This window comes from Lacrimispora brassicae (assembly GCF_054772055.1).
Genome location: NZ_BRYH01000025.1, coordinates 57,672 through 260,019, shown reverse-complemented (window position 1 = coordinate 260,019; position 202,348 = coordinate 57,672). Strand labels below are relative to the sequence as shown.

The following is a 202,348-nucleotide window of genomic DNA, read 5'->3' as shown; positions in this document are numbered from 1 at the left end:
GCTTCGCTCGACTTGCATGTGTTAAGCACGCCGCCAGCGTTCATCCTGAGCCAGGATCGAACTCTCAAATTTAAGCATACAGTCTTTGAAAGCGGTCGGTGATTGGTGAAAAAGTCTGTTGAAAGCGAGCTTTCATAAGGACTTTTTTGCAAATCTCCGAACATTTGCGAAGCAAATGGTAGCGAATGAAGCAAAGCTTCATGAGCGTACCGCTTGGACTTGCCATTCGGTTCAATCCGGGGTCAAAATCAACAAACTAGCTAATTTTTTTCCCGTTTTACTTGTTGTTTGGTTCGTATACAATTGCTTGTATTTGTTCTGAATTGTTCTCATTCAAAGCCATCAAACATGGCTTGTTTTATTAGAATTTTCAGGGTTTTACATACTGTTCAATCTTCTGTTTTCAAAGTGCTTTTTTTCGTGTCGCTGTCGCAGCAGCAACTTTTAAAGGATATCATGTCCGGTTGTTTTTGTCAACCATTTTTTTCATTTTCTTCAAAACTTTCTCATCGATCACCGATGTGTTTTGGAAGGAATTTTGCCACCGTTTTCAGCGGCGAGTTATATCATACCAAAGCATTCGACAAAAGTCAACAATTATTTTTAATTGCTTTCATAATTTTTTCCTTTATAAAAAAGCCGAAGATGAAACCTCCTATTATATGCTGATATTAAAAACAATCATGGATAATTCTTGCCCGGTAACATACAAAATATAAAACCAAAGCAAAAGCCCGGGTTCCTGTGCCTTTTCCCCTGTTGTAAGACTATTACACAATAAATACCAGGAAAGAGAAAAGATCAGTATTTTCCATACAGACGCAGAAACTCGTTTATAAACCAAGCCTTGAAACTACCATATCCAGCAGATATAGTTTCACAGTTTCAACTCCAGTGACTATTTTGTGTAACCAATTATGTTTTTTTTAAATAAAGTAACCAAAATGGTAACTATTGTGTTATATTTATGTTATGATTTGCCGATATAAATATATAGCCCATTTGTAATGAAGAAGGAGGTGTTCCTATGACGCGTCTTGGATTAAAGATTCCGGTATTCCGTAATTCAATATCCGGCAATCAGCATGGCAGATCATTTTCAGCCATGGATAATCCAAAGAGTGTGGCCTTAAAAAGACCGGGCAGAACTAAATCCCACGTCCAGCGAAATAGATTCTCGTGGCTTGGTCCGGGGGATCTGATCCATAAAGGCTCAAGACTAATTTCATCTGATTATATATACATAGGAATGGAATGACCAGAAACCGGAGCCAGCATTTCTTTGATTGTGAAACCAGACCGGTCATATCCTGCCGCCTGCTGGCTACAGCCAAAGAAACCATGGAAAATCAGCCAACTACTTGCTTACAGGGAAAAGGTAGCAGGTATTTTTAATGTTAGGGGAAGAAAATGAAAGAAAAAAACAAGAAAGGGTTTTTCAGCCTTTTTCAAAACGTAAAACGTTCTGCGGAATCTTCGGAAGAATCCATTGAAACTGCTGTCATTTCGCCTGAAGAAGCCGAAAATGAGAATATTGATAAAACAGCAGAGGATCCAACCGAACAAAATAGTTCTGCCGCAGCAACCGCACCTTCTGAAATCGAACAAAACGCGCCCTCCCCTTCTTTTATATGGGAGCCGTTTGATGATCCACTTACGGTACGGATGGATGAAGAAGCATTATATAGTGAATGCACTCAGTTCTCCAGTAAAATGCGCTCATTGTCCAATGTCTATAAACGAACAGCCGAAGCAGCCCAGGAACTGGAACCTCAGCCAAAGGCGGCCCAGGCCCATCTTTATCTCTCAAATAACCAGATGGCCGCATGGATTTATGTCATTCCTCCATTTAACGGTGGCGAGAGTATAAAAGCAGAAGATTTGAAGTCCATGCTTAATCAGGAACGTATATCCACCGGAATCATAGCGGACGCGCTGAACTCAATCGTTGAAAACCAGATTTATGACCAGTCCATACTGGTTGCAAAGGGCATTCTGGCACGCAACGGAATCGACGGGTCCATTAAAGACCATTTTAAACGTACCCTTAATCTTGAATTTAAGGAAGAGGAAAACGGGTCTGTAGACTATAAAAAACTAAATAACATTCAATCCGTCAAAGAGGGGGAAGTGATCAGCACCATTACCCTCGCTGTTCCAGGAGAAAATGGTATGACCATAACCGGAAAGCCCTATCCCTGCACCATCAAGGGCACTAATGTCCCCATCCCAGGAGGCCGCAATACTGTGCTTACGGAAGACCGGACTCTTCTTATTTCTCAGAGAACAGGCCATGTGACATTTGCCAATGGAAAATTCCAGGTAGATCCTATCCTTAAGATAAACGGCAATATTGATAACAGCACAGGAAACTTAGACTATGACGGAGACATATTGATCACAGGAGACGTAAGAAACGGCTTTTTGGTGAAAGCCACCGGAAACATTGACATCCGCGGCTCCGTAGAAGGTGCCCAGATTACGGCCCAGGGATCTATTACCATTGCCAGCGGCATGTCGGGAAACGGACGCGGTGTTTTAACCTCTGATTCTGACGTCAAATGCCGTTACCTGGAGCACTGCACCGTCTCCGCAGGAGGCAATGTCTATGCGGAAAGCATTATTAACTCCAAAATTGAAAGCGGGCAGGATATTGTGGTGACCTCCGGCATGGGAGTTATTATCGGCGGCTCCCTTTTGGCTTCCAACAGCATCACAGCACGTATCATTGGCTCTAAAGTACGGCGGCTGATCACTGAATTAATCATTGCCAATGTACCTAAAAACGTGGAAGAATCCTCCCGTCTTTCCAGAGAGCTGGATCAGCTCCACCATAATATGGCGGAGGTAAGAAAGAATATTACTTATCTTGAAACTACCCAAAGGCCGGATAAACAGCAGCTATTGGATAGTTTAAAGCAGGCTTCCACTTATTTGAACCTTCGGGAACAGGAGATCACAAACCGTTTGAATGAAATAACTGTAATCGACAGGGAGCAGTCCGGACTGATTCAATGCCAGCAGCTCCTTCCAGTGGTGCGCATCAAAATCGGCTCCTCCAGCCTGCTGGTCCAGGAAGAATATTCCAGAAGCATTATTTATAAAAACAATGAAGGGGAAATTACGATCGGAAGTAATTAGATCAGAAGGAGGGAAGCTATCATGAAAAAAACAATTATGATTGTCGATGATTCAATCGTAACACGCAACGAAATAGAACAGTTACTAAAAGGAACAAATTTTGACGTAATCTATCAGTGCAGAAGTGGGGAAGAGGCTCTGGAAGCCTACGAAAAAGAAAAGCCCGATATTGTGACCATGGATATCATAATGCCTGGAATCGATGGTATCGAAGCTTCCAAACGCCTGCTGGAGCATCATCCGGAAGCAGGAATTATCATTATCAGTTCCCTTGTCTATGATAAAACGCTGCAGATGGTGCAGGAATTAGGCCCCAATGTTCCTTTTGTTTTCAAGCCCATTAAAAAATCATATTTTATCGAGGCCTTGATAAAAGTAAGTGACGCGATTTCCAAAAAATAAGCGGTTCAGCAAGCAGGGCTTATGCATAACTGGAATGATATGTTATTGAATATTATATGAGAAAAGCCTAATGGAAAATCTGTTGGTTCAGACTTCCCATTAGGCTTTTCTTTTTATAAATTATAGATTGATCCAACCGTTGAGTCATCAGAATCAAGGGGACTGGAAATACTGTAGGAAGCCATCTGCATCCGAAGCTTCATCAGTTCGATCAGATAGAGATAATCGGATTTCTCCGGTACAAGGCTTTCCGTTTCCCCTTCCCAGGATTGGCCTGTCAGGTATTCCAACGGATTAGATACATTCGAAGCATACCCTGACGTTTCAGTATCACCCGAGCCCATATAATTCTTAACCTTTTTTACATACTCCTGTGTTTCCTTAAATGGAGGGATTCCTCCGTATTTGCTCACATTGTTGCTTCCGGCATTATAGGCTGCCAAAGTGAGATCCACATTTCCATTATACCGTTCCAGATTTTCTTTTAAATATTTAGCTCCGCCCATGATGTTGCTTCTTGCATCATAAGGGTCGTCCACTCCCAAAGATCTGGCAGTAGCAGGCATTAACTGCATCACTCCGGCCGCCCCCTTCTTTGAAGTGGCAGACGGGTTAAAATTCGATTCCGCCTTAGCAACCGCCTTTAGCAGCTTCTCGGAAACACCATATTTTTTAGAAGCCTCTGAAAATATGGCCTCAAGGTTTTCCGGCGCTTTTATCACTGATTTTAAAACCTGTTTAAAATTACCCTTGGCAGATGAAGCTGCCGTATATCCTGCCTGCCCGGCCTTTGCGTTTGCAAGGGCGGACAGCTTTATCTGGTCTATCGTTGCCAAAATTCAATCCTCCCGTCAATTTCTGACTATTACTGAATCCATTTTCCTGAAGCATCCACCCAATAACCGCCTACATGAGTGCTGCTTGCCATGCTGCCGTCTGAATTCAGAAAATACCAGACTCCAGGCTGAGGCTGTATCCAGCCTGTCAGCATTTCTCCTCCTCCTGGATTTAAATAATACCATTTCCCGTTGACAAACTGCCAGCCCATAAGCAATTTCCCATCCTTGGGATTTAAGTAATACCACCTTTGACCTGATTGGAGCCAGCCTGTCTGGCGGATTCCATTCCCGTCAAAATAATACCAGTCGTTTAATATCTGCTTCCAGGAATTCCTGGGGATCCCCCCGTCTTCCTGCTTGTAGGTATCCCCCTTCCAGACGCCTGATGTATCACCATCATATTCCATAATGGTATCTTCAGAAGTGACATAATCCCCTTCCTTCATATACTTACGGTCATCAGCGGAAAAACCGATTGCCCGGACTTCATAGTAATAAACCGCATCCTTATCCATATATTCAGATAAATCCATTGTATTGGTTTCCACGGAAATACGCTTTTTCAGCTTGTCATCTGCATACAGGGCAACCTGATATCCTGTGGCAAATTCAACCTTTTCCCACACAGCCTTTGTCTTTTTGCTGTCGCTCCAGCCGGCCCTTGCCGTTTTTCCTAAAATTACTACAGGAACATAATCCACCTTTACTTCCAGGGTATTATTATCCAGAGCTTTTGCAGAAACAAATTTGGCTCCTGTGATCTTGCACTCAGACCGGTTGTAGGCATCTGCAAATATGGTGGTGTCTGACGTTAAAATCACACTGGCCCGTTCATTTTTCGCTGCTTTCCATTTGCTTATGTCCCGTTTCCAGATAACCTCCTTAACCGATACTCCGGCAGTTGTTGCAGAAATCCCCGGCATGAGTATTTCTTCATTTCCATACTGGCTGTCAAACTTAAGATTCACGCTTCGGATCACTACGGAATCGGCACCATAGGTTTTTACTGCCGGCAAACATGTCAGCACCGCCGTGAATACAGCCAGGAACACAGAATACAGTTTTCTTCTTTTCTCTCTCATCATTGTACCCATACCCCATCCTCATTCACCGGAAATCCGTTGATCACCGTATTAACAGCCATGGTGCCATCCTGATTAAAATAGCGCCACAGCCCGTCGATCTTCTGCCAGCCTGTTACCATGACTCCATCCTCTCCGGTAAAATATGTATATCCGTTCCTGATGATCCAGCCCTTTAGCATAGCTCCCTCCAGGTTTCCCTGAATGGCATTCAGATAATACCATCTTCCCGCCTGGTTAAGCCAGCCCTTCTGCATAGCGCCCTGGCTGTTAAAATAGTAATAATAGCCGTCTATGACCTGCCAGTCCGTTGCAGCGGCTCCCATAGGGGCTTCGTAACCGTTGTCCGGGTAAAAATAATACCATGTACCATTAATATTATTCCATCCGGTCACCGTGGCGCCTTTAGAATTCATATAATAGATATCGGAATTCAGGATAAACCATCCGGTCACCATCTTCCCTTCCTGGTCAAAACGGTACCACACATTATCAAGCACCAGCCAGGAATTAGCCTGGACCGTTCCATCGGCATACCGGTAGTACCATACTCCCGACTGCTGATCCCAGCCCTCTTTTACTCCCGTGCTGTTTGTCCCGCCGGCAACCGTATCTGATTCTTTCCCTGTTCCATCGGAGACATCCCGGTCCCTGATGACCAGTTCGTCAGACTCCACCCAGCCGCTTTTCTTTCCATTCTTCAGTTCTTCCTGTTTAAAAGGAACAGAACGGATCTTGTAAGAATAGGTTCCCTCCTCTGTCATATAGGGATAGAAATTATAGGAGGTGGCTTTTACCTGCTCTTTTTTCAAAATAAGCTTTTTTCCGCAGTAAAGCCACAATTCATAAGCGCCTGAAGTGTTATCCCCTTTCGACCAGACGGCCTGGCCAAGCCTTGTATCCTTCCAGCCCACATCTTCCGGTTCCGCATACAGGCCTTTGACGGGTTTCGTCCTTAAGGTCACAATTAGGTCGCTGCCCTTGCGTTTTGCACTGACATAGGAACCTCCCGTGATTTTCATCTTTGTAGCTTCATAAGAGGATTTAAAATAAGCGTCGTATTCATCGGAAGGGGTGAGAGTCACATTCATCCTGGGTTCTTCTCCTACCGTTAAGTCTTTTGAAGTGGAGGTAACCCACTCCGCTTCCCTGACAGTGTATCTTTTATCCCCGGAAGTCACATAGCAGTCCCCGCTGGTTTTATCAATCTGTATATCAGGCAAACGGTCCCCTGCCTCAATATTAAGTACCACTTTGATGCTGATTGAATTGATAGACTCCGTTGCCATTGCTTTTTCAGGGAACAGACACAGACATAAAGCTATAATTACGGCTATGCCCAATCCCCTCTTTTGTTGTTTCATGTAATCGCTCCTTTTAACTAACACACCTTTGCTTTGCAATTTATAAATTTCAATAAGGTTTCTCCATAAACAATTATTGTATCTTTCTTCTTTTAAGTTGTTCCAGGAATGTGAATCTTCTGACCATGGATTCCTGATAAGTAGTCATATCAAAGAAACGGCTGCCATACCGGTAACGGGGCGGCTCATTCTCATCTGATATTTTTTCCACCCATAAAATAGAAGCCTTGAGCCTGGTACAGTCGTGATCAGTTTCAAACAGAAGAGAAAAGATCTGGGACTCCTTTAATTCAACAGCCGCTTCCAGCCCAATCCCCCCTGCGCTTATATCTTTTGCTTTAGCAGCTATGTGTGTAACCTTTCCGTCTGCATCCGCAGTCTCCAGGGTGACAGGAATCGATACCCTGACCTTAAGGTCGCGGCGTCTTTGTTCTATGCCGATCAATTCGTCGATCAGGCATGGAACCTTATAGATCGCATTTCCGATTTCTCCGCTTTCGTCGCCATTGATCTTCACCCTTCCGGACAAACGGCATTTACATGTAACAAGCCCCTGAACACTGTCATAAAATACGATCACGGATTCTGTGTTAACCTTATCCACATCTTCCTCTTCAAAGATGAGTCCCATGCTGGACTTATGGGAATCAACTACCTTCACTTCTGCAATAAAGACACCATCTAAAGTATAAACACATGCTTTTTCACATTCAATAAACATACCCTACTCCACCGTTTCCTCAATTATTATTTCTTCTTCCTCTATTTCCTTTATATGCTCCGGTTCTGGTTTTTCCACCGGACCTGGCACATAATCCAGGAGATAAAGATAGATATCCACGATTGCCTGATATAATTCTTCCGGCACCTGGCTCCCAAGCTCAAGCTGGGTCAGAATGGTTGCCAGGGAATTATCCTCATAAACGGGCACACCGCTTTCATTGGCAGTCTCTATTATTTTCTCCGCCATATACCCCATACCTGAGGCCACAATAACCGGAGCAGAATTCTTTGCATCGTCATACTTCAATGCAACTGCCTTTTTATTTAACGTGTTTCTAAATTCTGACATCAACGGAATTCTTCCTTTCATGGATTTTGGGAAATACCTCTACCGGGGAGGAAGGTCCGCCCCCTGCCTGAAGATATATGTTATCCGCCCGGAAGTGATGCCGGTCAAGGATATTCTTAAGTCCCTTATGGATATTGGCCTCTGATTTTTGCATTCTTTCTGGATAATAAAGCTGTAAGGAGGCCGCATTGTCCCCATAAAAAAGCAGCAGCTTAAACTGGCCCAATTCCCTGATATCGAATTTAATGAAAATTCTGGCCGTATGCCTTGCCCCGGCCTGGGTGCTGCTGCCCTCTTCATCAGGATCGATCCACATCTCGGAGAACAGTTTCCGTCCGTTTACATTCATGGGGAATGCCAGATGCAAAAGGGGCATATAAACGCTTTCATTTAAAACCATGGAATGGAGCATATTCTGAAACATCTGCTTATTCTCAAGGCCGGTATCCCCTTTGACACCGGTTTTCAGAAAATCCACAAACTTATCCGCCCACTGGTTTTTCCCTGCCGCCTGCTCCATATCCACCTGATTAAGAAGTTCACCGAACTGCTCCATTGTCATGGATCCGAAAAATTTACGGAATCCCTGATAACCCGTCAGCCTGGAAAAGGACTGAAGAACCTCTCCCTTGTCCCCATTTTCATATCTGGCTATCAGCACCGTTAAAAGGGATATCTTATCCCGTATGGTCCCCATATCGTGATTCATCGCAATATAGCGGCCCAGAAAGGGAAGGAGCTTTTCCTTTAGAAGCGCACTGTTCTGAGAAGTCTGTCCTTCGGGTGCAGATAAGTCCAGTTCCTTTAACAAAGCCTCTATCTGCTCTCTCGTCTGCTTAAAAACATATGCCTCCATATCCTTCACTGTATTAAATATATCATGAAGTATGTGCTTTCCGGAAGACATATCACTGAATTTTCTAACAAAATTTAAAACTTCTGCTTTTAAATCCACAGAAGTCGTTTCCGCCATCACTTGACGGAGCTGGTCAAAAATACCTCCGTTAAAGCGGACCGCCGATTCGGTCTGTTCCTTTATAAAGGGCAGGATATCTTCGGCCTGCATCTGGGTTGCCTCAAAAAAGGAAGCGATCTTCTGCGCTGCTTCCTCTCCCATGACTCCCCCTGCCAAAGCTTCTTCTCCCTGAAAAAAAATATCGGTAAATATTTTGGAAAGATCCGGTATATTTTTTACCAGGTTAAGAAACGCGCCAAAATTTGACCCGTACTGGAATGCCAACTGCTGTTCCCCGTTTCCTCCGGAATCAGAGCGGTTATCCCCTCTCATCACCTTTGAAGGGTCTACAGGATTCTGGATATGGACTCCCTGGCCGGCCTGGGGGTTGTTTTTTATCGTCGAATTATCATAACCGGAAAGCGGTGTTGTAACTTTCAAAATATCTGCCATACTATGCCTCCATCTATCTGGTGTTTTACATATTTTTTCCAAAGGTTATTTAATTTACTATTATTTTTTATCCAACCATACCGATAAATAGATATATACTAAACTAAACAAGGCGGTGTAAATATTATGGATAACGGCATGGAAAATATGCTTGATATGTATCTCTTTGAAACCAATTCTCTTCTGGAGCAATTGGACGAACTGCTGATAGAAGCCGAAAAGGCTGGAGATTTTACGGTGGATGATGTGAACGAAATCTTTCGTATCATGCACACCGTCAAGGGTTCTTCCGCTATGATGGAGTTCACTTCCCTGATGCAGATCGCCCACCACATTGAAGATTTATTCTTTTTTATTCGTGAGAACGGTCTGGATTCCCTTGACATTTCTCACAAAAGCACCCTTTTTGACTTAATGTTCCGTTCTACTGATATGCTTCGTGCTGAAGTTTCAAAAGTAGAAAACAATGAGCCACTTAGTGATAATGTCGACCATCTGACTCAGGAAATTAATAGTTTCTTGAAAAAAATCAGTAAGGATAATAACGAGACCGGAAAAAAGGAAAAAAGCCAGAAAGCTCCTAAAGCCCAGGAATCCACTGCCACAACCGCCCCTGAAGCTCCGGCTGTCAACCTGGAGGAGGTCCGGATGGATCTGGCAGACTGTCCCGATGACAAGGCTCCTTTCTTCCTGAGGATCTTCTATGACGAAGGCTGCGGGATGGAAAATCTTCGCGCATTTATGCTGATAAGCACATTAAAAGAATCCGGACTGGAATTTAGCTTTTATCCGGAGGATGTGGAAACCAACAGCCAGAGCAGCAGTTCCATCATTGAAAAGGGCTTTTTCCTGACCTTTATTTCCCGCAAGGATGCGGACATTGCAATCTCCCAAATCAATAACTTAAACAATATCCGTTCCTATGAGCTTATTGAAAATGTGCGGGCAAAAACCTCCGCAACGGCGGAAGCCCAGAACGTGCCGGCATCTTCCGCGGCCTCTGACCATGAAAGTGCCGGAGCCCCCAGCACTCCCGCCGCAAACGCCGGACACCAGATGCCCAGCAAACAGAACTTAATCAGCGTGAATTTAACAAAGCTGGATAACCTGGTTGCCATTGTAGGGGAAATCGTCATTACGGAATCCATGGTGACCTCCTCTCCGGAGATCCAGAACCTGAAAAACTTAGACAGCTTTTTAAAGGCTACAAGACAGCTTCGCAAGCTGACCGATGACCTCCAGGATATTGTCATGTCCCTGCGCATGGTGCCCATATCCGGCGTGTTCCAGAAAATGAACCGGATCGTCCGGGATATGAAGCAAAAGCTTAAAAAGGATGTGCGCCTGACCATCATCGGCGAGAACACGGAAGTGGACAAATCCATCGTTGACAGCATCGGTGATCCCATCATGCATATTGTCCGCAACTCCATGGACCACGGAATTGAAGAGACTGCCGAAGAACGTATTGCCGTGGGGAAAAATCCTCAGGGAGAGCTGACTCTTTCCGCAAGCCATACGACCAATGAAGTAATCATCTCCATCAGCGATGACGGACGGGGAGTCAACCCTGCGGGAGTTCTGGCAAAAGCTAAGAAAAACGGCGTTCTCACAAAGCCCGAAAGCGAATACACCCATAAAGAAATCCTGGCCCTCCTTCTTGCTCCCGGTTTTTCCACCAACGAAGTGGTTACTGAATTTTCCGGCCGTGGAGTCGGCATGGATGTTGTTAAGAAAAACGTTGAGAACATCGGCGGCACCATCACCATTTCCAGCGAATTAGGAAAGGGAATGTGCACCACTTTAAAAATCCCTCTTACCATGGCTATTGTGGACGGTATGGAAATCTCAGTTGGAAAATCTGTCTTTACCATCCCCATCGCCAACATCCGCCAGTCCTTTAAGGTGAAGAACGAAGAGGTGATCTACGATACGGAAGGCAATGAGATCATCAAATGTATGAACCAGTTCTACCCCATCATCCGCATTCACAGGCTTTACAACATTGAAACGGAAATCACCAGCATTGAGGATGGAATCCTTGTATGGGTGGAATCCGGCGACAAGTCCTATTGCCTTTTTGTAGATGATCTTCTGGGAGAACAGCAGGTGGTTGTAAAACCGCTTCCCGTATACTTAAACAGCTTCAACATCAAGGATTCGGGAATCAGCGGATGTACCATTCTGGGCGACGGCAATATCAGCATCATATTAGACGTTTTAAATCTGTATGCTGCAGCACATAATCAATACTAATTTGGGAATTGGAGGAATACAAATGTCAGCAGAGAATACAAGAACAGCCATGTCTGGTGCAGATAATTATACAGAGGACGGTTTTATTTCCAGCGGGCCAGAGACTATGGAACGCTACTTAACCTTTCGCACAGATAACCTGATTTTTGGTGTAAGCACCAATTATATCATTGAGATCATCACCAACCATGCAATCACCCCCATGCCTATGATGCCAGGCTATGTAAAGGGAATCATCAACTTAAGAGGCCAGATCGTTCCGATCATTGATATCCGCTTAAGACTTGGCAAACCGGCCATTGAATACACCAACACCACCTGCGTCATCGTTCTGAATGTGGATTCCGTTTTTATCGGAGTCATCGTAGATGCCGTAGATCAGGTTCTGGACATTGACTATTCCAGCATTTCCCCAGTTCCCGCCAATAACCGGGAAGATCTGGTAAGCGGTATGATATCCCTGCCGGACAATCACGTTGTCCTGCTTCTGGATTGTGAAACTCTAGTTAATAACTCATAAAGGACGACTTCTTATGCTAACACTTTCACAGCAAGACTTTACACGGCTGGTTCAGTTCGTGAAAAAAAATTATGGAATTGATCTTTCAAAAAAGATGCAGTTGATTATGGGACGGTTGTCAAACACCATCATATCCCTGGGATACACCTCCTTTACGGATTACATTGACCATGTCATCTCATCCAAGAATCCGGCTGACTTAGAAGTCATGCTAAACAAGCTTACAACGAATTATACCTATTTTATGAGGGAAGAAGCCCATTTTAAGCTCTTTCGGGATACGATACTCCCTTATCTGTTAAATACAAAGAAAAATAAGGTTTTAAGCATATGGAGCGCCGGCTGCTCTTCCGGTGAGGAGCCTTACACAATTTCAATGATCATCAAGGAGACCCTGGGGGCGCAGGCCGCCCTCTGGGACACCCGGGTTCTGGCCACTGACATTTCCCAGAATGCCTTAAAGGCTGCAAAGGAAGCGGTATACGATGAAGACTCCCTTAAAAACCTTTCTCCTGCCTGGAAGTCCAAATATTTTGTTAAAACCTCGGAACAGGGTATCTATTCCGTAGCACCTGCAATAAAATCAAACGTAATTTTCCAAACCTTCAATTTGATGGACCCCATTCACTTCCGGCTTAAATTTGACGTTATCTTTTGCAGAAACGTAATGATTTATTTTGACCAGAGCACCAAAGATGCGCTGATCCAGCGTTTCTATGATGCAACTGCACCGGGAGGCTATCTTCTCATTGGACATTCAGAAACGATTAATAAGGAGAAAACACCTTATAAGTACTTAATGCCCGCAACATACCGAAAAGAATAATCTGTGTAATATAAAATCTATTTGCCGGTGTTTTCTCTTCCGCAAATGGATTTTATATTACACAGATTTATAATTAAATATCAGGAATATGTAAAACTCTTTACATCTGCCTGTATGCGCTTTTATTATCCGCATAGAATGGAGTAGATTATGAACGAAAAAATCCGAGTTTTTGTAGTAGATGATTCCCTGCTGTTTCGCAAGGTGCTGATCGATAACCTATCTCAGAATCCTCATATTGAAGTTGTTGGATATGCCATTGACGCCTTTGATGCAGAACGAAAAATACCGGCGTTAAAACCTGACGTTGTCACGGTGGATGTGGAAATGCCCCGGTTAAACGGCATTGACTTTGTAAAAAAACTTTTGCCGAAACATCCGGTTCCTGTCATCCTGGTATCATCCCTTAATTTAAATGTATTTGAGGCCCTTTCTGCCGGAGCCGTGGATTTTGTCAGAAAACCAGACATGTCAGCCAGCAACACTGCCAGTACTTTTATAAACACGTTAATAAGCAAAATATTCATTGCTTCCCGGGCCAGGATCAGAGTTCCTGCCGCAGCTCCTTCTCCCATTGTTTCCCAGAAGCTTATGGGCACCCAAAGGCCATTCAGCCTCAATGCCTGCAATACGGTGATTGCCATAGGGGCTTCTACGGGCGGAACAGAGGCTACGCTTCAGGTCTTAAAGGATCTCCCCCCAGATACTCCCGGTATTGTGGTCACCCAGCATATGCCGGAAGGATTTACAAAAATGTATGCAGACCGTTTAAACCACTTATGCCAGATGAATGTAAAAGAGGCCCAAACCGGTGATGTGGTGGAAAGAGGCCAGGTGCTTATCGCCCCAGGAGACCTGCAGATGAAGGTCATCCGTACAGGTGGCCGCTACACCGTAAGCTGCTACTCCGGGGAAAAGGTCAGCGGACACCGTCCTTCTGTTGATGTGCTGTTTCAATCCGTAGCCGATGCGGCGGGCGCTTCCTCGGTAGGGATCATCATGACCGGTATGGGACGTGACGGAGCGGATGGGCTTCTCAAAATGAAGAAAAAAGGTGCCTTTACCATCGGTCAGGATGCGGAAAGCTGCGTTGTCTATGGAATGCCCATGGTGGCCTATAATATTGGAGCCGTTACCATTCAGACTGCCTGTTCCAATATTTCCAATGTACTGCTAAAGCATTTATATACGCTTTAATTTAAGAAATTACGCATTCCAAAGTTAATATTTCCTTCAAAGTGACGATATTATAAATGTAGCAAAGAAACAACTGTTTTTTCAGCTCTCAGAAAGGAGTAATTCCATGCGTATTTCATCGAACTTTTTCAATACGCTGTATAATACATCCATGATACGACAAAATCAGGATCAGACCGGGACCAATGCTTCGGAATCCGTAAAAAACAAATATGATGAAATCACCATACGTTCCACTTCTCTGGAGGCAATGGATTCCAAGTTTGCAGCCGAAATAAAAAATCTTCTCATGAAAGAAGTGAAGCAGCCCTCTTCCGGAGAAAAGCTGGACAGCTTAAAGCAAAGAATCGACGATGGAACTTACCAGGTAGATGCCAATAAGATTGCTGAAAAGATTCTTTTATACAAAGGAGCAGACTTCCATGAATGACTTTATTGCTGTGATCGAGGATTTGATCCAACTGTTTCAGGAACTGATTAACATTGAACAATCAAAGCTGGAGGCTGCGGCAAAAAACAGGATCACTCATGTGGAGGATTGTATGAATCAGGAACAGGCCGCCATTTTAAAGCTAAGAGGCCTTGATAAGAAACGGGAAACATGCCAGGAGCAGCTTGGCTACAAAAATGATACATTTCAGCAGATTCTTTCAAAAACATCAGGAGCGGAGCACAACCAGCTAAAAAAGCTTTTTGACTCACTCACATTTCAGGTACGCCAGTTTCAGGAGATAAACGAAAGCGCCCGCTCCATGATTGAAATAAATCTTCACATGATAAATAAGGAACTTAGCAATTCCCACAAGGTCATAACTGCAGATAACGCGAAATGGGAGGGACTATTATGACACGATCAACGTTCTCCGGTTTTACCATCGCCCAGCTAGCCATGAGTGCCAGCCAGCGTGCCCTTGATGTGACCGGACAGAATATAGCAAACATTAACACAGCAGGTTACACCAAGCAGCAGGTAGATCTTGTAAGCCTTAATTTAAGAGGCGGTGATGTGGTAAGCACCGGTCCCGCTTCAAAAATTGGTTATGGCGTTGAAATCACAGGAATCTCCCAGGTACGTGATCCTTTTCTAGATGTACAGTATCGGAACCAGATTGCCAAGGTAGGCACCGCCGATGCTCACCAGGGAACCCTGGATCAGTTGGCGGATATTTTTGACGAAACAGATAAGGAAGCTTTGAAGAAGGCTCTCAGCGATTTAAGCAGCAGCTTGGACAAGCTGTCCTCCAACGCAAATAACGGCGAATTTGACAGCATCGTGCGTTCCAGATGTCAGGTTCTCTTAAATTACATTCATCAAAAGTCCGCTGACTTAAGCAGTGTCCGGGAGGAAACCATCAGCGGCCTGGAAAACACAGATATCCCAACCGTAAACGGACTTCTTTCCGATCTCGGAGAATTAAATGATGCCATCTGGAAAAGCCAGGTTCTTGGTAATCCGGCTCTTGAGCTTCAGGATCAAAGGAATTTAAAGCTGGATGAACTGGCCTCCTATCTTCCCATCAGCGTTTCATACAAGGAAGTGGCCATATCCAGCGATTCAAGACTTAGTTACCCGGTAGTGAAATTCACCGGATCTGACGGAGCAATATACAATCTTACCGCAGGCGAACATGGAGAAAATTTTGCCTCCCTTTCCTTAGAACGGGACAAAGGCATAGACGGCAATTACAATGGAAGTGTTTCTATTTCCCTTATTCCTGCCAGTGATTTCCCTGCCGGCGCTAATGTCTCTTCTTTAAAAACAGATATCACCGGGTATCTCAAGGAAGGGTCTTTAAAGGGCCTGGTGGATGTGTTAAACAAGTCCGGAGAACTGGACAGTCCGGCAACTGATTACAGGGGAATCGGCTATTATGAAAAATCCTTTGATGCCTTTGTGCAGACCTTTGCCCAGACATTAAACAAGCTGAATACAAATACGTTCCCTTACACAGGAGCTACGGGGATTCCCACCAACGGTGTTGCCAAGGAATTGACCAGTACCGGTTCTGAAAAAGCAGAATACAGTTTAAGCTTTTTAAACTCCACGGGAAATTTCTTAAATAAGGAAAAAATAAGCATAAACGGCCAAACCTATACATTTGGGGACGGCACAGGCGGTACCATTGCCATCGGCTCCAATCTTGAAGGAAGTCTGGTGAATCTGGCTGCCCAGTTGGACACTGACGCTCCCAATATGACGGTAAACGGTTCTGCTACTCCAGGCACCTGGGCTTATCAGTCCGGTACAGGAAAGCTTACATGGACCAGCACTGCTCCTCTGACAGCAGGTACTGAAATTAACAGCACCAGCATAAAAGCAGGGAATGGCTTGGACTTCTCCCTTACTTATAAGGCAGATCCTCTCAACATTAAGAATTTTGATCTATTTAAAACCTCTGACGGCAGTAAGACCTTTACGGCAAACAATATTAAAATCTCTGACGACTGGATGAACAACACCATCCATATTATTTCCTCTCACGATGAAAATGCCGGTTCAACTGCCAATGACAACATTATCCGGATGATAAAATCTCTGACCGAGGAAAGGGATTTTAAATATGAATATACTTATAAGGATAAGAACGGCATACCTCAGACCGGATCTCTGACTTACTACAACGGTAATTTCTCCCAATGCTATTCCAACCTGGAGAATATACAGGGTATTGACAGTTCCGCCAATAAGGCGATTCTGACCAATCATGTATCTGTTCTTAAACAGACTGCCAACAGTAAGGATTCCGTATCCGGAGTTTCCTTAGATGAAGAGGGTATCAACCTCATGCAGTATCAAAGGTCCTATACGGCTGCCGCACGTCTTATGACCACTCTTGATGAAATACTGAACGTTTTGATCAACAATACAGGAATCGTCGGCAGATAGGAGGTAATAAAATGAGAATTACAACGAATGCGATATTAAGAGACTATAAGAGCAATCTTTCAACCACAATAGATAATTTGAATCTGTCCAGGACCCGTGTTATGACCCAGCGCAGTTTTAACAGCGTGGCAGAGGATCCTGGTTCAGCAGCCCGTGCCTCCCAGCTTCACCGTAAATATTATAAAATCCAGGATAACTTAAGTATGCTGACGGATATACAGTCCCGCCTGGACGGGCAGGAAGGCGCTCTTACCCAGGTATCCAACATCGTTAAGACAATCAGCGAGGATTACAATGTTCAGGCCATGAGCGGTGATAAGCAGACAAAGGAAACAAGACAGACCTTTGCTTCCGCTATCCGCCAATACCAGAAATCCATGGTTTTAAGCCTTAATGCTACATACGAGGACACCTTTTTATTCGCAGGGTCCGATGGAAAAAACGCTCCTTTTAATTTGTCTTCCGATAACAAAACCCTTACCTACCGGGGTATTGATGTAGATGCAGCTCAGAATACCTCTAATTACGCCAGCCTTACCAATCTGTCCAATGAAAAGCTCTACGTTGACCTGGGCATGGGACTGTCCCTTGATGAGGCTGACCAGGTAGTTCCTTCCAGCGCATTTAACATTTCCCTTCCAGGCATTAAAGCAATCGGATATGGGAAAGACAAGGATGGAATGAGCAACAATGCCATTGTTTTAGCCGGTCAATTGGCTGATGCATTAGAAGAAGAAAACTTTGATGCAGATGCTTTTGGAAAGCTTATGAATAAGTTTAAGAGTGTAAGCACAAACATAATGAACGGAATTACCGATTTAGGCGTCAAGTCAGAATTCCTGACTACAACAAAGGATCGATTAGAGAATGCCGATATTTCCTTGCAGGAGCAGATGGAAAAGGTGGAGGGAATTGACCCTGCGGCTGCAATTACCGATTATATGTGGAATCAGTACGCCTACAATGCAGCCTTAAAAGTTGGAACCAGTATCTTGTCACCATCTTTTATTGATTTTATGCGTTAAGCATGATTGGAGGTGTCTCATATGGAACCATTGCTTCGAATAACGACCATACCGCTTAAATATGAACTAAAGATTCAAAAAGCCAGGCTGGAATACAAACGTTCAACAGCCGAACTCCAGATGAACAGGGAAAAAGGGGATAGATCTATAGAAAGCCAGCCCATTAAAGTGTTCATCGATACTTACAATGCGCGTAATTCTGTTTGTCCAACCACTATGGAAAGCGTTCGCCAATCAGCTTCTTACGGAAAGGCTGCCGCGTCGGAAGCTACCGCAAACTATGCAGAGGAGGGAGCGCTTTTGTTAGATCCCAGAATTTCAAACCCACTTGACCAGATTATCAGCCAGCGCGCTCAAATGCCCACAGGAGAATTTGGTTTACAATTTCTTCCCACTACAGGCCCTGACATTCAGTGGTCCGATCCTGATTTAAATATCAAATATCAAATGGATAAGTTAAGCTTTGATTTAAAAGTTGCAAATGGGGATTTTGAATTTATTCCAGGCAAGGTGGAGCTGTCAATCACTCAAATGCCTGATGTACAAATCGAATATATCGGCAAGCCGATCTATGTTCCCCCCAGCGCCGCTGACTTTTTCAACCACACTCCGGTAGATGTGCTTGCTTAATCCTATACTCTGGGAGGTACCCATGGAAATCCAAACACAATATTTTGACACTATTTCCTGTTCTGAAAATGAATTGATACACTTTTCTGATGGATTATTTGGTTTTACCCATTTGAAGAATTATGTTCCCCTAGCCTTTCAGGATAACAGTGATGCGTTGATCTGCCTTCAATCTGTAGAGGATTTTAGCGTTTCATTTATCCTCATGAATCCATTCCAGCTATATGCTGATTATGCTCCTGTATTATCCGAGGAAGACAGAAAACTTTTAAATGTATCTCAAGAGGACGACGGAATTTCTTACTACGTGATATGCGTGATCCATGATTCCATGGATCACAGCACTGTGAACTTAAAATGTCCCATTGCTGTAAATATTGAAAATCGTGAAGCCAGACAGGTAATCCTGGATAATCCACTATATCAATTTCGACATCTGATTAAAGATTTCGTAAAAAAGGAGGATTAGGATGCTTATACTTCAAAGAAAAAAAGAGCAGTCGCTCACCATTGGAGACAATATCAGCATAACCGTTCTGGAGATTGGAAATGACTGGGTAAAGCTGGCCATTGACGCGCCAAGAGATGTATCCATTTTGCGCACAGAGTTAATTGAAGCGGCCTCTGCAAATCAGGAAGCAGCCTCCATTTCTCTGAGCGCCGGCTCAATATCCAAAATCAAAGATTTGATCAATGAACGTAAAAACAGCGGAGATACCTGATTCACTTCGGTATTTCCGCTGTTTTTTCTTTCGCCTGTTCCTGATCCCCTGCTTCCAATGGCTGATCAGCCACATGTTCCCTATCTTTTTTCTGCTTATTTAATCTTTTATTTTTTATCCAGACATCAATCCTTTTTAAAAAAGGAAACATCACAACAAGCCTTAAGAGTATCTTTTCTTTTGCCCCATGGAAAACGGATCTTATGGAATACCGCCCAAGGCGCATAAGCCAGAAAAGAGGCAGGAGAACCCCCATATTTCCCAGAGCCGGATAAATGGTTTCCATATATCTTCTGTCAGGAAACAGCCATTTAATTATTTTTCTGAACTTTTCCGCTCTCCTGTCTCTGGCATAGCAGTCTGCAACTGTTTTAATCAGAGGAAGAAATTGGGAGCTGATCTCCCTTCCCTCCGATCCCTTGGTCAGGATATAAGACTCCATGGCATCATAGATCTCTGTATTCTCGATCCCCGCCCCGGTACCAAACCAGCGGAGTATAAGATATTCCAGTTTTTCTGCAAAATCTGCAATTTTAAGCTTTTTTAACTTTTCATAGATATATGGCCAGGAAAAAACTTCTCCATATTTTTTGTAAAACACCCAAAAGTCCATGATCTGGTTCATGCTGATCTCTCCCCTGGCATAGCAGTCAGTCAGCCTGCACATGAGAAAGAGATATTGGTTATCAGGAGTCATATCACGTACATACTTATACCCTTTTCTATTAGGTAAAGCGGTCAGCAGGCTTTTAAAATATTTTCTCATGGGTTTGCTGAAAAACATGTTGTGGGTGTAATATAAAATCCTGATTCCAGGTACCCGGTAATACAAATGTCCCCGCTCCTCTGTATGGCGTTCCTCATAATCCGCCCTTTCCAGAATGTCTCCAATTGACCGCCCATATTTTTTATCCGTACCAATCTCAATAAATTCCCTGCAGCACATCTCCTCAATGGGATAGTATTTGACAGTATCAGAATACCTTAAAACAAAGCAATTGACCTTATTTCGTTCCAAAAGGGCCAGCATCTGTTTTTCTCCTGCCCTCAACCGGTCAGTTCGATGAACTGCTTCCAGGTATTTGTCAAAGAAACGCTGACGTATGGCCTGAGGGATATTCTCCTCCAGTCCCATGATTCCATAATAAACGGCATGAGCCACATTATGATAATCAGCCAGCCGGAACATCTTATCCCAATCCGGAGGGCGCAGCGGCTCCGGAGAGGGCTTTTGGTTCAATATCGCCGACAGTAATAATATTAAATACCGCTCTTCATATCCTTTACTCATTCATTTTCCATCCTCAATCAACCGGTCATTTCTTGCCGCCGGCAATTTAATATCTAATTAACTGTTATGCGAGACAATGAATCCAAATGATTCTTTTAATTGCCGCAGCTTTTTCCTTTTAAATATTTCCAGTTTTATATACCGGTTTTTTTATAATAATCTTAACTTTACCGGATATCCGTTCGATAACTATTGTAGACATGAAACTAATATCTTTACCATAGAAAAGGTGAATTAAGTGACCAGATTCTATTCTATCCTATTTAAAACTATATTCTTAGCCGCTGTTCCATTTGCCACGTTTTTTTCATTTAACGGCCAAATCAGCGGGGAAGCTGCGGCTGTTTCTCATGTACCCCCAGAGATAAGCTCCCAGCCTGCGGCGGCCGAAATTCCCCAGGAAGGAAAATACGATGTCATGCTTGACAGTGCATCCGGTCCTCTTACTTATTATAATCAAGGGGATGCCAGATGGGGTAACTTTCTTTATGGAGGAAAAGACCCTCTTTCCACCTATGGCTGCGGCCCTACGGTCATGGCTATGCTGATCACCAGTTTTACAGGCAATCAAGTGCTTCCCTCTGACGTGGCCGCCTGGGCCGCTCAGAATAACGGCTGGTGCCCCAGTCAAGGTTCCTACCACAGATTAATCACTGACAGCGCTTCCGCCTATGGGCTGAAAGCCGTACCGCTGAAAGATTATACCGTTCAGGGGCTTGAAAATTCCCTGGATTCCGGGCATCTGGTTGTTGCCCTTATGAAAAAAGGCCATTTTACCCAGCAGGGGCATTTTATCATTATCACCCGCTCCATGGGAGAGGGTAAGTTCCGGATCGCTGACCCTAACAACTACGATAATACAAAATTTGACTGGGATTCCTCTTTGATTTTCCAAGAATTAAACTACCGTTCAGGAAGCGGAGGACCTTTATGGACAATCGGCCTCCCGGATCCCGTTCATTAAGGTTTGTAGTAGGAGTCTTTTCCGGCCAGGCGGGTACTTATATGGCGGTCCATCTCAATGACCCGTTTCCGCACGAACTGGAAATTTTTTCCTCTTTCCACAAGCTTCTCAGCCACAGGGCTGACAGGCTTGTGGTCATCATTTCCTCTTGACCAATCCCTGACCTGGGCTGCTTCCATAGGAGGCAGGACTGATACAAGACAGTTCATATTCCTTTCATGGATATCCGCCTTATCCATTACTTCCTGTCGCATTCCCAGAAGGAGCTGCACGGAAGTCCGGTCATTTCGGGACAGGGATTCCCCAATTTCCTGAGTAATGCGCTCTATTTCTACAATACATTGATATTTATTCTGCATTTCTTTTAGAATCTCAATCAGCATCGAATCGTCCATGTTATCCCCCAATCCACATACTTAAATAATAAAACGGCCGGAGAGGAATGCTTCCTCCCCTCCAGGCCGGCGTTTCTAGCTGTTTAATCGCTGCGCTTCCTTAAATGCTTCACGCAGATCAATAATCAAGGGCCTGACCTCTTCTATCACATCTGAATTTCTTCCAGCCCTTATCCGGCTAAACTCATACAGAAAAAAATCATACATCCGTCTCAGTTCAGCACTGATTTCATAATTATAATTCAAAGTATCCTTTAAATAAGTGACGATATCCACCGCCCGCTGAACAGACTGCTCGAAAAGCTCATAATCTTCTTTCTCTAATGCAAGCTCTGCCCGAGTCAGCCGTTTAAGCAATTCATCATAAAGAAGATTGAGCATTTCCCCGGGAGTCATTGTATTCACTGTCTGTTCTTTATAATGCTGGTATCCGTATGAAGCCATGATCTACACCGCCATTTCTTATGAGCCGAATGAGCTCAGCCAACCGCTTTGGGAATTCATTTGTGAAATCAATGATTCCAAAGTAGTGAACTGCTTCACATACCGGTCTGTCTCTGTTTTTAACTGCCCCTGCAAGCGGTCTATGTAATCGTCAATGCTGTTCATAGTCTTTTGAAGGTAATTGGACAGGATGCTGGTAGGCGAGTAAATGGAACCGGCCCTTTCAATTAATATACCCTTGGTAACGCCTGTAATGGACGCATATTTTTCAGTTATTGAAGTGATACGAGCCATAACTCCGCCCTTTTCTCCTGTTGTGGAATCCGCAGTCTTGGTAAATAACTTTTGCAGATCTCCTGCATTGGATTCAAGAGCTGCCCGGAACTTTGTTTCATCAAATACCAGCTTACCGTTATCGCCATAGTTGGAGCTTGTCGAAATTCCGAAAGACTCCAGCATGGCCTTATCTTCAGAACCGCTGTCAAAAATAAAACGCATGCTGTCAGCAAGGCCTCTTAAGTCAGTATCATTGAAAAGCATTCCTGCCTTTGCCTTTTCTTCCCATTTCTTAATCTGGTCTTCCGTCAATTCCTCTTTCTGTTCATCTGTCAGAGGCTCATAGCTTCTGTTTGGTTTTGTAGTAACCTCATCATTTACTAATTTGACGATCTCATTATAGTCTTTGATCATATCGGTTATGGCGGATACGATCTTGTCAGAATCGGTTTTGGCATTGAATGTGACAGAATTCGAGGTATCCATGGAATAAAAGCCACCGGAGGCATTTACATATGTGCCATCCGTTGTCTTCACATACTCTCCGGCTGGATCAGCCACTCCGGTATCCGTATAACGCACAGCGGTATCCTCCACCTTAAAATATTTTCCGTCCCCATCCTTTACATATTTTCCGTTAGTATCATCCTTTACATAATTATATCCAAAGGTACCGTTAACAGTAACATTCAATCCATCAAGATTAAAGGAATTACTGCCCCGCACCAGATCAACAACATCATCAGAGCCTGCATATTTCACCCCGATAACCGCATCCTGGCCCTTGGTAACCGTATAATTTACATCCTTTTGACCAAACAGAAGCCCCTCATCGCCGCTGCCGCTGAAATCTATTTTTCCAGCGGCTCCGCCTGCTGTGGATACAATGGAAAATTTGTCCGAATTCATCATATAGCTCATGGTAACACCTGCATCAGAGGCATTTACCTTGCCGATCACATCATTCAGAGTGCTGTTGTAGGAAAGACCTTCAATTTTAACGTCATTGACCGTAAGCTTCAGCTCTCTTTTGTCCACATAATCTTTCATAGCATCCTTTAAGTCACTGACCTTTGTATTATCATCTGTCTTAAAATGATCGATGGCCTCATAAACGCTGCTTAAGACTGTATCCGATAACTGGGAATAATTCGATGAAATCAACTGTTTTAAATCAGAAACCTTAGTATCAGCCGTAACCTTACTTCCCAGTTTTCCGATCAGTTCCATTGCCTTTACTGATCCTGAAAAATAAGTGGTTTCATAGTCCACGCCATAAGCGGTTTTAAAGTCAGCTAGTTTTTGCTCAATTCCGTCTGCAATTCCCGCTAATCCGGATTGGGCAAGAGTTGAGGAAAGATTTACACGGTTTGACTCCCCATACTCCACCTTTAACGCTCCCGTCTTGCCGATCACTCCTGTGTCAGCGGAGGAAATTGCCAATATGGAAGAATTATCCACGGTATTGGTAGCAGGATTCATGGTTTCAAATTTCAACTGATAACCGCCGTTCTTGGTATCCTCCTGAACCCCCACCTTAATTCTGCCTGATCCAAACGCCTTACCCAGCTTTGTTTCTAAATCGGCTGCAATAGACTCTAAGGAAGTTTTATCATTGCCGCCGATCATCCCCTGAAGCCCTTCGGCACTGTCAAATTGTATGGATTTTGTAGTACCATTGTAAGTAAAGCTGATGTTCTTTCCGCCTACCCGGTCTGCAAAAGACTTTGACTCAAAAAAGGTCTGAGTCCTTCCTGCCAGCTCTGTCGATAAGCCTGAGGAAGTAATGTTCTTGTCATCATCAGACAGGCTGTCAATATCCTCGATGCCAAGAGCTTTAAGCGCTGCTTTGCTTCCTCCTGCGATCTGAATTGTATTTCCGGCGTTATCGGTTGATTGAAAATCCAGCTTAAAAACAGTACCTGACGGATCCCCTGGATTGGAAGGATCAGCCTTCACCTTAATCACATCTGCCAGTGTCTTTCCATCTCCGATGGAAACATTCTTAAGGGCCTTGGTAATGGATTCCTGCGCCTTTGCTCCATTGGAATAATCGTAGGTGAAGCCATCCTTTGTAGTACCGCTGCTTAATGAAACCCCATAGGTCTTTGTGCCATATTTGAAATAAATGCTCTGCCCCTCCAGGGTGCTGACATCCTCTGTTCCCAAATTAATGCTTCCGGTTGTGAGCGACTGGTCGGACACAGTTCCGATGGATGACATGCTGGCATCCTTTGCTAACTGCTTCACGCCCACAATGGACATGGAATCCGCAAGGGACGAGCTTCCTGATACGCTGATATACTTGCTGTATTCCCCGATTGCCGTAATGTTGCTTTTTGCCCAAAAGCTGGGGCTGGAAATATTGGTTGACTGATTGACATAAGATGTATACTTTTGTGAGAATTCCACAAGCTTAGAGCTGACGGAGCGATAGGCCTCCTGTTTCCATAAATAAGTCTGTGCTTGCTTCTGCTGTTTTGCAATCTTAGCCCTTGTGGCAGAGGTCATTCCCTGGATCAGGCTGTCCCTGTCCAGACCGCTGACAAGACCGCCGTAGCCCCTGATAGAAGAAACGCTGCTGACACTGCTTGATATCGATGCCATATAGAACTCCTTTCTAATTATGTACACAAACCAAATTTCGTCAAAAATCGGTTTTTTTCTTGTTTTCGCTATACTTATTTATCGACATATTGTATACTTAAGATAATAGTATTATCTCAATTTATGAATGGAGGAAACGAAGTTGTCAACTGTAATTGCTATTACAAATCAAAAAGGCGGCGTAGGCAAAACAACCACTTCCTGCTCTCTTGCCTGCGGTCTGGCCATGGAACATAAAAGAGTTTTGGCAGTGGATTTAGACCCCCAGGGTAATTTAGGCTTCAGTCTCGGCCTTGAAATCGAATCCTGTGCCACCATATATGAAGTCTTTAAAGGAACCGCCACCTTACAGGAGGCAATCCGGCCTTCAAAATACTGTGATGTGATATCTTCCAACATTCTTTTAAGCGGCGCTGAGCTGGAATTTACAGGGAAGCAGAGGGAATGCATGCTGAAGAACATCCTTTCAACCGTGGCCGGTTATTATGATTATATTATCATTGATACTCCTCCTGCCCTGAACATTCTGACCGTTAATGCCTATGCAGCGGCAGACTATCTGATCATTCCCATGGTTCCGGAAATTCTAAGCCTGTTAGGGGTTTCCCAGATCAAAGAGACGCTCAATACGGTCCGCTCCTCTGTGAATCCGGATCTGGTTGTCCTGGGAATCCTGCTTAACAAATATAACCCCAGAACACTTCTTTCCAGAGAAGTTAAAGAAATGGCCCAAAACATTGCAGTCCAGATCGGTACCGCTGTGTTTAACACCCATATCCGGTCCAGTGTCTCCGTTGCGGAAGCACCTGCTCAGGGAGAAAGCCTTCTGGATTATGCCCCCCGCTCCAATCCTGCCTTAGACTATAAAGCACTGGTTGCAGAAGTATTAGAACGGATTAAACAGCGCAGGAATTAATAACCTTGAGAGGAGCATAAGCAATGGCACGAAAAAGCAGTAAAACAGCCCACGTCATGAACCTGTTGGCCGGCGATGATTCCGAATCCTCGAAATCAGAAGCAGCAAAGGAGAATGTTGCGGCCAGCCTCACACCGGAGCAGGGCGGAACCATCAAAGAGCTGACAGTTTTGGCCCAGCAGGCCTCCATCCAAACACAGGATGGACCATTAACCCCCTCCCCCATATCCATTATCGATATGTCATCCTCAGCACCGGATCCTGTTGCAGAATTAATCAAGCAGCGCCTGGAGGAAGAGGAATACGGGGAGGAAGATCTCAAAGAGGAAGGTCCCCAAATGGAAGATTCTTCTGCACAGGAAACACAGTCCATGAAAGAAATGCCTTCTGAGCAGGTTCCCATATCTGAAATTCCTGAGTCCAAACCCTTAGACTATGAGTATTTAAATGTCATGGAATATGTGGTGAAAAACAGAGTAAAAGATTACATGGAGAAATTCGATGTATGCGTATGCGGCCGGTGCATTGCCGATGTAACAGCGCTGGCACTGACCAACCTTCCGCCTAAGTATATTGTTGTGGAACCCCCCTCTGCATCTCCGTTACTGAACTATTATTCCAACCGTTATTCCCAGTTAATTATTGTAGAGCTGACAAAAGCCTGCTCAATTGTAAAAGAAAACCCACACCATTAGGCGTGGGTTTTTTCCTCTTCATTCTGGGATACACTGCTTGTAAGACCACTCCATATCTCATTGACGGCTTCAACACAATCCATGTATGTCTGGGCCAGTTGGCCGGAAGGAATGCCTAATTGATCTGCCAAAACTCTTACACTCTTCCATTCCGCATTTTCATAGCTCAAAATGAGCTTGTAGAGGGTTCCGCAAATTCCCTCCTGCCTTATGAGCGCATCCTTGATTTCCTGAGCTACGGGCACCTCTTCCAGTATTTCCTCTAAAGGAGCATCGATCATATATTGAAGGGTAGAGAACATTCCCATCATATAGACCTCTGACCGGATAATGGGAAGGTCCTGCACGTGGTCGGAAAGAGCCATGGCATAATTAGCCCGCAGGAAAGACATCTTCATGGTGGCTTCCAGGGATTCGTTATTATCAAAGTCATTATTAAAGCTTAAGAGATATACCCACTGCTTTAACTGGCTGATCCCCATGGTCACCAACGCCTGGCGTATGGAGGATACTCTCCTGCGCAGGGCGAAATAAGCGGAATTGACAATCTTAAGAAGAGAATAACTTAAGGCAGCATCACGTTTTATGATTTCTTCTATCTGCTCGATATCAGGCTCATCCTTTGATACCTCAACAACCAGTTGGAAGAAGTTCCCTTCCAGAAACTCCATGCGGTTCACCTTTTTCGCCATTGCCTCTGCAACATAGCTTCCTTCCGCAAAGTCGGCTCCGATCTCCAGGGCCATTTCATACTCTTCCTTTGTGTTGACTCCGGTTGCAATGCACTTCTTATCAAAGCCTTTCATGGTATTGACAAGATTGGTCAGGGAAGTACGGTCTTTTACGCTATTTTTATTTCTAACATCAATCTTTATGTAAGTGACATAATCCAGCATGGAAAAATATTTGGGAGAAAACTGAAAATCGTTAATGGCAAAGACATAGCCTTCTGCCCGGTATTTCCTGATTATAGTGGGTGACAGGGGATGGATCATCACATGGTCTTCAATTTGAATTACCATTTTCTCTCTGTCAAAAATCTTTGGTGTGTTCCGAAATAGTAAAGAAGGAGTAAATGTTACAAAGGTGAGCTTATCACGAAAAATACTTTCCGTATTTTGCATCAGAAAACCCGCAATAGTATCAGCCGCTGCTACATCGGAGCTGCTGTAAAGTGAGTCATAATCTTTCTGAAACAATATCTCATAGCCGATAATCCTGTCCTCCTTCAGTGCCTTAATGGGCTGCCGGGTGACATACTTATCCATTCTTTTCCCTCCTCTGAAGCAAATGATCGATCACTTCAACCAAATGGCCGATCTCCGGTTTGCTTAACTGTTCGTCAGCTCCTAACTGCTTTCCTTTGATCATTAATTCCTCGTTGATCATGGAAGAGAAAATAACCAGAGGAATATGCTTTAAATTCTTATCTTCTTTCACCAGCTTTGTCAGGCGGTGCCCATCCATTTCCGGCATCTCAATATCCGTAATGATCAGACCTACCTTTTTATTCAAATCCGAATCAAACCGGACTTTAAGCAGATAATCCCAGGCCTCCTGGCCGTTATTTCTAAAGGTCAGATTGTCATAACCGGCTTTCTTTAAGGCTGCTTCTATCATCTTTGTCAGAAGGATGGAATCCTCTGCAATGAGGATGGGGTAATCCATTCTCTCTCTTTGTCCCAGTCTGTTGATTTCATCTAACTGGATCCCTGTTTCCGGCGCAATGTCCGCTACGATCTTTTCAAAGTCCAGAATGGTAACCAGATCAGAACCGCACTGAGCAATGCCTGTTGCCACGCCTTCCTCTCCACGGCTTATGGTATCATCCGGTTTCTGTATATTCTTCCATGAGATACGGCTGATTCCAACGACGCTGTGAACCCGGAACGCAATGTGCAGCTTGTTAAAGTTGGTGATAATGAACAGGTCCTTGCTCTGTTTTTCTGTTGCACTCCCGGTCAGATACTTAGGAAGGTCGATTACAGTGAGAAGAATGTCTCTCGGCTTAAAGATACCTTCCACAGAAGGATGGGCATGAGGGATGGGCTTCACCTTATCTGACATCATTATTTCACGTACTTTGGCAACATTAATTCCATACAATTCACCGTAAATGGTAAATTCCATTATTTCAATCTCATTGGTTCCTGATTCTAATAAAATATCTGTTTCTGCCATAGCTCTTCTCCTTTATCCCAATATAATCCAGCAAAAACATCTGCCTAATAAAATATCGGCATACTTCTGCCGGTTCATAATGTTTACAAAACAATTTCCGCTCTGCCGTAAGTCCGAATTTTTACCTGCCCGGTGTTCACATCAAAGGTCATGGTCCGTGCATAATTTTCTCCCACGTCCGCGGCAGCAAGGCGGACCCCCTCTGAATGAAGAATCTGTTTCACGCTGATAATGTTACGGGCACCGATATTTCCAAGGGTGCTGTTACCCTGCAATTCGAACATTTTGGCCCCCCCGGCGATTTTAGCGATCAGTCTGGGTTTCCTGGCTCCCATTATCTCAATCTTTCGAAACGTTTCCGCAAGCCCTGTATCCGCATACTTAAATATATTGCCGTCTCCCAATCCAAATACCTCAGGAAGCATAATATGCACAAGAGCCCCCAGCTTGATCATAGGATCATACAAACTGATTCCAATACAGGAACCAAGTGCATAAGTAATCAGAATCCCCTCTTGCCTGGCAAACTTCATGTCTGCAATTCCAACCGTTAATTGTTTATCCATTAGCTATCCCCAGTTTTTCCATTAAAAAGTTCAATGATTGTATATCCGGCATCATCAGAAGATCGCTATGAAGCACTTTCCCCCCTATTACAAATTGCCCGCTGATCATCATCATTTTATCTGTCTGATAGCCAAATTCCACCATTGGAACGCTTAAGATTCCGCCCAGCATATTTACAGCTATATCCGGAACCGACAAATTAATGGTAACATCGCTTAGGGATGACATTGCATTTACATAAGAGGAGATGATGATATTTCCGATCTCCTCCAATGCTGAGGTTTCCAAAACATTCAACTGGTAATAATCTTCAATATTCTGCTGCATGACGCTGGTCAGGACCTCATTGATAAAATCCAGCTTCAGGATAAACAGCATCAGGCCATTGATCTCTCCAGTCATCTTGACCAGAATAGCAGCTACAATTTCTTCCGGATCTCCCAGATACTTAATGGCTTCGTTATAGCCCAGAATCTTCACATCCGGAAGTGTCATACGAACGGTTTTTCCTAACATGGAGGACAGCGCAGTGGCCGAATTTCCTGTACCTATACTTCCGATTTCCCTGATGAGATCCAGGCCCAAACTATTCATTTCATCGTAACGCGTTATTTTCATGATATCGCCCTCTTTCCTCACTACTTATGGTTTTTACCGCAGAGAATTTATTGTCGACTCAACCTCATCGGAAGTCTGCACCATCTTAAGCGCATAGGAATAGGCTCTCTGCGCCTCAATCATTCTGGTCATTTCCTGGGCAAAATCCACTCCTGACTCCTCTAAGGCACCCTTTACCACCTTGGCTTTTTCAAGCAGAATCGGTTCCCCGTTTTTTGCGGTTACGGAAAAAACATTATCTCCCTGGCTCTCAATGCCATCCCTTCTTGCAAAGGTATACACTCCGATTGCCCGGGGATCATGCTCTCCCTCCTCCACTTCTGTTTCTTCCTCTTCTGTTTCAGCCTCATTTCCCGGATATGTAGAGGGTTTTACGTCATAGGAAATCTCTTCCTGGTCCATATTGAGAACTCTTTTGTTGTCTGAATTCACGAGATAGAACTTGTCTTCCATTTGTGACAACTGAAAGCGTCCGTCACGGGAATAGGAAACTTCGTTGGTAACCGGATCCTTTAACATGAAAAAGCCTTCTCCTGCAATGGCATAATCATGGTCAAGGCCGGTTTCCTTATAAGACATGACCGAAAAATCCGTCTTTGCCTGGTCAACCTTTGTTCCGCTTCCGGATTTCGCTCCGTTATTTCCCTGAGTGTTTCTCATTTCAGCATGCACCAGATCCGAAAAAACACTGTACTGGGCTTTAAAGCCTACGGTATTCACATTTGCCACATTATTAGAAACGACACTGAGCTTTGTCTGCTGGCCCATAGCGCCCAAAGCGCCTACGTAAAATGACTGTTCCATCGATCTACCTCCCTTATACTCTGCCTATGTCGCTGACAATCCTGCCCATAAGCTGATCATACATTTTGAGCACCTGTGCAGCACTTTGAGAAGCTCTTTGGCTGCTCATCATGGAGGTCATCTCATCAATGGGATCGATATTGGAACGTTCGATGGTTTTCCATTGGATTCCCCCATTTACTGCAGTCGCTTCCGCCGTGGTTGTATATGTGCCGTTATCATCCTTAACAAGCTGGGTGTAATCTGCAAAGTCTGCTACCCCGATCTTTCCTAAAAGCGTTGGTTCCGTCTCTTCTGAATCCCCGCCGTCTTCGTCGGTTCCCAGCCCCTTTAAGGACACTTCGTAAATATTGCCTAATTTGTCAACAGTAATGTGGTCTGATGGAAGCGCGATGGGATTTCCGTCTTCTCCCAATACCCTGCCCTGAGAAGATAAGCAGAGATATCCCTCATCATCCAGGCGGAAGGAACCATTTCTCGTATAGAGCCGGTTCCCGTTTGTATCCTCAATGGTAAAAAATCCAGGCTTTGTAAGGGCAAAGTCCAGGTTCCCCCCGGTTTCCTCCAGAGCTCCCTGGTCATAAGACGTTTTTGCGGTTCTGGCGGCACGAATCATGGATACCGATCCGATCTCCACAGAATTGCTTTTATTCCGGTTGCCATTTCTGTAGAGCATCTCATCCTTAAATGTGGTGCTGACCAGCTTGTCCGACTTATAGCCCGGAGTGCTGACATTGACCATATTGTTGCTTATGACATTTAAATTCCGATTCTGGTACAGCATTCCTGATGCCAGATTATAAAATCCATGAAACATAACGTTTTGCCCCTTTCCTATTTAGCTGCCCGTGCACTTTGGGCGTAAAGGTATACCTGTAAGGTATTTCCTATTTCCCATTTATAAAACCGGTCAGATACAGCTTCAGCTTTTGAATCGCGTTGGAGTGAATCTGTGAGATTCTCGGCTCACTGACATTCATGACCTGTGCAATCTCCTTCATATTTAATTCGTCCATATAATACAACGAAATAACCTTTTGTTCATTTTCTTTTAAGTTATTTATTGCATAAACCAGGATCTGTTTAAATTCTTCCTGCAGATAATGATCTTCTGGCTGTTCATTTTCATTGACCGCCGGAAGCTGCACCGTTTTTTTATTGTCATTTCCTGCCTCCAGAACCATATCCAGAGATAGAACACTGTAAACATTGGTTTTGCCAAGGGCTTCCTGGTACTTTTCCAGGCTGATATTCATATATTCTGCGGTTTCCTTTGGAGAAGGAAAACGGCCCAGCCGGTTGCATAATTCCATAACAGCGCTATCCAATTCCTTGGCGTTCTTCCTTACGCTTCTTGGAATCCAGTCCTGCTTACGCGCCATATCAATGATCATGCCCCGGATCCTTTTGGAAATATAGGTTTCAAATTTAACGTTCATTTCCGGGTCAAACTTTTCAATTCCGCTCATTATGGTCAGCACGCCTTCATTGACAATATCCTCCACCTGGGCAAAGCTTAAATACACATCCCTCATCTGAATGGAAATACTTCTGACCATATACATGTAGCGCATGACAAGCTCATGCTTCATCTTGATATCTTTTGTCCGCTTATATTTAACTAATAAATCTTCATTGGTATATTGGGTGAAATCCTGCTCCATTCCGACTAGCACCGCCTTTCTGACGCAATATCCTGTCAAATGGTGATATTTCCAACTGCCTGTATCTGAATATTGTTTGCAATCTCATTAAATGAAAGGACATATACATTGGGATAGAACTGTTCAATCAAGCGGTAAAAATACAGTCTGACAACCTGGCTTGTGAGAATCACCGGCTTTTGATCTAAGTCACTGAATTTCTTGATCTGTTCACCCATCTGACCGATCACAGACTGCATCACATCCGGACTGAGGGCCAGATAAACTCCCTGTTCTCCCTTTGCCATGCTTCCGATAATATTTTTTTCCAATTCTGCATCCAGAGTAAGAACCTTCATTTGTCCTCCGTCACAGAACATCCTGGTTATGGTCCTCTTTAAGGCAATTCTGATATTCTCAGTAATGACGTCCATATCCCGGGTGGTTGGAATGGAGTCTACAATCGTTCCCAGTATGGTCTCCATATCCTTGATCGGCACGCCTTCCTTTAAAAGATTGTTGAGTACCTTCTGAAAGCTGCTGTAAGTGAACTGATTTGGAAACAGCTCATCAACCAGTTCTGCGGAATGCTTCCTGACGTTTTCCAATAGCTGCATGACCTCCTGACGCCCTAACAATTCGTAGGCGTGCTGCCTGATGGTTTCAGACAAATGAGTCAGCATAACGGAAAGAGGGTCAATGACCGTATATCCGTAAATTTCCGCCATTTCCTTGTTCTCAGGGCGGATCCATTTACTTGGAATTCCATAAGCCGGTTCCACCGTTTCGATCCCGTCTACTTCCCCGGAAAGACCGGGGGGCTCCAATGCCAGGTAATAGTCCACCAGGATCTCTCCCCTGGCCACTTCTTCCCCTCTGATCTTAATAATATACTGATTGGTATTTAAACTTGAACTGTCCCTCAGTCTGACAGAAGGAATGACAAACCCCATATCCTGGGCATATTGCCTTCTGAATATGACGATACGGTTAATCATCTTGCCGCCGCTGTTTTCATCAATTAAAGGGATCAGGCTGTAGCCGAATTCCATTTCGATAGGTTCAACGTTAATGAGAGAATATACATTGTTTACATCCCGGTAATAGGATTCTTCATCTGCCGCAGGCTCAGTTCGTTCTTCCATCATGGACGTTGCCGCAATTTCCTGGGTTTTCACTGCCGACAGCTTTACCTTCTGTCCCAGACGGTATCCCACGACTACCAGCACCGTCGCCATAATCGCCAACTGAAGCTTTGGCATTCCAGGCACCAGCATGAGAACGATCATGACAAAGCCAGTGGTCATAATGGCCTTAGGCTGAGCCATGAACTGAGCGGAAACGTCTTCATTCAAGCTGCCTTCTGAAACAGCTCTGGTAACGATCATACCTGTGGCTGTAGAGATCAAAAGGGCCGGAAGCTGGGAAACAAGTCCGTCACCCACCGTTGCAATGGAGTAAACGGCTAACACCTGATCAAAAGCCAGATTCGACTGCACCATACCGATGATGGTTCCGCCAATAAAGTTAATGGCAGTAACGATTATGGAAATGATGGCGTCTCCCTTTACAAACTTGGTAGCACCATCCATGGCGCCATAGAAATCCGCCTCTTTCTGAATCTTGTACCGTCTTATTTTTGCGTCCTGTTCATTGATCAGGCCGGAGCTTAGATCCGCATCAATGGCCATCTGCTTTCCAGGCATGGCATCCAGGGTAAATCTGGCTGCAACCTCTGATACACGCTCCGTACCTTTTGTAATAACAAGGAAGTTTACCAATACGATGATCAGGAATATGATAAAACCAACGACTACATTTCCCTGTAATACGAAATCACCAAAGGCTTTGATCACCTGGCCTGATGATCCCTGATTTGATAAGATATTACGTGTGGTAGATACATTTAACCCTAAACGCAGCAGGGTGGTAACCAACAGCAGAGCCGGAAAGATGGAAAATTCCAATGGCTCCTTTATGTTCATGGTTATCAATAAGATTATCATGGAAAGGGTAATATTTATGATAATCATTACATCCAATAAAAATGGAGGCAATGGGATAATCAACAGAAGTACAATCGCAATAACAAAAACTACTACGGAATTTTTCAGTAAATTCTTCATTCTTTTACACCATTTCTTTCAAGTATCTCTGCCGTTCTTATCTATTCTATAATCTTGTTATTCATACGGTATACGTATACAAGAATTTCGGCTACCATGCCGTAGTATTCCGGGGGAATCTCAGCGCCCACCTTGGTGCTGGCATAAATCCCTCTGGCTAAGGGCTTATTCTCAAGCACATACACCCCGTTCTCCTCACCTACCGCTACAATTCTAAGAGCCAGTTCATCCTGGCCTTTTGCCACCAGTACAGGCGCACTGTCTTTTTCAATATTGTACCGCAACGCCACTGCGTAATGGGTAGGATTACGCACGATCACGTCTGCAGAAGGGACCTCCTGCATCATTCTGGAACGTGCACGTTCTCTCTGTATGTTACGGATCCTCCCCTTGATTTCAGGGTTTCCTTCGGTCTGCTTGTATTCTTCCTTTAATTCCTGCTTTGACATCCGGATCTGGCGCTCAAAATCCCACCACTGGTAAAAATAATCAAATCCCGCAATTCCCAGAAATACGATGGAAACCTTTGTGATCATCTCAAGAATGGCGTTCAGTACATACACAGCCGAATCCTGAAGTTCCATGTCAATGGTCCTTGCCACCGCTCTTAAATCCCCTCTGATAATCTGGTAAAGGATTATGATCAAAATAATGATTTTTATGAGACTCTTTATCAGCTCCACAAGGCTTTTGACTGACAAGATATTCTTGATCCCCTGCAGCGGATTCAGCCGGTCGAACTTAGGAGCCATGCTGCTTTTGGTAAACAGAAACCTTGTCTGTATTCCTGTAGCAACCACTGCCAGCAGGACAGCAACCAGAAGAATCGGAAAACATGCCTTTAACACGGCTATCACCGTATCCATATAAGCCTTTGTCGTATAATCGGACAAAGTCTCTGCCGCCGGTGCCAGGCTTATATACTTTATCATATAGTTCCGCAAGGTTTTGTACATGAAGGGAAACAACAGCTTCAGCATCATGAATATACCAAGAAGAGAAGCGATCATTACCACATCCTTACTGACGGCGACATGACCTTTCTTTCGTTCATCCCTCCGTTTTTTGGGTGTGGCTTTCTCGGTTTTTGAATCACCTGCCATTGCCGTTCATCACATCCTTTCCTCTTTTCCGGACATGCTTCCCGGACAGGACCCGCCCCGCTTTATCGGGCACCGGGCGTTAAGGGATATCCCCAGGGTGTTTGCCAAGCGCTTACATCAGCCTGATCATACTCTGGACCGTAAGAAGCATCTGGTTTATTACATCGCCCAAATATTCTGACATGGGAGAAAACAGGAAAATCAGCATAAGCAGCCCAATCACCAGCTTGGCCTGTATGTTTACAACGAACACATTGATCTGAGGAATCATTTTCATCAGAATTCCCACTGCTATTTCTGTTATAAATTCTATTGCTATAATAGGAAATGAAAATTTAATGGCCATGATTACGCATTGAATGAACACTTCTATCATCGCCCACGCCACCTTTGTTCCTAAGACCACCTGCCCGTATGGAACGATCTCTGCAGATTGTATAAGCAGCTTGAGCAGAGCCAGATGCCCATCCACCGCAAAGAAAAGAAGAATAAAATAGGTATTCCAAAGGCCTCCGGTAATAGCGACCTGAGCGTTGCTCTGAGGGTCATAAATCGTTGCCATGGACAATCCCATCTGGAAATCTATGATAAAGCCTGCAAAGGTGATGACCATGAGAAACAAATCCATTACAAAACCGATGATATAACCCATAATGAATTCTTTTATCATCAATACTGCAAATTCTATGGAGTTAACCGGCTCCGGCACCTGGGCTGCTGAAAAGGAATAGATCAGTAAAGTAAACACCATAACCATTCCGCCCTTTACAACATTGGGAACATTCCTTCTCCCCCAAATGGGATTCAACAGGATAAAGCCAGACATCCTCATGAAAATCAGGGAAAAAAGCATCATTTGTCCTATATCCGGCATTTAAATCTTCCTTTCCCTCTTATCCCAGCATGGTATTAAAAATATGTATGGTAAAATCCCGGAGAGTCTCCATCATATTGCTCCCCATCATCAAAAGCATCAGCCCTATGACGATCAGTTTGGGAACAAAGGTAATGGTTTGTTCGTGAATCTGTGTTGCGGCCTGCAGGATAGAAATAATAACGCCCACCACCATACTCACCACCAATACCGGACCAGCCAGCTTCACGGCCAGCCCAAACATCTCATACATCAAACCGCTAAGCGCAACTTCCGTCATATCCTATCCTCCCGTCAGTAGTGAAAACTTTTAACCAGATTTGTAAACAAAAGCTCCCAGCCATTAACTGTTACAAATAAAAGCAGTTTAAACGGAAGGGAAATCATAGCCGGAGGAAGCATGACCATACCCATGGACATAAGAGTACTTGATACAACAATATCCACCAGCATAAATGGCAGAAAAATCATAAAACCGGCTGTAAATGCTCTTTTTAACTCAGAAGTCATAAATGACGGAATCACCACTGTCATCGGAAGGTCTTCTATGTTTTCCGGCATTTCCGTATTTGACATATCAGCAAAAAGGTTCAGGGTCGTTTTCTCTGTCTGCTTCAGCATAAACCGCTTCATGGGTACCTGAGCCCGTTTCAATGCCTCTCCCTGACTGATTTCCTCCTTAATATACGGCTGGTAAGCGTTGGTATTCACGTCCTTTATGACCGGGTCCATAATGAACAGAGTCAAAAACAACGCAATCCCTACAAGCACCATATTGGGAGGAGTCTGCTGGATTCCCAAGGCATTTCTGGTAAAAGACAAGACAATGACAATCCTGGTAAAGGATGTCATCATCACTAATATAGAAGGCAGCAATGAAATGATGGTCAGAATGAGAAAAAGCTCCAGGGTGGGGACCCTTCCGCCGTTTATATTAACCAGGGCATCTGTATTCATTCCATTCCTCCTCACACATCTTTCCTGTGTTTGTCTGTGTATTTCTTTAATATATTTTTAAAATTCTCGTATCCTTCTGCTCCAAAAGAAGACGGAGCAGTTGTCTCTTTGGGAACTTCCTCTTCGGAAAGCTCCGCAAGCAGAGTTATTTGAGAGGAAGCAATACCAATTAGATAATAACGGCTCCCGGTACGGATGACCGCTACTGCTTTATCCTGTCCAAGGGGAAGCCTGTCCAGCATCTGCATACAGCTTCCGCTCCGCTTCATTCCCATCCTATTACCAAGGCTCTTCGTAAACAGATGGCTTAAGTATAGAATCAAAATGGTAAGAATCAGCACCGATGCCAGACTAATTATATTGCCCAAATACAGCCACTTCCTCTCTATTCTAAGTTCTTCTTCGTAATCTCCGTGATACGGATGCCGAAATTATCATCAACAACGACCACATCACCCTTGGCAATGCACCGTCCATTTACATATAAATCCACCTGTTCGCCAGCAAGCTTGTCCAGGATGACCAGAGAACCCTTGGTAAATTCAAGAATTTCCTTTACCAGCTTTCTGGTTCTTCCGATTTCCACAGAAACCTCCAGGGGCACGCCCATGATCAATTCCCGGTTTTCTTCCTGCTCCTCATAGCTGGCGTCGCCTTCCCGCAGGCTGTTCTGAGGAATGGGCTTAACGCTAATGGTCTTAGGCTCCTGGACTTCCTTCTTGGGAGCGTTTTGCTGCCCGCTTTGCAGTTGCAGGATCATCTGCTGCATCTGCTGGATCATTTGCTGCTGCATCTGCATCTGCTGCATCATCTGCTGCATTGCCATCCGGTCTGTTTCAGATACTTGGCCCACAGGAGCTGCAGCCGGCGGCTGTTCCATTTTGGGAGGCTCTGTTTTTGAAGGCTCCGAAGTCATGCTTCCTGCCAAAAGCTTCTCGATCTCCTCCTGGGACAGGATTCCGCCTGTTGAATGTACTGGTTCCGGCGCCTTTTGAGGCTCTGGTACCGGTTCCGGCTGGGTGTTGCCTGCCAAAAGTTTTTCGATCTCTTCCTGAGAGAGAATCCCCCCTCCTGACATCGCAGGCGCCGGCGCTGGGGCCGGGGCCGGTATAGGAGCAGGTTCCGGTTCCGGCACCTCGCTCTCCTGAGGGAAAAATCCTCCAACCAATTCCTTTGCAAGACTTGGGGGCATCACATTGATGAACTCACTTTCCAACTGGTCTGCAATCTTTAATGTAAATCCTACAACCACCATAAGATTTTCATCGTGATAGTATTTATCTTTGAAATCATTGACGTTCTCAACCTCAAAGGATGTAGGGGTTGAAATATTAACGGTCTTGCTTAAAAATTCAGACAAAGCCGTTGCTGACGAACCCATCATTTGATTCATGACCTCACAAATCGCACTGATGTTCAGTTCATTCAGCTCGAATTCTTCCTCCGGGGTTTCCATCCCCATCAGCATATCTACAATTACTTTTACATCATGTCTCTTTAAGAGCATGAGATTACTTCCGCTAAGTCCTGATATGTAGGTAATCTCCACCCCTATTGCCGGTTCCAGGTTTGAAATTTCAAATTCATCTTTTGACAATACCCTGACCACTGGTGTGGTAATGTCAACTCTGGCATTGAGCATGGTAGATACTGCAGTGGCTGAGGCTCCCAGGCTTATATTCAGTATTTCACCTATGGCATCAATCTCAAATGCGCTAAAATTCTTCGAATCCATACAACTCTTCTCCCTCTATACTCATTTAGCCCTCTATGCCATATCACGCCTTATTTCCCGATTTCCAATGCCTTGGAAGCCATAAACTTTATCGCATTAAATGCAGTTATGTTGGCTTCATAAGACCTGGTTGCAGACATACTGTCCACAGTCTCCTTAATCAGATCCACATTGGGCATCTGCACATAGCCATTTTCATCTGCATCCGGATGTTCCGGGCTGTAGACGGACTTGAAGGGACTGGCATCTTCCACGAGCTGTGAAACCCTGACGCCCCCGGTACTTTGCTGCCGGCCTAAGCCAGCCGCATTCATCAGGGTCCTCCGGAAATTGTTTTCACTTCTGGCTTCAAGAACTACCATCTTTCTCCGGTAAGGGCCACCGGCTTCTGTCCTTGTAGTATCAATATTTGCAATGTTCTCCGATGCAATATCCAGCCGAAGACGCTGTGCCGTCATTGCCGACGCACTGATGTTCATAGAACTTAAAAACGACATACCCACTCTCCTTTATCGCAAGGCCTAGCCTATGATACCTGTGACTGTCTTCAGTATTCTGTCTGGTTTAAACGGTTTCACAATAAAGTCCTTTGCCCCGGATTTGATTGCTTCGATTACCATACTCTCCTGTCCCATAGCGGAACACATTACAATTGCGGCATTAGGCGCTTTCGCCTTAATAAGCTTTAATGCCTCCAGACCATCCATATTCGGCATGGTTATATCCATGATCACAAGATCCGGATTGACCTCAGAAAACATCTGAACTGCCTGTGCTCCATCGGAAGCCTCATAAATATCGGTATATCCGTTCTTTGTCAAGGTATCCTTAATCATCATTCTCATAAACGCCGCATCATCTACCAATAATATTTTCGCCATTTCTTTGCATCTCCTTTTATCATCCTTAATTCTTTATGTAATCCCTGACTCAGCTTTCACCGGCCTGGTAATTTCCTTTTTCAACATGGTCTTCGATCCGAACCGCCACATTCCGTTTATGGACGCCTAACTGGCCTCTGAACCATGGCTGGTCCTCTACATACAACTGTACGTTGGAATCCTTCGGAGTACCCAGGTTGATCACATCTCCCACATGAAGATTGTATACATCATCAAGAGTAATCACCGCTTCTCCTACCTGAGCGCGAACCAATAAGTCGGAAGCTTTAATGCTGTTCATGATCTCCTGCTTATTGTCCTGACTGTTAGCTTCGTCTCCCATTGCACTGTGCTTCCGTTTATCCATGATATCAAATATGTTCATGAGTAAATTTCCAGGAATACAAACATTGAGTCTTCCTGAGCACTCTTTCATATCCACATCAATGACAACAATCACAATCGTTTCATCAACGCCGATTTCCTGAAACATGCTTGGGTTTTCTTCCAGCCTGGACAGTTCAAAATTCAGGTTAATATAGCTGGACCAGGAATCCTTTAACGCACCGATGATATATTGAATCACCCTTCGATACAAGGCCATCTCAATTTCCGTATAGGTATAGGATGCGTCAACAGCCGTATCATCTCCCACTCCTCCCAGCATTCGGTCAATCAGGCTCAGCATCAGTGTCATGCTGGAATTGATCAAAAGAGGCGGATTCTTGGAGCTGTCCGGCAGCGTTACATTGACAAGAGTCAGAACATCATTGTCACTTAGGGCATTGCCGAATTCATAATACCTCTGTTCCTCCACAGTAACTACTGACAATTCACTGGATGTACGGAATAAACTATTGATCTGGGAGCCTGCAATTCTGGAATAATTATCAAAGATACTTTTTAAAATCTTAAGCTTATCTTTTGTAAACTTTTTCGGACTGTAAAAGTCATACTTCCTGTATTTTATTTCGTTTTCTTTCTTTTCAATCTCTTCGATGGGCTCGCTGCTTCCCTGCAGGGAATTGAGCAGTGCATCAATCTGACTTTGAGATAATATTTCAGCCATCTGTTTCACTCCCGCTAATTATTTAATTGCCGGTATTTTCCTGATTGTTATAGTATACCTGGTTATAATACTCCTCCAGGGATTTTTCTACCGTATCATTCTTGGTTATCAGGATCTCTACACGGCGGTTTTGGGCCCGTCCCTCTTCCGTATTAAACTGCGCAATCGGACGGAACTGTCCAAAGCTCATGCCCACCAGCTTTTCCGGTGAAACCGCATTTTGGCTTTGGAGATAGATAATAACTTCCGCGGAACGTTGGGCAGACAGCATTCTGTCATTACGAATATTGTTCGGCCTTTCCGGATCCCCCTGGGATGTATGTCCCAATACCTGAACTTCTTTTATTGAATTATTTGTCTGCGACATGACAGCGGCAAATTGACTAAGAACTTCTTTTCCTTCCATGCGGAGAACCGAGCTGTCTCCGTCAAAAAATACTTTATCACGAAACGAAATAAATGTGAAGCCGTCCCCACGGGTAATTTCTACACTGTCCTGCATATCCCGATCATCGACGATCTTTTTTAAGACCAGATACAGTTCATCAAACTCTGTAGTGCCTCCGCCGTCATCGGGAATGCCGCCTGTCAATTCCCCTCCCCCTTCCGTTACCTTGGCATCCAGTACCACCTGATCCGATCCTTCTAAGGAGCTGGGATTAAAGCTTTGCACCAACAGCTTCCATTTGCTCTGGTCAACGGAGGACATAGAATACAGAAGGACAAAGAAGCACAGCAACAATGTAACCATGTCTCCATATGTATCCATCCAGCTTCCAAGCTCTTCCGGCTTCTTATCTTTCTTTATCATACAACCACCTGTTTCCCTGTTTTAAGTAACTGCCCGAAATCCAAATGGGCTTATGATGCCGCAGTGTCTTCTTTTCCAGCACCGCCGCTTCTCTTCTTCATGATCTTATTCTGCTGCCCCTGGGACAGATAAGATAAAAGCTTCTCTTCCAAATACTTGGGATTGTCCCCCGCCTGAATGGACAGGACACCTTCTATGATGATCTGCTTATACAAAAGCTCCTCATCATTCCGGATACGAAGCTTTTTGGCCATTGGTCCAAACAGCAGGTGAGCCAGAACACAGCCATAAAAAGTAGTGATCAAAGCAACCGACATATCTGCACCCAGGCTGCTTGCACCTCCGCCATCCATATTCATACTCTTCAACATGTTTACCAGTCCTACCAGGGTTCCGATCATACCAAAAGCCGGTGCCACTGAGGTGCCTTTTTCATACATGCTCACATCCTGGTCATGACGCTCAAACATGGCAGATACTTCACTTTCCAGCATTTCCCTGATCTTTTCTGCATCCATTGCATCCACGATCAGCATGATGCTCTGTTTAAGAAAGGGGTCCTTTATTCCGTTTGCCTGTTCCTCTAAGACCAGGAGCCCTTTTTTTCTGGCTGTTTTCGCCATATCCACCAGGGTGTCAATAACCTTTTCCGCATTGTACTTTTGAGGACTGAGCATGATTCCGATATGTTTCGGAACCTGTGCGAGAACTTTGAATGGGTAACTGGCGATCAAAGCTGCCAGCGTTCCTCCAACAACGATGATAACACTGGGCATGTCGATGAAGTTTCCAATCTTTTGAATCCCGATTCCGTAAACAATCAAACCAACTCCCATTATCCATCCAACAATCAATGATATATCCATGAATAACCTCCCATAGCCCAGGCACTGCCTGGATTAAACTTTCATTCTTTGAGCGCATGCATATATTCGGGCATTATATTCAACCACTCGGTTTATAATCTCATCTATACTTTCCTTTACCACATAATGCTTTCCACTGACCAATATTATATTTGATTCCGGGATGGATTCAACCCTTTCAATCTGTCCGCAGTTAATTATAAATTCCTCGTCATTCAGCCTTGTTAGACGAATCATAGCTTTATCACTCCTTAAGTCCGAAGAGGCGGCAGCCGCCTCCCCGGATCACTGTAAAAGCATATTATTAACGCTTCATATTAACCAGTTCATCAAGCATTTGGTCCGTTACCGTAATGATCTTTGAGTTTGCCTGGAACCCTCTCTGGGTGGTGATCATCTCAGTCATTTCTGTAGCAAGATCAACCTTTGCCTGCTCTAAATAATTGCCAAGGATACGCCCTTCCGTACCTCCGCCTTCATAGACGCTTATATTACCTGTATTGGCGCCCATGTTGTAATAGTAACCGCTGTCCTTTTCAAGGCCGCCTGTATTTTGTACGCCGGCCAGGGCAATCTTACCCACTACAATGGTAAATCCTCCGTCTGTAGCAGTACCCACAATCGTGCCATCCGTCTGAATCTTGTAATTAGTCAGGGATGCCAGAGTGTCATCTGCCGAAGCGTTCCCTACTGCTGTGGAAGTAGCAGAATTCTGAGCGGTTTCCAGTGTTTTCTCTGCATTTTCTACTGCTGTTTTAGCCGCAGTTACCTTTGCGGCTGCCGCATCAACTGCCTGTTTTGCAGAATCCCGCAGGCCTTCCGGAGATTTATCCTCAATTTTTGACAGTTCGGCCTGAATTTTATCCAATTCGGCCTTGGCTGTGGTATAAGCCGTTTTCTTTGTCTCGTAACTAGGATCTGTGGAGGCATCCGACATGATATAAGCCGAATATGCTGTTGTGTAAGCTGTCACAGCATCATTTAACTCCGTCACTTTAGCAGGAGCCAGGGCGACTGCTTTCCTCACGCTGGCCTGGGCTACGATAAATTTACTGTTTGCCAGGTCATAATCTGCCTTTTTGGTAAGATAATCTGTCTTTGCCCCCGCATTGTCCTTGTCCTCCAGCCATAACCGGTATGCATCATCCATCGCAGTCTTTTTTGTATCCATGTCAGTCTTGGCTGCTTTGATGCCGGCAGCGGTATATTCAGTCTCGTAATTGTCATTGGCCTTAATATAAGCATCCCTTGCATTCCCCAGCTCTGCATCCATGGCATTAAATACTGCTCTTGCCTCTTCAAGCTTCTTTTTTGCTTCTGCTATCTTATCCGCAGCATTTTTATTGCCTACACTTGCCATATCGGACTTTGTAGGAATTTTAAGAGGGGTCAGGGCTGTGGTATCAAAGGTAGAGCCTGTCAAGTCTCCGGTTCTTGTAAAGCCGTACACATAATTACCTGAATCATCTGTCAGATATCCGTTGCCATCTACCTGAAACTTACCAACTCTGGAAAGATACAGTCCGCTTGACTTGAGTGCATCCTCTTCGCCCAGGGGAAGACTTCCTCCGTTGATCATAGGGCCTACGATAAAAAATCCCGTGCCGTCAATCATACAATCCAGGCCACTGGCGGATGGTGCCATACCTCCCTTGGTAAAGTCGTAAGAAATGGAACCTGTGGTGACGCCATATCCTACCTGTCCTGCATTGGTTCCGCCGTAGCCTCCTGTCTCGGTGCTGCCGCCTGAACTGGAAGACGTGGTCTGGTACATGGTGTCCTTAAAAGACATGCTTGCTGCCTTATATCCCCATGTGTTAACGTTAGCTATATTGTTACCGATAATATCCATTTTTGACTGATGAGCTCTAAGACCTGCCACACCAGCGAACATTGATTTGACCATATAATATGTTTTCCTTTCTTCTGTGTAATTGCCATCTTTCCCCCGTCAATCGGACATGCAGGAAAAGCCTCCATAAATGGTCCAGCTATAATAAGATGGCGCTGTCAATATTAGTAAAAATATTCTCTTTCATTTCGTTTCCTGACATGGTGGTTACGACTGTGTTATTGGGAACATTCACGATAAACGCTCCTTTTTCGCTGATAATAACCACATCCTTTGCACCTTTTGACCGGGCCTTTTCCACTGCAGACCGCAGGTCATTTAAAAATGGCTCTGACATCTCAATTCCGCGCTGGTTGACCCGTTCTGCCGCATGCCTGGAAAATTGAAGCTCGCTCTGGCTTCCAATACGGTCCTTCAGTACATCTCCGAAACTGTTGCCGCACTGGGATACTGCCGCCGCACTCCGCAGTTTTAGCTGCCTGACATCTTCATATTGGTTTACTTTGTTTATCATAGTTCCTCACCTCCATCTCCCTCAGCGCTGTTCTACTGATTGGTGTCTGTGTCAGTCTTAGGATCAACATTTGGATCAGTATTTGCATCGGTATTTGCGTCGGTCTTTGTATCGGTATCAGGATCAACCTCCTCCACAGGAGCATGTCCCTTTTCATAAACAGACATGATATTGGCAATGGAATACCCGGTTTTATCATCATCGTTGATGTAAAGAGTCGGGATCCCGCTGAAAATATCCACTCTGGTCACGGTACCGTTGATTTTTTTTATCTGGCCGGTTTTATCTGTAGTGGCAAGTGTTACCTCTTTTCCCATCATGGAAGTTCCATAGTTAATTGTATTGATCTGGGAAAAATCTTCCATGGCGGTGGAGAAATTATTCATTGCCTGCATCATGGCGATCTGGGTCATCTGAGTCATCATCTCCGAGTTGTCCATGGGGTTTGACATGTCCTGGTTTTGAAGCTGTGCAGCCAGAAGCTTAAAAAAGCCGTCTGTGGTCAGTTCTCCGCTGCTAGTCGCTGCAGAGTTGTCTGTAAGCGCATTTATAAGAGAACTATAGTTGTTCACTGAACCTACATTTGACATTTCTTCTCTCCTTATCTATAGTGTTTCGTTATCTTCCGTATTGCCTGTTTCAAAAATTCCAAGTCTCAGCTTTTGGATGAAATCCTCACGGCTTTCTTCCTTCCTGTTTTCATGCTGCGGCTGGTTCTGCCCCTGTCCGCTGCCCTGTTCCTTTTGATTGTCCAGGTAATCTGCTGTCTGCTTGTCCACCAGGATCTGAACCGGACGTTCCAGGTTATTTTCCAGAATCGACCCTAATTCTCCGGCTGACTGGGATAACAGCTTTAAGGTTCTGCTCTCGGAACACAGTACCGATACGCTGACCTGGCTATCTTCATAAGAAACCTTGATTCGGATCTTGCCCAGGTTATGGGGCTCTAACTGTACATCCAGCTCTCCTCTGCCTTCATGAATCTGTTTTAAGATCTGCTGGGACAGCTTTGCCTCCAATCCTTCCAGATTCTCGGCATTGACCGTCGTATAGACGATTTCATCCTTTTTGGGCTGAATATGCAGCAGACGGTTGGGTTCATAGGAGTTATCCCTTAAAATCTCCGGATTCTCTTCCGGCTTTTTTTCGTTCTTTTCCACAAAAGCCGTTTTTTCCTCTGCTTTCCCTTTTTGAACCGGCAAGGCCGTCTCTTCCTGGTTTCTCACCTGGACAGTTTCAGGCATCCCTTTAAGCTCCAAAGCTTCCGAAGCATTTCTTCCGCCCTCCTGGCCAGGAACCGGCCCATCAGCCTGTCCTGAGATTTCAAGGCCTAAAGATTCCTTGAAGCCAGCAGATTCCTTGTGGTCTGTTGTTACCGGTATTCCGGTCTTATCTGCCAGACCTGCATCAGGCATAGTTCCCTCTGCTTCCTGTAAAAAGGTTGCTGCTCCATCTTCCGCAACTACAGTCTCCTGTCCAGGTTTTTCTGATGAATTCTGAAACCGGAGCTGGTTCAGCGTCTGGAACGGATCCATAACCTGACCCTTTTCGCCTTCCTCCTGCATCACTCCCTGGACGTTGTCAGTCACAGGACCTTCTGCCAGCTTCTGGGCCAGTCCCTGCCCCATCATCCGGAGCATGTCCACCGGGTTCTGGGTCTCCGCTGCTCCAGCGGCCATCAAAGCTGCTGCCTCAATCCCTGCGCCTTCTGCCATGTTGCCGGATTCCTTAGCCTTTTCATTCCCGCCGTCTTTCTTCTGATTCTTGTTTTTCAGCATTGTCCTGAAACCGGAAAATGCATCAACTGCTTTATCTTCCTTTTTCCGGGCAGCCGGCATCTGTCTGACCAATAAATCTACACTGCTGTTTTTTACTTCTGCCATTTTTTCCCTCCTTTCCTTCTATAGCCATAAGGCATCTTATTTTCTATGGTAAACTGCCAAAGCTTGTTTCTCCGGCAGGATCACCTGCTGTTACGAACCGACATGGTATTGGAAACGAATTCCTCAATGAACAGTTCTTCACTGCGCTGCACCTCTTTGTTATACAGCGTCAGCTTTCTCTCTTTTAATTTCTCAATAGAGGCTTTCTCTTTCCTAGCCTCTACCACCTGGGCCCGTTTCTGCTCCTCTTTCCTTTTAAGGGTCAGCAGCACGCCCTGTTCCGTGAGTATCTTCTTCTCCATATGGGTGATATAGGTTTCATATTCACGCATAGCATTAATAAAGATCCCTGTCTGCGCTTCTTCCTTAAATCTTGCACAGGCATCATTCCTCTGGCCGGCCATCAGGTTGATCTTATTCTCCTGCTGGACCACCCTGGCCAGGATTTGAGCGTGTTCGCTTTTTAAATTGTCCAAAGCCTGGTCCTTGTAGTTTAAAACCGTATCAAGAGGGAAGTTAAACTTTTTCATCTTCATCCTCCTTTCCAGAGCTTATCCTAAGATTGATTTCATCTTTACCAATATCGTTTCATAGCTGTCATTTTCCTGAATTCCCTGGCACAGGAACTGATTGACCTTGTCAATCCTGGCAATGGCATGATCCAGCTTGGGATTGGTACCGCTTTTGTATGCGCCGATGGAGATCAAATCCTCATTTTTTTCATAAATGCTTAAAATATCCCTGATCTCCGAAGCCAGCATCCGATGCTCCTCAGATACGATGTTAGTCATCAGTCGGGATATACTGGCACTTACATCAATGGCAGGGAAATGGTTGGCATTTGCCAGTTTTCTGCTTAAAACGATGTGCCCGTCCACAATACCTCTTACGGTATCGGCAATTGGTTCATTGGTATCATCGCCTTCCACCAGAACCGTATAAATTCCGGTAATGGAACCTTCCCCAAAATTACCGCTTCGTTCCAAAAGCTTGGGAAACTCCGCGTAAATGGAGGGAGTATAGCCTCTTGCCACCGGCGGCTCACCGATGGCAAGTCCTATTTCTCTCTGCGCCATGGCAAAACGGGTCAGAGAGTCCATCATCAGCAGTACATCCTTGCCCTGGTTTTTAAAATATTCCGCTATGGTGGTGGCTACCAGGGGGCACTTCATGCGAAGCATGGCCGGCTGATCTGATGTCGCCACCACCAGGACAGACCGTTCCATCCCTTCCGGTCCCAAGTCTTTTTCTATAAATTCCCTGACCTCCCGCCCTCGCTCGCCTACAAGGGCCACCACATTAATGTCAGCCTTGACGTTTCTTGCAATCATTCCCAGCAAAGTACTCTTACCCACGCCGCTTCCTGCAAAGATTCCGATACGCTGCCCTTTTCCGATGGTATTCATTCCATCAATGGCCTTGACCCCGAATTCCAGCTTGTCTGTAATAGGAGGACGGGTCAATGGGTTGATATAAGGGTTTTCCACATAATAATACCGGGGAGAATCAAAGGGACCTTTTCCATCCATAGGCTCTCCCTTTGCGTCAATGATCCGGCCTCTTAGAAAATCCCCTACCGGAATCTTTAAACGGCGTTTCGTATTGCGCACAAAGCTGCCTGCAGCAATCCCATTCATATTTTCATAGGCCATGAGCTGAATTTTATCATCTTTAAAGCCCACTACTTCTACGGGAATCTGCTCTTTCCTGTCTTCGTTATAAATATAGGCAATGTCCCCGATACTGGCTTTTCCGCCGGAGGCTTCCATAGACATCCCCACAATATTTTCAATCTTTCCGATATGGTCAATGGTCTCAGTCTTCATGATGAGATCAGACAATTCTTTAAACATGGGGACACCTCCTGTTACAGTCTCGCGTTATTGAGAATCCCCTTTATATTTTCTATCTGGGTATTCACGCTAACGTCAATAATCTCTTCCGGCAGTTCGATGATACAGGCACCATCCTCCGCATGATCCATGGATATGATCTTGATATTTCCCGAAATGTGGGACAGTTCATTTAACAATCCCACGTCTCCCTGTATCATCATCCCTGCATCCTTTTGTGAAACATAGATTTTCACCCACTGAGTCTTTTTCAGTTTGCCTGCGGCGGCGGCGATCATCCGCTTGATGATCTCTCCACTGGACTTTAAACTGGTCTGAATGATCTTTTCCGCTATTGTTAATGTGATTTTCTTCAGATCATCCATGTATCTTTCCAGAATTCTGTCTTTCTCTTCTGTAACACGTTCGATGGTGATTTTCATGGTTGTCTGAAATTCTTCCAGCCGAAGATCCAGTTCCGCCTTATGATCTATATAGGCTTTTTCCTTGCCTTCCGAAAATCCTTCTTCAAAGCCTTCCTGATATCCCGCTTCTTTTGCCTCAGCACGAATCCGTTCCGCCTCTTCCCTGGCCTTTTCCGTAATCTCACCGGCCATTTTTACAGCATTATCATATATCTCGGCAGCCTGGAGATATTCTTCTTCTCCGCCCTTCCGGAAGGGCTCTTCTATCCGCCCTTCTATCTGCTCTGCCGTTTCTGCCTTTACCATAATATCTTCAAACGCCTGATGAAATCCATACTCCGCGACCCGGTCCGAAAGCTGTGTGCCCTTAATAATATTAGACAATGATATCATCCTTTCCGCCCTTGCTGATAATCAGCTCGCCTTCTTCCTCCAGGCGCCTGATAATGCCAACGATTCTCTGCTGAGCTTCTTCAACATCTCTTAAGCGGACATTAACCGTAACTTCCATATCAGACTGAATGCTTTCCTTCATACGGGTTGACATATTATTGAAAATAACATCTTCAATCTGTTTATTCGCATTCTTAAGCGCATAAACCATATCCTTCATATCGCACTCGCGGATAAAACGCTGGATCGAACGGTCGTCCATGGTAATGATATCTTCGAATACGAACATCTTCTTGCGAATGGTATCCGCCAGTTCTGCATCTTTTCTGCCCAGTTCGTCGAAGATGAGTTTTTCGTTTCCTCTGTCCATATGGTTCATAACATTTGCAATATAATCGATACCACCCACTGTGGTGTAATCGGTAGTAAGAATGCCGGAGAATTTCTTTTTTATCTCACTTTCCACAATCCTTATGCCCTCAGGAGAAGCACTCTCCATCCTGGCAATGGATTCCACTACCTGAAGACGTTTTTCAGGCGGAAGCTCCGCGATGAGCTGCGCAGTCATCTCCTCATTTGTATAGGAAAGGACCAGAGCAATCGTCTGTGCCCTCTCATGCTGCAGCACGGAAAACAAGTTCTTTGAATCGCTCTTTCTGATGAATCCAAAGGATCTGGATTTTAAGGACTGGGTCACCTTTTGAAGCAGGCTGTTAGCTGTGCTTTCCCCAAATGCCTTTTCCAAAACTGTTCTTGCATATTCCAGACCGCCGTCAGTGACAACCTTCTGTGTCAGGCAGGTTTTATAAAAATCATCCAGCACCGATTCCGTGGCGTCGGCTTCTATATGTCCCAGCTTTGCCACTTCAACGGTTAATTTTTCAATATCTTCCTCACTCAGGTACTTATATATTTTAGAAGCCTTATCCACACCGAGTGAAACAATAACTATTGCCGCTTTTTGCTCAGGCGTTAAGTTAGTTGTCATTATTGTTTCCTCCGTTCAACCATGTTTTTAACAACTGGGCTGATATCTCAGGATTCTGCTCCGCGAAATCGCGGACGCTTTCACGCAGTTCCGCACCTCTGTCCTCTTCAGGAACCAGGAGCTCTCTTTCTTCATCCTGCTCTTTCGTAAATTCCGGAAGAATGGGTACATCCTCCTGGCTGTCCTCCAGATCTGCCATATCCCTCATAAGAGCTTTTTTCTTTCTCCTATGTCTCACTACAAGGATTATGATTAACAGGAGAAGGAATACTCCGGCCAATGCGGTGATTAAAATCCACTGGTTGATAAGAATGCCATTTGTTCCTGCCTCCACAGGAGCATCCGGCTGCTTAGGAACATCGATAGTATAGAAGGGCGCTGCAACAGCAGTGATCTTCTCCGCCCGGTCTGCCTGGGCAATTCCTGCCGCATTACCGGCCAAATTCCGAATATCATCAATCGTCAGAGTCCCGAAACCGTTTCCATTTACAACTACGGAAACCGTCAGGTTTTCCAGGCTGCCTGGATTTACCTGTCCCTGCTCCTTGATCTGGTTTAAAAGATACTTTCTGGTGAGGCTGCTTGAACCGTACGCATTATTATCTCCGGCGGTCCCTCCTGCATTGTACTGAGGAATATCCGCATTTGCCTCTGACCCGGCCACTCCGGAAGCGGTCTGTCCATCCCCCGAATATTCCCGGTATATGGATTCCTCGGAAGCAAGGCCTGTCTTGTCCCTTTCATCGATCTTTTCAGGCACATTGTATACAGTGCTTTCCCGGATCAGTTTTTCCATGTTTACAGTGCCCTTTACTGATACCCGTACATTTCCATTTCCGTACACGGGCCCAAGGACATTCATAACCTTTGCTGCAATCTGGTCTTCAATAAGCTTTGAAATCTCTTCCCCGTTCTTTCCGGAATTTATATCCTCTTCTCCTGAATCGGTAGAGACTTCTCTTCCATTGCCGTCAAAAACGGAAACATTGCTGATGATCATTCCCGGAATACTTTTTGATATAAGAAGCTGAATGGATTTGGCCTGTTCCTCCGTGGGAGAGCCTCCATCTTTCATCACGACAACAGCCTGGGCGCTCGCTTCCTTCGCATTATCATCAGATAATGCGTATTTGGAAGTTTCTCCCAGGGCTATGGTAACATATGCTTCCTGCACCCCATCGAACAACTGGATCGTGGACCCGATTCTTGTTTCCAAATCATAAAGCTTAAAAGTCTGACGGTCTGAGTCAGTTGTCATAAGGTTGACATTGTTTTTAAATACATCATATGTAAAGCCGCTTTTGGGATATCCTTCAGATACCATCCTTGCCTTGGTTACATCCATCTGGGCTGCCGGCACCAGAATATCACCATTATGATATTGATAGTCAATCTTCTCTTCCTGCAACTTACCTATAATTTGTTTCGCTTCTTCACTTCCAACGCCTGTAAACATGACCTCATACGGCTTTTCCCGCATGGATAGTGCCATAATTACCGCGCCGGCCACAACAGCCACGCCTACAATAGCAGCAATTATAATCTTCTTTGCTTTGTCACTAATTTTACTTAAAAATCCCTTAATATTTTCCATCGTGCCTGTCCGCCCCGTTATCTATCTTATATACTAATTCTTATCATCTCATTATAAGCTTCCAACGCCTTATTCCTAAGGGCTGTTAAAAGCTCTGCTGATAACTGGGCCTTTGCTGCCGCTGCTGGTACTGTGTGTGCATCATCGATCTGTCCTGTGGACAGCAAATACTCCTGCATTGTCAGATTCGCATCCGTACTCTTTACGTTCTGAATCGCTTCCTTGAATATATCCTGAAACATGGAACTTCCGGTCTGCCCGGACGTTACCTTCTTTTCACTCCCTATGTCCGCTATGGAACTTATGGGAACCATTGGCGTTATAAACATCTGCTGCATCTTATGTACCTCCCTTTTTAGCCTTTAATCATCGTACGAAGCCTGGTTATCTCACTGTTTAAAGCGCTCAGCTCATATTGGTATTGAAGGGTGGTTCTTGCCAGTTCCACACTTTCTACATCTGTATTGACGTTATTTCCGTCCATTCTGGCGGACTCATCTTGCGTATTCCGAACAAAGTATCTGGAGCCTTTTATAATATTACTTATATCCTTAGAAGTCCCCTCTCTTCCTGACATCAGACGCTTGCGAAACTCATCTTCAAAAGTCACATATTGAGCTTTATATCCGGGAGTATCTCCATTGGCAATATTATTCATAGTTATCTTCTGCTTTGACCAAAGATAATCCAGAGTCTTTTCCGCCATGGAAAGGTTATTTCCAAATATTGAATTCATAGACCATTCCTCACTTTTATCACTTTCGGCGAAATGCCTGGGAAGTGTATTTTTGCCGCTCAACCAGTGAATACCAGTTAAATATTGACAGCTTTTCCCAAAATCGATTTTTTTTTGTAATTTTTTCTACTTTATTTTACATTTTATTACAAATAATGTCAAGAAAGTTCTATCATTATAGATAGGATTCTTTGACTATTTTAATCATCAACCTCCACTGATGCCTGATTAATCCGTTTTTTTTCAGAAAATAGGTGTTAAATATTTCCAAAAAGGCCAAAAATCTATGGGGTTTTTATACTCTTTTCAAGTCTTTTCCGTCATTTTTATGTCCCGATCAAGGATATTCGTTAATTCGATACATTTTTCTGTTTTATTTCTTCATTTTTTAGGAGTTTGTAACCATCTTAGGAAACCATTGCAAAAAATGACGAATTTTGTTGATTGGTGTCATTTTCCATTATACAAGCAAGTAGGGGGTTTGTAAAGAAAATAGAAGGGGAGGGAGGAAAGGATCATAACTCATCGCATATAGTGAGCCGTACATGACGTTCACAATACTCCTTTTACAATGTTTTACTAATCAGAACTGGGCTTTTTAAGAGTTGTAAAGAAAGGTGAAATTTCTCATAGATGAATCATTTCCCTCCTTATGCCGGATATTCTCAATCATCAGAATCCCTGTCCGTATTCCAAAGTTTTTTTGTAATTATCTGTCAATTAATCTCCCGCCTCTTTTTTTCACACTGCTGTCAAGGATTGGGCCTGTTGAGTGCCATGATGTGAAAGACGAAAGATATGGAATGAAGGCAGTTTTGGATATTTAAACGAGAACTTCTGATTTCCAAAATACGAAAGTGGAACATTCTGAATGCTTGCGAGAAATACATCTTATCTGCATTGGTATTAAACCTATAGTGGATTGTGAAAGCCATCTTTTTTTGCTTCTTTCAGACGTTCTGCAGCACTCCATGATTAAGTCATCTCTGCAGAACCACCTGTTTTTCAACAGATCCTTAATTATCCGTTATCGGTATCAAAACGAACAATAAAAGCCGGCTGAGATATTAAACAATTTCATCCGGCGGCAATTCTGATAACAAATAAACGAAGATTCCCGTTTGGTTACAGATAAAGAGTTAAAGAAATTATCTATTTCTGTAGCGGAATTATTCATAAAATCAGTGACAATATTCTGTATTCCTTTACATGTATCAATTCACTTAAATATTGGTTTATCCGTACCATATAAAACTTTTACCTGGTAATAATCTGCATACCCAATCCACCGTACCATTTTTTCAGCTCTTGTTGTTACAAAAAAGTCTGCACTTGTAAAGAGACTGCGCTCATCATTTCCCTCTATTCCTTCTTGGATTGTAACATCTGAATCATGATCTTCATATTCTGACAAGTAATTTATAAGGCTATCAGTTTTTCCTGCTTTTACATATTCGGGAGTGAGATATAAAATAAGTTCTGTATTCAACCGGGGAACAGAAAAATACTCATCTAATACTTTTTCCCACAGGGGAAAAGGTTCTAACATATCTGGAATGAACAATACGGCTGGATGCTCAGTCGTTTTGGTAAATGGTATTACCTTACTCCATTCTTCTCTAGCCCTGAAAATATGCTTTTTCGTAAAATCTTCAACGGAAAGGCAAAAATCATTTTTAAAACGCTTTAAATCATCCGAATGCCAATTCCACCATGCAATTTCCAACAATTTCTTTCTTTGTTCCTCCTCAAAGCGATAACCAATTATTCTGGCAGGGTTTCCTCCTACAATTGCAAAGGGCGGAACATCTTTTGTGACCACTGATTCCGCCCCAACTACAGCTCCATCATGAATGGTTACACCACTAATAATAGTGGCACCATGACCAATCCAAACATCGTTTCCCACAAAAACAGAACCCTTACGAGGTGCTCTGCGCTCAATCTTTGTTTGACCCATAAAAGATACACTGCCTTGGATCAATGAGCGATAATCATGATTTAGGTCTACAATAAAAGTTATCTTTTCAGCCAATGAACAGTATTTCCCCAAATGAATACAATGCACTCCAGATTCTAAGTCAAAATTAAGACCACTTTGGATCTCCAATCCTACAATATAACTATCTGTATCCAAGGAAATCAATGGAAATGGCTCCCCATCCTGAGAAAATTTCACTTGAAAAGTTGAGTATTTCTCAATTTCTTTTGAGTTACAGCTAATGGTATTAATCATCTTACCTTTTCCTTTCCATTATACTCTAATCGTAAATATAGAAGATTTTCACATTGTATCTGTTGATATGGCAATACCAGGCAAGTCTTCAATAGGTATCATCGATAATGATTTTGCTATATATTTTCAAAATTATATATGACTGCTTTTACATTTGGATAATTTACCGAAAAAATTGTTTACACACTCTCGCAAAATAAGCAAAAACATTTCAAATACGTTCTTTTATATTAAAAATATAATTTCTAACAAGCATTTTATTTTTTACATTATCTATGTCAGCTGTAACACCGGCATATTTTATTATTTCATATAACTTGTTACTACTTCCCAAATCCATTGAATAGTATTCTGCACAGACATTTTTTGCAACATAGCCTAATGTTGACAGCCAGCCTGAAAAATCGTCTGTTGTCCAGCTTATTGGGTATTCATTATTTTGGCTCATATCATTTCCTAAAATATTTAAAAAAGACCGTACGTCATATGTATTCCTCAGTTTTAGCAACAATTGCCCACCTTTTTTTAATAATGACAAAGAATCTGATAAAAGTTTAAGTGGTTCGCTATACAAATTAATTTCCTTTCCTATTAAAATATAGTCGAATTGACCTTTATTAAAATATTCAGATATATATTCGATGCGATCACACTCCACCCTCCCTTGGCATATAGTAGACAAGTCAACAAAATATTTTGCTTTCTCTGTAAATGATGAAAGTGTTGCATCAAAAATATTAAACTCTTTTAATTTATTTTTCACTTCCAAAATCGGTGTTCCACATAAAACGTCTATGCCGAGAATGTGTACATCATTTTTTTCTATGGGGGATTCTATCATATGTATCATTTCCGGTTCATAATTATTCACATCAGCCCACGCATCTATTCCATAATATTTTTTCTTGAAATTTTCCTGCCCGATTTTCAGAGACTTTTCAAATTCACCGGGGTTCTTTTCAGTTCCCGTAACATGATCATGGCACACAAATGTATCCTTACACAATACAGTTTTGTAGCCTGCCCTTCTAATGTGAAAAGTAAGGTCATCATCAGCAAAATCATGGTAAAAACCATAATCAAAATTTCCGCATATATGTATGCATTCAGTTTTATAAACTGAACCAGCAGTAATTAATCTTAATCTTTCGTGCCATTTTTTAGGATCGGAAATGTTAAAATCGGAGGCTTTTTTCTGCATTTCTTCATAATTGCCGTATGTAAAATCAACCTGCTGACGATTACTGATATTGGACGACATGGTACAAACAAGGCCTATGCGTTCATCCGATTCAAAGCATTTCAAAATGTTTGATAACCAGTTTTTGGTAACTATCATATCATTGTTTAAAAACGCAATGTATTGACCGGTACAATACTTAGTACCGACAAATATTCCGTAAGCAGCTTGAAGGTTTTTAGTTATTCTTAATATTTTTATATTGCTGCAATTTATTGATTTAAAATATTCCAGTGTTCCGTCAGTTGAACCGTTATCAACCAATATAAGTTCATAATCTATATTTTCTGTATATTTAATGACACTTTCAATGCACCGTTTCGTTTTATCAAGACGATTATATGCAATAACTAAAATGCTAACATAGGCGGAATCCCTTCCATATAATAAGTTTGACACATTATTGCGGGATTTAAAAATATCGTTATCTTCTTTGGGAACATCACAGTTGTTTGTATCAACTATTGTTACTTCATTATATATCGGTTTTTTTTTTTATCTTTCACAATGAATATCTCCTCTACGATTTAAAATCACCTATTATTTCCAATCTTATATTAAACTGCATAAAAAACAGTTTCATCCATCGAATGGGAATGATGTCTTAAATAATATTTATAATTCAACCCTAATGACATAATATAATTAGGTATGTCAACGATATCTTTATTTTTATGATAAACGCATATAGCTAATTTAGGCTTATATTTTTTTATGGTTTTTTCAGCACCTTTCAATGCTGCCAATTCACAACCTTCTATATCCATTTTTATGAAAGTTACTTCGTTATTTACTTTCTCATCTATGCTTACAACTTCAATAGTTCCATTTTCATTATTACTATAGTCCAATATATGAGCGCCTTTAGAAACATCATTGTTAAACCCTAATATAGTATTATATTCATATAAACCCTTATTAAAGGCAATTATATTATCATACGGCAAATTAGTTATGTAATTGAAGCAATTAGCATCCGGTTCAAATGCATAGATTTTATTATACCTTCCATTTGTTTCCCTTAAAAATTCTAATATCGTATCTCCTGTAAAAGCTCCACCATCTACAAATATCTCATTATCCCCTAAATTCATTATATGTTTGGAGAAATATTGTTTAGGAGAGTATACTTCCTTAAAATAACTCAAGTCGTTAGAAAATGAGCCTTTCAACACATTTATTAAGGTTTGCCTGGATATGTCGTCTTCAATCATATTCATTATATTATTAAAATTTGTTTTATTTTCAATTATAAAATTCTTATACTCTGCAGTAGTCATATCTTTAAAATGGCCATATGAATGTATTCTGTCTGGTTCAATATATTGTAGTAGAAAATTTTCTATTTCTTTGTAATAATTAGATACAGATATATAAACATTAAAATAATCGTACTTTTTTAAGACTTCCCCAAATGAAATCACCGGAATCCCTTCATATATTTTTCCCTGCTTGTTTTCATCTCTGTCACAAATCGCTACAGGATTTATTCCATATTTTCTAAACGTCTGAGGCATATTAGTTATTCCGCCGCCAAATCCATATAAAATAATCGGGATATCTTTATTATAATTATTTAAAAATTCATCAAATCTATTTCTTAATGTTATAACTGAATTTATGTCGATTTTTTTCATAATATTTTCTCATTCCTTTTCTTGTAGCTTGAATTCCCGGAAAATATAACGATGAATTACTAAAAATACAGCAAAATTAATATTAAGATAATCGTTCTAGCCATTCTTTTAAAAAAGTCCCAAGCTCCCAGCCTAAAAAATTTCGTTTTTTCAATATCCTCACAAAATCCAAATCTACCGAAAGCTTTGTATTGGAAAAGGATCGGATCCCTATAAGGCTGATTTGTTATATCCCACCACCTTATGAGTGGGGTCCTATTTTATTACAAAATTACACTTACACTTTTCTCCCCAGCTACGCTGGGGAGAAAACCTTTTGTTCAGGTAAAATTGCATAACACACTGTTTCAGTTGAAATGTTTGAATAATGCCTAAAATAAAGAGCATAATTAGGATTTATCTTCCAAATTGAAAGAGGAACCTCCACCATGTCTTGATCAGAATGATAAGTGCAAATCGCAAGTTTAGGACCATATTTCCGGATAATCTGTTCAGCCCCTCGCAGCGCTGAACACTCCGCCCCTTCAATATCCATCTTAATATATGTAACCGGAATATCTTCTAATAAATTATCAAGAGTATCGGCTTGTACGCTTATTGTTCCATTCTCATTAATATACGATGACGGCCCCAAATCATGAGAAAAATTTAATGTCGCCTTTATGTCGCTAAGACCTAACTGATAGCAATGCACAAAGGGAAATTGTCCAGTTGATTTTTTTAATGATGAAAAGCTTTTTGGATCTGGTTCAAAAGAGTAAATTGCTTTCCCTCCTCCGAATCTTTCTAAAATACATTGTACTGTATCCCCACAAAAAGCTCCTGCATCTACAAAAACATCTTTTTGGCTAACTGACAAAGGAATATCCTCAAAATCAGGAAAATATATATTATCTATTGGCTGGACGATCCCTGTCAATAACTCCGAATTTCTATATAGCCTATAATTAATGACCGTTTCAAATGTTTTGCGTGAAATGTCATCGGCTAAGCGACTATATATATATTGCAGTTTTTCTTCCTGTGATTTATAATATTCTGCACTGTCTTCTCCTTCGTTATAGATGTCCAAACAATAAATCTTTTCTGGCGGAACGCTCAATCCTTTCAATTGATCTGACATAGCCTCAAAATGTCTTATAGTTAAAATCAGCACATTATAACTAGAATATATGTGGGAGAGTTCATTTGGTGAAATAACTTTAAAACCAAAAAATGTTTTACCTTGCTTATTAACATCATTATCACATAAATATTCTGGTTTGTTATCAAATTTTTCAAAAAAAGATTCCATTGTATATAACTTACCTAAGCCAAATAATACCGTTGGTTTTTCAGATGCATTTATATCAGATATCATTTGATTTCTAGTTTCTTTTTGTTTTAAGGCATATTCATAATGAATTTCCATATTACACTCCCCTCTCACTTAAAATAGTCATTTCCAACCACTCTTTTAAAGAAATTTCAGGCTTCCAACCTAAGAGGTTTTGACTTTTTTCTATGTTTGCACAAAAGTCCACAAAAGGTTGGTTATTACCATCTACCGTAAAGGACTGAATTAGATTTTCCTTTTTCATTGCTTCTGCCATAAATGTTAATACGTCTGAAACAGACGTTGACATCCCATATCCGATATTCAATATTTCTTCCTCCGTTTTCACCTCAACCGTTTTAACAAATGCCCTGGCTACATCCCGTACATGGACAAAATCATTCCGGTTGCCAGCCCCTTTTAATGATGGAACTCGATCTTCTGAGAGCTCTTTTTTTATGAAAGGAATTAAAGAACCTTCTCTTTGACCGGGTCCATATACATAAAAAAGCCGCAGCCAGTTAAAATGAATACCGGCCTCTTTGCAAAATGCGTGAGCAATCATACGGTAAGCATTTTTAGCTGCTTTAAAATGGTTGGAATCATCCAGTTCCCAGCCTTCATCCACCCTTCCATGAGGCAATCTGTATTCCCAGCAGCTGCCGGAAACAATCAACTGGGTAATCCCCAGATGACGGCATAATTCCAATACATTGAGCCCATATGTCAAATTTCTTTGAGACATTTTATAGGAATAGTCCGGAATCCCCTCCCAGGCCAAATGAATGCAAGCTTCTATTTGACAGCCTGCAAGCGCCTGTTTAAGTAGTTCCGGTTCAGATAAGTTTCCCTTAACAACTTCTTCATTATCATATGGCTGAAAATCCTCACCGGGATTTTTGCACAGGGAAATGATTCCATATCCACTTTCATGCAGAAATTTTCTGACATGACTTCCAATAAAGCCGGTGGCTCCTGTAAGCAACACATTTTTCATTCTCTGTCTTCTCTCTCCATGATAAAATCAACGATCTGCTGCAGCAAAAGATTATGTATGGATTCCACTATCCCATAGTGCTGAATAGGAGCATATATATTCATATCTCCCAGTTGTCTGCTCTGATTATCCATTGCAAAACCAGATAAGGTCAAAACTCTCATTTCCTTTTCCTTAGCCATCTGAATTGCATGAATAATATTATTGGAATTTCCAGAGCTGCTGATAGTAACCAACAAATCATCTTTATTTCCCAGTAATTCCAGAGGATTGGAAAATGTATGTTCATAACCAAAATCATTTCCCATACAAGTAATAAGAGGTGCGTGAAGGAGATTTACTGTACGCATCCTCCCATTTTTCAGAAAATCTGCCGTTGCATGTTCAGCGATAGCACAACTTCCGCCATTTCCTATGAAAAATATTTGTCTCCCATTTTCCTTTATGTTTTGGAACAGGTCCAACACATGAGAAAAGGCTGTTTCAAAATCCTCCGTTTCCATTTTCTCATTCTTCTTCACAGTATACTCCGTATTTTGCAACACTTCATAAAATTTCTCCAGGTATTCTTTATACATTGGAAATCTCCTTTTGTAAGAAATAGCGGCTTAAAGTTGATAAATGGTCATATTTTCCAAATTTCTCATACAACCCCTATAATTTTTAATTAATCACTAACATAAATAATTTTACTGCCCTGCGGTTCAAAATTAATAGAGACTTCTTTGTAATCTGACAGTGCTATCCGTACTTCCGCCTTACGTGTTTCTGGTACAAGCAGCATTAGAAAACCGCCACCACCAGCTCCCAGAATTTTGCCTCCCAAGGCCCCAGACTCAATGGCTTTTTGATACATATCATCAATTTCAGGATTACTAATCTTACTGGCTAATTGCTTTTTCATTTTCCAGGATTCATTGAGCAAGACACCAATCTCCTCAATATTATCGGAATTCAACATGTTCTGAACCCGGTCTGTTAATTCTACCATTTGGTCCAGAATCTTTTCACGGGCAGGAATGTTTTCTTTCTGCTCAGCAAGTACTGTAGAGGATTGGCGGGTTACACCTGTGTAGAAAAAAAGAAGGCTGTCCTCTAATTTCTTTTTCGTCTCTTTTTGACAGATAACAGGGTCTATAAAAACCGAATCATCTCTGTTAAACTGATAACGGCTCAGCCCCCCATACGCTACGGCATACTGATCCTGCTTTCCTATGGGGTTTTTCAAAATGTCAATTTCTATTTGGCAGGCTTCCCTGGCCAACTGTTCGGCAGACACATGTTTCCCTGCAAAAGCATAAAGCGCATTCAATACTCCCACAGCAAGAGAGCTTGAGGAAGCAAGTCCAACGCCTACTGATCCCAGGGGAATATCTGCCATATATACAATTTCAATTCCTTTGCTGATTCCTACAATTTTTAAAGCTTCTCTAATAATATTATGTTCCAGCTTTTCCACATCATCTACGATTTCTGTTTTCCAATAGCTGACACGTATCAGATTATCAAACTTTTTATTTACTGTGATGTATGTGTACATATTAATTGCGGTACTGATAACTGCCCCGTATCCCAAACTGCTATTCTCATAATAAGCGGCCAGATCTGTTCCGCCTCCAAATAGAGATGCCCTCATGGGTGTTCTCGAAATTATCATTGGTTTTTACCTCCCCATATCTTAACAATTTTCTCCATATACAAATGGACTTTCAAATTCTTCAAAGGAAGGCAGACAGGCGTCTTTATCCGTTATAATCGGATCCGTTACTGAAAAATCGATTCCAAGGCTGTCCCATCGGACTCCTTCATCATAATCTGGCATATATTTTGAGCCCAACTGATACAACACCTTCGTATCGTCTCTCTTGATCAAATGTGCATTAGCGATACCTTCTGGAATGTAGAGAAGCTTTCTTTCTTCCTCATTCATAGTAATACAGATTACCTTTCCATAAGTAGGAGAGCCTTTTCTTAAATCCACTGAGTAATTATCCCATTCTCCGCAGAGACAGTAATATAACTTGCACTGGGTATATGGAGGTCTTTGATAATGAAATCCACGGATAACATTTTTATGAAGGTTTGTCGTAATCATGGTTTCACCAAAGTCACATTTAAGCCCTTTTTCCAGGAATGTTTCCTTGTGAAATGTCTTCATATTGCTCCCTCTTTCATCCTGATGGTAATGAGGTCTCACAATGTATAGTCCTGAAATTTGAGTCTCTTCAAACGTAAATGCCATAATTATCCCTCCCATTTCGGTGCAAAATCATTACCGGTCTGAATAAATGCACTTTTATTATTCCAATTAGCAAAAGAGGCCTGATAACAATTCTTACACGGCAGGTCCATATCAGATCCATTTACCCGTTTACGAAAATCTTGATACTCCTCTGAGTTCCACATCTCGTCAAAAGAGGCATATTTACTGATATGAAATAATTTTCTGGAAGTGGACATACAGGATCGCACATATCCATCTGATCCAAGGAAGAAATCGCGCCATCCGGTATAGCATTCTTTATGCAGAAAATTTCCTGAAGAATCCTCCCCTTGAATACACGGCAGCTTTACCGCAATCCCCAATTCTTCTCCAAGCTTTTCTGCTTCCTCAAAGATCTCCTGAAGCTCCTGCTGTTTTTCATACAGGCTTTCTTCGAGCATTCTTTCATCAAATGCCGTCAAATAAACTCCCTTTACTTCCTGAAGCCCAAGTTCATAACCTAAACGGACATATTGAGGAAATTCCCGGAAGTTGCTCTCCATCATGGTCATTACAATGCTTAAATAAGGGAACTCTACCCCTCTTCTTTTCTTTTCTTCTGAAATATCTTTTAACGCACTGGTAATGGAGTCAAAGTCTGCTCCTGCCCGGATCTGGTTATTTGTTTCAGCACAAGCCCCATCCAGGCTCACAGTCAGCAGCTCCACCTCATTGTTAAATACATCCTCTTTTAATTCTCTCAGCCTTGTACCGTTGGTGCAGAAAAACTTTCTCAGCCTATGCTCCTTCGCCCATTTAAGGAACTCTTTGAAATGGGGATGCAGCGTGGGTTCTCCCCAACCAAGCAAAGTCACTTCTTCAATTTTCTCTGCTGCCGGTTCCAATAGCGCAAGCCACTCCTTGTTAAATAATGTGGGTTTAAATTCCACCGAACTGCGCCCGCACATTTTACAATGAATGTTGCAGGCACTTGTCATCTCCAATACAATCCGCCTGGGATAGGATTGTAATAATGTTTTTCCCGCAAGTGCTTCTTCTCTGTTTATCTGGCTGTTTTCTCTCTGTACTTGCGACAATTCTCCGATATCTTTTAAATCCAGCGTTTTTGCTCTGATCAAACTCATTTTTTCCTGCTCCTTCACTTACCTTTTGGACTATCCGGAATTGAAAGCGTCATTTGGAAACTTCCTGCAGATACTTAACAACCAGCTTTTCCAAGCTGTTTTCCTCTGTTACTTGCATTACCTTCCGGCAGCCCGCAGCCTTTCCTGCTTCCAGATCTCTTTCATCATCCCCAAATAAAACACACTCCGATAAATCCAGGGATAAATCCCTCTGTGCCTGAAACAACAACCCTGGCTTCGGTTTTCTGCAAAAACAACCATCATTCCAGCCATGAGTACATGCATATATGCCATCTATCTGAATTCCCGCAAAGGATAAATCTTTCTGCATTTTTTCGTGAATCTGTTTTAATGTCTCTTCCGTAAGATATCCCCTGGCAATTCCCGGCTGATTGGTAACTAAAATCAGGGTATATCCATTCTCTTTCAATAATTTAAGCGCATTAATGGCCCCATCCAGCCATACAAACTGATCTGGGAAAACTATATACTCTCCTTTTGGTGCCCTTACATTTAATGTGCCATCACGGTCCAGAAAAACAATTTTCTTAGGCTGGAAGAACTCCTTCGTCAAACGAATACGGTCCCAGGAACCAACACTGTAATAACGATGCTCCACTTTAAATGCGAATAAAAGCCCCCTGTCAGCTAACACCGAGTAAATGGCCTTTTCAAAATTAACATTTGAATCCGGCAGCATGCTCAATACTCTTTTGCTGACCAGAGCATAACCTATGTCAACCATTGAAAGGTCTTCTTTGATCCTGCTCTTATCGTAAACGGTTACCTTCCCATCTTCATCTGCGCAAAGATTATTCTTTGTGTAGGAATCCCTATTAGCATAAGCAGTAACTTGTACCAAAGCTTTAGAGGCAAAAAACTTTTTTTCCGCTTCCTCCAAATCCATAGGACAATAATTATCACAGTACATAAGTAAGAAATGATCTTTTATCAATGGTCCGGCATGTTTTAATCTGGCACCGGTATCACATTCCGATGGTGTGATATCATATGTAACCTGCAGTCCATACGCAGAACCATCGCCCACAAATTCCTGTATTACCTGAGGCAGATAGCCAAGAAGGAGAAGCACTTCTTTTATGCCGAATTCTTTGATTTGATATAGAAGATATTCCAAAAATGGCCGCCCCTCGAATTCATACATTGGCTTTGGTTTCGTATCAGTAAAGGGCTGCAAACGAGTTCCATAGCCCCCCGCCAGTATTACAGCTTGTGAAATCATGCGTTCTTTCAATTTTTTTGCCTTTCCATCATATTTTAGTTGTTACAAACCAAAAAATTTCTTTCATCGACCGCTGCACTTGCTGGTTTGTTTTTTCTATACGGTTTTTAATATAAGCAATATTTGAAGCACTTAACTGGTGTTTCCTCACAGTAATTCCATCAATCTGACACTGATCTTCTAGTATAATTTAAGTATTTCTAATGAAATGTTGTGCGCGAAGTTAGAATTATAAATACTTCAGTCTACCAGATTATTCAGGTATTCATAAAAACCAAACTTATTATAAAGGGCAATTATAATCATAAAAATTCTCCAAAAAATCATCACGAAGGAATTCCCGTCTGTCACAAGCAACAATATTTTCACATATAGTCTTTAAATCCATTTGATATTTTGCATCTTGCGTAAAAGCTGACAGTCTTGTATTATAACAACTGAACTCTCTAATTTTATTTTTTACATCCAGAATAGGGATTCCGTATTTAACATCAATCCCTATTATTCTGATATTTTTCTTTTCCCTTGTCTTCTATGATATATTTCGAGACATCTATTATGTAGTTATTGACAGCCTTCCAGGTATTAATTCCATGATGTTTTCCTAAAAATGCTTTCTTCTGATTTCTAAAGAACTTCGATGATACTCTGCATTCTTGTCTCCCAAGTTTCTGTAATCATAGTCGTGGCAAACCCAGACATCTCCTGCTAAAATTGTTTTACAACCTGCTCTTTTTATACGAAAAGAAAGATCATCATCACCGAAATCATTGTAAAATCCACAATCAAAAAGGGATGACCGACCGTAAGGATAGTTTCTTTTTTCAGCAATATAAGAATCGTAATAAGGCGGTCTTTTACGCCATTTAGTCGTATCTGATCAATTGTGACTACATGCCTTTTTTATCATTTCACTATGATTATCAAAATCAATTCTAACTTCCGGCAAATTGCTTACAGTTAGCAAGATATTGCATAAACCATTCCAATCTTTCATCAGACTTGGCGCATAGCAACATATTTTAAAGCCAGTTTGGGGTAACTATAACATCATTTGAGATAACATTATTTGAGATAACAATAAGATATTTCCTCAGTTTTATTAGAGTATTTACAGTAAGAGTAAATTGCCTCCCTGCATTCTTCTTAACACTTATAATTCTCTTATCCTCAAACATAATGTCTTTAAAGTATTTTAAAGTTCCATTTGTCGATCTATTATCAATTAAAACCAGTTGATAATCAATATCTATTGTTTTTCTATAATGTTTTCAATACATTGCCTTATTTTTTCCAAGCGATTATATGTAAATACTATGATACTTACATAAAACTAATTTACTTGGAAATGAATGTTTGATATAGATTTTATTGTCTCGAAAAGTATATCTCCAAATTACTCAACTGTATCATGACTATTATCAATATAAGTAATTTGATTCTCTGCCACGTTTTCTATTTCCTTTCATATTTACAGTATGCAATGTAAATACGGTTTGATCCTTCTTGGAAAGCATCGAGCTTCAAGCATTATGTCAAATTGCATATAACACAAAATTTGTCGGAATTAAATCTCCGCCACAATAGCGCAAATAAAATTTATAATCAGGGTTCATCTCTGCTACCATTTGGGGAATCCTTATTACTTCCTCAAAGCTGTGATACAGTGCAACGATCAGATTGGGGCTTTCCTTTTTTATATGATTTTCTGCTCCCGCTAAAACCTGACGTTCATAGCCATTGACGTCAATTTTCAAAATATTAATTATTTCGGTCATATCTAAATCAAGAGTTGCTGTACTGACAGGAATAATTTGCTTATCAGAGGAAATATGGGCCATAATGGGATCATCACTGCTTGTATAAAGAAATTTCTTCCCCCAGATTGAATCAAGCCCTATCGGTCGTATCCGGATGTTTTCAAATCCCTTTAAGTTCTCTTCCAGCTTCCTTGCAGAAGCCTCATTGGGTTCATAGCAGATAATCTCCCTGTAGTCTTTTCCATAAGCTTTTATATAATTAAGGCTGGTATCTCCAAAATAAGCGCCTACATCTACAAAAACCTTTCCTCTTCCCTCTGGAATAAGGTCCAGATCATAATAATCAACCTGTGCCTTTTTTACTTGAGAAAGCCTGTCTGTATCTAAAAAGATCCAGTTTTTCAAAATTGCTGTAAGTACTTTTTTTGACTGGTAATCCGACAACTTCTGATAAAGCCATAAGAGGTCCTCACTATTGTTTTTCACACAGACGATTCTTCTCTCCAATGGTTTGTAATCATCTTCTTCCGGTTTTATTTTCCCCCAAAGGTGGAAACGAGAAAAGTTTTCCACATAAGCATCTAATACTCCGCCGTAGGTCTTGTTTAAATTAAAAAGCCTGCTTTGGAACAGGTCCATTAATTCAGGGATTTCCTTTGAACCAACTTCCTTTATGAACGCCAGATATTCCCGATCCAATTCATTCCTGCATTCGAAGTCAGGAAACTCTTCGCTGTCCCCTTCCTCTAAAACAGAATAAAGAGGGGACTGGTTCTGGTTTAAAAGTTCCTTTTCTTCCGAAGACAGCAGACCGTAAATCCGCCCTTCTAAAGCGGTAAAATAAGACAGCTTAGAGACTTTCAACAGAAAAAAACGGTTTTTTGCAGAAGAAAGATCATAAAGCTTAGATAAAAATCCAAAGGTGGCATGAGCCGATTCCTCTTCTCCAGCCTCCTTTTTCAAAAGGAGCAGAATTTCTTTTAACACAGCTTCCTGATAAGCGTCCGCTCTTAATGCCAAAACCCCGTACCGGATCATATCCGAAGGCTGACCCATCTTTTTATAAGACAGGAAAAGTTTCTGGTATACATTGGGGAGATCCCCCGCAATAGTCAGGTTGCTGATTATTCGGCGCTGATCCAGAAATGAAAGTGCCAGTTCCAGATAAAACCGTCCCTTCTCCTCTTCTCCCTGCTGGTAAAACCAGAGCCCCAGCCAATACTCCAGATCCGGGGAAACACATCCATGATCTTTGGCCTTTTGATAAATGAAGAGAATTTCGTTCTCTCCTTCCCAATGAGTGATGTACTTGATCCTGATCAGATTGCAAAAGGTCGCATCTTTCCTGTCTTCCATGACAGACTCTCCCATATGCTCCATCACCCGTCTGTAAGCAGACTCAGCCGCCTCAAACTCACCCTCTGCCAAAAAGGTGTCTCCCAGATAGGACCACATATTATAATCTTCCGGATCCCGCTTTACCTCCTGTTCCAGCAAAGAAAGATTACGGTTTATCTTTCCCGTTTCCTTATAGGCTGTAGCCGCATAACCAGTATGGTATATCGTAAGCAGATCCGTTGCGTCAAGGGTGATAATCTTCTTACCTTCTGCATGGGAAAGCTGTTCATGAATCCGGTTCTCGTAACGGATCAGTGGAGTATTCTTAAAGATCCGGCTCTGCATTGCAGTGGAAAATACCTTTCCCGTATCATCTAAGTTAGCCAGCATGGCTCTTACAATCTGAGGTCTTTCCAATGGGGAAAACTGCTTTTCAAAACCCTTTAATAAAGGCAGGATCTTTCTTGTATCTTCTTCAGAAAAATACTCATCTGCATCTAGAAACGCAATCCACTCCCCTTTTGCCTGCTCCAAAGCAAAATTCTTGGCAGCAGAGAAATCATTATTCCAAGGGAAATGAAACACTTTTGCCCCCATCTCCTCCGCAATCTGAGCAGTATCGTCAGAGGAGCCAGTGTCCACAACGATTTGCTCGCAGACAATCCCCTTTCCCCAGCTCAAAGCACGCCGGATATTCTTCTCTTCATTTTTAACAATCATACACTGGGAAAGCCAAACTGCAGGCCTCATAGCAAACCTCCTCCTGATTTACGATAAAATGACCCCCGGAAGAAAATTCTTCCGGGGGAAATGAAAGAAACAATTACCGTAATAACTGTAATACTCCCTGAGGAAGCTGATTTGCCTGAGCAAGCATAGCCTGAGAAGACTGTACAAGAATGTTGTTCTTGGTATAATTCATCATCTCCTGAGCCATGTCAACGTCACGGATACGGCTCTCGGCTGCTGTCATGTTCTCAGAGGTTACACCCAGGTTGTTGATGGTGTGCTCTAAACGGTTCTGTAAGGCACCCAGATCACCACGGGTGGAAGATACAGTATTAATAGCGTTCTTAATTACTTTTAACGCAGTAGATGCACCGCTTTGAGTACTTAAGTCAACTCCATCAATTCCTAAGGATTTGGAGCTCATACTCTTGACACTTACTGTTAGCTTGTTAAAGTCATCAGCCGTATCACCGATCTGCAATGTCAGACCTGTACCATCACCGTTGGCGTTAGGATCCGCCACTGGTGTTGCTGTTCCTGAAAATTTAGTCGCAAGACCACTTGCAAGTTCAGATGCTTTATCACCGCTGGCTGTAGCTGTAAATTCCATCTTACCCAGACCAGCCTCCGTCAAATCAATAACACCAGTATCTCCGGAACTAAGGGCACCAGTTCCAAGGGAAGTTCCATCCGACTTTTTAACTGCATCCTTAAGATCAATGACAATAGCCTTAGAAGAACCATCTTCCTTTGTAATCGTAACAAGGACCTGATTCTCCTTGCCACCAGTTGTACCATTTGCTGCAATTTCAACCTTATCACCTGATGCTAAAGATATTCCTGAAGCTTTTGTAACCACTGTATTTCCAATGGTAGCCCCCACTGCAGGCTGGCCAGTCCCAAGCGTAACTGTTGACTTGCCCATGCTACCATCTAACAGATTGATACCATTATAGTTTGTACCCTGAGAAATACGGTCGATTTCATCTTTTAAAGATTTCACTTCTGACTGGATATTCTCACGGTCAACTTCATTCTTATATGTACCGTTGGCAGACTGGCCAGCTAACTCAACCATACGGTTTAACATGGAGTGAACTTCTGTCAAAGCGCCTTCTGCTGTCTGGATTAAAGAAATACCATCGTTGGCATTCTTTTTAGCTGTTTCAAGACCTGTAATCTGTGCTCTCATCTTCTCAGAAATAGCCAGACCTGCAGCATCATCGCCTGCACGGTTGATTCTGTAACCAGAAGATAATTTCTCAAGGTTCTTGCCCACTGCTGTGTTGTTATTTCCTAACTGTCTGTAAGAGTTTAATGCTGCGATATTGTGTTGAATTCTCATAGATATTTCCTCCTTGAATGTGTTACAGGGAATTCCTTTTCCCTGCCTGATATGTTTTCCTGAAACAGGAAAATAAGTAAATAATATTGGCGGAATCTTACGGGGTACCAGCCGTATTATTGATCCCAAACTTTTGACACTAGTATCTTTCGGAAGCTTACCAACATAATATTCTAATGAATTTAACTATGCGTTTATGTATCTTCCTTTCATCTACAATATCGTATCAAAGGAAAGAAAAGATAAGTCTTTTTTTTAATATTTTAAAATATTTTGTGGTGTCTGTAAATTTCATAAAGATCTTTGCTAAATTGCTTTCATTTTTCTTCCGCCACTTAACCGTCTCTGCCTTTATTTTATATTTTTGATAATTCTTAATACCAAAAGATAACCCTTTCTTCATTCCTCTTTTTTGACATTTCATTGATTTTTTATTGCATGATTTAATGATAACTGAGGGTTATTAAAGATGTCATATCAGCCTGTCCCCAGGCCAGGAGAAGAAACATCCCCTGTCATTATATGAAAAGAAGATTTATGGGGTTGAAAATATTCATGTTCTTCCAAACGGAACCAGGACATAACCCTTTGAAAGGTATAATTTACTACATATCCCTAAGTAAAGCAACAACAGCCTATGTGAGAACTCTACAGGCTTATTCCAAAAATAAATCCCTGATAATAATTGAAACTTGTCAAAGATTTCCTTCTTCGTCTGCAGTTTATACCAATGAAGATGACACCAACTTTGAGGAACCTGATATAAGTATTATCCGCGGTAAAAACAAAAGGAGAAAAAAAGAGGATACGCTCCCGCATATCCCCCTTTCCCCTCTAAGCTCTCGTATCCACAATCTGCCCAATCCCATCTGCAGACACCTGCCTGGGAACCGCAGTCTCTACCATCTTAAGCAATCCGTCCGCCACTGCTTCCTGAGAGGCCATAGCCTTTTTTGCAACACTGATTCCTGCACTCTGCTGCACTCTTGCAAGGCTCATTTCCATGCTCATTGCTCCAATATCCATACCTTCACTCTCCTTTCAAAGAATATGGCTCACGTTAATTACCAATCTGTCTTCAATCTTCATATTGTTATATCGGCCACCTTCCGCCTCAAGATAACAGATCACAGGTTTTCTTTATAACAATCCAAAGTAAACCAAAACTCCACCCCACCCTTTACATTCCGGACTCCGCAGGACTTTCCATGGGAATCCATAATAGCCTTAACAATAGAAAGCCCAATACCACTCCCCCCATACTCCCTGGTATGCGCCTTATCCACCTTAAAAAACTTGGTCCAGAGATTTGGCAAATCTTCTTCCGGAATATTCTGACCTGTATTAAACACGGTCACAAGGGCTTCCTCTCCATCTTCTTCTGCTGTAACCACGATCTTTCGCTCTCCCTCCAAATGGTTGAGGGCATTATTTAAATAATTTGTAATAACTTCTTCTATTTTAAATTCATCGGCATGTACATAGATGGGACCACAATCCTCCAGCTTCACTTCCGCTTCCTTCTGCTGGATCAAAATACCTGCTGAATTAATTACGCCGTGGATCAGCTCCGTCAAATCGAAGCGTTCCTGCTGAATGCTGTCATTGCCGAACTCAAGGGCAGTAAGATTAAGGAGCTGGCGAACCATGGTATTCATTTTACCAGCTTCATCCATGATGACCCCGCAGTAATAATCCCTGCTGTCCGGATCTTCCGCCATCCCTTCCGTAAGGCCCTCCGCATATCCCTGGATCAGTGCAATAGGCGTCTTTAATTCGTGGGAAACATTGGCGATAAAATCCTTGCGCATCTCATCAATTTTTATTTTCTCGTCAATATCCTTCTGTAATTTTTCGTTAGCTGCCCGCAACTGCCCGATGGTATCTTTTAAAGTATCGGACAATTGGTTCATGCTGTTTCCCAGCACCCCGATCTCGTCTTCCTCTGTGCCGGTATATTTGGCATCAAAGTCCAGGGCCGACATCTTTTCTGATAAATTGGCAAGCTGAAGGATAGGAGATATAACTTTTTCTGTTGTAAGATATATAAAGATACTTCCTACTAACAGGGCCGCCACGCCTACATAGGCCAGGAACCGGTTTGCCAGTGCCACACTTTCCCTGATGCTGGCAAGAGGTACGGAGATGAGAAAAATGGTTTTATTGTCAGAAAAATATCCCCAGCTTTCCAGGTAATAGGAATCAGAACGCCTGTCATAGGTTTTCTGAACAATATAATTATCATGCTTTTTTAAAACGCTGGCTTCAGGCACGTTTTTTCCGAATATATAGGCCTCCACTCTGTTTTTTAAAAACTGCTGGTCCCCGTTGGTTGACATAAGGGCCTCGTCTGTGGTGCTGTCGATCAGAACCATCATTAAATTGTACTTTTCTCCCATGATCCGGAACATTTTCTGGGCCGGGCCTTCATTTTTAAAATCCGGGTCATAGGAATCCTTGTAATAATCGATGATCCCTTTCCCGCTCTCATTGGCCTGTGCTACTACCTTGTCGATCTGCGAATAGGCTCTTTCCAGAGTGCGCACCTTATCACTGGTGTAAAAGCTCTCCAGAAACCAGTTGTTTACACACCATGTGGAAATAAGAACAAAGGCCATCAGACATACAAAAATTATGGCAAAACGCGCCTTGATGGAATGCTTCATTTACTCACCTTTACTGATATCCTTTCCCTATACTTCAAATTTATATCCCATTCCCCAGATGGTCTTTATATAATCGCCCTTATCCCCCATCTTGTTCCTCAGTTTTTTTACATGGGTGTCGATGGTTCGGGCATCTCCAAAGTAATCGTAATTCCAGACATTGTTCAGTATCTTCTCCCTGGACAGGGCGATCCCCTGATTTTCCAGGAAATATGCCAAAAGTTCGAACTCCTTGTAGCTTAAATCAATGTCTTTGCCGTCAATGGTGACCTGATGGGCTGCTTTGTCAATGCAGATCCCTCCAACTTCCACTGCGTCTGCGGTAACGGCATTGCTGCGCCTTAATATGGCATCTACCCGGGCCACCAGGATCTTTGGGCTGAATGGTTTCGAAATATACTCATCCACTCCTAAGTCAAAGCCCTGAAGCTCGTCACGCTCTTCGCTTCTTGCAGTCAGCATGATGATGGGTACCTGGGAATATTTACGGATGGTTTTGCAGGTCTCCCAGCCATCCATTTTAGGCATCATCACATCCAGAATAATCAGTACAATGTCCTTTTGTTCAAAAAAGATATCCACGGCTTCTTCTCCATTGGAAGCCTCCACCACTGAAAAACCCTTTACGCTTAAAAAATCCTTTACCAGCTTTCTCATTCTGGCTTCATCATCCACTACCAATATCTTTAACTGTTCCATAATAACCTCCTGAAATCAGATCCTTTATATCACAAAGTATTTATTAGCCATATTGTATCAAATTGAAAGGCAGATTTCTACATTTTCACAGAGATTTCACACGGTTTGAAAAGAAATAGCTGATCACCAGATTATTCCCCCTGCATTGGAACCATATTCCCATTCCGGCAAAGCAAAAGACAGATGCACCGGAAGGAGCGCATCTGTCTTGTCATAAATAAAAACTATCTTAATTCAGTTGTAGGAATGGTGTCCATATCATCGAATGCCTGGTTCTCTCCGCCCATTGCCCAGATGAAGGTATAGCTGCTGGTACCTGCACCGGAATGGATGCTCCAGGATGGGCTGATCACTGCCTGCTCATTCTGCATAACAATGTGTCTTGTCTCATTGCCTTCGCCCATCATATGGAATACTACGTTGTTCTCTGGAATCTCGAAGTACATGTAGATCTCCATACGTCTTTCATGAGTATGGGACGGCATGGTATTCCATACGCTGCCCGGATCCAGAACGGTCATACCCATAGACAACTGGCAGGTCTCCAGTACATCCGGATGGATAAACTGGTTGATCACACGCTTATTTGATGTCTCCATAGCTCCAAGAGGCTTCTTTGCCGCCTTTTCAATAGGAATAAAGGTTGTCTTGCAGGCCTTATGGGCCGGTGCACTTACCATATAGAATTTTGCCGGGTTTGACCCATCTTCGCTTGAAAAGGTCACTTCTTTTGTTCCCTTTGTGATATATAAGCAGTCCTTATGTCCCATCTTGAACTCTTCCCCATCTGCAACGATCTTTCCGGCTCCTCCAATGTTGAAGATACCGACTTCACGTCTCTCAAGGAAATAGCTTGTACCAAAATTTTTCCAGATATCGATTCCCTTGTCAATGGAAACGGTCTCTGTTGTCGGCATACAGCCTAAGGTTACCATGCGGTCTACGTGAGAATATACGGCAACTACCTCATTGGCAATGTATAAATTTTCAATTAAAAATTCATTTCTGGTTTCTTCCGTTGTATAACGTTTAAAATCCTTCTGATTTGCTGAATAGCGGATATCCATTTATTAAAAACCTCCTTATTTAATTAGATTTGAAATAACTGACCATCTTCATGGTATCATAATGAGATTTTTAATTCAATATCTTCTTGGATATATCGTCAAAAAGAACATAAAACCCTGTTTTTCACCTGGAAAATGAACAAATACTTGATGAATGGTCCGGTTATTCCTGAGATAAAATTTTAAATTTGCTTACTTCTTCACGCAGCAAACCAGCTTGCGCGGAAAGCTCTTCACTGGAAGCGGAGCTTTGTTCCGCTGTAGCCGCATTGCTCTGCACTACCGCAGATATCTGGGTAATTCCATAGGTCACTTCATTCATGGCAAGGGCCTGTTCCTGGGATGCCTTTTCCACAGTTTCCATCAGTTCACGGACATGCCTTGCCTGATTGGAAACGTCCATGAGGATGTCTGCATTTTCCCGGGCGGTATCCATTCCCTCCTTTACAGCCTTGGAGGCATTTTCCACCAGCACAGACGTCCGTTTCGCGGCCTGGGCTGCCTTGGCGGCAAGGCTGCGTACTTCGTCAGCCACAATTGCAAATCCTTTGCCTGCCTCTCCTGCCCGGGCAGCTTCCACTGCTGCATTCAGCGCAAGCAGGTTCGTCTGGGAGGCAATTGAATCTACATCCTGGGTGATTTTACCAATTTCATCTGATGTTATTTTAATATCGTCCATTGCATTCAGCATCTGCTTCATTTTATCATTGCTTTCTTCTACCCGTCCTACGGTCTGTTCCACATATCCGGCTGCTTCATCTATGTGGACTGAGCTTTGCTCCACCTGTGCGGAAACCTCTGTTATAGATTCAGAAAGCCGTTCAATGGTTCCGGCCTGCTCAGTCGCTCCTGCAGCCAGCGCCTGGGCGGCGTCAGCCACCTGGGAAGAGCCTGCACTCACCTGGTCCGCAGACTGGTGAATGGCCCGCAGCGTCCCGTTGAGCTGCTGGTAAATCAGAAGAAGGGCGTCATGAATGGGCACAAAATCACCGGAATATTCTTTCTCCACAGGAAGCGTCATATCACCCTGTGCCATATGTTCCAAATGTATGGTAATATCATCTACTACCTCACGCATCTGGGTTATCAGTTCATCGGTTGCCTGAGACAGCACCTCCATCTCATCCTTTGTCTGGCTGATAAGTACGGGTGGCGTATGTACATCTCCTGCCGCCAAAAGCTTCAGACGGCCCGCAATGGGACTAAGGGGTGCGGTTATGCGGTTCAGCCGGACGGCAAGCACCAAAAGTCCGATCACACAGACACTCACGGAAACTCCAAGAAGCAGCAATATTTCAAATACCTTCTGCTTTTGGTAATTTACAACTGCACCGTCAATATCGTCAATATAATTTCCTGTGCTGATATACCAGTCATAGGGTTCAAATTTTAAGGTATAAGCCCTCTTTGCGAATGCGCCATCCTGGCCCGGTTTGGTAAAATAATAATTCGTATATCCTCCGCCAGGCTTTGAACCATTTCCGATCAAATTGCGGATATAATAATTTCCGGCAAGATCTTGTTCATCATACCGTTCTTTCCCTTCGTAATCGGGATTCATATGTACGGTACATAATCCTGCAGATGTATCCGCCCAGAAATAACCTTTTCCATCGCCGTAGCGGGTATCCCGCACAATGCTCTCCGCATTTTTACGCGCTTCCTGCTCTGTGATTTCGCCGTTTTCATAGCGTTTATAATTGGCATCCAACACGCTTACAAGGCTTTCCACCGCTGTTTTGATATTTACATCAAAACTTTGATAGCTTGAGTCAATCCAATTCTGATACGCTCGGTTCAAGCTTACGTAAAAAATTGCTGTTAATAGGAAAATCGTACTGAAAACCAAAACACTTACAAATAAAATTAGTTTGCCTCTTACCTGCAATCTGTATCTTTTCTGTTTATCCATGCTGTGCATCCTCCGTGATTGCATATACTTCTCTTTCATGCAATATCATACCTCGCCTGGGAAATTTGTCAATGCAACTTTGTACAGAATTGGGTGAAACTATTTCGTCATTTTCCTGCCTTTTTGGTAAAATGATTTGATAAATGAATTAATTATTTGAAATGATTATATTTTACCTATAATATAACCGGTTTGTTCCTGTCATGGTCCTGGGAAAATACAATTTAAATAAGAACATTGCCGGAAACAAAAATATGAGAAATAAACATGGGAGGGGTCATAAAAAACAAGTTATCCCGAAGTTTCTGCCCAGCCTTTAATGATACAAGGCATTTGCCTAAACTTCGGAATAACCTTTATAAATGACTAGATGTGAGAATACGATCCCTTTATGCTATGCGATTCTGTGAACTGACCATATGATTCCACCCGTATTGGCTCCTCCAAGATTGAGATTTAAGGACAAACCGCTTGATACATAGAACAATCCTACAACGTCACCAATGTTAAATACTGCATCACCAGCCAAAGTAACTGTTCCGTTGCCCAATACAGCCCTTAAAGTCAGGACAAGCACGTTGATGTTTAAAATCGGGAATAACCCGCTGACGATCGTATCGGTTGTAGGTGATGTCCTTGATACCGCAAACGACGGATTTACATTATTTCCGACGGAACCTGTAATTGCCAGTAATGTGGAATAGTTAATGGTCGCCTTTATAGAGTACCTTCCTGTTGCCGGTACCGTAAAGTTTCCTGTTGTAACGTTAAAACTGGCATCTCCATAGTAAGGAGCCGTTGTGGTCCAGTTTGTTATTTGCGTATCCGTTGATACTGTCAGAGTAGCCTTGAACGCGGAAAATCCTGTCGAGGCAAAATCGGGGCCGGTTGGGCCGGTTGGACCGGTATCTCCCTGCGGACCTGTTGGGCCGGTTGATCCTTGTGGGCCTGTTGGACCGGTTGGACCGATTAGTCCTTGCGGACCTGTTGGGCCGGTCGGACCTGTATCTCCCTGCGCGCCCGTTGGGCCAGTTGATCCTTGTGGCCCCGTTGGGCCGGTTGGGCCGATTAGTCCTTGCGGGCCCGTTGGGCCGGTCGGACCTGTATCTCCCTGTGGGCCCGTTGGGCCGATTAATCCTTGCGGGCCGGTTGGACCCGTATCTCCCTGTGGGCCCGTTGGGCCGATTAATCCTTGCGGGCCCGTTGGGCCGATCGGACCTGTATCTCCCTGCGCACCCGTTGGGCCAGTTGATCCTTGTGGTCCCGTTGGACCGGTTGAGCCGATTAGTCCTTGCGGGCCCGTTGGGCCTGTCAGACCTGTATCTCCCTGCGCGCCTGTTGGACCGGTCGGACCGGTATCTCCCTGTGGACCCATCGGGCCTGTGGGACCTGTATCTCCCTGCAGACCGGTCGGGCCGGTTGATCCTTGTAGGCCCGTTGGACCGGTTGGACCGATTAGCCCTTGCGGGCCCGTTGGACCAGTCGGACCTGTATCTCCCTGCGGACCTGTTGGCCCAGTTGATCCTTGTGGACCCGTTGGACCGATGGGGCCGATTAATCCTTGCGGGCCCGTTGGGCCTGTCGGACCTGTATCTCCCTGAGAACCGGTCGGGCCGGTTAATCCTTGTGGGCCCGTTGGACCTGTCGGACCAATTAGTCCTTGTGGGCCCGTTGAGCCGGTGGGACCTGTATCTCCTTGCGGGCCTGTTGGGCCGGTTGGGCCTGTTGGGCCTGTTGGCCCCGTATCTCCTTGTGGACCAGTTGGGCCGATTAGTCCTTGTGGGCCCGTTGGACCTGTATCTCCCTGCGGACCTGCCGGGCCGGTTGATCCTTGCGCTCCTATCGGGCCAGTCGCACCGATTAGTCCTTGCGGGCCGGTTGGACCTGTTGATCCTTGTGAGCCCGTTGGACCGATGGGACCGATTAATCCTTGCAGGCCCGTTGGGCCTGTCGGACCTGTATCTCGATACACTTCCAATAAAGCCCCACCAATAGAGTTTTTTGTATTTGTAGTACTTTTTATTTCTAAATCATAGACTATATCAAGTGAGTTATGGTGGTAGAGTTTGAAAAAAAATGATTTACAAAAAAAAGTAATTCCTAAAGAGTTGCAAATTGACATGCTAAATTTCTTTTTGAGAACATCAATTCCAAGAAAAATAAAAATGGAAAAAGAAAACAACTACAAAACAGACAACAAGTCTTCTATCAAAAATACAAAAAGATAGGAGATTTCAATGGGAAAGAAAAAGAATGTAACAAATGTATCAAAAAAAGAAATGACTGAAAACGTATCCGCTCCTCTTAACGTTTTAAGCAAAGCAGGTTATGCTTTATATGTTCGTGTATCAACCGAAGAACAAGCCAAACATGGCTTTTCTATCGCGGCTCAAATTGACAGATTAAAAAGCTATTGTGAAGCGTTCAAATTACCAATTTTCAATATCTATATGGATGACGGAAAAAGTGGAAAAGATATTGACGGCAGACCAGAAATGAAACGTCTTTTAAAAGACATTTACCAAAAAAAAATTAAAGGGGTTCTAGTTGTCAAAATCGACCGATTAACACGAAGCGTCAAAGACCTAATTACCCTAGTTGAAACATTTAATGAATATGGCTGCGACTTCATCTCTTTACAGGAAAGCATTGACACAACAACGGCAGTTGGAAGAATGTTTATTAAACTTGTCGGGATATTCGCTGAGTGGGAACGTGAAGTCATAGCAGAACGTACTGCTGAGGGGCTAAAACGAAAAGCAAAAGAGGGTTATCCATTATGGAAAGACTTTGCTAGTTATGGTTATGACCGTGAAAAACTGCAACTAATTCCTACGGTTAATGAAACCGAAGCAAAAAACGTGAAATGGATTTTTGAACAATTTGTATATCACAATAAATCTTTAACATGGATTGCAAAAGATTTAAACCGGCGAGGATTTCGGACGAAAAGAGGAAAACTATTTTCACACAAAAGCATAAAGTATATTCTAACAAATCCTATTTATATTGGTATACTTCGCTATTGCCGTGATAATGAGGAAAGATATCAGGAATCCGAAAGTAAAGCCCCTATTATCATCAAAATCGAATTATTTAACCTAGTTCAAAAGAAGCTTGATTCCATGGAAAAAAGACCACACACGAAACGAGCAAATGCAGAAAATTATTTTACAAGCGTTTTATATTGCGGTATTTGTGGGGCTAAAATGACCACTCACATAAAAGTTAAAAAACGGGTTGACGGTTCAGAGTATCAACTAAATGCATATAGATGCCCTAATAAATTATTAGGCAGTTGTGTTGCAAAACAAGTAAGCCATAAAAAAATTGAGGATAAATTCAAAGAGTATATATACGAAATGGATTTTGATAAATATGATATTCAAGAATTAGATTCTAATACTTACAGTGAGGAACAGGATAATATCCTTGAATTGCTTGAACAGTACGAAAATGAGTTGGACCGTCTGAATAACAAGACCAAAGATTTAAAAGAAAAGCTAATTGCTGATTTAATTTCATTTGAGGAATTTAGAGATTTAAAAAACGTTTGTGATTTAGAAATCAAAAATATTGAGCAGTTAATTGATGAATTACCAATCAAAAAAATTGATAACAATGATGAATTAACTTTAACTACTGAAAATATAATTTTAAATTTAAAGGAAAACTGGGAACTACTCACAGACGAAGAAAAACAAAATTTTCTAGTTACATTCATTGATAAAATACATATTATCAACAGAGTGAATAAAGATTCAAACACAACCGAAGGACTTTTGGAAATACTGGGAATCGACTTTTTAAAAAAAGAGTAATCACAATCACACAAAAAGCAGATGTCATACTGTTACATCTGCTTTTCATTTTACTTTTTATCTTTTTTCGAATCAATAATGCGAAATATTTCCTCTGTATCTTTGTCATAAAGTAATATTTCAAAATCGCAAGTCTTAGCAATATTATGAAAACTTGTAAATGGAAAGCTACTTTTCTCTAACTCATAAACTGAAATTGTCGATTCAGTCTTATTTATTTTTTCTCCAAGAGTCTTTTGTGACAAACCTTCTGTAACTCTCATATGCTTTATCATATCACCAATAGTTTTATCTACTATCTTTTTATCATTTAGTTTCATAGCAAAACCTCCCAAAGTATTTGCTATGATTATTACATAACTTTGCGTTGACACTCGAATGTCATTCGAGTTACAATGTTGTTGTAATCAATTTTTTAAACATTACGTGGTTTGTATTAGTGTTAAAATCTAAATTATTATAGGAGGATAACTTGGAAAATTGGTATTATTTGGACGAATTAACACAGTATATCAAAAATTATGAATATCCAGAGGAAATGAGGCTAATCGAAGATGGGAGTAGTGATATATTATCTTTTTTGGGTAGGATAGAATATAAAAGTTTTTGTTTTACTTTGTCAATGTATGAATCTGTACGAACTCCTATGTTTCATGCCGAACTTACTGAAGGTAGCGAAAATGGTTTTCTATTTATAAAAGTTGCAACAAAAACAACATTTCAATCAATTATTGATAGTATTTTGGAATATGATATATAAAAAGCAAGCGATTCAAAACCGCTTGCTTTTTTGTATACCTTCTTAATTTATAACAAAAAAGGGAGATATTTTCCTCCCCACCTCTTACGTTCTCAAAGAGCATTAGCCAGATAATATAAAATTGTTCTGACAATTATATATTATGTTTCTATGTAAAAAAGGTTACTAATTTAACTATTTAAAATCTGATTTATTTTTTTTATAGGAATAAAAGCAAACGACATAAAATCGCTTGCTTTTTTGTATGTACTAGATAATATCATCAAAATTAAAATCTAATGCTGAATTTTGTGAATCTGCTATTTGCCGTGAATCTGCTTCTTTTTGTTTTTCTTGTTTTGATTCTTCCGCTTTGAATTTTTTTTGATAGTTGCTAGAATACTGATACATTTTATGATTGATAAAGAACATCAATTCATCAGTAATGCGAAAAGCCTGAAATTCTCTAAAATTGGTATCTCTTAAAATGAAACGTCCCTTTATTTGTGGTATCTTTGTTGCCATGTCATTACCGAGCATAATCCGACTTGGTTCAGGGTCTACAAATCTGCCACATACACGACTTGATACATTATTTTTAATTTGCCCGTTGATGATTGTAGAATCTGGACGTTGCAAACCCATAATCAAATTGATTCCAACCGCCCTAGAAAGCCGTGTAAGCGTTTCTAAGCTATTTGTAATGGCTTTATTGGCTTCCTTATCACTGGACTTCATTAACTCTGCTAATTCATCGATAAACACGACAATACGGGGCATATAACGACCGCTAATCTGATTGTAGTCTTTGATATCTTCCACACGGGCTTCTCTGAGCATATCAAGTCTATCATTCGTTTCTTTGACCAAGCTATCAAGGAGAATTTTGATTTTGGGATAATCGCTATAGATTTCCACAACCTCATCAAAGGCAGCGAACGAAACACCACGTTTAAAGTCGATTAGTTTCACTATATAATCTTTGACAATGCTTTGATAAATAAGACACTTCATCACGGTTGATTTACCACTACCAGTTTCACCAGCTACAAAAGCATGTGGTGTACTGTTTAAATCAATCGTCACATAACCAAAATGGTCTACACCTAGAACATAATAATCTTTTTCCCGCATGTGTTCATCTAACCAAGGTATGTTATTTGGTAACGGCTTATTTTCAATCAAGATATCAACCGTATTTCTATTTTCTTGAAAATACTTTATCTTAACAATTTTCTTATTTAGATAGCTTTCTAATAGTGATTTTTTATTTTCCCATATTTCAACTGGAATTTTCGTTTGAAAGACAAGAGCTGTTATGTACTCGGTATCTTCTTGTCCTATAAAAACTGGACACTCTTCTTTTTTGATATAAAGCCCAATATCTTCAAACATTTTGTTATATTCCTCTCGTTTCTTACGCATAGGATACGTTCTTACTTTTACAACAAGACCCATGACAAAGAAAAAGGGAAGAGAACATAAGAACGTCATAAAAAGAGACATAATCATGTTATCACCATTAACCAAAGAATACAGATTTAATCCTGCTATTATTACTAAATATGTACCAAATGTTTTTTTGTATTCTGGCAGAAATGAAGCCCCCAAGTAAATTATATTCATTCAAAACCTCCTTTTATTTTTTCAACTCAACAAGATATAACCGCTTTAACAGGTCATATGTTTTCAAATTTACGATTATCTTTCGTTTTGATTTTTTTTCTACTTTGTCATAGACAACGGAGGCGTACCCCTTAGAATTGCAAATGATAAGATTAAGTTGTTTATAAATATCAAGTTTCTTCTTTCGTTTTAAATAACCGTTCTTATCTAAGAGTGAATAAAATTGCGTATTATCTATAATGATTTTATCGCCGGTTTCATATCTGTTATTTTTTAGGTGTTCTACAATTGCAAAATATTCTTGTAGTATCAAGTCTAATAGTTTTATATACGCCACCTCCTAAATTTTCGGGGTAGTTTAATATATGCACACATGAAAAAACAGGTATGTGCCAATACCCTTATTTTATTTTGACTTTACTATTCGTATAGATTTTTGTATTATTTTTGTTCTTGTGTCGTAGTTTTTCAGCGGTCTGATTTAAGCTTTTGTTTTTCTCATATTCCAATTTTGCAAATGCTCGGCGGAGGTCATGGCAAGCAAAGCCATTTGCGTTCATCTGGAGATAATTCGCTGAATAAAAAACCTTATCATTAGAATCATGAATCAATAATGATAGATTTTGATATAAGGTTTCATTTTCATTTTTTAAAATGATTACAGATTCCAAGTTGCCACCTTTGCCGATAAATGACATTTCAATTTTATCCGAATCAATCACACAATCATCTTTTCCTATCTGGGAAAGTTCCGATACTCTTAATCCTTTGTTAAGCATTGTTTGATATGATAGCTTTAACTTTTTATCACGTATCACCCGCATGTGATTATTGATATCCTTTAAATCTACCTCTTTTAATTTTCGTCGCTGTTTCTTTTTATCCAATTTCATGAGATTGAGTTTTAGCAAGAAATCATTATCTAATTTGATATCTTGAAACTCGCAGAATTTCAATAAAGCACTTTTATATTTGGAATACTGATTTTTATGTTTCATTGCTTCAAACTTATGTAAAATTAAATCAAAGTCAATATTTTTACAATCCATAATGTACTGGTCATTCAAAAGGGTATCAACACATTTTCGGTAGCTGATAGCCGACGATGCCGCCATTCCTTTTTTCAAAAAGGCTTCGTAATCTCGTAGTGTATTATATTTCATATAATCCCCTCTCATTACAACCCTTTTTTATCCATAGATATACTACGTATATCTATGTCTATTCCCTTATTTGTAAGTTACATCAAGAAAGCCCTGATAAATAGAGGATTGATGTTGTGTAATATGATATGAAATCCAGACGAAAAAAAATACACCTTTTTTGAGGTGTATTTTACTTAAAATTATCTACTATTCATTTGATTTGATAATGATTTCATGTTAGAATGTTCAGCAAGAAGATTTGTTTTTATAGGGGGGCTATTTAGGAACTGTACCTCCCTGTGAACCAGTTGGACCCGTTAATCCTTGTGGACCCGTCGGGCCTGTTGTTCCTTGTGGTCCTGTCGGGCCTGTCGCACCGATTAGTCCTTGCGGTCCTGTTGGACCTGTATCTCCCTGCGGACCTGTCGGGCCGGTTGATCCTTGTGGACCCGTTGGACCAGTTGGGCCGATTAATCCCTGCGGACCTGTTGGGCCCGTTGGACCGATTAATCCTTGCGCGCCCGTTGGGCCTATCGGACCTGTATCTCCCTGTGAACCAGTTGGACCCGTTAATCCTTGTGGACCCGTCGGGCCTGTTATTCCTTGTGGTCCTGTCGGGCCTGTCGCACCGATTAGTCCTTGCGGGCCGGTTGGACCTGTATCTCCCTGCAGACCTGTTGGGCCGATTAATCCCTGCGGACCTATTGGGCCCGTTGGACCTATATCTCCCTGTGGACCCGTCGGGCCAGTTGATCCTTGTGGGCCCGTTGGACCGGTCGGACCGATTAGTCCTTGCGGGCCTGTATCTCCCTGTGGACCCGTTGGGCCGGTTGATCCTTGTGGGCCGGTTGGGCCTGTCGGACCGATTAGTCCTTGCGAGCCTGTTGGACCTGTGGAACCGGTTGGACCGATTAACCCTTGCGGTCCTGTTGGGCCTGTATCTCCCTGTGGACCCGTCGGGCCTGTTGATCCTTGTAGGCCCGTTGGACCGGTCGGACCGATTAGTCCTTGCGAGCCTGTTGGACCTGCGGGACCTGTATCTCCCTGCGGACCGGTCGGGCCGGTTGATCCTTGTGGGCCTGTTGGACCGGTCGGACCGATTAGTCCTTGCGGACCGGTCGAACCTGTATCTCCCTGTAGACCCGTTAATCCTTGTGGACCGGTCGGGCCTGTTGTTCCTTGTGGTCCTATCGGACCAGTCTCACCGATTAGTCCTTGCGGTCCTGTATCTCCCTGTGGACCCGTTGGACCGGTTGCTCCTTGTGGGCCTGTTGGACCGGTTAGGCCGATTAATCCTTGCGGGCCCGTTGGGCCCGTTGCTCCCTGTGGGCCTATCGGGCCGATTGCTCCTTGTGGTCCTATCGGGCCGATTGCTCCCTGTGGGCCTATCGGGCCGACTGCTCCTTGTGGTCCTGTCGGGCCAGTTAATCCTTGCGGTCCTGTTGGACCTGTCGCGCCGATTAATCCTTGTGGCCCCGCTGGGCCGGTCGGACCTGTATTTCCCTGTGATCCCGTCGGGCCTGTTACTCCCTGGGATCCCGTCGGTCCGGTCGGACCTGTTACCCCCTGGAGCCCCGTTGGGCCGGTTGGACCTGTAGCACCTGTTGGACCCGGACAGCCTGAACAGCTTGGACCTGTTGGGCCCGTTGGGCCTGGGCACCCCCGTGGTCCCATGGGACCACGAGACCCTGTTTGACCCGTGGGACCTGGGCAGCCCCTTGGTCCCATGGGCCCCTGGGAACCTCTTGGGCCTGTAGGACCGGAACAGCAGCACCGGTTACAACCACAAACTTTTTCTGAACACTCCTGTCTTGTCACCGCCGGGTTATTTTCATGACCATCACTGGCATTTTGCATATTATGACACCCTTTCTGAAATCCCTAAAGGAACATATTATAATGTCAGCAATAATACGTTCCGGTTTTTAAGGACAATTTGATTTTTGTGCGGCAGCAATGATGTTAAAATTGCTCTTTAACCGTTCATTATCGGGTGCATATTGAAGAGCACTTTTTGCATGTTCCAGGGATTCCTCCGGCATACCCAGCCAAAAAGCAGCTATGGAGCAATAATCATCCGGGGTATAATCCCAGGAATATCCCATATTGACAAAGGTCCTCGACTTATCTTTTATCTTCAAAGCTTCTTTTGTCAAATAATACGCCATCGCCCAATCTTTTATTTCATAGCACATTTTAGAAAACTCCACATAGGGGTCACGCATATCAGGTACCTCTGCAATGGCTTTATAATACCAGGCGTATGCCCCTTTTAAATCTCCTATTTTATAACAGGATTTAGCAATCCAGCGCATTGCGGCACTTCGTTCATCACTCCACACGGCAGCCGGCAAAACAAGATATTCCTTAAGGGTCTCAATGCTTTTCCGCCACTGGCTCTTGTACATATATTCTCTGCCAAGATAATACCTCATCCTCTCATCCTCCGGGGCCTCCTGTACAGCAAGCTCCAAAAGGGGAAGATAAGAACCACGGGACTTTTCAGGGTCTGGGTAATGGCTGAGAACCATGCCCTCGATATATATGGTTTCAAGGGGCAATTGTCCTGTGTGTTTAAGAAATTCATGGACAGGGCATTTCCAGCGGAATCCCATCCGGCTGTGCACCTTAAAATAATAAAATTGCATATCAGGAGTCCCATCTTCCTTAAGACTCCAGTTATACAGGTATCTTCCCGTTCTTGCAGTGGGTATGGGTTTTTCCGGCTTGTGGTTAAGCCACGCCTCTTCAAGCTTTTTGCGCCAGCCTGGCTCAAATAATTCATCCAGGTCCGTACAGACGCAGATATCCACATCCTCAGGGACATGATCCAGCGAAATGTTCCGCGCCACATCAAACCTCCACGGCCTTACTATGTCCACATATACAACCGCACCCCGTTCTTTCAGTTTTTCAACGGTCCCATCTTCAGAACCGGTATCCGTGACCACAATCAAATCAGCCTCACTCATGGAGTCCATCCACTTATCTACAAAATGAACTTCATTTTTACAAATGGCATAAACACAAATTTTTAGCTTCATGAGGATTCCTCCGCTTTTTCCTGTTTTTTGATCCTGTCTTCAACCAGCAGCAGATTGTTCTGCAGCCTTGGGTTGGCCGGATCCATGCTGAGGGCCTTCTGGGCATAATCCCTGGCTTTCTCATACATGCCCATATTATAAGCGCTGATGGAGCCGTAATCATATAAAGCATATCCCCAGCCTTCCGGATCCACCAGATAGCTCCCTGTGCTTTCCGTGATGGTTAATCCCTTTTCTGCCATGGCATAGGACAGGGGCCAGTTTTTTTCCTTATAACCTGATTTTACCAGCGCAAGATATGGTTCCCGCACATCCGGGCATTCTGCCAGCGCCCGGAAAAGCCATGACCTGGCCTCTTTCATATTTCCCTTTTCTTCGTAGCATTGAGCGATAAAACGCATGGATGCACTTCGCTCCTCACTCCATCTAGCTTTTGGAAGGGAAAGATGCTTCTTCAAAATTTCAATTCCCTTGTCAAAATTTTTATAATACACATATTCTCTTCCAAGCCAGAACATAGCCCTGTCATTAAGGGGATTCTCCTCAACCGATAATTCCAAAAGGGGTAGATATTGGCTTCTGGGTTTTGACAAATCCGGATAATGATTAAGGACAATCCCCTTGATCCATGTGATTCTTTCAGAACCTGCGCCGGTGTATTCCAGTATCTCATGTACCGGATGCACCCAGCGGTAGCCATGGCGGCTGTGGATCTTTTCCATAGGATACTGCTTATTGGGTGTGCCGTCAGGATTACAGGCAAATGTAAATAAGTACCGTGCACGGGTGTGTCCCGGTTTCCATATGGATTCCAGTTTTTGCCTCCAACCAGGCTCAAAGACCTCATCTAAGTCGTTTGATACGCAGATATCCGCATCCTCAGGAGCATGACTTAATGCCACATTGCGGGCCGTGTCAAACCTCCACGGCGATATGGTCTCTTCATAAACGATGGCTCCTCTTTCCCGAAGCCGTTCAACCGTATGATCCGTTGAGCCTGTGTCCGTTACAATGACGGCATCGGCTTCGGATACAGCATCCATCCAGCGGTCTACAAACTGTTCCTCGTTTTTACTGATTGCATATACGCAAATTTTATATTGGTTCACTTCCACCGACTCCTTTAACATTTTTGATCGCCTAATTTTATTCTGCTAGATTCAATATATGCATCTTGCAGCACATCTTGTGAAGAAACGGCTTTTGTGGACAATCAGTGGATTGCACTCCGGCTTCCCTTAAATTTCACCTTAGGATAAACACCTTTGCTTTTAGCTATGGAATTCCTACCTGCAGGTCCCGCCGGAACTTGACCGTAAGTATACGTCCCTTGCCGGGAAACAAAAAAACCGGCATTAGGCCGGCTTCAGACTGTAAACAAAGTATCAACTTCCTGATTTCATTAATCCCACAGTTGGATTTAAACCTGCTTCTCACACATAATTTCTGCCACTGCCTGTTTCCAGTATTTTTCCGGGACATCGGGCCATATACAATTTCCAGTTTCATCATCGCATAATGACATTGCCCTTTCCAGCACTGTACTGTGCGGTATATTTCCGTTGCGTAATAGATTTTCAGTGACAATACACCAATATGGCGCATGAAGATCCAGCCCTGATGCATGAAGATCCTCTACTACCTTTTCTACATCATATGCAAGGCTGACAAACTCTTCTTTCCATTGATTGTCCATTTCGTGCAATATCATAAACTGTGACTTTCCGCTGCTATGCATGGGAAGTCCTACTGCCCCTGGATTTAACACCATGTTCCCTTTATTCTCGATTTTACCCTGAAAATGGGTATGTCCGCATAATATAATAGAGGAATCGCTCCTCTCCATCATCTCCAATGTTTCATCATTGTCCTGTAACAGCTTCTGATTTGTTTTGTAAGGGGAACCATGGCATATTGTTATCTGAGGCATATTTCCCAACGTAATATTCTGAGATATTGGCAATCCTTTAAAAAAATCCATGTCTCTTTCAGTCAAATTCTTATATGCATACAGCAAACAACCGGTTGTTGAATCATGTTCCTGCCAAACAAACCGGTTATTCTGGTAACCGATCCAGTAATCTTCCTTATTTCCCTTAATAAAATAACATTCATACTCAGCGGACAATTCATAAATCCTTTCCATGGTTTTTTGCGGATAGGCCAGTTCACCCACATAATCGCCTAAAAAAATAAATGTCCTTATATCCTTTGATAATGCGTAATCAATGCATGTTTCTAATGCTATGTAATTGCTGTGAATATCCGATAAAACCGCTACAGCCATTTCCTCATCGCCCCCATAATTCCAATTTCTTAATTGTAAAATAATTCATAAATCCCATTGATAAGGACTGCCAAATAACCAAAATGAGAAGTTCCATTAACTTCTCATTCTCATTTGATTTCACAGGCCCTCCGGCCTCTATCCCTTTATTCTAAAAAGCTTATGGCTATAAATATTTACTGTATTCTCCAACTGGAAAAGGATTCTCCAGACCTAACACTCTTGGTCATAAGCCTGTGTCATTAATGATAAATCCCATAATCATTCCCATATGGGTGTGAAGATGCCTGAACTGTGCCAGGATCAGAGTAAATCTAATATATTCACAATCCGGCGGAGTTTCCCTTAACTGATGATCTGTTAATTGTGAAAGATAAGTTTTTATTTTTACCTGGATATCAGCAAAATAATGATTGATTTCTTCCTTTGAAAGATATCTGCTTGAGCTTGCCTCTAAGCTGTTTAAATCTTTTTCATGGATATCCGGCTCTTTATACTCCTTATCGCTTGGATTGATAAACCTTGAGGAAATTCCGGCTCATAAGTCCAGCTTTGAGCCTTGCCATAAACGGATCTGCGGATTGAACGCCGGGAGTCTTGAATATTTTTATATTGAGAATATAGATTTAATATCTCTGCATAACTTTTTAGAAACCCCATTGATAATCAATTCTTCTACTGCAGAAATACTTGCAATAAAACAAACCAAAACAGTTGTTGGGTATAATCCTAATCCAATATACAGAAACGGGAAACAAAACAAAGCGATTCCCGTTGCCTTATTCCCATAAGTGTGTAAAAAAGCCAACTGTTTATATCGTATAAAACCAATTCCCAAGGATGTCAGGCGAATGGCAGCGATCAAAATGATCCAATATATGCCCCATAAAGGCAATTCAAAAGCAGGGACAAATATAAGCAGCAGAACCGTGACCATAAACGCATCTGCAATGCTATCCAGAATCTGGCCCTTTTTGCTTACCATATTCATCTTACGCGCAATCATTCCGTCTAAAACATCGCTGATACCACATAAAACATATATAATGAGAAATTGTCCTGAAAATGGTTTTATAGCCAGCAAAGCCACTGTTCCTAATATTCTTGTTAAGGTAATCCAGTTGGGAATGTTCTTCATTCGAACCTCCGGCATCTAAATAAAAATAAAATTCCCTATAAGTTCCTGTTTGACAAAGTATTTTATAACCATCGGTATTTTACATCATAGGCACAAAGCTGCCGTCTTGGTCAAATGACTATATTCTCTTTTTATATGGCGCTTTCCGCCGTCTGAAGCCGGCATGATACCGGCTTCTTAGGCAGTCCTCAGCCGGATATTCAGTTTTATTCAGCCTTTACGCCATATACCACTTCATAAATTTCTTTCTTATAGGGCCAAAATTCCTCTTCTGTCACAGGCTTTCCATGGCTCATGATCCACAATGGAGTGGGCCTGTCCACAGGTTTTAAAGGCATCTGCTCATAGTGAAACGTATTGGGGTGAAAACCCAGCCTGCTGTAAAAGCTTGCCCTGCTCCTGGTCATGGGATCCTTTTCTGTGATTGGTTCTATTTCCAAAAACACAGGCTTTTCTGTTTCTTTCATGACCTCCTGCACCAACTGTTTTCCATATCCTTTTCCCCTGCACGCTTCCGTAGTCGCCAGATGCTCTAAAAATACACAGGAGGGTAAGTCCCAGTATCCAAGAAATGCCAGAATCTTTCCTTCCTCTTCTATGACTCGTACTCCATAACAGGGATTACCGAAAACCCTTTTCTGATCGTCTTTGGTCCGGCGCTCAATGTCAGGAAATGACTCCTTATAAATCCGGTATATTTCCTCAAAACGGGTCTGCGGGGTTTTTAACAACATAATATCAATCTCCTAATCCTTTATCTATAATAGTTTCTGTCTATAAGTGTATCATCTTCTCCCAAAAGAAGCAATGGAAAAGCCTGCCCCTTGTTCCCGGGGCAGGCTGCTCTTCCTTTTAATCTTTACTATTTAATGGTGATTCTGCCCTGTCCTGCCGGATTTGCATAATCAGCCCCTACATTTCCGCCTAAATTGCTGCGGATGTAAGCAGAAAGCAGATCTACATCAGTCAACACATCATCCAGGAGAACCTTGCTTCCCTTAAACATGGTCATGCCGTCACCGGCGGACTTTAACATGTAGTTATGAGAGGCAACCTTATAAGCTTTATTCACATCAAGAGGAGCACCGCCTACCATGATATCGGTTACCCGGTATGCTCCGTTTACTTTCACAAAATTGCCCTTTTCGTCTAACTGCACATTGGAAGTCTTGGAGGTATCAATGGTATAGGTAAGACCTGATACCTGAAGGAACCCGCCGTTCTCCTGCGGACAGTTCCTTGATGCCATTTCCAGGGCATCCTTGATCTGCTGGCCGGTTGCTTCCACAACACAGCCCATATTTCCGAACGGGAATACGGTAAGGGTATCATTGTAAGTGATGTTTCCGGCCTTTATGCTGGCTCTCACGCCGCCGCCGTTGGAAAAGCCAATATCTGCTCCAAGTACATAACGGTATGCATCGGCACACAGATCACCAAGGTTTGTCTCTGCGCTTCTGACCGCACGGTTTCCGGTGGCCGGATCATTGACCGTAAGTTCCACATCCGTATGTCCGATCACAGTCTTTAATGTCTCATTGTACTGAGCCTGGATCGCCTTTATGAACTGGTCTGTATCGTAGTCAATGGCCTTTCCATCAGCCGTCACAGCGCTCTTGCCTGGAATTACAAGCTGGACTCCCACAGTAAGGACATTTGGATCCTTAATCTTGTCCCTGTTTGCTTCATAGATTTCCTTCCAGCGGTTATAAGAACCTAATTCTTTCTTTGCAATCCTGCTTAAGGAATCACCGCTTTTTACCGTATAAGAACTGGTACCTGCTCCTGCTGAAACCTGTGAAACCAGCTCGCTGGTGATGGTTCCGTCGGTGCGGAGAGTCAGTTTTCCTATGTTCTCTAACTTTGTACCTGTCTGGGTAAGAAGCACGTCCTGGCCATCCTTATTTTTTACGTACTTTCCATATTCCTCATGGGAATGGCCGTCAATTAATGCATCAATGCCTGTGGTATTCTTGATCACGCTGTCAGAGGTCCAACGGTCTGTTGTCCCGTTTTCGCCCAAATGGCCTACCAGGATTACGTAATTAGCCCCTTCTGCCCTTGCGCCGTTTACAGCGGACTGGATCTGGGTGTAGAGCTTTTGCCCGTTTTCATCTTCACAGAAACCATAAATGTAATTTCCGTTTCCATCCTGGAAATAAGCCGGTGTGGATTTGGTAAAGCTTTCCGGCGTAGTAGCTCCTACAAATGCAACCTTCGTATCTCCGTATGTAAAAATCTTATAAGGAGCAAATACCGTGGAGCCTGTCCTTAAATCCATGAAATTGCTGGAATGGTAGCCGCAGCTTAACTTTCCTGCCAACTCCAGGAAACGGGGCATCCCATAGTCATACTCATGATTGCCAGGCACGGCGAAATCATAACCGACCTTATTCATAATGTCGATCAAATACCCTCCGTCTGACAGTGTTCCGATGGGTGCGCCCTGAATAGCATCTCCGGCATCAACCAGCGTCACATAAGGAGTCTGGGCCTGCATCTCTTTTTTATAGAGAGCCAATCCCGCATATCCTATGTTGCCATCGACCCCGCAGTGGACATCGTTGGTGTAAAGGACTACAATATCCCGGTCTGCTGCCAGAGAGGAAAAGGATATGCCCGTCGTCAGGGACATGACCATGAGCAGAGCCAGCCATAGTGACAGAAACCTTCTTTTCTTACTTCCTTTCATTTTTGAAACCCTCCTTTTGAAAAGTACATTTTCCTCTATTATATCAGATAAATGTAAAATTAGTATATAATTATTTCGATATTTTTCTATAATTTCACCTCTTTCTCAGGCTTTTTCATTAATTAAGGTGACATAAATACAAAAAAAGGATGTCCATCCGCCTTAAACTGACATTTTCGGCAGAGGGACATCCCTCATGACTCAATTATTCGTTTTCTTCCCTGATTTCTATTCCCAATTCCACAAGTTGTTTTGTATCCACCTGCCCAGGTGCCTCTGTCATCAGGCAGGAGGCATCCTTTACCTTGGGGAACGCGATCACATCACGGATGCTGTCTGCGCCCACCATCAGCATGATCACCCGGTCCAGGCCGTAAGCAAGCCCCGCATGAGGAGGAACGCCATATTTAAACGCCTCCAGGAGGAAGCCGAACTGATCCTTGGCCTCTTCCTTTGTAAAGCCCAGTACTTCAAACATCCTGGACTGGATATCGCTTTGATGGATACGGACAGAACCACCACCCAGCTCCGTGCCGTTTAACACGATATCATATGCCTTTGCCCGGATAGCGCCCGGATCTGTGTCAATAAGCGCCCAGTCTTCATCCATTGGCATGGTAAAGGGATGGTGCATGGCGGTAAAGCGTCCCTGCTCCTCGGAATACTCAAGCAGCGGAAATTCCGTTACCCATAAGAACTTAAAGACATCCTTTTTCAAAAGGTCAAGCTGTCTTGCCAGCTCCAGCCTTAAATTTCCAAGTACGTCAAATACTACCTTGTCCCTGTCTGCGGCAAATAAAAGTAAGTCTCCCGCCGTTGCTCCCATTGCTTCTGCCAGAGTGTGAAGCTCCTCCTCTGTCATGAATTTTGCAAAAGAACATTTATAGGTTCCGTCTTCATTCACAGCCAGATAAGCCAGTCCCTTAGCACCAAAGCCCTTTGCATATTCTACCAGTGCATCGATCTTTTTACGCGGCATGGCCCCCTGTCCCTCAGCATTGATGCCACGGACAGAACCGCCGTTTTCCAGTGCGCCCTTGAACACTGCAAATTCCGTGTCCTTTACCACCTGAGAAACATTCTTAAGCTCCATTCCAAAACGCATATCCGGCTTGTCGGAGCCAAAGCGGTCCATGGCCTCTCTCCAGGTCAGCCTCGTAAGGGGAAGCTGAATATCAAAATTGCAGATCTCTTTAAATAATTTCTTTAACAGCCTTTCGTTGACTTCCAGTACGTCCTCCACATCCACAAAGGACAGCTCCATGTCGATCTGGGTGAATTCCGGCTGTCTGTCGGCACGTAAGTCCTCGTCACGGTAGCATCTGGCCAACTGGAAGTAGCGGTCATAGCCGGAGCACATGAGAAGCTGCTTAAATAGCTGGGGAGACTGAGGCAGGGCATAGAAAGAGCCTGGGTGAACACGGCTTGGAACCAGATAATCCCTGGCGCCTTCCGGCGTGCTCTTAATGAGGGTGGGGGTCTCGATCTCTAAAAATCCCTCTTCCGCTAAAAATGCCCTTGTTAAGGTGGCGACCTGGCTTCTCACCCTGAGGTTTCTCTGGATATCCGGTCTTCTAAGATCCAGGTAACGGTATTTTAACCGCAGTTCTTCTTTTGTCTTGCTGTTCTCTTCAATGGGGAAGGGAGGTGTTTCGGATTCGGAAAGGATCCTTAAGCTCTTTGCCCGCACTTCAATGCCGCCTGTTGCCAGGTTCTCATTAACGCCTCCGGCCCTGTTTTCCACTTCACCGGTCACTGCGATGACAAACTCGCTCCTTAACTTTTCAGCCTTTGCAAAGCTTTCTGCTCCGCAGTCGCTTTCTTCAAAAATGATCTGCAGGATCCCGGAACGGTCTCTTAAATCAACGAAAATGATCCCTCCCTTATTCCTGCTTTTCTGAACCCAGCCCATAATCGTGACTTCACTGCCCACATTGGCCTTCGTAACCTCTGTGCATCTATGGGATCTTTTTAAGCCTAACATTGATTCTGCCATAATTTCCTCTTTCCTGCCCATGCTATTTGGGCATATAGGTATGCCCTTGGGCGTTCCTCTTTCCTGCCCATGCTATTTGGGCATATAGGTATGCCCTTGGGCGTTCCTCTTTCCTGCCCATGCCATTTGGACATATAGGTATGCCCCTTGGGCGTTCCTCCTGATCTGTTTATTTAAATGCGTCTTTATAAAATTCCTTAAACTGTGTATATCCTTCCTTCTGAAGGCTTTCTTTCTGGAATTTTTTATTTTTATTCATCTGGGAAACCAGAACGGTCACACCCTTTGCCCGTTCTTCCATTGCCTCTTTAATGGCCCCGTTCATCACCTCATCACTGACACCCTTTTCAATCAGGAATGCCACCTTATCTTCCTTTCCGGGAACCGTGAAGCCCTCATCCATGAGGATGGTGATGATCCGTTCAAACCCAATGGAAAAGCCGCAGGCAGGTGTATCCATGCCCGTGAATTTGCCGATCATCTTATCATAACGGCCGCCGCCGCCTACAGAGCCTGGGAAGCCCTCCACCTGGATCTCAAAAATAGTTCCTGTGTAATAGGACATCCCTCTCACCAAAGTGGGGTCAAAGACGATGTGAAACTGGCTGGTGGAAATCTGGCTCACGCTGTCGATAATAGCTGCCAGGTTCTCCGCCTGTTCCTGATCCATGGCATCCTTTAAGGCTTCGCCCAGGCTGCGCACGCCGGAAGCATCGGGAGTCACTGATTCAAAAAGGGATAAATATTTTTTGATATTTCCCTCGTCATACCCAGCTTCCGCCAGCTCCTTTGCCACGCCCTCGCTGCCGATCTTGTCCATTTTATCCAGAATGATGAATACCTGGTCATAAGCTTCTTCCGGAAAGCCGCAGAAGGCAGCCATTCCCTTTAAAATATTCCGGTCGTTGATCCTTACGGTATATCCTTTAAAGCCGATCTTTCCAAGGAGGGTGGTTGTAGCCAGGATGAGTTCGATCTCCGCAAGCCTGGTGGAATCTCCCAATATGTCAATGTCGCACTGGACAAACTGTCTGAAACGCCCTTTCTGGGGACGGTCCGCCCTCCATACGCTTCCCATCTGAAGGGATTTAAAAGGCGCAGGAAGAGCCGCCGCATTGTTGGAATAATATCTGGATAAGGGAACGGTCAGATCATACCGGAGGCCGCTGTCAACCAGATCGTTTTCCGCCTGTGCGGTCTCCAGATTCAGCTTTTCTCCCCGCTTCATGATCTTAAAAATCAGCTTTTCATTGTCCCCGCCCTGTTTGCTGGTCAGGTTCTCAATGTGCTCCACGCAGGGAGTCTCGATAGAATGAAAGCCGAAGCCGTCATAGGTTTCACGTATCTGGTTCATCACATATTCCCGCACCTGCATCTCGGCGGGAAGAATATCCTTCATTCCGGTAACCGGTTTCTTTTTTAATGCCATCTCGTTCACTCCGTTATTTTCTTAGTTTTGGGGAAGCCCCATTGGACTTTCTTAAGCAAATCATGCCTCTATTGTAAATTACATTTCTAATTTTGCAAGCATTTTTTCTTTTCTTTCCAGCATTTCGTCGATTCTGGCTATATATTGTTCCACATCCTTGACATTTTCCACCCGTTCCAAACGGTTTTCAGAGGGAAATACCACCTTGGTGGTGGTTCCTGCCCCGCAGGCTGCAATGGTCTGTTTTTCTTCCATAATTAAAATATTATAGATGCAGGCTTTGCCTGGAAGGGAATAGCCCACGTTTTCAAAATTGCCGGCCATGTTTTTCTGACGGTAAAGATAATAAGGCTCCTGTCCCATGGCCCTGGTATAAGAAGCAGTCAGATCTATCATTTCCTGGGTATTTGTAATCTTTAAATCCCCGTATTTTTCCTTAAACATGTTAAGGCGGGCCGCCCGCTTAATAGCAAGGGAATGAACAGTAATTCCATCCGGACCAAGAGCCTGAATCTCCTCCATGGTGCGGACCACATCTTCCATATCCTCTTCCGGCAGGCCGATGATCAAGTCCATGTTGATGTTGTCAAAGCCCAAAGACCTGGCCATGTGAAACCGGTCCTTTACCATGTCTACGGTATGACGGCGGCCGATGAGATCCAGGGTTTCCTGTTTCATGGTCTGGGGATTAATGGATATACGGGTTACACCGTGGTGTTTTAAAACCTGAAGCTTTTCCAGGGTAATGCTGTCCGGACGTCCGGCTTCCACGGTAAATTCCTTGACTTTTGTAAAATCAAAGGTGGTTTTCAGCTTACTTATGAGCTTTTCTAAATGAAGGGAGGAAAGGGAAGTAGGCGTACCTCCGCCGATATAGACCGTATCAAGGGTCTTACCTGCCATTTTCTCCGCCGTATAATCCATTTCCTTAAATAAGGCCTCCAGATACTGTTCCATGCGCTTTTCCCATTGTCCGATGGGAAACGAAGTGAAGGAGCAGTAAAGGCAGGTGGTGGGGCAGAAAGGAATTCCTATATACAGGCTGTAGCCCCGGCTGTAATCAATGGAGGAAAGCAATTCCATCTCCCGGCCGGCAATCTCCAGGCTTAAATCTATTTTCCCGTCACTGGTCAAATAGGTATCTTTCATGTATCTGCGGACTTCATTTTCCGTATCCCCCTGGGAAAGCTTTGTCATGGCAATTTTAGTGGGCCGGATTCCGGTTAAAGTTCCCCAGGGCAGGGAGGTTCCCGTAAGCTCCCGGACCATGGCGTAAAGCATCCGCTTGATCCGGTTCTTGGTATCAAAGCGGTCAGAAAAGTCTGCCTCAATGGAGGAAGACCTTGTGATCCCTTTCTCAAAATCCTGAATGGTCAGTTCAAAGGCAGCTTCCCTTTTCCGTCCCCGGACAAGAAGGCGGTATGTCTCCGGCTGGCTTTCCTTATGGACAAACCCCTCTCCAGGATAAAAGGCCATCAAAAGCTCCCTGATATCCTGTTCAAAGGACTGGTCGTCTAATATTAATCCTATCATGTCTTTTCCTCATTTCCGCCCATGCTTTTTGGGCATACAGGGATACCCGCAGGATGATTTCCTCTTAATCCTTCCATGGTCTTGAACGCCCCGTTTTACCGGGCATAGCCGGACATCTGGAAGGTGCTTTCTATCCTCTGTATAATGCCGCCGGGTTGTGCACTTTCTCATGGCCGATGGTTGTCGCCTCCCCATGTCCCGGATAAACGAGAATATCCTCAGGCAGGGCAAAAAGCCGTTCCCTGATGGAGCTTAAGATCATGGACTGATTTCCCGTGGGAAAGTCCGTCCTTCCCAATGATCCTGAAAAAAGGGTATCTCCGCTTATGAGGACGCTTTCCTCTGGGATCAGATAGCAGACTGAACCTGCGGTGTGGCCGGGGGTAAACAGAACGTGAAAGGTCAGCCCTGCAAGGGAAAGAATGGCTCCATCCTCTGCATATTCGTCTGCACTGACCGTACATGCCTTTCCAAAAGCAGAGGACAGATTGACAGCCGGATCCTCCAACAGCCCCTTTTCCTTATCTCCGGCAAAAATCTTCACCTCAGGGAATGCCTCTTTCATATCTTTCACAGCCAGAATGTGATCAAAATGTCCATGGGTCAGTAAAACTGCCTCCGGTATCAGGGAAAGTTCTCTGCACATGTCCAGGATATATGTCCCGTCTCCGCCCGGATCCACGATTACCGCCTTTTTAATTGATTCACGGTACACCACATAGCAATTGGTCCCAAGCTGGCCTACAGGATAGGTCTTTATTCTGAAATCACTCATATCTTTATCTCCTAACTGAAATTGTCTTTATGCAGCTTTGGTGCAGATCCGGTTCCGAAAACAAAGAGAAAACTGCGTTATCCCGCAGTCCTCTCAATGTCTATGACCCCTTCGATTTGTCTCAGCTTATCCACCAGCTTTCTCAGTTCTTCCACGCCATGGGTATCAAAGGTCATGGTAATGGTGGCCTTTCCCTGCTTGTTGGTCCTGGAGTTCATGGAGGTGATGTCGATCTGTCTTTCTGTGAACACCTTGGATATGTCAACAAACATGCCGATCCGGTTGTTGGCAAATATCTTAATTTCCGCGGAATACCGCTCTTTGGTGTCATCGCCCTCAGCCTGCTGCCATTCCGCATCAATAAGACGATTCCTTTCGTCCTCCGGCAGGTTTAAGACATTGACGCAGTCTGTTCTGTGGATGGAAATTCCCCGTCCCCGGGTCACAAAGCCCACAATCTCATCTCCCGGCACCGGGCTGCAGCATTTGGAAAAGCGGACTGCAAGGTCATGGATCCCCTTTACCACGATTCCGCTGCCGGTACGCCTCTTCACAGGCAGCCTGCTGCTCATGTCCTCAATATCATTTAAAATGCTGTTGTCGGTCACATCCTTCTTAAGCTTCTTATTCCGCTCATCCACCATCTTATTGATGACCTGGCCCTCTTTTAAGCCCCCGTGTCCGATGGAAGCAAGAACGGATTCCCAGTCACGGAAGGCATAGCGCTTCATGACCTTTTCCTGGTATTCCGGCTTGTTGATCTCAGAATAAGTGATCCCCTTTGTCTTGCAGTAACGGTCTACCATATCCTTGCCGCGAAGGATGTTATCTTCTTTCAGCTCTGTTTTAAACCATTGGTTGATCTTGTTTTTGGCCTGGGTGCTCTTCACCACATTGAGCCAGTCCCGGCTGGGGCCCCGGCTGTTCTGGGAGATGATGATCTCCACCTGGTCCCCGTTCTCGATCACATATTCAATGTTCACTAATTTTCCATTAACCCTGGCTCCCACCATCTTGTTGCCTACTGCGCTGTGGATGGAGTATGCAAAATCAATGGGCGTGGAACCCGCGGGAAGATTCTTCACATCCCCTGAGGGGGTAAAACAGTAAACACTGTCGGAGAACAGATCTAAATCTCCTTTTACCATATTTAAGAATTCCTTGTTGTCGGACATGTCCTTCTGCCATTCCAGAATCTGGCGCAGCCAGCTTAACTTCTCTTCCTCTTTGCCTGCTGCCACCTGTCCGCTGCCGCTTTCTTTATACTTCCAGTGGGCGGCAATTCCGTATTCTGCTGTACGGTGCATCTCATAAGTACGGATCTGTATCTCAAAGGGCTGCCCGTTGTTTCCGATGAGGGTGGTATGAAGGGACTGGTACATGTTGGGCTTTGGCATTGCAATGTAATCCTTGAAACGGCCGGGAATTGGCTTATACATCTCATGGATCACTCCAAGGGCAGCATAACAGTCCTTTACGCTGTCCACGATGATCCGCACCGCAAACAAGTCATAAATCTGATCCAGGGTCTTGTTCTGGTTCACCATCTTCTTATAGATGCTGAAGAAATGCTTCACACGGCCATCCACCCTGCCTTCGATCCCGCCGGACTTTAAATGGTCCTGCACTTCATCCACAATGCTCTTTACAAAGGTTTCCCTGGCATCCTTTTTCAGTGATATTTTTTCCGCCAGTTCGAAATAGATCTCCGGCTGTAAATATCTTAAAGACAGGTCATCAAGCTCGATCTTGATTTTGGAAATACCAAGGCGGTGGGCAATGGGAGCATAGATTTCCATGGTCTCCTTTGCCTTTTCCTTTTGTTTTTCCGGTCTCATGTACTGAAGCGTCCGCATGTTATGAAGACGGTCTGCCAGCTTGATGATGATGACACGGATATCTTTTGCCATGGCCAAAAACATTTTCCGTAAGTTTTCAGCCTGGATCTCCATCTTATCCATGGACCAGGATATCTGGGTCAGCTTGGTGACGCCGTCCACTAAAAGCGCCACCTCTTCCCCGAATTCCGCTTTCAGCTCATCTAAGGACATGATGGTGTCCTCTACCACATCATGAAGGATCCCGGCGGCAATGGTCTCCTTATCCATCTCTAAATCAGCCAGAATAATAGCAACACAAAGAGGGTGAATGATATAAGGTTCACCCGATTTGCGCCTTTGGTCCTTATGCGCTTCATCCGCGATATGATATGCTTTTTCTATCATGGTGATATCATCGGAAGGGTGATATCTCCTTATGCTGTGGACCAGCTCTTCATAAAGTGCATCCGGGCTGGTAAAATCAGCCGGAGCCTCCAGATCTATATCCACTTTCCGCTCCCCCGGATGTTCCAATTCCAAAGCTGCCAAACTATTCTGTTCTATTTTTGGATTATCTGCCATTTACCGTCACCTTTTTTTGTAGCATTCCTGGTTTTCACCTGCTTTTAAACGTAGTTAACATTTATTATAATTATTTTTGTCGAAAAATGCAATTATTTTTTCTTTTTCCCCTTCTTCAAGGAAAGCCCCTTCCAGGGCATACCGGTTCATCTGCCTTAGATCTGCTTCTGTAAATCCCATGTGTTTCTTAATAAGTTCCGCTTCCTTTTCCAGGGTAGTATCTGAAACGGTCATGTTATCCGTGTTATAGGTGATCCGGATCCCCCTGTCATAAAAGGCCTTCAAAGGATGGTCCTCTATGGAGGGAACCGCCTTTGTCTGAAGGTTGCTGACCACACACATCTCTAAGGTAATCTTTTCCTTTTTTATAAGGTCCATACATGCCTCCGACCGGATTGCCGCACATCCGTGCCCGATTCTTTTTGCCCCGTAATGGACCGCCTTTACGATATTTTCATAATCTCCGCACTCTCCCCCATGGATGGTAAAGGGGATGCCCTTTTGTCCGGCCTCCTTAAAGAGAGGTTCAAAATGCTCCATGGGGATCATCCCTTCCGGCCCTGCAAGGTCCACTCCCACTACACCCTTCCCAAGATAGGCCTTGGCCAGTTCAAAGGTTTCCTCATTTTCCCGGTCCGCCCCGTTTACCATGGCGCAAAGAAGAATACCAGCCTTCATCCGGGACTTTTCTGTGCCCTTCTTCACTCCTCTTATGACCGCTTCCAGCACTTTTTCCTTTGTCAGTCCCTTTCCCGTATGAAGCTGGGGCGCAAAGCGGATCTCGCTGAGGATCAGTCCCTGGGAAGCCAGCTTCTCTGTCAAGTGACGGGAAGCCAGTTCCAGCGCGTCTTCTGTCTGAAGCAGCATTCCCGGCAGATCAAAGCACTTTAAATAATCCACCAGGCTTTCACAGTTTTCCCCTGCAACAAGGCTTTTCCTTCCGCCCTGCCCTTCAAAGTCATATCCAATCTGCGCCGCAAGCAGCCTTACCGTCTCAATGGATAAAGAGCCGTCCAAATGGAGATGAAGGTCTGTTTCCAATCGTTTCATAACGATCCCTCCTTCTGTTAATGAAAACATTTTATCATACTACGGGAAAAGTAACAATTATTTCATAACATACTCCGCCGCTTAATGGCATATTGGGGACCAACCAAATACTTACACTATTTCTATCCTGCCCAAAAGGAAGAACTTTTCTGACAATAAAATTAAAAACGTGCCCCATAAAAAAAGGGCACGTAAACCATATGTGAAAAAGGAATGCACATTGTCCTCCATCAGAGTATCATATGCAGTTCCGTGGAATTTCCCCTTTTACAGCCGAACTGCTTCAGCAATGGCACCATCGCCTCAAAGGATTGCCTGCTGTATTCATATGCCGCTATTTTATCGGCCCCATCACCGACTTCGTCCAGATCATAGGGATTTCGAAACGCTGCCATAACCATGGGGATCCTTAATTTTTCCAGCTCTTTTGCAAGGGCACTCTGTCCACGGTTAAGATGCCCATTGTAAGTGCCGATCACAAGATTCGTATATTCCTTTCTTTTTACCTTTTCCAGTATTTCGTTTATTTCCCCGGAATCCGGATCAATGGAAAAAGAATAGGCATCTCCTCCAAACCTTTCCTGCATAAATGCTGCAAACAGCAGATCATCCATTACACTACTGGAGGCCAACGTGGAACGATAAGCAAAACTGCTTAGAAATACAGGATTTTCTCCCAGCAGATGGCAATATTCCCTTTCCCGGTTGGTAAACCGTACGCTGTCGCGAAACAGTGATTTTACAAACTCCTGGGGATGCTTTTGGGATTTCTTTCCCGTATCTGCATTGGGTGACCCATATCTTTTTTTGTATGCAAGGATTCGTTCCACGGCATCGTCGATCCGGGACATGGGGATTTCACCGGATTCCACCGCCTTTTCTATTTCCCTTGCCGCTTCTGCTGCAAGGCCTGCCGTATGGGAAATAAAGATCAGATCCACGCCTGCCATAATGGCCTTTTTGGCTCCCAACGCAGTGCCAAAATATTCTTTAATAGCATTCATTTCCAGGCAATCCGAAATCACCAGCCCCTGAAAGCCCAGCCTGTTTCTTAAAATTCCCTGGATCATGGTTTCGGACATGGTTACGGGTAAATTTTCCTTTTCAATTTTGGGAAACAGAATGTGAGCAAGGGTTACGGCCGTGGCCCCGTAGCGGAAGGCTTCTTTAAACGGGATCAGTTCCTCCTGTTCCAGTTCTTCATAGGATTTCCTGATGCAGGGCAGGGAAAGATGGGAATCCACTGCCGTATCCCCATGTCCCGGAAAATGCTTTACCGAACACATGATTCCGGAATCTAAGTATCCTTTCACCATTTCACAGCCGTATTGGGTTACCACGGCACTGTCCGGTCCAAAGCTTCGCACACCGATTACCGGATTATCCGGATTGCTATTAATATCCAGAACCGGAGCCAGATTGAAATTGATCCCCAGCTTTCTTAATTCCTGCCCAGTAAGGAGTGCCGCTTCATATGCATTTTCCTTATTTCCGGTTTGTGCAAGGGCCATTGCTCCCGGTATGTTGACCGATCCTTCCGGAAGCCGTCTTACAACTCCCCCCTCCTGGTCAATGGTGATAAAGGCATATTCTCCGGTTTCTTCCTTGACCAGCTTTTGAATAGAATCACAAAGTGCCTTTAGCTGATCCCTGCTTGCAACGTTATGGGAAAATAATATCACGTTCCCCACTTTATACTCTCTTACCAGCCCTATTATTTCTTCGCTTAATTCCCCGGCAGGAAAACCGGCCACAATCATCTGTCCGATCTTTTGTTTTAATGTCATTTCTCCCATGGTCCTGTTATCCCTTTCATTCATATAGATGATATGCTTTTTTGCGTTCTGAAAACGCTTTTGCATCCCTTTCGAATCCGGCCAGCAATTCTTCTTTTGAAGCTCTTTTCGCTGTCAACTGATCCGACCCGAACAAAAGATCTTCCATTGGCCTGGTGCTTCCCTCATAAGGATCAAGAAAAGCAAAGCGGTCTTCATAAATGGTCTGAAAGACATCAAGAAGCTCCAGACCGCAAAGTGTGGACCGGAAGGTTTGGCTGTCAATAACGTGAATATGGATTCCTTCGCAGGCTTCTTCCTTAAACTTTGAAAAATACGGAGTGAAATAAGCCGGAGAAAACAACACGCCCGGAAGTCTTTTCTCTGTCATATGTTTCACAAGCTTACCTGCATCCACAAATGGCGCACCGATAATTTCAAAAGGTGCCGTAGTTCCCCTTCCTTCTGAAATATTTGTTCCTTCAAAAAGGCAGGTCCCTGCATACACCAGTGCAGTCTCATATCTTGGCATTCCCGGACTTGGCATCACCCACACATGACCGGTTTCCGGATGCATGGTATGCCTGTTCCAGCCCTCACAGGGAATTACCGTCAGCCGGCAGCCAAGGTTTTTCTCCTCATTTACCATAAGGGCCAGTTCTCCCACCGTAAGGCCATAGCGCATGCACAGAGGATATGCCCCTATAAAGCTTTCAAATCCCGGTTTTAAGCAGTTGCCCTCCACCTGATCCCCCAGAGGATTATAGCGGTCCAAAATAATAAGTTCCTTTTCAAACCTTGCACACTCTTCCAGTGCATAGATCATCGTCGATATATAGGTGTAATATCTGACCCCCAGATCCTGAATATCATATACAACAGCATCTACCTGATCCAGCATTTCCCTGGTCAGCCTCTTTGAATTTTTCCGGTACAGGCTATATACAGGCAATCCCGTATCCGGGTCCATGTAATTCTCAACATCCCCGCCTGCTCCTATATTTCCTCTGACTCCGTGTTCCGGCCCAAACAGGGCCGTTAGCCGGTACTTTTTATGAAGTATGTCGATAGTAGAATTTAAATGCCTGTCAACGCCTGAAACAGAAGTGACCAGACCCAGGCGTTTCCCGTTTAAGGCCTTATGCCAGCGGTCCACACAATCGATCCCGTTTTTTACCATATTGTCCCTCTTTACAATTCTGATAGCATCACCTTTTTTTGTTCCTGATCCATATCAAAGGCCTCCGCGTATTGGGTTCTTGCCAGACAGCCGTTTACCCTCATGAGATGTTCATAATACTCTTTATAGGGGAAGGATGGGCTGTGCATTGCAAACCAATGGGTGTCAATGGCCTTTTTCCATAGTTCAAATCCTTCTTTTGATACTTCCAGATAAATATATTTTTCAAAGCCTGGCGAATCTTCCCAGTTTTCCGCATAATAGGGTCCTTTTGCAAAATGAGCGCCGCATTCCCTTTCAAGCCCGGAAAGTCCTGCAAAAAACTGGGCATCCTTTACGATCCTGTGGGTCGTTTCATGATCTTTGTGCATGCTGTTCTTCCAATGGGTCAGCAATGCAGCAGGCCGGTATTTCCGGATTGCATCGCAAAGCTGAAATCTCACTTCCTCATTATCCGGCAATTCTCCATCTGTGTAAGAAAATACCACTGCCTCCCCTCCCAGCATTTCGGCAAAGGAAAGGGCTTCCTTTTCTTTTTGTATTCTGTATTCTTTTACCGGCACACCAGGCGGGTTCCCTCTTTCCCCGCCGGTCAATGCTACCGTAACGATCCGATAACCTTTTAATGCCATGGTTGCCAGAAATCCGCCGCTTGTCAGCTCCGCATCCCCCACATGGCCGCCTATTGCCATGATGCACTTTCTTTCCCCGCTCATCCGTCCTTCCATTCCTTTCTCATATCCGCCCAAGTCCTCACGATCCGGAAGCCTGCGGCCTCATAAATATTTCTTGCCGGATTATTCTCTCCGGTAAAAAGACTCATAAAATCTGCTCCCATTTCCTTTAAGCTTATGCACAGCCTGCAAAACAGGACCGTTGATATTTTTTTACCCCGGTAATCGGGATCCACGCCGATTCCGCAAAAATAACCTCTCCCCCTCTGTTCTACATCCAGCGGCCCTGTAAAACCGATCACTTTACCATTGTGTGCTGCGATCAGAATGGGGCGGCTGTTTTCTCCCTTTGCCGTCTCCCCCAGAATGTCTCTCTCCCACAAAGGATTATTAAACTTATGTATCATTTCCTCCATGCCGTAATGCCTGCCGGAATCATAAATTTCAATCCTAATGTCCTCTTTTTCCAGCTCCTGTAGGATGTCTGCCGCAAAATCCGGCACACCGTAGTCATCAAGAGCCAGATAATAGCTGTTCTGCATGGCATAATCACGGTACCTGCAATTTTTGAAAAACAGATAGGCATTGCTCCCCACATCCACTCCCGGAGCATTGGGATGATCCGCCGTTTTTTTCCCGGGAATATACCAGGAAAACGTCATAGGATTAAAAAAAACAATCTCTATCCTTGAAACTCCGCTTTCCTTCCGAAGTCTGTCTTCCAGATATGCAAGCATTGTTTTTCCGATTCCCTGTCTCTGCATTTCCTTTTTTACAACAATCATGGAAAGATAGGCCCTGTTCTCGCCGCCTAAGAAGCAGCCGGATGCAAATCCCCGGCCCTGTTCCTCCAGAATGGTGATTTTATATACCTCATCTGCCGGGTCTTCCATAAAAAACCTGCAAAAGGCACTCTGATTCTCAAATGACCGAAACAATACCTCTTTTGCTCTGACCGCATCTTCAAACAACTCATGGGCAGTTCCTGCATTCTCTTTATTCAAATCCAAAAATTTCATAGGAATCACTCCTTATGGCCGAAAAACTGAGGCAGATATTCTTTATGGGCTTCCAGCAGCTCATAAAGCACTGCCTTTGCTTCTTTCTGGGAACCCACCAGGGGATTGATCATAAGTGCCAGCAGGGCCATCTCCGGGCTTCCGGTGACCGCTGCCTGGCAGCCTGCTATTTCAAAGGATTTGATCTGCTGCAAAAGACCGTTGACCGTCCATGGCAGTTCCACGCCCTTTACAGGAACCGGTCCTTCTTTGGTGATCCTGCTGCTGACTTCCACGATTTCATGATCCTTGAAATTCTTTATGGCACCTCTGTTTACGGTGTTTACCACCTGAATATCTCCCCTGTCATTATAAATGGAATTGATCAGATTGCATGCTGATTCACTGTAATAGGCACCGCCCCGCTGTGACAGCAACTCCGGTTTTTCGTTCAGCCCCGGATCCTGATACTGCTCAAACAGCTTTTTTTCCACCTGTTCCACAAGCTCTGCTCTTGTCTCATGTTTTTCATATTTTTCCAGGGCTTCTTCTAAATATTCTTTTGCCATATAGTAATATCTGTGATAGGAGCATGGCAGCACTCCAAGCTCTTTCACAAAATCATTGTCCCAGGTGACTGCCTTTATATTCTTCACAACACCGCCGGCCCCCCAGTGGCTGACCACGTCTTCCGTTATGTCCTTTCCATCTGCTTCCACTTTGGTCACATAAACCATATGATTTAAACCGCCCATGGTGACTTTCACCTCTTCCATGGACCGGCCAAGCTGATCCGCCACCGCTTTATGCATGCCGTAAGGTACGTTGCACAATCCGATGGTCTTCTGAAAGCCGCTGTAACGGTTTACTCCCTCCATGACCATGCCCACCGGGTTTGTAAAGTTGATCAGCCATGCTTGCGGACACAGCTCCTTCACATCGTTACAGATGTCCAGAATGACCGGTATGGTTCTCATGCCCTTAAACAGACCGCCTGCACCATTGGTTTCCTGACCAAGGAGCCCATGCTTCAAGGGGATCCTTTCGTCCTTTACTCTGGCCTGGAGCTGCCCCACCCGAAGCTGGGTAACTACGAAATCGGAACCGGGAAGAGCCATTCTCCTGTCAAGGGTTGTATGGATTTTCATTGGGACTCCTGCCTTTTTTACCATACGCTTTGCAAATTCGGCTACAATCCGTAATTTTTCCTCCCCCTCAGGGATATCTACCAGCCACAGTTCCTCCACTGGCAATGTTTCGTACCTTTTTAAAAATCCGTCCACCAGCTCCGGTGTGTAACTGGACCCTCCTCCGATTGCCACGATTTTCACACCTTTTTTCATGACTGAACGCCTCCTTCTTCGCTTTGCAGCAATAAATACAGGGCTCCTATTCTCCCTGCCATGTTTCCCTGTTCACAGGCCTCTATGGCCGTATATGGTTCCAGATGGGGATACAGGGCATATACCGCTTCTTTCATATCTTTTATAAATATCTCATTTTCACTGATCCCCCCGCCGATCAGCAGTATTTCAGGATCCACCGTGACTGCAAAGTTGCCGATCACCATTGCACCTTTATAAAGCCATTCCCGGTATACCCGGTTAATATCCGGGTGGTCCAGATGGCTGAAAATATACGATCCGTCCACTTCCCTGCCAAGGATCTCTGATACCTTTCTGACCAGAAGAGAGGTTGCTCCTGCCCCTTCCGCCACCGGCTTTCCATCCACATCCCGGATGCCGACTCTGGTAAAACCCACCTCACCGGATTTAAAATGGCTGCCCCGGTATAATTCCCGGTTTATGATGATGGCACCGCCGATCCCGGTCCCAAAGGTGACCATACAAATATCCTGGTATCCCCGTCCTGCTCCCCCCATCATTTCTCCCAGTGCGGCACAATTGCTGTCATTTTCAAGCACTACGGGAACGGGATATTTCCTGTTTATCTCTTCTTTTAGATGATAGGCCCTGAAATTGGCCCCAACGCTGAAATCCGTATTTTCTCCTGTCACCGGATGGATAAAGCCGCCCATGCAGATTGCAACGCCGCTTATCTGGTCCACATAGGTTTCCACGATCTCCATAAACTGCCGGAGGAACTCTGGCGGCAGTTTTTCCGTTGGCCTGCTTCCTTCATGAAGAACCCGGTATTCCGGATCCATAAGGCTGTATTTTATGTAAGTGCCTCCTATATCAATTGCCAGGTATTTTTTCATATCCGTTCCTTTCCGCTGTCTCCCGTAATATGATCCTGATGGCTCCCTGGGCAGCTTCTCCTCTCATCTTCATGATTTCCAGCCGGGGAAACCTTTTTTTCGTCTTTTCACAAAACAGGCCGTATATGTTATTATTTTTCATCAAGACATTTCCTCCCTTTTTCCTTCTGTTATCCCTTCACCGCACCAACCGTTACTCCTTCCAGAAAATATTTCTGCAGGGTAAAGAACAGAATAAACATGGGCAGTGCTGAGATGGTTGCCCCTGCCATCATGGGTGAGAAATAAGTGGTATTTGCAAAACTGAAGTTTTTAAGTCCCACCTGAATGGTCTGCATCTGCTCGTTGTTGCATACGAGAAACGGCCAGAAAAAGGTATTCCAACTGCCCATAAAGGTCATGATCGCCATAACGGATAAAATTGTTTTTGAAATAGGCATCACTATTTTTATCAGGATCTGAAACTGATTGCAGCCTTCTGTTCTTGCCGCTTCCAGAATGGAGGTGGGAAGAGAGGAAAAGAACTGCTTTGCCATAAATACGTTGTAGCAGGTGACCAGAGACGGCACGATCAATGCGGTATAGGTATCTGTCAGCTTCAGCACATTGGCTACCAGTATGTACAATGGAACCTGTGTGACCTGATAGGGCACCATCATTGCAAACAGCAGCAGAAAAAATAATATTTTACTTCCCGGAAACTTTATTTTAGCAAATGCATATCCTGCCATTCCGGCAAAGATTACATTGCTTACTGTAACAGTACCTGCAACGATCATAGAATTTACGATCCATCGAAACGAGCTTTTGCTGAATCCAAAAAAGAATTTATAGGAATCCAGTGTTACATATTTGGGGATCAGAGAATAACTGGCTGCCCCGGCCTCATTTGGCGCTCCAAAGGAAGAGATGACCATGTAATAAATCGGAAACAGAGTCAGGATACCTAACAGGAGCAGGACGGTTGTCATTACACTGTTTCTTAACACTAATCTGTATTTTTGATCGTTTCCATATTGTCTGAATAAACCCATATCAACCTTCCCTCCTAGTACTCTATGTCTACTGCCATTACCTTAAACTGGAAGATCGCAAAGACCGCAATAATTCCTGCCAATAATAATGCCTGTGCACATGCCTCCCCATAGTTAAAGTATTTGAAAGCATTGTTAAATATCAGCAGCCCAACCATAGTCGTGGCATTATCCGGCCCGCCTCCAGTCATTAAATACGCCGTCTGAAAGGCCTGAAACGCATTGATCACTCCGGTTATTACCAGAAAAACAGTGGTCGGCTTGACCATGGGCCATACAACGTATTTGATTCTCTGGAGAAAGGTCGCTCCGTCAATATTGGCAACTTCATAATAGGTGGGATCAATCCCAAGCAATGCGGCCACATAAATAATGACAGTAGAACCCATGCCTGAGAATATTGTCATGATAATCAGGGAGAGCATGGCTGTTTGAGAACTGCCCAGCCAGTTCTGATTATGGATCCCAAATGCACGGATCATTGAATTTAACAAGCCGCTTGGCAAAGGATCAAAGATCCACTTCCATACAAACGAGAGGGCGACTCCTGATGCAATCCCGGGTAAATAGAACACCGCTTTAAAAAATGACTGGCTTCTTTTCTTAAAAGGAACCAATAGAATGGAGATGATGAACGCCATCATAATGGAGATGGGCACTGTTATGGCCGTATACACGACCGTGTTCCAGATGGATTTAAAGAAAAGTCCGTTTTTTAATGTGTTAATATAATTGGCAAATCCCACAAACTCTGTTTTTAAGGGCTTATAGCTTTGAAAGCTTACAATCGCCGCCTGTACAACAGGGTATAAGGTAAATATAATAAATGACACAATGGGCACGAATACGAAAACATATCCCCATTTGGCATCATTGTTTAATCGCTTTCTTCTCTTTGCTGTTTGCATACTCATTCCCTTCTTTCTTCTTTCCTTCTTTCCTTCTTTCTAAAAAACATCATAATCCCGCAGATAAGAAATGGGCATTGGCACCTGTTACGATTACCAATGCCCATAAGTCATGAAATCCTGTGGATTCTATTTCCCCTTAATCCATGACACAGCCGTCCTCACCAAACGCCTCTATTGCAGCTTTTTTAATGGCTTCCTGCATCTGCTCCGGAGTAATTTCTCCTGCTAACAGGCCCTGGAATTTGGGCAGAATAACCTCTTCCTCAATTTTTATGGCCTTTGCCCCTAAATCAGCCGGGATGTCAGGTCTGGCTTCCGCCACCTGGGAGGCAAGATTTTTAACTGCATTTGTGTTATTCTCATTTTTGCCTTCAACAGGAGTAAGGGACGCAAATGCTTCCTCTCCGGATTTGCATACAGGGCTGATATAAAGCTCCTGGCAGGTCTCTGCTGCTCTTTTTCCGCTTGCCAGGAAATAGGCGGCCTTTGCCACATTCTTTAAATGTTCCGGATTTGGTTCATCTTTCCCGCGGAAACAAACATATCCGTCTACCGCTCCCTGAGCCTGCTGTTTATTTCCCCGGAACGTAGGAACCGGCAATACGACGTATTCCACTTCCTGGCTTCCTTCTACCGCGCTGCCGTCTTTTGCAGCCAGCTTTTTATTATTATCGGTAGCAGACTTTTCAAAAACTGACAGTCCTTTTCCGGTGATCATGGTCTGCCCGGTCAGGAACATGTTCCATCGTTTCCCCGCATCCACGGAACTTAATTCTTTTGGCATGGAGCCATCGTCGATTAAGTCTCTGATGTCCTTTAAAAACGGTACCAATTGACTGCTTGTGTATGTATATTTCAAATCCTTGTCAAAAGCAGCAGGCATACCTGCATTTTTTACAAAAATCGAAAAATAATCCTTTGCCGCTACGCCGGCGCAGGCATACACAAAGCCGTACCTGGAATAGCTGTCTCCGCTCTTTACAACACCTTTTTTGATGGCTTCCCGAAACTCTTCATAGGTCCAGCCGTTTTCCTGGACTGCCTTCCAGTCAATACCTGCTTCCTCCAGCATTGCCTTATTTCCGCCGATTGCCTGCACCTCCACATAAGCAGGGAATCCATACAGTCCGTCACCGTTTTTGAAATAGTTAATAATGTCCGGGTTATAATCTTTTATCATTTCCTCATCAGCATATTGGGAAATATCTACCATCATTTCCGTGTCCAGATATTTCGTAATCCCACTGGAACCGATGAATGCAATATCCGGCGGAGATCCTGCGTTTACCTGAACATCCAGCTTTTCCTTAATGTCTTCCCAGCTTGCCGTTGTGATCTGCAGCTCCACATCAGGATTAGCTTCATTAAATTCCTTTGCATATTCCACCAGCTTATTCTGATAGGACGCAGAAACAGGCGGCAGCAATGCCTTAACAATGTCTTTTCCACCGGCTTGCTGTACCGCAGTCCCCTTTGAGGTATTTCCGCAGCCTGCCAGCGTACTGGCAATGATGGCTGCCGCCAACAGTAGAGATAGTTTTCTTTTTTTCATTTTTTTCCTCCCTTATTTTATATCTGATTGTATGTCTTATTTATTTTTTCCAGGTTTTCATCAAAATGCAGGGAAGACCGATTTCTTTTCATATTCCTCCTCAAACGTCTTCCCCTCCTCCCGATTTGTCTTCATTATACATTTGTGCACTTTTTTGTCAACGAATCTCCATTATTACGAAATCTTATTTCACACTTTGAAACAAATTATCAAATATCGCCATTATTCCTGATGTTTTTTATGCATTTTTTCCATTTCATATTTCATTTGTGCACTTTTATCCTTACAAACTGATGGGAAGCCTTTTTTCATCACCGGCAGATCCATTTTATCCGGATTTTGATTTACCATAAGCATCTCACCGCCTCTGGTTTGATACTTTTATAACACAAAAAGCAGGCCAGAAAGTCTGTATATATAACCATTTCTGACCTGCAAAAGCAACAAAGTCCGGGGCAATTACAGCCGCGTTTTTAACAGCATTTCAGATACCCGGCTCCGCCAGTATGGCGCCCATTAAGACCATGGAATCAGCCCGTCGAGCTTTGTATTACCTGATTTGTATTACCTGATTTCTATTACCTGATCTGTACTACTCCATCCACAATCCACTCTCCATTTGCATTGACAGTGTAACCGTCTGGGGTGACGGCACTCTTAAACATAGCGCCATATTTGTATTGCGTTGCCTGAATATCCGGATTAAAGTAGTAACATTTCCCGTTAATCCATTTCCAGCCCATAACCATAGCGCCGTATGAGCCATCATGATTTTCGCTCATGTAGTACCAACTGCCATCTCCGTCCAGATACCAGCCTGAAATCATATACCCTTCTGTATCGAAGCGGTACCACGACACCTGACCATGATAGGAACACTGATACCATTCATTTTTCGCATGTGTTCCATCTTTCTTTACAGCCTGCCAGCCTCTGTCATTCTGTTTCCATTCTACATTGGGATTGCGTTCAGCCGTGCTGCCGGAATCTTTATCTCTGTCTGAGCCGCCGGGACGGTCTGGTTTTTCAGGAATTTCTGGCTTTTCAGGAATTTCTGGTTTTTCAGGAACTTCTGGTTTTTCGGGAACTTCTGGTTTTTCGGGGGTGTCTGGTTCTTCTGCAAGTTTCACATCGTCTCTGTCACGAATTCGTATACGAGACACAGAATCCTCAGAGTCACCTATGACAGTTCTGGATGAAAGTCCTTCTGCAGACATATATGCACCGATTTCCAGACCCTTTATCACCTTATCCTTAGTAATATATCCGTCGATGAATATTCTTGCGGGTTTCCCTGACTGATCCTGCAGCATAATCGTTTCTACCAGATTATTCGGCGCATCAATGGAAATAACCTTGCCGCTTACCATGACTAAACTACCCAGGTTTTTGCCCTCATAAGCTTCTTGCGTGGTTTCCTTAACAGGCTCTGGAAGTTCCTTTATATTCGCATCAATTACCATAACCTTCTCTACTGCAAGCTGTCTCTCTCCTTGATAAGAAGAAGTTTTTCCAAATACCCTGATGGTCTGGCCCGCTCTTATATCTCCGGATACAGGAAAAAGATTAATTCCGCCAGTATGATCCTGCACATAGATACTATCGAAGAAAGCAGTCTCTTTATCATAACCGGAAGCGTTGGATGTAGCTATGCCTTCGATAATAAACCGCTCGCCTTCACCGGCCGCCTGCACTTCCTCAATAGGCGTGATCTGCAATTGATTCGTCTTATCTAACAAATTCGCCATAATCTGATAGTTGCTGTAATCATTGGTGGCCGCACTGTCAAATGTCAGTTGGAAATCGCTCATAGTTGAACATCCTGATAAATACAGTGTAGATGATTCGCCATCGCTAAAATAAAGCTCCTGAGTCGCTGCCAATACAAAACGCCCGTCTAATTTCGCCAATGCATCTCCAGATAATCCTACGCCGTCTTTATCCAGGCTTTTCGTATCTGCCGGTGCGTATACCAGAGGTGCCGCTCCTGACGGCAGTATGGCGCTGTCACTGACTGGATTTCCACTTTCATCCACTGCATAAATGTCCGCATTGCCATAAGTGTTGAATTTAAGCCCTGCCTCCACTCCGGCCATATATGGGTTCAGCAGATTATAATCGGTGCTCAGGATACCAATCACTCTGCCGTCATTGCTGGCAGCGCTCTGTAACTCATCATCTGCAAAACGGAAGGCACTTCCAAGAGTTTCCAGTATCTTGTTCTGCTGAGCCGACATATGATCCCCTGCCTTGGACTCATCACCTTTAAAACCATCATATGCCTCATAGGTATCACTCCAGGCACAGACCATAATCGTCTTGCCGCCTTTTTTGGCAAAAGCTCTGACAGCCTCAAGCTCTTCCTCTGTATAGTTCTTATAATCCTCCCGCAGCTTGGTACCATCCCGTCTGGAAGGTGCATTTAACAAAAGTCCAACATATTTGTCGTCCTTTAAAGCGGCGATCAGTTCCTCGCTGGTGTTAAGGGTGACCATCCTGATATTGTAATCTCCCGCTAAGGTGGTGAAATTTCCCATACTGTCCTTATAATTTCCATTCACATATTCATTATAATGACTGGCATCTATCCCAAAATATTTCATCTTTGAACTGTCACGTACATCTATTTCCAGAGTAAAGCTGAATATCTTACGATCACCTTCCAGTTCCATTTGAGCGGTAACTTCTATTTCATTTACTCCTACCTTATCAAGTATAAACGCTTTGTTTACCGTGTAAGTTCCAAATGACTTTAAACTCACGTTCAGTTCTTCACTTTCCAGCACCTTATCACCGGTTTTAAATGTCAGCCTGGTCAGTGTGGCATCTGATTCTTCATTATTGAAAGCTGTGACTGTAAACTTCACCGGCTCACCTGTCACTGGTACGTCTGTATCACAAGTGAAGGAAGATATGCCTGCTTTTGCTGCTGAACCATACCACACAGGAGCCGTTACGGCGATATTTTTATCCGCCTGAGTGACACGTATGTAATAGTATCCTTTCTTTGCAGGAAGCTCAAAGGTGAATTCTCCACTATTTCCGGTGCCTTCTTTTTTTCCTGCTATTGCGCCGCCATTTGTTACTACTTCAACACTTTTGATAACATCTGACGGATCTGGGTCATCCACGCTTACGGAAATATTCAATGTCTTTACATCATCTGACACATCTAAGATACTTCCCATAAGCTCATCATTCAAAGTATACATGATATTTAAGTTTTTATCTTCTGTGGCGTATACACGCATGTCTTTCAGGGCATTTAAAATTCCTGTCTCTGACAAATCATCTGTGAGGACGACTGTCCTGGCCGTATTGGCATTGCCCCAACGCCCTTTATGGTTATCCTGATTATTGGCGGGTGCTATGTGCCAGCCCTTATCCAATGCTTTCGTATATTCACTGTAACTTGGGAAATATCCGCCTGAGCCGATAGAGCCTTCCCCATTGCCAACTTCTACTAAGACCATTTTGGCATCTCTGGCCGGTGTATAGTATGCAAAATCTGAAAATGTACCAAACGTCTTGCCCGGGTGGTTGAACTGTGAAAGATTCGCCAGCGGGTCTGGATCAGCGGTCAGAATGTCGTAGTATGCCTTCATACCTGCATCATTTTTCTTGTCATTAAGCGTGGTATTGTTGCGGCTGACCAGTCCTGATGAGCCAAATGTATTGATGTGTCCGGGACCGCCGGACCAGGTCATCTCGAAACCGGAAAGGGCCTTTCTGGAACTGGTTTCGTTAAAGGTTCTCGTCTGCTCCCTGTATTCCTCCCATATGGCCCTGCTCTCAGATGTCATAAGAGACGGGTCATTAAGAGCCTCTTTCGGATTAGGTGCATCTTTTGTATCAAAATAGTTGGAATGATCTGTAAAGGATATAAATTGTACATTGTCTTCTTCCGGTATACTGGCAAGATAATTAAGACCATCTTTGACCGACCCGGAACCATCGGAATAGTTCGTATGCCCATGAAGCTGTCCGAAATACGCGGTAAAGGCAGACTTGCCTATGGTGAATTTCCAATTGTCGGTAAAAGACACTTTATCTTCCCGAAGGACTGTCACCTGTACGTTATAATTGCCGTCTTCCAGCACCTGGGGAGAAAAAGCATAGGTTGCTCCGTCAGCGGCTGTCTCCTTGAGATTCATAGCCTGGCCTGTATAAATGGCTGTGCCATCTGTTTTATTGAGAGTGAGACTCACCGATGGGTTATTTCCAATATTGGTCAGTTTGATGGAAATTTCAGGCGCTTTCACGTCTCCTGTCGCTTTATTTCTCTCAGGAGTAACCGACAGCACCTGGGGTTTGTCATTAATAGCGATGGCAACAATCCCACTCTCTGCTTCGAGACCGGTTTTATCTTTTGCTTTGAATTTTATGTATAAGGCCTGCTGTCCTTTAGCAAAATTTTCTGCCGGAATAACAGCCTCATAGCTGTTGGTATCCTGATTAAATGTCATGGACAGTGACTTGCCCAGCGTATCCTCTGTGGAGCCAAAAAGAACCTCCACACTGGCCACGCCCACATTGTCCCTGACCTGGACGGATATGGGATACTCCTGATCCGGTCTTGCATCAATATAGGTGCCTAAGGTAATGACTGGCGGTTTGATGTCATTTTTCACATAATAGACAGGAAAACCATTTTTCTCTTCTGTGCCTGTGTATAGCTGAATGGTCTGATTATACCTGCCTATCATGGCAGTTAAATCCACTGTCTCTCCTTCTTCCACACCTTCCGGATATGGAGCTGCCTGATAAATATTAATCGTGCCTGTTGCATCAGTTACAGGCGTACTGCCTGATGTATTGAGCTTGCCAAGTGTAACATCCTCGATCAGAACAACTCTGTTAACAAGTCCGCTTTTCTCAAAATCAGCGGTATCTGCCATGGCTTTTATCTGATTGATGGTATACGCCACAGGCGGTATGGATGCCTCATCCTGTTTAGCAGCGATTTTTGCTTTATCTTTCGTAGATGTTATCTGCGGCATACCATAGCGGATCTGGTAATCTCCCGTGATTTCCAGTATATCACCTATCCTGGCGTCATCGGGCGCCGCTCCATAAATATAGATACTGTACTGGCTGCCATCTATTACGGACTGGAGCACCGGATTTCCATATGTAGTGGCCAGATATGAAAGTTCCCCTATAACAGTCACATCTTTTGTGTTCTGTCCCAGCGCCAGCACATCTTTAATGGTCATCACTTCGCCGGCTTCACGGACTGTATAGGAAAGCACAGCTATTTCACTGTCCTCCAGTCCTTCCTTAACTGCGCGGACATAGTATGTAACCGGTTCATCAATCACCAGCTTGTCATCCTTTGAATATGTGATCCATTCTCCGGCAGTCTCAGACTCCGTATTATACTCTATCGCAGCATCCGATGTAGCCGTAGAAAATGTGAGCTGCGTACCTTTCAGTACCTGTCCGGCAGACGGTGATGCAACAGGCGTGCTGCATTTTGTTTCTTCCGGATCAGTCCCGCCGCCTTCCTCATAGGAGCTGTTGCGGGGCTCAGGCGTTCCGATCTTGAAATCAGCCTTGTTGTTGTCGCTATCCACTGCCGGGTCCTTACGGATAGCAGCGGTAGAATTTGACATTGCAGAGGTGGGCTCTGTCTCATACTCCTGAGCCGTGGTGTTAATTCCTACCAGATCAACGTAATTCTCATCATCTTTACCTGTCAGTTTCTCACTGCTCTTAGACAATGCCGCCGCACCTTCTTTTGCAGCCATTTCTATAATGCCTGTGGCATCGGGGGATGGAAGTTCCGGCGCATCCCCTGCTCCATCCGCTTCCTTTATCAGATAATAGCCTCCGGCTTTGATCGTGCCTGTAAGTGCAGTTATCCGCTTACCGTCTGTGCCGGGATTATAGTTGCTAAACGAGTTCTTAGCCAGCCACTGCACAGACCACCCCTCCAGGCTCACATCTTCATCCGTGGGGTTGTACAGCTCAATAAAATCGCTCTTATATACAGCGCCGCTATTGCCGCCGCCACCGTATACCTGGCTGATCACTACGTGGTCTGCCAGACTGCTGTCTTTGAGTACGGCCTTATCTTCTCCCGTATCCTTAACACTGGCTCCCTCTTTTATATCGGCCGTATCTCCTTTATCTCCCGTATCTCCCTTATCGCCCGTACCTTCTTCCACCTTTTCGGGAATCTCTGCATCCGTGTCCTTGTCCGCCTCACTGGGGCTGGCTCTATCCACCCCCCTGCTGGAACTTTCTGCCTCATACGCCTTTGGCAGGTTAAAGTCTGCCTCAATTGCAAAACCAGGTACGACTGACATATTCATACACATGGCAACTGACAGAAACAAACTTAACAGCTTCCTCAAGTTCATAAATTCTTTTTTCTCCTTCCATTTTTTATGGTATTATCTAATCTAACCTTATTATCATGAATTGGAAAAAAGTACCAATTCAACATATAATTTTAATATAAAATATGTGAATATCGTCACTGCTTCTTTCTATGTTTTCTATGCTTTTCATTAATCAGCCTGTCCACCCCATTCTTCCTGCTGCACATAAACGCACTTAGAAATGCTACTAATGGCACAGTCATTACAATCCCTATACTGCCTGAGATCCCCTGTATAATCTCCAACGCCATCATGTCACTGTTGAAAATCTGCAAATATGGATAATTAAAGATTCTGAACAGTATCAACATATTAAGTGCCGAACCGGCAAAAGCCAATATCAGCGTGTTAGCCATAGTACCCATGGCATCCCTGCCTATATTTATCCCCGACTGAATCAGCTTTTGTCTGCTAAGTTCCGGATTTAGCTGATGCACCTCAAATACTGCAGACGTAATAGTCATCGCCACATCCATAACTGCGCCAAGTGCCGCTATGAGTATGGCACTGATAAGCAATCCGCTGATATTTAAACTTGTCCCATCTGAACGGAGAACTAATTCTTCCGCCTCTGACATATTAAAACCGTTGATCGGCGTAGCAACTGCCGTAAGAGCTGCGGCGGCTCCTGCCATTGCCACGCCACCCACGCACCCAATGGTTGCACATAAAGTTTTCATTGATAAACCATTTAACAGTATCAATGAAACTGCTGTGATGACCGCTGCTATGACAATGGATGACAATATAGGGTTGATGCCATGCCTTATCATGGGTATGAGCAAAAACCAGATACCAACGATAGCAAATGCAAGTCCCAGTATAGCGGCTATACCTTTTTTTCCCCCGAATACAGCTAAGAACAGCACGAATATCACCGTCAGTCCAAGCAATGCCGGACCCCTGTTGTAATTGGGTATGGATGCTATGTAGGAACGTCCATTGTCATCGATATCCATCCTGACGATTACTTTCGTACCTGCTTTTAAGTCCACATTGTTGTATCCACTCATATAATTGACTGCCGGCAATATTTTACCTCTGTCCTCACCGCTATCTATCTGCATATAGACTTCCTGCACTCCTATGCGCAGCCCCTCTGTCCAGTCTTCTGCTTTCGCCTGGTCACTGATGAGTTCAGTCACATGTGCCCTGGCAAATTTTATCTGGCTTGCCGCCGTTGGCACTTCTCCTGGCAGCGGCTGATTGATCCATATGACAATTGCGATAAATACCACGCAAAAAAGGGATGAAGCTATAAGTTTTATGCAGAATGTTTTGTGGTTTTTCATTTTTACAATACGCCTTTCTGGGAAAGGCACTAATGCGGTTATGAACCCTGAGCCCTTCATCCTGTTTATTTTGTATTATACTTAAGTTGCAATGCCGACACACTGCATAGCCTGTAAAGGCGATAACATGTACAAAATTTTTCCCAAATACTGCCTTGAAAGCGCTGAACATGTTAAGATTCAGGAAATATAACATTCATTATCATTCTATTCCGGTTTCAACCACTTAAGTACTCCTTATGAATAAAAATGATGGTGTAAATTTAAAAGATTGCCATACAAAAAAAACAGGTCAGAACGTCTGTAAATATAAGACATTTCTGACCTGCAAAGGCAACAAATTATGAGGCTGTTACAGCCGTATATTAAAGGACCATACACCACAGGGGAATGGTCACCAGAGATAACAGGGTGGTCACCACCACGCATTTTGTGGCAAAAATATAATCCCCATCATATTTGGCGGCCAATATGGCGGTAGTGCTTCCTGCGGGCATTCCAGTCAAAAGTACGGATACTCCGGACAAAAGAGGAGTTACATGGAAGGCCCTGCAGCATAAGTAAACCAGAAGAGGAAGCAAAAACAAACGGATGAAGGCATATCTTACAATCCCCCGGTCCAATATGCTTCCCGGCTCCACCTCCGCCAGTATGGCACCGATCAAAACCATGGATACGGTGGTGGTACAGCCTCCTACGCTCCTGATGGTGTTTTGAAGGAAGGCCGGCAGAGACAGCCGGGTGATCATAAGGATCAGGCCAATATAGACCGCTATGATGCAGGGATGGGTCAAAACCTTTTTCACCACGGTTTTCCGGTCCGGGCTTTCCGTAAAGTAAGAAACCCCGGCAGACCACATGACGATCCTCTGGGGGATTAAAAATATGGAAGCATACATAAGCCCTTCCGCTCCGTAAACGCCTTCTGCAATGGGATTTCCCATAAAGCCTGCATTGGAACATACCGTGCCATACTGAAGCACCTTTTTACGGCTCTCCGGCTCCCTGTTGTAGAAAACCTTTGCAAATATAAGACAGCCAGCCTGAATCAGGGAGGCAATGGTAAGGATCACGGCAAATCCCTTTAAGATATCCAGATTAAACTCTATGAAAAATGAATTGATGATGTTGCAGGGAAGGATCAGATAGATCACCAGATCCGTAAGAACGGTCTTTGCCCCTTCCGCCAGGATCCCCTTCCTTCTTAAGATGACCCCTGCTGCCACCAGGAGAAACAGCATCCCCTGGAGGTTTAAAAGATGTTGATAGTCCATGTCTAGCTCTCTTCTTTTGATTTCATATATTCATCCATGGCCATGGCCACGATCTTTGAGTAGGCAACCGCTTCCACCACGGTCCTGGCCCCAAGGACCACATCTCCGGAAGCGAATATGCCTGGAATGGTGGTCTGACCATTTTCATCCGTCATCAAAAGCCCGTTCTGGCTGGCCAGTAAGCCCTTGGTGGTATTCACCAGCTTGCTTTTCGGCCCCTGGCTGATGGAAATGATGGTGGAGTCCGCAAAAACCTGCTCCCTCTCTTCATCGATGCCGGTCTGGTTTCCTTCCTGGTCATAATGGATGTTCTCAAACACCGGTCCCTCATCCGTAATCTCTGCGATCTGTTTCCCAAACTGAAAGTCAGCCCCGTCAAGCCTTGCATAGGCTGTTTCGTGGTCGCTGGCATTGCTGGATAAGCCTCTGGCATAAAGGGTCACCTTCCTGGCCCCGTGGCGTATCACGGTCCTTGCCACATCCATGGCGGAATTGCCTGTGCCGATGATGGCAACTGTCTCCCCCAGATCATAGGCATCGGGATTTGCCAGATGATCAATGGCATAATGGACATTTCCCAGGGATTCCCCTTTTACCCCAAGGGTTTTCGGCCTCCAGACCCCGGTTCCGATAAAGATGCTCTGATAGCCGTCACGGATCAGATCCTTGATTTCCAGAGCTGTTCCAATGGCTGTATTGGGGCGGATCTTCACTCCTATCTCCAGAAGCTTCTTTTTGTACCGCTCTAAAATGGTCTTTGGAAGACGGAATTCCGGTATTCCGTATTGGAGAACGCCTCCCACCTTATCCTTGGCATCGAAAATCGTTACGCTGTAACCTTCCTTTGTCAGAAGGATGGCAATGGTGATCCCTGCCGGGCCTGCGCCGATCACCGCCACCTTTTTCCCGTTTTTCGGCTTGCACTCTACCTTTATCTTGTTGAAAATGGTGTCGGAAATATAATTTTCTATGCTGCTGATATGCACCGGCTGTCCCTTTTTCCCTAAAATGCAATGGCCTTCACACTGCTTCTCATGATTGCACACAAGGGAGCAGACCAGGGACAGGGGATTGTTTTCAAATATCATTTCTCCGGCCTTGTTTAAGTTCCCCTCCTTAAATGCAGAAATCATCTGGGGGATGGGGGTGTTGATCGGGCAGCCCTGACGGCATAAGGGCTTCTTGCAGTTTAAACATCTGTTTGCTTCATCAATAACATGAACAGCCATGATTTATTTTCCTCTCTTTTTCTGTGCCTATGGAGTTTCTTTCCCATAGATTCTATTGTTGCATATTGTATACAGTTTAGTTTTTTATTTTTCACATCATATCACACCCAAAATAATAAAAGCAATAGGCATCATTTATGTACAGAAAAAAATAAATTTTGACAAAAATATATCGAATTCCCGGCATTTTTAGATTCATTGAGATCCAAAAAAGAATCCGGCAGATAAAGGCGAAGGAAATGTCCAAACGCCGGTATCCCGGATTCTCTGTTTTTAAATTATTTGCCCTCGTAGGTGATCATGGCTTCCACATCATATCCTGCAAGCTTATCTCTGCCGTTTAATCCTGCAAGCTCCATGATAAAGCAGATCTTCACCACTTCTCCTCCAAGCTCCTCCACCAGCTTAATGATGGCTTCAATGGTACCGCCTGTGGCGATCAGGTCATCAATAATAACCACCTTTTGCCCCGGCCTGATGGAATCCTTGTGGAGCTCAATGGTGGCTGTGCCGTATTCCAGCTCATAATCGGCAGACAGAACCTCTCTTGGAAGCTTGCCTTTCTTTCTCACCGGAACAAAGCCCTTATGCTCTGCATAGGCCACCGGAACGCCAAAGATAAAGCCCCTTGACTCAGGTCCCACTACCGAATCATATTCCACCCCTTTTAACATCTCCCGTATGCCATCCACTGCCAGGGAAAGCCCGTCCGGATCCTCCAGAATGGTTGTCACATCCCGGAAAATAATTCCTTCCTCCGGAAAATCCGGAATGCTTGTGACATATTCTTCTAATTTCTTCATCGTCATACCTCGTATTGTCATAATTTGTATACTAATCAACTCAGGCTCAAAAAAGCCTTTCCTATCCTCTTGGATGAGCGCCTGTATAGGCACGGCGCAAATCTTCCCCTCGGGTATAGTTCATATACATCTGTGTGGTAGCCATATCGGAATGGCCCAGCATGGCCTGTACCGCATGGATGTCCGCTCCATTGCGGAGCAAATGGGCCGCAAAGGAGTGACGCAGGGTGTGAGGCGTAATGTCTGCCTTGATCCCGGCCTTATCCCCATAGAATTTTATGATCTTCCAAAATCCCTGGCGGCTCATGGACTTTCCGTTGCAGTTGGTAAACAGCCACGGGGATTCCTCATCCCGCAGAAAATACTCCCGGCCCCGTTCCATGTAAGCCGAAAGTGCAAGCTTGGCCACCTTTCCAAAAGGAACCATGCGTTCCTTGTGTTCATCCCGGCAGGTGATATATCCGATGGACAGATTCACGTCGGTCTTTTTTAAATGAATGAGCTCAGATACCCGGATGCCGGTGGCATAAAGCAGCTCCAGCATGGCCCGGTCCCGAAGCTCCTTGGGAGTTTCCCCGTCTGGCTGGCTTAAAAGGTTATTCACCTCATCCACCGTCAAAATGGTAGGCGCCTTTTTTTCCACTTTAGGCGCCTTTAACAGCTCCGCCGGGTCCTTCTGGATTCTCCCTTCGTTGCATTCGTAATGAAAAAATGCCTTCATGGAAGCCAGACTGCGCGAAATAGTAGTGGTAGCCTTCCCCTCCTTCTCCAGATGCAGGATATAGGAAGTAAGACTGGTCTTTGTCACCTTGTCCACCTCGCGGATGCCCTGCTGCTCTAAAAAGGAAGCCAACTGCATCAAATCTCTCTGATAAGATACCTCTGTGTTTTTTGATGTCTTTTTTATCTCTCTTAAATAAATGATAAAATGATTAATCTCTGCTACCATCTCCATATCCCCTGACCTTTGACCTTTCGGCTTCAAAAATGCCCTAAAAATGAGGCTTCTTCCTAACATTATATAGACTATTTTCGATAAAATCAAACACATTTTTCCTGCTGTTAAGACATTTTGGGGTCACTTTACATAACATGTACAAGATGTTGGTAATGCATGATCTTTTTTCGCAAGATATGGGGAAATGGGCTCATTTATTTTTTTTAATTCTTTCTCTATGAAAGGACCATTTTTAGAAAAAACGGGTTAAGCCAGGCTTCGCAGGCGCTCCCCAGGGCTGCCAGGAACAAAAGCAGCAAAAAAGCAGGGACCCGAAACTGCCGTCCCTTTTGCATTCCCCACAAAAGAAGGATGCTCCATAAGGGAAGGTAGCAAAGTCCCTGGGGCATGACCGTCATGAGAAACACGAGAAGACCCATAAGCCCCTTTTGGACGGTTATGACGGAAAGGACAAATCCCATGGAAAAACCGATCCCTGCCGTCAGCAGGCAGAACAGAGGAACTGCATAGGCAGTCAGGCCGATGAGCCATGCGATCCACACTTCTATCCCTCTCTGTCTTAACACCTGATAAAAAAGCTGCAGCCGCTCCCCTTTGTCCAGGTTCACATTTCTGTCCAAAAGGCCCAGATAATATGCAGCTTCCTCCATAAATGACGGATACCAGAAATTTGCTATGACCGTCCCGGCAATCAGCCCGGCAAAAAAACAAAGAAGGCACCGGTCCTCTGCCTTTAAGTTCCGCTCCAGAGAAGCGTACATTGCCCTTGGGCCCGGCCTTCTCCTGAAACGTAATCCAATTGTATGAAATAAACTGGCCATTTAAAAATCCCCCTGCAGGTCTTGTCATAAGACGTCTTTCTTTCAACCTTATGCTTAAAAAGGGACATTTATTCTAGCAAAGGCAACCAGCTAAGGTCTGACCGGCTTACAGGATTTTCCCTACTTTACACCGTACTTTCTTCCATAAGCCAAAATGGCAGCAATGGTCTTTCCATCGGTGATCTCTCCCCGGTAAATCTTCTGTTCTAAGTCACTTACCTCCCATTCTTCCACCTCGATGTATTCGTCTTCATCCAGATTCTGTTTGGAAGGCTCTAATTCCCTTGCAACAAAAATGTCAATGGCTTCATCGCAGAATGCAACCGTTGTGTTGATGCTGATTAAATATTCCAGCTTTTCCTTGTCCGTTTTATAGCCGGTCTCTTCCTCCAGCTCCCTGTGGGCGCAGTCAATCTTTGGCTCATCAGGGCTGTCAAGAGCTCCGGCCGGGATCTCCAGGGTATACCGGTCTAAGGCATTGCGGTACTGGCGCACCATGAGAAGTTTCCCGCTTTTTGTCACAGGAACCACTGCCGCCGCTCCCTTATGATGGATGAAATCCCAGTGGGCCAGATGGCCGTTGGCATCCACCGTATCCTCATATATATCCAAAATATTTCCTTCGTACTTTAATTCCCTGTTAAGGCGTTTTACAGGCTTCTGTTCCATGATCTTACCTCCGTGTATATTATGATAGTTTCTCACACTTTTTAAAGCAGGCATCCGCCGCTTTTATGACCGCACTGCGAAATCCCGATTCCTCCAGGGCCGATACTCCCTCAATGGTAGTTCCTCCCGGTGAACACACCCGGTCCTTTAAGACTCCCGGATGCTCCCCTGTTTCCAGAACCATCCTGGCGCTGCCAAGGACTGTCTGGGCTGCCATCTCATAGGCGGCATCCCTGGGCAGGCCGTATTTTACCGCGCCGTCCGCCAGAGCCTCAATAAACATATAAACATACGCAGGAGAGCTTCCGCTTACACAGACAACCGCATTCATAAGCCGTTCTTCCACCAGACGCATCCTTCCCAGAGAACTGAAAATGGTTCCGATGGTTTCCTTCTCTTCCTGGGAAAATGCCTTTTCATCATAGCAGACTCCTGTCATCCCTTCTCCAAGGAGGGCGGGAGTATTAGGCATGGCCCGGACCACCCGCTTTTCGTCTCCCAGCTTTTCCTTTAGCTGAGCCGTTGTGATCCCGGGTGCAATGGAAATGATCACATGGTTTTCCGTCACCTTATGGCGGATATCAGACAGCACGGGATCAAAGTACTGGGGCTTCACGGCCAGCACAACGTACTTTGCCTGTCCCGCGCACCAGGCGTTGCTTTCCCCGTGGGCCACTCCCAGCTCTTCTGTGATCTTCCCGCACCGCTCCCGGTTCACATCGGTAAAAATCAAGTCTTCCTTCCCGTATGTCTTTAACAGCCCTTTCAATATTGCATAGCCCATATTTCCCATTCCTATGATACCTATTTTCGCCATAATCCTTCCTCCTGCTTCTGTCTGGAATTCTGCATCCGATCAGCATCATTCTAGCACCATTTTTTTTAATGTGTCAATCCTTGGAATCCTCCTGATTGACAGAAATGATCCGCACCCCCTGCTTTCCCAGGGAAGCTTTGTCCTGTTCCTTAAATTCATGGTCCGTTATGATTCCTGTATAATCGGCCAGGCAGTTGATCCGGTTCATGCCCTGCCTGCCGAATTTTGAGTCATCCACCGCCAGGAATGACTGCCGGCACTGCTTTACAAGCTGGCGCTTTAAAAATGCCTTATCAGTGGTAGGCGTCAGCACATGGAATTCCCCGCTTATGGCGGCAGCCCCGAAAAAGCCTGTATCAAACCGGAAATCCTCTATCATCTGGGTGGTGTAATAGCCCAGGGTGCTGCCTGTGGACTTTTGGACATAACCGCCGCACAGGATTAAATCTGCCTTGCTGTTCTTCATCAGAAGGGCAATCTCCAAATCATTGGTGATAACCGTCATATTTTCCATGTCCATGATCCGCTTGGCGATCTCATAGGTGGTGGTTCCTGCATCCAGATATACGGTAGTCCCTTCTCTGATAAATTCCACGCATTTTTCTGCGATCCTCTCTTTTTCTCCATGGTTTTTCACACTTTTATCCGCATAGGCCACCTCTGTCTTGCTTACCGCACCTCCATGGCAGCGTTCGATCAGCCCTTCTTTCTGAAGCTTTTCCAAATCCCTGCGAATGGTCATGGGGCTGACGTCAAGCTCCTTTGCCAGCTCCTCGACCTGGACGCTTCCATCTTCCTGTATCATGTTCAGAATCTTAATCTGTCTTTCTGCCATCATCATGAGCCGTTCCTCCTGCTGCCAAGCCTGTACCTGTTTCACATAAAAATCCCTGCCGCCGGAGGCTCCGGCGGCAGGGAATCTGTTTCCTGCATGATATCCCTTATGTATATCATAAATGATTACAGGAAAATACTCAATATCAAAACTTCAACAAATCCCACAGCCCATGCTATGGTGGAGGTGATGGAATAGGTGGCGATCTGATCCTTTACTTCTCCAACGCCCAGAGTACGGTTTACCACCCAGAAATAGCTGTCATTAAAGTAGCTGAAGAACAGGGAGCCTACGCAGCAGGCCAAAGCCCCAAGGATGGGGTTTACGCCCGCAGCCAGGATGATGGGAGCCGATATGCTGGCAGCCGTTGTCATGGCAACCGTACCCGATCCCTGAATAAAGCGCATGGCTGTGGAAATGAGGAACGGAAGGATGACGATGGGAACCGAGGTGCCTGCAAGAACTTCTGCCATATAGGTTCCAAGGCCGCTGTCCTTAATGATCTGTCCCAGGGCACCGCCGCCGCCTGTCACCAGCATGATGATTCCGGCAGATGCCATGCCTTTTTCCATTTCCTTAATAGCCTCTTCTCTGGTTAAGTTTCTTCCCAGAGTGAAGATGGCAAGCACAAGTCCGATTCCTACCGCTACAATGGGGCTTCCAAGAAACTGGAATACCACCATAAAGCCGGAGGTCTTTCCCAAAGCATTGGAAACTGTGCTGATCAGGATGAGGATGATGGGAAGGAACAGAGGGGCAAAGGATTCCAGGGTGGAAGGAAGGTTTTCAAATCCAACGGAAAAATCCTGGGAGTAATCCGGCTCCTGATAGGGGAGCCGCACAAAGCCTTCCTTATCGTCAGGAATCTGGTAAATCTTCTTTCCGATCATTCTTGCATAAAACGTACAGGCCACTGTCATGGGAATGGCCACAACAATGCCGTAAAGAATAAATTTTCCCACGTCCACTCCAAAGATCCCGCACACGCCCAAAGGCCCGGGAGTGGGAGGTACAAGGGTATGGGTGATCACAAGTCCTGCAGCCAGGGCCGCACCCAGGGAAATTACTGATTTTTTCGTCACCTTTGAGATTGCCTTTGCAATGGGAGCCAGGATCACAAAACCTGAGTCACAGAAAATAGGGATAGAAACCAGAAATCCCGTAAGGGCCAAAGCTTCCTCTTCCCTCTTTTTCCCAAAGAGCTTTAAAAACGTCTGGGCCATCCGTTTGGCCGCCCCGGTCCGTTCAAAGATCTGTCCCATCATCACCCCAAAACCAATGATGATTCCTATGCTTCCAAGGGTTCCCCCGAATCCGGTTGTTATGGAATTAACAATACCAAAGGTTTTGCCGTTTTCCAGGGTGATGTTCACAAGAGGCATGCCTCCTATTACACCGATGATGACCGCTGCCATAATCAGGGCCAGAAACGCATGGATCTTTGTTTTCAGTACCAACAATATGAGAATCACAATGCCGATTAAAAGGGCAATCATCATTCTTTCGCCGTTAAGTCCTCCTACCATAAAGAAACCCTCCTCTTAATTTTTCACTGCCCCTGCTACACTTTTTTAAAGCGGGGGGAATATTTTGCTGCAAGTAAAATGGCCTCGATCATGCTGACAGCGGCTGCCTTTCCTGTCCCGGCGATGTCAAAGGCCGTACCATGGTCTACCGAGGTGCGCAGAATGGGCATCCCGTTGGTGACGGCAATAGTCCGGTCAAAATCCAGGGTCTTTGTGGCAATATGCCCCTGGTCGTGATACAGGGAAAGGACGCTGTTAAACCGCCCCTGGGCCGCCTGATGAAACACGGAATCCGCCCCAATAGGGCCTGTTACCGGATATCCCTCTTCCTGAAGCTCCAATACGGCAGGGATGATCTCCTTCACCTCTTCGTCACCAAACAGGCCATGCTCCCCGCAATGAGGATTCAGCCCGGCAACCGCCATGGTTCCCTCCTCTACCCCCAGCCGTTTCAATGCTTCTAAGCAGCGCTTCACATAATCCTTGATCCTCTCCTTTGTTACCATATCCAGCATATTTCTTAAGGAAACATGCCTGGTGAGGAAAAAGACTCGCAGCCCGTTGGTCTCAAACATGGTCAGGGGATCCTCCGTTTCCGTTAGGGCGCTGAATATCTCTGTGTGGCCAATAAAATGAATGTCTGCTGCCTTTAATGCCTCCTTGTTGATGGGAGTGGTAGCCACCGCATCTGCCCTGCCCTGGTTTGCCAGTCTGACGCTTTCCTCAATGTATTCATAAGCAGCCCTGCCGCACATGCCGCTTACCTCTCCAAAGGCAAACTGGTCCATGTCCACGTTATCTAAGTCAATGAGGTTTAATATCCCTTCCTCAAATTCCCCTTCCTCCGGCTCCTTTACCGTCTTGATCCTTAAATCCGCCCCGGTGATCCTGATGGCCTGCTCCATGACTTTTCTGTCCCCTACTGCAATGCATCTGGCCGCCTCAAGGACTCTTGGCTCTGCCAGCGCCTTTGCCACGATCTCCGGGCCAATGCCCGCCGGATCTCCAATGGGTATTACGATTAGTGGTTTGCTCATGTTTATTTCCTCCATTTCTTAGCTTCCATAGGTTTACATAAATAATTTCTCTTTCAGATAGGTGATGCACCGGTTGGCAGCATCCGGCTCTCCCACCATACCGCCTTTTGTTATGATGGACACCCCTTCAAAATCTCCTTTTAAAAACGTCCCATAGGCTGCCAGGGGAAGGACCTCGTCAAGAAGGCATAAGCCTGCGGTATGGAACTTCTGGCAGATGGCTATGGTGATGTCCCCTCCGCTGCTGTAGATTCCCTGAAAGCTGCTGTTACTTGTAAATATCCTGCGAGTGATCTCCGCAAAGGAATCACAGATCCGCCCGGTCATCTCATCCACTCCGCCGGGAAAACCGGATTCATACTTTTTAAAATCGATCCTGTTTTCCGGATAGATTCCATCTCCCGTGACGGTCAGGATGTCATAGGACTTGCCGGCCTCCAGTACCTCATTGACTGCCCGGTTGATTTCCTCTTCCCTGCTTTCTTCATTTTCCAGGAACTTTGCGGCGGAAACAAAAATGTTGTAGGCAGTGCGCTGGGTCAGCCACAGCTCTTCCATCTGTTTTCTTGTCACAGGATTCACGCTTCCCACCACAGCCAGTATCTTGTTGTTCCTCTCCCTGTCCGGCGGGACAATCTGCTTTCTGGCAACGGTGGAAGTAAACACTCCCGGATCCACCGCAGCAAACTTAATTTTGCTTGTAATCGCCGCATCTGCGATTAAGTCCAAGTCCTCCTGGGTCACACAATCCATGATGATGATCCTGCACCCGTCCTCTACAAGGGCCTTGATCCGGTCTGCCAGAACGTGTTTTCCTTCCATCATGCCGTTCATCTGAATGCTGCCCACTTTATACTTGCTCTGGGCCTCAAATATCTTCTTCACATCCGATGTGAACACAGGAGTCTTTGGATCCAGGGCAGCTTCTGTCTTGTGGAGGGGAAGCCCTTTCACCATCATGTATCCGCCGATGACAATTCTTCCTGAGGCCGGAAAGCAGGGCGCACAGATGGCGGTATAATCCGGCCCCAAAGCATCTAAAAGAGCATCCGTCTCACTTCCTACATTGCCCCTTAAAGTGCTGTCAATGCGCTTTGCATATACCTTGATCTCTTCATCCTTTAAAAGATTGGTCACGTTAAATACCCGGTTGTAAGCGGCCTCGCTGCTTGCCCCTCTGCTGTCTGTCGGATACATGATGCAGTCGCACTGATCGAACAGTGAAAGGTTCAGCCGTTCCGAATTCATCACGGTATAGGTCCGGTAATTCATTTTCTTAAGCAGGACCCCGGTGGCGTTTGCCCCGGTCAGATCATCTGCTACCACAATACATTGAGGCATATTTCCTCTCCCTTCTTTCCATCGGTTCCGGCATTGGGACATTTTACGCCAGAACAATTGATGTTTGTTTATGTTCATTACCTATGTTCATTTATGTTCTAAATCTTACATTTTTTGTTCGTTATTGTCAATATCCTTTTTATATTCTTTTATTTTTTGTTGATTTTGTTCAATGTGTTTTTACAAGCCTTCCCTTGTCCTCCGCAAAAAAATCAATTTCCCTATTGACATTTTAATTTTAATCCCATATACTGTAACAAATCAAAGTGATAAACTGTTGAGCAGGAGTAAGTAAGATCTTTACATCATGCACAGAGAGCTTCCGGTTGGTGAGAGGAAGCGTTGATGTCTGGTCTGAATGGACCTGCGAGGGCGGCTTGAAACCGGTTTTACTGCCGGAAATAGATGTCGACGGGTTTCCTATCCGTTATCAAGGGGAGGCACATGTCAGTGTGCTATAAAGCGGGAGAAGTCTATCTTCTCCAATCAGGGTGGTACCACGGAACCGTATTTTCAGGCTTTCGTCCCTCTTTTCCATAGCAGTATGGAAGGAGGGACGGAGGCCTTTTTTATTTCTCCAGGCAATAAGTCAGATTCAGGAATGAGAGCACTCCTGCCTCCGGTGAATGTTGCAGGGGGCATTACCTCCCAGCCTGCTATGGGGTATTTGACTGGTCATCAGACCAAAAAACAAGGGCACTTACTAAGAAAGGAGCGTAATAACCATGAACATCACGCCGGACTGTAAGGAAATCGAAGCGCTTGCCGGTTCCTATCCCGTTATCCCGGTCTGCAGGGAAATCTTTGCAGACATTGTCACACCCATTACCCTGCTGCGAAAGATCGCAGCCAAAAGCAGCCGCTATTATCTGCTGGAAAGCATTGAGGGAGGCGAGAAATGGGGGCGCTACTCCTTCCTTGGTTATGACCCGGTCCTAAGGGTCACCTTAAAAGATCACGTGGTAAGGGTACATCATTATGGAGAGCCGGAAGCCGACCAGGTGGTCCAAACCGTAAAGCCCTATGATGTGCTGCGGGATATCTTAAAGGATTACCATTCTCCAAAGCTTCCCGGACTCCCTCCCTTTACAGGAGGCTTCGTAGGGTATTTTGCCTACGGCATGATCGGCTATGCGGAACCGGTCCTGTCCATTAAAAAAGGGGCCTGTAATGATTTTGACTTAATGCTGTTTGATACGGTCATCGCCTACGACCATTTGAAGCAGAAAATCAGCCTTGTGGTCAATATGAAAACCGACCGGATCATGGAAAATTACGGGAAGGCCTGTGCAAGGCTGGAAAGCATCGCCGCCATGATCGGAGAAAATACCCCGTTAAAAAAATCTGCAGTCACCAGCCGGCCCAGCTTTCGCTGCAACGTGACCAAGGAGGAATTCTGTTCCATGGTGGAACGGGCAAAGGAGTATATCGTGGACGGGGACATTTTCCAGGCAGTGCTTTCCAGACAGTTTACAAGCGATTACCAGGACAGTCTCCTTAACGCCTACCGGGTATTAAGAACCACCAATCCCTCCCCTTACATGGTATATCTCCACATGGATGATACGGAAATCATAAGCACTTCCCCGGAAACCCTGGTCCGTTTAAAGAACGGGAGGCTCACCACCTTTCCGGTGGCAGGCTCCAGGCCCAGGGGACGAGATGAGGAGGAGGACAACAGGCTTTCAAAAGAGCTTCTGGCGGATGAAAAGGAACTGGCAGAGCACAACATGCTGGTGGACTTAGGAAGAAACGATTTAGGAAAAATCGCGGAGTTTTCCACCGTAGAGGTGACCGGATACAAAATGATCCACCGTTATTCCCGGATCATGCACATCTGCTCCCAGGTGGAGGCGGATATCACTCCTGACCGGGATGCCTTTCATGCCATAGAGGCGGTTCTTCCGGCAGGCACCCTTTCCGGCGCTCCAAAGATCCGGGCCTGTGAAATCATCGAAGAACTGGAAACAGAGCCAAGGGGCATTTACGGAGGAGCCCTGGGCTACATTGATTTTACCGGTAACATGGATACCTGCATTGCCATACGCATGGCAGTAAAGAGCCAGGGAAAGGTATATGTTCAGGCAGGCGGGGGCATTGTGGCCGACAGTGTTCCGAAACGGGAATACGAAGAATCGGAAAACAAGGCAAAGGCCGTGATCCGGGCCATTGAAACTGCAGGGGAGGTAAATGACTGATGATTCTTTTAATCGATAATTACGACAGCTTTTCCTACAACTTAGTCCAGATGTCCGGCGGCTTAAATCCGGATATCAGGGTCATACGAAACGACGAGATGACCGTGGAGGAAATAAGGGACCTGTCTCCCAGCCACATCCTCCTCTCCCCCGGCCCCGGCTATCCAAAGGACGCAGGCGTGTGCGAGGAAGTGGTGAGAAGGCTTTCCGGCACAATCCCTATGCTTGGGGTATGCCTGGGGCACCAGGGGATCTGCGAAGTATTCGGGGCAGAGATCACCCATGCACGGAAGCTGATGCACGGAAAACAGAGCCTCCTGACCATTGATGTCTCTGATCCCATCTTTCACGGGCTTCCGGAGCAGATCCTGGCCGCCAGGTACCACTCTCTCATCGCCGCAAAGGATTCCCTTCCCCATTGCCTGACCGTCATCGGGACCGATGACATGGGGGAAATCATGGCGGTAAAGCATAAGGAATACCCCCTTTACGGGCTTCAATTCCATCCGGAATCCATCCTGACGCCAAATGGGATGACCATACTTAAAAATTTCTTATCCATTCATATAAAGGAGGCAGAGTAAATGATTCAGCAGGCAATCCATGAAGTTATCTCAGGACAGGATTTAAGCTTTGAATCTGCAAAAGAGGTGATGAACGAGATCATGAGCGGTGAAACCACCCCGGCCCAGATGGCCGCATTTTTAACAGGGCTACGGATGAAGGGGGAAACCATTGATGAGATCACCGCCTGTGCCACGGTCATGCGGGAAAAGGCCTTAAGGCTGGAACCTGATTTTCCGGTCATTGATATCGTAGGCACCGGTGGCGACGAGGCAGGGACCTTTAACATTTCCACCACCACCGCATTTGTGGTGGCCTCAGGGGGCGTTCCCGTGGCAAAGCACGGCAACCGCAGCGTTTCCAGCAAAAGCGGGGCTGCCGATGTGCTGGAGCACCTGGGGGTGAATTTAAACCTTACGTCAGAACAGTCTGGGGAAATATTAAAGAAAACAGGCATGTGCTTCCTCTTCGCCCAGGCTTACCATTCCTCTATGAAATACGCCGGACCGGTCAGGAAAGAGCTTGGGGTGAGGACCATCTTTAATATCTTAGGCCCTCTCTCCAATCCTGCGGGAGCAACCATGCAGCTTTTAGGGGTTTACGACAGGAAGCTGGTGGATCCTCTTGCCCAGGTATTAAGCAATCTTGGGGTCAAAAGAGGCCTGGTGGTCTGTGGAGATGACGGGCTGGATGAAGCCACCGTCACAGGCCCCAGCCATGTATGCGAGATCCGTTTCGGGAAACTGACTCCCTATGAGATCACGCCGGAGCAGTTTTCCTTAAATCGATGCAGCCTTTCAGAGCTGGTGGGCGGCACACCGGCAGAAAATGCCCGGATCACCAGGGATATCTTAAATGGAAAGCTTCATGGGCCAAAGCGGGATATTGTCATACTAAACTCTGCGTTAAGCCTGTACCTGGGAATTGATGACTGCACCATTTTTCAATGCATAGAAAAAGCGGCCCTTCTCATTGATTCTGGAAAAGCCGCCAAAAAGCTTGAAGAATTTGTAAAAATGTCCAACGAGGTGGTTATATGATCCTTGATGTCCTGGCTGCCTCCTCCAGAAAACGGGCGGAGGCAGCAAAAGAAAAGATACCCATGAAGACCATGGAAAGGCTGGCATTTGAAGCCCTGGAAAAAACAAAGGAGAAAGGCCTTTCCTTTGAGAACAGCCTCTCCGCTCCGGGCATTTCCTTTATCTGCGAGGTAAAGCGGGCTTCTCCCTCAAAGGGCCTCATTGCCCCTGAATTCCCCTATGTGGAGATCGCAAAGGATTACGAGGCCGCAGGGGCGGATGCCATTTCCGTTCTCACGGAACCGGAATACTTTCTGGGAAACAACAGCTACTTAACAGGGATCAGCCATAAGGTGAACCTCCCCCTTCTCAGAAAGGATTTTACCGTTGACCCCTACCAGATTTACGAGGCAAAGGTCATAGGCGCTTCCGCAGTCCTCCTGATCTGCGCTCTCCTGGATACAGAAGCCCTGAAAGAAGGATTAAATCTGTGCCGCAGCCTTGGCCTAAGCGCCCTTGTGGAGGCCCATGACGAAGAAGAGATCCATTCCGCCCTGACCGCAGGAGCCAGGATCATCGGAGTGAATAACCGGAATTTAAAAACCTTTGAAGTGGATTTTAACAATTCCCTTCGTTTAAGGACCATGGTTCCCTCTGACGTACTTTTCGTGGCGGAAAGCGGGATCAAAACAGAAGCAGATATCCGTCTCCTGTCTGAAGCAGGGGTCAATGCGGTCCTGATCGGGGAAAGCCTGATGCGCTCCCCGGATAAGAAGGAAATCATAAGCGGGTTAAAGAGGGCGGCGCAATGAATTCTAAAGGAAAACGGATCAAAATATGCGGGCTGACCCGCAGGGAAGATATTCTGGCGGTAAATACCTGGAAACCGGATTACGCCGGCTTCGTATTCGCTCCCGGAAAACGCCGCATCACCGGGCCGGAGGCCCAGGAGCTTAAGAAGCTGCTGCTGCCGGAGATCCAGGCAGTGGGGGTTTTCGTAAACAGCCCCATAGAGGATATCCTGGCCCTGGCAGAGAATAAAACCATTGATCTTATCCAGCTTCACGGCGACGAGGACCGGGATTACATCCTGGAACTAAAAAGCCGTCTGGCCTCCGGCCTTCCTGTCATAAAGGCCGTAAGGGTCCGGCAGGCGGAGGATATGAAGGAGGCGGAAGATCTTCCCGCAGATTTCCTGCTTTTTGATACTTATACCAAAGGCCTTTACGGGGGCAGCGGAAAGACCTTTGACTGGTCCATGATACCGGACATAAAAAAGCCATGGTTCCTGGCCGGAGGCATAGACGCCTCAAACATAAAGCAGGCCATGAAAACAGAGGCCTTTTGCCTGGATTTAAGCAGTTCCGTAGAAACGGAGGGCAAAAAGGACCTGTCAAAAATAAAAACAATCATACAAACAGTAAGGAGTGAACAGCCATGTCAAAAGGAAAATTTGGACAGCACGGCGGACAGTTTGTCCCCGAAACGCTGATGAATGCAGTAAATGAACTGGAAGAAGCTTATGAGAAGTACAGTCATGACCAGGAGTTTTTCGCAGAACTTCAGGACCTTCACAAAAAATATACGGGAAGGCCTTCCCTGCTCTACTATGCAGAGCGGATGACAAAGGACTTAGGCGGAGCGAAAATCTATTTAAAGCGGGAGGATCTAAACCACACCGGCTCCCACAAGATCAACAATGCCCTGGGTCAGGTCCTTCTTGCAAAAAGGATGGGAAAGACCCGTGTCATCGCTGAAACAGGGGCCGGGCAGCACGGGGTTGCCACCGCTACCGCCGCCGCTCTCATGGGAATGGACTGCGAGGTTTTTATGGGAAAAGAGGATACGGACCGTCAGGCCTTAAATGTATTCCGCATGGAGCTTTTAGGCACAAAGGTCCACGCCGTTACAAGCGGTACCCAGACCTTAAAGGATGCAGTCAATGAGACCATGAGGGAATGGACCAGCCGGGTGGCTGACACCCATTATGTCTTAGGCTCTGTCATGGGCCCTCACCCCTTTCCCACCATTGTAAGGGATTTTCAGAGCATCATCGGCAAGGAGGTCCGCACACAGTTAATGGCGGCGGAAGGAAAGCTTCCTGACCTGGTGATCGCCTGTGTGGGCGGGGGCAGCAATGCCATGGGAATCTTCCATGAATTTGTAAACGAGCCTTCCGTAAAGCTGGTTGGCTGCGAAGCCGCAGGACACGGCATTGAAACAGAAAAGCATGCGGCCACCATTTCCACCGGCTCCCTTGGAATCTTCCACGGGATGAAATCCTATTTCTGCCAGGATGAATACGGCCAGATCGCCCCTGTTTTCTCCATTTCCGCAGGACTTGACTATCCGGGCATAGGCCCGGAGCACGCGGATCTTCACGACTCAGGAAGAGCCGCCTACGTCCCAATTACGGACCAGGAGTCCGTGGAAGCCTTTGAATACTTATCCCGTCTGGAAGGGATCATTCCTGCCATTGAAAGCGCCCATGCAGTGGCATATGCCAGAAAGATCGCTCCTTCCATGGGAAAGGATGAGATCATTGTCATTAATTTATCAGGGCGGGGCGACAAGGATGTGGCCGCCATTGCCCGTTACAAGGGGGTTGAAATCTATGAGTAGAATAAGCGAAGTATTTTCTAAGGGAAAAGCATTTATCCCATTTATTACGGCCGGGGATCCTGACCTTGCCACCACGGAAGAACTGGTTCCAGCCATGGCCGAAGCCGGAGCGGATTTGATCGAGCTGGGAATCCCTTTTTCAGACCCAATCGCAGAGGGAATCGTGATCCAGGAGGCCGATATGCGGGCTCTGGAGTCAGGAGTTACCACGGATAAGCTTTTCGATTCCGTAAAACGGATACGGAAAAAAACCGATGTTCCTCTGGCTTTTATGACTTATATCAATCCAGTATTTGTGTATGGAAGCGAACGGTTTTTAAAAAATGCGGCGGAATGCGGCATTGATGCTCTGATCGTGCCGGATATGCCTTTTGAAGAACGGGAGGAGCTGCTGCCCTTTTGCAGGAAATACGGGATCGAACTGATTTCCCTGATCGCCCCTACTTCCAAGGAACGCATACGGGCCATTGCATCAGGATCGGAAGGATTTATCTACTGCGTTTCTTCCATGGGCGTGACCGGAGTGAGATCGGAAATCAACACCAACATTGGGGAAATGGTTTCCCTGGTAAAGGAGACAAAGGATATTCCCTGCGCCATCGGCTTTGGTATCTCCACGCCGGAGCAGGCAAGGGAAATGGGCAAAAACGCAGACGGCGTCATTGTTGGCAGCGCCATCGTGAAGATCGCCGCAAAGTATGGAAAGGAATGCGTAGGGCCTGTCTGCGATTATGTAAGAGAAATGAAGGCGGCCATTTCCGGCTGACAGCCGGTCTGGGATGTTTTCCTTGACAAGAATAAAACAGAATGCTACACTAATGACCACAAGAGGGAGCTCGTAGGCGGGCTGAGAGGAAGTAATCAACTTCGACCTTTATAACCTGATTTGGGTAATGCCAACGTAGGGATTCATACGGGACAATTGTATTTTCCGAGCCTATACCTGTTGGTATGGGCTCTTTTTGCGTGAGCAATAAGCCGGACGAGTATGCCTGCATATTCATCCGGCGAATTCCCTTACAATCCCTCCGTTAATCAAAAGGAGGAACAAAGATGAATTACACCACACAAATGGATGCTGCAAGAAAAGGCATTCTCACAAAGGAACTGATGGCAGTCGCCGGGAAGGAACAATGGGAGCCGGAAAAGCTTCGGGAGCTGGTGGCCCAGGGAAAAGTCGCCATTCCTGCCAACAAGAACCACACCTGTTTAAAACCCAGCGGGATCGGATCCATGCTGAGGACAAAGATCAACGTGAACCTTGGAACCTCCAGGGATTTGAATGACTTGGAAATGGAGCTTCAAAAGGTAAAGGACGCAGTCCTCATGGGGGCGGAATCCATTATGGACCTAAGCTCCTTTGGAGATACCCGGAAATTCCGCAAAAAGCTGACCGGGGAATGTCCGGCTATCATCGGTACGGTACCTATCTATGATGCCGTGGTTTATTACCACAAGCCCCTTCGGGAAATCACTGCCAAAGAATGGATCCGGATCGTGGAAATGCACGCGGAAGACGGGGTGGATTTCATGACCATTCACGTGGGGATCAACAGGCAGACTGCCAGAAGGTTTAAGGAAGCAAAACGGCTGACCAACATCGTTTCAAGGGGAGGGTCTATCATCTTTGCCTGGATGGAGATGACCGGGGAGGAAAATCCATTTTATGAGCATTACGACCGCATTCTGGAAATCTGTCAGAAGCATGATGTGACCTTAAGCCTTGGAGATGCCTGCCGGCCGGGATGTATTGAGGACGCATCCGATATATCCCAGGTGGAGGAACTGGTGACCCTTGGGGAGCTGACAAGGAGAGCCTGGGAAAAGGATGTGCAGGTAATCATTGAAGGCCCCGGCCACATGCCTCTGGACCAGATTGCTGCCAATATGAAAATCCAGCAGACGATCTGCAAGGGAGCACCTTTTTACGTTCTGGGGCCTCTTGTCACAGATATTGCACCGGGTTATGACCATATCACTGCAGCTATCGGAGGAGCCATAGCTGCTGCCGCCGGAGCGGCCTTTCTCTGCTATGTGACTCCTGCGGAGCATTTGAAGCTGCCGGATGAGTCAGACGTAAAGGAAGGGATCATTGCTGCCCGGATCGCTGCCCATGCGGCTGATATTGCAAAGGGAATCAGAGGAGCCAGGGAATGGGATCATAAGATGAGCGACGCCAGAAAACGGCTGGATTGGGAAACCATGTTCCAGCTTGCCATTGACCCGGAAAAAGCCAGACGCTACCGGGCCATGTCAAAACCGGAAAAAGAAGATACCTGCTCCATGTGCGGCAATTTCTGTGCTATGAAAAATATGAACCGGATTCTTGACGGGGAGACCGTAAATATTTTTGATGAATGACATAGCTTATCCAAACTTGCAAGGCAAGTGAAGATAAAAGGGGCGTTCTTTTGCCAAGCGGATATTCGCAATGACCAAGGGTCACAGCGCACCCTGTACCATCGGGTGGACCCTCCGCTTTGCTGCCTGATTTGCTTAAATTACATAAACAGGAGGAATTTTCATGAATGATCGAATACCATCAACAGTTTACACCAGTTCTTCTGCAGGTTCAAAAGTGCGGGTGAAAAAGCTGGTGATCAGCGGAATGCTGACAGCTCTTACCGTAGCCCTCTCCGGCTTTTCCATCCCGGTGGGAGCGTCCAAATGCTTTCCGGTACAGCATCTGGCAAATGTTCTGGCGGGAGTGTTTTTAGGGCCTGTATACGGCGTTTCCATGGCTTTCTGTACTTCTCTCATACGGAATCTCATGGGAACCGGAAGCCTTCTGGCCTTTCCGGGAAGCATGGCGGGCGCATTTCTCGGAGCTTATCTGTTTCAAAAAACCGGAAAGCTTTTGCCTGCCTATCTTGGAGAAGTGATTGGCACAGGGCTTATCGGCGGGCTGCTCTGCTATCCGGTGGCCGTGTTACTCATGGGAAAAGAGGTGGCTGTATTTTTCTTTGTGGTGCCATTTCTTATGAGCACCCTGGCAGGAACCATACTGGCAGCCAGCCTGCTGGCAATGCTGCGCCGTCTTGGCCTGTTTTCCTATTTTGAACGGCTCATCAATGAATAGGAGGAACAGAATGTGGACTTAAAAATCAATGAATCCCTGACCGGGCTGGTCAGAAAAAAACGGCCTGTCATCCACTGTATCACCAATTATGTTACTGCCAACGATGTGGCAAATATCATTCTGGCCTGCGGCGGCTCCCCCATTATGGCGGACCACCCGGAAGAGGTTTCGGAAATAACTGCCTTATCAAGCGCCCTTCTTTTAAACATGGGAACCCCGAAAGAGAATGCAATGGCCGCAATGGAAAAAGCCGGGCTGGAAGCAAACCGGTTAAACCTCCCCGTCATCTTTGACCCGGTAGGAATCGGCGCCTCCCGTTACCGGACCGAAACAGCCCTTTCGATTTTAAGGAACATAAAAGCAACCGTTATCAGGGGAAACGCCTCAGAGCTTCGGGTCCTGTTAAAGGAACTGACCGGGAAAGACATGCAAAGGGAAAACGGCTCCGTTACCTCTCCCCGGGGAGTTGACGCTTCCTTTGCTGATGAAATAAGGGAAGAAACCCTGGAATCGCTTAGGGAAACAGCCAGAGCATTAAGCGCTGCATCCGGTGCTGTGACCGTCATGACAGGGGCCATTGATATTATTTCAGACGGAAAGGAAACCTGGCTTATGAGGAACGGCTGTCCCCAAATGGCCCGCATCACCGGAAGCGGCTGCATGCTGGACGGCATGATTGCCGCCTATTGTGCAGCCGCCGGGCCTGCCTCCTCACAGACTACCATGTTCCAGGCGGCCGCTCTTGCCACGGCTGCTGCCGGTCTCTGCGGAGAACTGGCGGCAAAAAAAGCGGCAAAAATCTCCGGCGGCACAGGCAGCTTCCACTGCTGCTTTCTGGACGAGGTAAGCCTTCTGGAAGAAAACACCCTAAAAGGAGGGATAAACATTGAAATTTCGTAAGGACATGCTTTTCCTGTATGCTGTAACAGATCAGGGATTTACGGGAGAAAAAACCTTAACAGAACAGATCGAAGAAGCCCTTTCTGCCGGAGTGACCCTTCTCCAGCTTCGTGAAAAGGGCCTGGACAAAAGTGCCTTTCTGGAGGAAGCCCTTATTGTCCGTGAGCTTACCAGCCATTACGGCATTCCCCTCATCATCAACGATGATGTGGAAATTGCCCTTAAGTGCGGGGCAGACGGCGTGCACGTAGGACAGGATGATTTATCTCCCTTAAAGGTCCGCCGGTTAATCGGACCGGAACGCATTCTGGGTGTCACTGCAAAGAGCCCGGAACAGGCAAAAAAGGCATATATGGACGGGGCGGATTATATCGGGTCCGGTGCCATATTCCCAAGCCCCACAAAGAAGGACGCTGCTGCCTTAACTTTGGAACAGTTGTCTGCCATTTGCCGCTCCGTTCCCATTCCGGTAACAGCCATCGGAGGAATTACCGGCCAAAATGTTTCCAGCCTGAAAGGAACCGGTATCGCCGGGGCTGCAGTGGTGTCCGGCATCTTTGGACAAGGAAATATTACTGCAGCCGTCCATGGCTTAAAAGAACAGCTTTTAAAGGTGGTGAGCCTATGAGCCTGATTCTCCCTTCCCTCCTTACCATTGCAGGCACAGATCCCAGCGGCGGCGCCGGAATACAGGCGGATTTAAAGACCGCCGCAGCTCTGGGTGTCTATGGCTCCAGCGTGATTACCGCTCTTGTCGCCCAAAATACGACTGGGGTTTTCCTGACGGAAACAGTCAGTCAGGAAATGCTTGCCACCCAGCTAGATGCCGTATTTACCGACATTCCGCCGAAGGCCGTAAAGATCGGCATGGCCGGAACTTCCCGGTCCATAGAAATCATTGGGGAAAAGCTGAGAAACTATAACCGGGCTCCTGTGATCCTGGACCCGGTCATGGTATCCACCAGCGGGCATTCTCTGTTAAATCCACAGGATGTTAAGACTTTAACAAGCAGGCTGTTTCCTCTGGCAGCTTTGGTTACCCCCAATATACCGGAAGCAGAAGCCCTTTTATCCACAAAAGGGCCTCGGATATGCACGGAAAAAGATATGGAAGAGGCCGCAATGGAGCTTTTCCACATCTTTCAGGTTCCTTTCCTTTTAAAAGGCGGACATAACACCCAGGGGGCCGACGATGTGCTGTGCCGCAACGGATTTATCACCTGGTTTCCAGGGGAACGGATCGACAATCCAAATACCCATGGAACCGGATGCACCTTATCTTCTGCCATTGCCTGCGGGCTGGCCAGGGGCATGGGACTGGAAGAAAGCATCCTTGCGGCAAAAGCCTACTTAAACGGAGCACTAAAAGCCGGCTTAAAGATGGGAAAAGGACGGGGGCCCTTGTGGCATGGATGGAGAACATAAAAATAGGAAAGCCGGAACGCCTGGTATATCGCGTTCCGGCTTTTGCCACCTCCTGCAGGACAGGCCTCATTTCCCCGTATTATCTGCTTTCCAGTTTCCTGTAAAGATCAATGATCTCTTCGGCCATGACCTTAAAGACCTCCGCACTCATCATCTGATCCTCCGCATGGGTAAGAATAAGCCCCATAGGCACTGCTTCTCCTGCCGCTTCTCTCTGGATTAAGTCGGCATGAGGCAAATGACCCTGTTTCATCATTTCGTCCCCTTCTGCAATCAGATGTTCCGCTTCTTCATATTTTCCTTGTTTTGCTTTTTGCACTGCTTTGATATAGTTTGATTTTGCTCCGCCGGCAGCAGTGATTAACCGAAAGCAAATAAGTTCCATTTCCTGCATTTTTCCACCTTTTCTCTCACACAGAAATCATCATCCCTGAGTCTGATTTTCCTGCTTCTCATACATTTTGTCAATAACCCTGATAAATGGAAGATACACGAAGAATGACAATGCCAGAATCACTACCTGAAGCAGTGCCGTCCTCCAGCCTCCAATCAAAAATCCCGAAATAATGGGCGGACACGTCCAGGGTACCAGAATCCCTTTATACATGGGGCAGAGTCCCGTATAAATCGCCAGATACTGAATGATTCCCGACAGAACGGGCATCAGTATGAAGGGAATTGCCATAATCGGGTTTAACACGATGGGGGTGCCGAAGAGCACCGGCTCATTGATGTTAAAGAACGCAGGGCCGATCCCCAGCTTGCCCACCTGCTTGCACTGGGTGGATTTGGCAAAAAACGTAAGATATATGACCACACCGATGGTGATCCCTGCCCCTGTAACCGTGATAAACTGATCCAGAAACTGCTGGGTAACGATATGTCCGCCGTTTGCCAGATTCAGCTCCAGGCCGCTGTCAATAATTGCCTGATTGGCGGCAGTATTGGCAGTAAGGAGAGGCCCCATAATTCCCCCCACAAGTGTGGAGCCGTGGATGCCGAAGAACCAGAAAAACGGAATCAAAAATCCCATGGCAACCACTCCGCCAAAAGAATCCGTCAAACCCTGGAGAGGAATCTGAATGGTTTTATAGATCCATTCCATTGGGGTCGTGCCAAACGCATTTTTTACAATGGCGTAAATGATAGAGGCCCCGATAATAATAGCCGCGCCGGGAACCAGAGCCGTAAAAGAGGTCGCCACTCCGTCGGGAACTCCATCCGGCATCTTAATGGTAATGTTTTTCTTTAAAAACACCGTATAAATCCAGCCTGCAATGAGTCCTATAATGATGGCGCCGATCATTCCCTGCCCGCCGGTCCAGGTCTTAAAAATAACGCCAACGGAAGCCCCCTCCTGGCTGGTCACCTGGGAAGGCTGAAACAGCAGATAAGTACAAAGGGAAATCACCCCTGCCGGCATTCCGTTATATCCCTCATTTTTCACATAGGTATAGGCAATACCAATGGAAGCGATCAAAGCCATGATATTGAAGGTGCTTTCAAAGGCCTGATTCAGCACCGGCGTAATGCCTGCTGCCTTAAGCCAGTCCGCAACAGGCGTATATGGAAAATTCGCCAGAAGCAGAAAAATAGAGCCGATGATCATCATTGGCATGGAATACAACAGACCATCCTTTAATCCCCGAATAGCCTTTGTATTGATAAACACCATCATTTTGGGAACTACCTTATTATTTAAAAAATCTTTCATTCTCACTGTCCCTCCCTTTTTCTTCTCATTTACCGGCTAGCTTACGGGCAAACTCCAGAACCTTTTTTCCATTGCACATGCCGTAATCCACCATGGGGATCACATCCATTGGAACCTGATGACTTTCGCATGTCTTTAAAGCTTTATCCTTTAAGTATCCCACCTGGGGGCCAAGAAGGGCACAGTCCACTCCACCTAAGTTTTCATCCAGGTCATTGACCGGAAATGCCGCGATGTCCGCCTCCAAACCTTCCTCAAGAGCCGCCTGTTTCATTTTACTCACCAGCAGGCTTGTGGACATTCCCTGATTGCAAAATAACCGAATCTTTATCATACCTTTTTCCTCCTATAATTCCTCTCCGTTTGTTTTAATTACCTTCTGGAACCAGTAAAAGCTTTCTTTTCTGCTCCGCTCTCCTGTTCCCTTTCCTTCATTGTCCTTATCCACATAGATGAACCCGTAGCGCTTCTCCATCTCTCCTGTGCCTGCGGATACCAGGTCAATACAGCCCCATGGAGTATATCCCATAAGATCCACTCCGTCCTGGTCCACACATTTTTTCATTGATTCTATATGGGCCTTTAAATATTCAATCCGGTATCCGTCATGAATCATGCCGTCCTCTCCCGGCCGGTCGTAGGCTCCGAAGCCATTTTCCACAATAAACAGGGGAAGTCCATACCTGTCGTACAGCCAGTTCATGGTGTAGCGAAGCCCTTCCGGGTCAATGGGCCATCCCCACTGGCTTGCCTTCACATAAGGATTTTCCACCCTGTCTCGGCCTTCCCTGTAATCATACTCCGGATTATCCTCCCTGTGTTTTACGGTAAAGGACATGTAATAGCTGAATCCAATATAATCCACACAGCCTTCCAAAAGGGCTTTCAAGTCTTCCGGTGTGATATCCAGGACCAGCCCCTTCCGTTTCCAATACGCCTTTATGTATTCCGGATACTGTCCTCTCACATGGACATCGGCAAACCAGCAGCGCTTCTGCATGGAAGACATGGCCATCATCATATCTTTTGGATCGCAGGAGTAAGGGTAAATGGGGCACATGGCCATCATACAGCCGATCTTAAAATCAGGATTTATCTCATGGCCTGCCTTTACTGCCAGGGCTGATGCTGTCAGCTCATAGTGGGCCGCCTGATACATAAGGTGCTCCCGGTCATCTCCTTCCTTAAAAAAAAGTCCTGAATTGGTAAACGGTGCGAAGTCCCCGTCAAAATCCGCCTGGTTATTGATCTCGTTAAAAGTCATCCAGTAGGTCACCTTATCTTTATACCGTTCAAAGCACGCTTTGGCAAACTTCACAAACAGCTCCACACAGATGCGGCTTCTGAAGCCCCCGTATTTGACTACCAGTTCATAAGGCATCTCAAAATGGGACAGGGTCACTACCGGCTGGATCCCATGGTTTCTGCACTCATCAAATAAGTCATCATAAAACCGGAGGCCTTCTTCATTGGGTTCCTTCTCTTCTCCTGTAGGAAAAATCCTGGTCCAGGCAATGGAAGTGCGGAAACACTGAAAACCCATTTCCGCCAAAAGAAGGATATCTTCTTTATAGCGGTGGTAAAAATCAATGCCCTCATGGTTGGGATAATATTTTCCCTCTATGACCCCATCCGTTATTTCCCGTTCCTTTCCATTGGCTCCGGCTGTCATCACATCGGCAACGCTGACACCTTTGCCCCCTTCCTTCCAGGCTCCTTCAAGCTGATGGGCAGCTACTGCGCCTCCCCATAGAAAATCCTTTCTCAGCATATGTATTGTTTTCCTCCTTCAATCGTTTGTCTTTATGGTACCATCGGATCTCCCAAAACTCCAACGAAAAAAATACCACATTCAATCTGGCAGTTCTTCTCCAGTCTGAATGTGGCATCCTTATTCTTCCAGCAGATCCAATAAAATCTCATACTTTGGTTCCTGGATCAGGCGTTTCACCGCCTCCTTATTAAGGGCAAACCGTGCAGTCGTTTCATAAAATGTCTGACGGTTTCTGTCCTCTTTTCTTCCTATGGAAATCAGCAGAACAATCTGGACCGGAAGCTTGTTCCAGATAACAGGCTCTTTAAGGACCGCTACATAGGCAAAGGTTTCCTCTGAAGCGATCTGGTTTGGGTGAGGAAGGGTGATATAATTTCCATAATCCATCTGGGCAAAGGTTTCACGTTCAAGCACCAGCTCATAGAAATTCTCATCCACCTTTTCCTGCTCCCGGATCACGCCGCACAGAAACTTTAGTATATCTTCCTTATACTTCCCTTCCACCCCTGTAAGCAGCCGCTCAGGAGTATAATACCTCTTTATGATCCCCCGGCTGTTGCCGCTTCTAAGGGTCCGGGTGATCTTCTGAATATCATCTGCTTCCAGAAACGCCCCCACCTCCACAATAGGCACCGGGACCTCCATGGTAATGGGTACGGTGGAAAAGATATAATCAACTTTCTGGAAATCAAAATGCTCCAGCTCCAGGAGATCGCAAACATAGATATTCCTTAAATATCCGGAAAATTCACTTTCATATTTGTATTTTAATAACCGGGAGCTTCCCTTTCCAGTGCTGCAAACCACAAGAATATCCGAACAGGGATCCATCTTGTCCTTTTCCAGGGCCAACTGGAAGATCAGGGCAAAGTATCCGATCTCATCCTCGGAAATATCCTTTTTATAATGCTTCCTTAAAACTCCCACCGCTTCATAGGATATCTGATAGGCCAGGCAGTACTTCTGCTTGATGTCTTCCAGGATGGGGTTTTTTAAGGGGATATCATACCGGATCCTGATGTCAAAAGGGACCAGATGCTGGTTTAAGGTCATCCGTATCTCAAAATTATTATGCATTTCCAGCCCGTATTCTCTGCTCACCAGCTCCATCATGGCCAGGGCCAGTTGATCGGTCTGCTCCCTGATGACAAAATTGGTATCGTTTTCCAGGGTGCTTCCGATCATCCTCTTTCCGGCCAGATACAGTAAGAGGTAATGTTCCTCGTCAGCCGTATAAGTGATCTGTTCCTGGGCCTCTGCAACAGAAATAAGCTCCCGGATAAAGGCAGATTCCTTTCCTCCTATTTCCGGCAGGTTTTCCTTGTCCTTCTGAAGATAAAAGCCTGACTTCATCCGCTTCCGGGCCACATAAGTATATTCCACGAAATTTTCAAAGGCAATCTCGGAAAGACGAATCCCATACTTCTTTAAAAGGCTTTTTATGACCTCCGCCAGATGGATCAGTTCGCTTTCCTGGTGGCTGATGTCCACTCCGGTCAGACTTTGGCGTTTGATAAAATAGTCGCTTATCAGCCTGCGGATATCAAATTCCCAGCCTTGGATCTTAATTCCGTAATTAGGTTTCCGGTCAATAGAAAGGCCGTAGCGCTTTAATATCCCTTCCACCGATTTAAGAGAATTGGACAGGGTGGATTTTGAAACATAGAGAAAATCACAAAGTTCTTCTATCTTTATATAATCCATTCTGGCAATCAGGTATGCAAGCAAATATTCCCTTCTCTCATTTTCTCTTTCAGGAAAATGATCCGTCTTTCCCGTTTCTGCCTTTCTATATGCGTCAAATTTTTCCTGGTCATGAATCCGCAGTATATACCCAAATCTTGCTTTTGAGCTTATTTCCGCTCCATGGCCTTCCAGCAGCCTGCTTAAATCCTTCAGTCTCAGCCGTACCGTCTTTTCACTGACCATTAACCGTTCTGCCAATGTCAAAGCCGTTCTGTATTCTTCCTGACTCAAGAGCATCAGCAATTCCTGCAACTGTTTACAAAGCATAGCCGTCTCCTTCGCACTTTTTATCCTACAAAACCTTATGATCAGCATAACATGGCAGACGTAATTTTTCCATTTACATTTTTACCACATTAATTCTGGTAATGTCCGGCCTTTTGAAATCCCCGGTCTGCCAGAGTGGCAAGAAAAAACGGAAATGACATGGCTGGATTTATGTGGTAAAATAGATGGCAGCATTTAGTGGAAGTACGCCTTAGCCTTAAAAGGTGAACGAAGATAATTTATATTAGCAAATGAAGGGGAGATAGCACAATGAAAATAAAGTATGCCAAAAGGATGGCTAATCTAAAAGCATCGGAAATCAGAGAGATTTTGAAAGTAACAGAAAGGCCTGAGGTCATTTCATTTGCTGGCGGGCTGCCTGCCCCGGAGCTTTTTCCAATTGAAGAAATTATAGAAGTAAACAGAATCGTGCTTGAGGAATCAGGTGGGAAAGCGTTGCAATACACAACCACCGAGGGATATGCGCCACTGAGAGAATGGATCGCAAACAGAATGAATACACGGCTTGGCACTTGCCTGGACAATGACAACATTCTTATCACCCATGGCTCACAACAGGCACTTGACCTTTCGGGCAAGGTGTTTTTGGATGAGGGAGATGTTGTGTTGTGTGAAAGCCCTACATATCTTGCTGCTATTACCGCATTGCGTGCTTATGGATGTGAGTTTATGGAAGTCCCAACCGATGACAACGGAATGAAAATAGATGAACTTGAGAAAATACTTGAAAGCACTAAAAATGTAAAAGCAATTTATGTTATTCCCGATTTTCAAAATCCAACGGGAAGAACATGGAGCCTTGAAAGAAGGCAGCAATTAGCTGAGACTTCCATGAAATATGGCGTAATCGTTCTTGAGGACAATCCCTATGGAGAGCTTCGCTTTGAAGGAGAAACTTTACCGTCTGTACAATCCTTTGACAAACATGGGTATATACTTTGTACTGGAACATTTTCCAAAACATTTTGTCCCGGTTATAGAATAGGCTGGATAGCTGGGGATAAAGAAATTATTCGCAAATATGTTCTCGCAAAACAAGGCACAGATTTGCAGTGTAATACGATTGCGCAAATGGAAATTGCAAAGTATCTTGAACTATATGATATTGATGAACATATAGCCAAAATACGTGAAGTTTATAAAAAACGCAGAGATTTGGCAATACAGACTATGGAGCAGGAATTTCCCGAAGGTGTTACATTTACCAAACCCCAGGGAGGCCTTTTTGCATGGGTTGAGCTTCCGGCAAACATCAATGCACGTGACGTTCTTGAGAAAAGCCTTGAAAAAAATGTAGCTTTTGTGCCGGGCGGCTCGTTCTTTCCAAACGGCGGAAAAGAAAATACATTTAGGATTAATTTTTCAAATATGCCAGAGGAGAGAATTATTGAAGGTTTAAAACGCCTTGGCGAAACTCTCCATGAGTTTGTCTGCTGATTGTAAACAGCTTATAGTATAAGCATTCTTTACAAGTCACCCTATGCCAATAAAGCGAAGCATTGTCCATAAATAAGGCCGTTGTGCCTATCCAGCCAGTCAATGGCCGAGTAGTATTTTGCTGGCGCAAAATCTCCACTCTTAAACCTTTGGCTGGCTGGATTTTTTAGTACCATTGCGCTTCCGGCAACGGGAAACAGGCAGAACCGCCGGTTTCCCTCAACGGTCCTGCCTGATGGACAGACACAACTTTCAATTCATAGTTGCTTATGGAAAGAAAGCTGTTTAAATGGATTTCTGATCCCACTTCCGCCTTCTTTGCCACACAGCAATCAAATATCCAACTTCTCAGGAACCAGTCTCACTTCAAAAACAAATTCCTCTTCATCAAACCGGTATTCTTTCCGAAGCTCTGGCCCGCAGCTTGCGGACCCGATCCCGTCCTGGCGGTAATCCAGGCAAAGGACCGTATGGCCGGAGGGTGACAGCTCATAATTATGGGCTTTTTCCGTCAATTCCTCCTGGGTATAAACCGATGCGTTAAAGGAAAATTTCTGTCCTGAGGCCGCCGAAAGGGAGGTTCCCCCGCCTTGTAGGGTCACAAAATCACAGTCGCTCCTGCTTCCGTTTTCCTGGGGCCTTAAATAGTCCTCGTGCATTTCCTTTACCCCGGCAGTAAATAACCCGTGATAGCTTGCCCTTTGCTTATCCATGTAGTTTTCCACCGGCCCTAAGCCATAATAGGTGACCCTGTCCATGCTCTTTGGAAGGAAAAGGCGAAGACCGAATCTGGGAAGCTCCGGGAATTCCACATCCCTTTTCACATCCAGCTTCCCATCTACAACCCCATCTCTTCCTATGGTCCACAAGGCCTCAATGGTCAGAATCCTCTGGACCACAACCGCTGTGACGGACAGTGCGGTCCTTATTTCCACCCGGCCTTCTTTTTCCTCACAGGAGGTTTCATAAGCCCTGGATATTGCCCTGTCATAACGGGCGGCCATCCACTTGGATTTTATATACCTGTCATTATCCGTAGGCGCTCTCCAGATGTTATATTCCATGGGCCGTTCCAGAAGGGTTCTGTTTTCAAACACCATCTCCTGAAAGCAACCGGTCAGCTTGTTATAGGTATAGGAGAAATTTGTTCCATTTATGAAAAGGTAACGGTCATCCTCCTTAATTTCAAAGTGCCCGATTTCCTTCTCTTTTGTCTCCTGGTCTTCTAACAGGAAGACCCCGGTCTGGTTTCTCATATCTCCATTTTCAAGTAATACCTCATCAAAGCCCAAAATGCTTCCGGCCTTTAAAAGAGCGGATTCCCTCTTTAATAAATAGCGGATCTTCAGATAGGATTTTCCCTTTTCCGGAACCTTAAAGTCCAAAATCAGGCTGCCTTTTCCATGAGGTTTAATTTCCGGCAGATCTCCTTCCCCAAGAATCCCCTTTGCAATGATCTCTCCGTCACAGGTCACCTCATACCCGATAACTGCATAATCGTTTAAATTGGTAAAATCCATGGGGTTATGAAGCACCAGCTCCTTCTTTTCCTGGTCAAAGGAAACCAGCCTTGCAGGACGGTACACATTTTTAAATTCCATCAGCCCTGTGTGAGGCCTCCGGTCCGGATATACCAGGCCATCCATACAGAAGTTGCCGTCATGAGGATATTCCCCGTGATCTCCGCCATAAAGGTACATAGGCTTTCCTTCCAGAGTTCTTCCCTGGTATATGGCGTGGTCGCACCACTCCCATACAAAGCCGCCGCAGATCCCGTCATACTGGTCAAACACCTTAAAATAATCCTCCAGATCCCCCGGACCGTTGCCCATGGCATGGCTGTACTCGCACAAAATAAATGGCTTTCCCGTATTTCTTCCCATATATTCGTGGATATCTTCCAGCGACGGATACATGCGGCTGTACAGATCCAGATTGGAAAAATCATAGGACTTGCTCCTGGCACGGTAACGGGCTCCCTCATAATGGGTAAGCCTGGAAGGATCAAAGGCCTTTGTCCAGGCCAGTGCAGCCTCAAAGGTGCAGCCATAGGCGCATTCATTTCCCATGGACCAGATCACAACGCTGGGCCGGTTTTTATCCCGTTCCACAAGAAGCTTTGCCCGGTCAACAGTGGCCTGGGTAAACTCCGGATTATCCGCAATGGCCCTGTTCCAGCGGTCATGAACTGCCTCCGCGGAATCGTCTTCCATGTAAATGGAGTTGGTTCCGTGACTTTCATTGTCTGCCTCGTCAATGACATAGAAACCATACTCATCGCAAAGCTGGTAGAACTGAGGCCCATCAGGATAATGACTGGTGCGGATGGCATTGACATTGTGCTCCTTCATCAGTCTTAGATCCTTTTTCATCTGATCCAGGCTGATGACAAATCCGGTCACCGGATCGCTGTCATGACGGTTGACGCCATGGAATTTGATCTTTTCCCCGTTAAAATAAACCACTCCATCCTTTATGGCAATTTCCCGGATTCCCAGGCGGTCCACGATCACTTCATTCCCGCATTCCAGGATGACTGTATAAAGGTAAGGCTGCTCCGCATTCCAAAGCGCCGGATCTTCTACGGTCAAAGAAAGCCTGCCTTCCTTGGGGAAGCCCTCCTGGCTGGCGGCCAGATTCCCCTGGGAATCATATATCATTGCCTTTACAGAAACCTCTTTTCCCAAAAAAGCCACCGTAGCCTGGATACAAGCCTGGTTCCCTTCTAAAGAGGTTGTAAGGAAATAATCGAATATGCCCTCCTCTGGCCTCTTTAAAAGATACACATCCCGGAAAATGCCTGTCATGCGAAACTTATCCTGATCCTCTAAGTAGCTTCCATCACACCATTTCAAAACCAGAACAGCCAGGGTATTTTCTCCCTCCCGGATAAGACCTGTCACATCAAATTCGCTGGTGGAATGGGATACCTGGCTGTATCCCACATAGCTTCCGTTGAGCCAGACATAAAAGCAGGAATCCACACCTTCAAAGTTTAAGAAAGCCCTGGGTGCATTTTCCTCTTTTTTATAGACAAAATGGTGGACATAGGCCCCGCAGGGGTTTTCAGCCGGAACATAGGGCGGGTCCATGGGAAATGGATATCGCACATTGGTATACTGGTGCCTGTCATATCCGTAATTCTGGAAACAGCCCGGAACCGGAATGTGGTCATATGCTTCCGTATCAAAGCCTTCCAGGAAAAATTCCTCTTTCACATCATAAATACTGTCAAAATAACGGAATCTCCACATCCCGCTTAAAAGCTCAAACCGGTCAGAATTTTCCCTGTGCTCCACAAGGTCAAAACGCGCCTTTGAGGCAGGAATATAATAGGCCCTGTTTGGCATGGTGTTTTCATGAAGCAGGTGTGGATCTTCGTAATATCTAGGTACGATCATGGTTGATTCCTCCTTCTCATATTACTTTTCATTATAAAATGAAAGTGCAGAAAATCCATATCCCCAATTAGACAAACCATACACAAAATGATACAATGTTCACGAAAGCAATGAGCAGTGCGAAACGGGAGACAGAGAAATTTTCGTTGTGCTCGCACATAAGAAAATTTCCCTGTCTCCCGTTTCATAGGGCGAAGCCCGTGAGCTAGGGAAGCCTGCGGCTTCCCTAGCTCCACTGCGGCCCCCCCCCTACATCAAATCCCTCCCCCCACCCTCCAACACGTCCTCTACCCACAAATAAAAAAAGGAGTCCCATATATGTACACCAACACAGGATATATGAATCTGACAGACGAGGAACTGGAAAATAACTCTCTCCCTCTCAAAGCAAACAGCGGCGGAGTCTACCGCCTGGTAACCCGCCCCGTCATGTCAACCATACGCCCCTCCGGCCGTCCTGATTACCAGATTTTATACATTGCATCAGGAAAGGCTTTGTTCTCCTTCCAGAAGGATCCCCTGGAAGTCCCCGCTGGAAACATGGTGCTCTATAAGCCTCACGAGCCCCAACAGTACGCTTATTATCTGAAAGATAAACCTGAAGTATACTGGCTTCATTTTACAGGCAGAGAAGCCGCCCATCTCACGAAGGAATCAGGCTTTGAGGACAGCCAGGTCTTATACACCGGTGTTTCTTCCAAATATCAGGAACTGTTTCTTTCCATCATCCGGGAGATCCAGCTTCCCCGCCCTTGCTTTGAAGATCTGACAACCCTTTACCTAAGGCAGCTTTTCCTGCTTTTAAAGCGGCAAAGGGCAGAAGGCGGGTCTCAAAAAACAGAGATCCAGAAAGAAATGGAAAAAGCGGTCCACTACTTTCATGAGAATTTTTCCAATGAGATCGAAATCGACCAATATGCCAGAAAGCTTCATATGAGCACCTGCTGGTTTATCAGAAGCTTCAAGCAATATACCGGAATGCCTCCCCGCAGATACTTAACATCCATCCGGGTAAAGAAAGCCCAGGAGCTTCTTGAAAGCACTGATTACGGCGTGGGAGAGATCGGCAGCATTGTGGGCTACGATAACCCTCTGTATTTCAGCCGGATCTTTAAAAAGCAGACCGGCGTTTCTCCCGCAGAATATAGAAAAAGGAGTACTGCACACAGCCTCCCCCTCATGACCGGCCGTCCTGACTGATGACCGTCAATTCGTTTATTCCATATTTCCCCTAATTCCATCCGCGATTCTCCGGGTACATTCATAGGTTCTTTCCTCATAGGACCAGCAAAACCTGTCATCATGGTATCTTGGGAATATATGAACATGGTAATAGCCCGTCTCATTAAAATCTCCCCCGTTTTGCATTACAGTATAGCCCGGAGGCTGATAGGTCTTCTACATGACCTTTACCAGGCTCCGGGCTATTTCCCAAAAATGAGCCATCAGCTCCTCTGGTATCTCATCTTCATCCAGGTAATGATTTTAAAACATCAGCAATATATGTCCTCCATTTATTGCTTCTATATCCCCAAAAGCCATTACCCGGTCATCCTCATACACCACGCCGGAATCCAGTTCCTTATTGACTATTTTACAAAACACAAACAAAACAGCACCTCTTTTATTTTCCGGACTCAGATCCTGATCATACGTTCCCCAAGCCATTTACTCTTATCTGATCCAATTCCCCGGCAGTTAATACTCCATGGTCATACAGCGTCAAGTATTCTTTAGACACATCGCTTCCAAACATCAGAACATCATCAGAATTAATGGTAACATTCACACCGGCCCGGAACAATGTTCCGATGGGATGTTTCTTCATGTGGGAAACCCTGCCCAACAAGAAATTGCTTGTAGGCGTTATGTTTAAGGTAATTTTGTTTTCTATGAGATAATCCATCACCTCATCAGACTCTGCCGCTGCAATTCCGTGCTGGACTTCATTAAGGGAAAGCAATTCAATCCCTTTTTTTACATCCTCTGCAGTACCCCATTCCCCTATATGTGCCTTTAATCTCAGCCCGTTTTCTTTTGCTTTTTTATATATAGGCACAAAATTCTCAATGGGCTGGGCCAGCTCATCCCCATATAAATCTATGGAATAAAACTCTTTCCTGCCCCAAAAGTGCTCCAGACATCCCATCAAATAATCAATCCCGCAATGCCTTGACAAACCGATTTGAAGGCGCAGCTCTATATCAGGCGCAATTGTTTTATTCGCATCTAAAAAAGCTCTTATCAGCTCGTCTACATCATTGGAAAAGAATTCCCCCAATCCCCATACGTCTTCCCCTATTTCCAAAACCGACACTCCGTCATCTTTTGCCTGAACAAAGGCTGCTTCAATGAGGAGCTTGCGCATATCCTTGCTGTGAAACCGGCTGCCTATGTTCTCATTGCTCCACTTATGCATATCCGCCATGGAGTGAAGAACAGTCTGCATCGGCCTAATGTCGCAGCCTGTCTTTCTCTTAATATAGCCCCGGCTGCCACCCAGGACAAAATGATTGTGCAAATCAGACTTGGGAATTTTGCGGATGGCAGCCAGATCGTGATTTCTTAATGCCCATATAAAGCTGCTGGAATCTTTCATTACTATACCTCCGAAAAACAAATGATCTGTTTCATGAAATATTTTATTAATCTTTCTATATCGATATTTCAGCTACCGGCAATATGTAAAATGCCGGCCTTCTAATATGGATTGCCAAATATCCCCCACCAACTTCATATTAATGGCTCCTGGGCTCAATAAATTCTAAGCTCACGATTATAAGCGTAAATTCCACTTTATTACTTCTTATTTATCAAATTCACCCTCTTTAGGGATATAACTTCCGTTAACTTCAATGATATTTCCATCCGGATCAGTAAGATGGAAATAGTAATACGGCATAACATTACGGACATACTTTATTTTAGTAAGATGATCCGTGATATTTAAACTCTGTATTCGTTCACGCTCCTTTTGTAAATCCTCAGACCAAAAATTCAGCACAAATTTGTGAGTATTCGGTGCAAGGGCCATCTCTCTCAAGTTGTCAAAAAAATTTGAATATTCACCTTTATGAACTACCTTGTCAGGATTGTCCGTATCAAAATGGCCATTCATCAGGGAAATACAGCTTCCTTCAAAATAAAACATTGCAAAACGCTCCATATTCTGTTTGGTAACAGACATTTGAAGCAGCTTCCCATAAAATTCAATTGACTTTTGAAAATTATTAACGATTAAATAAACAGTCCCAAAATGCATGGTTAAACCTCCTCGGGTAGAACTTTTTTTTAAAAACGGATCACAAATGTATCCAATACCGTTTTATTCTTTCCCCGTCCACATATACTTCCTTTTCAAATTTTCCTCCATTTGCAATAATTGTTTTTTCGCTTCCTATATTATCGTAATTACAAGTCACCATCACTTTTTCCAATCCATAGCTTTTACAATTTTGCAGGTTTTGCTTAAGCATTTCTGTTGCATAACCCTTCCTTCTTTCCGATGGCCGGACAGAATATCCCATATGCCCGCCCCAGACACCTAAAACAGGATGGTTGATATGATGCCTGAAATCAATGATTCCCACAATTTTATTGTCAGCCAAACGAATGGCAAGATATGTATCGGAACTGACCTTGTCTGCCGGACAGGTCTCTTCGCTTTTCATCATTTCAATGACTTTGATCCATTCTTCTGCCGATATGCACTGTCCTAAAATGCCGCAGCCATCCAGGCTGTCGCCAAAATCAAGAAGTTCCTGACGATACCTCATAATATCATCTGCATACTCCATTGTTGGTTTTATAAGCTTAATTTTGTTCATAGACAGCGCCTCCTGAATTCTCATTTCTATATGTGCCGGATAATCAAATTACTTATGGATAGGATACTACCCTTTGTTCCCACTATCAATATTAATTTTCAGTTTTACCAATCAATTATATTAAAAATAATTATACTGCTAACTATTTTTATATGAAAGCAATCTCCATTGTCATGGGAAAACCTTATTTAAGGACAGGCATCACCCGCTTTATAGCCAACCCCGTTCACTTTTTATTGCAATCTCCCCTCCTCCAATATATAATGATTATAAAAGAACTACTATAGGGGGAGCAATATGAAAAAAGTAAATATTCTTTTAATAACAGCCTGCATTTCTTTCCTATTCTCCATTCAGTCCTTTGCCGGCTGGGTACAACAGGAAAATGGGCAGTGGAAATACGACCAGAACGGAGCACTGGTAACCAGCCAGTGGATCGAAGACCAGGGAAGCTGGTACTATTTCGATGCAAATGGCGTGATGCTCGCAAATACCTCGCAGAATATTGATGGTATCGATTATACCTTCGATGCTTCCGGGAAGTGGATATCTCCAGATGCTTCCAACAACGTAACTTACCATACTTACACCAATACAGAATTGGGATATTCTCTTCAAATTCCATTGGATGTAACTACCACCGCTTTTGATGGAGACCCGGAATCTTTTGATATATCCTCCGAAAACCTGTTAATCCAATTTACCAACCATTTAATCCCTGCAGAACTAGATACTGAAATATGGGCGGATATTTATAAATCAGCCATTATTAGTGGATTTGTATCGGAAGCCCAAATATCTTACATTGACAGCACAAACACCCAACTGGGTGAATTCACCGTTACCAGAACCCGGTTTCTCTATAATGGCATTGTAAGCATAGATTCCTACATTTGCATCCGAGGACATAACATGCTTTCTATTACTACCACGTATGGACCTGATACTCAGCAAAAGGTTCAGGGAATTTTAAGTACATTAAAAGAACTGCGGTAATTAACAATTACTAAAATTGCCCGCCCATTGTGGCGGGTTTTCTTTTGCTTAAATCTCATTGCCTGATCAATCCTCCAGGTTTCCCAAACATCATTTTCTCTTCTGTGCCTGCGCCCTTTAAAAAATCGCCTTTCCTTCCTTCACATTCTCAATTAATTTTCATGTCCTCATGATCCCAATACGGTATATTCAGCCATCATGCTTATTAATTTGACTATTCCTTTCAGCATTGTTATAATATTATCGAGTACAAACGTTTTTGTGATCGAATCAATGTCCCTCCTATCCAGGCATAATATCTTTTGTATTGGGTAGGATCATTTTTTGATTTTTTACAAATAACTGCTCCGGGAATTGACTGGTGAGGAAAGAATACTCTCCATCATGACTGTTTGAATCAATATAGGAAAGAGGATCGTTATGCAAATAAAACCTGTTGAAGTGGATCAACATTCCAATATTAAAAAATTTCTTGATTTTGTTGAGATACGCACCAAAATTACAAGCCTGCTTCCGTTTCTCATGTTCCTGGCTTATCTGTTTTACCGCAGGCAGCCGGTGAATTGGGAACGTACCCTACTGTTTTTCGGCTCCATGTTCCTGTTTGACCTGACCACAACTGGGATCAACAATTACATTGATACCAAAACCAACGGCCAGAAGCTGGCCTTTCCCCGGAGTATGGCAAAGCTCATTATTTATCTGCTGTTTGGCGTAAGCACTGCTTTAGGCCTTACGCTGGCATACCGTACAGATCTGGTGGTTCTTTTGCTTGGTGGACTGTGTTTTCTCTGCGGCGTGTTCTACACCTGGGGACCCATCCCCATTTCCCGTTTACCCTTGGGAGAGATTTTTTCAGGGCTGTTTTATGGTCTGTTCATTCCTTTTCTGATGCTTTACATGAATATGCCGGCTGGAACGTTCCTGACCTTGACGGCGGATTGGCATGCGGTCCGGCTGGACTTAAACCTTTGGCCTGCCTTTTCCCTGCTTCTGCTTTCAGCCGGCCCCATCTGCGCCACTGCCAACATTATGCTGGCCAACAATATCTGTGATCTGGAAAAGGATGTTGCTGTAGGCCGGTACACTCTGTCTTATTTTTTAGGCAAAAATGCGCTGTGTGTATTTGCGGGGCTATACTATGTTACCTATTTGACATGGTTAGTGGCTGTGGCCTTAAAGCTTCTGTCTCCGGTCTGTCTGCTGGCGCTGTTTACCGTAATTCCAGTGCATAAAAACATCCGCCGCTTTAAAAAGGAGCAGATCAAGGAAAAGACCTTTGCCCTTTCTGTTCAGAATTATATCACCATTGTGGGAGCGCAAACTCTGATGATTTTTTTAAGCGGTTTGATCCTTTAACAGGAGTCCCCTGGTAATTGCCGGAAAGCGGCCTGGCCCTTATTTTCTCCCGGTCCTCCGTTGAACAGGCTTCTGCTCCCATTAAATGCCTCTCCCGGCCTTTCCAAAATCCTGCAGCAAAAAATCCCTGACAGACCACATTCTGCAGGGATTTTTTCGTTTCATTCTATATCTTCCAGCTTATGCCCACATGGGTCATCCGGTCATCCTCATCACTGGATATTACATAGGATGTATTCTCACTCTTTAATACACTGATTGCAATATGCTGCGGAACCCCTTCTGCATTATAGGTGATCTTAAAAAGATCAAATAGCGGTTCCCCCATATGGCACTGTAAATACCTGGAAATTTCCTTTGTCGCTCTCCGAACCTTTAACACTTTATAATATCGTTTCAAATTGACGTGGTAGTCATTCTCCAGAATCCGGAACACAGAAAAATCCCCTGTCATCCGGTCAACGATCCCAGGGAAACGCTTCAACGGGAGGTAGCACATATCCACCATCATAGGAATATCATCGGCATACATAATACGCTTAAGATATACCACATCGTCATCAGCCCCGATCTGAAGATCCTCCGCATAGGAAGCTTTTACATGAATGATTGATTTTTCCAAAACCTCTGTCCTGACCTTCCTGCCCTGGCTTTCCATAGAATCATGGAAACCGCCCAGGCGGTCAATCCGGCTCTTTAATCCCGTACTCAATACAAACGTTCCTTTTCCCTGTTTACGAACAAGAATGTCCTCTTCGCACAGCTCTTTCACCGCTCTTCTGACAGTGATCCGGCTAACCTGGTACTTTTCTTCAAGCTCCATCTCACTGGGCATACGGTCACCAGGACAGTATATCTTTGCCTTGATATCCTCTTTGATTGCTTCTTTCAGTTGTTCGTAAAGCGGAACCAATGCATTCTGATCCAGCATAAAAGTTTCTCCTAAATTTAAATTTTCCATAATGTCAAAATAATTGTGAAAATGGGATTGCAGGCGAGAAGATTCCTTTACGGCCTACGGGATTTCCCTCATCTTAACCCGTCTTCATATGTTATATCATTATATAATACAAAAATCCTGAAAGCAACCCTTTTAAGCCGGATAAGGTTAAGTGAAGCTTTGCCCTTCCAGTCATATAAAAAACAACTGGCAATTCAGGCACTTTTATTCCGTATCAGGATGGGGATGTCCAAAACCGCCGTGGACCGTACATGTAACAGACGAACGTTGAGCAGCATAATCAAGGGATTCCTCCATTGTTTTTCCATCACCATAAGCGGTCAGAAATCCCGCAATAAAGCTGTCACCGGCCCCCATGGTGTCAATGACGTCTATTTTCTTAATGCCCTGTCGGTAAAATTCCTTCCCATCATAAAAGATGGCGCCCTTGGCTCCTCTGGTCACGCCGGCGGTTTTCACTCCCAGCTCATGAACCTGTTTTAGCAAAGCCTTGCATTCATCCTCTCCCATATCCGAGCCGGAAAAAAATGCAAACGTAAGATACGGGCATGTTCTTTCCAGATATTCTTTCTCGTGTCGGTCTGAAAAATCAAAGGATATCCTGCATATCTGATAAAGCTGTGGAAGCTCATACTCCAGATTGGAATAACAACTGGTATGGCAAATATCATATCCCCTGATGATCTCCAAATCTTCCTTTACAATTTTAATGGAAAAAAGGTGCTGGCAGCTATCTCTCGGCCCAGGTGCAAGTACCCGGTCCCCTTCCTTTAAATAAACCCTGGGCTGGGCAGTGTGGGCGCATACCTTTCTGGAACGTTCATAGGAAACCCCTTCCTCAGACAAACATTTCTTAATGTAGTCCGCCCGCTCATCATCTCCGAAAATCCCAAGGTAATGCACTTTTTCCCCACCGTTTTTCTTGCAGTTTACTGCTACGTTAACAGCATTTCCTCCTGGGTAATAAACCCCTTCGTCTACGTAGCAGTCTGTTACATTATCGCCGATTGCAATGATCTTCATCCTTATCATCCTTTCACCGCGCCTGCGGTCATTCCTCTTACAAAACTCTTCTGCATTGATAAAAATAATACAATAATAGGCAGGCAGGAAATGACCATACCTGCAAGCACCACTCCCCACTCTGTCATTAGCCCATCGCGGAAGGTCATAAGTCCCACAGGAATTGTCCGCAGCTTTGAGCTGTCAACAAAAATTGTGGCAAAGACAAATTCATTCCATGCATAGTATGCCGTCATAATGACCACCGTTGAGATAATGGGCTTAGAAAGGGGTAGATAGATATTCCTGTAAATCTGCATAAGCGTTGCTCCGTCAATGGTGGCAGCCTCCTCCATTTCCCTTGATATGCCGATAAAAAAGGAACGGACCAGCATAATGGATATTGGAAGGCGAAAAGCAATATAGGGAAGGATCATGGCTAACAGGGTGTTTTTAAGCTTCAGTGACTTTAACAGCATAAAAAGAGGAAGCAAACATACCTGAGGCGACAGCAAAAGGCCGCACATGCAAAAGAGAAACACAAAACTCCCTGTTTTTCCTTTCATCTGGCAGATGCCAAAAGCTGAAAAGGTAGATAAAAAGACAACGCCGGCCAGGGTACATACGGTGACTGCCGCACTGTTAATAAAATACTGGGAAATCCCCTTATGCCATGCCGTTGTATAGTTTTCTATATGCCAGATATCAGGAAATCCCCATACATTCCCATAGATCCCGTTGTAGTTCTTAAAAGAAGACATGAATATCCAGAACAGCGGATATAAGATCAGTGCTGCCAACAGGAACAAAACTACAAGCCACACCATTTCCCAGGGGCCGTATGCCCTTCTCTTTCTTACTCCTTGTTTTTTCATGCCCGGTCCTCCTTATCTGTCCCATAGGTGAAGAACTGCACGGAAGACAGCACTGCGGTAATCACAAAAATCAACATGGCAATGGTAGACGCATATCCCATGTTATTTTTAACAAATCCGGTCTGATACATATGAAGGGACAATACCATGGTAGCCGTACCCGGGCCTCCCCCAGTCAGTATGTACGGTTCATTAAATACAGTAAAAGCCCCTACCACTGTAAGGATCATGGTTACAAATAACATCTGCCGGACCTGGGGAACCGTTATATACAAGAAGCGTTTGAATTTTCCTGCTCCGTCTACCTCAGCCGATTCATATAATTCCACGGGCACCTTCTGGATGGCTACAATAAACAGCATGGCAACATATCCGGTGCTTTGCCATTGGGACACAGCAATCACCGCATACATTGCCGTCTTTTTACTTCCCAGCCATATGTGTGCCAATTGATCCAGTCCCATCAGGTTCAGAAAACTGTTGAGCAGCCCCATCTGTGGGTTATAAATAAAATCAAAAAGCAGACATACCACTGTCATGGAGATCACCGTGGGAATAAAATAGATGCTGCGCAAAGCAGGTGCCACCTTGCGAAATGCCACGTCTTCCAGCACGGTCGCAAGTATAAGACCAAAGCCTACCTGAATCAAAATGGATATGACCGCATAAAGAAAATTGTTTTTAAGGCTTACTAAAATGATCTTATCATGAAACAACTGCCTGTAATTGGAAAGCCCCACCCATTCTTTTGTAATATCCGACAGCGTAAAAGACTGGAAGCTGTAAACGATGTTCTTGAACAGTGGATAATACACAAAGATTCCAAGAATCAATATCCCTGGAAACACGAAAGCAAATGCCTGCAAATTTCTTTTTCTCTCTCTTTTCAAAATAACACCATCCCATCCATTTTAGATAAGAGGCCGGACCCGGCCCCTTATCTCCAGTCTTTATTTATGCAAAGCGGCGGCGGCCTCCTTTACCTGCTCCATCACGCTCTCCGGTGTTTCATCGCCGATAGCAATGGCCTGCGCCCCCTGGCCATATACCGTGTAGACGGAAGCATCGCAGGCATTGTCAAACCACGGCACCAGGGCTGATGCGGATTTAATCATATCCATGGCTTCTAACTGGACCGGTAATGCATTTGTTTCATCCACAGCACCTGCCACGCTGGAAATATCACCGCATTTTGTGGTCAGGGCTTCTCCGCCTTTTTTGCTTACAAGCCATTTTAAAAACTTTATGCATTCCTCAGGATTCTTGGCCTTATTGCTGATCATAAAGCCTTCCGGTGCTCCGGTCAATCCCTTGGAATCTCCCTTTCCTTCTTCAAAAGCAGGGAAATTAAAGAATCCATATTCAAAGCCTTCCGGCAACGCCTTTTCAAGCATTGGGATCTCGGCAAACTGCAGATACATGACCGGCGCTTTTCCTGCGGCAAAGTATGTATTTCTGGCTGTTTCATGATCGATGGCCACACAGGTTTCTCCCATGTAAGAGGTGAGCTGCTGCCATTTCTTTAAAACCTCCACATAAGCCGGATCCGTAAATTCTCCGGTGGCCGGAGCATAATCCTTTGCAAGAACTTCCGGATCCACCATTCTCTGATTCATTGTGCCAAGGTAATGAAGAACTGTCCAATTATCTGATAACCCTTCTACGATGGGCGTGTCATATCCCCCAGCCTTTAAGGCGTCCAGTACGGAAATAAACTCATTCCAGGTCTTTGGTACCTCCAGATGATTGTCTGAAAAAATCTTCTTGTTGTAGTAGAACACCTTTCCATCCTGAGACCAGGGAATTCCATAGATCGTGCCGTCAAAGGTGAAGCCATCCACACTGGCCTTGGCAAGCTGAGAGGACCATTCCTGATCCTGCCCATAAATGTCATTTAACCCCATTACATTGCCGGAATTGATCATTTCTTTTGCAAAGGTCCCTGACCAGGAGGAAAATATATCAGGAACTTCATCGGTGGCGACCACCATACGGATTTTTTCCTTATACTGGTCGTTTAATATGCAATCCATCTGAATCGTCACATTGGGATTTTCAGCCATGTATTCCTTTATCAGCTCCTGGAACATGGAGTTTTTCGGATCGTTGGGCCAGCGGTGGAAGAAATTGATCACAACCTTTTCTCCATTTGCTCCGCCGTCTTTTTCCGTCCCCGCCTGAGCTGCGCCTTCCTTGCTCTCTGAGCCGGATTTGGCATCTGTGCTGTTGCTTCCACCTCCGCAGGCAGTCAATGACAATCCCACAGACGCTGCTAATAACAATGTAATCACTTTCCTGGCACTTTTTTTCATTCCGCTTCCTCCTTTTAAAATAGCCTTAAGGTCTAATATTCCATTCTCCACATATAACGGCGGACGCTTAAATCATGTCCTCTCTGGTATGCAAATTCGTCTGCAAGGGAACGCAGCACAGCTCCCGCCAGCAGGGGTGCGAAATATTCCCTGACTTCTTCATCAATTCCCGCCATATCAAATTCCGCCGAATCGACCAACATGATTTTCTCTGAATACTTCCGGCAGAAATCATAGGCTCTCTCATCCATGGGCCTTGTGGCTCCGATACCGTTAATAATAATAAAAGGAACATCAAAATCCGTCACCTCAAAGGGACCATGGAAATATTCACCGGAATGGATGGCATTGGAATGAATCCACTGCATTTCCATCAGCAAACAGATGGCAAAAGAATATGCCTCTCCATAATTGGCTCCGCTGCCCACGGTGTAGATCAGTTCTTCTCTCTTATACTGTTTTCCCCACTCTTTTACAGTGTCGGCATACTGTGCTTTTGCCTTCTCTATCACATCATTTAAGCCGGCAACCGCTTCCATTCCTTTCCGGTATTTTTCCCCTGGGCTGACTGCATTTAAAATGCTGAAGATGAGATAGTACAGAACACCTTTATTTAAATCGCTGGCATCCGTTCCTTTTCCCCAGTCATAATGAATGGGATATTCTGCCGCCTTCCACAACGGGGAATCCACAACGTTGGACAGGGCAATGGTGGTTGCGCCCTTTTCTCTTGCAAACTCTGTTGCCTTTACCGTCTCCGGAGTATTACCGGAATGGGAACAGGTGATTACAACAGAATCCGGCCCCAGGGCCTTTGGCTCTCTATGTACAAATTCATTGGAGCTGTATATGCTGGCTGGCGTTTCTATCTCTCTGTCAAAAAGATACTGGGCAGGCATCATAAATGCCTGGGAACCGCCGCAGGCTGCAAAATAGAAATGATTGATACGTTTCTTCGCAACCACTGCCGCCACTGCGGCGCCAATCTGCTGGATGTGCTCTTGTTTCATCGTAATTCCTCCCTTTGATATTGTTATACTATTATATAACGTTATATTATTTTTTCACATTATAATATATAACGTCTTTGGTGTCAATGGTTTTTTCATATCTTCACAATTTGGGAAAATACTTGGTATCTGCATCCATTTATTTAGAGGAATAAGGTCTGTATTGGGGAGGGAGGTCCTTCTGCGAAGATATGGGCCCCTGTTTCACAGGACAGAAACCCCTCCTTCGGTCTAATGTCGTTTTCAACAAAAATGAGATTCAATTTGTTCCTGCTCCGTGTATGCCATATCCACCTCATATCTTAATTCACTGACCGGGGCAGATGCCTGGTTAATATTAGTTTCATTAAAATTCCATTTGTGGTACAATATTTCAAAAGAAACTTAGGGGGTACATATGGCCGGTTGTAGTGTTGTGGTATTAATGTTATTATTTGCAATAGCTATTCTAGCTGTGTTAGCAACCATATTGGGATTTTCTTCCTTTTGTCTTGTTTTAGGAATAATTCTACTAATTCAAGGCTTTACCTCTCTGAAAAAGAAAGATGACGCAAAAAAACATCGCAAACTTCGAATTGCCCTTTTGATCACAGGTGGTATTTCCTTACTGATTGCATCTGGTGGTATATTTGTGCTCATCGCTTTTTTCATGTCTGTCTCCGCAAAATAATTTTACGCAGCAGACTGCAGTGCCGATTCCCCCGATTCCTGGCCTGCCTCCGATCCAGCTTCACATAATTGCTCTGGTCGGTATGGCTGGTGAACTTTCCATGCCACTACTACACCTTCAAAACCTCGATGCCGCTTATCAAACCATTTATGCCCATCAAAATATCCGATATGGTATTCGATTATATCTGTCTGCACAGCAATTTCTATTCTACGGAAGTATTCGCCGTCTGTCATGGCAGCCTCAGATTCTGCCTTTTCCGGGAACCGTTCTGACACCGGAATCCACTGCTGTTCTTTCATGGCCATTTCTGCTCTCGTAACCGCGACATCTCCCATTAAAAACTGTATTTCTTCCGGTTCTAGTCCAATATCTTCATAATCCTTTAACTTTTGTCCCAACTTTGCTATCTTCTCAATTTCACCTTTTTCCCATGTAATATCCAGATAAAAGGTAAAAACCAGGCCTCCTTTGTCACTTTCCATAGTCAATCTTTCCATTGTGCACTCCTTCCCGATTATCCTAAATCCTAATTTTCTTCTTCAATTATGTATTCTCCTATCTTCTACTGTTAGATGGATGGTCATTGCAGCCACCATTCTTTTCCACTTTGACTTCTTCAGGATCGATACCAGCACCAATAATTTCAATTCGCCCATTGTCAAACCACTGGGAATCTCCACATTTACCATCCTTATCAACCTGAGGCGTTACATAGTATTAATCACAGCCATACAACCACCTTGTCTGCCCCGTACAAACACCTGCAAATCCAGTTACCTTATCTCTTACTTCTTTTCCTTGTAACTCTTTCCATCTGTTACTCACAATCTCATTCTTCTTTTCTTTATACGATACGAAAGACATAATTCAATATTTCCATACCTTTCATCGATATCCATTTACTTCCTGTATTATTATTTCTCATTCATCACACTATATTTTGAGGTGATTCTATGAAAAACAATTTATCCCATTTACTCTTTAAAAGTACTAGCACTAGAGTATACTTTACAACATTGCCGGTATGGTTACAGATAACACTACATGAAGATCATTCATACATTGATACCGCTGCTCAATTACACCATATTGCCGGGATATTATTACAGCAAAAAAATCTCAGTTTGTTTGAGATTCCAGCTCGGTATTAAATCGCTTAGCCGTTTCATCAAATCCAAAATACACACCTTATGCCACTAATACCGTTCAACTGGTGTGCCTGTTCTCTTGATAGTTCCATGTAGCCAACTACCTTATGATTCTGCCAAATCGTATGTTTTCTGGTTCTCACAATGGCCTACTAAATCCTAATTCTCCAGCCTCGTCGGCTCCACCGGCTCAAAGTTCATCCACAATGTTTCTACCCTCCTATGGTCATTCTGCGCCCTGGCCGGGATCTGGAGCTTACTCCAGCCTTTCAAATATCGCTCATAAAGTTCACAATCATATCCAGGAGGCGATCCGTTTCTTGCTTCCGGAATAATGTAATAATGATTTCACGTTTTTATCTCCTCTCTCTTTCTGGGAATAAAAAAACTACCAGCATAATACTGATAGTTGGCATTTCTTCTGTATTCAATTTTCTCAAATTTGTATCTGATTTTGGAATCTTGTACTTTGTTCCCTCCACTCCTTTTTTGAAAGGCGGTACTCAAAGGAACAAAATATTTTATTGAGTTCTTTTGAATAATAAGTTCCTTCCTGCTGGAATATGAATCCGCATTTCTCAATCATTCCCTTTGAAGCTAAGTTCTCTTGAAAGCAACATGCCCAAACGTATGAAATACCATGGTTAAATAGATAATCCAGGACTGCAATTATTGCCTCCGACATAATACCTTGCCGTTGATAAGCACGATTTAAGGCACAGCCAAATTCCCTTGTATCCTCACGTCCTTCCTCTGAATCCTCATCAATGGAAATATGGCCAATTACTTTTCCACTCTCATGCCAGACTATGGCCAGTTTCTGTTCTTGTCGGACCCATTCAGAAAGGATTCTCTTAGTTTGCAATATTGATTCGTGAACAGGCCATCCTGCCATCTCCCCTATCCCTTCTTGGCTGCAATATTCAAAAACATCGTTTAAATCCTGTTTTGTAAAAGGACGCAATTGTAAACGAGAGGTTAATATGTTCATACCTTTTACTCCTTTTATAATCAGCTATACAAATATAATACTTCTTTAATTACCAACTATCAATATTAAATTTCCAATGTATATTAATACGTTAAATTTAGTTTTTTCCGAACACCGGGCAGTAATTAAACGCTCCACGGTATTCGTCAAAAACCCAATATACTCAACCATGTCTTTGCAAAATTTACAATTATTTTTTTAGACTCCACTTCAATCATTCTGCAGGGATTGTAATAGCAATCCAGACAATCCCCTTTGTACCATTTTCCTTTTAGGACCTGATCATTTTCCTGTACCCATTTCACGGTATCACAATATTTGTCAAAATGTTCACTCTCCTCCTTGCACCATTAAATTCAGGTTTGAAATGATTGTTTTATTGTCTAACCAATTAATATCTGGTTTATTCAGTATATACTTATATAAAATCTGGTTTAGTTCTCTAACTACCCATGCACAATACAACTTTTTGGTTTAAATTGGAAACCAATCATAGAATGAAATTTTTTAATGAATGGTATACTAAAAAAGAGTTTTATAAAAAAAGGAGGCAAACTATGAGCAAAGATAATTCAAAAAAAAGTACACGTAATCATAAAAAAGAAGATGGGACTTTTCATTCAAAACATATTAATCATAATCCACAAGCAGAAAGCGCTCGAGCCGTATTTGGGTTAGAGGCAGATAATTCGAAAGAGAAAGAATCTTAAACTTTAAATATTATTGAAATATTTCACGTTCAGCCGAAAAAACAGACAAGTATAAAACTATTTCCACAAATAAGGAAATACTATCTACGAGACTTTAATTAGTTTATAGACGATTTGCAAGGAGGTTCTCAACATGTCTAATTATACCGGTGTAGTTAAATGGTTTGATAACGAAAGAGGCTACGGCTTTATCTCCACCAACGAAGGTCAGGATGTTTTCGTACATCATTCACAAGTTAAAGAAAAAACTCATAACAAAGATTTACACGAGGGAGAGTCTGTCAATTTTGACGTTAGACAAGATGATAAAGGCTTATGTGCTTTAAATGTCCAAAAAATATAACTTAAACTGTAAAGGAGTTATTTTATGAACAAAATTCATTATTCTATATCAGGCATACAGAATTCGGAGATTAAAACTCAGCTTAAAAATGCATTAGATAAAATTGATGGAATTTCTATGGTCAATATTGATGTAGCAAGAGGTTCAGTTGAAGTAGGATACAATCAATCAACGGACGAAAATTCAATTAAATCTTGTATCGAAAATGTTGGTTGCAATATAAATAGCCAATCCAGCGAATTCTAAGAATAGCGACACTACTAAAAAGCGAAAGGAGCATCAATCTTGAATAGCAAAGATATATCTTCCAACAAACAGGGCGGTGCTACAGACAATAATGTCAGTAATAAAAATGTTACCCATACAGATCATCCTTCGAAAACCGCATCAAATAGCGATTATATTGATCCATTTTATACTCCTCCGGGTGAAGGCCCTAAACCTAGAATTACATCCAATTAGGCATCATCCGGTGACGCAAGGGAGGTTTAAATCTCCCTTGTTATTCTTTGCATCATCTTTCCAGCACCTGTTATGCATTCCTGGCAGATCTTACAGTGGGATCATTTGGCCTTTTCAATCAGCTTCTTGTGGTGTACCATAGTTAGGTTTCTTTCTTCTGTAAATTGAAATTTTCTTAATCGCGGCTTTGTAAAAACATTTGAATCTCTTCGCTCAAAGACATGGCTCGTTCAAGTATCACTTGAGTCATTTCCTCTTTCTTCTCAAAATCAATGTTATCTTCTAAACAAACTTCTAAAACAGAATATTGGGGCATTTCGTTTATATTCTTATTCCAGTTCGTATCCTTTAAAATCTCCCAATATTCTTTTTGCACAGGAGCGTTTTGTCCCATTAACCACAATTCAATCTGGATTTTTTCGTGGTTTAATACAATTCCAAATCGCAGTTTGTGATTCCTCAAATAGTCATTAAAAAAAGGAAAGTATGTGTAATCTAAATAACCAAATGAAATATTTCCTGTTAAATACTGCTTCGGAAATTTTGACTTTAACTCAGCAACATATTTTGTTAACACTGTATATGCACGCTGTATGTCACCTTGAGCTAATTGTTTTCTATACATTTCAATACAATAGGAAATATTATTGTTCATATCATAATACCTCTCTTAAATTCTGATTTTATTTATTTAATAATACAATAGAATCTGCCAACTATCAATATTATTTTTCAATGTATACTAATCCTCTAAATACTAATCATTAACCGGCCCCTCCCTGATACCAACTCATTTAATATACCAATTACTGCTTTTCATTCCATTTATTATATATTACATTTCTGTTACATAAGTGTTACAATGAACTTGTTCCAAAAAAAGTAAATTAATGAGGAGGTTACGTATATGTTCTTTGATTTCAGCTCATGTAACTTAAGCGATTTATTAGATTTAATTTCTCAGTTTTGCAAATAATTTTTAAAAAATGGAGTTGTTGTGAAAGTAGATTGGATAATCTACCGGAGCAACAGCTCCATTTTTATGCCTGAAAACAGAAAAGCAGGTTCCGAAGAACTTGCCCATACCGTACCATCGCCCTTTAAAAATATCCCAGCTTGGCTCACACTGGCATTTATCCAGTTTATTTATACATGAAGCACTTCCCCTGCATAAATCCTTTCACTTTTTTTCCTGTCACTAACATTGAAAACACAGACATTTCCTGTAACAAAACATTCATCTGCTATCACTGCATCTAAAGTATGGAATCCCCCATCATTGCAGAGAATTACAACATAGCTTCATTTTCCAACATTGACTTTCACAGCCTGAGCGCCCCTCTCTGTCAATGTTTTATGAAGTGTGTGGCTGATTGCCTCTACAATCTTCCCTTCAGCCTCATCCCTTCCTTATTGCAAACGAAATGGCAAAAGTGACTCACGCTCGTCCCCGGACCCGCATATGATATAACAATAGAAAAGGCAAAGGAGTTTCTTATATGTGCTGCCCAGGCAATTTTACCCCCTACCGCGATGTGAACTGCAAGGACCTGGCGATCTTCTATGAAGCCACCTGTGAATTACGGGGCGCTACCTACAAGCCCTATTTGGTAGCCACTCAGGAAGCCAGGGGAATCAATTTCCGCTTTATCTGCAATTCCTTCATTATGACCCGCCCTCCCCAGAATGCCATAACCATGGTATCCATTTTCAAACCCTTTTGCAGGGAGCCGGAGAAGGAGAAGGTACGGGCGGTGGTAACGAATATATGTAAGATGGGATGCTATAAAGGTTAAAAGAAAATTCACAGAAAATATCAAAATGTTATTTCCGCTTTGCCTTGCTGCCAAACAGAAAGGTGAGGTGATTCTATAAGTTATATAAGGCCGTATTTAAAAATCACAATGATACGGGCTGTGAAGCCGGAGTTAAAATCGGAGATCAGGTGCTATCCTGTCCCGGTTTTCTTTCATTCGGGACCTTGCCTGCCCATCCATTATCCAAACGGTATTAAGGAAGCGGAAAAAGCTTGATTAATACCGTTTGGATAGGATCAGAGCAGGCGTTTTCATGGAACCATAGACGAGGCCCGGATCTCAGCCTGATAACGGCCGTTCAGGACAGTGATACTCCTGAAGTTCTAATAAGCCAGCCGGTATACATCTATCATTTCCTCTTTCCCCAATGGCCGGATCCCTGGTAAGGTTCTGGCTCCGTAAAAGGAACATTTCTCCGCCAGCACCTCTAAATCTGTTTCCTTTATTCCAGCATTCAGTTCTCTTAAGGTGACAGGCATTCCAAGACTCCTGAAAAACTCTTCCATTCTGTTAATTCCATGAAGGGCCGTTTTTAAAGGTTCCTCAAAGTTCATCTCCTCATTCATTACCCGGACAGCCAACTGGGCAAACCTCATAGGATCGGCTTCGCATACATACCTGGCCCAGGAGCAGAACAGGGCAGACAATCCGGCGCCGTGGGCAATCGCAGGATACATGCCGGACAGTTCATGCTCCAGTTGGTGAATCTGCATCATAAATTCTCTTCCAAGGCCTGTCAGCTCATTATGGGAAAGGCTTCCCGCCCACATCAGCGTTGCACGCGCCTCATAATCTTCAGGATTTTTATCCGCAACTGCTCCTGCTTCCATAACGGAGGTTAAAAGCCCTTCTGCGATCCTGTCCGTCAAAGGCGTATCTTTCGTGGTTCCTCCCAGATACCGTTCCAGGGTGTGCATCATAATATCAACGGTCCCGCATCCTGTCTGGAATTTACTGACCGTAAACGTCAGCTCCGGGTTGCAGACAGCAAACAGAGGGCGGTGGGTAGCGCTGTTGAATCCCCGTTTTAAATCCCCTTCTTCATTGGTGATAACACAGGATAAGCTTGTCTCACTCCCGGAAGCTGACAGGGTGAGAATGTTGCCGTGAGGAAGGGCCTTACCCGGAACCACTTCCTTTAAAAAGAATTTCCACGGGTCAATTTCCGGATTGGGCGCTCCGTCAGCAATGCATTTGGCCGAATCTATAACGCTTCCCCCTCCCACTGCCAGGATGAACTCCACTTGTTCCCTTCTGCATATTTCCATACCTTCCTTTGCCAGAGACAGGACCGGATTGGGCTGCACTCCGCCGAAAAGTACGTATTCTATCCCATGCTCCTTTAAGGACTCTTCCACCAGCCCAAGAAGACCGCTTTTCACTACACTGCCTCCCCCATAATGAACCATGATCTTTCGGAATCCATATTCTGAGATGATGGCTCCTGCCCTTTTATGGGTATCACGGCCGAATATCACCCTTGTTGGTACACAATATTCAAAATTATTCATTCCTGGCCTCGCTTTCCGCTGCGGTATGATCTTCATGCTCCGCATCATTTTTATTCTTAATAAGAATTATACCATGAACGCCTCCTGTTTCCAATACAGACTCACTCCTTCTGTTTTCCTTCATATTTTTAACACCTTTCGCATATCTTATATAGGAAAGCCTTAGAAACCTGCTTTCCTTTTTCATATGCATCTATCAGGGAATCGGACTCACCTGGCGGCTCATCGAACGGCTGATTTACTGCATTCAGACCGGGCCTGGCTTGCCTTTATTAAGTAAATCACGCCATGGAATGACAAGGAGAACGCTTATGAACCTATTCAAAAAAGATATCAGACTTTCCCATGTATCCAGACATCACATCATCATTTACATAGAAGTCATCGTTCTGACATTTCTGCTGGTCTCCCTATTTTTCATATCCCCAGGCGGAAGACTCTCATTTCCGGTAGCCAATCAGGATGGAAACGCCAGTCCCTCGGAAGCAAAAAAATATATTAAATGGGTGGATTTTGACGTGACCGCAAAGGCCATGCAGGAAGCCTTCCGGTATGATGTCAACACCTGCCAGTCTGAACCGCATTTAAACTGGGTGGATCTTCTCTCTTATCTTGGAGCCAAGTATGGAGGGGATTTTTCCAGATATTCCACCAAAGATTTGGATGGGCTGGCGGAGCAGCTTCTTTCCGGTAAAACCATGGAAGAACTGACTGCAAAAATGAGCCATTATTCCTATTACAGAGAAGCCTATGGAGCTGTGCTGGATGGCCTTGTAGGCCAGTATGATATTCAGATTCCCTCTCAAAATGCCCCTCTCTACGCCACTCCTGCCCTCTTAAGTGACGGCAGCATTGACCCGGATAAGGTATGGGTAAAAAAGTATGGGCTCAAAGGTTTTTCCCCCATTGCCAAGGGCTTCCCCTATAACGACTTTGACGATTTCGGGGTTGCGCGCTCTTACGGCTACAGACGGCAGCATCTGGGCCATGATATGATGGGACAGGTGGGAACTCCTGTGATTGCAGTGGAAAGCGGCTATGTAGAAGCCATCGGATGGAACCAGTATGGGGGATGGCGTTTGGGGATCCGCAGTTTTGATGGAAAGCGGTATTATTATTACGCCCATTTGAGAAAAAATTATCCTTATCATAAATCCTTAAGCCAGGGCAGCATAGTCACATCCGGAGATGTGATCGGTTACCTGGGGCGTACCGGATACAGCAGGAACGAAAATACCAATAATATCAATGAACCTCATCTCCACTTTGGACTTCAGCTCATTTTTGACGAGTCTCAGAAGGAAGGCAACAACGAGATCTGGGTAAGCTGTTATGAGCTTACTAAATTCCTTACCATGAACCGTTCAGAAACCCTTAAGAACCAGGAGACCAAGGAGTATAACCGGGTATATGATATGAAGGATCCTGGGATCCCCGATAATTTCGTTCCGCCGGAGCCTCCTAAGGAAGAAAATTAATAGTTTCATAGAACAAGGGCTGTTGCGGCAAGTGCAACAGCCCCTGTGAATACATTTGAGGAGATTAGGGATAAGAATTTATTTTACTTTTGGCTGCTGCTGGGTAATGCAGTGGATATTTCCGCCGCCAAATGCAACCTCTTCGGTGCGTACCCCAACCACTTTACGGTCCGGATACATTTCCTGGATCTGCTGTAAGGCTAATGCATCATTTTTATCGCCATACTGGGGAACGATCACACCCCCGTTTACTACAAGGAAATTCATATAGGAAGCGATGGAAACCTCGCCATCCTCTCTTGGAAGGGTTCCCTCAACCATATCAATGGCATCTGCGCCATGGAGCAGAACCGGTTTCCTGGTCAGGCAAAGCTTATGTACCTTTAATTTACGGCCCTTGGCATCTACTGCTTCGGATAATGTCTTATAAGCTTCCTGTGCTTCTCTATAGAAAGGATTCTCTTCATCTTCCGTCCAGATGCAGGCAACCTCTCCAGGTCTTACATACTGCATTACATCGTCAATATGTCCGTTGGTTTCGTTAGGATCAATACCATCCTTGATCCAGATAACCTTCTGGCAGTTTAAGTATTCATCCAGCATCTCTTCAATTTCTTCTTTTGTCATATGAGGATTTCTTCCCTCACTTAACAGGCACATTTCTGTTGTAATAATTGTTCCTTCTCCATCTACATGGAAGGAACCGCCTTCCAGAACAAAGCCTTCGGTACGGTAGGAATCAATTTCTTCTATTTCACATACCTTATGAGCTACAAGATCATCCTGATCCCATGGGAAGTAAAGTCCGTCTACCAGACCGCCCCATGCATTAAAGGTCCAGTCGCAGCCTCTGATGCCGCCCTTATCATTGATGACAAAGGTAGGTCCGCAGTCACGGATCCAGGCGTCATTGCTGGTCATTTCAACCACTCTTATTTCAGCCGGAAGATGCACGCGGCAGTTCTGGTATTGTGCCGGGGAAACGCATACGGTAACCGGCTCAAACTGAAGGATGGCTTTAGCAACCTCAGTAAATATAACCTGTGCAGGCTTTGCGCCGTTTCTCCAGTTATCCGGTCTTTCCGGCCATAACATCCAAATCTGTTCCTGCTCTTCAAACTCTGCAGGCATACGGTATCCGTCCTGCTTTGGAGTTGTATTCTCAATTCTCTTTGCCATAATTTATCCCTTCTCTTTCTTATTTGTCTCTTTTTCTGTTTACAATCAGCTCACCAAGTATGAGGAATATCACTGCCCCGATGGTGATGGGAAGTACTCCCGCTAAAGTTTCCGGATCAAAGCTTAAAGGAATTGCAGTAAAGATCAAAGCAATGATGATCAGCATCATTGGCACGATTGCTAAAACCTTTAAGAAGCCATCGCTTCCGGGAACCCTAAAGGGCCGCTCTGTATCCGGGTCAATTTTTCTAAGCTTTAAAAATGCCGGAAATACAGGAATGTAGGCAAGTAAAAACATAACAAGATTCAATGCGAAGAAGCACCAGAACAGATCCTGATTCGGTATAATGGGAGCGATGATCAAAACAAAACTGGCTACCAGCCCGTTCATAATTGCCGCGCCTATAGGCATGTCATTCTTTTTGCTTCTTATCTTAAATATTCCAGGCATATCCCCATTATCTGCCGCATAAGCTGCCACATTGTTAACCCCCAGTGACCAGGAAATCATATTTCCAAAAAGCGTAAGCAGAAAACCAATGGCAACGACTGTCACAATGATTCCTTTTGTGCTTCCGGTTAAAAGCTGTACACTTGCTACCAGCCCGGTACTGGTACTGATCTGATCGGCTGGAATCGCAACACCGATTCCGAATGCCATAAAGATATAGATAGCGGCGATTACAAGGCCGCCTGCAACAATGGCCTGAGGAATCTGTTTTTTAGGATTCTCCATATCATCTGCAAACGTACAAACCACTTCAAATCCAAGGCAGTTAAATAAAATAACTGAAATATAGGACAAGCTGTTTAAATTAAAATTCGGAATCATGGAAGCTAAGGTGTATTCATTGGCAACTCCATGAGTAACCGCACCATAGATTCCAAGGCATCCCAGTGTTAAAGCTATAAGGATTTTAATTACAGCGGCCCCGTTTAAGATCCAGGTGCTGTCACAAACTGAATAAAAGCTGATAAATACAATAATCCATACAAAAATTAGCTCTATGATCAAAGACGGAACAAGTCCTAACTCCCCTCCGGTCAGAAGATTAATGACCTCAGGGAACATAAGCGCCAAAGAAGCCATCCAAAGCGGAAAGTTGATCCAGTAGTACCAGGACACCCTTCCTCCCCATTTCTTACCAAAGGCTTTTGACACCCAGTCATACAATCCACCGTCACCTTCATAGGTTGTCCCCAATTCTGAGGAGATCAAGCCATATGGTAGCAAAAATGTTATTAAGAGGAAAATCCACCAGAAATACTGGGAATTACCAATCGCTGCCACCGGACTTGCTGCTTCTGCCACAAATACTACGCAAATTACCGCCATTATGGCATCAATTAACCGAAACTTTTTCTTTGGCGCGTTTGACATAATTATCCTCCTAATTGATACTTCTTTCGTCCATGAATTTCTCCAACTGTTCCTTTGCTGCTGCGATCTGAAGCTCGCTTGGAGCCTGGTCTCTCTGATACTGTGTAAGGTAAACAAGCAGACCTCTCATTGCTGTTAAGCGGTTTCCTGCCTCTAAGAATGCAATGGAGCTTTCGCTGTCAAGAACCTCATCCGTCACGTCTTCCCCTCTGGTAGCAGGCAGGCAGTGCATGAATTTGCAGCCGATATTTCCAAGAGACATTAAATCTCTGTTTACCTGGTAATCCTTGAAGGTGGCAACCCGCTCTTCCTTTGGAGTCTCATTTTCATACAGGCCATACCATACATCTGTGTAAATGAAATCTGCTCCCTTCACACTGTCACGGTTATCAGTCACTTCCCATGTACCGCCGGAAATCTTGCAGTTCTCTTCCATGATCTTCTTGTACTCTTCCGGAAGCTGATTGTTCTTTGGTCCGTAATGAACGAAATGCATACCAAGCTTTGTGGTAATGAATCCAAGGGATGCACACACCTGAGTTCCGTCGCCTACGAAAACAACCTTGCAGTCTTCCAGCTTTCTGCCTCTTGGAAGATGCTCTGCAATGGTGCAAAGATCACCGATTTCCTGAGTCGGGTGATTGTAATCACTCATACCGTTTAATACCGGAATCGTGCAGGCTTTTGCTAATTCTACTACTGAGTTGTGTTCGATAACTCTGGCCATTACCACGTCGATCAATTGGGAAAGCACTCTTCCTGTATCGCCGATGGTTTCATGCCCGCCAAGCTGGATCATGCCAGGTCCTAAGTACTGAGCATGTCCGCCAAGCTGCTCCATGGCTGTTTCAAAGGAAACCCGGGTTCTTGTTGAGGACTGCTGGAAAATCATTCCCAGTGTTTTTCCCTTTAACAATGGAGGATTATAGCCTGCTTTGATGCTTTTTTTGATGGCTAAAGACAGGTCGATAATGTCTAACAACTGCTCCTTGGTAAAATCGTTAGTGTCGATAAAATGTGTAATTCCGTTTGCTTTCATGGCAAAATCTCCTTATATAAATTTTTATTGTGAATTAGTTAAATGTGAATATGGTGCCTGTTTTTCCATCCAGGGCTTCTACCGCTTTATCAAGGGAGGTGATGACGGCCCGTTTTGACGGATTGGATCTTACAAACTTCATGGCTGCCTGAACCTTTGGAAGCATGCTTCCCGGAGCAAACTGCCCTTCCTCGCAATACCTGTTTGCTTCTAAAAGGCTGAGATGATCCAGGTTTTTCTGGTCCGGCTTGTTATAATTGACTGCCACCTTTTCAACTTCTGTTAAAATCACCAGAATATCTGCATCCACCTGTTCTGCCAGAAGCTCTGCCGCAAAATCCTTATCAATAACCGCTGCCGTTCCCCTAAGAGCGCCAACAGGATCTTCAACCACAGGAATTCCGCCTCCGCCGCAGGTAATGACGATTGCCTTTGGCCATAACTCTTTTACCGCCTCGATCTCCACGATCTTTTTAGGAATCGGAGATGCAACCACTCTCCGGTATCCCCGGCCGGCATCTTCTTTCATAACAAATCCCTTTTCCTCTTCCAGTGCGTGAGCCTCTTCTTTTGTATAGAAAGGTCCGATGGGTTTGGTAGGATTATGGAAAGCCGGATCATTCTCATCTACAATCACCTGGGTAGCGATGGTGACAACTGGAAAGTTCTGATTCCGTTTATTGAGCGCATATTTCAGACCCTGCTGCAAATGATATCCGATATACCCCTGGGACATTGCCCCGCATACATCAAACGGCATAGGTGGTGTTACATCTTTTGCAGTTTCAGATGCCAGCAAAATTCTCCCTACCTGAGGTCCGTTCCCATGTACTATGGCCATCTCGTATCCTCGTTCATTTAATTCTGCTATATACTCACAAGTCTTATGAACGATTTCAAGCTGTGCTTTGGCCGTTGCTTCTCCCTTTCCTGACTGCAGCGCATTTCCGCCCAAAGCAAGAACTATTTTCTCTGCCATCAGTAAAACCTCCTTTTTTGTTTTGCTGTAATTTTGTTTTGCTGTGATCCGCTTCTTGTTGCAGCGGCCTCACAAGATGAAAATAGCAGTTCTCATGCCGGTTGAGAATGCAACCAAGGGTGGATATTTATAACACTTTTAACCCTAATCCACATAAACTCTCCTAAACTTTTGTGCACTCTGCACTAAAAAATAGGGTTTTAATAAAATTTTGGAGTTGAAAAAACTTTTTTATTTGTTATACTGATGATGACAACATGTGGACGAACAAAATGCAGGAGACAAAATATGGAAAAAGGCGTCGTATTCATTTACAATCTGGTTTTGATCACGGTCTACTCCGGTATCCTTTGGATGTCTTTCTCACTTTTTTTAAATGGGAAAGAAAAGATCCTATTATGGATAGGAATCATATTCGGGGCAAGTTTAGTGGATGATATTGTGATTTTTGCTTCAGAAATGTTTGGGAATTTTGCAGAATATTATAATAAGATTTTTATGATCGTTCCGACCCATAAAACATTGATCTATCTGATTTTGTCACTTGGTTACCTGACCATCTTCAAACGGCTGTTAAATAGAACGATTACCCAGCGTGATTATGGAATTTTAGCAATTTACGTGACCTTCATGCTGTTTGTGCCTGCCATGGGAAACAGTGCCTGGAAGATATGGCTCTATTTCCTCCCAAGCCAGCTTTACAACGCCTATATAGGAGCAGAATGCTTAGGTATAATAAAAAAGAACCCTGAGGAATATCAGGATCCTTTCTTTAAATGGTGCAAAAGACTTTTTTATTTTACTGTTCTCATGAATCTTTTAATCATTGTGGAAGATACCATTGTAATCTTTAATTTTGATACTTATTCTAAATATTATATCAATATGAACAACCGGAGCTTTACCTCCGATATCTTATACCTTTTCTACGCCATATTCTCTGCCGGATATCTTATGTACTACCTGAAAATATTATTAAAGAACAATACCATCGTAGAGGAGGTAACCAGCCATACCCGGGGAAACTTACCCTCTGATATAGAAGAAAGCATTCTGTATCATTTCAGTGAGGCTTACCACTTGACCGCAAGGGAAAGGGAAATCTTAAGAGTGCTTCTTATGGACAAAACCAACCAGGAAATAAGCGAGGATTTATATATTTCCCTTGGAACAGCGAAAACCCATGTCCACAACATCTTTCAAAAAATCGGGGTGGTAAAACGCCCTCAGCTCCTTGAGGTCTATGATATTTACCGCAGGGAACAGCTTAAAAAAGAACCTGAAAAAGAAACGCCGTCCCAATAAGGTTTCCCTTCCGGAGACGGCGTGTTTTTCTTAGTTATAATAGGTGGATAAATAATCCGCTGCGCAGCTTTGGCTCAAACCAAGTGGATTTTGGAGGCATTAAAAGCCCTGCATCTGCCACGGAAAACAATTCCTCAATGGATGTAGGATACATGGAAAATGCCACTGCCATATCCTGGCTGCACCGCTTTTCCAGCTCCTTAAGACCCCGGATCCCTCCGATAAAATCCATCCTTTGATCCGTTCTGGGATCTTTGATCCCCAAAACAGGACCTAACAGATTGTCCTGAAGAATGGATACATCTAAGCCCTTTACCGGATCAGAGGATTTTAAGGTGTTGGATGCCTTTAAGCAGTACCACTTCCGATTTAAATACATCCCAAAGGTTCCTTTTTCTAAAGGAGCAAAAGCCTCTGTTCCCATACAGGCCGCCTCAAAGGATTGCCTGATTTTATGAAGGAACTCCTCCTCTGAAAGGCCGTTTAGATCCTTTACCACCCGGTTATAGGGCATGATCATAAGCTGGTCATCAGGAAATAAAACGGAAAGGAAATAGTTAAAAGGCTCTTCCCCTGTATATCCCGGATTTTCCCTGCGCCTCTTAAGTCCTACCTTTACGGCGGAAGCCGCCCTGTGATGGCCGTCTGCGATATAAGTAGAAGGTATCCCAACAAAAGCATTCTGAATCTGAGAGATCTTATCTCCCTCATGGATCTGCCATACCCTGTGGCCGACGCCGTCTTCTGCCACAAAATCATATAAAGGCTCTGTGTTTGTTACAGAATTCACGATCCCGTTGATCCCTTCATTGGTCCGGTAAGCCAGAAAAATGGGGCCGGTTTGTGCATCTGTGGTATCCACATGGCGGATCCGGTCCACTTCCTTTTCTTCTCTGGTATTTTCGTGTTTTTTAATGACCCCATTTACATAATCATCAATGGAGGAGCAGGCCACGATCCCGGTCTGACGCCTTCCGTCCATGGTCAGTTCATAGATATAATAGGCTTCCAAAGGGTCTGTCTGAAAGATCCCGTCCTTTATCCAGTTTTTCAGCATCTCCCCGGCTTTTTCATAAACACGGTCATCGTAGGTGTCCACATCATCAGAAAACTGGGTTTCCGGCCTGTCAATGTTTAAAAACGACCGGTGGTTGGCTGCTGTTACCTCACAGGCCTCCTTGCGGCTGTATACGTCGTAGGGAAGGGCTGCCACCTGATGGGCATAGCCCGGGTCCGGTCTGACGCATGGAAATGGTTTCACAATCGCCATAGTGTCTCCTTTATTTGTTTACAGTTTCGCCATGCAAAAACATTTATGGGATTTGTGCGTGGGAACTTGCTCACTAAGCGCAAATCACATAAATGTTTCTATAGAGCGGATGGCAGAACTCTGACTTTATTTAACTACTCTTACCCGCAGAATACCCTTGATGCCGTTTAGCTTCTGTATGCTTTCTTCATCCGGGACGCTTTCCAAGTCAAGCAGAGTATAAGCATACTTTTCACGGCTCTTATTTGTCATATCGGAAATGTTCACATCCCCTGCCGCCAGGGTTCCGGTGATCTGCCCGATCATATTGGGAATATTTAAGTGAAGCACTGCAAGACGGCTGGCCGTATTGCACACTCCCATGTCGCAGAAAGGAAAGTTTACGGAATTGCGGATGTTGCCGTTATCAATATAATCCATGATTTCCTCTACCGCCATCTTTGCACAGTTGTCTTCGGATTCTTCCGTAGAAGCGCCTAAATGAGGGATCACGATGGCTCCTTCCATATGAACGGACTTTGAATTTGGGAAATCAGTTACATATTTTTTTACCTTGCCGGACTGTAAAGCCTCTGCCATGTCATCTTCATTCACCAGGACATCTCTTGCGAAATTCAAGATCACAACGCCGTCCTTCATACGGTCAATGACAGACTTATTCATCATTCCCTTTGTGGAATCAACCAGGGGAAGATGAAGGGTTATGTAATCGCATTCCTGGTAAATAGTATCCGCAGAGGTAATGTGCTTGATATTTCTGGAAAGCTTCCATGCCGCGTTTATGGAAATAAACGGATCATACCCATAGACGTCCATCCCTAAGGAAGAGCAGGCATTGGCCACTTCCGTACCAATGGCTCCAAGACCAATGACTCCCAGCTTCTTTCCCCTGATCTCGCATCCTGCAAAGGAGCTTTTGGCTTTTTCCGCGGATTTTGCAATGTTTTCATCGCCCTTATTGTCCTTGCACCAGCGAATGCCTCCTTCAATATCTCTGGAAGCCATCATAAGCCCTGCAATGACCAGTTCCTTCACACCGTTGGCATTGGCTCCCGGGGTGTTGAACACCACGATCCCCTTTGAAGCACACTCATCCAGAGGAATGTTGTTGACTCCTGCCCCTGCTCTTGCAATGGCTAAAAGTCCCTCAGGAAGTTCCATCTCATGCATGGAAGCGCTGCGGACAAGAACCCCCTCCGCTTCATTTATGTGATCTGTTAATGCATAGTCTTCTGTCAGCAATGCGGTCCCGCAGTTGGAAACCGCATTGAGGCAATGAATTTTTTTCATCATGTCTCCTCTCTTGACTGTATGGTCATTTCCCATGCTTTGCTTCAAAATCCCTCATAAAGGAAACCAGCTTCTCCACACCTTCCATAGGCATGGCGTTGTAAATGCTGGCCCGCATACCGCCTACGCTTCTGTGGCCCTTTAAGTTTTCAAAGCCTGCTGCCTTTGATTCCTTTACGAATAATGCATCCAGTTCCTCACTTCCGGTTACAAAAGGAACATTCATCAGGGAACGGTCCTTCTTTTCCACGGTACCGGTAAACATCTGGCTCTGGTCCAGATAATCATAAAGGAGGGCCGCCTTCTTTTCATTGAATTCCTTCATGGCCTCTAAGCCACCCCGCTTCTTTAACCACTGAAACACCTTTCCGCAGATGTAGATTCCGTAAGCCGGCGGCGTATTGTAAAGTGATTTCTCGTCAGCATGGGTCTTATAACGAAGCATGGTAGGAGTTCCCGGAAGAACATCTTCTGTGATTAAGTCTTCCCGGATAATGGCGATGACTACGCCTGCAGGCCCTACGTTTTTCTGGGCGCCTGCAAAAATCAAGCCGTATTTTGAAACGTCAATGGGTTCCGATAAGAAACAGGAGGAGAGATCAGCTACCAGTGTTTTTCCTTTTGTATTAGGCAGTGTTTTATACTTTGTACCGTAAATTGTGTTGTTTTCACAGATATAAACGTAATCTGCATCATGAGAAATAGGCAGATCCGAAACGTCCGGGATATAGTTGAAGGTCTTATCAGCGCTTGAAGCAACTGCATTGGCCGTACCGTAAAGCTTTGCTTCCTGGTATGCCTTTTTTGCCCACTGTCCTGTGATGATGTAGTCTCCCACACGGTTCTTGAATAAATTCATGGGAACCATGGCAAACTGCTGGGAAGCTCCGCCCTGTAAAAACAACACCTTGTAATTGTCCGGAATCCCTAATAACTCCCGTAAGTCTGCCTCAGCATCACCGATGATGGTCTCAAACATTTTAGACCTGTGGCTCATCTCCATGACAGACATGCCACAGCCTTTGTAATCCATCATTTCCTCGGCTGCCTCTCTTAAGACTTCCTCCGGCAGCACGGCTGGTCCTGCGGAAAAATTATACACTCTGCTCATATCTCTTCCTCCTCATACTTTTGTCTTAGATCTTTAAGTCTTCTGCGTCAAACGCATCCTGAATGGGCGCTCCCGGGGATACCATGGGGAATACCTTGTCATCACAATGGATCTGACATTCTATAACAACAGGAACGTTTAACTCTATGGCTTCTCTGAGGACAGGTTCAAATTCGTCCTTGCCGGTCACCCGGTAGGCCTTGGCTCCCAGTCCCTCTGCTACCTTTACAAAATCCACCTGGTCATTAAGCACTGTATGTGAATACCGTTTTCCATAGAACAGGGTCTGCCACTGGCGGACCATGCCCAGTACCTGATTGTTAAAAATCACCTGGATGATGGGAATATTGTAGCGGGTCGCCGTGGCAATCTCATTCATGTTCATGCGGAAACATCCGTCCCCTGCCACGTTAATGACCACCTTATCCTTGCATCCCAGCTTTGCTCCAATGGAAGCCCCCAGGCCGTAGCCCATGGTTCCAAGGCCGCCGGAGGAGATGAAGCTTCTGGGGTATTTATACTGATAGAACTGGGCGGCCCACATCTGATGCTGGCCTACCTCCGTTGTAATGATGGCATCTCCCTGGGTGATCTCATAAATCTTTTCAACAATATAAGGACCTGTAAGAGCGCTTTTGTCAAAGCGCATGGGATACATATCCTTTAACCGGTCAATGTGGGCCAGCCATTCTTCATGGTTGATGGGATCCAAACGGGCATTCAGCTTCTTTAAGATCATTTTTACATCACCGATAACGCTGGCATAGGTTTTGACGTTCTTATTGATCTCCGCCGGGTCCACATCAAACTGAAGGATCTTTGCCTTTCTGGCAAACTTGGCGGCATTTCCTGTCACCCGGTCGCTGAACCGGGCGCCAACTACGATCAATAAATCACACTCGGTGATTCCGAAATTAGAGGTCTTGGTCCCGTGCATTCCTACCATTCCGGTATACAGTTCATCGGTTCCGTTAAAGGCTCCCTTTCCCATAAGACTGTCCGCCACAGGGGCCTGGATCTTGTGGGCAAAGGAAGAAAGCTCTTCCGAGGCATTGGCAGCAACCGCTCCTCCTCCTACGAAGATGTACGGCTTCTGGGATTTCCGGATAAGCTGCAGCGCAGTTTCCAAATCCTCCTCTGTTATGGTATCCTCCTGCCTCTTAATGGGCTCGGGAGTCTCATATTCATAGTCATAGGTTCCTGCGGTCACATCCTTTGTAATATCTATCAGCACAGGACCGGGTCTTCCGGTCTGTGCGATCCGGAATGCCCGGCGGATGGTATCCGCCAGTTTTGTTATATCTTTCACGATGAAGTTGTATTTTGTAATAGGCATGGTCACGCCGGTAATATCTATCTCCTGGAAGCTGTCACGTCCAAGAAGATTTACCGCCACGTTGCACGTTATGGCTACCATTGGGATAGAATCCATAAAAGCGGTGGCGATTCCGGTTACCAGGTTGGTTGCTCCAGGCCCTGAGGTGGCAAGACAAACCCCTACCCGGCCTGTAGCTCTGGCATATCCGTCAGCAGCATGGGCTGCCCCCTGTTCATGGGCGGTCAGGATATGGGTTATTTCATCCTGATGCTTATAAAGGGCATCATATATATTCAGGATCGTACCGCCCGGATATCCAAAAACAGTATCCACACCCTGCTCTTTCAGGCATTCGATTACAATCTCTGCTCCATTCAATGTTTTCATAGGCTGCTCCTTTTCTTTTTATAATTCAAGAATCGCTCCACGGCTTGCCGGGGCGGCCATGGCTGCGTACCGGGCCAGGTATCCAGTGGTCACCTGAGGCTTCCTTGGCTGCCAATTGGCCTTTCTTCTTTCCATTTCGGCCTCAGATACATTTACGTCCAGCCTGTGGTTGTCAATATCAATGGAAATGATATCTCCCTCTTCCACCAGGGCAATGGGACCTCCCACCGCCGCCTCCGGACATGCGTGCCCAATGGAAGCGCCTCTGGAAGCACCGCTGAAACGGCCGTCGGTGATAAGGGCCACCGTTGAACCAAGACCCATGCCTGCAATGGCTGAGGTGGGATTTAACATCTCCCTCATGCCGGGGCCTCCCTTGGGGCCTTCGTAGCGGATGACCACCACGTCTCCTGCCACGATCTTTCCGTCCTTAATGGCTTTGATGGCCTCTTCCTCGCAGTCAAACACTCTTGCAGGGCCTTCATGCTTCAACATCTCAGGCGCTACGGCGGAGCGCTTTACAACTGCAGAATCCGGCGCCAGATTTCCTTTTAATATGGCGATACCGCCTGTCTGGCTGTATGGATTTTCCACAGTCCGGATCACTTCAGGGTTCTTATTTACACAATTCTTTATATTCTCTCCAACCGTCTTTCCTGTCACGGTCATACAGTCTAATTCCAGAAGCCCCAGCTTGCTGATCTCGTTCATAACAGCGTAAATGCCGCCTGCTTCATTTAAATCTTCCATATAAGTGGGCCCTGCCGGAGCCAGGTGGCAAAGGTTTGGGGTCTTTGCGCTGATCTCATTGGCGGTCTCCAGATTTAAATCTACCCCAGCCTCATGGGCGACGGCAGGAAGATGAAGCATACTGTTGGTGCTGCATCCCAGGGCCATATCCATGGTCAGGGCATTGCGGAAGGCTTTTTCCGTCATAATGTCACGGGGACAGATGTTCTTCTTAAGCATTTCCATAACAGCCATTCCCGCGTGCTTTGCCAGCTTAAGACGTTCCGAATAAACCGCAGGAATGGTTCCGTTGCCTTTCAGTCCCATTCCCAGGACCTCAGTCAGACAGTTCATGCTGTTGGCCGTATACATACCGGAACAGGAGCCGCAGGTAGGGCAGGCATGCTGTTCGTATTCCCTCACATCCTCTTCGGTCATGTTTCCTGCGGTATAAGCTCCCACCGCCTCAAACATGCTGGACAGGCTGGTCTTATGGCCTTGCACACGCCCTGCTAACATTGGTCCGCCACTGACGAACACTGTGGGTATATTAATGCGTGCGGCTGCCATTAAGAGTCCAGGTACATTCTTATCACAGTTGGGCACCATGACCAGGGCGTCAAAGGCGTGGGCCCTTGCAAGGCATTCTGTGGAATCCGCAACCAAGTCCCTGGTGACCAGGGAATATTTCATGCCAATGTGCCCCATGGCGATCCCGTCACAGACAGCAATGGCCGGAACCATTACCGGCGTACCTCCTGCCATGGCAACTCCCATTTTAACAGCATCCACTATTTTGTCCAGGTTCATATGGCCTGGTACGATTTCATTATAGGAACTGACAACACCGATCAGAGGCCTTTCCATCTCTTCCTCTGTCATTCCCAGTGCATTAAACAGGGAACGGTGAGGCGCCTGCTGCATCCCTTTTTTTACTGAATCACTTTTCATCCGCTGCACACTCCTTTTCTTTTCCAATCCGTTCCGCAATCAAATCTCCCATTTCTGCGGTGGTCACTTTTTTACATCCTTCCGAATAAATGTCTGCCGTCCGGTATCCTTCCTTCAGCACCTGTTCCACTGCCGCCTCCATGGCTGATGCTTCCCTGTCCAGATCAAAGGAATAACGGAGCATCATTGCGGCGGAAAGAACGGTTGCAATGGGGTTTGCAATATTTTTCCCTGCAATATCCGGGGCAGAACCATGGCTGGGTTCATACATTCCAAATTTGCTTTCATTCATGCTGGCCGAGGAAAGCATCCCAATGGAGCCTGTGATCATGCTGGCTTCATCGGATAAGATATCGCCAAACATGTTTTCCGTCAGGATCACGTCAAACTGTCCCGGATTCATGACAAGCTGCATGGCACAGTTATCAACCAGCATATGAGTTAAGGTCACCTCCGGGTAATCCTTTGCCACCTCTTCAGCCACCTTTCTCCAAAGCCTGGAGGAATCCAACACATTTGCCTTATCCACGCTGGTCACTTTTTTCCGGCGTTTCATGGCAATATCAAAGGCCTTAACGGCGATTCTTCTTATTTCATTTTCATTATAGGTAAGGGTATCCACGGCAGTCATAACGCCATCCACCTCTTCGGTGTGCCGCTCTCCGAAATACAGGCCGCCTGTCAGCTCTCTCATGATGACCATGTCAAATCCGTCTCCAATGATCTCCTTTTTTAAAGGGCAGGCATCAGAAAGCTCTTTGTATAAATAGGCCGGACGGATATTGGCAAATAAATTAAGACCCTTACGGATAGCAAGTAGTCCCGCTTCAGGTCTCAGATTCGGTGCCACATCGTACCATTTTGAATTTCCCACATCTCCGCCTACTGCTCCGAGGAGAACGGAATCACTGTTTTTTGCTGTTTCAAGAGCTTCCTCTGTTAAAGGAACTCCATGGGCATCAATAGAAACGCCGCCCATCAATACTTCTGTATACTGAAAGTCATGACCGTATACACTTCCCACCTTATCAAGGACCTTTCTCGCTTCTCCAATGATTTCAGGCCCGATCCCGTCGCCGGGAATCACTGCAATATTGTAATTCATCTCTGCCTCTCCCTCTATGTCACTGCACTGTGCTGATATAATTTATCAGAAACCGTTTTTCAGGATTCTGATAAAAGGCAGTGTTTTTTACTGCCGTCCATCCGATTATCGAAGGCGCCTTTTGCTTTCGATAATATATTTCTTCTCATAATAGAACATTTATCGGGATTTTTCAACTAAAATAAAATAAATTTCGGGAAAAGACTATATTAGATTGGAATTGAAACTATAAATATAAGTTATAAAAGAGGTATTTCCTATGAGTTATTTGATAAATCTGGAAAAGCCCTGTCCCTCCTAAACAACTATGTGCAAAAAAGGTGCGTCTTAATCCGGCTTTCAATCTATACCGTTTCAAGACGCACTTTTAACCATCCTTTTTAACGAAACCTCTGCATTTATTGATGAATCATATCCTGATAAAACTCATAGGCTTCCTTGTCAGTAAATCCTTCGTGCACGATCCTGCGGACAGCAGCGCTCATCTCCACAGGATTTTCACTCTGGAAGATATTTCTTCCCATGTCAACCCCTCTTGCCCCCTGACTGATGGACTGGTACGCAAGTTCCAGTGCTTCTTTCTCAGGAAGCTTCTTACCTCCTGCCACCACAATTGGAACCGGGCAGGCAGATACCACTTCTTCAAAGTTTTCACAGTAGTAGGTTTTTATGATATTGGCTCCTAACTCTGCCACAATGCGGGTAGCCAGTTTAAAGAAACGGTCTGTGCGCTCCATCTGCTTTCCTACTGCCACAACTCCCATGGTAGGTATGCTGTAGCGCATCCCTAAGTTCACCGCTTTTGACAGATTGTCAAGGCTTGAAAGCTGGCCTTCTGCTCCGATAAAGGTCTGAATGGCCATGCAATCCGTATTCATGCGGATCACATCCTCAATGTCAACAGCAAGAACCTCATGGGATAAGTCCTCGTCAAGCATGGAAGAACCGGAGGTGACCCGAAGGGCAATGCCTTTCCTTCCTTCTGCCGGCACACAGCTTCGGAGCGCTCCCCTTGTTCCCATTAAAACATCAATGTTGGGAAGCAGCTTGGGCACCACGATGTCCAAACGCTCCAAACCGGCTGCAGAACCCATGAAATATCCATGGTCAAAAGCAAACATAACCGTATTTCCACTGTTCTCATCAAAAATATTGGATAAATGCTTCTTCATTCCCCAATCCAGATGATTGGCTCCCTTTACATAAAAAGGCTTATTATTTGCAAAGGGTACATCCTTATAATAATTATGTGCTACTTTTATTCCTTCCAAATCTGCCATATTCTTTCTCTCCTTTTTCTGTCATCGGACCCAGCCCTTGAGCCGGATCAAAAATCATAGTTATTCATATTGTCTTTATTGAATACCGTACGCTCCGGAAGGAGAACAACTCCATTGTTTACCTCACCGGTAGCGGCTCCCTCAACCAGACAGTCATTAGGCATCACTTCCACAGTGCCAATCTCCGGAATGTCAATCTTATCTCCCACCTTTACCTGATTTCCCGCAGACAGATAGGCGGCAAGATAGCAGCCAATGGCGCCCTGAACCTGGCAGTCCCAAAGTCCCCACTGTTCGATCACACCTGCATTACAGTAATCCTTAATGGACATGGGGGAGGCAAAACCGGTAATGGTTACATTTTCTTTTGTAAGCCCTTTGTTCTGGGCCGCCTTACACTGGCCTGGAAGCGCTGTAGAGTCATTGCAGATAATCAAATCAATATCCGCATTGGCTTCCAGAATGGAAGCGCCGATGGAAACCGCTTTTTCTGCATCCTGTTCGGAGTAATAGTTATTCGGAGCAACATTCACCCAATTAGGAAAATTCTCCTTTATGTAAGCTTCTCCCGCAACCTGCCAGGAGTTCTGATCTGCCACAGTAGCCTGGGAATAGTGCCAGCAGTACTTAATCCCATCCGCTTTCACATCCTTCCCACGCTTTGTTAAGGAATCCGCCCCCATATCTACGAGCATTTTCCCAAGCATCTCAGGCGTCCCCTGGGAGACCATCAAAGTACGTGCCGTGTCTGAAACATCGGAATCCCATGTGACCACGGTCAGGCCTGCATCACTTGCCTCCTCTAATGCAGAGTCAAGCCCCGTTGCATCTACAGAGGAAACGCAAAGGGCGTCCACACCGCTTGCCACCGCATTGTTGATTACCTGAACCTGATCAGCTACGGCCGCATTGGCGCTTCCCTGATAATCAACAGTAATTCCCCAGGATTTTCCATACTTCTGAGCTCCCCCATTGGCGGATTCAAAAAATGCATTCCCTGTCAGCTTTGGAATAAATGCCACTGTCTTTCCGGAAATATCAGAAGAATTGGTATTGCTTTTACTCTCGTCCGCTTTTGATTCTGTTTTCGTTTCCCCGCTTGCTGCCTTGGTTGTGTCAACAGGTTTTCCCGAACCGCTGCAAGCAGACAGTGACGCCGCCATCAGTCCCGCCAATACAAGTGCCATTGCTTTTCTCATAAAAAATCCTCCTTTAATATGCTTTATATTAGTTTTATAATGATGAAGTTTTCACCTCATTTTATCAGTTACTTTTGCTCTCTTTTCAAAAAACGGGCTCTCAGACACGGATTATTCAGGAAGGCCCGCCCCGTCACTACTGCCAGCAGGAGAATCCCTGCCGGAATATCCAGATACTGCTGGCTCACCTTAAAACACAGCGGAAGTCCGAATCTTAAAGTCCCGATAACTACTGCAGCAAGTGCCGTTCCAGGTACGCTTCCTTTCCCTCCTGTACTTAAGGTACCGCCCAGAACCACCGCAGTGATGATGGGAAGGGTCAGTGTAGAACCAATATCGCTTTTTGCCGTGCCAAGATAAGAGGTCAGAATAATTCCAGCCACCGCAGCACTGATTCCGGAAAGAATATATGTACTCATAATAATAAGCTTTGTATGAATGCCCGAATATTCCGCGGCATTGGGATTTACCCCCACCAGAAATACCTGTCTTCCATATCTGGTCTTATGCAGAAGAAAATAAGCCAGTACTGCCAGGATAAGAAAAATGATAACCTGACTTGGAATGACACCAAACAGCTTTACCTTAGAGAGCCTTAAAAAACTGTCCGGGAAACCACTGATTCCTTTGTAACTCTCCGTCGCCGACAAATTTGACACCATCAGCGCAATCCCGGAATACAGAAAACTTCCTCCAAGAGTAACCACCATGGGCTGCACGCCGCAGTATGCGATAAAATAGCCGGAAAGAGCGCCGCACATCCCGGCGGCAGCTATGGCAATCAGGGAAGCCGCCCAGATATTCACTCCCCCATCCTGCCAGATAACTCCCATAATAATGGAAGAAAGCCCTACAATGGAACCGGCCTGGATATCGATCCCTCCCGTAATCATGACAAAGGTAACAAACAGCGAAATGATACAAATGGAAATAATGTCATTCATACTGCCAAACAGTACTCTTGGCATAAGGAATTTACTGTTTTTTGACGCAAAGACCAGGATTTCCAGAATCAAAATCAAAAAAAGTGCAAATTCCCATTTTTTCCAGTTAAAAGCTTTCATTTCTTCTCTCCTCCTTTTTCCCCAGTCCTGGCAGACAGGATCCGGCGGCGGTTTTTCTCAGCCGCCCGGTTCTGTGCCACGGTATTGATCACCACAATGGTCAGCAGCATAATGCCGGTGATCGTATTGTCATAATCGGAAGAGAAACCAAGAAATACAAGAATTCTGCTGATGGAGGACATGATGACCGCACCGATGGAGGCACCGGCCAGACTTCCAATTCCTCCGCTTAAACTTAAGCCCCCCAGAACACATGCCGCAATTGCCTTCATCTCATATCCGTTTCCTGCCGTAGGTGTAATAAAGCCAATGCGTGATGCATAAATCATACCTGCAGCAGAGGCAAACACTCCGCACAGGACATATGCCATGATTTTCGTTTTATCTGCCGGAATTCCAACCAGGGTCGCGCCAGCTTCATGATCTCCCACTGCAATAAAATATTTCCCCTTTTTAGTTCTCGTCAAAATGAGATGGACACTCAAAACCACCACAACTGTCATCCCATAAAAAACTGTCAGGTTTCCCATCAGCGTGCGGTTTGACATTCTGGTAAATGCAGCCGGAAGATTCTCAACCCAGGCTCCCTTTGTGTATACATAAATCATGCCCCGCACAACACCATTGACACCCAGAGTGAAAATCAGAGAAGGAATGCGGAATATGGCCACACCGATCCCATTGACCAGACCGGTCAGAATGCCGATCATAAGAGCCGCTGCAGAGGCTGTTATCACACCATATCCGTCTCTTAAGAAAGTAGCTCCCACGGCTGCTGATAAACCCAGCACCGCCCCAATAGAAACATCGATTTCTCCAGTTAAGATGACAAATGCGATTCCTGCTGACAAAAGAGTGAAAACAACGCTGTCATTAAAACAATTCCATATGACTGCCGGCTGCCAGAAGCTCCGGTTAATCAGGCCTACCAGAAAAATCAGCCCTGCCAGAAACAGAAAACTATTTAACTCGCGAACTTTTCCAATCTTCTTCATGCTTCCACCTGCTTTTCTTCCGTCACACCGAAGGAGGCCGCCATAAGGCTTGCCTGGCTGATCTCACTTTTGCTCAGTTCTCCCCTAAGCCGTCCCTGAAAGACCACAACCGCCCGATCTGAAAGCTCCACAATCTCTTCCATATCAGAAGAAATCAGCATAACCGCCACTCCCTGCTTTTTCAGTTCATGAATAATTGCATACACATCACCGCGGGCCGCTGCATCGATCCCCCGTGTGGGCTCGTCCAAAATCACCAGCCTTGGATTTGTAGATAGAGACCGTCCAATGACTATTTTCTGCTGGTTGCCTCCGGAAAGACTTCCCGCTATCTGATCCTGTCCCGTAATCTTAATACGAAAATCCTCCACATATTTCCGGGTGATCCCCCACTCTGTCCTTGTATTTAAGAATATCCGCCCAAGCGCTTTCCCGGGGACCAAAGCAGAGGTGGTATTGGCCGCCACATCACTGATTCCGAACAGACCATTTAAGCGGCGGTCCTCCGGTACATAATTAATGCCGGCTTTTAAAATCGCCCTGGTGGAAAGACCAGTCACATCTCTTCCATCCAGAAAAGCTTTCCCGCCAAGAACCTTATCTTTTCCAAAAATCGTAACTGCAAGCTCGGTGCGCCCGGCCCCTACAACTCCTGCAACCCCAAGAATCTCTCCCGGGTAAATCTTAAGGTCTATATCCCGGAATCCGTAGCCGGAGTAGTCTTTTAATTCAAATACCGGTTTTAATACAGAATAGTTCAAATCAGAAGATTCTTTTTTTCCAGTTTCCTGCTGCCCATCCATATTGGCGGGAAGCAGCCCCTTAACCAACATCTCTCTGGTAAAATCTGAAGTACTTCCCTTTAATGTAATCACTCCGTCTCTCATAATTGCCACATGGGTAGCGATCTGGAATACCTCAGCCAACCGGTGAGTAATATAGATGATACCAATTCCCTTCTTCTTTAAATCTTCCACAATCCGGAAAAGGCTTTCCACCTCATCAAAAGTCAGGGCGCTGGTGGGTTCATCTAAAATAAGAAGCTTTGCCTGTCTTAGTAACCCTCTGAGAAGCTCTACCAGTTGCTGTTCCGCTATGGAAAGGCTCATGGCCTTTCGTTCAGTGTCCAAATGCCAGCCAATCTCATCCATAATCTGCCTCAGACGTTTTCGAAGAATGGCCGTATTGTCATGAAAACCAATCAGGATATTCTCCTCAACAGTCATGTTGGGAAACAGCATGGGTTCCTGGGGAACCATATAAATCCCTTTTGCAAGGGCAACGGACGGTTTGAATACCGAAAGTGTTTCCCCGGCTACCGCTACACTTCCGGCATCCGGCTGGTATATGCCCATAATGATCTTCATCAAGGTACTTTTTCCTGCTCCATTTCCGCCAATCAGCGCAAGCACTTCTCCCTCTCCTACGCTTAAATCAATGCCTTTTAAAACAGCATTCTGGCCAAATGACTTAACAATATCGCTGACAGAAAACAATACCTGTTCCGAACGGGCCGTTTCAGACTGCTTCATATTTCTTCCCACCCATCAAATTTGATATTTTTGTTTTATGTAGTAACTTTTGTTTCATGTCCACATCATACATGATATAGCCTATATTGTCAATAGTATTTTCAAAAAGTATAGTGATTTTATACTAAATTTCCGTGATATTGCAAACGATTTATCAATATTGTCACAGATATTTTTGCAGTCCCTTTATTTGTTTTGGTACTATTGACATATAGATTTTCCTTTGCTATACTAAATATAAATCGAAACATTTTACCATTATACTAACATTTGTTCAAAAAAAACCAATGAGATGGATAGGAGACCCAAACATGAATTATGAAGATTCCCTTATTATGAAAACAGCGTGGTATTATTATATAGAAAATATGACCCAGCAAAAGATTTCAGAAAAACTCGGAATATCCCGTATGAAAGTGATTAAGCTTCTGGAAAAAGCCAGGCAGGACGGAGTCATCCAGTTTCAGATTTCCCAGGAGCGGAGCCGTCATCTGAAAATTGAACAAGAATTAATCCAAAGATGGAATTTGAAGGATGCGTTTGTGGTTCCCTCTGCCCCTGATATCTCCTGTCTCAACGATACCGTTGCCAAAGCTGCCGCCATGTACATCAGTGACCGGATTACGGAAAACACATACGTCAACATCGGATACGGAGATACCCTGGGCCGGGTGATCAATCATCTGGCCAACATAACGGAAGCGCCTCTTTCTGCCGTATCTTTAACAGGAGGCGTCAGTTATTATCTTCCAAATACATTTTCCAGCAAATTTAACGCAAAACTATTTCTTTATCCCGCTCCGCTGGTTGTTTCAACCAAAGAGCTTTGCAATGCCATGCAGAACGAACCTTCCATACAGGAAATTTCCCGTATGGTGAATCTGGCTTCCATGACCGTGGTAGGCATAGGGGGAATCGAAGAAGATGCAACCATAATAAAGAATGGAATTTTTACAAAAAATGACTTTCTCTACCTGTCCATGCAGGGAGCCGTAGGTGATATCCTCAGCCATTTCATCGATCAAGATGGAAATCCCATTCATACCGATATTGAGGACCGGCTGTTAAGCACGTCTCTTGCAACCTTGCGCACCCTGCCCAATGTTATTGGAGTTGCCGCAGGAGACAGTAAGGTAAGAGCCATACGCGCTTCTTTAAATGGCGGTTATCTAAATGTGCTGATCACAGATGAGCAAACAGCATTAAACCTGATGGAAGAAGATCCTGATTCGCCGAAATGAAAATAGAATGGAGGAATGGATATGTCATCAAATTACCTTTTAGCTATTGACGCAGGCACTGGAAGCATCCGTGCAGTACTATTTGACCACAAGGGCAACCAACTCTCCTGTATTCAGGAGGAATGGGAACACAGAGAGGACCCCAGATATCCGGGGAGTATGGATTTTGACTGGGAACGCAACTGGGAACTCGCCTCCTCCTGTATCCGAAGAGTCTTATGCTCAAGTACCGCCGGACCTTATGAGATAGCCGCCATCTCCACTACCTGCATGAGGGAAGGTATCGTTCTTTATGACAAGGACGGAAAAGAAATCTGGGCCTGTGCCAATGTAGACGCCCGGAGCAATGATGAAGTAAAACAACTGATCTCCAGTGACCCAGGGCTGGAACGCCTCCTCTATGAAGAAACAGGGCAGTCTTATGCCCTGGATGCCCTTCCCAGGCTTCTCTGGGTAAAGAATAAAATGCCTGATATTTATGACCGGATTGCATACATTGGAATGTTCAATGACTGGCTTATGTTTAAGCTGACCGGCATCCTGGCCGTAGAGCCAAGCAACGGATCTACCACCGGATTATTTGATTTAAAGACCCGCTGCTGGAATCCGGAGATTGCCAGGCGATGCGGGCTGAGGACGGATATATTTCCCCTTGTAAAGGAATGCGGAACCATAATCGGGAAAACATCTTCTGACTGCACAGGCCAGACAGGTCTGCCAAAAGGAATTCCGGTTGTGGCAGGCGGAGGAGACGCCCAGTTAGGTTGTATCGGAGTAGGCGTGGTGCATGTAGGGGAAGCCGCATTATTCGGCGGCAGCTTCTGGCAGTACGAATACAATACAGACAAACCTGACACTGATCCAGGCTGCCGTGTCCGCGTAAACTGTCATGCCATACCAGGCATCTGGCAATATGAAGCCCTGGCCTTTCAGCCGGGACTTGTTATGCGCTGGTATCGGGACAGCTTCTGTCATGCAGAAAAAAAGCTGGCGGAAGAAACAGGAAAGAGCGTCTATGATCTGATGAATGAGGAAGCAGAGAAAATACCGGCAGGCTGCTCTGGTATGATGTGCTCTTTTTCAGATGTGATGAACTTTATAAACTGGAAACATGCTGCACCAACCTTCTCCAACTTTGAACTGGATCCTAAAAGATATAACCATTATACCTTCTACCGGGCAATTTTAGAAAATACGGCTTTGGTTACAAAGGGACATTTAGAACTGGTTCAGGAGGCCACCGGTCATCTTCCAAAAGAAATCACATTTGCAGGCGGAGCCGCTAACAGCTCTCTCTGGGCTCAGATCCTGTCTGATGTCCTGGGACTCCCTGTAAAGGTTCCCAAAGTAAAAGAAGCTACTGCACTGGGTGCCGCCATCCTGGCGGGATATGGGATCGGCATGTATCAGGATATTGCTGAGACTGCCAAAAAACTGGTGACTATAGAGCAGCAGTTTATGCCTAACATGGAGAATCACAGAATTTATTGTGAGATTTATGGCAGATGGAGAGATTTTTACCAGAACCAGTTGCTTCTCTGCGATCGTAAAATCACAAAGAATATGTGGATCGCACCTGGTTTATAAGTGAAGAAAAAGGAGAAAAAAATATGTTTATCATCAATGAATCAGAAAAAGAATTTCGTTTTGGTAATAGCGGTCCAAAGTATTTAATGAAAGGTCCTCGCATGAATTTTGCAGTCGTGCAATTCCAGCCAGGTGAGGATTTCACCGCCCATTATCATAACGTGATGGAAGAAGATTTCTTCATTCTTGAGGGAGAGATTAACATTGTTGTAGATGGAGTGGTCCATCATTTAAAACAGGGGGATTTTATCCACATTGAGCCTTCGGAGATTCACTATTGCTTTAATCCCTACAAGAGCAGCGTAAAGATGATATCCACGCTGGCGCCGTTCCAGGAAGTGGATAAGGTGGAATTGGAAGACTATACATTTTAGTATTTAAAAACTGTATCCTGATGATTGAATATAGAAACAGAGGATGTTTACCTGTTTTCTATGCCTTTCTATCAGGATACAGTTTTCTTCTTTTAAAACCATTTTCATCACTTCAATAATAATGGTTAAAAAAATACTTTTATCCATTCATGAAGGTATATAGAAATTTTACATCACTGTCCCGATTTTATGGGCAATGTCCATTTCTTCTTCTATCAGTTCCCTGAAATGCCCGCATACTTCCTGGATGATCTCCTGGTTGTTCTGCCTGATAGAGGCTTTGTATAATCCATATTTCACTGTCGTCCACTTGAGAAAGAATTCCTTAGAAAAGTACTGGTCACATTTTTCCCTGTACAACGGCATGTTCTGAAGGTAATGAACATAAAGATAACAGTTATTGATCAAAGCATCTATGTACTTTGCAAGCAGTTCCCCGTTTTTCTGTTTTCCGTAAGCGCACTCTCTGATTTGGGCAAGGAGATTTTCCTGTGTTATAGGGTGAGAATACAGAATTTCCTGTGCCTCCCTTCGGCTGCTAATATGAGACTGTTTTGCCGCTGTTTTATAAATCCTGCAAATATCAAAAGCGTGGGAAATCATATCCTCATGGGTTATCTCTATATCTTTTCTGTCATATGTGGGATCAAAACAGGAAAAACCGCCTTTCTTCGCTTTCTGGGCAATAAAATAATGGAAGCTGTGCAATTCCTGGTAATAAGGCGTCCACGGAATGAAAAAGGCATCCATTCCAGCTACCATCCATTGTCCGTGGGAAAGCAGGGATAATCCTTTTTCCACCTCTTTTGAAGAGCAGCAATTCAGAAATTCCAGCTTAACACCCAAGGTTTCCAGATTAGCAGGCATTCTTCTGGATAAATACAAATGATGGATCTGATCATACGTAAAGTCTGTTTCTGACCACAGGTTAGCAAAAACGTTCCGGTAATCCGCACCTGTGAAAACAGCAGCATTCAACAGACTGCTGGAATAACAGTTTAATCCCTGAAAATAAATCAGACTCATGACTGCTCTTCTCTCCTTCTTTCATTTTTTCCAGACACAGTCTTTCTGATTGTATCAACCAGTTCTATTTTCCGGGGCTGTTTAAATCCTGACAAATGTGCTTTACAGTAAACTCGGATCTCTTTCTGGATTTTTTCCCTGCCGGACTTAGGATCGGCTGGAATAATATCTGCGCAGACAGTTTCATTTCCCCATTCATCCATCTCTCCATAAACAACGCAGTCTTTTGCAAGCAGGCTGTTTAAGATACAGGCTTCCACTTCCTCCGGATATACGTTAAATCCTCTGACAATAATCACATTTTTCTTCCGTCCGTAAATATACAAATAGCCTTCCTCATCCAGATAGCCAAGGTCGCCCGTATACAAATAGCCATTTTTCAGTACTGTCTTTGTTTCCTCTTCATTTCTATAATACCCTGACATCACATTAAGTCCCCTTACAAGGATTTCTCCATTGGTATAAGGAACATCTGTGATCATACCATCAGCTTCTATGAAAATCTTAACTCCCTTTATCGCCCTTCCCACGGAATCCAACTTTTCCAAACTGGTTTTCGTGTACTTTGTAATTAACGGGGCTGCTTCCGTCATCCCATATCCCTGCCAAAGCTGGATTCCCGGGTAAGCATTTAAAAGGTTTCTCAATGTAGCACCTGAAATTTTGCTTCCCCCAAAACCGAAGTATTTTAATAAATGAATATCATAAGGGACAGGCCTTCCTGCTGTCTGCTCCATTAAAAGGGGAACCATAGCTCCACCCTCATAGTGGGTCACTCTGTGGTCCTGAACCGCTTTATAAAAAATGTCCAGAGTAAAGCCCTCCTTAAGCAGAACCGTAGGGAATGCTTTTATCAGACAGGCACACAGGATCATCATGCCGTATGCCGAAGAAAACGGAGCGGCAAGGATATACCTGATATCCCTCTCATCCATGTCTTCAAAACACATTCTGTCAATATAACCAAAAACAGAAGTTTCAACATTCCTCTCTGTAAGGGGAACAATTTTGACCCTGCCTGTAGAACCGGAGGTGGTTAACAAAATCATTGGTTCATCCGGTCCTGTACTGGGCTCATAAAGAAGCTGCATTGATTCTTCCGGCTGGCATTCCTCCACGTAAATCACTTGTAAATGAGGGATAGACTCTGCTTTTATTTCTTCAAAAACCGGACGGAATTTTCCGGAAGTAATGATAATACCTGTGGCTGTCTGTTCAAGCAAAGGAATCACTTCGTGTTTCGTCAGATGGATATTTAAAGGAAATGCTGTTTTCCCCAATAAAAATATGCCGAAAAGAGCGGCAATAAAATCGCTCCCATCAGGTAAAAATATTGCGGCATTTTCCCACTGCCCCTGGGACAGGCAGGCTTGAATGCCTATGGCTTTTTGAATGAGATCCTGAAACGTAATGCTGGTTTCCCCATCAATAACTGCCATTTTTTTTGGGGGTGGGGGGGACAGAAATAAATCTCTAATCATTTTTTCATGTTCTCCTTTACTTTTTTCTCAGCCATTGCGATCAACTGGCTGACCTCCAGACAGGATTCCATTTCTGTGATATCAAAGGTAATGGAATACATATCTTCTATCTTAAGCAAAAGGTGGATAAAAGAAAGGGAGTCAAATCCCAGGTCTTTATACAGATTGCTTTTTCTGTCAGAAACCTGTAACTTTGCCGCGTCCTCTATCATACGGGTAATTTCGTCATGGATCACCACTACAGTTTTTCCTCCTTTTTTCAGATATTTCTTTTTAAAAGGCCTGCATCATACTAACAAGTTGATTACAGGCCTTTTTCTATTGTTTATTCAAGCAAAATTCCACCGCTGACTGAGAATCTGCCAAATGTTTCCGAAGTAACTCCTTCTGCTCTGCATCCGACTATAATGCCAACAAGAGAACCTGCCGGAATGAGGGCATTGATATCTGTTGTGGAACCTCTTCTCAGTGTATATTTGGGAACCGCTCCCCCTCCTTCCGGTGCTGTAAACGGCTCAGAATAAGTCAGGGTATCCTGAAGTATGGTAAATATCATCCCTCCTGTCATTTGCCCTGGAGTATCTGAAGTTAAAACTGCAAGAGCTGCAAACGGATACATGGTAACTCCGTCATTTAAAAAAAGTGAAAATTTTGCACCAAATAACACATAGATATTTTTTACCACTGCGTCGTAAGGCATTACAAAACAGCTACGGTAAAATTGATCGTTATTATTAAAATCAAACGTAATTATTCCAGCTTCCCAGTCACCTTCCTGCAACTGTGCAGGCCTGCCTGAATTAATCTGGTTTGCTTCAAATCCGGCAAATTGAATAATTGACGGATTCCCCTGATCATCTGTGGAAACCTCAGTATATTCGTTATCAATGGCAAATGGAATCACTCCTGCCCGGTCAGGTCCGGTCGATC

General features: G+C 44.5%; 183 protein-coding genes, 1 rRNA gene, 1 pseudogene, 1 riboswitch and 1 other annotated feature (1 of these 187 running past the window's edge). Of the genes and pseudogenes, 46 read left to right on the top strand and 139 right to left on the bottom strand.

Going from position 1 to position 202,348, the window contains the following annotated elements; genetic code table 11:
* Window positions 1–72 (bottom strand): 16S ribosomal RNA (locus ACYVD3_RS13185); the annotation flags it as partial.
* A gap of 1,338 nt (window positions 73–1,410) precedes the next feature.
* Between ACYVD3_RS13185 and ACYVD3_RS13180 the strand changes: the two genes are divergently transcribed.
* Window positions 1,411–3,141 (top strand): DUF342 domain-containing protein, encoded by a 1,731-nt coding sequence (locus ACYVD3_RS13180; RefSeq protein WP_460642984.1) that lies wholly within the window; start codon window positions 1,411–1,413, stop codon window positions 3,139–3,141.
* Window positions 3,142–3,162: 21 nt separating this feature from the next.
* The gene (locus ACYVD3_RS13175; protein ID WP_460642983.1) at window positions 3,163–3,543 is read left to right on the top strand and encodes a response regulator transcription factor; all 381 of its coding nucleotides are present in this window, start codon (window positions 3,163–3,165) and stop codon (window positions 3,541–3,543) included.
* Window positions 3,544–3,656: 113 nt separating this feature from the next.
* Here ACYVD3_RS13175 and ACYVD3_RS13170 read toward each other — a convergent pair whose 3' ends face one another.
* The 6 genes from ACYVD3_RS13170 to ACYVD3_RS13145 all read right to left on the bottom strand — a co-directional run bounded on the left by ACYVD3_RS13170 (window position 3,657) and on the right by ACYVD3_RS13145 (window position 9,308).
* Window positions 3,657–4,379, bottom strand: coding sequence for a lytic transglycosylase domain-containing protein (locus ACYVD3_RS13170; RefSeq protein WP_460642982.1), 723 nt, complete (start codon window positions 4,377–4,379; stop codon window positions 3,657–3,659).
* 29 nt (window positions 4,380–4,408) lie between these two features.
* Entirely contained in the window at window positions 4,409–5,476 is a 1,068-nt protein-coding gene (locus ACYVD3_RS13165) for an N-acetylmuramoyl-L-alanine amidase family protein (protein WP_460642981.1), read from the bottom strand.
* Entirely contained in the window at window positions 5,464–6,828 is a 1,365-nt protein-coding gene (locus tag ACYVD3_RS13160) for an N-acetylmuramoyl-L-alanine amidase family protein (protein ID WP_460642980.1), read from the bottom strand. The genes ACYVD3_RS13165 and ACYVD3_RS13160 overlap by 13 nt, the downstream gene beginning before the upstream one ends.
* Before the next feature lie 73 nt (window positions 6,829–6,901).
* Window positions 6,902–7,549: a PilZ domain-containing protein gene (locus ACYVD3_RS13155; protein ID WP_460642979.1), complete on the bottom strand. Its 648-nt coding sequence runs from the start codon at window positions 7,547–7,549 to the stop codon at window positions 6,902–6,904.
* Between the two features lie 3 nt (window positions 7,550–7,552).
* Complete coding sequence (locus tag ACYVD3_RS13150) at window positions 7,553–7,900, bottom strand: EscU/YscU/HrcU family type III secretion system export apparatus switch protein (RefSeq protein ID WP_460642978.1); 348 nt, start codon at window positions 7,898–7,900, stop codon at window positions 7,553–7,555.
* Window positions 7,887–9,308 (bottom strand): hypothetical protein, encoded by a 1,422-nt coding sequence (locus tag ACYVD3_RS13145; protein ID WP_460642977.1) that lies wholly within the window; start codon window positions 9,306–9,308, stop codon window positions 7,887–7,889. The genes ACYVD3_RS13150 and ACYVD3_RS13145 overlap by 14 nt, the downstream gene beginning before the upstream one ends.
* Before the next feature lie 126 nt (window positions 9,309–9,434).
* On the opposite strand from ACYVD3_RS13145, the gene ACYVD3_RS13140 reads away from it, so the two are divergent.
* The 11 genes from ACYVD3_RS13140 to ACYVD3_RS13090 all read left to right on the top strand — a co-directional run bounded on the left by ACYVD3_RS13140 (window position 9,435) and on the right by ACYVD3_RS13090 (window position 19,371).
* The gene (locus ACYVD3_RS13140) at window positions 9,435–11,564 is read left to right on the top strand and encodes a chemotaxis protein CheW (protein ID WP_460642976.1); all 2,130 of its coding nucleotides are present in this window, start codon (window positions 9,435–9,437) and stop codon (window positions 11,562–11,564) included.
* Window positions 11,565–11,586: 22 nt separating this feature from the next.
* Window positions 11,587–12,084, top strand: a complete 498-nt coding sequence (locus ACYVD3_RS13135; protein WP_460642975.1) for a chemotaxis protein CheW — start codon at window positions 11,587–11,589, stop codon at window positions 12,082–12,084.
* 13 nt (window positions 12,085–12,097) lie between these two features.
* Entirely contained in the window at window positions 12,098–12,910 is an 813-nt protein-coding gene (locus ACYVD3_RS13130) for a CheR family methyltransferase (protein ID WP_460642974.1), read from the top strand.
* Window positions 12,911–13,060: 150 nt separating this feature from the next.
* A complete protein-coding gene (locus ACYVD3_RS13125; protein ID WP_460642973.1) occupies window positions 13,061–14,107 on the top strand; it encodes a protein-glutamate methylesterase/protein-glutamine glutaminase in 1,047 nt (348 codons plus the stop codon).
* Between the two features lie 106 nt (window positions 14,108–14,213).
* Entirely contained in the window at window positions 14,214–14,537 is a 324-nt protein-coding gene (locus ACYVD3_RS13120; protein ID WP_460642972.1) for a flagellar biosynthesis anti-sigma factor FlgM, read from the top strand.
* A complete protein-coding gene (locus ACYVD3_RS13115; protein WP_460642971.1) occupies window positions 14,530–14,955 on the top strand; it encodes a flagellar protein FlgN in 426 nt (141 codons plus the stop codon). The genes ACYVD3_RS13120 and ACYVD3_RS13115 overlap by 8 nt, the downstream gene beginning before the upstream one ends.
* The gene (locus ACYVD3_RS13110; RefSeq protein WP_460642970.1) at window positions 14,952–16,994 is read left to right on the top strand and encodes a flagellar hook-associated protein FlgK; all 2,043 of its coding nucleotides are present in this window, start codon (window positions 14,952–14,954) and stop codon (window positions 16,992–16,994) included. Before ACYVD3_RS13115 ends, ACYVD3_RS13110 begins: the two co-directional genes overlap by 4 nt.
* 11 nt (window positions 16,995–17,005) lie before the next feature.
* Complete coding sequence (locus ACYVD3_RS13105; protein ID WP_460642969.1) at window positions 17,006–18,019, top strand: flagellin N-terminal helical domain-containing protein; 1,014 nt, start codon at window positions 17,006–17,008, stop codon at window positions 18,017–18,019.
* 21 nt (window positions 18,020–18,040) lie between these two features.
* A complete protein-coding gene (locus tag ACYVD3_RS13100) occupies window positions 18,041–18,649 on the top strand; it encodes a DUF6470 family protein (RefSeq protein ID WP_460642968.1) in 609 nt (202 codons plus the stop codon).
* 22 nt (window positions 18,650–18,671) lie between these two features.
* A complete protein-coding gene (gene fliW / locus ACYVD3_RS13095) occupies window positions 18,672–19,118 on the top strand; it encodes a flagellar assembly protein FliW (protein WP_460642967.1) in 447 nt (148 codons plus the stop codon).
* Between the two features lies 1 nt (window position 19,119).
* Complete coding sequence (locus tag ACYVD3_RS13090; RefSeq protein ID WP_460642966.1) at window positions 19,120–19,371, top strand: carbon storage regulator; 252 nt, start codon at window positions 19,120–19,122, stop codon at window positions 19,369–19,371.
* Between the two features lies 1 nt (window position 19,372).
* Here the strand turns inward: ACYVD3_RS13090 and ACYVD3_RS13085 are convergent, their stop codons facing one another.
* Complete coding sequence (locus ACYVD3_RS13085; RefSeq protein WP_460642965.1) at window positions 19,373–20,662, bottom strand: nucleotidyltransferase domain-containing protein; 1,290 nt, start codon at window positions 20,660–20,662, stop codon at window positions 19,373–19,375.
* Between the two features lie 238 nt (window positions 20,663–20,900).
* Between ACYVD3_RS13085 and ACYVD3_RS13080 the strand changes: the two genes are divergently transcribed.
* Entirely contained in the window at window positions 20,901–21,626 is a 726-nt protein-coding gene (locus ACYVD3_RS13080; RefSeq protein WP_460642964.1) for a C39 family peptidase, read from the top strand.
* On the opposite strand, the gene ACYVD3_RS13075 is transcribed toward ACYVD3_RS13080, so the two are convergent.
* The 3 genes from ACYVD3_RS13075 to fliD all read right to left on the bottom strand — a co-directional run bounded on the left by ACYVD3_RS13075 (window position 21,623) and on the right by fliD (window position 25,348).
* The gene (locus ACYVD3_RS13075; protein WP_460642963.1) at window positions 21,623–22,021 is read right to left on the bottom strand and encodes a hypothetical protein; all 399 of its coding nucleotides are present in this window, start codon (window positions 22,019–22,021) and stop codon (window positions 21,623–21,625) included. The genes ACYVD3_RS13080 and ACYVD3_RS13075 overlap by 4 nt on opposite strands.
* 75 nt (window positions 22,022–22,096) lie before the next feature.
* The gene (fliS, locus tag ACYVD3_RS13070) at window positions 22,097–22,465 is read right to left on the bottom strand and encodes a flagellar export chaperone FliS (RefSeq protein ID WP_460642962.1); all 369 of its coding nucleotides are present in this window, start codon (window positions 22,463–22,465) and stop codon (window positions 22,097–22,099) included.
* Window positions 22,466–22,483: 18 nt separating this feature from the next.
* Entirely contained in the window at window positions 22,484–25,348 is a 2,865-nt protein-coding gene (gene fliD / locus ACYVD3_RS13065) for a flagellar filament capping protein FliD (RefSeq protein ID WP_460642961.1), read from the bottom strand.
* Window positions 25,349–25,490: 142 nt separating this feature from the next.
* Here fliD and ACYVD3_RS13060 point away from each other — a divergent pair, with 142 nt between their 5' ends.
* Together ACYVD3_RS13060 and ACYVD3_RS13055 are read left to right on the top strand one after the other, a co-directional pair.
* Entirely contained in the window at window positions 25,491–26,264 is a 774-nt protein-coding gene (locus tag ACYVD3_RS13060) for a ParA family protein (RefSeq protein ID WP_460642960.1), read from the top strand.
* 23 nt (window positions 26,265–26,287) lie between these two features.
* Window positions 26,288–26,959, top strand: coding sequence for a late competence development ComFB family protein (locus ACYVD3_RS13055; protein ID WP_460642959.1), 672 nt, complete (start codon window positions 26,288–26,290; stop codon window positions 26,957–26,959).
* Here ACYVD3_RS13055 and ACYVD3_RS13050 read toward each other — a convergent pair.
* The 48 genes from ACYVD3_RS13050 to ACYVD3_RS12815 all read right to left on the bottom strand — a co-directional run bounded on the left by ACYVD3_RS13050 (window position 26,956) and on the right by ACYVD3_RS12815 (window position 76,943).
* Window positions 26,956–28,227 carry an EAL and HDOD domain-containing protein gene (locus tag ACYVD3_RS13050; protein WP_460642958.1) on the bottom strand — a complete coding sequence of 424 codons (1,272 nt, stop codon included), beginning with the start codon at window positions 28,225–28,227 and terminating at the stop codon, window positions 26,956–26,958. The genes ACYVD3_RS13055 and ACYVD3_RS13050 overlap by 4 nt on opposite strands.
* The gene (locus ACYVD3_RS13045; RefSeq protein WP_460642957.1) at window positions 28,220–29,140 is read right to left on the bottom strand and encodes a chemotaxis protein CheW; all 921 of its coding nucleotides are present in this window, start codon (window positions 29,138–29,140) and stop codon (window positions 28,220–28,222) included. Before ACYVD3_RS13045 ends, ACYVD3_RS13050 begins: the two co-directional genes overlap by 8 nt.
* Before the next feature lie 83 nt (window positions 29,141–29,223).
* Complete coding sequence (locus tag ACYVD3_RS13040) at window positions 29,224–29,706, bottom strand: chemotaxis protein CheD (protein ID WP_460642956.1); 483 nt, start codon at window positions 29,704–29,706, stop codon at window positions 29,224–29,226.
* A complete protein-coding gene (locus tag ACYVD3_RS13035) occupies window positions 29,699–30,325 on the bottom strand; it encodes a chemotaxis protein CheC (protein ID WP_460642955.1) in 627 nt (208 codons plus the stop codon). Before ACYVD3_RS13035 ends, ACYVD3_RS13040 begins: the two co-directional genes overlap by 8 nt.
* Window positions 30,326–30,358: 33 nt before the next feature.
* Complete coding sequence (locus ACYVD3_RS13030) at window positions 30,359–31,129, bottom strand: flagellar hook-basal body protein (protein WP_460642954.1); 771 nt, start codon at window positions 31,127–31,129, stop codon at window positions 30,359–30,361.
* Window positions 31,130–31,142: 13 nt separating this feature from the next.
* Entirely contained in the window at window positions 31,143–31,946 is an 804-nt protein-coding gene (locus ACYVD3_RS13025) for a flagellar hook-basal body protein (protein WP_460642953.1), read from the bottom strand.
* A 70-nt stretch (window positions 31,947–32,016) separates the two neighbouring features.
* Window positions 32,017–32,793 (bottom strand): sigma-70 family RNA polymerase sigma factor, encoded by a 777-nt coding sequence (locus ACYVD3_RS13020; RefSeq protein ID WP_460642952.1) that lies wholly within the window; start codon window positions 32,791–32,793, stop codon window positions 32,017–32,019.
* A gap of 35 nt (window positions 32,794–32,828) precedes the next feature.
* Complete coding sequence (gene flhA / locus ACYVD3_RS13015; protein WP_460642951.1) at window positions 32,829–34,898, bottom strand: flagellar biosynthesis protein FlhA; 2,070 nt, start codon at window positions 34,896–34,898, stop codon at window positions 32,829–32,831.
* Between the two features lie 41 nt (window positions 34,899–34,939).
* A complete protein-coding gene (flhB, locus tag ACYVD3_RS13010) occupies window positions 34,940–36,001 on the bottom strand; it encodes a flagellar biosynthesis protein FlhB (RefSeq protein ID WP_460642950.1) in 1,062 nt (353 codons plus the stop codon).
* A gap of 112 nt (window positions 36,002–36,113) precedes the next feature.
* Entirely contained in the window at window positions 36,114–36,875 is a 762-nt protein-coding gene (fliR, locus tag ACYVD3_RS13005; protein WP_460642949.1) for a flagellar biosynthetic protein FliR, read from the bottom strand.
* Window positions 36,876–36,894: 19 nt separating this feature from the next.
* On the bottom strand, window positions 36,895–37,155 hold the full coding sequence (locus ACYVD3_RS13000; RefSeq protein ID WP_460642948.1) for a flagellar biosynthetic protein FliQ: 261 nt from the start codon (window positions 37,153–37,155) through the stop codon (window positions 36,895–36,897).
* A 14-nt stretch (window positions 37,156–37,169) separates the two neighbouring features.
* The gene (gene fliP / locus ACYVD3_RS12995; RefSeq protein WP_460642947.1) at window positions 37,170–37,832 is read right to left on the bottom strand and encodes a flagellar type III secretion system pore protein FliP; all 663 of its coding nucleotides are present in this window, start codon (window positions 37,830–37,832) and stop codon (window positions 37,170–37,172) included.
* 11 nt (window positions 37,833–37,843) lie between these two features.
* Complete coding sequence (locus ACYVD3_RS12990) at window positions 37,844–38,200, bottom strand: flagellar biosynthetic protein FliO (protein ID WP_460642946.1); 357 nt, start codon at window positions 38,198–38,200, stop codon at window positions 37,844–37,846.
* 17 nt (window positions 38,201–38,217) lie between these two features.
* The gene (gene fliN / locus ACYVD3_RS12985) at window positions 38,218–39,567 is read right to left on the bottom strand and encodes a flagellar motor switch protein FliN (protein WP_460642945.1); all 1,350 of its coding nucleotides are present in this window, start codon (window positions 39,565–39,567) and stop codon (window positions 38,218–38,220) included.
* Between the two features lie 50 nt (window positions 39,568–39,617).
* A complete protein-coding gene (gene flgC, locus ACYVD3_RS12980) occupies window positions 39,618–40,064 on the bottom strand; it encodes a flagellar basal body rod protein FlgC (protein ID WP_460642944.1) in 447 nt (148 codons plus the stop codon).
* 24 nt (window positions 40,065–40,088) lie between these two features.
* Window positions 40,089–40,448, bottom strand: coding sequence for a response regulator (locus ACYVD3_RS12975; RefSeq protein ID WP_460642943.1), 360 nt, complete (start codon window positions 40,446–40,448; stop codon window positions 40,089–40,091).
* Window positions 40,449–40,497: 49 nt separating this feature from the next.
* Entirely contained in the window at window positions 40,498–41,517 is a 1,020-nt protein-coding gene (locus tag ACYVD3_RS12970; protein WP_460642942.1) for a flagellar motor switch protein FliM, read from the bottom strand.
* A 22-nt stretch (window positions 41,518–41,539) separates the two neighbouring features.
* A complete protein-coding gene (locus tag ACYVD3_RS12965) occupies window positions 41,540–42,328 on the bottom strand; it encodes an OmpA/MotB family protein (protein ID WP_460642941.1) in 789 nt (262 codons plus the stop codon).
* 50 nt (window positions 42,329–42,378) lie between these two features.
* Complete coding sequence (locus ACYVD3_RS12960; protein WP_460642940.1) at window positions 42,379–43,194, bottom strand: motility protein A; 816 nt, start codon at window positions 43,192–43,194, stop codon at window positions 42,379–42,381.
* A gap of 33 nt (window positions 43,195–43,227) precedes the next feature.
* Window positions 43,228–43,431 carry a flagellar FlbD family protein gene (locus tag ACYVD3_RS12955; RefSeq protein WP_460642939.1) on the bottom strand — a complete coding sequence of 68 codons (204 nt, stop codon included), beginning with the start codon at window positions 43,429–43,431 and terminating at the stop codon, window positions 43,228–43,230.
* Between the two features lie 67 nt (window positions 43,432–43,498).
* A complete protein-coding gene (locus tag ACYVD3_RS12950) occupies window positions 43,499–45,100 on the bottom strand; it encodes a flagellar hook-basal body complex protein (RefSeq protein ID WP_460642938.1) in 1,602 nt (533 codons plus the stop codon).
* 85 nt (window positions 45,101–45,185) lie between these two features.
* The gene (locus ACYVD3_RS12945) at window positions 45,186–45,560 is read right to left on the bottom strand and encodes a TIGR02530 family flagellar biosynthesis protein (protein ID WP_460642937.1); all 375 of its coding nucleotides are present in this window, start codon (window positions 45,558–45,560) and stop codon (window positions 45,186–45,188) included.
* Between the two features lie 32 nt (window positions 45,561–45,592).
* Window positions 45,593–46,150, bottom strand: coding sequence for a flagellar hook capping FlgD N-terminal domain-containing protein (locus ACYVD3_RS12940; RefSeq protein WP_460642936.1), 558 nt, complete (start codon window positions 46,148–46,150; stop codon window positions 45,593–45,595).
* A gap of 15 nt (window positions 46,151–46,165) precedes the next feature.
* A complete protein-coding gene (locus ACYVD3_RS12935) occupies window positions 46,166–47,443 on the bottom strand; it encodes a flagellar hook-length control protein FliK (RefSeq protein ID WP_460642935.1) in 1,278 nt (425 codons plus the stop codon).
* An 80-nt stretch (window positions 47,444–47,523) separates the two neighbouring features.
* The gene (gene fliJ, locus ACYVD3_RS12930) at window positions 47,524–47,973 is read right to left on the bottom strand and encodes a flagellar export protein FliJ (RefSeq protein ID WP_460642934.1); all 450 of its coding nucleotides are present in this window, start codon (window positions 47,971–47,973) and stop codon (window positions 47,524–47,526) included.
* Window positions 47,974–47,994: 21 nt separating this feature from the next.
* On the bottom strand, window positions 47,995–49,296 hold the full coding sequence (locus ACYVD3_RS12925) for a FliI/YscN family ATPase (protein ID WP_460642933.1): 1,302 nt from the start codon (window positions 49,294–49,296) through the stop codon (window positions 47,995–47,997).
* A gap of 14 nt (window positions 49,297–49,310) precedes the next feature.
* A complete protein-coding gene (locus tag ACYVD3_RS12920; protein ID WP_460642932.1) occupies window positions 49,311–50,084 on the bottom strand; it encodes a FliH/SctL family protein in 774 nt (257 codons plus the stop codon).
* On the bottom strand, window positions 50,077–51,081 hold the full coding sequence (gene fliG, locus ACYVD3_RS12915; RefSeq protein ID WP_460642931.1) for a flagellar motor switch protein FliG: 1,005 nt from the start codon (window positions 51,079–51,081) through the stop codon (window positions 50,077–50,079). Before fliG ends, ACYVD3_RS12920 begins: the two co-directional genes overlap by 8 nt.
* Window positions 51,071–52,675, bottom strand: coding sequence for a flagellar basal-body MS-ring/collar protein FliF (gene fliF / locus ACYVD3_RS12910; RefSeq protein WP_460642930.1), 1,605 nt, complete (start codon window positions 52,673–52,675; stop codon window positions 51,071–51,073). Before fliF ends, fliG begins: the two co-directional genes overlap by 11 nt.
* A gap of 26 nt (window positions 52,676–52,701) precedes the next feature.
* Window positions 52,702–53,013, bottom strand: coding sequence for a flagellar hook-basal body complex protein FliE (locus tag ACYVD3_RS12905; protein ID WP_460642929.1), 312 nt, complete (start codon window positions 53,011–53,013; stop codon window positions 52,702–52,704).
* Between the two features lie 17 nt (window positions 53,014–53,030).
* Entirely contained in the window at window positions 53,031–53,411 is a 381-nt protein-coding gene (flgB, locus tag ACYVD3_RS12900; RefSeq protein ID WP_460642928.1) for a flagellar basal body rod protein FlgB, read from the bottom strand.
* 1,219 nt (window positions 53,412–54,630) lie between these two features.
* On the bottom strand, window positions 54,631–55,647 hold the full coding sequence (locus ACYVD3_RS12895; protein ID WP_460642927.1) for a CatB-related O-acetyltransferase: 1,017 nt from the start codon (window positions 55,645–55,647) through the stop codon (window positions 54,631–54,633).
* Window positions 55,648–55,858: 211 nt separating this feature from the next.
* On the bottom strand, window positions 55,859–57,286 hold the full coding sequence (locus tag ACYVD3_RS12890) for a glycosyltransferase family 2 protein (protein ID WP_460642926.1): 1,428 nt from the start codon (window positions 57,284–57,286) through the stop codon (window positions 55,859–55,861).
* A 158-nt stretch (window positions 57,287–57,444) separates the two neighbouring features.
* A complete protein-coding gene (locus ACYVD3_RS12885; protein WP_460642925.1) occupies window positions 57,445–58,524 on the bottom strand; it encodes an FkbM family methyltransferase in 1,080 nt (359 codons plus the stop codon).
* 295 nt (window positions 58,525–58,819) lie between these two features.
* A complete protein-coding gene (locus ACYVD3_RS12880; RefSeq protein ID WP_460642924.1) occupies window positions 58,820–59,935 on the bottom strand; it encodes an FkbM family methyltransferase in 1,116 nt (371 codons plus the stop codon).
* Between the two features lies 1 nt (window position 59,936).
* Window positions 59,937–60,836, bottom strand: a complete 900-nt coding sequence (locus ACYVD3_RS12875; RefSeq protein ID WP_460642923.1) for an NAD-dependent epimerase/dehydratase family protein — start codon at window positions 60,834–60,836, stop codon at window positions 59,937–59,939.
* Window positions 60,833–61,414: an SIS domain-containing protein gene (locus ACYVD3_RS12870; protein WP_460642922.1), complete on the bottom strand. Its 582-nt coding sequence runs from the start codon at window positions 61,412–61,414 to the stop codon at window positions 60,833–60,835. Before ACYVD3_RS12870 ends, ACYVD3_RS12875 begins: the two co-directional genes overlap by 4 nt.
* Before the next feature lie 89 nt (window positions 61,415–61,503).
* The gene (locus ACYVD3_RS12865; RefSeq protein ID WP_460642921.1) at window positions 61,504–62,295 is read right to left on the bottom strand and encodes a GHMP family kinase ATP-binding protein; all 792 of its coding nucleotides are present in this window, start codon (window positions 62,293–62,295) and stop codon (window positions 61,504–61,506) included.
* A 219-nt stretch (window positions 62,296–62,514) separates the two neighbouring features.
* Window positions 62,515–63,078: a dTDP-4-dehydrorhamnose 3,5-epimerase family protein gene (locus ACYVD3_RS12860; protein WP_460642920.1), complete on the bottom strand. Its 564-nt coding sequence runs from the start codon at window positions 63,076–63,078 to the stop codon at window positions 62,515–62,517.
* Window positions 63,079–63,080: 2 nt separating this feature from the next.
* Window positions 63,081–64,184, bottom strand: a complete 1,104-nt coding sequence (locus ACYVD3_RS12855; protein ID WP_460642919.1) for a radical SAM protein — start codon at window positions 64,182–64,184, stop codon at window positions 63,081–63,083.
* Between the two features lie 49 nt (window positions 64,185–64,233).
* A complete protein-coding gene (locus tag ACYVD3_RS12850; RefSeq protein ID WP_460642987.1) occupies window positions 64,234–65,427 on the bottom strand; it encodes an HAD-IIIA family hydrolase in 1,194 nt (397 codons plus the stop codon).
* A gap of 1,535 nt (window positions 65,428–66,962) precedes the next feature.
* The gene (locus ACYVD3_RS12845) at window positions 66,963–69,275 is read right to left on the bottom strand and encodes an FkbM family methyltransferase (RefSeq protein ID WP_460642918.1); all 2,313 of its coding nucleotides are present in this window, start codon (window positions 69,273–69,275) and stop codon (window positions 66,963–66,965) included.
* A 73-nt stretch (window positions 69,276–69,348) separates the two neighbouring features.
* Entirely contained in the window at window positions 69,349–70,599 is a 1,251-nt protein-coding gene (locus tag ACYVD3_RS12840) for a flagellin N-terminal helical domain-containing protein (protein ID WP_460642917.1), read from the bottom strand.
* A gap of 834 nt (window positions 70,600–71,433) precedes the next feature.
* Window positions 71,434–71,625, bottom strand: coding sequence for a YjfB family protein (locus ACYVD3_RS12835; protein WP_460642916.1), 192 nt, complete (start codon window positions 71,623–71,625; stop codon window positions 71,434–71,436).
* 101 nt (window positions 71,626–71,726) lie between these two features.
* Complete coding sequence (locus tag ACYVD3_RS12830; RefSeq protein ID WP_460642915.1) at window positions 71,727–73,265, bottom strand: sensor histidine kinase; 1,539 nt, start codon at window positions 73,263–73,265, stop codon at window positions 71,727–71,729.
* A gap of 27 nt (window positions 73,266–73,292) precedes the next feature.
* Window positions 73,293–73,964 carry a response regulator transcription factor gene (locus ACYVD3_RS12825; RefSeq protein WP_460642914.1) on the bottom strand — a complete coding sequence of 224 codons (672 nt, stop codon included), beginning with the start codon at window positions 73,962–73,964 and terminating at the stop codon, window positions 73,293–73,295.
* A 224-nt stretch (window positions 73,965–74,188) separates the two neighbouring features.
* Window positions 74,189–75,031 (bottom strand): 5-dehydro-4-deoxy-D-glucuronate isomerase, encoded by an 843-nt coding sequence (gene kduI / locus ACYVD3_RS12820; RefSeq protein ID WP_460642913.1) that lies wholly within the window; start codon window positions 75,029–75,031, stop codon window positions 74,189–74,191.
* A gap of 163 nt (window positions 75,032–75,194) precedes the next feature.
* Complete coding sequence (locus tag ACYVD3_RS12815) at window positions 75,195–76,943, bottom strand: methyl-accepting chemotaxis protein (RefSeq protein WP_460642912.1); 1,749 nt, start codon at window positions 76,941–76,943, stop codon at window positions 75,195–75,197.
* A 2,066-nt stretch (window positions 76,944–79,009) separates the two neighbouring features.
* Between ACYVD3_RS12815 and ACYVD3_RS12810 the strand changes: the two genes are divergently transcribed.
* Together ACYVD3_RS12810 and ACYVD3_RS12805 are read left to right on the top strand one after the other, a co-directional pair.
* Window positions 79,010–79,171, top strand: coding sequence for a hypothetical protein (locus ACYVD3_RS12810; RefSeq protein ID WP_460642911.1), 162 nt, complete (start codon window positions 79,010–79,012; stop codon window positions 79,169–79,171).
* 9 nt (window positions 79,172–79,180) lie between these two features.
* Window positions 79,181–80,764 carry a recombinase family protein gene (locus ACYVD3_RS12805; protein ID WP_460642910.1) on the top strand — a complete coding sequence of 528 codons (1,584 nt, stop codon included), beginning with the start codon at window positions 79,181–79,183 and terminating at the stop codon, window positions 80,762–80,764.
* A 50-nt stretch (window positions 80,765–80,814) separates the two neighbouring features.
* Here the strand turns inward: ACYVD3_RS12805 and ACYVD3_RS12800 are convergent, their stop codons facing one another.
* Window positions 80,815–81,084 (bottom strand): helix-turn-helix domain-containing protein, encoded by a 270-nt coding sequence (locus ACYVD3_RS12800; protein ID WP_460642909.1) that lies wholly within the window; start codon window positions 81,082–81,084, stop codon window positions 80,815–80,817.
* 152 nt (window positions 81,085–81,236) lie between these two features.
* Here ACYVD3_RS12800 and ACYVD3_RS12795 point away from each other — a divergent pair, with 152 nt between their 5' ends.
* Window positions 81,237–81,524 carry a hypothetical protein gene (locus tag ACYVD3_RS12795; RefSeq protein WP_460642908.1) on the top strand — a complete coding sequence of 96 codons (288 nt, stop codon included), beginning with the start codon at window positions 81,237–81,239 and terminating at the stop codon, window positions 81,522–81,524.
* A 249-nt stretch (window positions 81,525–81,773) separates the two neighbouring features.
* Here the strand turns inward: ACYVD3_RS12795 and ACYVD3_RS12790 are convergent, their stop codons facing one another.
* The 38 genes from ACYVD3_RS12790 to ACYVD3_RS12605 form a co-directional block, all read right to left on the bottom strand.
* The gene (locus tag ACYVD3_RS12790) at window positions 81,774–83,129 is read right to left on the bottom strand and encodes an FtsK/SpoIIIE domain-containing protein (protein WP_460642907.1); all 1,356 of its coding nucleotides are present in this window, start codon (window positions 83,127–83,129) and stop codon (window positions 81,774–81,776) included.
* A gap of 13 nt (window positions 83,130–83,142) precedes the next feature.
* Window positions 83,143–83,466: a TcpK family conjugal transfer DNA-binding protein gene (locus ACYVD3_RS12785; protein WP_460642906.1), complete on the bottom strand. Its 324-nt coding sequence runs from the start codon at window positions 83,464–83,466 to the stop codon at window positions 83,143–83,145.
* A 64-nt stretch (window positions 83,467–83,530) separates the two neighbouring features.
* On the bottom strand, window positions 83,531–84,292 hold the full coding sequence (locus ACYVD3_RS12780; protein ID WP_460642905.1) for a hypothetical protein: 762 nt from the start codon (window positions 84,290–84,292) through the stop codon (window positions 83,531–83,533).
* Between the two features lie 1,907 nt (window positions 84,293–86,199).
* Window positions 86,200–87,318 (bottom strand): tetratricopeptide repeat-containing glycosyltransferase, encoded by a 1,119-nt coding sequence (locus ACYVD3_RS12775; protein ID WP_460642904.1) that lies wholly within the window; start codon window positions 87,316–87,318, stop codon window positions 86,200–86,202.
* Entirely contained in the window at window positions 87,315–88,448 is a 1,134-nt protein-coding gene (locus tag ACYVD3_RS12770; protein ID WP_460642903.1) for a tetratricopeptide repeat-containing glycosyltransferase, read from the bottom strand. The genes ACYVD3_RS12775 and ACYVD3_RS12770 overlap by 4 nt, the downstream gene beginning before the upstream one ends.
* 290 nt (window positions 88,449–88,738) lie before the next feature.
* Window positions 88,739–89,605, bottom strand: a complete 867-nt coding sequence (locus ACYVD3_RS12765; RefSeq protein WP_460642902.1) for a metallophosphoesterase family protein — start codon at window positions 89,603–89,605, stop codon at window positions 88,739–88,741.
* A 607-nt stretch (window positions 89,606–90,212) separates the two neighbouring features.
* Window positions 90,213–90,743 carry a CDP-alcohol phosphatidyltransferase family protein gene (locus ACYVD3_RS12760; protein WP_460642901.1) on the bottom strand — a complete coding sequence of 177 codons (531 nt, stop codon included), beginning with the start codon at window positions 90,741–90,743 and terminating at the stop codon, window positions 90,213–90,215.
* 206 nt (window positions 90,744–90,949) lie between these two features.
* Window positions 90,950–91,477, bottom strand: coding sequence for a GNAT family N-acetyltransferase (locus tag ACYVD3_RS12755; RefSeq protein ID WP_460642900.1), 528 nt, complete (start codon window positions 91,475–91,477; stop codon window positions 90,950–90,952).
* Between the two features lie 128 nt (window positions 91,478–91,605).
* On the bottom strand, window positions 91,606–93,435 hold the full coding sequence (locus ACYVD3_RS12750; protein WP_460642899.1) for a 5'-nucleotidase C-terminal domain-containing protein: 1,830 nt from the start codon (window positions 93,433–93,435) through the stop codon (window positions 91,606–91,608).
* A 205-nt stretch (window positions 93,436–93,640) separates the two neighbouring features.
* Window positions 93,641–95,431 (bottom strand): aspartate--tRNA ligase, encoded by a 1,791-nt coding sequence (gene aspS, locus ACYVD3_RS12745; protein WP_460642898.1) that lies wholly within the window; start codon window positions 95,429–95,431, stop codon window positions 93,641–93,643.
* 169 nt (window positions 95,432–95,600) lie between these two features.
* Window positions 95,601–96,860, bottom strand: a complete 1,260-nt coding sequence (gene hisS, locus ACYVD3_RS12740; RefSeq protein ID WP_460642897.1) for a histidine--tRNA ligase — start codon at window positions 96,858–96,860, stop codon at window positions 95,601–95,603.
* Window positions 96,861–96,938: 78 nt separating this feature from the next.
* Window positions 96,939–98,393, bottom strand: a complete 1,455-nt coding sequence (gene hemZ, locus ACYVD3_RS12735) for a coproporphyrinogen dehydrogenase HemZ (protein WP_460642896.1) — start codon at window positions 98,391–98,393, stop codon at window positions 96,939–96,941.
* A gap of 130 nt (window positions 98,394–98,523) precedes the next feature.
* On the bottom strand, window positions 98,524–99,168 hold the full coding sequence (locus ACYVD3_RS12730) for an MBL fold metallo-hydrolase (RefSeq protein ID WP_460642895.1): 645 nt from the start codon (window positions 99,166–99,168) through the stop codon (window positions 98,524–98,526).
* A gap of 77 nt (window positions 99,169–99,245) precedes the next feature.
* A complete protein-coding gene (locus ACYVD3_RS12725; RefSeq protein WP_460642894.1) occupies window positions 99,246–101,570 on the bottom strand; it encodes a RelA/SpoT family protein in 2,325 nt (774 codons plus the stop codon).
* Between the two features lie 54 nt (window positions 101,571–101,624).
* On the bottom strand, window positions 101,625–102,620 hold the full coding sequence (gene add, locus ACYVD3_RS12720; RefSeq protein ID WP_460642893.1) for an adenosine deaminase: 996 nt from the start codon (window positions 102,618–102,620) through the stop codon (window positions 101,625–101,627).
* A 230-nt stretch (window positions 102,621–102,850) separates the two neighbouring features.
* Window positions 102,851–104,440 (bottom strand): beta-N-acetylhexosaminidase, encoded by a 1,590-nt coding sequence (nagZ, locus tag ACYVD3_RS12715; RefSeq protein WP_460642892.1) that lies wholly within the window; start codon window positions 104,438–104,440, stop codon window positions 102,851–102,853.
* Window positions 104,433–105,575, bottom strand: a complete 1,143-nt coding sequence (locus ACYVD3_RS12710; RefSeq protein ID WP_460642891.1) for an exo-beta-N-acetylmuramidase NamZ family protein — start codon at window positions 105,573–105,575, stop codon at window positions 104,433–104,435. The genes nagZ and ACYVD3_RS12710 overlap by 8 nt, the downstream gene beginning before the upstream one ends.
* A gap of 11 nt (window positions 105,576–105,586) precedes the next feature.
* Window positions 105,587–106,291 carry a PIG-L deacetylase family protein gene (locus ACYVD3_RS12705; protein ID WP_460642890.1) on the bottom strand — a complete coding sequence of 235 codons (705 nt, stop codon included), beginning with the start codon at window positions 106,289–106,291 and terminating at the stop codon, window positions 105,587–105,589.
* The gene (locus ACYVD3_RS12700; protein ID WP_460642889.1) at window positions 106,288–107,268 is read right to left on the bottom strand and encodes a GNAT family N-acetyltransferase; all 981 of its coding nucleotides are present in this window, start codon (window positions 107,266–107,268) and stop codon (window positions 106,288–106,290) included. The genes ACYVD3_RS12705 and ACYVD3_RS12700 overlap by 4 nt, the downstream gene beginning before the upstream one ends.
* 5 nt (window positions 107,269–107,273) lie before the next feature.
* Window positions 107,274–108,590, bottom strand: a complete 1,317-nt coding sequence (locus ACYVD3_RS12695) for a 6-phospho-beta-glucosidase (RefSeq protein WP_460642888.1) — start codon at window positions 108,588–108,590, stop codon at window positions 107,274–107,276.
* On the bottom strand, window positions 108,587–109,468 hold the full coding sequence (locus ACYVD3_RS12690) for an ROK family protein (protein WP_460642887.1): 882 nt from the start codon (window positions 109,466–109,468) through the stop codon (window positions 108,587–108,589). The genes ACYVD3_RS12695 and ACYVD3_RS12690 overlap by 4 nt, the downstream gene beginning before the upstream one ends.
* A complete protein-coding gene (locus ACYVD3_RS12685; RefSeq protein WP_460642886.1) occupies window positions 109,446–109,610 on the bottom strand; it encodes a hypothetical protein in 165 nt (54 codons plus the stop codon). The genes ACYVD3_RS12690 and ACYVD3_RS12685 overlap by 23 nt, the downstream gene beginning before the upstream one ends.
* Window positions 109,611–109,638: 28 nt before the next feature.
* Window positions 109,639–110,502: a carbohydrate ABC transporter permease gene (locus tag ACYVD3_RS12680; protein WP_460642885.1), complete on the bottom strand. Its 864-nt coding sequence runs from the start codon at window positions 110,500–110,502 to the stop codon at window positions 109,639–109,641.
* Between the two features lie 14 nt (window positions 110,503–110,516).
* Window positions 110,517–111,410 carry a carbohydrate ABC transporter permease gene (locus tag ACYVD3_RS12675; protein ID WP_460642884.1) on the bottom strand — a complete coding sequence of 298 codons (894 nt, stop codon included), beginning with the start codon at window positions 111,408–111,410 and terminating at the stop codon, window positions 110,517–110,519.
* Window positions 111,411–111,549: 139 nt separating this feature from the next.
* Window positions 111,550–112,965 carry an ABC transporter substrate-binding protein gene (locus tag ACYVD3_RS12670; protein WP_460642883.1) on the bottom strand — a complete coding sequence of 472 codons (1,416 nt, stop codon included), beginning with the start codon at window positions 112,963–112,965 and terminating at the stop codon, window positions 111,550–111,552.
* A 578-nt stretch (window positions 112,966–113,543) separates the two neighbouring features.
* Entirely contained in the window at window positions 113,544–119,330 is a 5,787-nt protein-coding gene (locus tag ACYVD3_RS12665) for a CehA/McbA family metallohydrolase (protein WP_460642882.1), read from the bottom strand.
* Between the two features lie 116 nt (window positions 119,331–119,446).
* The gene (locus ACYVD3_RS12660) at window positions 119,447–120,643 is read right to left on the bottom strand and encodes a YibE/F family protein (protein ID WP_460642881.1); all 1,197 of its coding nucleotides are present in this window, start codon (window positions 120,641–120,643) and stop codon (window positions 119,447–119,449) included.
* Window positions 120,644–121,008: 365 nt separating this feature from the next.
* Window positions 121,009–121,917 (bottom strand): AEC family transporter, encoded by a 909-nt coding sequence (locus ACYVD3_RS12655; RefSeq protein WP_460642880.1) that lies wholly within the window; start codon window positions 121,915–121,917, stop codon window positions 121,009–121,011.
* 2 nt (window positions 121,918–121,919) lie between these two features.
* Window positions 121,920–123,146, bottom strand: a complete 1,227-nt coding sequence (locus ACYVD3_RS12650) for an NAD(P)-dependent oxidoreductase (RefSeq protein ID WP_460642879.1) — start codon at window positions 123,144–123,146, stop codon at window positions 121,920–121,922.
* 278 nt (window positions 123,147–123,424) lie between these two features.
* Entirely contained in the window at window positions 123,425–123,949 is a 525-nt protein-coding gene (locus tag ACYVD3_RS12645) for an adenine phosphoribosyltransferase (protein WP_460642878.1), read from the bottom strand.
* Window positions 123,950–124,010: 61 nt separating this feature from the next.
* Complete coding sequence (xerD, locus tag ACYVD3_RS12640) at window positions 124,011–124,898, bottom strand: site-specific tyrosine recombinase XerD (RefSeq protein ID WP_460642877.1); 888 nt, start codon at window positions 124,896–124,898, stop codon at window positions 124,011–124,013.
* 224 nt (window positions 124,899–125,122) lie between these two features.
* Window positions 125,123–125,728 (bottom strand): stage II sporulation protein M, encoded by a 606-nt coding sequence (locus ACYVD3_RS12635; RefSeq protein WP_460642876.1) that lies wholly within the window; start codon window positions 125,726–125,728, stop codon window positions 125,123–125,125.
* A 120-nt stretch (window positions 125,729–125,848) separates the two neighbouring features.
* Entirely contained in the window at window positions 125,849–126,397 is a 549-nt protein-coding gene (locus tag ACYVD3_RS12630; RefSeq protein ID WP_460642875.1) for an NUDIX hydrolase, read from the bottom strand.
* Between the two features lie 19 nt (window positions 126,398–126,416).
* Complete coding sequence (proC, locus tag ACYVD3_RS12625) at window positions 126,417–127,214, bottom strand: pyrroline-5-carboxylate reductase (RefSeq protein ID WP_460642874.1); 798 nt, start codon at window positions 127,212–127,214, stop codon at window positions 126,417–126,419.
* 73 nt (window positions 127,215–127,287) lie between these two features.
* Window positions 127,288–128,055, bottom strand: coding sequence for a DeoR/GlpR family DNA-binding transcription regulator (locus tag ACYVD3_RS12620; RefSeq protein WP_460642873.1), 768 nt, complete (start codon window positions 128,053–128,055; stop codon window positions 127,288–127,290).
* A 119-nt stretch (window positions 128,056–128,174) separates the two neighbouring features.
* Window positions 128,175–129,575 carry a GntP family permease gene (locus tag ACYVD3_RS12615; RefSeq protein ID WP_460642872.1) on the bottom strand — a complete coding sequence of 467 codons (1,401 nt, stop codon included), beginning with the start codon at window positions 129,573–129,575 and terminating at the stop codon, window positions 128,175–128,177.
* 35 nt (window positions 129,576–129,610) lie between these two features.
* On the bottom strand, window positions 129,611–130,612 hold the full coding sequence (gene pdxA, locus ACYVD3_RS12610; RefSeq protein WP_460642871.1) for a 4-hydroxythreonine-4-phosphate dehydrogenase PdxA: 1,002 nt from the start codon (window positions 130,610–130,612) through the stop codon (window positions 129,611–129,613).
* Window positions 130,613–130,645: 33 nt separating this feature from the next.
* A complete protein-coding gene (locus tag ACYVD3_RS12605) occupies window positions 130,646–131,953 on the bottom strand; it encodes a four-carbon acid sugar kinase family protein (protein WP_460642870.1) in 1,308 nt (435 codons plus the stop codon).
* Window positions 131,954–132,221: 268 nt separating this feature from the next.
* Window positions 132,222–132,485 (top strand) — a binding site (T-box leader).
* Window positions 132,486–132,678: 193 nt separating this feature from the next.
* Here ACYVD3_RS12605 and ACYVD3_RS12600 point away from each other — a divergent pair.
* The 12 genes from ACYVD3_RS12600 to thiD all read left to right on the top strand — a co-directional run bounded on the left by ACYVD3_RS12600 (window position 132,679) and on the right by thiD (window position 143,760).
* Window positions 132,679–134,151, top strand: coding sequence for an anthranilate synthase component I family protein (locus ACYVD3_RS12600; protein WP_460642869.1), 1,473 nt, complete (start codon window positions 132,679–132,681; stop codon window positions 134,149–134,151).
* Window positions 134,151–134,735, top strand: a complete 585-nt coding sequence (locus ACYVD3_RS12595) for an anthranilate synthase component II (RefSeq protein ID WP_460642868.1) — start codon at window positions 134,151–134,153, stop codon at window positions 134,733–134,735. The genes ACYVD3_RS12600 and ACYVD3_RS12595 overlap by 1 nt, the downstream gene beginning before the upstream one ends.
* Window positions 134,736–135,755, top strand: a complete 1,020-nt coding sequence (trpD, locus tag ACYVD3_RS12590) for an anthranilate phosphoribosyltransferase (RefSeq protein ID WP_460642867.1) — start codon at window positions 134,736–134,738, stop codon at window positions 135,753–135,755.
* A complete protein-coding gene (gene trpC / locus ACYVD3_RS12585) occupies window positions 135,752–136,546 on the top strand; it encodes an indole-3-glycerol phosphate synthase TrpC (protein ID WP_460642866.1) in 795 nt (264 codons plus the stop codon). The genes trpD and trpC overlap by 4 nt, the downstream gene beginning before the upstream one ends.
* Window positions 136,543–137,226, top strand: a complete 684-nt coding sequence (locus ACYVD3_RS12580) for a phosphoribosylanthranilate isomerase (RefSeq protein ID WP_460642865.1) — start codon at window positions 136,543–136,545, stop codon at window positions 137,224–137,226. The genes trpC and ACYVD3_RS12580 overlap by 4 nt, the downstream gene beginning before the upstream one ends.
* On the top strand, window positions 137,172–138,356 hold the full coding sequence (trpB, locus tag ACYVD3_RS12575) for a tryptophan synthase subunit beta (protein ID WP_460642864.1): 1,185 nt from the start codon (window positions 137,172–137,174) through the stop codon (window positions 138,354–138,356). Before ACYVD3_RS12580 ends, trpB begins: the two co-directional genes overlap by 55 nt.
* Window positions 138,349–139,122 carry a tryptophan synthase subunit alpha gene (gene trpA, locus ACYVD3_RS12570; RefSeq protein ID WP_460642863.1) on the top strand — a complete coding sequence of 258 codons (774 nt, stop codon included), beginning with the start codon at window positions 138,349–138,351 and terminating at the stop codon, window positions 139,120–139,122. The genes trpB and trpA overlap by 8 nt, the downstream gene beginning before the upstream one ends.
* Before the next feature lie 52 nt (window positions 139,123–139,174).
* A riboswitch (TPP riboswitch) is annotated at window positions 139,175–139,281 on the top strand.
* A 128-nt stretch (window positions 139,282–139,409) separates the two neighbouring features.
* Window positions 139,410–140,717, top strand: a complete 1,308-nt coding sequence (gene thiC, locus ACYVD3_RS12565; protein ID WP_460642862.1) for a phosphomethylpyrimidine synthase ThiC — start codon at window positions 139,410–139,412, stop codon at window positions 140,715–140,717.
* A gap of 163 nt (window positions 140,718–140,880) precedes the next feature.
* Entirely contained in the window at window positions 140,881–141,435 is a 555-nt protein-coding gene (thiW, locus tag ACYVD3_RS12560; protein WP_460642861.1) for an energy coupling factor transporter S component ThiW, read from the top strand.
* Window positions 141,436–141,447: 12 nt separating this feature from the next.
* On the top strand, window positions 141,448–142,335 hold the full coding sequence (gene thiM / locus ACYVD3_RS12555; RefSeq protein ID WP_460642860.1) for a hydroxyethylthiazole kinase: 888 nt from the start codon (window positions 141,448–141,450) through the stop codon (window positions 142,333–142,335).
* Entirely contained in the window at window positions 142,322–142,963 is a 642-nt protein-coding gene (thiE, locus tag ACYVD3_RS12550; RefSeq protein WP_460642859.1) for a thiamine phosphate synthase, read from the top strand. Before thiM ends, thiE begins: the two co-directional genes overlap by 14 nt.
* Entirely contained in the window at window positions 142,960–143,760 is an 801-nt protein-coding gene (gene thiD / locus ACYVD3_RS12545) for a bifunctional hydroxymethylpyrimidine kinase/phosphomethylpyrimidine kinase (RefSeq protein ID WP_460642858.1), read from the top strand. The genes thiE and thiD overlap by 4 nt, the downstream gene beginning before the upstream one ends.
* 79 nt (window positions 143,761–143,839) lie before the next feature.
* Here the strand turns inward: thiD and ACYVD3_RS12540 are convergent, their stop codons facing one another.
* The 5 genes from ACYVD3_RS12540 to ACYVD3_RS12520 form a co-directional block, all read right to left on the bottom strand.
* On the bottom strand, window positions 143,840–144,154 hold the full coding sequence (locus ACYVD3_RS12540; protein WP_460642857.1) for a PTS lactose/cellobiose transporter subunit IIA: 315 nt from the start codon (window positions 144,152–144,154) through the stop codon (window positions 143,840–143,842).
* Between the two features lie 30 nt (window positions 144,155–144,184).
* Window positions 144,185–145,474 (bottom strand): PTS sugar transporter subunit IIC, encoded by a 1,290-nt coding sequence (locus ACYVD3_RS12535; protein ID WP_460642856.1) that lies wholly within the window; start codon window positions 145,472–145,474, stop codon window positions 144,185–144,187.
* 25 nt (window positions 145,475–145,499) lie between these two features.
* The gene (locus ACYVD3_RS12530) at window positions 145,500–145,808 is read right to left on the bottom strand and encodes a PTS sugar transporter subunit IIB (RefSeq protein WP_460642855.1); all 309 of its coding nucleotides are present in this window, start codon (window positions 145,806–145,808) and stop codon (window positions 145,500–145,502) included.
* A gap of 12 nt (window positions 145,809–145,820) precedes the next feature.
* On the bottom strand, window positions 145,821–147,245 hold the full coding sequence (locus tag ACYVD3_RS12525; RefSeq protein ID WP_460642854.1) for a 6-phospho-beta-glucosidase: 1,425 nt from the start codon (window positions 147,243–147,245) through the stop codon (window positions 145,821–145,823).
* A 120-nt stretch (window positions 147,246–147,365) separates the two neighbouring features.
* Window positions 147,366–149,261, bottom strand: coding sequence for a BglG family transcription antiterminator (locus tag ACYVD3_RS12520; RefSeq protein ID WP_460642853.1), 1,896 nt, complete (start codon window positions 149,259–149,261; stop codon window positions 147,366–147,368).
* Window positions 149,262–149,531: 270 nt separating this feature from the next.
* Between ACYVD3_RS12520 and ACYVD3_RS12515 the strand changes: the two genes are divergently transcribed.
* Window positions 149,532–150,719, top strand: coding sequence for an aminotransferase-like domain-containing protein (locus ACYVD3_RS12515; protein WP_460642852.1), 1,188 nt, complete (start codon window positions 149,532–149,534; stop codon window positions 150,717–150,719).
* A gap of 166 nt (window positions 150,720–150,885) precedes the next feature.
* On the opposite strand, the gene ACYVD3_RS12510 is transcribed toward ACYVD3_RS12515, so the two are convergent.
* Window positions 150,886–151,026: a hypothetical protein gene (locus tag ACYVD3_RS12510; protein ID WP_460642851.1), complete on the bottom strand. Its 141-nt coding sequence runs from the start codon at window positions 151,024–151,026 to the stop codon at window positions 150,886–150,888.
* Window positions 151,027–151,051: 25 nt separating this feature from the next.
* Window positions 151,052–154,120, bottom strand: a complete 3,069-nt coding sequence (locus tag ACYVD3_RS12505) for a glycoside hydrolase family 2 TIM barrel-domain containing protein (protein ID WP_460642850.1) — start codon at window positions 154,118–154,120, stop codon at window positions 151,052–151,054.
* 318 nt (window positions 154,121–154,438) lie between these two features.
* Between ACYVD3_RS12505 and ACYVD3_RS12500 the strand changes: the two genes are divergently transcribed.
* Complete coding sequence (locus tag ACYVD3_RS12500; RefSeq protein WP_460642849.1) at window positions 154,439–155,320, top strand: helix-turn-helix domain-containing protein; 882 nt, start codon at window positions 154,439–154,441, stop codon at window positions 155,318–155,320.
* A gap of 285 nt (window positions 155,321–155,605) precedes the next feature.
* Here the strand turns inward: ACYVD3_RS12500 and ACYVD3_RS12495 are convergent, their stop codons facing one another.
* From ACYVD3_RS12495 to ACYVD3_RS12480, 4 genes are all read right to left on the bottom strand, one after another.
* Window positions 155,606–155,725 (bottom strand): HIT family protein, encoded by a 120-nt coding sequence (locus tag ACYVD3_RS12495; RefSeq protein WP_460642986.1) that lies wholly within the window; start codon window positions 155,723–155,725, stop codon window positions 155,606–155,608.
* 43 nt (window positions 155,726–155,768) lie between these two features.
* On the bottom strand, window positions 155,769–156,719 hold the full coding sequence (locus ACYVD3_RS12490; RefSeq protein WP_460642848.1) for an amidohydrolase family protein: 951 nt from the start codon (window positions 156,717–156,719) through the stop codon (window positions 155,769–155,771).
* 207 nt (window positions 156,720–156,926) lie between these two features.
* The gene (locus ACYVD3_RS12485) at window positions 156,927–157,382 is read right to left on the bottom strand and encodes a VOC family protein (protein WP_460642847.1); all 456 of its coding nucleotides are present in this window, start codon (window positions 157,380–157,382) and stop codon (window positions 156,927–156,929) included.
* A 40-nt stretch (window positions 157,383–157,422) separates the two neighbouring features.
* Window positions 157,423–157,947, bottom strand: coding sequence for a GNAT family N-acetyltransferase (locus tag ACYVD3_RS12480; protein ID WP_460642846.1), 525 nt, complete (start codon window positions 157,945–157,947; stop codon window positions 157,423–157,425).
* A gap of 297 nt (window positions 157,948–158,244) precedes the next feature.
* On the opposite strand from ACYVD3_RS12480, the gene ACYVD3_RS12475 reads away from it, so the two are divergent.
* Together ACYVD3_RS12475 and ACYVD3_RS12470 are read left to right on the top strand one after the other, a co-directional pair.
* Complete coding sequence (locus ACYVD3_RS12475) at window positions 158,245–158,943, top strand: hypothetical protein (protein ID WP_460642845.1); 699 nt, start codon at window positions 158,245–158,247, stop codon at window positions 158,941–158,943.
* Between the two features lie 420 nt (window positions 158,944–159,363).
* Window positions 159,364–160,302, top strand: coding sequence for a UbiA family prenyltransferase (locus tag ACYVD3_RS12470; protein WP_460642844.1), 939 nt, complete (start codon window positions 159,364–159,366; stop codon window positions 160,300–160,302).
* A 166-nt stretch (window positions 160,303–160,468) separates the two neighbouring features.
* Here ACYVD3_RS12470 and ACYVD3_RS12465 read toward each other — a convergent pair whose 3' ends face one another.
* From ACYVD3_RS12465 to ACYVD3_RS12440, 6 genes are all read right to left on the bottom strand, one after another.
* Complete coding sequence (locus ACYVD3_RS12465; RefSeq protein WP_460642843.1) at window positions 160,469–161,233, bottom strand: GntR family transcriptional regulator; 765 nt, start codon at window positions 161,231–161,233, stop codon at window positions 160,469–160,471.
* A gap of 234 nt (window positions 161,234–161,467) precedes the next feature.
* Window positions 161,468–162,286: a PfkB family carbohydrate kinase gene (locus ACYVD3_RS12460; protein WP_460642842.1), complete on the bottom strand. Its 819-nt coding sequence runs from the start codon at window positions 162,284–162,286 to the stop codon at window positions 161,468–161,470.
* Between the two features lie 5 nt (window positions 162,287–162,291).
* Window positions 162,292–163,140, bottom strand: a complete 849-nt coding sequence (locus ACYVD3_RS12455; RefSeq protein ID WP_460642841.1) for a carbohydrate ABC transporter permease — start codon at window positions 163,138–163,140, stop codon at window positions 162,292–162,294.
* Entirely contained in the window at window positions 163,137–164,030 is an 894-nt protein-coding gene (locus ACYVD3_RS12450) for a carbohydrate ABC transporter permease (protein ID WP_460642840.1), read from the bottom strand. The genes ACYVD3_RS12455 and ACYVD3_RS12450 overlap by 4 nt, the downstream gene beginning before the upstream one ends.
* 60 nt (window positions 164,031–164,090) lie before the next feature.
* Window positions 164,091–165,452 carry an ABC transporter substrate-binding protein gene (locus ACYVD3_RS12445; RefSeq protein ID WP_460642839.1) on the bottom strand — a complete coding sequence of 454 codons (1,362 nt, stop codon included), beginning with the start codon at window positions 165,450–165,452 and terminating at the stop codon, window positions 164,091–164,093.
* A gap of 32 nt (window positions 165,453–165,484) precedes the next feature.
* Complete coding sequence (locus ACYVD3_RS12440) at window positions 165,485–166,462, bottom strand: SIS domain-containing protein (RefSeq protein ID WP_460642838.1); 978 nt, start codon at window positions 166,460–166,462, stop codon at window positions 165,485–165,487.
* 397 nt (window positions 166,463–166,859) lie between these two features.
* Here ACYVD3_RS12440 and ACYVD3_RS12435 point away from each other — a divergent pair, with 397 nt between their 5' ends.
* On the top strand, window positions 166,860–167,132 hold the full coding sequence (locus ACYVD3_RS12435; RefSeq protein WP_460642837.1) for a hypothetical protein: 273 nt from the start codon (window positions 166,860–166,862) through the stop codon (window positions 167,130–167,132).
* A gap of 2 nt (window positions 167,133–167,134) precedes the next feature.
* On the opposite strand, the gene ACYVD3_RS12430 is transcribed toward ACYVD3_RS12435, so the two are convergent.
* Together ACYVD3_RS12430 and ACYVD3_RS12425 are read right to left on the bottom strand one after the other, a co-directional pair.
* Window positions 167,135–167,632, bottom strand: coding sequence for a hypothetical protein (locus ACYVD3_RS12430; RefSeq protein ID WP_460642836.1), 498 nt, complete (start codon window positions 167,630–167,632; stop codon window positions 167,135–167,137).
* Between the two features lie 1,087 nt (window positions 167,633–168,719).
* Window positions 168,720–169,274 carry a GNAT family N-acetyltransferase gene (locus ACYVD3_RS12425; protein WP_460642835.1) on the bottom strand — a complete coding sequence of 185 codons (555 nt, stop codon included), beginning with the start codon at window positions 169,272–169,274 and terminating at the stop codon, window positions 168,720–168,722.
* A gap of 557 nt (window positions 169,275–169,831) precedes the next feature.
* Here ACYVD3_RS12425 and ACYVD3_RS12420 point away from each other — a divergent pair.
* The 4 genes from ACYVD3_RS12420 to ACYVD3_RS12405 all read left to right on the top strand — a co-directional run bounded on the left by ACYVD3_RS12420 (window position 169,832) and on the right by ACYVD3_RS12405 (window position 170,789).
* The gene (locus tag ACYVD3_RS12420) at window positions 169,832–169,984 is read left to right on the top strand and encodes a CPC_1213 family protein (RefSeq protein ID WP_460642834.1); all 153 of its coding nucleotides are present in this window, start codon (window positions 169,832–169,834) and stop codon (window positions 169,982–169,984) included.
* 133 nt (window positions 169,985–170,117) lie between these two features.
* Window positions 170,118–170,327 carry a cold-shock protein gene (locus tag ACYVD3_RS12415; RefSeq protein ID WP_460642833.1) on the top strand — a complete coding sequence of 70 codons (210 nt, stop codon included), beginning with the start codon at window positions 170,118–170,120 and terminating at the stop codon, window positions 170,325–170,327.
* Window positions 170,328–170,351: 24 nt separating this feature from the next.
* A complete protein-coding gene (locus tag ACYVD3_RS12410) occupies window positions 170,352–170,573 on the top strand; it encodes a heavy-metal-associated domain-containing protein (RefSeq protein WP_460642832.1) in 222 nt (73 codons plus the stop codon).
* Between the two features lie 39 nt (window positions 170,574–170,612).
* Complete coding sequence (locus ACYVD3_RS12405; protein WP_460642831.1) at window positions 170,613–170,789, top strand: hypothetical protein; 177 nt, start codon at window positions 170,613–170,615, stop codon at window positions 170,787–170,789.
* Between the two features lie 175 nt (window positions 170,790–170,964).
* On the opposite strand, the gene ACYVD3_RS12400 is transcribed toward ACYVD3_RS12405, so the two are convergent.
* Window positions 170,965–171,444: a DUF7000 family protein gene (locus ACYVD3_RS12400; protein WP_460642830.1), complete on the bottom strand. Its 480-nt coding sequence runs from the start codon at window positions 171,442–171,444 to the stop codon at window positions 170,965–170,967.
* A gap of 844 nt (window positions 171,445–172,288) precedes the next feature.
* Between ACYVD3_RS12400 and ACYVD3_RS12395 the strand changes: the two genes are divergently transcribed.
* Window positions 172,289–172,585, top strand: a complete 297-nt coding sequence (locus ACYVD3_RS12395; protein WP_460642829.1) for a hypothetical protein — start codon at window positions 172,289–172,291, stop codon at window positions 172,583–172,585.
* Between the two features lie 344 nt (window positions 172,586–172,929).
* On the opposite strand, the gene ACYVD3_RS12390 is transcribed toward ACYVD3_RS12395, so the two are convergent.
* Window positions 172,930–174,117 carry an iron-containing alcohol dehydrogenase gene (locus ACYVD3_RS12390; RefSeq protein ID WP_460642828.1) on the bottom strand — a complete coding sequence of 396 codons (1,188 nt, stop codon included), beginning with the start codon at window positions 174,115–174,117 and terminating at the stop codon, window positions 172,930–172,932.
* The gene (locus ACYVD3_RS12385; protein WP_460642827.1) at window positions 174,110–174,241 is read right to left on the bottom strand and encodes a hypothetical protein; all 132 of its coding nucleotides are present in this window, start codon (window positions 174,239–174,241) and stop codon (window positions 174,110–174,112) included. Before ACYVD3_RS12385 ends, ACYVD3_RS12390 begins: the two co-directional genes overlap by 8 nt.
* A gap of 187 nt (window positions 174,242–174,428) precedes the next feature.
* Between ACYVD3_RS12385 and ACYVD3_RS12380 the strand changes: the two genes are divergently transcribed.
* Window positions 174,429–175,595, top strand: a complete 1,167-nt coding sequence (locus ACYVD3_RS12380; protein WP_460642826.1) for a M23 family metallopeptidase — start codon at window positions 174,429–174,431, stop codon at window positions 175,593–175,595.
* Window positions 175,596–175,673: 78 nt separating this feature from the next.
* Here the strand turns inward: ACYVD3_RS12380 and aguA are convergent, their stop codons facing one another.
* The 4 genes from aguA to arcC are packed head-to-tail and all read right to left on the bottom strand — an operon-like array spanning window position 175,674 to window position 180,173.
* Complete coding sequence (aguA, locus tag ACYVD3_RS12375; protein ID WP_460642825.1) at window positions 175,674–176,774, bottom strand: agmatine deiminase; 1,101 nt, start codon at window positions 176,772–176,774, stop codon at window positions 175,674–175,676.
* A 19-nt stretch (window positions 176,775–176,793) separates the two neighbouring features.
* Entirely contained in the window at window positions 176,794–178,155 is a 1,362-nt protein-coding gene (locus tag ACYVD3_RS12370; RefSeq protein ID WP_460642824.1) for an APC family permease, read from the bottom strand.
* A gap of 10 nt (window positions 178,156–178,165) precedes the next feature.
* A complete protein-coding gene (gene ptcA / locus ACYVD3_RS12365; protein WP_460642823.1) occupies window positions 178,166–179,194 on the bottom strand; it encodes a putrescine carbamoyltransferase in 1,029 nt (342 codons plus the stop codon).
* Window positions 179,195–179,228: 34 nt separating this feature from the next.
* On the bottom strand, window positions 179,229–180,173 hold the full coding sequence (gene arcC, locus ACYVD3_RS12360) for a carbamate kinase (protein ID WP_460642822.1): 945 nt from the start codon (window positions 180,171–180,173) through the stop codon (window positions 179,229–179,231).
* Window positions 180,174–180,461: 288 nt separating this feature from the next.
* Here arcC and ACYVD3_RS12355 point away from each other — a divergent pair, with 288 nt between their 5' ends.
* The gene (locus tag ACYVD3_RS12355; protein ID WP_460642821.1) at window positions 180,462–181,478 is read left to right on the top strand and encodes a helix-turn-helix domain-containing protein; all 1,017 of its coding nucleotides are present in this window, start codon (window positions 180,462–180,464) and stop codon (window positions 181,476–181,478) included.
* A 34-nt stretch (window positions 181,479–181,512) separates the two neighbouring features.
* On the opposite strand, the gene ACYVD3_RS12350 is transcribed toward ACYVD3_RS12355, so the two are convergent.
* The 11 genes from ACYVD3_RS12350 to ACYVD3_RS12300 all read right to left on the bottom strand — a co-directional run bounded on the left by ACYVD3_RS12350 (window position 181,513) and on the right by ACYVD3_RS12300 (window position 195,709).
* Window positions 181,513–182,748: a DUF1015 domain-containing protein gene (locus ACYVD3_RS12350; RefSeq protein WP_460642820.1), complete on the bottom strand. Its 1,236-nt coding sequence runs from the start codon at window positions 182,746–182,748 to the stop codon at window positions 181,513–181,515.
* A 126-nt stretch (window positions 182,749–182,874) separates the two neighbouring features.
* Entirely contained in the window at window positions 182,875–184,038 is a 1,164-nt protein-coding gene (locus ACYVD3_RS12345; protein WP_460642985.1) for a phosphoglycerate dehydrogenase, read from the bottom strand.
* Between the two features lie 25 nt (window positions 184,039–184,063).
* On the bottom strand, window positions 184,064–185,149 hold the full coding sequence (gene serC, locus ACYVD3_RS12340; RefSeq protein ID WP_460642819.1) for a 3-phosphoserine/phosphohydroxythreonine transaminase: 1,086 nt from the start codon (window positions 185,147–185,149) through the stop codon (window positions 184,064–184,066).
* A 25-nt stretch (window positions 185,150–185,174) separates the two neighbouring features.
* On the bottom strand, window positions 185,175–186,854 hold the full coding sequence (ilvB, locus tag ACYVD3_RS12335) for a biosynthetic-type acetolactate synthase large subunit (protein WP_460642818.1): 1,680 nt from the start codon (window positions 186,852–186,854) through the stop codon (window positions 185,175–185,177).
* An 18-nt stretch (window positions 186,855–186,872) separates the two neighbouring features.
* A complete protein-coding gene (gene ilvD, locus ACYVD3_RS12330; protein ID WP_460642817.1) occupies window positions 186,873–188,534 on the bottom strand; it encodes a dihydroxy-acid dehydratase in 1,662 nt (553 codons plus the stop codon).
* Window positions 188,524–189,639 (bottom strand): 3-isopropylmalate dehydrogenase, encoded by a 1,116-nt coding sequence (gene leuB / locus ACYVD3_RS12325; protein WP_460642816.1) that lies wholly within the window; start codon window positions 189,637–189,639, stop codon window positions 188,524–188,526. The genes ilvD and leuB overlap by 11 nt, the downstream gene beginning before the upstream one ends.
* 398 nt (window positions 189,640–190,037) lie before the next feature.
* Entirely contained in the window at window positions 190,038–190,919 is an 882-nt protein-coding gene (lsrF, locus tag ACYVD3_RS12320) for a 3-hydroxy-5-phosphonooxypentane-2,4-dione thiolase (RefSeq protein ID WP_460642815.1), read from the bottom strand.
* A 47-nt stretch (window positions 190,920–190,966) separates the two neighbouring features.
* Entirely contained in the window at window positions 190,967–192,118 is a 1,152-nt protein-coding gene (locus ACYVD3_RS12315; RefSeq protein WP_460642814.1) for a substrate-binding domain-containing protein, read from the bottom strand.
* A gap of 68 nt (window positions 192,119–192,186) precedes the next feature.
* Window positions 192,187–193,182 (bottom strand): ABC transporter permease, encoded by a 996-nt coding sequence (locus tag ACYVD3_RS12310; protein WP_460642813.1) that lies wholly within the window; start codon window positions 193,180–193,182, stop codon window positions 192,187–192,189.
* Entirely contained in the window at window positions 193,179–194,177 is a 999-nt protein-coding gene (locus tag ACYVD3_RS12305) for an ABC transporter permease (RefSeq protein WP_460642812.1), read from the bottom strand. Before ACYVD3_RS12305 ends, ACYVD3_RS12310 begins: the two co-directional genes overlap by 4 nt.
* Window positions 194,174–195,709: a sugar ABC transporter ATP-binding protein gene (locus ACYVD3_RS12300; protein ID WP_460642811.1), complete on the bottom strand. Its 1,536-nt coding sequence runs from the start codon at window positions 195,707–195,709 to the stop codon at window positions 194,174–194,176. Before ACYVD3_RS12300 ends, ACYVD3_RS12305 begins: the two co-directional genes overlap by 4 nt.
* A 311-nt stretch (window positions 195,710–196,020) precedes the next feature.
* Here ACYVD3_RS12300 and ACYVD3_RS12295 point away from each other — a divergent pair, with 311 nt between their 5' ends.
* Genes ACYVD3_RS12295 through ACYVD3_RS12285 form a run of 3 tightly spaced genes read left to right on the top strand, consistent with a single transcriptional unit; the run spans window position 196,021 to window position 198,911 of the window.
* On the top strand, window positions 196,021–196,950 hold the full coding sequence (locus tag ACYVD3_RS12295; protein ID WP_460642810.1) for a sugar-binding transcriptional regulator: 930 nt from the start codon (window positions 196,021–196,023) through the stop codon (window positions 196,948–196,950).
* A 21-nt stretch (window positions 196,951–196,971) separates the two neighbouring features.
* On the top strand, window positions 196,972–198,537 hold the full coding sequence (gene lsrK, locus ACYVD3_RS12290) for an autoinducer-2 kinase (RefSeq protein WP_460642809.1): 1,566 nt from the start codon (window positions 196,972–196,974) through the stop codon (window positions 198,535–198,537).
* A gap of 23 nt (window positions 198,538–198,560) precedes the next feature.
* Window positions 198,561–198,911 (top strand): cupin domain-containing protein, encoded by a 351-nt coding sequence (locus ACYVD3_RS12285; RefSeq protein ID WP_460642808.1) that lies wholly within the window; start codon window positions 198,561–198,563, stop codon window positions 198,909–198,911.
* A gap of 168 nt (window positions 198,912–199,079) precedes the next feature.
* On the opposite strand, the gene ACYVD3_RS12280 is transcribed toward ACYVD3_RS12285, so the two are convergent.
* The 4 genes and pseudogenes from ACYVD3_RS12280 to ACYVD3_RS12265 form a co-directional block, all read right to left on the bottom strand.
* Window positions 199,080–199,937: a hypothetical protein gene (locus tag ACYVD3_RS12280; RefSeq protein ID WP_460642807.1), complete on the bottom strand. Its 858-nt coding sequence runs from the start codon at window positions 199,935–199,937 to the stop codon at window positions 199,080–199,082.
* Window positions 199,934–201,418 carry a class I adenylate-forming enzyme family protein gene (locus tag ACYVD3_RS12275; protein WP_460642806.1) on the bottom strand — a complete coding sequence of 495 codons (1,485 nt, stop codon included), beginning with the start codon at window positions 201,416–201,418 and terminating at the stop codon, window positions 199,934–199,936. The genes ACYVD3_RS12280 and ACYVD3_RS12275 overlap by 4 nt, the downstream gene beginning before the upstream one ends.
* Window positions 201,415–201,657, bottom strand: coding sequence for an acyl carrier protein (locus ACYVD3_RS12270; RefSeq protein ID WP_460642805.1), 243 nt, complete (start codon window positions 201,655–201,657; stop codon window positions 201,415–201,417). The genes ACYVD3_RS12275 and ACYVD3_RS12270 overlap by 4 nt, the downstream gene beginning before the upstream one ends.
* A gap of 689 nt (window positions 201,658–202,346) precedes the next feature.
* Window positions 202,347–202,348: pseudogene (locus tag ACYVD3_RS12265) on the bottom strand (collagen-like domain-containing protein); its annotated part runs 787 nt beyond the window's last position; the annotation flags it as partial.

What these genes read in the sequence shown, in the direction of transcription:
- ACYVD3_RS13180 (WP_460642984.1), top strand. Translation starts at nt 1,411, where the DNA reads ATGAAAGAAAAAAACAAGAAAGGGTTTTTCAGCCTTTTTCAAAACGTA.
- ACYVD3_RS13175 (WP_460642983.1), top strand. Translation starts at nt 3,163, where the DNA reads ATGAAAAAAACAATTATGATTGTCGATGATTCAATCGTAACACGCAAC.
- ACYVD3_RS13165 (WP_460642981.1), bottom strand. Translation starts at nt 5,476, where the DNA reads ATGGGTACAATGATGAGAGAGAAAAGAAGAAAACTGTATTCTGTGTTC.
- ACYVD3_RS13160 (WP_460642980.1), bottom strand. Translation starts at nt 6,828, where the DNA reads ATGAAACAACAAAAGAGGGGATTGGGCATAGCCGTAATTATAGCTTTA.
- ACYVD3_RS13155 (WP_460642979.1), bottom strand. Translation starts at nt 7,549, where the DNA reads ATGTTTATTGAATGTGAAAAAGCATGTGTTTATACTTTAGATGGTGTC.
- ACYVD3_RS13150 (WP_460642978.1), bottom strand. Translation starts at nt 7,900, where the DNA reads ATGTCAGAATTTAGAAACACGTTAAATAAAAAGGCAGTTGCATTGAAG.
- ACYVD3_RS13145 (WP_460642977.1), bottom strand. Translation starts at nt 9,308, where the DNA reads ATGGCAGATATTTTGAAAGTTACAACACCGCTTTCCGGTTATGATAAT.
- ACYVD3_RS13140 (WP_460642976.1), top strand. Translation starts at nt 9,435, where the DNA reads ATGGATAACGGCATGGAAAATATGCTTGATATGTATCTCTTTGAAACC.
- ACYVD3_RS13135 (WP_460642975.1), top strand. Translation starts at nt 11,587, where the DNA reads ATGTCAGCAGAGAATACAAGAACAGCCATGTCTGGTGCAGATAATTAT.
- ACYVD3_RS13130 (WP_460642974.1), top strand. Translation starts at nt 12,098, where the DNA reads ATGCTAACACTTTCACAGCAAGACTTTACACGGCTGGTTCAGTTCGTG.
- ACYVD3_RS13125 (WP_460642973.1), top strand. Translation starts at nt 13,061, where the DNA reads ATGAACGAAAAAATCCGAGTTTTTGTAGTAGATGATTCCCTGCTGTTT.
- ACYVD3_RS13120 (WP_460642972.1), top strand. Translation starts at nt 14,214, where the DNA reads ATGCGTATTTCATCGAACTTTTTCAATACGCTGTATAATACATCCATG.
- ACYVD3_RS13115 (WP_460642971.1), top strand. Translation starts at nt 14,530, where the DNA reads ATGAATGACTTTATTGCTGTGATCGAGGATTTGATCCAACTGTTTCAG.
- ACYVD3_RS13110 (WP_460642970.1), top strand. Translation starts at nt 14,952, where the DNA reads ATGACACGATCAACGTTCTCCGGTTTTACCATCGCCCAGCTAGCCATG.
- ACYVD3_RS13105 (WP_460642969.1), top strand. Translation starts at nt 17,006, where the DNA reads ATGAGAATTACAACGAATGCGATATTAAGAGACTATAAGAGCAATCTT.
- ACYVD3_RS13100 (WP_460642968.1), top strand. Translation starts at nt 18,041, where the DNA reads ATGGAACCATTGCTTCGAATAACGACCATACCGCTTAAATATGAACTA.
- fliW (WP_460642967.1), top strand. Translation starts at nt 18,672, where the DNA reads ATGGAAATCCAAACACAATATTTTGACACTATTTCCTGTTCTGAAAAT.
- ACYVD3_RS13090 (WP_460642966.1), top strand. Translation starts at nt 19,120, where the DNA reads ATGCTTATACTTCAAAGAAAAAAAGAGCAGTCGCTCACCATTGGAGAC.
- ACYVD3_RS13085 (WP_460642965.1), bottom strand. Translation starts at nt 20,662, where the DNA reads ATGAGTAAAGGATATGAAGAGCGGTATTTAATATTATTACTGTCGGCG.
- ACYVD3_RS13075 (WP_460642963.1), bottom strand. Translation starts at nt 22,021, where the DNA reads ATGGACGATTCGATGCTGATTGAGATTCTAAAAGAAATGCAGAATAAA.
- fliS (WP_460642962.1), bottom strand. Translation starts at nt 22,465, where the DNA reads ATGGCTTCATACGGATACCAGCATTATAAAGAACAGACAGTGAATACA.
- fliD (WP_460642961.1), bottom strand. Translation starts at nt 25,348, where the DNA reads ATGGCATCGATATCAAGCAGTGTCAGCAGCGTTTCTTCTATCAGGGGC.
- ACYVD3_RS13055 (WP_460642959.1), top strand. Translation starts at nt 26,288, where the DNA reads ATGGCACGAAAAAGCAGTAAAACAGCCCACGTCATGAACCTGTTGGCC.
- ACYVD3_RS13050 (WP_460642958.1), bottom strand. Translation starts at nt 28,227, where the DNA reads ATGGATAAGTATGTCACCCGGCAGCCCATTAAGGCACTGAAGGAGGAC.
- ACYVD3_RS13045 (WP_460642957.1), bottom strand. Translation starts at nt 29,140, where the DNA reads ATGGCAGAAACAGATATTTTATTAGAATCAGGAACCAATGAGATTGAA.
- ACYVD3_RS13040 (WP_460642956.1), bottom strand. Translation starts at nt 29,706, where the DNA reads ATGGATAAACAATTAACGGTTGGAATTGCAGACATGAAGTTTGCCAGG.
- ACYVD3_RS13035 (WP_460642955.1), bottom strand. Translation starts at nt 30,325, where the DNA reads ATGAAAATAACGCGTTACGATGAAATGAATAGTTTGGGCCTGGATCTC.
- ACYVD3_RS13030 (WP_460642954.1), bottom strand. Translation starts at nt 31,129, where the DNA reads ATGGAACAGTCATTTTACGTAGGCGCTTTGGGCGCTATGGGCCAGCAG.
- ACYVD3_RS13025 (WP_460642953.1), bottom strand. Translation starts at nt 31,946, where the DNA reads ATGTTTCATGGATTTTATAATCTGGCATCAGGAATGCTGTACCAGAAT.
- ACYVD3_RS13020 (WP_460642952.1), bottom strand. Translation starts at nt 32,793, where the DNA reads ATGGAGCAGGATTTCACCCAATATACCAATGAAGATTTATTAGTTAAA.
- flhA (WP_460642951.1), bottom strand. Translation starts at nt 34,898, where the DNA reads ATGAAGAATTTACTGAAAAATTCCGTAGTAGTTTTTGTTATTGCGATT.
- flhB (WP_460642950.1), bottom strand. Translation starts at nt 36,001, where the DNA reads ATGGCAGGTGATTCAAAAACCGAGAAAGCCACACCCAAAAAACGGAGG.
- fliR (WP_460642949.1), bottom strand. Translation starts at nt 36,875, where the DNA reads ATGCCGGATATAGGACAAATGATGCTTTTTTCCCTGATTTTCATGAGG.
- ACYVD3_RS13000 (WP_460642948.1), bottom strand. Translation starts at nt 37,155, where the DNA reads ATGACGGAAGTTGCGCTTAGCGGTTTGATGTATGAGATGTTTGGGCTG.
- fliP (WP_460642947.1), bottom strand. Translation starts at nt 37,832, where the DNA reads ATGAATACAGATGCCCTGGTTAATATAAACGGCGGAAGGGTCCCCACC.
- fliN (WP_460642945.1), bottom strand. Translation starts at nt 39,567, where the DNA reads ATGGATTCGAAGAATTTTAGCGCATTTGAGATTGATGCCATAGGTGAA.
- flgC (WP_460642944.1), bottom strand. Translation starts at nt 40,064, where the DNA reads ATGTCGTTTTTAAGTTCTATGAACATCAGTGCGTCGGCAATGACGGCA.
- ACYVD3_RS12975 (WP_460642943.1), bottom strand. Translation starts at nt 40,448, where the DNA reads ATGGCGAAAATATTATTGGTAGATGATGCGGCGTTTATGAGAATGATG.
- ACYVD3_RS12970 (WP_460642942.1), bottom strand. Translation starts at nt 41,517, where the DNA reads ATGGCTGAAATATTATCTCAAAGTCAGATTGATGCACTGCTCAATTCC.
- ACYVD3_RS12965 (WP_460642941.1), bottom strand. Translation starts at nt 42,328, where the DNA reads ATGATAAAGAAAGATAAGAAGCCGGAAGAGCTTGGAAGCTGGATGGAT.
- ACYVD3_RS12960 (WP_460642940.1), bottom strand. Translation starts at nt 43,194, where the DNA reads ATGGATATATCATTGATTGTTGGATGGATAATGGGAGTTGGTTTGATT.
- ACYVD3_RS12955 (WP_460642939.1), bottom strand. Translation starts at nt 43,431, where the DNA reads ATGATTCGTCTAACAAGGCTGAATGACGAGGAATTTATAATTAACTGC.
- ACYVD3_RS12950 (WP_460642938.1), bottom strand. Translation starts at nt 45,100, where the DNA reads ATGGTCAAATCAATGTTCGCTGGTGTGGCAGGTCTTAGAGCTCATCAG.
- ACYVD3_RS12945 (WP_460642937.1), bottom strand. Translation starts at nt 45,560, where the DNA reads ATGATAAACAAAGTAAACCAATATGAAGATGTCAGGCAGCTAAAACTG.
- ACYVD3_RS12940 (WP_460642936.1), bottom strand. Translation starts at nt 46,150, where the DNA reads ATGTCAAATGTAGGTTCAGTGAACAACTATAGTTCTCTTATAAATGCG.
- ACYVD3_RS12935 (WP_460642935.1), bottom strand. Translation starts at nt 47,443, where the DNA reads ATGGCAGAAGTAAAAAACAGCAGTGTAGATTTATTGGTCAGACAGATG.
- fliJ (WP_460642934.1), bottom strand. Translation starts at nt 47,973, where the DNA reads ATGAAAAAGTTTAACTTCCCTCTTGATACGGTTTTAAACTACAAGGAC.
- ACYVD3_RS12925 (WP_460642933.1), bottom strand. Translation starts at nt 49,296, where the DNA reads ATGTTTAAAGAATTGTCTGATCTCATCATGAAGACTGAGACCATTGAC.
- fliG (WP_460642931.1), bottom strand. Translation starts at nt 51,081, where the DNA reads ATGACAACTAACTTAACGCCTGAGCAAAAAGCGGCAATAGTTATTGTT.
- fliF (WP_460642930.1), bottom strand. Translation starts at nt 52,675, where the DNA reads ATGGAAAATATTAAGGGATTTTTAAGTAAAATTAGTGACAAAGCAAAG.
- ACYVD3_RS12905 (WP_460642929.1), bottom strand. Translation starts at nt 53,013, where the DNA reads ATGCAGCAGATGTTTATAACGCCAATGGTTCCCATAAGTTCCATAGCG.
- flgB (WP_460642928.1), bottom strand. Translation starts at nt 53,411, where the DNA reads ATGAATTCAATATTTGGAAATAACCTTTCCATGGCGGAAAAGACTCTG.
- ACYVD3_RS12895 (WP_460642927.1), bottom strand. Translation starts at nt 55,647, where the DNA reads ATGATTAATACCATTAGCTGTAACTCAAAAGAAATTGAGAAATACTCA.
- ACYVD3_RS12885 (WP_460642925.1), bottom strand. Translation starts at nt 58,524, where the DNA reads ATGAAAAAAATCGACATAAATTCAGTTATAACATTAAGAAATAGATTT.
- ACYVD3_RS12880 (WP_460642924.1), bottom strand. Translation starts at nt 59,935, where the DNA reads ATGGAAATTCATTATGAATATGCCTTAAAACAAAAAGAAACTAGAAAT.
- ACYVD3_RS12875 (WP_460642923.1), bottom strand. Translation starts at nt 60,836, where the DNA reads ATGAAAAATGTGTTGCTTACAGGAGCCACCGGCTTTATTGGAAGTCAT.
- ACYVD3_RS12870 (WP_460642922.1), bottom strand. Translation starts at nt 61,414, where the DNA reads ATGTATAAAGAATACCTGGAGAAATTTTATGAAGTGTTGCAAAATACG.
- ACYVD3_RS12860 (WP_460642920.1), bottom strand. Translation starts at nt 63,078, where the DNA reads ATGGCATTTACGTTTGAAGAGACTCAAATTTCAGGACTATACATTGTG.
- ACYVD3_RS12855 (WP_460642919.1), bottom strand. Translation starts at nt 64,184, where the DNA reads ATGAGTTTGATCAGAGCAAAAACGCTGGATTTAAAAGATATCGGAGAA.
- ACYVD3_RS12850 (WP_460642987.1), bottom strand. Translation starts at nt 65,427, where the DNA reads ATGATTTCACAAGCTGTAATACTGGCGGGGGGCTATGGAACTCGTTTG.
- ACYVD3_RS12845 (WP_460642918.1), bottom strand. Translation starts at nt 69,275, where the DNA reads ATGAGGCCTGCAGTTTGGCTTTCCCAGTGTATGATTGTTAAAAATGAA.
- ACYVD3_RS12840 (WP_460642917.1), bottom strand. Translation starts at nt 70,599, where the DNA reads ATGAGAATTCAACACAATATCGCAGCATTAAACTCTTACAGACAGTTA.
- ACYVD3_RS12835 (WP_460642916.1), bottom strand. Translation starts at nt 71,625, where the DNA reads ATGGATATTGGAGCAATGAGCATGGAAATGAGCCTTGCAAGAGTGCAG.
- ACYVD3_RS12830 (WP_460642915.1), bottom strand. Translation starts at nt 73,265, where the DNA reads ATGAAGCATTCCATCAAGGCGCGTTTTGCCATAATTTTTGTATGTCTG.
- ACYVD3_RS12825 (WP_460642914.1), bottom strand. Translation starts at nt 73,964, where the DNA reads ATGGAACAGTTAAAGATATTGGTAGTGGATGATGAAGCCAGAATGAGA.
- kduI (WP_460642913.1), bottom strand. Translation starts at nt 75,031, where the DNA reads ATGGATATCCGCTATTCAGCAAATCAGAAGGATTTTAAACGTTATACA.
- ACYVD3_RS12815 (WP_460642912.1), bottom strand. Translation starts at nt 76,943, where the DNA reads ATGGATAAACAGAAAAGATACAGATTGCAGGTAAGAGGCAAACTAATT.
- ACYVD3_RS12805 (WP_460642910.1), top strand. Translation starts at nt 79,181, where the DNA reads ATGGGAAAGAAAAAGAATGTAACAAATGTATCAAAAAAAGAAATGACT.
- ACYVD3_RS12800 (WP_460642909.1), bottom strand. Translation starts at nt 81,084, where the DNA reads ATGAAACTAAATGATAAAAAGATAGTAGATAAAACTATTGGTGATATG.
- ACYVD3_RS12790 (WP_460642907.1), bottom strand. Translation starts at nt 83,129, where the DNA reads ATGAATATAATTTACTTGGGGGCTTCATTTCTGCCAGAATACAAAAAA.
- ACYVD3_RS12780 (WP_460642905.1), bottom strand. Translation starts at nt 84,292, where the DNA reads ATGAAATATAATACACTACGAGATTACGAAGCCTTTTTGAAAAAAGGA.
- ACYVD3_RS12775 (WP_460642904.1), bottom strand. Translation starts at nt 87,318, where the DNA reads ATGAAGCTAAAAATTTGTGTTTATGCCATTTGTAAAAATGAAGTTCAT.
- ACYVD3_RS12770 (WP_460642903.1), bottom strand. Translation starts at nt 88,448, where the DNA reads ATGTTAAAGGAGTCGGTGGAAGTGAACCAATATAAAATTTGCGTATAT.
- ACYVD3_RS12765 (WP_460642902.1), bottom strand. Translation starts at nt 89,605, where the DNA reads ATGGCTGTAGCGGTTTTATCGGATATTCACAGCAATTACATAGCATTA.
- ACYVD3_RS12760 (WP_460642901.1), bottom strand. Translation starts at nt 90,743, where the DNA reads ATGAAGAACATTCCCAACTGGATTACCTTAACAAGAATATTAGGAACA.
- ACYVD3_RS12755 (WP_460642900.1), bottom strand. Translation starts at nt 91,477, where the DNA reads ATGTTGTTAAAAACCCCGCAGACCCGTTTTGAGGAAATATACCGGATT.
- ACYVD3_RS12750 (WP_460642899.1), bottom strand. Translation starts at nt 93,435, where the DNA reads ATGAAAGGAAGTAAGAAAAGAAGGTTTCTGTCACTATGGCTGGCTCTG.
- aspS (WP_460642898.1), bottom strand. Translation starts at nt 95,431, where the DNA reads ATGGCAGAATCAATGTTAGGCTTAAAAAGATCCCATAGATGCACAGAG.
- hisS (WP_460642897.1), bottom strand. Translation starts at nt 96,860, where the DNA reads ATGGCATTAAAAAAGAAACCGGTTACCGGAATGAAGGATATTCTTCCC.
- hemZ (WP_460642896.1), bottom strand. Translation starts at nt 98,393, where the DNA reads ATGATAGGATTAATATTAGACGACCAGTCCTTTGAACAGGATATCAGG.
- ACYVD3_RS12730 (WP_460642895.1), bottom strand. Translation starts at nt 99,168, where the DNA reads ATGAGTGATTTCAGAATAAAGACCTATCCTGTAGGCCAGCTTGGGACC.
- ACYVD3_RS12725 (WP_460642894.1), bottom strand. Translation starts at nt 101,570, where the DNA reads ATGGCAGATAATCCAAAAATAGAACAGAATAGTTTGGCAGCTTTGGAA.
- add (WP_460642893.1), bottom strand. Translation starts at nt 102,620, where the DNA reads ATGAAACGATTGGAAACAGACCTTCATCTCCATTTGGACGGCTCTTTA.
- nagZ (WP_460642892.1), bottom strand. Translation starts at nt 104,440, where the DNA reads ATGAATGAAAGGGATAACAGGACCATGGGAGAAATGACATTAAAACAA.
- ACYVD3_RS12710 (WP_460642891.1), bottom strand. Translation starts at nt 105,575, where the DNA reads ATGGTAAAAAACGGGATCGATTGTGTGGACCGCTGGCATAAGGCCTTA.
- ACYVD3_RS12705 (WP_460642890.1), bottom strand. Translation starts at nt 106,291, where the DNA reads ATGAGCGGGGAAAGAAAGTGCATCATGGCAATAGGCGGCCATGTGGGG.
- ACYVD3_RS12700 (WP_460642889.1), bottom strand. Translation starts at nt 107,268, where the DNA reads ATGAAATTTTTGGATTTGAATAAAGAGAATGCAGGAACTGCCCATGAG.
- ACYVD3_RS12695 (WP_460642888.1), bottom strand. Translation starts at nt 108,590, where the DNA reads ATGAAAAAAGGTGTGAAAATCGTGGCAATCGGAGGAGGGTCCAGTTAC.
- ACYVD3_RS12690 (WP_460642887.1), bottom strand. Translation starts at nt 109,468, where the DNA reads ATGAAAAAATACCTGGCAATTGATATAGGAGGCACTTACATAAAATAC.
- ACYVD3_RS12685 (WP_460642886.1), bottom strand. Translation starts at nt 109,610, where the DNA reads ATGAAAAATAATAACATATACGGCCTGTTTTGTGAAAAGACGAAAAAA.
- ACYVD3_RS12680 (WP_460642885.1), bottom strand. Translation starts at nt 110,502, where the DNA reads ATGGGTTTATTCAGACAATATGGAAACGATCAAAAATACAGATTAGTG.
- ACYVD3_RS12675 (WP_460642884.1), bottom strand. Translation starts at nt 111,410, where the DNA reads ATGCAAACAGCAAAGAGAAGAAAGCGATTAAACAATGATGCCAAATGG.
- ACYVD3_RS12670 (WP_460642883.1), bottom strand. Translation starts at nt 112,965, where the DNA reads ATGAAAAAAAGAAAACTATCTCTACTGTTGGCGGCAGCCATCATTGCC.
- ACYVD3_RS12665 (WP_460642882.1), bottom strand. Translation starts at nt 119,330, where the DNA reads ATGAACTTGAGGAAGCTGTTAAGTTTGTTTCTGTCAGTTGCCATGTGT.
- ACYVD3_RS12660 (WP_460642881.1), bottom strand. Translation starts at nt 120,643, where the DNA reads ATGAAAAACCACAAAACATTCTGCATAAAACTTATAGCTTCATCCCTT.
- ACYVD3_RS12655 (WP_460642880.1), bottom strand. Translation starts at nt 121,917, where the DNA reads ATGGACTATCAACATCTTTTAAACCTCCAGGGGATGCTGTTTCTCCTG.
- ACYVD3_RS12650 (WP_460642879.1), bottom strand. Translation starts at nt 123,146, where the DNA reads ATGGCTGTTCATGTTATTGATGAAGCAAACAGATGTTTAAACTGCAAG.
- ACYVD3_RS12645 (WP_460642878.1), bottom strand. Translation starts at nt 123,949, where the DNA reads ATGAAGAAATTAGAAGAATATGTCACAAGCATTCCGGATTTTCCGGAG.
- xerD (WP_460642877.1), bottom strand. Translation starts at nt 124,898, where the DNA reads ATGGTAGCAGAGATTAATCATTTTATCATTTATTTAAGAGAGATAAAA.
- ACYVD3_RS12635 (WP_460642876.1), bottom strand. Translation starts at nt 125,728, where the DNA reads ATGGCCAGTTTATTTCATACAATTGGATTACGTTTCAGGAGAAGGCCG.
- ACYVD3_RS12630 (WP_460642875.1), bottom strand. Translation starts at nt 126,397, where the DNA reads ATGGAACAGAAGCCTGTAAAACGCCTTAACAGGGAATTAAAGTACGAA.
- proC (WP_460642874.1), bottom strand. Translation starts at nt 127,214, where the DNA reads ATGGCGAAAATAGGTATCATAGGAATGGGAAATATGGGCTATGCAATA.
- ACYVD3_RS12620 (WP_460642873.1), bottom strand. Translation starts at nt 128,055, where the DNA reads ATGATGATGGCAGAAAGACAGATTAAGATTCTGAACATGATACAGGAA.
- ACYVD3_RS12615 (WP_460642872.1), bottom strand. Translation starts at nt 129,575, where the DNA reads ATGGTAGGAGGACTTAACGGCGAAAGAATGATGATTGCCCTTTTAATC.
- pdxA (WP_460642871.1), bottom strand. Translation starts at nt 130,612, where the DNA reads ATGAGCAAACCACTAATCGTAATACCCATTGGAGATCCGGCGGGCATT.
- ACYVD3_RS12605 (WP_460642870.1), bottom strand. Translation starts at nt 131,953, where the DNA reads ATGCCTCAATGTATTGTGGTAGCAGATGATCTGACCGGGGCAAACGCC.
- ACYVD3_RS12600 (WP_460642869.1), top strand. Translation starts at nt 132,679, where the DNA reads ATGAACATCACGCCGGACTGTAAGGAAATCGAAGCGCTTGCCGGTTCC.
- ACYVD3_RS12595 (WP_460642868.1), top strand. Translation starts at nt 134,151, where the DNA reads ATGATTCTTTTAATCGATAATTACGACAGCTTTTCCTACAACTTAGTC.
- trpD (WP_460642867.1), top strand. Translation starts at nt 134,736, where the DNA reads ATGATTCAGCAGGCAATCCATGAAGTTATCTCAGGACAGGATTTAAGC.
- trpC (WP_460642866.1), top strand. Translation starts at nt 135,752, where the DNA reads ATGATCCTTGATGTCCTGGCTGCCTCCTCCAGAAAACGGGCGGAGGCA.
- ACYVD3_RS12580 (WP_460642865.1), top strand. Translation starts at nt 136,543, where the DNA reads ATGAATTCTAAAGGAAAACGGATCAAAATATGCGGGCTGACCCGCAGG.
- trpB (WP_460642864.1), top strand. Translation starts at nt 137,172, where the DNA reads ATGTCAAAAGGAAAATTTGGACAGCACGGCGGACAGTTTGTCCCCGAA.
- trpA (WP_460642863.1), top strand. Translation starts at nt 138,349, where the DNA reads ATGAGTAGAATAAGCGAAGTATTTTCTAAGGGAAAAGCATTTATCCCA.
- thiC (WP_460642862.1), top strand. Translation starts at nt 139,410, where the DNA reads ATGAATTACACCACACAAATGGATGCTGCAAGAAAAGGCATTCTCACA.
- thiW (WP_460642861.1), top strand. Translation starts at nt 140,881, where the DNA reads ATGAATGATCGAATACCATCAACAGTTTACACCAGTTCTTCTGCAGGT.
- thiD (WP_460642858.1), top strand. Translation starts at nt 142,960, where the DNA reads ATGAGCCTGATTCTCCCTTCCCTCCTTACCATTGCAGGCACAGATCCC.
- ACYVD3_RS12540 (WP_460642857.1), bottom strand. Translation starts at nt 144,154, where the DNA reads ATGCAGGAAATGGAACTTATTTGCTTTCGGTTAATCACTGCTGCCGGC.
- ACYVD3_RS12535 (WP_460642856.1), bottom strand. Translation starts at nt 145,474, where the DNA reads ATGAAAGATTTTTTAAATAATAAGGTAGTTCCCAAAATGATGGTGTTT.
- ACYVD3_RS12530 (WP_460642855.1), bottom strand. Translation starts at nt 145,808, where the DNA reads ATGATAAAGATTCGGTTATTTTGCAATCAGGGAATGTCCACAAGCCTG.
- ACYVD3_RS12525 (WP_460642854.1), bottom strand. Translation starts at nt 147,245, where the DNA reads ATGCTGAGAAAGGATTTTCTATGGGGAGGCGCAGTAGCTGCCCATCAG.
- ACYVD3_RS12520 (WP_460642853.1), bottom strand. Translation starts at nt 149,261, where the DNA reads ATGCTTTGTAAACAGTTGCAGGAATTGCTGATGCTCTTGAGTCAGGAA.
- ACYVD3_RS12515 (WP_460642852.1), top strand. Translation starts at nt 149,532, where the DNA reads ATGAAAATAAAGTATGCCAAAAGGATGGCTAATCTAAAAGCATCGGAA.
- ACYVD3_RS12505 (WP_460642850.1), bottom strand. Translation starts at nt 154,120, where the DNA reads ATGATCGTACCTAGATATTACGAAGATCCACACCTGCTTCATGAAAAC.
- ACYVD3_RS12500 (WP_460642849.1), top strand. Translation starts at nt 154,439, where the DNA reads ATGTACACCAACACAGGATATATGAATCTGACAGACGAGGAACTGGAA.
- ACYVD3_RS12490 (WP_460642848.1), bottom strand. Translation starts at nt 156,719, where the DNA reads ATGAAAGATTCCAGCAGCTTTATATGGGCATTAAGAAATCACGATCTG.
- ACYVD3_RS12485 (WP_460642847.1), bottom strand. Translation starts at nt 157,382, where the DNA reads ATGCATTTTGGGACTGTTTATTTAATCGTTAATAATTTTCAAAAGTCA.
- ACYVD3_RS12480 (WP_460642846.1), bottom strand. Translation starts at nt 157,947, where the DNA reads ATGAACAAAATTAAGCTTATAAAACCAACAATGGAGTATGCAGATGAT.
- ACYVD3_RS12475 (WP_460642845.1), top strand. Translation starts at nt 158,245, where the DNA reads ATGAAAAAAGTAAATATTCTTTTAATAACAGCCTGCATTTCTTTCCTA.
- ACYVD3_RS12470 (WP_460642844.1), top strand. Translation starts at nt 159,364, where the DNA reads ATGCAAATAAAACCTGTTGAAGTGGATCAACATTCCAATATTAAAAAA.
- ACYVD3_RS12465 (WP_460642843.1), bottom strand. Translation starts at nt 161,233, where the DNA reads ATGCTGGATCAGAATGCATTGGTTCCGCTTTACGAACAACTGAAAGAA.
- ACYVD3_RS12460 (WP_460642842.1), bottom strand. Translation starts at nt 162,286, where the DNA reads ATGAAGATCATTGCAATCGGCGATAATGTAACAGACTGCTACGTAGAC.
- ACYVD3_RS12455 (WP_460642841.1), bottom strand. Translation starts at nt 163,140, where the DNA reads ATGAAAAAACAAGGAGTAAGAAAGAGAAGGGCATACGGCCCCTGGGAA.
- ACYVD3_RS12445 (WP_460642839.1), bottom strand. Translation starts at nt 165,452, where the DNA reads ATGAAAAAAAGTGCCAGGAAAGTGATTACATTGTTATTAGCAGCGTCT.
- ACYVD3_RS12440 (WP_460642838.1), bottom strand. Translation starts at nt 166,462, where the DNA reads ATGAAACAAGAGCACATCCAGCAGATTGGCGCCGCAGTGGCGGCAGTG.
- ACYVD3_RS12435 (WP_460642837.1), top strand. Translation starts at nt 166,860, where the DNA reads ATGGCCGGTTGTAGTGTTGTGGTATTAATGTTATTATTTGCAATAGCT.
- ACYVD3_RS12430 (WP_460642836.1), bottom strand. Translation starts at nt 167,632, where the DNA reads ATGGAAAGATTGACTATGGAAAGTGACAAAGGAGGCCTGGTTTTTACC.
- ACYVD3_RS12425 (WP_460642835.1), bottom strand. Translation starts at nt 169,274, where the DNA reads ATGAACATATTAACCTCTCGTTTACAATTGCGTCCTTTTACAAAACAG.
- ACYVD3_RS12420 (WP_460642834.1), top strand. Translation starts at nt 169,832, where the DNA reads ATGAGCAAAGATAATTCAAAAAAAAGTACACGTAATCATAAAAAAGAA.
- ACYVD3_RS12415 (WP_460642833.1), top strand. Translation starts at nt 170,118, where the DNA reads ATGTCTAATTATACCGGTGTAGTTAAATGGTTTGATAACGAAAGAGGC.
- ACYVD3_RS12410 (WP_460642832.1), top strand. Translation starts at nt 170,352, where the DNA reads ATGAACAAAATTCATTATTCTATATCAGGCATACAGAATTCGGAGATT.
- ACYVD3_RS12400 (WP_460642830.1), bottom strand. Translation starts at nt 171,444, where the DNA reads ATGAACAATAATATTTCCTATTGTATTGAAATGTATAGAAAACAATTA.
- ACYVD3_RS12395 (WP_460642829.1), top strand. Translation starts at nt 172,289, where the DNA reads ATGTGCTGCCCAGGCAATTTTACCCCCTACCGCGATGTGAACTGCAAG.
- ACYVD3_RS12390 (WP_460642828.1), bottom strand. Translation starts at nt 174,117, where the DNA reads ATGAATAATTTTGAATATTGTGTACCAACAAGGGTGATATTCGGCCGT.
- ACYVD3_RS12385 (WP_460642827.1), bottom strand. Translation starts at nt 174,241, where the DNA reads ATGAAGGAAAACAGAAGGAGTGAGTCTGTATTGGAAACAGGAGGCGTT.
- ACYVD3_RS12380 (WP_460642826.1), top strand. Translation starts at nt 174,429, where the DNA reads ATGAACCTATTCAAAAAAGATATCAGACTTTCCCATGTATCCAGACAT.
- aguA (WP_460642825.1), bottom strand. Translation starts at nt 176,774, where the DNA reads ATGGCAAAGAGAATTGAGAATACAACTCCAAAGCAGGACGGATACCGT.
- ACYVD3_RS12370 (WP_460642824.1), bottom strand. Translation starts at nt 178,155, where the DNA reads ATGTCAAACGCGCCAAAGAAAAAGTTTCGGTTAATTGATGCCATAATG.
- ptcA (WP_460642823.1), bottom strand. Translation starts at nt 179,194, where the DNA reads ATGAAAGCAAACGGAATTACACATTTTATCGACACTAACGATTTTACC.
- arcC (WP_460642822.1), bottom strand. Translation starts at nt 180,173, where the DNA reads ATGGCAGAGAAAATAGTTCTTGCTTTGGGCGGAAATGCGCTGCAGTCA.
- ACYVD3_RS12355 (WP_460642821.1), top strand. Translation starts at nt 180,462, where the DNA reads ATGGAAAAAGGCGTCGTATTCATTTACAATCTGGTTTTGATCACGGTC.
- ACYVD3_RS12350 (WP_460642820.1), bottom strand. Translation starts at nt 182,748, where the DNA reads ATGGCGATTGTGAAACCATTTCCATGCGTCAGACCGGACCCGGGCTAT.
- ACYVD3_RS12345 (WP_460642985.1), bottom strand. Translation starts at nt 184,038, where the DNA reads ATGAAAAAAATTCATTGCCTCAATGCGGTTTCCAACTGCGGGACCGCA.
- serC (WP_460642819.1), bottom strand. Translation starts at nt 185,149, where the DNA reads ATGAGCAGAGTGTATAATTTTTCCGCAGGACCAGCCGTGCTGCCGGAG.
- ilvB (WP_460642818.1), bottom strand. Translation starts at nt 186,854, where the DNA reads ATGAAAACATTGAATGGAGCAGAGATTGTAATCGAATGCCTGAAAGAG.
- ilvD (WP_460642817.1), bottom strand. Translation starts at nt 188,534, where the DNA reads ATGAAAAGTGATTCAGTAAAAAAAGGGATGCAGCAGGCGCCTCACCGT.
- leuB (WP_460642816.1), bottom strand. Translation starts at nt 189,639, where the DNA reads ATGAATTACAATATTGCAGTGATTCCCGGCGACGGGATCGGGCCTGAA.
- lsrF (WP_460642815.1), bottom strand. Translation starts at nt 190,919, where the DNA reads ATGGCAGATTTGGAAGGAATAAAAGTAGCACATAATTATTATAAGGAT.
- ACYVD3_RS12315 (WP_460642814.1), bottom strand. Translation starts at nt 192,118, where the DNA reads ATGAGAAAAGCAATGGCACTTGTATTGGCGGGACTGATGGCGGCGTCA.
- ACYVD3_RS12310 (WP_460642813.1), bottom strand. Translation starts at nt 193,182, where the DNA reads ATGAAAGCTTTTAACTGGAAAAAATGGGAATTTGCACTTTTTTTGATT.
- ACYVD3_RS12305 (WP_460642812.1), bottom strand. Translation starts at nt 194,177, where the DNA reads ATGAAGAAGATTGGAAAAGTTCGCGAGTTAAATAGTTTTCTGTTTCTG.
- ACYVD3_RS12300 (WP_460642811.1), bottom strand. Translation starts at nt 195,709, where the DNA reads ATGAAGCAGTCTGAAACGGCCCGTTCGGAACAGGTATTGTTTTCTGTC.
- ACYVD3_RS12295 (WP_460642810.1), top strand. Translation starts at nt 196,021, where the DNA reads ATGAATTATGAAGATTCCCTTATTATGAAAACAGCGTGGTATTATTAT.
- lsrK (WP_460642809.1), top strand. Translation starts at nt 196,972, where the DNA reads ATGTCATCAAATTACCTTTTAGCTATTGACGCAGGCACTGGAAGCATC.
- ACYVD3_RS12285 (WP_460642808.1), top strand. Translation starts at nt 198,561, where the DNA reads ATGTTTATCATCAATGAATCAGAAAAAGAATTTCGTTTTGGTAATAGC.
- ACYVD3_RS12280 (WP_460642807.1), bottom strand. Translation starts at nt 199,937, where the DNA reads ATGAGTCTGATTTATTTTCAGGGATTAAACTGTTATTCCAGCAGTCTG.
- ACYVD3_RS12275 (WP_460642806.1), bottom strand. Translation starts at nt 201,418, where the DNA reads ATGATTAGAGATTTATTTCTGTCCCCCCCACCCCCAAAAAAAATGGCA.